Source organism: Sphingopyxis sp. (assembly GCF_040216815.1).
Taxonomy (GTDB): Bacteria; Pseudomonadota; Alphaproteobacteria; order Sphingomonadales; family Sphingomonadaceae; genus Sphingopyxis.
In genome coordinates this window covers 1-221,764 of record NZ_JAVJOJ010000005.1, presented here as the reverse complement: position 1 = coordinate 221,764, position 221,764 = coordinate 1, and the positions used below count along the sequence as shown (strand labels likewise).

At 64.8% G+C, this 221,764-nt stretch carries 221 protein-coding genes, 1 tRNA gene and 3 pseudogenes (1 of these 225 cut by a window edge); 105 read left to right on the top strand and 120 right to left on the bottom strand.

Annotated elements, in window-relative coordinates; all coding sequences use genetic code 11:
* The 15 genes from fliG to RIA72_RS08520 all read left to right on the top strand — a co-directional run.
* Positions 1-40 carry the final stretch of a flagellar motor switch protein FliG gene (gene fliG, locus RIA72_RS08590; protein ID WP_350031765.1) on the top strand. It extends 992 nt beyond the left edge of the window, so the window shows 40 of its 1,032 coding nt (coding positions 993-1,032); its start codon lies off the left edge, out of view; it ends in the stop codon at positions 38-40.
* Positions 33-629, top strand: coding sequence for a FliH/SctL family protein (locus RIA72_RS08585; RefSeq protein ID WP_350031764.1), 597 nt, complete (start codon positions 33-35; stop codon positions 627-629). Before fliG ends, RIA72_RS08585 begins: the two co-directional genes overlap by 8 nt.
* Positions 626-1,957: a FliI/YscN family ATPase gene (locus RIA72_RS08580; RefSeq protein ID WP_350031763.1), complete on the top strand. Its 1,332-nt coding sequence runs from the start codon at positions 626-628 to the stop codon at positions 1,955-1,957. The genes RIA72_RS08585 and RIA72_RS08580 overlap by 4 nt, the downstream gene beginning before the upstream one ends.
* On the top strand, positions 1,954-2,400 hold the full coding sequence (locus RIA72_RS08575; protein WP_350031762.1) for a hypothetical protein: 447 nt from the start codon (positions 1,954-1,956) through the stop codon (positions 2,398-2,400). Before RIA72_RS08580 ends, RIA72_RS08575 begins: the two co-directional genes overlap by 4 nt.
* Positions 2,397-3,773 (top strand): flagellar hook-length control protein FliK, encoded by a 1,377-nt coding sequence (locus RIA72_RS08570; RefSeq protein ID WP_350031761.1) that lies wholly within the window; start codon positions 2,397-2,399, stop codon positions 3,771-3,773. Before RIA72_RS08575 ends, RIA72_RS08570 begins: the two co-directional genes overlap by 4 nt.
* Before the next feature lie 17 nt (positions 3,774-3,790).
* On the top strand, positions 3,791-4,396 hold the full coding sequence (locus RIA72_RS08565; protein ID WP_350031760.1) for a flagellar basal body-associated FliL family protein: 606 nt from the start codon (positions 3,791-3,793) through the stop codon (positions 4,394-4,396).
* Positions 4,393-5,331: a flagellar motor switch protein FliM gene (locus tag RIA72_RS08560; RefSeq protein ID WP_350031759.1), complete on the top strand. Its 939-nt coding sequence runs from the start codon at positions 4,393-4,395 to the stop codon at positions 5,329-5,331. The genes RIA72_RS08565 and RIA72_RS08560 overlap by 4 nt, the downstream gene beginning before the upstream one ends.
* Positions 5,324-5,659 carry a flagellar motor switch protein FliN gene (gene fliN, locus RIA72_RS08555; RefSeq protein ID WP_350031758.1) on the top strand — a complete coding sequence of 112 codons (336 nt, stop codon included), beginning with the start codon at positions 5,324-5,326 and terminating at the stop codon, positions 5,657-5,659. The genes RIA72_RS08560 and fliN overlap by 8 nt, the downstream gene beginning before the upstream one ends.
* Positions 5,659-5,937, top strand: coding sequence for a flagellar biosynthetic protein FliO (locus RIA72_RS08550; protein WP_350031757.1), 279 nt, complete (start codon positions 5,659-5,661; stop codon positions 5,935-5,937). The genes fliN and RIA72_RS08550 overlap by 1 nt, the downstream gene beginning before the upstream one ends.
* On the top strand, positions 5,927-6,697 hold the full coding sequence (gene fliP, locus RIA72_RS08545) for a flagellar type III secretion system pore protein FliP (RefSeq protein WP_350031756.1): 771 nt from the start codon (positions 5,927-5,929) through the stop codon (positions 6,695-6,697). Before RIA72_RS08550 ends, fliP begins: the two co-directional genes overlap by 11 nt.
* Before the next feature lie 4 nt (positions 6,698-6,701).
* Positions 6,702-6,971, top strand: coding sequence for a flagellar biosynthetic protein FliQ (locus RIA72_RS08540; RefSeq protein ID WP_350031755.1), 270 nt, complete (start codon positions 6,702-6,704; stop codon positions 6,969-6,971).
* A gap of 79 nt (positions 6,972-7,050) precedes the next feature.
* On the top strand, positions 7,051-7,830 hold the full coding sequence (fliR, locus tag RIA72_RS08535; RefSeq protein WP_350031754.1) for a flagellar biosynthetic protein FliR: 780 nt from the start codon (positions 7,051-7,053) through the stop codon (positions 7,828-7,830).
* A gap of 3 nt (positions 7,831-7,833) precedes the next feature.
* Positions 7,834-8,973 (top strand): flagellar type III secretion system protein FlhB, encoded by a 1,140-nt coding sequence (gene flhB, locus RIA72_RS08530; RefSeq protein WP_350031753.1) that lies wholly within the window; start codon positions 7,834-7,836, stop codon positions 8,971-8,973.
* A 45-nt stretch (positions 8,974-9,018) separates the two neighbouring features.
* Positions 9,019-10,389 (top strand): flagellar filament capping protein FliD, encoded by a 1,371-nt coding sequence (gene fliD, locus RIA72_RS08525; protein WP_350031752.1) that lies wholly within the window; start codon positions 9,019-9,021, stop codon positions 10,387-10,389.
* A 39-nt stretch (positions 10,390-10,428) separates the two neighbouring features.
* Positions 10,429-10,818 (top strand): flagellar export chaperone FliS, encoded by a 390-nt coding sequence (locus RIA72_RS08520; protein WP_350031751.1) that lies wholly within the window; start codon positions 10,429-10,431, stop codon positions 10,816-10,818.
* Between the two features lie 266 nt (positions 10,819-11,084).
* Here RIA72_RS08520 and RIA72_RS08515 read toward each other — a convergent pair whose 3' ends face one another.
* The 14 genes from RIA72_RS08515 to RIA72_RS08450 form a co-directional block, all read right to left on the bottom strand.
* The gene (locus RIA72_RS08515) at positions 11,085-12,155 is read right to left on the bottom strand and encodes a sigma-54 interaction domain-containing protein (protein ID WP_350031750.1); all 1,071 of its coding nucleotides are present in this window, start codon (positions 12,153-12,155) and stop codon (positions 11,085-11,087) included.
* Between the two features lie 180 nt (positions 12,156-12,335).
* Complete coding sequence (locus RIA72_RS08510) at positions 12,336-13,199, bottom strand: flagellar motor protein MotB (RefSeq protein WP_350031749.1); 864 nt, start codon at positions 13,197-13,199, stop codon at positions 12,336-12,338.
* A 281-nt stretch (positions 13,200-13,480) separates the two neighbouring features.
* The gene (gene motA, locus RIA72_RS08505; RefSeq protein WP_350031748.1) at positions 13,481-14,344 is read right to left on the bottom strand and encodes a flagellar motor stator protein MotA; all 864 of its coding nucleotides are present in this window, start codon (positions 14,342-14,344) and stop codon (positions 13,481-13,483) included.
* 101 nt (positions 14,345-14,445) lie between these two features.
* Positions 14,446-15,276: a flagellin N-terminal helical domain-containing protein gene (locus tag RIA72_RS08500; RefSeq protein ID WP_350031747.1), complete on the bottom strand. Its 831-nt coding sequence runs from the start codon at positions 15,274-15,276 to the stop codon at positions 14,446-14,448.
* A gap of 13 nt (positions 15,277-15,289) precedes the next feature.
* A complete protein-coding gene (gene flgK, locus RIA72_RS08495) occupies positions 15,290-16,615 on the bottom strand; it encodes a flagellar hook-associated protein FlgK (protein ID WP_350031746.1) in 1,326 nt (441 codons plus the stop codon).
* Positions 16,612-16,929, bottom strand: coding sequence for a rod-binding protein (locus RIA72_RS08490; RefSeq protein ID WP_350031745.1), 318 nt, complete (start codon positions 16,927-16,929; stop codon positions 16,612-16,614). The genes flgK and RIA72_RS08490 overlap by 4 nt, the downstream gene beginning before the upstream one ends.
* Complete coding sequence (locus RIA72_RS08485; RefSeq protein WP_350031827.1) at positions 16,926-18,011, bottom strand: flagellar basal body P-ring protein FlgI; 1,086 nt, start codon at positions 18,009-18,011, stop codon at positions 16,926-16,928. Before RIA72_RS08485 ends, RIA72_RS08490 begins: the two co-directional genes overlap by 4 nt.
* 40 nt (positions 18,012-18,051) lie before the next feature.
* Positions 18,052-18,711 carry a flagellar basal body L-ring protein FlgH gene (locus tag RIA72_RS08480; RefSeq protein ID WP_350031744.1) on the bottom strand — a complete coding sequence of 220 codons (660 nt, stop codon included), beginning with the start codon at positions 18,709-18,711 and terminating at the stop codon, positions 18,052-18,054.
* Positions 18,692-19,477: a flagellar basal-body rod protein FlgG gene (flgG, locus tag RIA72_RS08475; RefSeq protein ID WP_350031743.1), complete on the bottom strand. Its 786-nt coding sequence runs from the start codon at positions 19,475-19,477 to the stop codon at positions 18,692-18,694. The genes RIA72_RS08480 and flgG overlap by 20 nt, the downstream gene beginning before the upstream one ends.
* Positions 19,478-19,489: 12 nt before the next feature.
* On the bottom strand, positions 19,490-20,233 hold the full coding sequence (gene flgF / locus RIA72_RS08470) for a flagellar basal-body rod protein FlgF (RefSeq protein WP_350031742.1): 744 nt from the start codon (positions 20,231-20,233) through the stop codon (positions 19,490-19,492).
* 35 nt (positions 20,234-20,268) lie between these two features.
* Positions 20,269-21,093 (bottom strand): flagellar hook-basal body complex protein, encoded by an 825-nt coding sequence (locus RIA72_RS08465; protein WP_350031741.1) that lies wholly within the window; start codon positions 21,091-21,093, stop codon positions 20,269-20,271.
* A gap of 4 nt (positions 21,094-21,097) precedes the next feature.
* Positions 21,098-21,400, bottom strand: a complete 303-nt coding sequence (locus RIA72_RS08460) for a flagellar hook assembly protein FlgD (protein WP_350031740.1) — start codon at positions 21,398-21,400, stop codon at positions 21,098-21,100.
* 1 nt (position 21,401) lies between these two features.
* Complete coding sequence (gene flgC, locus RIA72_RS08455; RefSeq protein ID WP_338427102.1) at positions 21,402-21,812, bottom strand: flagellar basal body rod protein FlgC; 411 nt, start codon at positions 21,810-21,812, stop codon at positions 21,402-21,404.
* Positions 21,809-22,150, bottom strand: a complete 342-nt coding sequence (locus tag RIA72_RS08450) for a flagellar basal body rod protein FlgB (protein WP_350031739.1) — start codon at positions 22,148-22,150, stop codon at positions 21,809-21,811. Before RIA72_RS08450 ends, flgC begins: the two co-directional genes overlap by 4 nt.
* 286 nt (positions 22,151-22,436) lie before the next feature.
* On the opposite strand from RIA72_RS08450, the gene RIA72_RS08445 reads away from it, so the two are divergent.
* The 6 genes from RIA72_RS08445 to RIA72_RS08420 all read left to right on the top strand — a co-directional run bounded on the left by RIA72_RS08445 (position 22,437) and on the right by RIA72_RS08420 (position 27,494).
* Positions 22,437-22,949: a flagella basal body P-ring formation protein FlgA gene (locus tag RIA72_RS08445; protein ID WP_350031738.1), complete on the top strand. Its 513-nt coding sequence runs from the start codon at positions 22,437-22,439 to the stop codon at positions 22,947-22,949.
* A gap of 171 nt (positions 22,950-23,120) precedes the next feature.
* Entirely contained in the window at positions 23,121-23,417 is a 297-nt protein-coding gene (flgM, locus tag RIA72_RS08440; RefSeq protein WP_350031737.1) for a flagellar biosynthesis anti-sigma factor FlgM, read from the top strand.
* Entirely contained in the window at positions 23,414-23,722 is a 309-nt protein-coding gene (locus tag RIA72_RS08435) for a hypothetical protein (RefSeq protein WP_350031736.1), read from the top strand. The genes flgM and RIA72_RS08435 overlap by 4 nt, the downstream gene beginning before the upstream one ends.
* A gap of 79 nt (positions 23,723-23,801) precedes the next feature.
* A complete protein-coding gene (locus RIA72_RS08430) occupies positions 23,802-24,638 on the top strand; it encodes a transglycosylase SLT domain-containing protein (RefSeq protein ID WP_350031735.1) in 837 nt (278 codons plus the stop codon).
* Between the two features lie 62 nt (positions 24,639-24,700).
* Entirely contained in the window at positions 24,701-26,758 is a 2,058-nt protein-coding gene (flhA, locus tag RIA72_RS08425; protein WP_350031826.1) for a flagellar biosynthesis protein FlhA, read from the top strand.
* Positions 26,748-27,494 carry a sigma-70 family RNA polymerase sigma factor gene (locus RIA72_RS08420; protein ID WP_350031734.1) on the top strand — a complete coding sequence of 249 codons (747 nt, stop codon included), beginning with the start codon at positions 26,748-26,750 and terminating at the stop codon, positions 27,492-27,494. The genes flhA and RIA72_RS08420 overlap by 11 nt, the downstream gene beginning before the upstream one ends.
* 82 nt (positions 27,495-27,576) lie before the next feature.
* On the opposite strand, the gene RIA72_RS08415 is transcribed toward RIA72_RS08420, so the two are convergent.
* The 9 genes from RIA72_RS08415 to RIA72_RS08375 form a co-directional block, all read right to left on the bottom strand.
* Complete coding sequence (locus tag RIA72_RS08415) at positions 27,577-28,080, bottom strand: MarR family winged helix-turn-helix transcriptional regulator (protein WP_350031733.1); 504 nt, start codon at positions 28,078-28,080, stop codon at positions 27,577-27,579.
* Between the two features lie 26 nt (positions 28,081-28,106).
* The gene (locus RIA72_RS08410) at positions 28,107-28,520 is read right to left on the bottom strand and encodes a hypothetical protein (RefSeq protein WP_350031732.1); all 414 of its coding nucleotides are present in this window, start codon (positions 28,518-28,520) and stop codon (positions 28,107-28,109) included.
* A 24-nt stretch (positions 28,521-28,544) separates the two neighbouring features.
* Positions 28,545-28,919 carry a hypothetical protein gene (locus tag RIA72_RS08405; protein WP_350031731.1) on the bottom strand — a complete coding sequence of 125 codons (375 nt, stop codon included), beginning with the start codon at positions 28,917-28,919 and terminating at the stop codon, positions 28,545-28,547.
* Between the two features lie 60 nt (positions 28,920-28,979).
* Complete coding sequence (locus RIA72_RS08400) at positions 28,980-29,459, bottom strand: response regulator transcription factor (protein ID WP_350031730.1); 480 nt, start codon at positions 29,457-29,459, stop codon at positions 28,980-28,982.
* Positions 29,460-29,621: 162 nt separating this feature from the next.
* Entirely contained in the window at positions 29,622-31,214 is a 1,593-nt protein-coding gene (locus RIA72_RS08395) for an acyl-CoA dehydrogenase family protein (protein ID WP_350031729.1), read from the bottom strand.
* Between the two features lie 2 nt (positions 31,215-31,216).
* The gene (locus RIA72_RS08390) at positions 31,217-32,431 is read right to left on the bottom strand and encodes an acetyl-CoA C-acetyltransferase (RefSeq protein ID WP_350031728.1); all 1,215 of its coding nucleotides are present in this window, start codon (positions 32,429-32,431) and stop codon (positions 31,217-31,219) included.
* Between the two features lie 3 nt (positions 32,432-32,434).
* Entirely contained in the window at positions 32,435-33,643 is a 1,209-nt protein-coding gene (locus RIA72_RS08385; protein WP_350031727.1) for a CoA transferase, read from the bottom strand.
* 255 nt (positions 33,644-33,898) lie between these two features.
* Entirely contained in the window at positions 33,899-34,321 is a 423-nt protein-coding gene (locus tag RIA72_RS08380; RefSeq protein WP_350031726.1) for a DUF2147 domain-containing protein, read from the bottom strand.
* Positions 34,318-35,172 carry a metal-dependent hydrolase gene (locus RIA72_RS08375; RefSeq protein ID WP_350031725.1) on the bottom strand — a complete coding sequence of 285 codons (855 nt, stop codon included), beginning with the start codon at positions 35,170-35,172 and terminating at the stop codon, positions 34,318-34,320. Before RIA72_RS08375 ends, RIA72_RS08380 begins: the two co-directional genes overlap by 4 nt.
* 207 nt (positions 35,173-35,379) lie before the next feature.
* Here RIA72_RS08375 and RIA72_RS08370 point away from each other — a divergent pair, with 207 nt between their 5' ends.
* The gene (locus RIA72_RS08370; RefSeq protein WP_350031724.1) at positions 35,380-36,006 is read left to right on the top strand and encodes a TetR/AcrR family transcriptional regulator; all 627 of its coding nucleotides are present in this window, start codon (positions 35,380-35,382) and stop codon (positions 36,004-36,006) included.
* 18 nt (positions 36,007-36,024) lie between these two features.
* Here RIA72_RS08370 and RIA72_RS08365 read toward each other — a convergent pair whose 3' ends face one another.
* The 3 genes from RIA72_RS08365 to RIA72_RS08355 form a co-directional block, all read right to left on the bottom strand.
* Complete coding sequence (locus RIA72_RS08365) at positions 36,025-38,466, bottom strand: porin family protein (RefSeq protein WP_350031723.1); 2,442 nt, start codon at positions 38,464-38,466, stop codon at positions 36,025-36,027.
* 357 nt (positions 38,467-38,823) lie between these two features.
* Positions 38,824-39,318 (bottom strand): PraA/PraB family alkane oxidation protein activator, encoded by a 495-nt coding sequence (locus RIA72_RS08360; RefSeq protein ID WP_350031722.1) that lies wholly within the window; start codon positions 39,316-39,318, stop codon positions 38,824-38,826.
* 211 nt (positions 39,319-39,529) lie between these two features.
* On the bottom strand, positions 39,530-42,541 hold the full coding sequence (locus RIA72_RS08355) for a TonB-dependent receptor (protein WP_350031721.1): 3,012 nt from the start codon (positions 42,539-42,541) through the stop codon (positions 39,530-39,532).
* Positions 42,542-42,782: 241 nt separating this feature from the next.
* Here RIA72_RS08355 and RIA72_RS08350 point away from each other — a divergent pair, with 241 nt between their 5' ends.
* A complete protein-coding gene (locus RIA72_RS08350; RefSeq protein ID WP_350031720.1) occupies positions 42,783-43,058 on the top strand; it encodes a hypothetical protein in 276 nt (91 codons plus the stop codon).
* Positions 43,059-43,417: 359 nt separating this feature from the next.
* Positions 43,418-44,755 (top strand): tyrosine-type recombinase/integrase, encoded by a 1,338-nt coding sequence (locus RIA72_RS08345; RefSeq protein ID WP_053555637.1) that lies wholly within the window; start codon positions 43,418-43,420, stop codon positions 44,753-44,755.
* An 83-nt stretch (positions 44,756-44,838) separates the two neighbouring features.
* On the opposite strand, the gene RIA72_RS08340 is transcribed toward RIA72_RS08345, so the two are convergent.
* Positions 44,839-45,558, bottom strand: a complete 720-nt coding sequence (locus RIA72_RS08340; RefSeq protein WP_350031825.1) for an AraC family transcriptional regulator — start codon at positions 45,556-45,558, stop codon at positions 44,839-44,841.
* Between the two features lie 127 nt (positions 45,559-45,685).
* Between RIA72_RS08340 and RIA72_RS08335 the strand changes: the two genes are divergently transcribed.
* The 3 genes from RIA72_RS08335 (at position 45,686) to hutC (ending at position 48,260) form a co-directional block, all read left to right on the top strand.
* Positions 45,686-46,414, top strand: coding sequence for a class I SAM-dependent methyltransferase (locus tag RIA72_RS08335; protein WP_053555641.1), 729 nt, complete (start codon positions 45,686-45,688; stop codon positions 46,412-46,414).
* 1 nt (position 46,415) lies between these two features.
* The gene (locus RIA72_RS08330; RefSeq protein WP_053555642.1) at positions 46,416-47,270 is read left to right on the top strand and encodes an alpha/beta fold hydrolase; all 855 of its coding nucleotides are present in this window, start codon (positions 46,416-46,418) and stop codon (positions 47,268-47,270) included.
* Positions 47,271-47,453: 183 nt separating this feature from the next.
* Positions 47,454-48,260: a histidine utilization transcriptional repressor HutC gene (hutC, locus tag RIA72_RS08325; protein ID WP_294047960.1), complete on the top strand. Its 807-nt coding sequence runs from the start codon at positions 47,454-47,456 to the stop codon at positions 48,258-48,260.
* 4 nt (positions 48,261-48,264) lie between these two features.
* Here hutC and RIA72_RS08320 read toward each other — a convergent pair whose 3' ends face one another.
* The 7 genes from RIA72_RS08320 to RIA72_RS08290 form a co-directional block, all read right to left on the bottom strand.
* On the bottom strand, positions 48,265-48,999 hold the full coding sequence (locus RIA72_RS08320) for a PepSY domain-containing protein (RefSeq protein WP_053555643.1): 735 nt from the start codon (positions 48,997-48,999) through the stop codon (positions 48,265-48,267).
* Entirely contained in the window at positions 48,996-49,700 is a 705-nt protein-coding gene (locus tag RIA72_RS08315) for a PepSY domain-containing protein (RefSeq protein ID WP_053555644.1), read from the bottom strand. The genes RIA72_RS08320 and RIA72_RS08315 overlap by 4 nt, the downstream gene beginning before the upstream one ends.
* An 11-nt stretch (positions 49,701-49,711) precedes the next feature.
* Positions 49,712-52,417, bottom strand: a complete 2,706-nt coding sequence (locus RIA72_RS08310; RefSeq protein WP_053555645.1) for a TonB-dependent receptor domain-containing protein — start codon at positions 52,415-52,417, stop codon at positions 49,712-49,714.
* A 285-nt stretch (positions 52,418-52,702) separates the two neighbouring features.
* Positions 52,703-53,455 carry an amino acid ABC transporter ATP-binding protein gene (locus RIA72_RS08305; RefSeq protein ID WP_053555646.1) on the bottom strand — a complete coding sequence of 251 codons (753 nt, stop codon included), beginning with the start codon at positions 53,453-53,455 and terminating at the stop codon, positions 52,703-52,705.
* Positions 53,452-54,618, bottom strand: coding sequence for a cystathionine beta-lyase (metC, locus tag RIA72_RS08300; protein WP_232003384.1), 1,167 nt, complete (start codon positions 54,616-54,618; stop codon positions 53,452-53,454). The genes RIA72_RS08305 and metC (RIA72_RS08300) overlap by 4 nt, the downstream gene beginning before the upstream one ends.
* Positions 54,619-54,688: 70 nt before the next feature.
* Positions 54,689-56,881 (bottom strand): ABC transporter permease subunit, encoded by a 2,193-nt coding sequence (locus RIA72_RS08295; protein ID WP_223181174.1) that lies wholly within the window; start codon positions 56,879-56,881, stop codon positions 54,689-54,691.
* Entirely contained in the window at positions 56,878-57,948 is a 1,071-nt protein-coding gene (locus RIA72_RS08290) for an amino acid ABC transporter substrate-binding protein (RefSeq protein ID WP_003046368.1), read from the bottom strand. The genes RIA72_RS08295 and RIA72_RS08290 overlap by 4 nt, the downstream gene beginning before the upstream one ends.
* Positions 57,949-58,003: 55 nt before the next feature.
* Between RIA72_RS08290 and RIA72_RS08285 the strand changes: the two genes are divergently transcribed.
* Complete coding sequence (locus RIA72_RS08285; protein ID WP_003046376.1) at positions 58,004-58,909, top strand: LysR substrate-binding domain-containing protein; 906 nt, start codon at positions 58,004-58,006, stop codon at positions 58,907-58,909.
* A gap of 36 nt (positions 58,910-58,945) precedes the next feature.
* Here RIA72_RS08285 and RIA72_RS08280 read toward each other — a convergent pair whose 3' ends face one another.
* The 9 genes from RIA72_RS08280 to RIA72_RS08240 all read right to left on the bottom strand — a co-directional run bounded on the left by RIA72_RS08280 (position 58,946) and on the right by RIA72_RS08240 (position 67,491).
* A complete protein-coding gene (locus tag RIA72_RS08280) occupies positions 58,946-61,417 on the bottom strand; it encodes a TonB-dependent receptor plug domain-containing protein (protein WP_003046379.1) in 2,472 nt (823 codons plus the stop codon).
* A gap of 241 nt (positions 61,418-61,658) precedes the next feature.
* Entirely contained in the window at positions 61,659-62,006 is a 348-nt protein-coding gene (locus RIA72_RS08275; RefSeq protein ID WP_003046382.1) for a hypothetical protein, read from the bottom strand.
* 26 nt (positions 62,007-62,032) lie between these two features.
* Positions 62,033-62,500, bottom strand: coding sequence for a DUF411 domain-containing protein (locus RIA72_RS08270; RefSeq protein WP_223181175.1), 468 nt, complete (start codon positions 62,498-62,500; stop codon positions 62,033-62,035).
* A gap of 58 nt (positions 62,501-62,558) precedes the next feature.
* Positions 62,559-62,948 carry a DUF305 domain-containing protein gene (locus tag RIA72_RS08265; RefSeq protein WP_223181178.1) on the bottom strand — a complete coding sequence of 130 codons (390 nt, stop codon included), beginning with the start codon at positions 62,946-62,948 and terminating at the stop codon, positions 62,559-62,561.
* Between the two features lie 92 nt (positions 62,949-63,040).
* The gene (locus RIA72_RS08260) at positions 63,041-64,252 is read right to left on the bottom strand and encodes a copper resistance protein B (RefSeq protein WP_003046391.1); all 1,212 of its coding nucleotides are present in this window, start codon (positions 64,250-64,252) and stop codon (positions 63,041-63,043) included.
* On the bottom strand, positions 64,249-66,084 hold the full coding sequence (locus tag RIA72_RS08255) for a copper resistance system multicopper oxidase (RefSeq protein ID WP_442800439.1): 1,836 nt from the start codon (positions 66,082-66,084) through the stop codon (positions 64,249-64,251). Before RIA72_RS08255 ends, RIA72_RS08260 begins: the two co-directional genes overlap by 4 nt.
* A gap of 119 nt (positions 66,085-66,203) precedes the next feature.
* Positions 66,204-66,788 (bottom strand): RNA polymerase sigma factor, encoded by a 585-nt coding sequence (locus RIA72_RS08250; protein ID WP_067179814.1) that lies wholly within the window; start codon positions 66,786-66,788, stop codon positions 66,204-66,206.
* Positions 66,785-67,222 carry a periplasmic heavy metal sensor gene (locus RIA72_RS08245; protein WP_003046401.1) on the bottom strand — a complete coding sequence of 146 codons (438 nt, stop codon included), beginning with the start codon at positions 67,220-67,222 and terminating at the stop codon, positions 66,785-66,787. Before RIA72_RS08245 ends, RIA72_RS08250 begins: the two co-directional genes overlap by 4 nt.
* A gap of 2 nt (positions 67,223-67,224) precedes the next feature.
* Positions 67,225-67,491 carry a hypothetical protein gene (locus tag RIA72_RS08240; protein ID WP_003046403.1) on the bottom strand — a complete coding sequence of 89 codons (267 nt, stop codon included), beginning with the start codon at positions 67,489-67,491 and terminating at the stop codon, positions 67,225-67,227.
* A gap of 137 nt (positions 67,492-67,628) precedes the next feature.
* Here RIA72_RS08240 and copC point away from each other — a divergent pair, with 137 nt between their 5' ends.
* The 7 genes from copC (at position 67,629) to RIA72_RS08205 (ending at position 74,425) form a co-directional block, all read left to right on the top strand.
* Entirely contained in the window at positions 67,629-68,018 is a 390-nt protein-coding gene (gene copC, locus RIA72_RS08235; protein WP_232003687.1) for a copper homeostasis periplasmic binding protein CopC, read from the top strand.
* Between the two features lie 6 nt (positions 68,019-68,024).
* Positions 68,025-68,993 (top strand): copper homeostasis membrane protein CopD, encoded by a 969-nt coding sequence (gene copD / locus RIA72_RS08230; protein ID WP_053555652.1) that lies wholly within the window; start codon positions 68,025-68,027, stop codon positions 68,991-68,993.
* Complete coding sequence (locus RIA72_RS08225) at positions 68,990-69,715, top strand: helix-turn-helix domain-containing protein (protein ID WP_235527039.1); 726 nt, start codon at positions 68,990-68,992, stop codon at positions 69,713-69,715. The genes copD and RIA72_RS08225 overlap by 4 nt, the downstream gene beginning before the upstream one ends.
* Positions 69,716-69,852: 137 nt before the next feature.
* Positions 69,853-70,530: a class I SAM-dependent methyltransferase gene (locus tag RIA72_RS08220; protein ID WP_053555653.1), complete on the top strand. Its 678-nt coding sequence runs from the start codon at positions 69,853-69,855 to the stop codon at positions 70,528-70,530.
* A gap of 166 nt (positions 70,531-70,696) precedes the next feature.
* Positions 70,697-73,018: a heavy metal translocating P-type ATPase gene (locus tag RIA72_RS08215; RefSeq protein ID WP_053555654.1), complete on the top strand. Its 2,322-nt coding sequence runs from the start codon at positions 70,697-70,699 to the stop codon at positions 73,016-73,018.
* Between the two features lie 43 nt (positions 73,019-73,061).
* Positions 73,062-73,538 (top strand): YybH family protein, encoded by a 477-nt coding sequence (locus RIA72_RS08210; protein ID WP_053555655.1) that lies wholly within the window; start codon positions 73,062-73,064, stop codon positions 73,536-73,538.
* 257 nt (positions 73,539-73,795) lie between these two features.
* Positions 73,796-74,425, top strand: a complete 630-nt coding sequence (locus RIA72_RS08205) for a c-type cytochrome (RefSeq protein ID WP_053555656.1) — start codon at positions 73,796-73,798, stop codon at positions 74,423-74,425.
* Between the two features lie 188 nt (positions 74,426-74,613).
* On the opposite strand, the gene RIA72_RS08200 is transcribed toward RIA72_RS08205, so the two are convergent.
* Positions 74,614-76,689, bottom strand: a complete 2,076-nt coding sequence (locus RIA72_RS08200) for a TonB-dependent receptor (protein WP_067179796.1) — start codon at positions 76,687-76,689, stop codon at positions 74,614-74,616.
* Positions 76,690-77,002: 313 nt separating this feature from the next.
* Between RIA72_RS08200 and RIA72_RS08195 the strand changes: the two genes are divergently transcribed.
* The 6 genes from RIA72_RS08195 (at position 77,003) to RIA72_RS08170 (ending at position 83,710) form a co-directional block, all read left to right on the top strand.
* Positions 77,003-77,362, top strand: coding sequence for a hypothetical protein (locus tag RIA72_RS08195; protein WP_053556385.1), 360 nt, complete (start codon positions 77,003-77,005; stop codon positions 77,360-77,362).
* 63 nt (positions 77,363-77,425) lie between these two features.
* The gene (locus RIA72_RS08190) at positions 77,426-77,692 is read left to right on the top strand and encodes a hypothetical protein (RefSeq protein WP_053555658.1); all 267 of its coding nucleotides are present in this window, start codon (positions 77,426-77,428) and stop codon (positions 77,690-77,692) included.
* Positions 77,693-77,755: 63 nt separating this feature from the next.
* Complete coding sequence (locus RIA72_RS08185; protein ID WP_053555659.1) at positions 77,756-78,982, top strand: TolC family protein; 1,227 nt, start codon at positions 77,756-77,758, stop codon at positions 78,980-78,982.
* On the top strand, positions 78,979-80,211 hold the full coding sequence (locus RIA72_RS08180) for an efflux RND transporter periplasmic adaptor subunit (protein WP_053555660.1): 1,233 nt from the start codon (positions 78,979-78,981) through the stop codon (positions 80,209-80,211). The genes RIA72_RS08185 and RIA72_RS08180 overlap by 4 nt, the downstream gene beginning before the upstream one ends.
* Positions 80,208-83,342 (top strand): efflux RND transporter permease subunit, encoded by a 3,135-nt coding sequence (locus tag RIA72_RS08175; protein ID WP_053555661.1) that lies wholly within the window; start codon positions 80,208-80,210, stop codon positions 83,340-83,342. The genes RIA72_RS08180 and RIA72_RS08175 overlap by 4 nt, the downstream gene beginning before the upstream one ends.
* Positions 83,339-83,710 carry a copper-binding protein gene (locus tag RIA72_RS08170; protein ID WP_053555662.1) on the top strand — a complete coding sequence of 124 codons (372 nt, stop codon included), beginning with the start codon at positions 83,339-83,341 and terminating at the stop codon, positions 83,708-83,710. The genes RIA72_RS08175 and RIA72_RS08170 overlap by 4 nt, the downstream gene beginning before the upstream one ends.
* Before the next feature lie 25 nt (positions 83,711-83,735).
* Here the strand turns inward: RIA72_RS08170 and RIA72_RS08165 are convergent, their stop codons facing one another.
* The 4 genes from RIA72_RS08165 to RIA72_RS08150 all read right to left on the bottom strand — a co-directional run bounded on the left by RIA72_RS08165 (position 83,736) and on the right by RIA72_RS08150 (position 89,075).
* Positions 83,736-84,533 (bottom strand): sulfite exporter TauE/SafE family protein, encoded by a 798-nt coding sequence (locus RIA72_RS08165; RefSeq protein ID WP_053556386.1) that lies wholly within the window; start codon positions 84,531-84,533, stop codon positions 83,736-83,738.
* On the bottom strand, positions 84,530-86,110 hold the full coding sequence (locus RIA72_RS08160) for a bifunctional protein tyrosine phosphatase family protein/NAD(P)/FAD-dependent oxidoreductase (RefSeq protein WP_053555663.1): 1,581 nt from the start codon (positions 86,108-86,110) through the stop codon (positions 84,530-84,532). The genes RIA72_RS08165 and RIA72_RS08160 overlap by 4 nt, the downstream gene beginning before the upstream one ends.
* A gap of 31 nt (positions 86,111-86,141) precedes the next feature.
* Positions 86,142-87,020: an MBL fold metallo-hydrolase gene (locus tag RIA72_RS08155; protein ID WP_083455621.1), complete on the bottom strand. Its 879-nt coding sequence runs from the start codon at positions 87,018-87,020 to the stop codon at positions 86,142-86,144.
* A gap of 255 nt (positions 87,021-87,275) precedes the next feature.
* Positions 87,276-89,075 carry an amidohydrolase family protein gene (locus tag RIA72_RS08150; protein WP_200905403.1) on the bottom strand — a complete coding sequence of 600 codons (1,800 nt, stop codon included), beginning with the start codon at positions 89,073-89,075 and terminating at the stop codon, positions 87,276-87,278.
* Between the two features lie 203 nt (positions 89,076-89,278).
* On the opposite strand from RIA72_RS08150, the gene RIA72_RS08145 reads away from it, so the two are divergent.
* The 5 genes from RIA72_RS08145 to RIA72_RS08125 all read left to right on the top strand — a co-directional run bounded on the left by RIA72_RS08145 (position 89,279) and on the right by RIA72_RS08125 (position 97,105).
* The gene (locus RIA72_RS08145) at positions 89,279-90,565 is read left to right on the top strand and encodes a dicarboxylate/amino acid:cation symporter (protein WP_053555666.1); all 1,287 of its coding nucleotides are present in this window, start codon (positions 89,279-89,281) and stop codon (positions 90,563-90,565) included.
* A 2-nt stretch (positions 90,566-90,567) separates the two neighbouring features.
* Positions 90,568-91,029 carry a RidA family protein gene (locus RIA72_RS08140; RefSeq protein WP_350031719.1) on the top strand — a complete coding sequence of 154 codons (462 nt, stop codon included), beginning with the start codon at positions 90,568-90,570 and terminating at the stop codon, positions 91,027-91,029.
* 178 nt (positions 91,030-91,207) lie between these two features.
* The gene (locus RIA72_RS08135; protein ID WP_053555668.1) at positions 91,208-94,303 is read left to right on the top strand and encodes a TonB-dependent receptor plug domain-containing protein; all 3,096 of its coding nucleotides are present in this window, start codon (positions 91,208-91,210) and stop codon (positions 94,301-94,303) included.
* Positions 94,304-94,440: 137 nt separating this feature from the next.
* A complete protein-coding gene (locus RIA72_RS08130; protein WP_053555669.1) occupies positions 94,441-95,856 on the top strand; it encodes an amidohydrolase in 1,416 nt (471 codons plus the stop codon).
* A gap of 1 nt (position 95,857) precedes the next feature.
* The gene (locus tag RIA72_RS08125; protein ID WP_083455507.1) at positions 95,858-97,105 is read left to right on the top strand and encodes an amidohydrolase family protein; all 1,248 of its coding nucleotides are present in this window, start codon (positions 95,858-95,860) and stop codon (positions 97,103-97,105) included.
* Positions 97,106-97,127: 22 nt separating this feature from the next.
* Here RIA72_RS08125 and RIA72_RS08120 read toward each other — a convergent pair whose 3' ends face one another.
* Positions 97,128-97,607 carry an Lrp/AsnC family transcriptional regulator gene (locus tag RIA72_RS08120; RefSeq protein WP_037512420.1) on the bottom strand — a complete coding sequence of 160 codons (480 nt, stop codon included), beginning with the start codon at positions 97,605-97,607 and terminating at the stop codon, positions 97,128-97,130.
* 12 nt (positions 97,608-97,619) lie between these two features.
* A complete protein-coding gene (locus RIA72_RS08115; protein ID WP_083455508.1) occupies positions 97,620-98,945 on the bottom strand; it encodes a dicarboxylate/amino acid:cation symporter in 1,326 nt (441 codons plus the stop codon).
* Between the two features lie 314 nt (positions 98,946-99,259).
* On the opposite strand from RIA72_RS08115, the gene RIA72_RS08110 reads away from it, so the two are divergent.
* The 4 genes from RIA72_RS08110 (at position 99,260) to RIA72_RS08095 (ending at position 105,235) form a co-directional block, all read left to right on the top strand.
* Complete coding sequence (locus RIA72_RS08110) at positions 99,260-99,949, top strand: RNA polymerase sigma factor (RefSeq protein ID WP_053555670.1); 690 nt, start codon at positions 99,260-99,262, stop codon at positions 99,947-99,949.
* Between the two features lie 14 nt (positions 99,950-99,963).
* Positions 99,964-101,169: a cystathionine beta-lyase gene (gene metC, locus RIA72_RS08105; protein ID WP_083455509.1), complete on the top strand. Its 1,206-nt coding sequence runs from the start codon at positions 99,964-99,966 to the stop codon at positions 101,167-101,169.
* A 73-nt stretch (positions 101,170-101,242) separates the two neighbouring features.
* Positions 101,243-103,717, top strand: coding sequence for a TonB-dependent receptor plug domain-containing protein (locus tag RIA72_RS08100; protein WP_053555671.1), 2,475 nt, complete (start codon positions 101,243-101,245; stop codon positions 103,715-103,717).
* A gap of 27 nt (positions 103,718-103,744) precedes the next feature.
* Entirely contained in the window at positions 103,745-105,235 is a 1,491-nt protein-coding gene (locus tag RIA72_RS08095; protein ID WP_053555672.1) for an FG-GAP repeat domain-containing protein, read from the top strand.
* A gap of 255 nt (positions 105,236-105,490) precedes the next feature.
* On the opposite strand, the gene RIA72_RS08090 is transcribed toward RIA72_RS08095, so the two are convergent.
* The 12 genes from RIA72_RS08090 to RIA72_RS08035 all read right to left on the bottom strand — a co-directional run bounded on the left by RIA72_RS08090 (position 105,491) and on the right by RIA72_RS08035 (position 120,651).
* The gene (locus RIA72_RS08090) at positions 105,491-105,796 is read right to left on the bottom strand and encodes a hypothetical protein (RefSeq protein WP_137890099.1); all 306 of its coding nucleotides are present in this window, start codon (positions 105,794-105,796) and stop codon (positions 105,491-105,493) included.
* 162 nt (positions 105,797-105,958) lie between these two features.
* Positions 105,959-106,603 carry a DsbA family protein gene (locus RIA72_RS08085; RefSeq protein WP_053555674.1) on the bottom strand — a complete coding sequence of 215 codons (645 nt, stop codon included), beginning with the start codon at positions 106,601-106,603 and terminating at the stop codon, positions 105,959-105,961.
* Positions 106,600-107,034 (bottom strand): disulfide bond formation protein B, encoded by a 435-nt coding sequence (locus RIA72_RS08080; protein ID WP_171013492.1) that lies wholly within the window; start codon positions 107,032-107,034, stop codon positions 106,600-106,602. Before RIA72_RS08080 ends, RIA72_RS08085 begins: the two co-directional genes overlap by 4 nt.
* Positions 107,031-107,516, bottom strand: coding sequence for an SRPBCC family protein (locus RIA72_RS08075; protein ID WP_053555675.1), 486 nt, complete (start codon positions 107,514-107,516; stop codon positions 107,031-107,033). Before RIA72_RS08075 ends, RIA72_RS08080 begins: the two co-directional genes overlap by 4 nt.
* A gap of 13 nt (positions 107,517-107,529) precedes the next feature.
* Positions 107,530-110,709 (bottom strand): efflux RND transporter permease subunit, encoded by a 3,180-nt coding sequence (locus RIA72_RS08070; protein WP_350031718.1) that lies wholly within the window; start codon positions 110,707-110,709, stop codon positions 107,530-107,532.
* A gap of 44 nt (positions 110,710-110,753) precedes the next feature.
* The gene (locus tag RIA72_RS08065) at positions 110,754-113,294 is read right to left on the bottom strand and encodes a heavy metal translocating P-type ATPase (protein ID WP_053555677.1); all 2,541 of its coding nucleotides are present in this window, start codon (positions 113,292-113,294) and stop codon (positions 110,754-110,756) included.
* Positions 113,295-113,484: 190 nt separating this feature from the next.
* On the bottom strand, positions 113,485-113,955 hold the full coding sequence (locus tag RIA72_RS08060) for an SRPBCC family protein (protein WP_053555678.1): 471 nt from the start codon (positions 113,953-113,955) through the stop codon (positions 113,485-113,487).
* A gap of 81 nt (positions 113,956-114,036) precedes the next feature.
* On the bottom strand, positions 114,037-114,381 hold the full coding sequence (locus RIA72_RS08055; protein ID WP_053555679.1) for a DUF190 domain-containing protein: 345 nt from the start codon (positions 114,379-114,381) through the stop codon (positions 114,037-114,039).
* A gap of 9 nt (positions 114,382-114,390) precedes the next feature.
* A complete protein-coding gene (locus RIA72_RS08050; RefSeq protein WP_053555680.1) occupies positions 114,391-117,633 on the bottom strand; it encodes an efflux RND transporter permease subunit in 3,243 nt (1,080 codons plus the stop codon).
* Between the two features lie 3 nt (positions 117,634-117,636).
* Positions 117,637-118,806: an efflux RND transporter periplasmic adaptor subunit gene (locus tag RIA72_RS08045; protein ID WP_053555681.1), complete on the bottom strand. Its 1,170-nt coding sequence runs from the start codon at positions 118,804-118,806 to the stop codon at positions 117,637-117,639.
* A 109-nt stretch (positions 118,807-118,915) separates the two neighbouring features.
* Positions 118,916-120,223 carry a TolC family protein gene (locus RIA72_RS08040; protein ID WP_350031717.1) on the bottom strand — a complete coding sequence of 436 codons (1,308 nt, stop codon included), beginning with the start codon at positions 120,221-120,223 and terminating at the stop codon, positions 118,916-118,918.
* A 65-nt stretch (positions 120,224-120,288) separates the two neighbouring features.
* The gene (locus RIA72_RS08035) at positions 120,289-120,651 is read right to left on the bottom strand and encodes a hypothetical protein (RefSeq protein WP_053555682.1); all 363 of its coding nucleotides are present in this window, start codon (positions 120,649-120,651) and stop codon (positions 120,289-120,291) included.
* Positions 120,652-121,066: 415 nt separating this feature from the next.
* Here RIA72_RS08035 and RIA72_RS08030 point away from each other — a divergent pair, with 415 nt between their 5' ends.
* The 6 genes from RIA72_RS08030 to RIA72_RS08005 all read left to right on the top strand — a co-directional run bounded on the left by RIA72_RS08030 (position 121,067) and on the right by RIA72_RS08005 (position 128,320).
* Complete coding sequence (locus tag RIA72_RS08030) at positions 121,067-121,471, top strand: DUF3703 domain-containing protein (RefSeq protein WP_257546369.1); 405 nt, start codon at positions 121,067-121,069, stop codon at positions 121,469-121,471.
* Between the two features lie 49 nt (positions 121,472-121,520).
* A complete protein-coding gene (locus RIA72_RS08025) occupies positions 121,521-121,859 on the top strand; it encodes a hypothetical protein (RefSeq protein WP_053555683.1) in 339 nt (112 codons plus the stop codon).
* 64 nt (positions 121,860-121,923) lie between these two features.
* Entirely contained in the window at positions 121,924-123,159 is a 1,236-nt protein-coding gene (locus RIA72_RS08020; RefSeq protein WP_053555684.1) for a TolC family protein, read from the top strand.
* Entirely contained in the window at positions 123,156-124,418 is a 1,263-nt protein-coding gene (locus tag RIA72_RS08015; protein WP_053555685.1) for an efflux RND transporter periplasmic adaptor subunit, read from the top strand. Before RIA72_RS08020 ends, RIA72_RS08015 begins: the two co-directional genes overlap by 4 nt.
* A 17-nt stretch (positions 124,419-124,435) precedes the next feature.
* Complete coding sequence (locus RIA72_RS08010) at positions 124,436-127,597, top strand: efflux RND transporter permease subunit (protein WP_053556392.1); 3,162 nt, start codon at positions 124,436-124,438, stop codon at positions 127,595-127,597.
* A gap of 117 nt (positions 127,598-127,714) precedes the next feature.
* Positions 127,715-128,320 carry a cation efflux transmembrane domain-containing protein gene (locus RIA72_RS08005; protein WP_053555686.1) on the top strand — a complete coding sequence of 202 codons (606 nt, stop codon included), beginning with the start codon at positions 127,715-127,717 and terminating at the stop codon, positions 128,318-128,320.
* Between the two features lie 52 nt (positions 128,321-128,372).
* Here the strand turns inward: RIA72_RS08005 and RIA72_RS08000 are convergent, their stop codons facing one another.
* A complete protein-coding gene (locus RIA72_RS08000; RefSeq protein ID WP_053555687.1) occupies positions 128,373-128,795 on the bottom strand; it encodes a MerR family transcriptional regulator in 423 nt (140 codons plus the stop codon).
* A gap of 55 nt (positions 128,796-128,850) precedes the next feature.
* On the opposite strand from RIA72_RS08000, the gene RIA72_RS07995 reads away from it, so the two are divergent.
* From RIA72_RS07995 to arsH, 7 genes are all read left to right on the top strand, one after another.
* The gene (locus RIA72_RS07995; RefSeq protein WP_053555688.1) at positions 128,851-129,486 is read left to right on the top strand and encodes a cation diffusion facilitator family transporter; all 636 of its coding nucleotides are present in this window, start codon (positions 128,851-128,853) and stop codon (positions 129,484-129,486) included.
* Positions 129,487-129,490: 4 nt separating this feature from the next.
* Positions 129,491-131,443, top strand: coding sequence for a cytochrome c/FTR1 family iron permease (locus tag RIA72_RS07990; protein WP_053555689.1), 1,953 nt, complete (start codon positions 129,491-129,493; stop codon positions 131,441-131,443).
* Between the two features lie 133 nt (positions 131,444-131,576).
* Positions 131,577-131,906, top strand: coding sequence for an ArsR/SmtB family transcription factor (locus RIA72_RS07985; protein WP_053555690.1), 330 nt, complete (start codon positions 131,577-131,579; stop codon positions 131,904-131,906).
* A 31-nt stretch (positions 131,907-131,937) separates the two neighbouring features.
* Positions 131,938-132,459 carry an arsenate reductase ArsC gene (locus RIA72_RS07980; protein ID WP_053555691.1) on the top strand — a complete coding sequence of 174 codons (522 nt, stop codon included), beginning with the start codon at positions 131,938-131,940 and terminating at the stop codon, positions 132,457-132,459.
* Positions 132,456-132,887, top strand: coding sequence for an arsenate reductase (glutaredoxin) (arsC, locus tag RIA72_RS07975; RefSeq protein WP_053555692.1), 432 nt, complete (start codon positions 132,456-132,458; stop codon positions 132,885-132,887). Before RIA72_RS07980 ends, arsC begins: the two co-directional genes overlap by 4 nt.
* A 7-nt stretch (positions 132,888-132,894) precedes the next feature.
* Complete coding sequence (gene arsB, locus RIA72_RS07970) at positions 132,895-133,962, top strand: ACR3 family arsenite efflux transporter (protein WP_053556393.1); 1,068 nt, start codon at positions 132,895-132,897, stop codon at positions 133,960-133,962.
* Between the two features lie 5 nt (positions 133,963-133,967).
* Positions 133,968-134,723 (top strand): arsenical resistance protein ArsH, encoded by a 756-nt coding sequence (gene arsH, locus RIA72_RS07965; RefSeq protein ID WP_053555693.1) that lies wholly within the window; start codon positions 133,968-133,970, stop codon positions 134,721-134,723.
* Between the two features lie 27 nt (positions 134,724-134,750).
* Here the strand turns inward: arsH and RIA72_RS07960 are convergent, their stop codons facing one another.
* The 11 genes and pseudogenes from RIA72_RS07960 to trbB form a co-directional block, all read right to left on the bottom strand.
* A complete protein-coding gene (locus RIA72_RS07960) occupies positions 134,751-134,972 on the bottom strand; it encodes a DUF2274 domain-containing protein (RefSeq protein ID WP_053555694.1) in 222 nt (73 codons plus the stop codon).
* Positions 134,969-136,198 carry a TrbI/VirB10 family protein gene (locus tag RIA72_RS07955; protein WP_496008221.1) on the bottom strand — a complete coding sequence of 410 codons (1,230 nt, stop codon included), beginning with the start codon at positions 136,196-136,198 and terminating at the stop codon, positions 134,969-134,971. Before RIA72_RS07955 ends, RIA72_RS07960 begins: the two co-directional genes overlap by 4 nt.
* Positions 136,195-137,010 (bottom strand): P-type conjugative transfer protein TrbG, encoded by an 816-nt coding sequence (trbG, locus tag RIA72_RS07950; RefSeq protein ID WP_442800467.1) that lies wholly within the window; start codon positions 137,008-137,010, stop codon positions 136,195-136,197. Before trbG ends, RIA72_RS07955 begins: the two co-directional genes overlap by 4 nt.
* Positions 137,011-137,027: 17 nt before the next feature.
* Entirely contained in the window at positions 137,028-137,711 is a 684-nt protein-coding gene (trbF, locus tag RIA72_RS07945) for a conjugal transfer protein TrbF (protein WP_053556394.1), read from the bottom strand.
* A 4-nt stretch (positions 137,712-137,715) separates the two neighbouring features.
* Positions 137,716-138,996, bottom strand: a complete 1,281-nt coding sequence (gene trbL, locus RIA72_RS07940) for a P-type conjugative transfer protein TrbL (RefSeq protein WP_350031715.1) — start codon at positions 138,994-138,996, stop codon at positions 137,716-137,718.
* The gene (gene trbK-alt, locus RIA72_RS07935) at positions 138,993-139,244 is read right to left on the bottom strand and encodes a putative entry exclusion protein TrbK-alt (RefSeq protein WP_053555697.1); all 252 of its coding nucleotides are present in this window, start codon (positions 139,242-139,244) and stop codon (positions 138,993-138,995) included. Before trbK-alt ends, trbL begins: the two co-directional genes overlap by 4 nt.
* Before the next feature lies 1 nt (position 139,245).
* A complete protein-coding gene (gene trbJ / locus RIA72_RS07930) occupies positions 139,246-139,962 on the bottom strand; it encodes a P-type conjugative transfer protein TrbJ (RefSeq protein WP_053556395.1) in 717 nt (238 codons plus the stop codon).
* 6 nt (positions 139,963-139,968) lie between these two features.
* A pseudogene (gene trbE, locus RIA72_RS07925) lies at positions 139,969-142,404 on the bottom strand (conjugal transfer protein TrbE).
* Entirely contained in the window at positions 142,401-142,670 is a 270-nt protein-coding gene (locus RIA72_RS07920) for a VirB3 family type IV secretion system protein (RefSeq protein WP_053555699.1), read from the bottom strand. The pseudogene trbE and the gene RIA72_RS07920 overlap by 4 nt, the downstream one beginning before the upstream one ends.
* Positions 142,670-143,002 carry a TrbC/VirB2 family type IV secretion system protein gene (locus tag RIA72_RS07915; RefSeq protein WP_053555700.1) on the bottom strand — a complete coding sequence of 111 codons (333 nt, stop codon included), beginning with the start codon at positions 143,000-143,002 and terminating at the stop codon, positions 142,670-142,672. The genes RIA72_RS07920 and RIA72_RS07915 overlap by 1 nt, the downstream gene beginning before the upstream one ends.
* Positions 142,999-143,979: a P-type conjugative transfer ATPase TrbB gene (gene trbB, locus RIA72_RS07910; RefSeq protein ID WP_053555701.1), complete on the bottom strand. Its 981-nt coding sequence runs from the start codon at positions 143,977-143,979 to the stop codon at positions 142,999-143,001. Before trbB ends, RIA72_RS07915 begins: the two co-directional genes overlap by 4 nt.
* A 220-nt stretch (positions 143,980-144,199) precedes the next feature.
* On the opposite strand from trbB, the gene RIA72_RS07905 reads away from it, so the two are divergent.
* The 5 genes and pseudogenes from RIA72_RS07905 to RIA72_RS07885 all read left to right on the top strand — a co-directional run bounded on the left by RIA72_RS07905 (position 144,200) and on the right by RIA72_RS07885 (position 146,565).
* On the top strand, positions 144,200-144,718 hold the full coding sequence (locus RIA72_RS07905) for a LuxR C-terminal-related transcriptional regulator (RefSeq protein ID WP_053555702.1): 519 nt from the start codon (positions 144,200-144,202) through the stop codon (positions 144,716-144,718).
* 61 nt (positions 144,719-144,779) lie between these two features.
* A complete protein-coding gene (locus RIA72_RS07900; RefSeq protein WP_053555703.1) occupies positions 144,780-145,112 on the top strand; it encodes a hypothetical protein in 333 nt (110 codons plus the stop codon).
* A gap of 41 nt (positions 145,113-145,153) precedes the next feature.
* A complete protein-coding gene (locus RIA72_RS07895) occupies positions 145,154-145,627 on the top strand; it encodes a hypothetical protein (RefSeq protein WP_053555704.1) in 474 nt (157 codons plus the stop codon).
* Between the two features lie 137 nt (positions 145,628-145,764).
* Positions 145,765-146,070 (top strand): annotated as a pseudogene (locus RIA72_RS07890) (JAB domain-containing protein); the annotation flags it as partial.
* A 114-nt stretch (positions 146,071-146,184) separates the two neighbouring features.
* On the top strand, positions 146,185-146,565 hold the full coding sequence (locus RIA72_RS07885; protein ID WP_350031824.1) for a winged helix DNA-binding protein: 381 nt from the start codon (positions 146,185-146,187) through the stop codon (positions 146,563-146,565).
* Here RIA72_RS07885 and RIA72_RS07880 read toward each other — a convergent pair.
* The 13 genes and pseudogenes from RIA72_RS07880 to RIA72_RS07820 form a co-directional block, all read right to left on the bottom strand.
* Positions 146,541-146,981 (bottom strand): ribbon-helix-helix protein, CopG family, encoded by a 441-nt coding sequence (locus RIA72_RS07880; protein WP_053555705.1) that lies wholly within the window; start codon positions 146,979-146,981, stop codon positions 146,541-146,543. The genes RIA72_RS07885 and RIA72_RS07880 overlap by 25 nt on opposite strands.
* Positions 146,978-149,026, bottom strand: a complete 2,049-nt coding sequence (locus RIA72_RS07875; protein ID WP_053555706.1) for a conjugal transfer protein TraG — start codon at positions 149,024-149,026, stop codon at positions 146,978-146,980. The genes RIA72_RS07880 and RIA72_RS07875 overlap by 4 nt, the downstream gene beginning before the upstream one ends.
* Positions 149,027-149,054: 28 nt before the next feature.
* Positions 149,055-150,692: a relaxase/mobilization nuclease domain-containing protein gene (locus RIA72_RS07870; RefSeq protein ID WP_502957945.1), complete on the bottom strand. Its 1,638-nt coding sequence runs from the start codon at positions 150,690-150,692 to the stop codon at positions 149,055-149,057.
* A 339-nt stretch (positions 150,693-151,031) separates the two neighbouring features.
* Positions 151,032-151,781, bottom strand: coding sequence for a lytic transglycosylase domain-containing protein (locus tag RIA72_RS07865; RefSeq protein ID WP_083455511.1), 750 nt, complete (start codon positions 151,779-151,781; stop codon positions 151,032-151,034).
* Positions 151,782-151,784: 3 nt separating this feature from the next.
* Complete coding sequence (locus RIA72_RS07860) at positions 151,785-152,117, bottom strand: DUF736 domain-containing protein (protein ID WP_053555708.1); 333 nt, start codon at positions 152,115-152,117, stop codon at positions 151,785-151,787.
* Between the two features lie 5 nt (positions 152,118-152,122).
* Positions 152,123-152,692: a S26 family signal peptidase gene (locus RIA72_RS07855; protein ID WP_053555709.1), complete on the bottom strand. Its 570-nt coding sequence runs from the start codon at positions 152,690-152,692 to the stop codon at positions 152,123-152,125.
* Complete coding sequence (locus RIA72_RS07850) at positions 152,689-153,195, bottom strand: DUF2840 domain-containing protein (RefSeq protein ID WP_053555710.1); 507 nt, start codon at positions 153,193-153,195, stop codon at positions 152,689-152,691. Before RIA72_RS07850 ends, RIA72_RS07855 begins: the two co-directional genes overlap by 4 nt.
* Positions 153,195-153,446, bottom strand: a complete 252-nt coding sequence (locus RIA72_RS07845) for a helix-turn-helix transcriptional regulator (protein WP_053555711.1) — start codon at positions 153,444-153,446, stop codon at positions 153,195-153,197. The genes RIA72_RS07850 and RIA72_RS07845 overlap by 1 nt, the downstream gene beginning before the upstream one ends.
* Before the next feature lie 97 nt (positions 153,447-153,543).
* On the bottom strand, positions 153,544-154,122 hold the full coding sequence (locus tag RIA72_RS07840) for a DUF2285 domain-containing protein (protein WP_235527043.1): 579 nt from the start codon (positions 154,120-154,122) through the stop codon (positions 153,544-153,546).
* A gap of 46 nt (positions 154,123-154,168) precedes the next feature.
* A pseudogene (locus RIA72_RS07835) lies at positions 154,169-154,318 on the bottom strand (transcriptional regulator domain-containing protein); the annotation flags it as partial.
* A 149-nt stretch (positions 154,319-154,467) separates the two neighbouring features.
* Positions 154,468-154,785, bottom strand: a complete 318-nt coding sequence (locus tag RIA72_RS07830) for a DUF736 domain-containing protein (RefSeq protein ID WP_053555712.1) — start codon at positions 154,783-154,785, stop codon at positions 154,468-154,470.
* A 321-nt stretch (positions 154,786-155,106) separates the two neighbouring features.
* Complete coding sequence (locus tag RIA72_RS07825) at positions 155,107-155,547, bottom strand: hypothetical protein (protein WP_053555713.1); 441 nt, start codon at positions 155,545-155,547, stop codon at positions 155,107-155,109.
* A 123-nt stretch (positions 155,548-155,670) separates the two neighbouring features.
* Positions 155,671-155,835: a hypothetical protein gene (locus tag RIA72_RS07820; RefSeq protein ID WP_172709593.1), complete on the bottom strand. Its 165-nt coding sequence runs from the start codon at positions 155,833-155,835 to the stop codon at positions 155,671-155,673.
* 339 nt (positions 155,836-156,174) lie between these two features.
* On the opposite strand from RIA72_RS07820, the gene RIA72_RS07815 reads away from it, so the two are divergent.
* Complete coding sequence (locus tag RIA72_RS07815; protein ID WP_053555714.1) at positions 156,175-156,525, top strand: helix-turn-helix domain-containing protein; 351 nt, start codon at positions 156,175-156,177, stop codon at positions 156,523-156,525.
* A complete protein-coding gene (locus RIA72_RS07810) occupies positions 156,515-157,789 on the top strand; it encodes a type II toxin-antitoxin system HipA family toxin (protein ID WP_053555715.1) in 1,275 nt (424 codons plus the stop codon). Before RIA72_RS07815 ends, RIA72_RS07810 begins: the two co-directional genes overlap by 11 nt.
* 73 nt (positions 157,790-157,862) lie before the next feature.
* Here the strand turns inward: RIA72_RS07810 and RIA72_RS07805 are convergent, their stop codons facing one another.
* Positions 157,863-158,183, bottom strand: coding sequence for a DUF736 domain-containing protein (locus tag RIA72_RS07805; protein ID WP_053555716.1), 321 nt, complete (start codon positions 158,181-158,183; stop codon positions 157,863-157,865).
* A gap of 346 nt (positions 158,184-158,529) precedes the next feature.
* Between RIA72_RS07805 and RIA72_RS07800 the strand changes: the two genes are divergently transcribed.
* The 3 genes from RIA72_RS07800 (at position 158,530) to dmeF (ending at position 160,161) form a co-directional block, all read left to right on the top strand.
* Complete coding sequence (locus RIA72_RS07800) at positions 158,530-158,781, top strand: DUF7662 domain-containing protein (RefSeq protein WP_053555717.1); 252 nt, start codon at positions 158,530-158,532, stop codon at positions 158,779-158,781.
* Between the two features lie 119 nt (positions 158,782-158,900).
* Positions 158,901-159,173, top strand: a complete 273-nt coding sequence (locus RIA72_RS07795; protein ID WP_053555718.1) for a metal/formaldehyde-sensitive transcriptional repressor — start codon at positions 158,901-158,903, stop codon at positions 159,171-159,173.
* 10 nt (positions 159,174-159,183) lie between these two features.
* Positions 159,184-160,161, top strand: a complete 978-nt coding sequence (dmeF, locus tag RIA72_RS07790; RefSeq protein ID WP_053555719.1) for a CDF family Co(II)/Ni(II) efflux transporter DmeF — start codon at positions 159,184-159,186, stop codon at positions 160,159-160,161.
* Positions 160,162-160,286: 125 nt separating this feature from the next.
* On the opposite strand, the gene RIA72_RS07785 is transcribed toward dmeF, so the two are convergent.
* Positions 160,287-160,517, bottom strand: coding sequence for a hypothetical protein (locus RIA72_RS07785; RefSeq protein ID WP_210434185.1), 231 nt, complete (start codon positions 160,515-160,517; stop codon positions 160,287-160,289).
* Between the two features lie 279 nt (positions 160,518-160,796).
* The gene (locus RIA72_RS07780) at positions 160,797-161,441 is read right to left on the bottom strand and encodes an alpha/beta hydrolase (protein ID WP_235527215.1); all 645 of its coding nucleotides are present in this window, start codon (positions 161,439-161,441) and stop codon (positions 160,797-160,799) included.
* Positions 161,442-161,550: 109 nt separating this feature from the next.
* Between RIA72_RS07780 and RIA72_RS07775 the strand changes: the two genes are divergently transcribed.
* The 3 genes from RIA72_RS07775 to RIA72_RS07765 all read left to right on the top strand — a co-directional run bounded on the left by RIA72_RS07775 (position 161,551) and on the right by RIA72_RS07765 (position 164,080).
* Entirely contained in the window at positions 161,551-161,880 is a 330-nt protein-coding gene (locus RIA72_RS07775) for a hypothetical protein (RefSeq protein ID WP_053555721.1), read from the top strand.
* Positions 161,881-161,975: 95 nt separating this feature from the next.
* Entirely contained in the window at positions 161,976-162,884 is a 909-nt protein-coding gene (locus tag RIA72_RS07770; protein WP_095386528.1) for a site-specific integrase, read from the top strand.
* Positions 162,885-162,889: 5 nt separating this feature from the next.
* Positions 162,890-164,080, top strand: a complete 1,191-nt coding sequence (locus tag RIA72_RS07765) for an IS91 family transposase (RefSeq protein WP_053555723.1) — start codon at positions 162,890-162,892, stop codon at positions 164,078-164,080.
* A gap of 392 nt (positions 164,081-164,472) precedes the next feature.
* Here the strand turns inward: RIA72_RS07765 and dcd are convergent, their stop codons facing one another.
* From dcd to RIA72_RS07735, 6 genes are all read right to left on the bottom strand, one after another.
* Positions 164,473-165,099, bottom strand: a complete 627-nt coding sequence (gene dcd, locus RIA72_RS07760) for a dCTP deaminase (protein WP_053555724.1) — start codon at positions 165,097-165,099, stop codon at positions 164,473-164,475.
* Positions 165,092-166,243 (bottom strand): hypothetical protein, encoded by a 1,152-nt coding sequence (locus RIA72_RS07755; RefSeq protein WP_144423620.1) that lies wholly within the window; start codon positions 166,241-166,243, stop codon positions 165,092-165,094. The genes dcd and RIA72_RS07755 overlap by 8 nt, the downstream gene beginning before the upstream one ends.
* 31 nt (positions 166,244-166,274) lie before the next feature.
* Positions 166,275-166,733, bottom strand: coding sequence for a hypothetical protein (locus tag RIA72_RS07750; protein ID WP_053555726.1), 459 nt, complete (start codon positions 166,731-166,733; stop codon positions 166,275-166,277).
* An 81-nt stretch (positions 166,734-166,814) separates the two neighbouring features.
* Entirely contained in the window at positions 166,815-167,165 is a 351-nt protein-coding gene (locus RIA72_RS07745; RefSeq protein WP_053555727.1) for a hypothetical protein, read from the bottom strand.
* Between the two features lie 3 nt (positions 167,166-167,168).
* On the bottom strand, positions 167,169-168,092 hold the full coding sequence (locus RIA72_RS07740) for an ImmA/IrrE family metallo-endopeptidase (RefSeq protein ID WP_053555728.1): 924 nt from the start codon (positions 168,090-168,092) through the stop codon (positions 167,169-167,171).
* Positions 168,092-168,454 (bottom strand): helix-turn-helix domain-containing protein, encoded by a 363-nt coding sequence (locus RIA72_RS07735; protein ID WP_053555729.1) that lies wholly within the window; start codon positions 168,452-168,454, stop codon positions 168,092-168,094. The genes RIA72_RS07740 and RIA72_RS07735 overlap by 1 nt, the downstream gene beginning before the upstream one ends.
* 152 nt (positions 168,455-168,606) lie before the next feature.
* On the opposite strand from RIA72_RS07735, the gene RIA72_RS07730 reads away from it, so the two are divergent.
* The 4 genes from RIA72_RS07730 to RIA72_RS07715 are packed head-to-tail and all read left to right on the top strand — an operon-like array spanning position 168,607 to position 171,183.
* Positions 168,607-169,020, top strand: a complete 414-nt coding sequence (locus tag RIA72_RS07730) for a multiubiquitin domain-containing protein (protein WP_053555730.1) — start codon at positions 168,607-168,609, stop codon at positions 169,018-169,020.
* Between the two features lie 5 nt (positions 169,021-169,025).
* Entirely contained in the window at positions 169,026-169,409 is a 384-nt protein-coding gene (locus RIA72_RS07725; protein WP_053555731.1) for an E2/UBC family protein, read from the top strand.
* Positions 169,410-169,423: 14 nt separating this feature from the next.
* Positions 169,424-170,800 (top strand): ThiF family adenylyltransferase, encoded by a 1,377-nt coding sequence (locus tag RIA72_RS07720; RefSeq protein WP_067179671.1) that lies wholly within the window; start codon positions 169,424-169,426, stop codon positions 170,798-170,800.
* Positions 170,797-171,183: a ubiquitination-like system serine protease family protein gene (locus tag RIA72_RS07715; protein ID WP_053555733.1), complete on the top strand. Its 387-nt coding sequence runs from the start codon at positions 170,797-170,799 to the stop codon at positions 171,181-171,183. Before RIA72_RS07720 ends, RIA72_RS07715 begins: the two co-directional genes overlap by 4 nt.
* Before the next feature lie 134 nt (positions 171,184-171,317).
* Here RIA72_RS07715 and RIA72_RS07710 read toward each other — a convergent pair whose 3' ends face one another.
* The 5 genes from RIA72_RS07710 to RIA72_RS07690 form a co-directional block, all read right to left on the bottom strand.
* Positions 171,318-172,763 carry an efflux transporter outer membrane subunit gene (locus RIA72_RS07710; protein ID WP_053555734.1) on the bottom strand — a complete coding sequence of 482 codons (1,446 nt, stop codon included), beginning with the start codon at positions 172,761-172,763 and terminating at the stop codon, positions 171,318-171,320.
* Positions 172,760-175,939 (bottom strand): efflux RND transporter permease subunit, encoded by a 3,180-nt coding sequence (locus tag RIA72_RS07705; RefSeq protein ID WP_067179666.1) that lies wholly within the window; start codon positions 175,937-175,939, stop codon positions 172,760-172,762. The genes RIA72_RS07710 and RIA72_RS07705 overlap by 4 nt, the downstream gene beginning before the upstream one ends.
* Positions 175,936-177,102 carry an efflux RND transporter periplasmic adaptor subunit gene (locus tag RIA72_RS07700; protein WP_053555735.1) on the bottom strand — a complete coding sequence of 389 codons (1,167 nt, stop codon included), beginning with the start codon at positions 177,100-177,102 and terminating at the stop codon, positions 175,936-175,938. Before RIA72_RS07700 ends, RIA72_RS07705 begins: the two co-directional genes overlap by 4 nt.
* Positions 177,103-177,373: 271 nt before the next feature.
* Complete coding sequence (gene cueR, locus RIA72_RS07695) at positions 177,374-177,868, bottom strand: Cu(I)-responsive transcriptional regulator (protein WP_053555736.1); 495 nt, start codon at positions 177,866-177,868, stop codon at positions 177,374-177,376.
* Entirely contained in the window at positions 177,865-180,399 is a 2,535-nt protein-coding gene (locus RIA72_RS07690; protein ID WP_053555737.1) for a heavy metal translocating P-type ATPase, read from the bottom strand. Before RIA72_RS07690 ends, cueR begins: the two co-directional genes overlap by 4 nt.
* 148 nt (positions 180,400-180,547) lie before the next feature.
* Between RIA72_RS07690 and RIA72_RS07685 the strand changes: the two genes are divergently transcribed.
* The 3 genes from RIA72_RS07685 to RIA72_RS07675 all read left to right on the top strand — a co-directional run bounded on the left by RIA72_RS07685 (position 180,548) and on the right by RIA72_RS07675 (position 181,332).
* Entirely contained in the window at positions 180,548-180,748 is a 201-nt protein-coding gene (locus RIA72_RS07685) for a heavy-metal-associated domain-containing protein (protein ID WP_053555738.1), read from the top strand.
* Between the two features lie 122 nt (positions 180,749-180,870).
* On the top strand, positions 180,871-181,095 hold the full coding sequence (locus tag RIA72_RS07680; protein ID WP_350031713.1) for an EexN family lipoprotein: 225 nt from the start codon (positions 180,871-180,873) through the stop codon (positions 181,093-181,095).
* 69 nt (positions 181,096-181,164) lie between these two features.
* Positions 181,165-181,332: a DUF6771 family protein gene (locus RIA72_RS07675; protein ID WP_172709592.1), complete on the top strand. Its 168-nt coding sequence runs from the start codon at positions 181,165-181,167 to the stop codon at positions 181,330-181,332.
* Positions 181,333-181,341: 9 nt separating this feature from the next.
* Here the strand turns inward: RIA72_RS07675 and RIA72_RS07670 are convergent, their stop codons facing one another.
* Together RIA72_RS07670 and RIA72_RS07665 are read right to left on the bottom strand one after the other, a co-directional pair.
* A complete protein-coding gene (locus RIA72_RS07670; RefSeq protein WP_053555740.1) occupies positions 181,342-182,268 on the bottom strand; it encodes a HEPN domain-containing protein in 927 nt (308 codons plus the stop codon).
* A gap of 63 nt (positions 182,269-182,331) precedes the next feature.
* A complete protein-coding gene (locus RIA72_RS07665) occupies positions 182,332-183,273 on the bottom strand; it encodes a DUF2493 domain-containing protein (protein WP_053555741.1) in 942 nt (313 codons plus the stop codon).
* A gap of 392 nt (positions 183,274-183,665) precedes the next feature.
* On the opposite strand from RIA72_RS07665, the gene RIA72_RS07660 reads away from it, so the two are divergent.
* Together RIA72_RS07660 and RIA72_RS07655 are read left to right on the top strand one after the other, a co-directional pair.
* Positions 183,666-184,049 carry an antitoxin Xre-like helix-turn-helix domain-containing protein gene (locus RIA72_RS07660; protein WP_144423622.1) on the top strand — a complete coding sequence of 128 codons (384 nt, stop codon included), beginning with the start codon at positions 183,666-183,668 and terminating at the stop codon, positions 184,047-184,049.
* A gap of 4 nt (positions 184,050-184,053) precedes the next feature.
* Positions 184,054-184,743 carry an RES family NAD+ phosphorylase gene (locus RIA72_RS07655; protein WP_053555743.1) on the top strand — a complete coding sequence of 230 codons (690 nt, stop codon included), beginning with the start codon at positions 184,054-184,056 and terminating at the stop codon, positions 184,741-184,743.
* Positions 184,744-184,792: 49 nt separating this feature from the next.
* On the opposite strand, the gene RIA72_RS07650 is transcribed toward RIA72_RS07655, so the two are convergent.
* From RIA72_RS07650 to RIA72_RS07625, 6 genes are all read right to left on the bottom strand, one after another.
* Positions 184,793-185,830: a DUF7146 domain-containing protein gene (locus RIA72_RS07650; RefSeq protein ID WP_053555744.1), complete on the bottom strand. Its 1,038-nt coding sequence runs from the start codon at positions 185,828-185,830 to the stop codon at positions 184,793-184,795.
* Between the two features lie 11 nt (positions 185,831-185,841).
* Entirely contained in the window at positions 185,842-186,084 is a 243-nt protein-coding gene (locus RIA72_RS07645) for a hypothetical protein (protein WP_053555745.1), read from the bottom strand.
* Positions 186,084-187,049, bottom strand: a complete 966-nt coding sequence (locus RIA72_RS07640) for a M28 family peptidase (RefSeq protein WP_053555746.1) — start codon at positions 187,047-187,049, stop codon at positions 186,084-186,086. The genes RIA72_RS07645 and RIA72_RS07640 overlap by 1 nt, the downstream gene beginning before the upstream one ends.
* A gap of 4 nt (positions 187,050-187,053) precedes the next feature.
* Positions 187,054-188,652: a hypothetical protein gene (locus RIA72_RS07635; RefSeq protein WP_053555747.1), complete on the bottom strand. Its 1,599-nt coding sequence runs from the start codon at positions 188,650-188,652 to the stop codon at positions 187,054-187,056.
* A 215-nt stretch (positions 188,653-188,867) separates the two neighbouring features.
* Positions 188,868-190,922 carry a ParB/RepB/Spo0J family partition protein gene (locus RIA72_RS07630; RefSeq protein ID WP_053555748.1) on the bottom strand — a complete coding sequence of 685 codons (2,055 nt, stop codon included), beginning with the start codon at positions 190,920-190,922 and terminating at the stop codon, positions 188,868-188,870.
* A 101-nt stretch (positions 190,923-191,023) separates the two neighbouring features.
* Positions 191,024-191,446, bottom strand: a complete 423-nt coding sequence (locus RIA72_RS07625; protein WP_053555749.1) for a DUF2958 domain-containing protein — start codon at positions 191,444-191,446, stop codon at positions 191,024-191,026.
* 488 nt (positions 191,447-191,934) lie between these two features.
* Between RIA72_RS07625 and RIA72_RS07620 the strand changes: the two genes are divergently transcribed.
* On the top strand, positions 191,935-192,669 hold the full coding sequence (locus RIA72_RS07620) for a LuxR family transcriptional regulator (protein ID WP_053555750.1): 735 nt from the start codon (positions 191,935-191,937) through the stop codon (positions 192,667-192,669).
* An 81-nt stretch (positions 192,670-192,750) separates the two neighbouring features.
* Here RIA72_RS07620 and RIA72_RS07615 read toward each other — a convergent pair whose 3' ends face one another.
* Positions 192,751-192,975, bottom strand: a complete 225-nt coding sequence (locus RIA72_RS07615; protein ID WP_053555751.1) for a GDCCVxC domain-containing (seleno)protein — start codon at positions 192,973-192,975, stop codon at positions 192,751-192,753.
* Entirely contained in the window at positions 192,968-193,318 is a 351-nt protein-coding gene (locus RIA72_RS07610) for a mercuric transporter MerT family protein (RefSeq protein WP_053555752.1), read from the bottom strand. Before RIA72_RS07610 ends, RIA72_RS07615 begins: the two co-directional genes overlap by 8 nt.
* Positions 193,319-193,395: 77 nt before the next feature.
* Between RIA72_RS07610 and RIA72_RS07605 the strand changes: the two genes are divergently transcribed.
* The 8 genes from RIA72_RS07605 to RIA72_RS07570 all read left to right on the top strand — a co-directional run bounded on the left by RIA72_RS07605 (position 193,396) and on the right by RIA72_RS07570 (position 202,723).
* Entirely contained in the window at positions 193,396-193,812 is a 417-nt protein-coding gene (locus tag RIA72_RS07605; protein ID WP_053555753.1) for a MerR family transcriptional regulator, read from the top strand.
* Between the two features lie 146 nt (positions 193,813-193,958).
* Positions 193,959-194,585, top strand: a complete 627-nt coding sequence (locus RIA72_RS07600) for an acyl-homoserine-lactone synthase (protein WP_053556400.1) — start codon at positions 193,959-193,961, stop codon at positions 194,583-194,585.
* Complete coding sequence (locus RIA72_RS07595) at positions 194,582-195,448, top strand: phytanoyl-CoA dioxygenase family protein (RefSeq protein WP_053555754.1); 867 nt, start codon at positions 194,582-194,584, stop codon at positions 195,446-195,448. Before RIA72_RS07600 ends, RIA72_RS07595 begins: the two co-directional genes overlap by 4 nt.
* Positions 195,445-196,041 (top strand): GntR family transcriptional regulator, encoded by a 597-nt coding sequence (locus RIA72_RS07590; RefSeq protein ID WP_053555755.1) that lies wholly within the window; start codon positions 195,445-195,447, stop codon positions 196,039-196,041. Before RIA72_RS07595 ends, RIA72_RS07590 begins: the two co-directional genes overlap by 4 nt.
* A 65-nt stretch (positions 196,042-196,106) precedes the next feature.
* Positions 196,107-196,901, top strand: a complete 795-nt coding sequence (locus tag RIA72_RS07585; RefSeq protein ID WP_083455513.1) for an RNA polymerase sigma factor — start codon at positions 196,107-196,109, stop codon at positions 196,899-196,901.
* Positions 196,898-197,899, top strand: coding sequence for a FecR family protein (locus RIA72_RS07580; RefSeq protein ID WP_053555756.1), 1,002 nt, complete (start codon positions 196,898-196,900; stop codon positions 197,897-197,899). The genes RIA72_RS07585 and RIA72_RS07580 overlap by 4 nt, the downstream gene beginning before the upstream one ends.
* A 101-nt stretch (positions 197,900-198,000) precedes the next feature.
* Positions 198,001-200,526: a TonB-dependent receptor gene (locus RIA72_RS07575; protein WP_053556402.1), complete on the top strand. Its 2,526-nt coding sequence runs from the start codon at positions 198,001-198,003 to the stop codon at positions 200,524-200,526.
* A gap of 10 nt (positions 200,527-200,536) precedes the next feature.
* The gene (locus RIA72_RS07570; RefSeq protein ID WP_053555757.1) at positions 200,537-202,723 is read left to right on the top strand and encodes a prolyl oligopeptidase family serine peptidase; all 2,187 of its coding nucleotides are present in this window, start codon (positions 200,537-200,539) and stop codon (positions 202,721-202,723) included.
* Here the strand turns inward: RIA72_RS07570 and RIA72_RS07565 are convergent.
* The 4 genes from RIA72_RS07565 to RIA72_RS07550 all read right to left on the bottom strand — a co-directional run bounded on the left by RIA72_RS07565 (position 202,713) and on the right by RIA72_RS07550 (position 206,662).
* Positions 202,713-204,443 carry an asparagine synthase-related protein gene (locus RIA72_RS07565; protein WP_137893514.1) on the bottom strand — a complete coding sequence of 577 codons (1,731 nt, stop codon included), beginning with the start codon at positions 204,441-204,443 and terminating at the stop codon, positions 202,713-202,715. The two genes, RIA72_RS07570 and RIA72_RS07565, sit on opposite strands and share 11 nt — an antisense overlap.
* Positions 204,443-205,084 (bottom strand): lasso peptide biosynthesis B2 protein, encoded by a 642-nt coding sequence (locus RIA72_RS07560; protein ID WP_053555759.1) that lies wholly within the window; start codon positions 205,082-205,084, stop codon positions 204,443-204,445. Before RIA72_RS07560 ends, RIA72_RS07565 begins: the two co-directional genes overlap by 1 nt.
* A 65-nt stretch (positions 205,085-205,149) precedes the next feature.
* Positions 205,150-205,293 carry a benenodin family lasso peptide gene (locus RIA72_RS07555; RefSeq protein ID WP_137893519.1) on the bottom strand — a complete coding sequence of 48 codons (144 nt, stop codon included), beginning with the start codon at positions 205,291-205,293 and terminating at the stop codon, positions 205,150-205,152.
* 568 nt (positions 205,294-205,861) lie between these two features.
* Positions 205,862-206,662 (bottom strand): hypothetical protein, encoded by an 801-nt coding sequence (locus RIA72_RS07550; RefSeq protein WP_053555760.1) that lies wholly within the window; start codon positions 206,660-206,662, stop codon positions 205,862-205,864.
* Positions 206,663-206,931: 269 nt separating this feature from the next.
* Here RIA72_RS07550 and RIA72_RS07545 point away from each other — a divergent pair, with 269 nt between their 5' ends.
* Entirely contained in the window at positions 206,932-207,897 is a 966-nt protein-coding gene (locus RIA72_RS07545; RefSeq protein WP_137893521.1) for a tetratricopeptide repeat protein, read from the top strand.
* Positions 207,898-207,906: 9 nt separating this feature from the next.
* Here RIA72_RS07545 and RIA72_RS07540 read toward each other — a convergent pair.
* Positions 207,907-207,983, bottom strand: a tRNA-Arg gene (locus RIA72_RS07540).
* A gap of 398 nt (positions 207,984-208,381) precedes the next feature.
* Here RIA72_RS07540 and RIA72_RS07535 point away from each other — a divergent pair.
* Positions 208,382-209,443, top strand: coding sequence for a YeiH family protein (locus RIA72_RS07535; protein ID WP_350031712.1), 1,062 nt, complete (start codon positions 208,382-208,384; stop codon positions 209,441-209,443).
* 31 nt (positions 209,444-209,474) lie between these two features.
* On the opposite strand, the gene RIA72_RS07530 is transcribed toward RIA72_RS07535, so the two are convergent.
* Entirely contained in the window at positions 209,475-210,251 is a 777-nt protein-coding gene (locus RIA72_RS07530; protein WP_350031711.1) for a zinc-ribbon domain-containing protein, read from the bottom strand.
* A 157-nt stretch (positions 210,252-210,408) separates the two neighbouring features.
* On the opposite strand from RIA72_RS07530, the gene ftsE reads away from it, so the two are divergent.
* Genes ftsE through RIA72_RS07510 form a run of 4 tightly spaced genes read left to right on the top strand, consistent with a single transcriptional unit; the run spans position 210,409 to position 213,322 of the window.
* Complete coding sequence (gene ftsE / locus RIA72_RS07525) at positions 210,409-211,137, top strand: cell division ATP-binding protein FtsE (protein WP_350031710.1); 729 nt, start codon at positions 210,409-210,411, stop codon at positions 211,135-211,137.
* A gap of 10 nt (positions 211,138-211,147) precedes the next feature.
* Complete coding sequence (locus RIA72_RS07520) at positions 211,148-212,053, top strand: cell division protein FtsX (protein ID WP_350031709.1); 906 nt, start codon at positions 211,148-211,150, stop codon at positions 212,051-212,053.
* On the top strand, positions 212,050-212,580 hold the full coding sequence (locus tag RIA72_RS07515) for a YdcF family protein (RefSeq protein WP_350031708.1): 531 nt from the start codon (positions 212,050-212,052) through the stop codon (positions 212,578-212,580). Before RIA72_RS07520 ends, RIA72_RS07515 begins: the two co-directional genes overlap by 4 nt.
* Before the next feature lie 10 nt (positions 212,581-212,590).
* Positions 212,591-213,322, top strand: a complete 732-nt coding sequence (locus RIA72_RS07510) for a lysophospholipid acyltransferase family protein (RefSeq protein ID WP_350031707.1) — start codon at positions 212,591-212,593, stop codon at positions 213,320-213,322.
* 95 nt (positions 213,323-213,417) lie between these two features.
* On the opposite strand, the gene RIA72_RS07505 is transcribed toward RIA72_RS07510, so the two are convergent.
* Positions 213,418-214,320, bottom strand: coding sequence for a prephenate/arogenate dehydrogenase family protein (locus tag RIA72_RS07505; RefSeq protein WP_350031706.1), 903 nt, complete (start codon positions 214,318-214,320; stop codon positions 213,418-213,420).
* On the bottom strand, positions 214,317-215,435 hold the full coding sequence (hisC, locus tag RIA72_RS07500; protein ID WP_350031705.1) for a histidinol-phosphate transaminase: 1,119 nt from the start codon (positions 215,433-215,435) through the stop codon (positions 214,317-214,319). The genes RIA72_RS07505 and hisC overlap by 4 nt, the downstream gene beginning before the upstream one ends.
* A gap of 79 nt (positions 215,436-215,514) precedes the next feature.
* On the opposite strand from hisC, the gene metX reads away from it, so the two are divergent.
* From metX to RIA72_RS07485, 3 genes are all read left to right on the top strand, one after another.
* Positions 215,515-216,633 carry a homoserine O-acetyltransferase MetX gene (metX, locus tag RIA72_RS07495; protein WP_350031704.1) on the top strand — a complete coding sequence of 373 codons (1,119 nt, stop codon included), beginning with the start codon at positions 215,515-215,517 and terminating at the stop codon, positions 216,631-216,633.
* Positions 216,630-217,229 (top strand): methionine biosynthesis protein MetW, encoded by a 600-nt coding sequence (metW, locus tag RIA72_RS07490; protein WP_350031703.1) that lies wholly within the window; start codon positions 216,630-216,632, stop codon positions 217,227-217,229. Before metX ends, metW begins: the two co-directional genes overlap by 4 nt.
* Before the next feature lie 124 nt (positions 217,230-217,353).
* A complete protein-coding gene (locus RIA72_RS07485; protein ID WP_350031702.1) occupies positions 217,354-219,618 on the top strand; it encodes an NADP-dependent malic enzyme in 2,265 nt (754 codons plus the stop codon).
* A 161-nt stretch (positions 219,619-219,779) separates the two neighbouring features.
* On the opposite strand, the gene RIA72_RS07480 is transcribed toward RIA72_RS07485, so the two are convergent.
* Positions 219,780-220,265 carry an outer membrane protein assembly factor BamE gene (locus tag RIA72_RS07480; RefSeq protein WP_350031701.1) on the bottom strand — a complete coding sequence of 162 codons (486 nt, stop codon included), beginning with the start codon at positions 220,263-220,265 and terminating at the stop codon, positions 219,780-219,782.
* A gap of 182 nt (positions 220,266-220,447) precedes the next feature.
* Here RIA72_RS07480 and RIA72_RS07475 point away from each other — a divergent pair, with 182 nt between their 5' ends.
* Both RIA72_RS07475 and RIA72_RS07470 read left to right on the top strand, forming a co-directional pair.
* A complete protein-coding gene (locus RIA72_RS07475; RefSeq protein WP_350031700.1) occupies positions 220,448-220,978 on the top strand; it encodes a ubiquinol-cytochrome C chaperone family protein in 531 nt (176 codons plus the stop codon).
* A complete protein-coding gene (locus RIA72_RS07470) occupies positions 220,975-221,505 on the top strand; it encodes a YceD family protein (RefSeq protein ID WP_350031699.1) in 531 nt (176 codons plus the stop codon). The genes RIA72_RS07475 and RIA72_RS07470 overlap by 4 nt, the downstream gene beginning before the upstream one ends.
* The last annotated feature ends 259 nt before the right edge of the window (positions 221,506-221,764 follow it).

The following is a 221,764-nucleotide window of genomic DNA, read 5'->3' as shown; positions in this document are numbered from 1 at the left end:
CGAGATTATGATCGCGGGCGGGGGCGACGATTATGTCTGACCTGGCCCCGGCAGGCTTCGCTCCCGTCAATCTGGCGCAGGCGATGGCGCAGCGCAGCGGCTTTCGTCCGCTGTCGCTCGCCCCTGCGGCCGATGCACCGCCGCCGGTGCAGGAGCCGCTCACCGAAGTGAACGAGGACGATCCCTTTGCCCGCGGCCTCGCCGAAGGCCAGCGCCTCGCCGAAGCCGCCTTCACTGCCGAGCGGCACCAGCTGCTCGCGCTGCTCGCCGGCGCCGAGGCGCTGCAGGACGAACCGAGCGAGGAGCTGGCGCAATTGATCGCCACCACCGTCGAACGCCTCGTCCGCCAGATCGTCGAGGCCGCGCCGATCGACGCCGACTGGCTGCGGGCGCAGGCCGAAACCGCCGCCGCGATGGTCGCCGATGCCGACAAGGCGCGCACCCTGTGGGTCCACCCCGACGATGCCGTGCTGCTCGTCGACTGCCCGCTGGCGCTGGCGATCGAAAGCGATCCCGCCATGGTGCGCGGCACCGTACGCCTTGAAACCTCAACCGGCTGGATCGAACATGGCCGCGCCGTCTATCTCGACGAACTGCGCGCGGCGCTGGGCGAAGGGGCAGCCGCATGACCCGCCGCCTTGCCCTGTCGGCGCAGCAACTGCTCGGCGGCATCGACCTGGCCGATGCCAGCCCGCGGCGTATCGGAACGCTCGTCGCGCACGAAGGGATCATGCTCGAAGTTTCGGGCTTTCCGCAGCCGCTCGGCAGCAATGTCCGCATCCGGTCGGCCGACAATGATTATGTCTATGGCGAAGTCGTCGGCTTTCGCGGCCACCGCAGCCTGGTCCTCCCCTTCGACACGAACAAGCCGCTCGTTACCGGCGCGCCGGTCGAACCGCACGGCGCCTCGTCGATGGTGCCCGTCGGCAAAACACTGCTCGGCCGCATCATGGACGCACAGGGCAATCCGCTCGACGGGCGCCCGCCGGTCAAGTCGCAGTTCCTGTGGCCGCTCGCGGGACGCAAGGTCAACCCGCTGCGCCGCGGCCGCGTCACCCGTGCGCTCAACATGGGCGTGCGCGCGATCAACGGCCTGCTTACCGTAGGCGAGGGCCAGCGCGTCGCGATCATCGCGGGATCGGGCGTCGGCAAGTCGGTGCTGATGGGCCAGATGATCGCGGGCACCGAATGCGATGTCATCGTCGTCGGGCTGATCGGCGAGCGCAGCCGCGAGGTCAGCGATTTCGTCGAGACGAAACTGCCCCCCGAAGTGCGCAAGAAATCGGTGGTCGTCGCGGTTCCCGCCGACCATCCGCCCCTCCTCCGCCTGCGCGCCGCAATGCGCGCGACCGCGATCGCCGAAGCTTTCCGCGCCGAGGGCAAGAAGGTGCTGTTGCTGATCGACAGCCTGACGCGCGTTGCCCATGCGCAGCGCGAGATCGGCCTGACCTTGGGCGAACCGCCGACGATGAAGGGGTATCCGCCGTCGGTCTTCGCGCTCATTCCGTCGCTGTGCGAACGCGCCGGTATCGACAAGCAAACGGGGGGATCGATCACCGCGCTCTACACCGTGCTCGCCGACGGCGGCGACATCGACGATCCGGTCGTCGATTCGGCGCGCGCGATCGTCGACGGCCATATCATCCTGTCGCGCGCACTGGCCGAACAGGGGGTCTATCCGGCGATCGACGTCGCGCGCTCGCTGTCGCGCACCATGGCCGATTCGGTCGATCCCGATCATGCCGCCGCCGCCGCGCGTTTTCGCCAGCTCTGGTCGCTTTACGAAGAGAATCGCGACCTGATGCTGATGGGTGCCTATGTCGCGGGCGCCGACCCCATACTCGACGAAGCGATTGCGCGCCGCGCCGACCAGCTCGCCTTCGTTGCGCAGCCTGCCAAGGCGCAGGTCGATTTCGACATCTCCCGCCAAACCCTGATCGAAGGATATTCTGCATGACCGCCCGCACCGCACGCCGCAAACGCATCATTCGCGTGCGCTCCGTCGAACATCAGCTCGCCGAAGCCAATCTGGCGCGCGCCAATGGCGAGCTTGCCAGCCTGGTCGAACTGGCAAAGCGCCTCGAGACGCTGCGCAGCGACCTTGCGATGGCGAAGGGCGCGGTCGCGGGCCGCGCGCTCAACACCGTCGGCGAACTCGCGATGCGGCTCGATATCGCGCAGGAAAATCTGACCGCGCCGCTATGCAATGCGAGCGCGCGCCGCGACCAGATGGGCACGCTCGCGCAGCGCGCGATGGCCAAGGAGGAATCGGCGGTGCGCCTCTATGAAAAGGACCGCCGCTCGGCCGAAGCCGAACAGGCGCGCCGCAACGACGCCAATCGCCCGCACCGTCCGCGCGTCGGGATGCGGCTGCGCCTGATCGAAGGCGGCGCGTCATGATGGCCCGCTCCGCGCTCACCGCCGCACAAGGCGCGATGCCCGCGGGGTTCGCCGCCTTTGTCGCGGGCATCGGACAGGTTTCGCCGGAGGGCGATGCCGCCGAGTTCGACCGGCTGCTCGCCGCCGCGCCCCCGACGCGCGCTCCGGCCGCAGCGACGACCGACGCCATCCCGGTGCCGGTGCCGGTCGCGGGGGCGGTTGCTGCAGTTGTGGCGACCGAAATTCGCGCGGCGCTGGGCGCCGAAGGCGATGGCGCAGTCAAGGACGAAGCCAAGGCCGAGGGCCAGGGTGAAGCCCACGGCGACTCAGGCGAGCCGCCGGTCGCTGCGGCATCCGCCAAGGTGGCGGTGCCTGCGAAGGCATCGCCCGCCCGGCCCGAAACCGGCGCGGGCGAGGCTGCGGTTCTTGCGGCGAACCTGCTGGTGGCGCTGAGCGGTGCGGTTCCGGGGCCACCCGCCAAGACCGCCAAGCCGGTGGACACCGACGCCGCAGCGCAGCCCGACGCGGAGCCTTCCGACACCGCGCCCGCCGCCCCTGCCCCCTGCGTGCCTGCCCTCTCGGTGCCTGCCACCCCCGGCACCGCCGCGCTGGTGGTCACCGCGGCGCTTCCTGAAACCCTGCCGCTCGATCCCGCGCCCGCCAAGGCCACCAAGCCCGCCAAGCCCGCCGCGACAGAGGCTCAGCCGGCCGCGCGCGCGCTGGCTCAGCTCAAAGCCGCCGTGACGACTCCCGAAACTCCGCCCGAAGCCCTGCCCGCCGCATCGGCAACGCCGCGCGCGCGCGTTGCCGCGCTGCCGCCCCTCGCTCCGCTCCCCGACGCACCGGTCGCCAAGACCGGCGACGCGGGCGCCGCGCCCGCCATCACCATTTTGTTCACCCAAAGCGCGGCACCGGCCATCGCCGCGCCGGTCGCTGCCGGTGCACCCGCCGCTATCGCCGAGCGCGTGCTCGACATGGACAGCGACGGGGCATGGATCGACCAGCTGGCACGCGACATTGCCGCGACCAAATCGGACAGTGGCGACATCAGTTTCCGCTTGATGCCGCGCCACCTCGGCCGGCTCGACGTCGCGATGCGGCAGGGCGACGAGGGCGTGACATTGAAGATGGATACGCAGCATGAAGCAACGGCGACGATCGTTACCGCCGCGCAGGGCCGCCTTGTCGACGAGCTGCGCCACCAGGGCGTGCGCGTCGCGGGCGCCGAAGTGACGCATACGCCCGGCGACCCCGGGCGCCAGTCGACCGGCCAGGGCCAGGGCCAGGGCCGCGCCGCGCCGCCCGATCCTGCCCACCTGATCGAAACCGCCAACGAACGCGGCGAAGACCGCCGCGAAGGCCGCGCCGCGAACCGCCGCGGCCGCTTCGCCTGACCAGAAAGGGGTCCGCGATGACCAAGGACAAGACCGAAACCGAACCCAAGAAGAAGGGCAAGTTCAAGAAACTGCTGCTCGTCGGCGTCGCTGCCGTCGCGCTGATCGGCGCGGGCGCCGGCGCCGGCGTCTATTTCGGCGCGCTGTCGGCCGAAGCGGCGAAGCCCGAGGATCATTATCCGAAGCTGGTTCTGCGCAGCCAGGGCGAGGCCGAACCCGCGGCCGAGGAGGACGACAAGGAAGCGCCGCTGAAGGTCGGAAGCGTGTCGGTGCCGAACGACCGGTTCAAGGTCGATCCGCGCAAATATGAAATCACCTATTACCCGATCGCCGACAGCTTCACGACGAACCTTGCCGACGGGTCGGGCTTCCTTCAGATCGGTATCAGCCTTTCGACCTTCTATGACGGCAAGGTTATCAATAATATCAAACGGCAGGCGGTGCCGATCCGCTCGGTCGTGCTTATGGTGCTCGCCGAACAGGATCCGGCTTTGCTCTCCACATCGCAGGGGAAACAGCGGCTTCAGCGTCAGTTGACGGCCGCGATCAACGATGTGCTGCGCGAAAAGGAAGGTTTTGGGGGCATCGACAATGTTTATTTCACGAGCCTGGTGATTCAGTGACCACCAGCGTCAAAAGCGTAAAGGCCGTCAAGGCCCCGGCCGCCCGCGCGGCCGAACCCGCCGACAGCAGGGAATCGCTCCTGTTGCGCCGCGCGGCCGCGAGCTATGCCTTCCCGGCGCTCGAAGGCGTCGCGAACCAGTTTGCGCGCAGCCTGCGCGACCTCGTCCGCGCACTTGGCGCGCCGACGATCCAGGTTGAACGCGCGGGCGCCGAACAGCTGAGCTTCGCCGAATGGAGCGCCGCCGCGGCGCCGGCAATCTTCTGGCGCTATCACGCTCCGCCGCTCAAGGGGCCGCTGCTCATCGCCGGCTCGCGCCCGCTCATCCTCCAGCTCGTCGACATTTTTTACGGTGGCCGCGGCCAGCTCGCCGCCGAGCGCGAGGAGCTGACCGACGCCGAGGAGCGTTTCGCCGCGCGCCTTGGCCGCGACATCGGGATGCAGATCGCCGCGGCGTGGCGTGACAAGCTGGAACTGGAACCCGAACTCGACTGCGTGACCGGCGATCCCGCCAAGCTCGCCGCGGTACGCGCCGATGATGAGTTATTCGTTCAGCGTTTCACGCTGCGCGGCGCGCCACTCGACGGGCGCACCATCGTCTGCGCCTATCCCGTCGCGGCCTTGCGCAGCATCGCGAGCGATGAACTGCTGCCCGACATGCAGTCCACCAGCGGCGTCGACCCGGCATGGAGGGGCGCGCTCGACAAGGCGCTGCGCGGCGTGCGCCTGCCCGTCCGCTCGGTTCTCGCGCGGCCGGAAATCAGCCTCGTCAAGCTGCTTGCGCTCGAGGTGGGCGACGTCATCCCGCTGTCGATGCCGCGCCATGTGCCCGTGACCGTCGCCGGGCGCCGTTTTGCCTTGGGCAGTATCGGCGAAGCCAATGGCAATGCCGCCATCCTGATTGACCATATCGAAAAAGGACCCGACCATGACTGACATTGCCGACGCGCCGCAGGCGGCGCGCGCCGACCGGCGCGACAAAAGCATCGCCGCCGCCCCCAATTTCGACCTGCTCGCCGGCGTCTCGCTCCGCGTCTCGGTGGAGGTCGGTTCGACGTCGATGACGCTGTCCGAATTGCTCGCGCTCAGCGAGGGCAGCGTGATCGAGCTCGATCGCGCGGCGACCGACCTGCTCGACATTTACGCCAACGGCACCCTGATCGCGAAGGGCGAGATCGTCAGCGTCGACGGCCGCTATGGCATCCAGGTCGCCGAGGTTGTCGCGCCCGCGCGCGGCCTCGAAGGCCTCGACCGGAGGGGCTGATGCTCGAATATATCCTCCGCCTCCTCATCCTGCTGCCGATCGTCGGCGCGATGGCGTGGGGTAGCCTGTGGCTGTGGAAGCGTGTGCAGACGGGCATGCCGCTCGTCGGCGGCGCGGCGCGGCCGCGCGCGGTCGAAATGGTCGACGTGCTGCCGCTCGGTCCCGGATCGAAGCTCGCGGTCGTCGAGTTCGCCGGGCAGCGCATCCTCGTCGCGGTGTCGCGGAGCGGCATCACGCGCATCGCCGACGACGCGCAGGGGGATTTCCATGTCGACTGACCGCCGTTTCTGGCTGCGCGCCGCGGCGCTGGCCGCCGGGGCCGGGCTGCTTTGCGCCGCAACCCCGGCATTCGCGCAGGCGGCCGACGGGCTCAGCCGCGCCGTGAACGAAATCGGCGGCGACGGCCGGCCGCTCAGCCTGTCGCTCCAGATCCTCGTTTTGATGAGCCTGCTCACGGTGCTGCCGTCGCTGCTCCTGATGATGACCAGCTTCACGCGCATCATTATCGTGCTGTCGATCCTGCGCCACGCGCTCGGGCTGCAACAGACGCCGCCCAACCAGGTGCTCGTGGGTTTGAGTCTCTTCCTCTCGCTGTTCGTGATGCAGCCGGTGATCAGCGAGGTGAACCGCGTCGCGGTCGAACCCTATGGCCAGGAACAGATCGACATCGGCGAAGCGGTGACGCGCTCGGGCGATGCGCTCCACGGCTTTATGATGAAGCAGACGCGCAAGACCGACCTGATGATGTTCGCCCGGATCGCCAAGGCGCCGAGCTATGCGAGCCCGAACGACGTGCCCTTCTCGATCCTGCTCCCCGCCTTTGTCACCAGCGAACTCAAAACCGCGTTCCAGATCGGCTTCCTCATCTTCCTGCCCTTCCTCGTCATCGACCTGATCGTCGCATCGGCGCTGATGTCGCTGGGCATGATGATGTTGTCGCCGACGATCATCTCGATGCCCTTCAAGCTGCTCCTCTTCGTCCTCGTCGACGGCTGGGCGCTGACGATGGGCTCGCTCGCCTCCTCTTTCGTGGGATAGCGACATGGAGGCCGACTATTTCATCGGAGTCGCACAGCAATCGCTGTGGATTCTCGCGCTCGCCGCGGCGCCGCTGCTGCTCCCCGTGCTCATTGTCGGCGTGTTGCTCGGCATGGTCCAGGCGGCGACGTCGATCAACGAACAGACGCTGACCTTCGTGCCCAAGCTGATCGTCGCCGCCATCTGCCTCGCGATTCTCGGCGGCAGCATCCTTGTACTGCTCACCGATTTCACGCGCGACCTGTTTGCGCAGATTCCGGCGCTGGTGCGGTGAAAATGGCAAATCACCCCCTCGTCGTCATCCCGGCGAAGGCCTGGATGACGAATATGAGGAATCCCGGTCCGACGCACCGATGAACCCTGCCGACATCCCGAATATCGAGGCGATGCTCCAGCTGTGGATGCTGGGGATGATCCGCCCCGGCGCCGCGTTCATCGCCGCGCCGGTGTTCGGCGCCGCGAACGTGCCGGTGCAATTGCGGCTCGTGATCGCGCTCGCGGTGGGCGTACCCGCGGTGGCGGCGTCGGGCCTGGCGCTGCCCGCCGACGGGATCGTGTCGGTGCCGGGACTGTTCTTCATCATCGGCGAGGTCGTCATCGGCCTCGCGATCGGCTTCGTGCTCCAGATGGGACTCGCCGCGGCGCTGCTCGCGGGCGAGGTGATCAGCAACGCAATGGGGCTCGGTTTCGCGTCGATGGTCGATCCGTTGAGCGGCGCGTCGAGTTCGGCGATCGGCCAGTTCCTTGCCATGCTGGCGACCGCACTGTTCCTCGCCGCCGACGGCCACCTGCTGCTCATCGACATTATCGTCGGCAGCTACACCGCCCTGCCCCCCGGCAATGCCTTTCCGTCGTGGGACGCGCTCGGCGGCGTGATCCGCTTTGGCAGCCTGATGTTCGCCGCGGCGCTGACGATCGCGATGCCCGTGGGGTTCGTGCTGATCCTCGTCCAGATCATCATGGGCGTGATCGGCCGTTCGGCGCCCGCGCTCAACCTGTTCGCGGTCGGCATCCCCGCAACCTTGCTCGCGGGGATCGTGCTGCTCGGCGTCGCGACCCCGGCGATGGCCGAGGCGGTGGTTCGTATCCTCTCCGACGCGCTCGACGCCGCGCGCATGGTGGCGGGCATTTGACCCATGGCGGAGGCGACCGACAAGGACCAGAAAACCGAACAGCCGACGGCGAAGAAACTTGCCGATTCGAAACGCGAAGGCGATGTGCTGATGTCGCGCGAGCTCGCGACCGCGCTGATGATGCTCGCCGCGGCGGGCTGGATCGTCGCCGCGGGCGGATGGTTCGTGCAATCGGCCGGTGACCTTGTCCGCCGCGGACTGACGCTCACCGCCGCCGACGTCGCCGATTTCGCGCCAGCCGAGGCGCTGATGCGGAATAGCGCCGAAATCCTGCTGCCCCTCGCCAGCCTGTTCGCGCTCGCCCTCGGCGCGGCGGTCGCGGGCCCGGCGATGCTGGGTTCGATGGGCTGGCGCGGCAAGGCGCTGCATTTCAAGGGCAACCGCATGAACCCGATGAGCGGGCTCAAGCGCATGTTCGGGATGCAGGGCGCAACCGAGCTGGGCAAGGCGCTGGCGAAAGTGATCCTGCTCGGCGGCATCGGCTACTGGCTCGTCGCGCGCAGCCTGCCGGCGATCATGTCGATGGCCGGGGCCGATCTGATCGCGGCGGTGGGCCTGGCGGGCCAGGCGATCGGCCACGCGATGCTCGCGCTCGCCGGCGGGCTGGTCGTCATCGCGCTGATCGACGTGCCGGTGCAATGGTTCCAGCGCAACAAAAGGCTGATGATGAGCAAGCAGGAGGTGAAGGACGAGATGCGCCAGTCCGACGGCGCACCCGAGCTCAAGCAGGCGCAGCGCCAGCGCGCGCACGAAATTTTGAGCGGGTCGGCGCGCAAGGCCGTGTCGGAGGCGACCGTCGTGCTCACCAACCCGACGCATTTTTCGGTCGCGCTGCGCTATCGCCCCGGCACCGATGCGGCGCCCGTCGTCGTCGCGCGCGGGCGCGGCGACGTCGCGCTGTCGATCCGCGAGCTGGCGCGCGCCGCCGAGGTCCCGCTGCTCGAATATCCGCAGCTTACGCGTGCCATCTATTTCACCGCGCGCGCGGGCCGCGTGATCCCCGACGAATTGTTCGTCGCGGTCGCGACCGTGCTCGCTTTCGTCTTCCAGCTTGACCGGGCGGCCGCGGGCAGCCTTGCGCAGCCCACGGTCGATGTGCCGCCCTCGCACCGCTTCGACCCCGAAGGGCGACGCCAGGCTTAAGCCAGGCCGCGTACCGCCGTTAACAAGGGCGAAGGATATTTCGCCATGGTCAATTCCATTGCCAACAGCCTGGGTTTCGGGTCGGGTATCGACATTCCGAAGCTTGTCGACGATCTTGCCAGTACGTCGCGCCAGCCCAAGATCGCCCGCCTGACCGAGTTGACGCAGGCCAATCAGGCGCGGATCAGCGCGGTCGCACAGGCGCGCGCAGACCTCGATGGCTTTGCCGATTCCTTAAGCCAGATGGTCGGCGACGGGACGCTCCGCAGCACGCCGACGGTGTCCGACGACAGCATCATCGGCGCGACGAGCCGCGCGGGCCTTTCCGCCGACAGTTTCGCCGCGACCGTCATCGTCAATCAGCTGGCGCGCGCGCAGACCAATTATTCGGGCGTCGTGGCCGATCGCGCCGCCGCCATCGGCACGGGCACCATGACGTTGACCGTCGGCGGCGTGGCAAAATCGATCACGATCGACGCCGCGAACAACAGCCTCGACGGGCTGGCGGACGCGATCAACGCCAGCGGCGCAGGGGTCACGGCGTCGATCATCGCCGACGAAGGCGGGCACCGATTGATTCTGAAGGGTCCGACGGGCGAAACGGGCGCGTTCACGTTGACCGCCGACGCGGGCGCCGAGCCCGGCCTCGCCGCCTTTGCCACCGATGGCGGCATGACCCTTGGCCAGAGCGCCGCCAATGCCGAGTTCACGATCGACGGAATCGCGTTCAGCCGCACGACGAACATCGTCGACGATGTCGTCCCCGGCATGTCGCTGACGCTGAAAAAGGCCGCACCCGGCCAGCCCGTCGACATCGGCGCGAGCCGCCCGCTTGCCATGATCAAGCAGACGGTAGGCGATTTCGTCGCGGTCTTTAACCAGCTCAAGAAAAGCCTCACCGCCGCGTCGAGCCTGCCGGGCGCGACGAGCTCGCTTCGCGAGCTGGAGCGCGAGCTCGGCGGGCTGATCCATCAGGTCATTTCGAGCCATGGCAGCATCAACCGGCTGTCCGACATCGGCGTATCGATAACCAAGGAAGGCCTGCTTTCGGTCGATAATGCCAAGCTCGACAAGGCGCTCGAAACCGACGCCGGCGCCGTCGAGGCGCTGTTCAACCCCCGGCGGGACGCGACGCACAACGAAACCACCGACCCCGGCATCGCCGCCGCGCTCGATGCGATCCGCGACAAGGCGGTCGGCGACAATGGCGCGATCGACCGCGTTTCCGATTCGCTCGCGGCGAAGCAGAAGACGCTCGCCGAGCAGCTCGCCAAGGTGGAGGAGCGCGAGGACGCGTACCGGACGCGGCTGGAGAAACAATATGGCGCGCTCGAGGCCAAGCTGGCCGCGTTCAAGGTGACGCAAACCTATCTCGAACAACAGATCAAACTCTGGACCAACCAGGGCAATGATTAAGACCTGGGGTCAGGACCCTAGGCACCGAGGACCACTGCCGTGACCGCCACCGCATCGACCGTCCGGGCGACCGGGCTTTACCGCCGATTGCAGAATGAAAGCCGCGCCGCCGCCGCCGATCCGGTCGAGCTGGTGACGATGCTCTATGACGAGCTGGAAACCGCGGTCGGCGTTCTGGCCGCCATGATCCGTCAGGGGCAGCGGATTTCGGCCACCGAACCCGCGCACCGCGCGCGCGCGATCCTGATCGGGCTGGACGTCAACCTGGACCATGAAAAGGGCGGCGACGTCGCCGCGGCGCTATCGCGCGTCTATCGCAGTATGCGGCGCAAGCTGGACGATGCCGTCGCGGCGAACAGCGCCGAGGGGCTGGCCGAACTGCTCGAAGGCATCACGACGATCAGCGCCGCCTGGCGCCAGCTTCGCTGACGCTGCCATTCCCTGAATCGTCATCCCGGCGAAGGCCGGAATGTCGTAGATGCGTTGGAATGAAAAGGAAAGATTCCGACCTCCCCGGCATGACGGGATAAGGGTGGCTGTCGGTTCGCTTCAAACAGGGTGAGAACCGCAGATCACCACTGGGCAACCGGCTGGGTACCCGGCCGCCCTAGGTGGGGACGGGCGGCCGGGTGGTCAGGAAGCGGACCAGAGCTTCCCTTTTTTCAGCGGGTGCTGAAACCTGTTCGCAGAGCCGGTCAGGCGGCCTGCTGGTGAACGCCATATTTGCGCATCTTTTCGATCAGCGTCGTACGCTTCAGCGTCAGGAGGCGTGCCGCCTCCGAAATGATGCCGTCGGCAAGGTCGAGCGCGACGTGGATTTGTTCGAGTTCGATCGTCTCGATCTCGCGCTTGAGGTCGATCGGGCGGCCCGGCGCGGGCGTCTTGGCGAGCGGCGCGGCCGCGGGCACCACCGACGGACGATCCTCCGCCCTGGCCTGCACCGCGGCGTCCTTGGCCGGAGCGGCCGGCCGCTGGGCGAGCCCTGCGGTGGGGTTCAAAAGCATCGCGACATCGTGCGCATCGAGCGTCTCGCCGCCGTGAAGCACGCTGGCGCGTTCGACAAAATTCCTGAGCTCGCGCACATTACCCGGCCAGCTGTGCTGCATCAGCATCGCGATCGCCTCCGCGTCGAAGCGGCATTTGGCGTCGGCGGGCATCTTGCACTGAAAATGGCGGATCAGCGCGGGAATATCCTCGGCGCGGCTTGCCAGGCTGGGGACCTGGAGCACAACCACGCCGAGCCGGAAGAACAGGTCTTCGCGGAATTTGCCTTCGGCGATTGCGGCGCCGAGATCCTGATGGGTCGCCGAAATGACGCGCACGTCGATGGGCCGCACCTCGCTCGAACCCACGCGGACGATCGTTCGGTCTTCGAGCACCCGAAGCAGCTTGACCTGCATGTCGAAACGCATGTCCCCGATTTCGTCGAGAAAGATCGTGCCCCCCTCGCTTGCTTCGAAATGGCCGACGCGGCGCGCATGAGCGCCGGTAAAGCTGCCCTTTTCATGCCCGAATAATTCGGATTCAATAAGTTCGCCGGGGATCGCACCGCAGTTGATCGCCGAAAAGGCCTTGCCGGCGCGCACCCCTTCGTCGTGGATCGCCCGCGCAACCAGTTCCTTGCCCGAGCCCGAGGGGCCGCAAAGCATCACAGAGGCGTTCGACCGTGCGACGCGGCGGATCATTTCCCGCAGCCGCGCCGCGCCGTCGCTCGTCCCGATGATCAACGCTTCGAGCGTTGCCTTTTCCTTGTGCCCCACAGTCATTTCGGTCTCCATCGCGCCGCCCGCTCGGCGCCTCTTCGATGAGCCCAAAAATTGAAGAAACTGGTAAACAAAATCTTACCGGCTTGAACCTAACTCATTCAAAACAGGTAATTATTGCCAGACCGGAAGCATTAATCGGGATTTTGCGTTAACCATCGCCAATATGCTGCCAAATTGGTTCTAATTGCTCCCCGATCGCCAACCGAGCGTGATCGAAATGCGGCGATTGCGCGGGTCGAATCGGTTGGACGCGACATAAGGTTCGCGGTCGGCGACCCCTTCGATTCGGGCGAAGCGATCCGAAGCGATCCCGCGGAACTCGAGATAATGGCGCGTCACCTCGGCGCGGTCGACCGACAGGCGCCAGTTGTTTTTCCCCGAATTGACCGACCAGGGCGCGGCATCGGTGTGCCCCCGGATCGTCAGTTGATTGGGCGTCTCGGCAATCGACACCGCGACTTCGGCGAACAATTTCGCGCCATCGGGGGTCAACTGACTGGTGCCGAGCGCGAACATCGACAGGTCGGCGTCGTCGACGATGTCGATCCTGAGGCCCTCCATCGTCTCGGTAAAGCTCAGGTTGCGTGCGAGCCGCTTGAGGTCGGCCCGGCTCTGGATACGATCGCGGATCGCTTTCGCAAGCAGGCTGAACCGCTTGGACTCGGCCTCGCGTTCGCGCCCCGACGCTTCGCGCGGACCGCCCACGGCGTCGCGGGGAATCGTCATCGAGCGTGTGCCCGTTTGTGCGGCGCCGTGCGGATATTTGTCGGCCGCCACCAGCGAATCGCCGCCGAACAGGCCATTCGACCCAGCCGTATCCTGTTTGCTCTGAACGATCGTCGGGGCAAAATAATCGGCGAGCGCCTTGCGCTGCTTCTCGTTCGTCGCGCCGAGCAGCCACATGAGCAGGAAAAAGGCCATCATCGCGGTGACGAAGTCGGCATAGGCGACTTTCCACGCGCCGCCATGATGGCCGCCATGGCCGGCCTCGACCACCTTTTTGACGATGATCGGACGCACGGGGGTGTTGGGGCGCGCGGCCATTTAGGGTCTGGCCCCGCCATTTTTGGGACCGAGGCGTCGAAATGGCGAAGATATTGGGGATGGGCGAGTGCAGCGGGTAGCATCGCTACCCGCAAGGTCGCATATGCCCAAGATCGAAGCCATTTCGGCGTCCCCCCAGTTAAGCGGGAGGGGAGATTTGATCGATTTTGCCCATGGCTGCGTCAGCAAGCCTCGAAATATCATCATATTACTTCGCCTTGCTTCCTTGCCTTGAACAAAATCGCTTCAAACCTCGGTCCCAAAAATGGCGGGGCCAGACCCTAACGTCCCCGCATCCCGTCAAAGACCTCGGCAAAGCTCGGCTGGTTATGATGGTCGACGCCCGAGCGGGCAGCCTCGATCACCAGCGGCTGCGGGTGGCCGTGGAGCGACGCGATGATCAGCTGCTTTACCGTGTGATAGATGGCGCCATCGCTTTCGATCACCGTCTTGGCGCGCGTCGCAAAGGGCCCGACGAGACCATAAGCGAGGAGCACGCCCAAAAAGGTACCGACGAGCGCCGAACCGATCATCGCGCCGAGAATCTCGGGCGGCTTGTCGATCGACCCCATCGTTTTCACCACGCCGAGCACCGCCGCGACGATGCCGAGCGCGGGCAGTGCATCGGCCAGGCTCTGCAAGCCTTCGGCGGGCTTCATACTGTGGTGGTGGTGGCTTTTGAGCGCATTGTCCATGACCTCCTCGACCGCATGCGGGTCGAGCGTGCCCGACGAAACGACGACCAGGCGCAGCGTGTCACAGATCAGATGGATGAGCGTGTCGTCCTTCAAAAGCCTGGGATATTGCTGAAAGATCGTCGAGTTCTTCGGATCCTCGATATGCGGCTCGACCGCCACCGGTCCTTCGGTGCGCATCATCTTCATCAGCGTCGAAACGAGCAGGATGCAGTCGAGATAATCCTGCTTTTTATACTGCGGTCCCTTGAACACCTTGCCGAGCCCGCCCGCGAGCGCTTTCAGGTCGGCGCCCGAATTGCCGATGATCAGCGAACCGAGCGCCGCGCCGCCGATGATCAGCATCTCGTGCGGCAGCGCGTGCATGACGGGGCCGAGATTGCCGCCGGTCAGCGCAAAGCCCCCGAACACCAGCAGGATCAGAACGACGATGCCGACAACGGGAAACATGTGCAAGCAACTCCAATCGGGGACCGGTCAGTGCCGGTCGCCCGCAAATCCAAGGGACGTCTTGATGTTTAACGGCAGCGGCGCCGCGACATTGAGCGCGGTCAGCGTAAAAGATCGAACAAAGTCTGCCGGTTGATCTTGGCAAAAGCCGCCTGCGCGGCGTTCAGCGTCAGTTCCTGGGCATTGAGTTCGGCGATGGCCACCGCAAGGTCGGTATCCTCGACCGCCGAGCGCTCGTCCTTCAGCGCGATGCCCCGCGCGGCAAGACCGTCGGCAAGGCGGTCGAGCCGCCCGCCTGCGAGGCCGATCCTGGCATGTTCGTCGGCGACATGGCCGATCGCGCCCTCCAGCGTGCTAAGCGACATGTTCATCGCCGCCTTGTCATTCGACGTGACCGCCGCGGCGGCATCGCGGATCCCCGTCGACAGGCTGTTTCCGCCGAAAACGAAGACGTCGGCCGCCGACTGCACCGGTGCGAAGCTGAGGCTGGCGTCGAAGCGCATCACGCGCGCCGCGCCCGACGCGAACACGGGTTCGCCATTCGAATCGCGCGTCGCGGCAAGCGCATCGATCTCGTCGGCGATCGTGCCGAGTTCGGCGGCGATCGCCGCGCGATCGGCAGGGTTGGCGTTATCGCCGACCGCTGCCAGCGTCAGTTCGCGCGCGCGCGTCATCAGGTCGCTTACCGACTTCATGATGCCGTCGGCCTGCGATACGAGCGCGGAAGCCGCATTGAGGTTCGCCGACCAGGCGGTCATGCTCGCCTGCGTCGTGCCGATCGTCGCGATCCGCCGCGCCGCGACGGGATCGTCGGACATGCGCAGCAATTTCTTGCCGCCCGAAATCTGAATCTGCGTCCGCTCGAGCTGTTCGGCAAGGCTTTGCTGGCGCGCGATTTCGCGCGTCATGCGATTGCCCACGGCGTTGATCATCGTCCCGGCCTCCTTACAGCGAGTTCAAGAGCGTTTGCATCGTTTCGCGCGCGACCTGGATCGTCCGCGCCGCCGCCGAATAGGCCTGCTGAAAGCGCAGCAGTTCGGCGGCTTCGGTGTCGAGATCGACCTGGGCAACGCCATCGCGCGCCGCCGCCGCGGCATCGGCGCGGGTCGTCGCGGCGGCATCCTGCGCGCGCGCGGCGGCAACGGTCTGCGCCTGCGATGCCATATGGCTCGACCAGCGTGCTTCGGGATCGTCGGCGCCGCGCATCGTACCGTACGCCAGCATGTTGCCGTTGGTGCCCGATGCGTTGGCGACCGCCACCTGATCGGGGGTCAGCGGCGCGGCGGCCAGCGTCGCTGCGCCGGTCCCCACAAACAGCGGCTGGCCCGGATTGCCGTTGGCGTCGGTGCCCGCCTGGTGCGCAGCATTGAGCTGCGCCGCAAAATCATTCGCCATCGTATCGAGCGCGGCGCGCTGATCGGCAACATGGTTCGCGCCTTCGGCCAGTCCCGCAAGCGACCCCGCCGAAATGGCAAGCGGTGCGCCGCCGACACTGTATGACAGGCGGCCGTCGGGGGCGGCGGTAACGGCGATCGGCGTAACCACGCCGCCGCCGACGAGCAGGTCGCCCGACCCCGCGGCGCGCAGCGTCACGGCGCCATTCGTATCGAAGGTCGCACTGACCCCCGCCTGCGACGACAATTTGTCGAGCAGCCGGTCGCGCTCGTCGAGCAGGCTCGCTTCGTTGGTCGAGCCCGGCCGCGCCTTTCGCAGTCCGATGTTGATCTGTTCGAGCGCGTCGAGATTGGCGTTGAAATTTCCGACGGCATTCGCCGCTGCCCCCGAAATCCCGTCGCTCATGCCGGCCAGCTGCCCCGCCGCGGTGCGAAAGCCCGAGGCGATATCGTCGACCGACTGCAGGAACTGCGCACGCAGCGTACGGTTCGCGGGGTCGGCAGTGAGCTGGTCGGCGGTAGTGAAGAGCGCGGTCAGCCCCGTCTTGATCCCATTGGTTTCGTCGCTGAGCGCGCCTTCAACCCTGCCCAGCCAATCGAGCCGCGTCGCGGCGCGTTCGGCGTCGCCCGATGTCAGGCGCGCATCGGCGATCAGCCATTGATCGACCGAACGGTCGATGCCGCGGATATCGACCCCGCCGGGGCTGGTGTTGCCGCGATAGAAGATCGAATTGCCGCCGCCGACGGCTTCCATCAGCTCCAGCCGGCGCCGGGCATAGCCGGGCGTCTGCGCGTTGGCGATATTGTCGCCGATCGTCGAGAGCGCACGCGAATAGGCCTTGAGCCCGCTGTAGCCGATGCCGAGCAGGTCGCTCATTGCACGCTTCCCCCGGAACGAGCGGCGAGCCCGCCGGGCGGGCCGCGAAACTGGCGTTCGACCATGTCGGCGATGCCGAACTGGCGCATCGCGGCCAGGCTGTCGGCGGTACGCGCGTCGGCCATTTCGCGAAAATTGTCGGTCGCGCTCGATCCGAAGATGTCGTCGCCGAGCTTTGCCTGCCGCATCGACGCCATCAACTGACGCAGGATCACGGCTTCGAACGCTTCGGCTGCCTTGCGCAGCCCGCCGTCGCCGCCCCCCGCAGCCGCGGGGGTGGGCGTGGCACCGATCGGGGAGATAGGGCTCGTCATATGATCACCAGCTCCGCAGTGAGCGCGCCGGCCTGGCTCAGCGCCTCGAGGATGGCGACAAGGTCGCCGGGGGGAACGCCCAGTCGGTTGATCGAATCGACCAGTTGGGAGAGCGAGGCATTGGGCTCCATCAGAAAGGCGGGGCGGTAATCCTCCTCCACCGTGATTTCGCTCGACGGTTCGATCGTGGTCTGGCCGCGGCTGAACGGCGCGGGCTGCACGACCATCGGCGATTCCTTGATCGACACGGTGAGCTTGCCATGGCTGACCGCCGCGGTGCCGACGCGCACCGCGCCGTTGATGACGACGGTGCCGGTGCGCGCGTTGACGATGACCTTTGCCGGCGGTTCGGCGCGCGTGACGTTCAGATTTTCGATCCGCGACATGAGCCGCATCCGCTCGTCGCCGTTGCCGCTGGCGCGGATCGCGATGCTCGCGCCGTCGATCATCGAGGCGGTGGCCGGAAGCGCGGCGTTGATCGCGTCGGTGACGCGTTTCGCATTGGTCGCGTCGAACTGATGGAGGTTGAAGGTCAGCCAGTCGCTCGTCGCAAAGCCGGTGTCGACCGCGCGCTCGACCGTCGCGCCGGCGGCGATCCGGCCGCTCGACGGCACATTGACCGTCAGCTTCGATCCATCGGCCGCATCGACGCCAAGCCCGCCGATCACCAGATTGCCCTGCGCCATCGCGTAAATCTGGCCATCGGCGCCATAGAGCGGCGCCAGCACCAGCGTGCCGCCGCGCAGGCTCTTCGCCTTGCCGATCGCCGATACGGTGATGTCGAGCCGCTGGCCGGGCTTGGCAAAGGGGGGCAGTTCGGCGGTGATCATCACGGCCGCGGCATTTTTGAGCGCCGGGTTCACCCCCGGCGGCAAGGTCAGGCCGAAACGCGACACTGCCCCCTTCATGCCGAGCGTCGAATAGTCGAGGCTGTCGTCACCCGTTCCGGCGAGCCCCACCACAATGCCATAGCCGGTGAGCTGGTTGGCGCGCAGGCCCTGGAACTGGCCCATATCCTTGATGCGCTCCGCCTGCACGGGCGCCGCGAAGCCAAGCCCCGCGAACAGGAGCGCGATAAGCATGAACAGGGTCGGACGCTGGGTCACTTCACATTTCCTCTATTCAAAAGGGGCTGATCATCGAGAAGAAGCGTTGCAGCCAGCCCTGGCGGCTGGCGCGGGCGATCTCACCCTTGCCGACATAGCGGATCGTCGCATTGGCCACGCGCGTCGACAGGATGCGGTTGTCGGGGCTGATGTCGATCGCGCGGACGATGCCCGAAATCTGGACGCGTTCGTCGCCGCGGTTGAGCGTCAGGAATTTTTCGCCCTTCACCAGCATCGTGCCGTTGGGATAGACGGCGGCGACGGTCACGCTGACTTCGCCCGACAGCGCATTCGACTGCGATGCGTCGCCCTTGCCCTTGAACTGCTGGCCGCCGCCCATCGCGATGTCGCTGGGGTTGAACAGCGAGAGGGGGCCGGTGGTCGGCGGGGTCAGCCCGATATTGCCGTCGCGCTGCGTCCCCGCGGCATTGCTTTTGGTCGCCGCGGTGCGCTCGACAAGCTGGATGGTCAGAATGTCGCCGACCTGCCCGGCGCGCCCGCCCGAAGTGAGCGGCACATAGGCGCCCTGAAAGATCGAGCCATTCGCCGGCGGCGGCGAAGGCGGCAGCGGCATCGTCGCCGAAAAGGCGTCGGGCGGCAGCTTGTCCTTTGCCAGCGCCGAAACCGGGGCCAGCATCAGAACAAGAAGCGCCAGCCTAGAGAGTTTGCGACGCATTTTTCATCATCTCGTCAGTGGCCGAGATCATCTTCGAATTGACCTCATAGGCGCGCTGCGTCTCGATCATGTCGACGAGTTCCTCGACGACATTGACGTTCGATCCTTCGAGCATCCCGCCGCGCAGCGTGCCGCGCCCTTCCTCGCCCGCGCCGCCGACCAGCGGCGCGCCCGAGGCTTGCGTCTCGACGAGCATGTTGCCGCCGATCGCCTGCAGCCCCGCCGGGTTGGAAAAACGCGCGATCTCGATGCGCCCGAGTTCGAGCGCGGTACCGTCGGCGGCGGTCGCCGACACCGTGCCGTCGAGCCCGATCGACACATTGCTCGCATCCTCGGGAACCTGGATTGCGGGGGTCAACGGCTTGCCATCGGGGGTCACGATCGTGCCGTCGGGCGCGCGGCCGAAATTTCCCGCGCGGGTGTAACCGATGCGTCCGTCGGGCAGTTCGACCTGGAAGTATCCCGCGCCGTCGATCGCAACGTCGAGCCCGTTGCCCGTCGTCTGGAAGCTCCCCTGCGTGTCGATGCGCGCGGTGCCGTTCAAGGCGACGCCGGTGCCGAGGTTGAGCCCCGTCGCATAGCGGTTTTCCGCCGTCGAGGGCGCGCCGGCCTGCGTCATCAATTGATAGCTCAGTGTCTCAAAGCTCGCGCGGTCGCGCTTGAAGCCCGTGGTGTTGACGTTGGCGAGGTTGTTCGCGATCACCTGCATCCGGAAGCTTTGCGCATCCAGACCGGTACGTGCGACGTGCAAGGCGCCGAGGCTCATCTCATTCTCTCCTTAACGGGGAAGCTGCATCAAATTGGCGGTCGCGCTGTCCATGTCGCGCACGTCGCCGATCATCTTCAATTGGGTGTCCCAGCTGCGGCTCGCCTCGATCATCTCGACGAGCGCCGAGGTCGCGGTGACGTTCGATCCTTCGATCGAGCGGGTGAGCAGCCGCGCTTCGGGGTCGTCGGGCAGGATGCCACCACCCTTTACGCGGAACAGGCCGTCGAGCCCCTTTGCAACCTCCGACCCCGCAGGGGTCGCGAGCCGCAGCCGGTCGACCTCCTGCGGGTTTTCGGGGTCGCCGCCCTGCGGCACGATCCACACCCGGCCCTGCTGGTCGATGCTGATCGCGTCGGCCGGCGGGATCGTCACCGGACCCTGCCCGCCCTGCACGGGATGGCCGTCGCCGGTGGTCAAGAGCCCGCTGGGCGATACCTGCAAGTCGCCGCGCCGCGTATAGGCTTCTTCGCCGTTCACCGCCTGCACGACGAGCAGCGCGTCGCCCTGCATCGCGATGTCGAGGTCGCGCCCCGTCGCGGTGACGGTGCCCGACTTCATATCGGCGCCGAGCACCTCTTCGGACGCCATGGCGCGCGCATCGAAACCGCTGCCCTCGAGCCACAGCGACTGCGCGTTCGCCATATCGGCGCGAAAGCCCGGCGTCTGGGCGTTCGCCAGATTGTTGGCGATCGCCGTCTGCCGCGCCATGCTGCCGCGCATCGCGGACAGGCTGGTATAGATGAGGCGGTCCATAGTCTTGCTCCCGGCAGGCGGCGTTCAGCGGCGGATCAGCGCATGCCGATGATCGTCTGGGTCAGCTGCGACGCGCCCTCGATCGCCTTGGCGTTCGCCTGGAAATTGCGCTGCGCCGCCATCAGCATCACCAGCTCTTCGGTGATGTCGACGTTCGATCGTTCGAGCGCGCCCGACCGGATCGCGCCCATCGGCCCGTTGGTCGCCGCGTCGATCGTCGGCGGGCCGCTTTCGCCCGTCGACTGCCAGTGCGCATCGCCCGTCGGGCGCAGGCCCGACATGGTGGGGAAGGTCGCCATCGCGACCTTGCCGAGCATCTGGTCCTCGCCATTGGCAAAGGTCGCGGTGACGAGGCCGTCGAGGCCTATCGTGACGTTGACCAGCGCCGAGGTCGGGTCCGAGGGTGCACCGGTTGGCAGCGCGAAATCGAAGGCGCCGGCCAGCGTATTGTCGGTGACATTGCCCGCGGCGTCGACCGGAAGCAGTTGCAGCTTCGCGCCGGTCGTATCGACGACAAAGCCATCGATCGTGTCGAACGAGCCGTTGCGCGTATAGGAGACCTGCTCGCGCGGCGGTTCGCCCTTCACGATGAACATGCCCTCGCCGACGATCGCGAGGTCGAGCGTTTTTTCGCTCGATTCATACGAGCCTTGCGTGAACTGTTGGGTGATACCGGCCAGGCGCGTGCCCTGTCCGGCGATCATCTTGGTCGACTGCGTCGGCGACGAGGCAAAAATATCGCCGAACTGCGCCTTGCTGCGCTTGAAGCCGACCGAACCGGCGTTCGCGATATTGTTCGAGATGACCGACATGTCGGTCTGGGCGCCTTTGAGGCCCGAAAGCGAAGTATAGAATGACATGGGCTTATCCTTCCTGGGTGGTGGGGGCGGGCGCCGGGGTGGCGGCCTTGATGTCCTTGAGCAGCTGCGTCTGCGCGGCGAGCTGCTCCGAAATCTGCGCGAGGGCATTGTTCGTCTCGCTGATCCCGGCGAGGCTTGAAAATTGCGCCATCTGGGCGACCATTTCGGTGTTATCGACCGGGTTGAACGGATCCTGCTGCGACAGCTGCGCCGTCATCAGGCGCAGGAAGTCGCTCTGGCCCATCTGCTGGCTGGTGCCGGGCGGGTGGAACACGGGATTGTTGTTGGTGATGCTGTTGACGCCCATCTTATTGTCCCATCCTCAAGGTTTCGTTGATCAGGCCCTTCGCGGTTTCGAGGACCTGGACATTGTTCTGATACTGGCGCGCGGTCTCGACCATCTCGACCAGTTCGGCGGCGCTATCGACCGCGGCCTCCCAGACGTTGCCGTCGGCGTCGGCGAGCGGGTTCGACGGATCGTGGCGTTTCGAGGGCGCCATTTTCGACGTCGTGACCTGGTCGATCTGCACCGTCGCGCGGCCCTGATCGTCCATCACGGTACGAAAGACGGGTTTCAGCGAACGAAAGGCGCCTGCCTCGCTGCCCGCGACCGTCCCCGCATTGGCAAGGTTCGAGGCGGTGGTGTTGAGCCGCACGAGCTGCGCCGACATGGCGCGGCCGCTGATGTCGAAGACGGAAAAGCTGCCGTTCATCGTCATTCACCCTTCAGCGCGCGCGACAGCGTGTTGATGCGGCCGCTTAAAAAGGCGAGGCTCGACCGATAGGCGAGCGCATTTTCGGCATAGGCCGTCTGCTCGGTCGCCATTTCGACGGTGTTGCCGTCGAGCGACGCCTGAACCGGAACGCGATAGGCAATCGCATCCTCGGTCGAGCCGCCCTGCTGCGCAAGGTCGAGCGCCTTCGCAAAATCGAGGTCGCGCGCCTTGTAGTTCGGCGTCGCGGCGTTCGCGATGTTCGACGCGAGCATCATCATGCGCTGGCTGCGCAGCTGGAGCGCCGTCGCATGCAACCCAAAAAGTTTCTCGGATGCCATCATCACATTCTTTCGCTTGCCGCCGTCCGTCGGCGGACCCTCGCTTGCCGGCGGCCGGCCGACTGGCGCGGACACACGGAAAGACACCCGGACATCATGCAATCGGCGTGCCAAAATAAGTTTATATATATTTTTCAATATATTATATGCGATTCAGCGCATCTGGCCGGTCCATCGTCAAAAAACCGACGCGGCGCGGCGATACGCGCCGGAACCCGCAGCGGGCGGCGGCTGGCACGCTTCGTGCAGCGTGCCAGGCGAATCTTTTTGGCATCGAAGGAGGCAGCCCTTGTCCCGCAGATTTTTCATCGCGCCCGCCTTGTGCGCCTTTGCCGCGCCGATGATCGCCGCCGCGCAGCCCGCGGCTCAGGATTGGCAGGCGATCGACACGCTGACCGCGACGGTCGCGAACGCGCTCGGCCGTACCGCCGTCCCGATCGATCGCCGTATCAAACTGGCGCGCTGTCCCGAACCGGCGACGGTGACCGCCATCGACGCCAACACGCTCGCGGTGCGCTGCGAACCGCTCGGCTGGCTCTTGCGCGTCGCGATGACCGGCGCCGAGGGCAACGCGTCGCCGATCACCGCGTCCCTTGCGCGACCGGCACCGGCGGCGCCCGTCGTCCGCCGCGGCGACAATGTGCGCGTGACGATCGACACACCGAACTATTCGATCAGCTACGCCGCCGTAGCAGCCGAGGATGGACGCGTCGGCGAAACGATCGCGCTGCATGGCAGCGACCGCAAGTCGACGCTGAGCGCCACCGTGACCGGCCCGGGACGCGCGCAGATCGACGACTGACGCGCGCCCCGCCCGATATCGATCGGCCCGGCCGTTCTCGGCTTTCCGACGCGGCCGGGCCTTTCTTTTTCTTTTTTTCAGGCCTGCTCGCTTAATCGCCCAGGTTACGAACCGTTAAAGCCTTGGTGAAGCGCGTCGTCACTTTTCTGACGGCGCCCGATGGAGGCTTTTATGTCGGGTGACAGCAAGATCGGACCCGTCGGCGGCATCGTCCGCGCCGGCCCGTCCCGCCGGGTCGCGAGCGAAACGGCCGCCCCGGCGCACACACCCGCACCGGCCCCGGCGGCGGACACGCTGCCCGCAGCAAAGCTGACGCGCCTCTCGGCCACGCTTGCCGACCAGCCGCCGCCGGTCGACGTGGCGCGCGTCGCCGCGCTGCGTACCGCGATCGCGGGCGGTAATTATGGCGTCCACCCGGCGCTCATCGCCAGCGCCATGCTCGATTTTCACGGGCGCGGGGGCGAATGATGTTTGCGGCGATGGACGACGTACAATTGCGCCTCGATACGCTGGTCGGCGCGCTCGACGGACAGGATGCCGGCGCGATCATCGCAGCGACCGAAGAGCTGGCGACCGCCGTGATTCTGATGCGCGGGGCACCGATCCCGCCGGGCGGCGAACATCGCGCCCGCGCGCTGATCGGCCAGACTCTCGGTCAGCTCGAAACCGCGGCAATGCGCGTCAATATCCTGAAGGACTGGACGCGTCGGCGGATTGACAGAAGCCATGAAATCCGGGGCACCCGGCCAGGCGGAACGGCCTTACACTACTGATATAACAGTATTTTTCTGCGCATATCTGGAAGTGGCACGATGATTGCTTTGGGTCTGCTGAACCAGCGGAACCAGGACGATGAACGCAATCAACACTCCCCAGGGCTCCACCCGCATCGCCGCTCCCGTGCTGGATGCGGTGCAGCGTGCGGCGGCGCGCACGGGGATCGATTTCGATTATCTGTTCGATGTCGCACGGGTCGAAAGCGGCTATAATCCGAACGCCAAGGCGGCAACCTCATCGGCGCGCGGGCTGTATCAGTTCACCAAGCAGACGTGGCTCGCGACGCTCGATCGCCACGGCGCGAACCATGGCCTCGCCTGGGCGGCCGACGCGATCGGCCGCGATGCGTCGGGGCGCCTGTCGGTCGCCGATCCGTTGCTGCGCGAACAGATTTTCGCGCTGCGCGACGACCCCGCCGCCGCGTCGACCATGGCGGCGGCGCTGACCGGCGACAACCGCGTCTATCTGGAAAGCCGGATCGGCCGCGCCGCCGAACCGGTCGATCTTTATCTTGCACATTTCCTGGGATCGGGGGGCGCCGCCAAATTTCTGACGGCGCTTGCCGCCGACCCCGACCAGCCCGGCGCGACCATGATGCCCGAGGCCGCCGCCGCAAACCGTTCGGTCTTCTACGCCGGCGACGGCCGGATGCGCAGCCTCGCCGAGATTCGCGACCGCTTTCGCACGAAGCTCGAGGAAGGCGGGAAGGCCGAAAATATGAAACCCCATGCCCCGCTCGGCTGGCGCGCGCAGGCGTCGTTTTCGAGCGCCCTGGCAAATGGCGACGCCCATGGCGGGGGACGCCCGCCGCTGCAGATGATGGATATTCAACCTATGCCCAAAAAGCTCTCGATGGGCTTTGCCGCCGACGCCTATCGGCGGCTGGCTTCTTTGTCCGGAGGCGCGGCGTGACCGCCGCCTTCGACATCGGAAAGGCCGGGCGCCTTGCCGGCATCGCCGCGCTGCCCGCCGCGATGCTGATCCTTGTCGCGCTGATGGTGATCCCGGTTTCGCCGCTGATCCTCGACATCAGCTTTGTCGCGAACATCATGATCAGCCTGCTGATCCTGATGGTCGCGCTACAGGCATCGAAGCCGCTCGATTTTTCGGCCTTCCCGACGGTGCTCCTGCTCGCGACGCTGTTCCGCCTCGCGCTCAATGTCGCCTCTACGCGCGTCGTGCTCGTCCAGGGGCACGAGGGCACCGCGGCCGCCGGCCATGTCATCGAGGCGTTCGGCCAAGTGCTGATCGGCGGCGATTATGTCGTCGGCCTGTTCGTCTTTGTCGTGCTGATGATCATCAACCTGATCGTCATCACCAAGGGCGCGGGCCGCGTGTCCGAAGTCTCCGCGCGCTTCACGCTCGACGCGCTTCCCGGCAAGCAGATGGCAATCGACGCCGATTTGAACGCCGGGTTGCTGACCCCCGAAGAGGCGAAGGCGCGCCGCGTCGAGATCGGCACCGAAGCCGATTTCTACGGGTCGATGGACGGCGCCTCCAAATTCGTGAAGGGCGATGCCGTCGCAGGGTTGCTCATCCTGTTCGTGAACATCGTCGGCGGGCTCATCCTTGGCATGTTCAGCCATGGGCTCAGCCTGTCGCACGCCGGCAGCACCTATATCACGCTCGCGATCGGCGATGCACTCGTCGCGCAGATTCCCGCGCTACTCCTGTCGATCGCCGCGGCAGCGATCGTCACTCGCGTGGCTTCGCCCTTCGATCTCAGCGGTCAGATCGGCAGCCAGTTCTCCTCGCCGCTCATCTGGACCGCGGTGGGCGGTATCCTGTTCATCCTCGGCCTCGTCCCCGCGATGCCGCAGATGCTGATCCTTCCCGCATCGGCGCTGTGTTTTGCGATCGGCTGGCAGCTCCGGCGTGCCGCGGCGGCCGAATCCGCCGCCCCCGAACCCGCCGAGCCGACGCCCGACCCGTCGCGTATCGAATGGGCCGACGTCAGCGAGGCGAGCGCTTGCCAGCTCGAGATCGGCTATGCGCTCGTCCCGCTTGTCGACGAACGCAAGGGTTCGCCGCTGATGACGCGGATCACGGGCATCCGCCGCCAGTTGTCGAAGGAACTTGGCTTCGTCGTCCCGCCGGTGAAGGTCAGCGACGATCTGTCGCTGCCCGGCAACGTCTATCGCATCGCGGTCGCCGGGGTGATCGTCGGCGAGGACGAGGTTTTCCCGAACGAAATGCTCGCGCTCGATTCGGGCGACCTTGTCACCAAGGTGGCAGGCCGCCCGTGCAAGGACCCGACCTTCGGCCTCGACGCGCTGTGGATTCCCAAGGCGTCGCAGAATGACGCGATCGCCGCGGGTTATACCGTCGTCGACCCCGCCACCGTCGTCGCGACCCACCTCAACAACAGCATCGTCGCCTCCGCCGCCGAATTGTTCGGGATCGACGATGCGCAGGCGCTGATCGACCATCTGAAAGCGCATTATCCGCAGCTCGCGCAGAATCTTTGCCCCCAAAGCTATGCGCTGCCGCGCGTCGCCAGCCTGTGCAAATCCCTGCTCGTCGAACGCGTTCCGCTGCGCGATTTCCGCAAGATCGCCGAAGCGATGGTCGCGCTGTCGGCGCAGCAACTCGGCGAGAGCGACCTGGTCGAAGCCGTGCGCCAGCGCATCGGCGCGCTGATCGTCCAGACGATCGTGCCGAGCCGGATGCCGCTCCCCGTCGTGACGTTCAGCCCCGAGATCGAGGTGCTGCTCAACCAGGCGGTGCGCGCGAATCCTGCCGCCGAATGGCCCTTTGAACATGGCATGGCGATGAAGATCATCGAACAGATCGGCCAGGCGGTCGAACCCTTGCTCCTGTCGACGCGCAGCTTTGCGCTCGTCGCCTCGCCCCTCTGCCGCTCCGCGCTGTCGCGCCTCGTGCGTGCCACTTTCCCCGACGTCGCCGTCCTTTCCTACCTCGAAATCCCGGCGACCAAGCAGACCGAAATCGTCGCGACGATCGGCGCCGAAGTGCCGCGCCTCGCACCTGGAATCGATGCCCCCATGGAGGACCAAATAGATGAGAATTGAGCCCGCCGAGCAATTTGCCGGGGCGGCCGGGCGCGCGCTGCGCCCGCACGGCTATGGCGAAAGCGTCGATGCGCTGGTCCAGGAACACGCCCCGCTGGTGCGCAAGATCGCGTGGCAAGTCTTTTCGCGGGTCGCGCGGACGAGCGAGCTTGACGACCTGATCCAGACCGGGCTGATCGCGCTCATCGAGGCGGCTCGGCACTACGAAGAGCGCGGCTTTGCCTTTGCGACCTATGCCACGACGCGCATTCGCGGCGCGATGATCGATCAGCTTCGCCGCGAAGCCGACGTCGGGCGTTCGGCGATGGCCGCGGCCAAACGGTTGCAGGCCACGCGCGCCGCGCTCGAACAGCAACTGCACCGCGCGCCCACCGCGGCCGAAATGGCGGTCGCGCTCGACATGGCGGCGGAGGATTATTTCGCGCTCGAACGCAATGCGACGCACGGCCATTCGACTTCGCTCGACGAACTTACCGAGATCGGCGCCTTCCTGGCCGCCGACGAGGACGCCGGAGCCGACGAGCGGTGCGAGCAGGAAAATCTGATGAGCGCGCTGCGCCAATGCGTCGGACGGCTCTCCGAACGCGAACAGATGGTACTCCAGCTCTATTTTTTCGAGGAACTCAATCTGCACGAAATCGGGCTGACGCTCGACGTCAGCGCTGCACGCATCTGTCAGATCAAGCGCGAAGCGATGATCAAGGTCGAACGCATGATGCGCGAGATGACCGAATAGAAGGCGAGGCCCGGACCAACGGATGCGACGCGCGAACGGGTGCTGCGCGCGGCCGGAGCAGGCCAGGCCTATTCGGCCGCGATCAGGCCGCCAGTGTCTGCCGCTGCTGCCGCGCCGCGCCGATCTTGTCGAAATAGGCCGCCATGCGCTCGGTTCCGGTGGCGGTCAGCCGGACGAGCGTTCGGCGGCGGTCGCGTTCGTCGATCGCGCGCTCGACCAGTCCGCGGCGCTCGAGCGACGCGATCATCCGCAGCCCCGACGACAGCGGCACGCCCGCGCCGGTCGCAAGGTCGCTGGCGCCGAGGACGCGGCCGTTGGCTGCGGCGAGCATCAGGTCGAGCAGCATATCCCAGACCGGACCCGATATTTCCACGCCGCCGAAATGGGTGCGGCGAATACGCCGGACCTCAATGCTGAACGACAGCTGGTCGAGCAGGCGCGGCGGAACCGCGCCCTCGTCCCGCGGCTCGCGAACGGGATCCATCAGCGTCGCTGGCGCCTCTTCGCCCCGGCTCGCGAGCAGCTGATGGATCTGGTCGACCCGCGATTTCAGTTCGGCGATTTCCTGATTCGAAAATGGCTGCATGTAACAACGCCCCTGGGGAGCCACCGTTACGCCGCAAGGTCCTTTGGCCGGCCCGACGACCCCGATGCATAGATGATCAGCAGTAGGATCGGATAGGAAATATACACCGAAAGCAGCGAATAGGGCCGCGCCAATATCTCCGCGAACATCAGTTTCTGGATATGACCGAAAATGGCGATCAGCTGCCACCCGGTGATCCAATAGGGCCAGAAACGCTGCGTTCTTAGCGCGATGAACCAGAAGCTCATCAACACCAGAACGTCGATGATGAAGATATTGACTTCGATGTCGGTCCAGGTCGGAAAAGGCGTGACGGCGGACGTCAGGACCGAGGCGATCAATGCCGTATAGGCTGCCCAGCGTTCGAGCGGTCCGCCACGTCGGACGGCAACGGCAACGGTGATGAACAGAACGACATAATAGATCGCCACGGACCACATGTGGCAGTCAACCTTTCCTGCGGATCAACCCGCCTTTGCGACCATCGGCGCGTCGACACGCTGGCAGTCGTTGCTGCCCTCGTCGACCAGCTTTGCCGACGCCGGCTTGACCCCGGCACCGAACATGCGCGCGCCCAGCCCGACTTCCTTCTGCGTCACAGTCAACGCCACATGCGCGTCGGTCAAGAGCTGACGGACCTCGCCGGCGGCGGCGAGAGCCTGGGCGACCTTGGCCATCGCTTCCTGCCCGACAATCGCCGACATGTTGGTTTGGCGCCGCGCGGTCGGTAGCGTGGCCGCAAGCTGGGCGATACGGATCATCGCTTCGTCGATGGCGTCTTCGGCCTGGTGCAGGTCCGAAGCAATCTTCTTTGCCGCAGAAACTCGTTCGTTCAGCATTAACTTCTTCCTTGCAAAAGGAATGCTACCGGCTCCCCCCCGCAGCATTCGGTTCGAACATCAGGTCAGAACACGACCAAGTCCCACAAGGATCGAATAGAGGGCGGAGAAAGCCAAAATCGTCGCGAATGCGATGAGGATCGGCCAGATTATCCTTTCCATCAACCCATGCCGGTTGGCCGGCTGGGACGCGGTAGGAAATGGCGAACCGATGTCCAAAAGCCGCCGAAGCAAACTGCGCCCCTCCTCGGCATCGGCGGCGGGCGGATCGTCGCCTAGGTCGATCAATTGATATGTCAAAGGCTGATAGGGGGTAACATGGTCGAAGACACCGTTAACAGCCAGCACGCGCGCGGCTTCGATTCTGTTGGAAACATTAAGCTTTTTTAACACTCGTCGCACGCGCTCATCGACCGTGTGGGGCGACACATGCATAATCCGCGCTATCTGCTTGGAATTTTTATGCTCGTAAACGTGCCGCAGCGTTTCGATTTGCGCGGCCGAAAGCAGGCTGATGTAATTGTCGGGGTCGCCTTGCACCCGCGTTGGAATAGAGCATCATGAGTCGAAATCAAGGTCGGCGGGGGGTAAATTCGCATTCTAAGCAGTCGTGTTACGGTGACATGGCCGATCGCCGTCACCTTTTGTTTACCATAATGCCGGATCAGCCGGCACGCGCGGTCGCCGGCCTTCCCCCCCGCCCTAATTGCGCCCCTCGACAAGGCCGCGCGCGATCACCTGCGCCTGAATCTCGGCAGCCCCCTCGAAGATGTTGAGGATGCGCGCATCGCAGAGGACACGGCTGATTTCATATTCGAGCGCATAGCCGTTGCCGCCGTGGATCTGTACGCTGGCGTCGGCGTTCGACCAGGCAACACGCGCGGCGAGCAGCTTGGCCATCCCGGCCTCGATGTCGCAGCGCTTGCCCGAATCCTTTGCCCGCGCGGCGGCATAAGCGAGTTCGCGCGCCATCACGAAGTCGACAAGGCCCATCGCCAGCTTGTCGGCGACGCGTGGGAAATGGATGATCGCCCGTGCGAACTGCCTGCGGTTCAGCGCATAATCGAGCCCCAGTTCCAGCGCCCGGCGCGCGACGCCGACGGCGCGTGCCGCGGTCTGGATACGCGCGCCTTCGAACGTGCGCATCAGCTGTTTGAACCCCTGCCCCTCTGCGCCGCCAAGCAGCGCGTCTTCGGGCGCCGCCATGCCCTCGAATTGCAGCGCATATTCACGCATCCCGCGATAGCCGAGCACGCCGATCTCGCTCCCGCTCATCCCCGAAGCGGGGAAGGGGTCGGCGTCGGTCCCGCGCGGCTTGGGAACGAGGAGCATCGACAGCCCGGAATAACCTTTCGTATCGGGCAAGGTGCGCGCGAGCAAAGTCATCAGGTCCGAGCGAGCGGCATGGGTGATCCACGTCTTTGCTCCGTCGATCACCCATCGGCCGCCCGCGATCCGCGCGCGCGTCTGAAGCGAACCCAGATCCGATCCGACGTCGGGTTCGGTGAATACGGCGGTGGGCAGGATCTCGCCGCTCGCAATCTTCGGCAGCCATGCCGCCTTTTGCGCCTCGGTGCCCCCGGTTGCGATCAATTCGCCCGCGATTTCCGACCGTGTCCCGAGCGATCCCGCGCCGATCCAGCCGCGCGACAGTTCTTCGGTGACGAGGCACATCACCAGCTTCGACAGCCCGAGACCGCCATAGGCCTGCGGAATGCAAACCCCGAAGGTGCCGAGGTCGGCCATCGCCTGCACCGTGGTGTCCGGGATCAGCGCGTTCGTCAGATGCCAGCCGTGTGCGTGAGGCACGATCTCCGCATCGGTAAAGCGGCGAAACTGGTCGCGGATCGCATCGAGTTCGCCATCGTGCAGCGTCTCGCTCGGCCAGTTGGCGGACGCGAGCGCGGCGGCGATTTCGGCGCGCCGCGCGGCATGGTCCGCGTCGAGCAGCTTCGCGCAGGCATCGCCGAGCGCCCGCGCCGCCACGCCGAGCCCCAGATCGGCGGGACGAAACATCTCATTCTGCCCCATCGGCAGGCCGCCGGTGAGCTGGCCGATAGCTTCGGCGAAGGCAAGCTGCGCGATCTGGGCATCGAGCGGATTCGCCCCCTTCCCTGCCTCGCACCACTCCAGCACCGCCGCCAGCGCCGCCACCGTCGTCGCGACCCAGGCGAAACCGTGCGCCGCGCGCTGCTCGTCGTCGATCGACCGCGCGGCGAGACGCCGGGCAAGCGCCGCCTGCGCCGCGCCGCGATAGGCATCGGCGGCCGCCAGATATTGCCGCAGGTCGGACATGCTCAGGCGGCACGCTCGAAGATTGCGGCGATGCCCTGGCCACCGCCGATGCACATCGTCTCGAGACCATAGCGCCCGTCGCGGCGCACCAGCTCGCGCGTCAGATTGGCAAGAATGCGTCCGCCGGTCGCGCCGATCGGGTGGCCAAGCGAAATCCCCGACCCGTTGACGTTCAGAATCGCGTTCCGGCTGTCGTCGTCGGACCAGCCCCACCCCTTGAGCACCGCGAGCACTTGCGGCGCGAAGGCTTCGTTGAGTTCGACCAGGTCGATGTCGCCCCAGCCGAGGCCGCTGCGCGCGAACAGCCGCTCGACCGCGGGCACGGGCCCGATTCCCATGCGGCTGGGGTCGCACCCCGCCGACGCCGCGCTATGGTACCAGGCGATCGGTTCCAGCCCGAGCGCGTCGAGCTTGTCCTCGGCGACGATCAGGCAGGCGGCGGCGGCGTCATTCTGCTGGCTGGCATTGCCCGCGGTCACGACGCCGCCCTCCAGCGCGCGCAGTTTGCCGAGCGATTCCATGCTGGCGTCGGCGCGATAGCCTTCGTCGTGCGCGAAAATCACGGGATCGCCCTTCTTCTGCGGCACGTTGACCGGCACCAGTTCGTCGTCGAAAAGGCCGTTCGCCCACGCCGCCGCCGCGCGCTGGTGGCTTTGCACCGCATAGGCGTCGGCCGCCTCGCGACTGATGCCATACTCCTTCGCCAGATTTTCGGCGGTCTCGATCATGCCGCTGATCACCCCGAAACGTTCGACCGGCTGCGACATCAGCCGTCCGCGCGTCAGCCGGTCGTGCAGCGTCAAATTGCCCGCGCGCACGCCTTTGCGAACATCGGTCGTATAATGTTCGACGTTCGACATCGATTCGACCCCGCCCGCGACGACGACGTCGGCCATCCCCGTCTGGACCATCATCGCGGCATTGACGACCGCCTGTAGGCCGGACCCGCAGCGACGATCGAGCTGGTATCCCGGCACCTCCATCGGCAGTCCCGCCGCCAGCCACGACCAGTGGCCGATCGCCGGCGCCTCGCCATTGCCATAGCCTTGCGAAAAAACGACGTCGTCGACGCGCGCCGGGTCGATCCCCGTGCGCTCGATCAGCGCCTTCAGGATCACCGCGCCGAGCGCGCCCGCGGTCATCGACGAAAGCGCGCCCCCGAATTTTCCGACGGCGGTGCGGATGGGGGCAACGATGGCGGCGCGGCGCAGGGTCATGGGTCAGTCTCCGGTGTTGGCGATGCCGACGATACCGGCATCGATCAGGCGGGCGATCTCGCCCGATGAAAGCGAAAGGCGGTGGGCGAGCACGTCTTCGCTATGCTCGCCGTTCAGCGGCGCCGGGCGCGGCGGCTGTCGCTCCGCCTGCGGCAGCGTCGCAAAGGCGCCCGCGGCGGGGTAGGCAAATCCGCTGGGGTTGGCGACCGCGCCGAAAATCGGATTATCGGCGACGAGCGCGGGGTCCTGCACCGCCTCAACCATAGTGCGATAGGGCGAATGGACGATCCCGCCCGCGTCGAAGGCCGCGACCAGATCGTCATGGTCGCGCGCCGCAATCGCCGCTTCGAACAGCGGATAGAGCGCATCGCGGTGCGTGAAGCGCAGTCCGTCATCACTCGCAAAGGAGACGCCGCGCGCGGCCTCGATCGCCGCCACCGGCTTGTCCAGGTCCAGCGCCGCGACGAGATTCGCCCATTGCCGCGGCGTGACGACGACGATCATGGTCCGCCGCCCGTCGCGCGTCGTAAAATCGCGGCCGAACAGGCCATAGACCGCATTGCCGAGCCGCGGCCGGTTTGCGCCGGTATAGAGCGTCTCGGCCACGCCGCCCAGATTTGCGACCGTGCCGATCGCGACGTCGGAGAGCGGAATGCGCACCTCGCCCCCTTCGCCGCTCACGCCGCGCCGCTGAATCGCGGCAAGCAAGGCAAAGGCGGCGTAGGCGCCGGTCAGCAGATCCCATGCGGGAAGCACATGATTGACCGGGTCGGGGCCAGCGCCCGTCAGCATCGGATAGCCGACGCTGTTGTTCACCGTATAGTCGAGCGCGGGCGACCCGTCGGCCCAGCCCATCACGCGCACGGTGATCAGGTCGGCGCGCCCTTCGGCGAGCGTCGCATGCGACAGAAAGCCTTCGACCGGGAAATTGGTGATGAACTGGCCCGTCGCGCGCACCAGTTCCTTGAGCAGTTCGCGCCCTTCGGGCCGGCCAAGGTCGAGTGCGACCGACTTTTTCGCGCGATTGAGATTTTCCCAATAGAGCGAGTTGTTCTCCGCCGTCACCGGCCAGCGCCGGAAATCGGGGCCGCCGCCGATCTGGTCGACGCGGATCACCTCGGCACCCATTTGCGCGCAGTAGAGCCCGGCGGTCGGCGACGCGACAAACGACGACGCCTCGATCACCGACAGGCCGGTCAACAGGTCGTACATATGGCGTCCATCCCCCGGCCCGGTCACGATCGAGCGGCGGCATCCGGCAAGGATCCCGCCGCGCGTGTCCGCCATCACGTGGCGAATGGAAACCGGAAAGCCGCACGAACGCCGTGAGTCAAGCCGCGACGCTGTAAACACCGGCGGCAGGACGCGAAAACTCGCGATCCGATACGCAATTCGGCACGGCAATACCCGAAAAAGGACCGCTCCGTTTTTTTCGTCGAGCCAGCGCCGCCGAACGAAAGCCTGGGCCTAACGGGTTTTCGTCCAGATTTTGCTGCGGCAGATGAACGCGACGCAACCCTTGAGTTCGAGCTTGCCGTTCGCGAGCAGCTTCAGATAACCGCGCGGCGCGCCATCGCCGGTTTCGGGGTCATACACCGGTCCCCCCTTCCACTCGTCGGGTCCGCCGGTGAAATCCTTGAGCACGACGAGCCCCTTGATTCGTCGCTGCCGCAGTTTCGAATCCGAATTACGCACATCGCGCAGGTCAGGGTTGCCGCGCAGCCGCGCCGCGTCGACGACCCTGCCGCAGAGCGCCGATCCGCAGCGGTAGATTTCGACGCGGCCGCCCTCGCTGCCGGTCGCCCAGATGCCGGTGATGTCGGCAGCGGATGCCGGCGACGATGCCGCAAACAGGCCGATCGCGGCCACCGGGAGAGCCAGCGTCTTCATGCCGCATGCGCTTTCGGTTCACCGGCTTCGAGCGCCGCCTGCGCCTGGGCCAAGAGGGCGCGGTCGTCGAGCTGCCAGGGATGGAAGCCGGGGCGCATGTAAGTGAACACGCCGAGCAGGAGCAGACGCAGTGTTCCGGGCCGGCGATAGAGATAGGCAAGCAGCTTCCGCCATGTGGCGAAATCGTTGCGTCCGTCCTGCCGCAACAGGTCGGCTGTGTTGCGAAAAATCACATAGTGAAAACGGATTGTCGTCAGGCACATGACAAGGCTGCGCTTCAGCCAGCGGCGGAACGGCGTCATGTGCCGCGTTGCATGCAAATAGGTATCGAACGCCACCGCCTTATGCTCGATTTCCTCCATCGCATGCCATTGCCACAATCGCTTCGCCTCGTCGGTCGCGCCCGCAAGATGTTCGGGATCGGCGAGTGCATCATGCGCGAGCGTCGCGGTGAAATGTTCGAGCGCGCAGGTAGCGGCGAGTTGCTGGAGCGGCGACCGGCGCTTCACCCACGCAATCGTGCGGCGCGCCCGATCCTCAAGCGGCGCGATGTTGTACCCGACATCCTGTGCCTGGCGGTTGAACACCACATGTTCGCGCGAATGCATCGATTCCTGATAGAGAAAATCGTCGATCTGGCTGCGCAGCGGTTCGGGCGTGCCGTCGCGATAATGGCGCACCGCCGTCATGAAGAATTTCTCGCCCACCGGAAAGGTCGAAGACAAGGCATTGAAGAAGGCGGTTCGGCCGGGATCGCCGCTGTGCCACCACCGTGTCGGTTCTATTTCGCGTCCGAATTTCAGGTCGCGCTTCTCGATTTGAAGATCGCGGGGTGTGTAGGTCGATAACATCGCGCACCTCTGCTCATAAATTACATTAACATCAATGTTTATATAATGCGATGAAGGATCGTGCAAGCGATGTTTTCGGTCGATTCAGGTGACAGGACGGCGCGCCGACCGCCGCCAGACATGGATTGTGACAATCGCGCCAATTGCGCTAAGGACTCCATGGACTACGGCCCATGTGGGGTGGGGCGGCCGCAAGGAACAACAACGATGCAGAAGCAAGCAATACCGCGCGTAAAGCGGCGCAAGCGGCTGGGCCCCGAGGTCCGCGAAGAGGGTCTGGCAGCGGCGCGGCGCCTGCTGCTCGAGGGGGGGCCCGGCGCTGTCACGCTGGCCAATATCGGCGACGAAATCGGCATGTCGCATGCCAATGTCCTTCATCATTTCGGATCGGCCGCCAGCCTGCAATCGGCGCTGATGGGATCAATGATCAACGACCTGACGGTTGCGCTCGGCGATGTGGTCGAATTGCTCAAGACAGACGCTGCCGCGCCGCGCGTTGTGGCGGATCGCGTGTTTGACGCCTTTGACAAGGGGGGCGCCGGGCCGCTCGCGGCGTGGATTATCCTCTCGGGCGATGTCGCGCATCTCGAACCCGTGCGCGAGGCCGTGCGCTCGCTCGTCGAAGCCATTGTCGGCCAGTCGACCGACGATGCCGCACCCGACCGCGTGCGCGCCGCGGTGCTGATGATGGCGGTGAGCGCGTTCGGCGACGCGGTGATCGGCCCCTATGTGCGCGACATGCTCGACCAGAAGGACGATGCCATGCGCGATCTGATCGCCCGCATCCTGCCGCTGTTCCTGATACCGTCGGGGATTCCGCCGGCTGTTTCCTGAAAGCGTCGGCCCGCGCCGCTAAAATTGTTTCCGGATGCTGAGGCGGATCGTTCGGCCCAGCGGATCCACCTCGTCGCGCGTCAGCACACGGCGCGTGGTCGCGCCCAGCACCGACACCTTTCGGAACCCGTTCAGAATATTCTGTATGTCGACCGATATTCTAAGGTTCGACGCCCAATCGCGGTCCCGCGACGCCCTTAAATGTTCGGGTTCGACAAATAATCCCAGGTTGAACGACGCCCAGGACGGATAGCGAAACGCGGTCATACCGCCGCCGGCATTTTCGGAGTCGATGCGTGCAGCCCCGTTCCATGTGCCGTTCAGCGAAGCCCCCATTCCGCGTCGGCCCACAACCAGATTGAGCGTGACATTCTGTCGCGGTTGCCCGCTGCCGCGCAGTCGGTCCAGCACAGGAAGGCCCGGACGTATGATCATTTGGCTCGCGAGTTGCCAATTGTGGGCGATCGACAGGCTGAACGTCCAGGGGCGCTGACCGGCGGCCAAAAGCGTCTCGCCGGCCGCCGTCTTCGGCCGCGCGGTATAGAGCAACGTGATGCCCGACGTGATCGATTCGGTCCGGTCGGTCGATATATTGATCGGTCGCGCATCGATGGAAAGGAGCCGCCCGTTCGCGTCGCGCACGACCCGCTCGGGAAAGATCGCTTCGACATCGGGCGTAAGCGTCGGCAACGCTGCAACGCCGCCTAGGGCAACGCGCTGGCGATACTCGATGTTGAAGGTCACAAGGTCGCCCCCGAACGGACACAGCATCGCACCCGCAGAAAGGGTGTCTATGCTGCCGCCCTCAAGGTTCGGGTTTCCGCCGAAAATGCTGATCGGCTGGACATATTCCTGCCGCGCGAAGTCGAACAGGCGCGTGACCACCTCGATCCGTGGGCCGTATAATTGTTCGAACAGCGGCTCGACATTTTCGTGCCCGAACGACGCCCGAAAATCGACAAAAGGAAGCGGTGCCCATCGCACGCCGACATCCCATTTATGGCGCGTCCTGGTTCGGCTTGCCTTTCCGATCTCCATCGACAGGTCCACGCCCAGATCGCCGAGCGGGGTGAGGACGCCCAGTGCGCGATTGGCGACGGGCAGGGTCAATGACCATCGCGCATCCAGCTGGCGGCTGGCGAACCGGTCTTGCGAGACGGGACCGCTTGTCGCCACCGGAGCGCGAAACCGCGACCGGCTATGGCTTGCATTGACAGTAACACTGCTACTCGCGTGGCCGGCCGGAAGTTTGAAGATCGACTTGGATGCGTTGAACGTCGCGCCAATGATCCTGGAGTTCGACCTGTTTCGGTCGGTGAGCAGCGGTATGAGCGGCCACCGGCCATATGGATCAAAGGACGGGTCGCCGACATCCAGCCTTTGTTGCAAATCACCGCTGTCATAGCCCGTGTCGTTGGCGTTGCTGTTGCGACTGCTCGAAAAGGACGCCGAAAGACTGGTCTGCCACCCCGCAATCGCCCCGGACAGGGATGCCGATGCGCCGAAGTTGGACGACCGTTGGCGGTTTTGGAGCGCGCGGTCGCCGACCAGTCGATAGAGTGTGTCCTGCCCCCCGCCGACCGGCACGACGATCGACGCCAGCGGCATGCCGGTCCGCTGCGTGCTGCGATTGACGCCCGCATTGGCATTGAGCGACAGAAAAAAATCACCAACGGGCCGCACGACGCCGATGTTCAGATTGAGCGACCGCGTTTTTGCCGCGAGCGTTTCGAAGCGGTTCGGGTCGATCGAATGCCCCTCCGCCGCTTCGAGCGAGGGAAGGATGGCCGCCACGTCGGGGCGGACCGGAATATCGCGGTCGCTTTTCAGCAGCGGCGTATCGGCACTGCCCCGCACCTGCACGTTCCAGCGCGTGTCGCCGTCGATGATCGTCCGCGCCGCCGAAAGCTGCGAACTGCCCCGCCCCCCCGCGAGGGGCATCGCAAAACCGCCGTCCACGGCGGTGCTCGCAAAATTTTTCTTGAGTTCCAGATTCACGACCCGCTGCCCGGCGGCATAGCCATAGCGCGCCGCTGCTTCGGGAGGCAGAATCGCCAGCCGGTTGAGCGCCTCGGGCGGATAGCCGGTGATCTCGGTCGCGCTGCCGATCCGTCGGCCGTTGACGAGGAGAATCGGCGTGTCGCGCGTTCCGCCAATCAATGGGGTAATGTCCTCGACCAGCGCGCCGATCGTATCGGCGCCATAGGCGGCGATCCGATCTTCGTCGAGCTCGGTTTCGGACGCCATATCGGCCTGCCCCCAGCGCCGGGCGGTGACGATGATCGGGTCGTCGGGGCGGGTGTCATCGGGGGTTTCGGGTGGCTGCTGACCACTCGGCCTCCGGTCGGTCGCCGCGGCGTCGGCTTCCATAATTACCCCCGCGGCGACATTGTCCAAATTGGCTGCGCGCGCCTCGCACCATCGCGCACCGGCCAGGCAAAGGATCGGCGCGATCAGCAAGCGCGGCCAGCCAGTGCGTCTGAGAGGGCCGCCGGGTCGCCGCATCACGGCGGTACCATCCGGAGAAGATCGCAACAGCGTCAAGCGTTTCTCATGGCCGGGTTACTTCCATCCGGCTTGACCGTTGCCGCGATCGTGACGCCGAAGCGCTGAGACAAAAAGGCGCGCGAACTTCGCGCGCCCAAGGGAAGAGGAGATTGCAACCATCGACAAGATGGCCGCAACCCGGGAGTGGCGATCGTGGGAGGGAGCTGGAGGGCAAGGGCCGAGGGGCCAGCACGGATCGCTCAAAATTGGGAGGGGAGACGAGGCATCGCAAATTCCGCAGCGCCCCTCCCAAAACCATAGAGGGGCCGATTACGGGGTCATCGTCACCGTGTTCGGCACCGGGCTCGTATTGGTGAGCGTCCCGGCCATCTTGCACGGATTGCCCGAGGTCGCACTCGAATCCGAATAGGGCGTGCTCAAAGTGATCGTCCGCGTTCCGGTGTTGCCACCCCAGGCAAATTTGATCCGGCCCGTGCAGGTGCCAGAGCTGATCGGAGGATCGATGGTCAGACCCGAGATGCCCCAGTCGCTCCCGTCGTGCGTGATGTTGCCGGTACCGGTGACCGAGATGAGCCCGCAGGGAAAGCCACCCGATAGCGAAGCCGTCGCGGTGGCCGTCGAAGACGAGGTCACATTGGCGGTTACCGTGAGCGTGCAATTATAGACCAAACCGTCCTTCTGCACCGAAACCGGCCCGGAAAAGACGTGCGGGCCGCTGGGTGCCGGCGCAAAGGTCGCGGCAGAAGCAGCCTGTACACCGACAAGCGCAGTAGTGACCGCAGCGAATATTGCCAATTTTTTCATGATCAACTCTCCACAGTTAATAATTACTTACAATATTATTAACGCACTCTCGAATCGGAGGGAGGGTGCACCTGTGAACATTTCAGTATTTTATATTGATGTCAATGTTAAATCACGGCAAATTTCCCATTATATTGGGGCTTATCGACGCAATATTATTATACATCAAAGCTATTGATGTTAAAATTGGATTAATCATACAAAGAATACTTCAGAATTTCTTCGCAATACTGAAACCAAATATTCTCGGATCGAGCGTGAATACGTTCGTGCTCAACCCAGTGTCATCACTGTTCGTGAAGAAGTCAGTGATAGGTGTTTTATTGAACACGTTTTTAACGTAGAATTGGAACGTCAGTGCGTCTGCAGGCCGCTCCAACGTCACCGCCAAGTTGACGTTGTCCCAACCTTTGAGGCGATCATATTCGGTGTTGTAGACACGCGCGAAACTTTTGGATTGGCGGTAATAGTCGCCTCTCAGCGTAAGCTCCCAATCGCCGTCGTCGATGAAGAAACTATATTGCGCCCCGATATTGAATGTCAGGCGCGGCGCGTTGGGCAGTTCATTGCCTTCCAGATCGGCAAAAAATCCGCGGCCGCCGTTCGGCGCATCGGTGATCGGATTATATTCAAATCCGTAGAATTGATACAGCGGCAACCCGTCGGTAATGGACGGATCGAAGGTCCCCATTTCCTTGGACCCTCCGCACAATGCCTGGAGAGCATTGAGCCCCACCCCGAACTGGGTGAAGGGATTGGTCAAAATATCCTCGACAATCTGGCGCGGCGCGATGCAGTTCGACGGCAGCTGGATCCACGGGCGCAACAGCACCCAGTCTGGATTACCCTGTGTGCGGTTCATCACGTCGATTGATTTGGCGCCCTTCTTCAGGCGAGTTTGCAAATAGCCGAGATTGGCATCGACCCGGAAGGCGCGCGATGGCCGCCATGCGGTTTCAAGCTCGAGACCCCAGCTCGTCGCGTCGAAATTTTCGTTGAGCGAAATGCGATCGACGATCTGCGAAATCTGATAGCCCTCATAATCATAATAAAAGGCCGTCGCGTTCAGCGTGAAACGGCCGCCGTCGAAGCTGTTCTTCGTCCCGATTTCAAAGGCGTTGACGTATTCGGGCTCGAACGTAGCCGGCAGCGGCTGGAACTGCACGATGCGCGGATGCAGATTGGGACGCGGCGGGTTGGTGCCGCCGCCCTTGTAGCCACGCGAGCCCGAAGCATAGATCAGCGTCTGGTCGGTGAAGCCCAGGTCGGGTTTCCAGTCGATCACGATGCGGCCGGTCGGTTCGGACCATTTCTGGACGATGTTGGGATCGGTCGGATATCCGGAACTCACATAGCCGCCGCTTGTCCCGATCGTCCCCCCGCCGCCGCCAAGCAGCAACTGGCTTTGCACCGGCGTGGTGATTTTCTTGTCTTTGGTCCAGCGCAAGCCAGCCGTGATTTTTAGATTATCGGTGACGTCCCAATAGGCCTCGCCAAAAATCGCCCAAGATTTCGTCCGCACCAGATTGCGGCTGAGAAAATAATTATGTCCCTGCTCGTCGAGCGAATCGATCGGATTGGGATCGACGTAAACGCAATCACGTCCCGTCGTCCCGATCGGGCAGGGATCGTAGTTGGTGGTGCCGAAAGGGGGCGAACGATTGTACAGATTATAGGCGATGTAGGTGAAGGCGTTGCTGAAGACGAAATAATCGTCCTGCGTTTTGAAATCGAGATAATTGACGCCCAAGTTGAAATTGAACGGCCCGTCGAAGTCGGATTGCAGACGAAACTCCTGCGACCATTGACGATTGCGCGACCGGCTGAGGTCGGCAGACAGCAGGCGGTTCGAACAGCCCAGTTGCGGGTCACAGAAAATGCCGCCCGGCGCGGCGTGGTCCTGGCTGATTGGCTGCCCGGAAAAGGGGTCGACCAGCCCCGTCGTATCACTGAACAACGGTCCGGACACAAAGCGATTATAATCCTGCGACGAATAATAGCGATCGCGGGCATAGGCGGTCTGCGACACAAAGGTCAGTGCATCGGTGACGTCGAATTCCAGATTGCCCTGAAAAACGTCATTCTTGGCCCGGAAAACCGGATCATAGCCGGTCGCGATTTCCCTCAGGTCGCGCGACTGGGTCGCATCCAGAAAGGGATCGGTCGGAAGGAAGGCATAAACCTGCTGGGCCGAACCGCCCGGCGGCAGGCCCATCGGGATGACCACCTGACCGGCAACGACATAGGCAAGGCCCGATCCGTTCGGCGTGCCATAGGCCGCATCGTCATAAAGCGACGCCGACTGGCACCCTTGGCTGAACCGCCCCCGCAGATTCTCTTCGAGCGGGGTAACCACGCCCGGCTGTGTCCCATCGGGTATCCGGATGCCGTTGATCTCTGTCGGACCGGGATCGCGCGTACACAATTGCTTGCCGGTGCGCGACCGGTCGTCGTCCTCGTCGAAATGCTGCCAGATCGCACTGACCCTCAGGCGATCGCTGGGTTCCCACAGCATCGACAGCCGACTCGACCAGAGTTCGCGGCCGTTGACGCGGCGCTGGGTGAAGGTGTTGTAGTCGAACCCGTCGCGGCTGGTGAGCGCGCCCGCGGCGCGGACCGCCAGCGTGTCGGTGATCGGGACGTTGATCATCCCGCTCGCGCGCATCGTCTTGTAGTTACCGACCTCGACCTTTGCATCGAGCCCGAACTCGTTATCGGGAAGCGCGGGAATCAGGTTCACCACGCCCGCGGTCGCGTTGCGGCCATAAAGCGTTCCCTGCGGACCACGCAGCACCTCGACCCGCTGCATGTCGAACAGCTCCGATTCGAACAGCCGGTTACGGATCAGCGGCGTATTGTTGAAACTTACCGCGACCGCCGGGTCGCTCGACGCCGAAATCGCCTTGGTCCCGATCCCGCGGATCGAGAAATTGTACATGCTGAAATTGCTTTTCGAGAAGCTGACGTTGGGCACGGCGCGCAGCAGTTCGGACCCGCTTTCGATCTTGTAAGCGTCCAGCGCCTCGGCCGAGAAGGCGGATATGGCGATCGGCACATCCTGCATCGCTTCCTCGCGCTTTTGCGCGGTCACGATAATAATATTGCCGTCCGCCGCTTCGTCGGCCGGCGGCCCGTCCTGGGCCGCGGCGGGCATCGCGATCGCGATTCCCAAAGCAAGAAGGCTGACCGTGCGCGACATGCAAGCGGGCCGAATATAGACCATCTTCTCTCCCCTGACATTCTACCGGATGACCGGCTGGAGTTTTCTCCTGTCACGAAGCTGGTCGATGTTCACATCGATGTCAATATACATTAATGCCAATGTTTATATGTGGCGATGCCGATTTTATTCCGATCTGCAGGGTGATGAATTGTCTTGAAATTTGGCGTTTCGCCTAATTCACACCCGCCCTTGGCTGGTGGTAATCGATGGCATGATGGCGTTACAAATTGACGAACGGAGAATGGGCGATCACCGCGCCGCTGCCGCTGAACAAGCCGCGCGGGAAGGCTCGGATCAGCGGGGGGGCGTGGACGCGATAGTGTGGCGGTTCCGCTGGAATCCACCGGAGCCGAATTGCGGACGGCCATTGTCGGCCGGTGATCGCGGCAGTCCGGTCGCGATCGTCGCCATTAACATCGTAATGCTCTTGCCCAGCGCGATAACGCCGCCCAATCGCCTGCTAAACGACCAAGTCTATGAAGATCTGGCAAGGAAGGTCGCGCTGCGCTGCGTCTGACCGGGCAGGAAATGATAACCATCGTTGATGAAGGCTATTGCCGCGTACGGCGCAAAACATTCCACCCTGCCACGCGCCTGCGTCGAATCGAGCAGCGCATCGCGCCCGCAGTTCTCTCTCTTGTTCGAGAATGGCGCACCCGAAGGGATTCGAACCCCTGGCCTCTGCCTTCGGAGGGGGTACTAGCATGTTTGCGCCAGCCTACGCCAGAGCAAGCTTTTTCTAGCCTAAGCCACTATAATAAAACGCTATTCTTGATTTGTCGATCTGCGCTGCCGTAACCTTGAATTCGCCCTGATTTCCTTCCGCGTGCTTACGTGGTGCTTACGCGAAAACCGGGCCAAACGGGAGTAGGCTCGATGGTCAAACTGACCAAGCGCGTTGTCGATGCAGCTGTAGCAGAGACGAAAGATTATGTCCTCTGGGACGATGAACTAATTGGCTTCGGGCTCCGGATATTCCCCACCGGCAAGCGCAGCTACCTCATTCAGTATCGCGCCGGAGGCCGCTCGCGTCGTTACACGATCGGCATCCATGGAGTCTGGACCCCGGAAACTGCCAGGCGGGAGGCCAAGTCCCAGCTCGGTAGGGTTGCTCAAGGCGAGGACCCTGCCGAAGAACGGGCCGAACTCAACAAAGCGATGTCGATGAAGGAGCTATGCGAGCTCTACATGCAGGATCTCAGGGATGGACTCATTCTGGGCAAAGGGGGCCGCCCGAAGAAGCAATCGACCGTCGACATCGATCTGGGCCGGATCGAACGGCACGTCATCCCGCTCCTCGGATCCCGCCGGGTCAAAGACCTCACTAAGGCGATCCTCACGAAAGCCATGCGCGATATCATGGCGGGGAAGACCAAAGCCTTCATCAAGACCAAAAAGCTCCGCGGCCGCGCCAATGTGCGGGGTGGGCCAGGCACGGCGGCTCGGACGCTGGGGTTGATTGGCGGAATACTGACCTATGCCGTCGATCTCGGCATCATCGACAGCAATCCCGCGCATGGCATCAAGCGTCCCAAAGACAATGTCCGTTCGCGGCGTCTCAACGACGGCGAGTATCGAATTCTTGGCCGCATGCTCAAGGCCGCTGCGCAAATCGAGAAGTTCGGCCCGACGATCGATATCATCCGGCAAATCGCACTTACAGGTTGCCGACGCGGTGAGATTATCAATCTCAAATGGTGCGATGTCGATATCGACGGAAGTTGCCTTCGCCTCTCCGAGAGCAAGGAAGGAAAGTCGGTCCGCCCTGTCGGCTTGCCGGTTGTAGAGTTCCTCGAGCAGCATCAAGGCGAAGACAATGGCACATATGTGTTTCCTGGCCCGCGCGGTGAGGACACGGCATTTGGCGGCTTTCCAAACCATTGGGACGAGATATTCCTGGGCTCGCCCCTCGAAGGCGTCACTGCGCATGTTCTGCGCCACAGCTTCGCCAGCATCGGTAATGACCTGGGCTTCACCGAGGTCACCATCGCCGCCCTTATGGGTCATGCGAAGGGGTCGGTAACGAGCAAATATATCCATGTCCTGGACGCGGCGTTGATTATGGCGGCCGACACACTGGCCGGCTACATTGCCGCCCTGCTCGACGGAAGAATCTTCAAGCAGCGTGCGTATTCGCTCGATCGCGCATCGCGGAAGGCGGCTCTCTCCGAGTTCCTCGATCGACAGGAGGCACCAATTCGCAAGGCAGCCTAGCTGGGACAGGGTTACGCGATTTTGGAGGGAAGCTTGAATTCAGATCGCAAGCCGCAGTTAGCGGCGCGCCGAAATTCGACCATCTACCTCCGCTTGGACTGGCTTTGGAAATACTTCCCCGGGGTGACGCCGGTCGCCTGACGGAACATACGGATGAAATTGCTGGCCGAGCCAAATGACAAATCCAGGGCGATATTGGTTATGGGCTCTCCTTCGGCCAAGCGAACCAGGGCGGCCCGAAGTCGCGCCTGTCTTCTGTAATCTGTAAAAGTCATATTCGCTTCACGCTCGAATGCGCGAGCCAGGGTCCTGCTGCTCGCGCCCAATTCGCTCGCCCACTCCGACAATGGTTTGTCATTCCCCGGCTCCCGCGAGAGAGCGGTCTCGATTTTTCTGAGACGCGAGGACCGCAGTTGAGGGACGAATAGGGATGGCGCGATTTCGACGGACACTTCCTGGGAGAACAAGATCGCCAAACTGACGCGCCGGGAGCGCGGCGCTGCCTTTTCGAGGGCAAAGATGCACTCGCGCAGGAGGCCACTCACCGCAACGACACCGGGAGCCTCGGGCAGCCGGCGGAGCACGCTGCCGCGACAGTAAACGCTGAGCATTTCGAAGCCAGCTGAAGTTTGCACGCGGTGATTTTCATTGGAAGGGAGCCAGCAGGCTTGCTGGGGCGGCACCACCCAGCATCCAGCCGCCGTTTCGAGGATCATCACACCGCGGCTAGGATAGATGAGCTGTGCGGCAGGATGGGCATGCCACGTGCCCCTGAACCCCGCCGGAAAAACCGAACGGTCCACTGAGAGGGCCTCGGCCCCGGCTTCGGCAATTGTCACAATATGTCCGATCCAGAATATTCTTTGTCGTGATAGCGTATATCCGACGCAACGCGGATTGCCTACCAGACGCCATCAGGTGGAGTTGCAGATGTCGTTGAAGATGGTCGAACAGCGGGAGCCGGAAGAAATGCCTCGCCCGCACGGGGAGTATCGCAAAGAATTCCTATCGCGTGTGCTCGCCTTCAAGCCGTCGTCGATACTGGATGTAGGGTGCGGCAATGGTGCTTCGCTGCAGCTATTCGGCGAAGCCGATGTCGCCCACTGCGTCGGCATAGACCCGGAGGGAGAGGCCGTAGAGGAAGGCCGCGCACTAGGCCTGGAAATACACCTCGGCCGAGCAGAGACACTTCCATTCCCGGATCAAAGCTTTGATGTGGTGACTTTGGAATACGCCGCGCATCATCTGGAAAACCTTCATAGGGGGCTTCAGGAGGCAATCCGGGTCGCACGTTTGGGTGTCGTGGTGCTGGATTGCTGGTATGATGCGGCCATTCCATCGCAGCTGGCAGCACAGCTATATGACGAATGGATAAAGGTAATAGACCGTCGGGCCGGTCTTGTGCACAATCCCTGCCCCCAGCCAGCTGATCTCGCCGCCCCATTTCTGACCGCCGGCTTTAGGATCGACTATTCTTGTAGGCTTTTTCTCGTGCCCCTCTCCGTTTCCCAAATCGAATTATCGGCCAGACAGAGGCTTCACGAGATCCCGGAGCCTTGCGGATTGCGCGACGATCTGGAGAGGCTGCTTGATATAGCCCGATTAAATGGTCTTTCGGATGACGGCGCGATCATCCTCTCGGCAGCTCGTGGCGGTTAGCATGCGGACCGACATAATCGACATAACCTATTCCGGACCTGACGGCTGGCCGCTCTTTGCTGCGCTTGTAGATCCCTATCGCAGGCTGCCGACCGCCAACGTCGTTGTGCTCATGCATGGCGGCGGCCCTGATCACCAGAGTTTGATACCCTTGGCGCGCCAGCTGTGCGACCGGCATGCGGTACTGCTGCCCGATGTCCGTGGCTATGGCCGGTCCCTTTGCAGTGAGGAAGCGAAACACACCTGGGCGTCCTACGCAGCCGACGTGATCGCGCTTCTCGATCACCTGAAGGCAGATTCCGCCATTGTCGGCGGTGCGGGGCTCGGCGCCACGATCACTTTGCGAACCGCACTCGCCCATCGGGAGAGAGTGAGAGCGGCCATTTTGATCAGCGTTGAAGACATCGAAGACGACGAGGCCAAAGTAGCTGAAACGGCATTTATGAGAGAGTTCGCGGCGCGCGTCCGCGAGGAAGGGCTTTATGCGGCCTGGGCGCCAATACTGCCCAATTTGGCGCCAGTCATTCGCGAGATGGTTCACGACGCGATTCCGCGAAGCAATGCTGCCAGCATTGCGGCTGCCGCGGCAATAGGTGATGACCGCGCCTTCCGCAGCGTTAGCGAACTCGCAGCTATAGCAATGCCGACGCTGATCATTCCAGGAATGGACGAGAGGCATCCACAAGCGTTAGCGGAGCAGCTCGCTGACCTGCTGCCGCACGGCAAGCTGGCTGCGGCAGCAATCTCGGATGCGATCGTGACAGCCGAGGATTTCGCTCGATGCCTGGCGCCTGCCATCCGCGAATTCCTGAACGAGCTTCCGCCGCTGCCCACAGCATCAGCAGGCCCTGATTGACCGCCGAGCTTCACTCAAGGTAGCCGAGCTTTTGGCCGGCATGGGCAAGCCCTATAGTCATTTGGCGAGATGACTTGCGTCACAAATCGGTGGCATCAGGCACCAGTCGCCCCGAGGCCGCAAATCGTTTCTTGCAGTCATACGACTTTGGAAGGAGCCTAACGGAAATTCACGTCGGAACGCTTGGAATCTGAATGGTTTCACCTGTATAGACGGGTGATGGATCTTATGCCTCGACTGAACTCGAACAGCGCCCAGCGGTCTGCCGACGGCGCTTCCCCGGATGCCCCACCGCGCTACGCAGCGATCAAGCAAAGCATCCATGATGCTATCCGCGAAGGCCGTTTGAAACCGGGCGACCGCGTGCCGTCGGAAGCCGATCTGGTCGGGCAATTCGACGTCTCGCGCATGACGGCGAACCGAGCGCTTCGCGAGTTGCAATCGGCAGGTATCATCGTCCGCCGCGCAGGCAGCGGCTCGTTCATCGCCGAGCCAAAGCCGATCGGCCATATGATCGAGATCCGGAATATCGCCGAGGAAATTCGCGGACGCGGTCATGACTACCGGGCGAGAGTCATCCAGAATGTCGAGGAGAAGGCCAGCGCCGAAACCGCCGCGCTGCTGGAGGTGCCGGTGGGCACGAAAATCTTCCATTCGATCATCGTTCACCACGAGGCCGAGTTCCCGATCCAGCTCGAAGAGCGGTTCGTACTTGCGTCCGCCGCGCCGGATTATGGCACTCTAGATTTTACGCAGCTCACGCCCAACGAATATTTGACGCGCACCGCGCCGCTCGAGCGGGTCGAACACCGCGTCCGCGCGGAAATGCCCGACGCGCGCACGCGCGGCATGCTTGGTCTCAACGAGGGGGAACCGGTTCTGCGCATGACGCGGCGGACCTGGAGCAACGGTCGGCTGGTGTCGCACGCCTGGCTCTCCCATCCCGGCACGCGCTTCGAGCTTTCCGCCGCCTTTTCGGTCGACGACTGACGCGTCAGGCCGTGCTGCGGGTAACGACGGGCTTGCGGCGACGGCGCAGCCAGCGAAAATCGGCGCGGCTGAAGCTTTTGAAGAGCAGATAGAAACCGGTCCCCGAAAGCCACAGCGCCCCGAAAGCGACAAAGATGATCAACGGGTGGTTGAAGCTCTTCCGGTTCACATAATCCATGTTGTGGAGCATCCAGAAGAAATCCCAGGTCCGCCAGGTATCGCCGCGCATCACGAGGAAGCGCGCCGTGTCGAGCGAGACATAGGCGCTGCTATTCTCGGCGTCGGCAAAGTCGACGCGCCACATCGCACCTTCATGGTCGCGTGATTCCAGGTTTGGCTTCGCAATCACGCTCACCTTGCGGATTGGTGCCTCGTTCATCATCGACGCGACTTCGCGGGCCATCCCCTCGTCGACGCGAATATCCTCACCGCTCGTAGCATCGACCAGCCGCACGCCCTTGGTGGTGCGGAGTTCGTAGATCGGTCGGACGCCAAGATCGCGCAAAACCACCCCGGTGACGGGCTCACCGCGCGGCAAGCCGGCGACGTCAAAATACTCTCCCGCGGGCAAGGCATGTGCATGCGACATGCCGCCGCCGTGACCGCCGACCTTGTCCTTGTCGAGCAGCGCCATCACCGAACCGCTGAGCGCCCAGAGCAGGAACTGGAGACCCAGGATGAGCCCCACCCATTTGTGGATGCGCCGAAAAAAGAGCGGCGTCAGCCGGATGCGTTTCATGCCTGCTTCCTCTTGCGGCGTTTGAAGGACCAGATCAGCAGCCACGCACCGGAAAGCGCCATCGCGAAGACGCTCCAGGTCGCGACGCGCAGCAGCGGGTTGTTGACGTCGGTCCGCTCATCATAGTCCATGATGTGGAGCATCCACGCGAAGTCGAACACGCGCCACAATGCGTGGCGGCGTGAAATGAGTTCACCGGTCGTCGGCGAAAGATAGAGCGTCGGGCGGTTCCAGCCTTCGAACTCGACCTGCCAATAGGGTGGCTTGCGCGCCTGCATTTCCTGAGGTGCCTCGGTCAAAAGTCGCACTGAGACGATCTTGCCGTCACCGGTGTAGATGCGCCGTGCCTGTTCGCGGACCTGGGACTCGGTCAGGGCAGGCAGCGGCGCACCCGAACGCGCGTCGAACAGGCGCGCGCCTTCAGGGGTCTCGGCGCGCCAGACCGGTTGGCCGAAAAAGCGCTGGAGACGGATTTCGGACACCCCCGGCGCGGCCGCGACGACCTTCGACGGCGCTGCGAGGCCGTCGAGGTCGAAGGGCTGGGCCACCGGGGAGCGCACCAGATGATCGCCGTGGATGGTGTCGATATGAACGACCACCATGTAGAAGCCGGTCAACGTCCAGAGCAAAGCCTGGATGCCCACGACCAGCGCCAGCCATTTATGCGTTCGCCGAACGAGCAGCGGCCAACGGATTGCCATCTCCCAATTCCTCAGAAGGCGGTGCGGAAACCGACATAGAAGCGCCGGCCGAGCAGGTCGTAGGTCATCGTGTCGGTGTTCGCATCGGTGAAGCTCTGGATATAGGGGGCCTTGCGATCGAAGAGGTTGTCGACACCAAGCTGGAAGCGCGTCTTCTCGTCAATCTCATAGGCGACCTGAAGGTTGTGATAGAAGACATTCGGCGTGCTGTAGCCGATCTCTCCGGGAGCCGCATTAAAGTCTGTCGCCTTGCCGATCCACTGCGTCGACCAAGTCGCGCTGACACCATCTTTTTCAGCGGTTAGCACGCCATAGCCGCGCCACTTCGGATAACCGCCGTTGCCGCCGCCGATGAAACCATCGAAATCGATCGGTGCGCCACCCGGGAAGGGAAGGACGACATATTTGTTGAGATAGGTCAGGTTGACGTCGAGCGAGACGTTCACGCTGCCGATATTGTTGTTGTAAACGAGGCCGAGGTCGAGGCCGTTCATTTCTTCACGACCGGTGTTGATCGGCTGCGCCGAAAGGAAGGTAACTTCCCCGGTCAGCGGGCTGCGCGTAAAATCTTCGCAGAAGGGATGCGAGAGATTTTGACTCGCATAGCAGATGCTGAGCTTGGTCGACCCGGGAATGGCGCGGATGGCATCCTTGATCTTGATATCGAACCAGTCCGCCGTGAGCGACAGGCCGGGCACGAGCCCCTTGGGCGTGATCACCGTGCCGACCGTCCAGGTCGTAGAGCTTTCGGGTTTCAGATTCTCATTGCCGCCGACCGTCGTCAGGATCGTTGTACCGAGCTGAACATAATTGGCCGGAACGCCCGACGCCTGACAATTGGCGATCAGTGTCGCATTGCCGCTGGTCGAATAGCGCGAGCAGGGGTCGGTGGTCGTCAGATTGCCCTCGGAGACGCCGCCGAACAATTCGGGGACGTTCGGAATGCGAAAGCCGGTGCCGTAGGTGCCGCGCAGGCGGAAGCTGTCATTGATGACCCAGTCGACGCTCCCCTTGTAGTTCCAGTCGCTGCCGAACAGGTCGTAGTTCGAGTAGCGAACCGCGCCGTCGAGGGTAAGCGACTGGAAGAAGGGTGTGTCGGCCAGAACGGGCACCGACAGTTCGAGATAGGCTTCCTTCGCCGTGCTCGTTCCGGAGATCGGATCCTGCTGGTTGGTGTTGGCAATACCGAGCACCGTCAGCGGATCGGGATCGCGCCAACCCTTTTCCTTGCGATAGACGACACCCGCCGCGAAGGAGACGGGGCCTGCGGGCAGCTTGAAGAGATCGCCGTTGATATCGGCGGTGACCGTCGCAAGCTCGTTGCCGCCGCGGTCGCGCGACGTGAACAGGATATAGTCGAGAACCTCCGGGGTCAGGTCGCCGAACCCGAGATAGTCGGCGCAGGGGATCGTGGCACCGGCAGCAAGACTGCACTTGGTCGTATCGAGGGAATTCGCCACTCGCTCGAGATTGGCGATGTTGGTCGAACCATCGACCGCGGTGTTGCGGCCGAAGGCGCCCGCGATTTCCCATCCCCAATCGTTCGAGAGCTTGCCGCGGAGGCCAAACGTACCCTGCCAGGTATCGGTTTCCTGGAAGAATTGGCGCGGGCCGGGCTCGGCGAGGCGGCGCTGGATGAGGACGATATTCTGCCCCGTCGGATTGGTGGGATTGCTCGCCGCGATCGAGAGGTTGCGCAGCGTTCCGGGCGTCGCGATCTGATTCGACTTGCGGAAGGTGTAAAGGAATTCGCCGAACGCCTCGATATTGTCAGTGATGTCATAGTCGGCGAAAAACGCCGTGCTCACGCGCTCGACCGGGCTCACCGCGTTGAGGAACGGGTTCGAGTTGAAGTTGTGCTTGGCAGCGCTGTACGGCTCGAAGAAGTTGCCGTTACCGCCCAGCACCTGATTGAAGTTGATCTGCTGGCCGTTCGGCAGCACCGCGCGGCCGCCGATCGTCGAGGCGCTGTTGACGCACGACAGCTGGCCCGGCGTCGTTTCGGCGAGCGAGCAGGGCGCGCGTGTCGCCATGTTGACCGCCTTTGTCTTCTGATAGGTGACCGCCGCCATGAAGCCGCCGCGATCGTTGCGAATTCCCCAGAGGAGGTCGGCGGTGAAATCGGACCCGTCACCCTTTTCGGTGATGCCCTGCCGGACGCTGAGCCCAAGGCCTTCATAATCGGTCCGGGTGACGAGATTGACGACGCCCGCCATCGCATCAGCGCCGTAGATCGCCGAGGCGCCGTCCTTCAGCACATCGGTTCGAGCGAGTGCGGCGACGGGGATCATGTTGAGGTCGGGCGACGAGTTCGCCCCCGTTCCGCCCGCAACCAGGCGGCGGCCGTTGAGCAGCACAAGGGTGCGCTTGATGCCGAGGCCGCGAAGGTTGACCTGCGCGGTGCCATAGCCGTTGTTCGCCCAATAAGCCGAGGTCTGGTTGCCCGCGAAACCGGCGTTGGCCGGCAGGCGCTGCAGTACGGTCTCGATATTGACGACGCCGGTATTTTCGATCTGCTCGGCCGACACGACGGTCGCCGGGCCGACGCCCGCGAGGTCCTGGCGGCGGATGCGCGAGCCGGTCACGACGATGTCCGATCCGTTCGGAGCATCCTCGGCGGCGGGTGACTGCGTCGCGGCACCGCTCTGCGCGAGCGCCGGTGTTGCAAAGGTCGCGACCGCTGCGGCGCTGGCGAGCAAAATTGTCCTGGTCATCATAGCGAAACCCCCTGATGGTTGGCTGATTCCCCTCAGAGAGCATCAAATGTATATACAGGTCAATAGGAATTTATTGAATCATATCAATTAGTTATGAAGGAAATTCCGGGCGCACGACACCTATTAGATACGCACCCCAAAGCTCTACCCCTCATCAATTTTGAAATTTTTTTGCTGGCCCGAGCCTTTTCGCGCAAGGAGCCGGCTGGCCCCTCCCTCGGCTTGCTCATGAAATGACATGATTAAGTGGGTCGGCACAGCTTGGGGACGACCGACTTGAGCCGCTCAATGCGTAAGTATCTGTTCGAGAAAGGTCCGTGCGCGCTCGCTTTTCGGCGCGGCGAAAAAATCGGCCGGCCTTGCGTCTTCGATGATCTGGCCCTGATCCATGAAAAGAATGCGATCGGCCGCCTCGCGCGCGAATCCCATTTCATGCGTCACGCACACCATCGTCCGTCCTTCGCCGGCAAGGGCCGTCATCACATCGAGTACCTCTTTGATCATCTCGGGATCGAGCGCCGATGTCGGCTCGTCGAAGAGAAGAATCCTGGGTTCCATCGCCAGAGCGCGAGCTATTGCGGCCCGCTGTTGCTGCCCTCCCGAGAGCTGCCCCGGATATTTGCCCGCCTGGTCGCCAATCCTCACCTTGTCCAAATAGGATATGGCGCGCGCCTCCGCCTCCGGAAGAGACAAGCCGCCGAGGAGGACGGGCGCGAGGGTGCAATTCTCCAGCACCGTCTTGTGCGGGAACAGATTGAACTGTTGAAAGACCATGCCGACGGCGCGGAGCGCCGCAACGGCCTCCCGCGACGCGTCGGTAATCTTGGCCCCCTCGATCAGGACGGCGCCGGAGTCGGGCACCTCGAGCCTGTTCATGCAGCGAATGAGCGTCGACTTGCCGGAGCCCGAAGGCCCGCAAATCACGATCCGCTCGCGCGGGGCGATTTCGAGGTCGATCGAGCGGAGGGCATGATAGGCGCCATAATATTTGTCGACCTGCCGCAAGCTGACGGCCGCGTGGCCCGAGGCGTCGGTCATGACGCCTGCCCCCGGCCGCGGAGCGCTCGTACCCGCGCGAAGGCTGCGGCGAGGTCGGCGATCAGATCCTGCGGCGCTTCGAGGCCGGCGTGAATGCGGATCAGCGCCCCATCTGCCTCGCCATTGGGAAAATCGCGGATCGGAGCGGGCCACGCCGGAACCGCGAGACTTTCGAAGCCGCCCCAGCTCGAACCGAGCTGGAATAGCGAGAATTCGTTGAAAAAGGCGCTGGTTTCGGGCGGGGTCAGGCCATCGAGCTGAACACCGAACAATCCGGAAGCACCGGTGAAATCCCGCTTCCAGATTGCATGGCCGGGGTCGGCGGGATGAGCCGGATAGCGGACCGCAACCACTTCGGGTTGCTGGGCGAACCATTCGATCAGCGTCGCTGCGGTGCGCTGGTGGCGTTCAAGGCGCGCATCGAGCGTCCTGATGCCCCGGTGGACCAGATAGCAATTGTCGGGACTCGCGCAGTTGCCCCAGCGCGCCGCCGCGTCCTTGAGCTGGCGGTAGACGGCATCGCTGGCCGCCGTCATCGTGCCGAGCAGACAGTCGGAGTGCCCCGAGAGATATTTGGTTGCCGAAGCAAGCGAGATGTCGACGCCATGGGCCAAGGGCTTGAAGAAGAGCGGCGTGGCCCAGGTGTTGTCGAGAGCGGTCAATATGCCCCGGCTGCGCGCAACCGCCGTGATCGCGGGGACGTCGATCATATCGAATGTCTGCGAGCCCGGGGTCTCCATATAGATGAGCCGGGTGTTGCTGCGGCACAGCCCGGCAATCTCCGCTCCGATATCGGGCCGGAAATATTCCACCTCGACCCCGAAACGCGCGAGAACGTCGGTCAGAAACTTGCGGGTCGGCCCATAGACGCAGTCCGCGACGAGCAGATGGTCGCCCCCGGCCACGAAAGCCGTGAGGGCTAGCGCGATTGCGCTGGTTCCGGACGAGGTGATGACGGTCGCGCAGCCGCCTTCAAGTTCGCTGACAGCCTCGGCGAGCGCAAAGGTCGTTCGCGTTCCGTACAGGCCATAGATGACCTCATCGTAGAGACCCTGGTGCCGGTCCATATAGGCCTCGACGCTGTCGTAGATAATGGTGGAGGCCCGGTCGACGGGCGGATTGATGAGGCCCCGCTGATCGCACGGACGGGGACCGCCGTGCACGGCACGCGTCGGATCCTGCCAGGCGCGCCCTTTCGGGCTTGCCGGCTCCCCGGGCCATTTTCTGTCGTGATTATCCTGCATAGTTTAGTTTCCGTTCGATCTTCATGCTGAGCCGGGACAGGGAGAAACAGAGGAGGAAAAAGATTGTCCCGGTAAAAAGATAGGCTTCGGCGAAATAGGGTCGCCATTGCGCCTCGACGTAGGAGAGGCGGGTCGTCTGCAACAAATCGAAGACGCCGACGATGAGGACGAGCGTCGTGTTCTTGACCTCGCTGATCGAAGTGTTGACCAGCCCCGGCACGCTGACTTTCAGCGCCTGCGGCAACAGGATATGGCGCCGCGCCTGCCATTTGGTGAGGCCAAGAGCATGCGCGGCCTCGGCTTGCCCGACGGGAACCGCCAGCAGGCCGCCCCGGATGACCTCGGCCATATAGGCGGCAGTGAAGAATATGAGCGCGAGCTGGACGCGCGGCAGGCTGTCGATCGAGAGATAGGAGGGCACGAACAGCGGGAACAGGACCGCAGCGAGGAAGAGCACTCCGATCAGCGGCGTTCCGCGAACCAGCTCGATGAAGGCGACGCTCGGCCAGCGAATGCCGCGCCGCGCCGACCTGCGGCCGAACGCGAGGAGTATAGCCAATGGAAAAGCGCCGACCACCGCAAGGCTCGCGAGCAGCAATGTGACCGGCAGGCCGCTCCACTTCTCCATCGGGACATAGGAAAGGCCCGCGAATCCTCCTCGTAGCAGAAGTACCGCCACGGCGATTGCGCCGAGCCAGACAAGCCCGAGGCGGCTGCGCCAGAATCGCGGGACGAAGGAGAAGGCAAGGCATGAAAGCAGCGCGGCCGCCGCTGCTGCGGACCGCCACTGCTCGGCTTCGGGATAGGTGCCAAACAATATCAGCCGCGCATTTTCGCGGAGGAATGGCCAGCAAGCACCGCTGGCCAAACGGCAATCGGCCGCGCCCCCGGCGAAGGTCGCGTCGAACAGCAGCCACGAGAGCCCCTTGCCGGCGAAAGCCGCGGTCATGGCGAGGATCGCGATGGTGAGTATCGACTGGCGTCCTCCTCTGAACAGATTGCGCCGTATCCACGACGGCCAGGCGGTCGCCGAGCGCAGCGGAAAGGGTTCGAGGGGCGCCGACTGGATGCTCCGGCCGGGCTGCCCGGCGACGCTCCAGCCCAACTGGCGGGCATAGAGGCCGGTGACGAACGACAAGGATAGCGAAAGCAGCAGGAAGGTCGCGACGATCAGGCCGACGCCCTCGATCGCCTGCCCTGTCTGACTGATGACGGTATCGACCACCGAGACAAATTCGGGATATCCGATCGCGACCCCCAGGGAGCTGTTCTTGATCGTGTTGAGATGCCAGCTCGTCATCGGCGGTATGGCGATGCGCAGCGCTTGCGGCATCACGATCCGTCCCATTGTTTGCGCGGGCGACAGGCCGAGCGCTTTGGCGGCCTCGCTCTGCCCTGCGGGAACGGCGAGGATCGCGCCGCGGAATATCTCGGCCAGATAGGCCGAGGCATAGACCGAAAGGCTGGCGACCAGCGTCAGAAACTCCGTGGAGAGCGACAATCCGCCGACGGTTCCGAAGCGCCCCGCCCGCGGCAGATCGATCCCGCCCCACAGCAAGAGCGGCACCAGGGAGATGCCGGCGAAGGCCAGCGCAGTGCGCGTGCGAACGGCTCCTCGCCGCACGGCACCCAGCAGGATCGCACAGGCGACGATCGCGATGAGAAAGACCGGCCGTCCCGGATCGGCCAAGGAGAGCGCGGGGAGGTGCAATCCCCGATTATCGAGGTCGAACGGTCCGACGGCGCCCGGGCCGGGTCCGGGCAGACCGAACAGCAGCGCGGCGTACCAGACGAACATCTGGAGCAGCAGCGGAATATTGCGAACCAGCTCGATATAAAGGCCGGAGAGCCTCGCAAGCAGCCAGTTGGACGACAGGCGCGCCATGCAGACCGCGAGGCCGAGCAAGGTCGAGAAGATGATGCCGAGCGCCGATATCAGGAGCGTGTTGAGAAGACCCACCGCCAGCGCCGCGGCATAGGAATCGCCCGGCGCGTAAGCAATCAGCGTTTCGCCAATCGCGAAACCCGCCCGGTCGAACAGGAAACCGAACCCCGTCCGGATGTTTCGGTCCGCGAGATTGTCCGCCAATGTCGCAAACAGGCCGTAGGCGACCACAAGCCCGCCCGCGATCAGCAGCCAGGGTAACGCAGCGATGGCAAGCCGCCTGTGTTTATGAGTCATCGCATCGGCAACGGGTAGATCAGCCCGCCGTCCCGATAGAGCTTATTCTGTCCGCGTTCGACGCCGAGCGGCGTAATGTGCCGGTCGAAGATTTCGCCATAATTGCCGGTCGCCTCGATTGCCCGGTACGCCCAGTCATCGTCAAGGCCGAGCGACTTGCCGAATCCGGGCAAGCCGCCGAGCATCTTGCGCACTTCAGGGTCGCGCGAGGCCATCCGCATGCGCGCGGCATTCGCGCGGGTGACCCCCATTTCCTCGGCAGCGAAGAGCGCGTTCAGCACCCATTTGTTGATCTCGTACCATTGCTCGTCGTCGCTGCGCACGACTGGGCCGACCGGTTCTTTGGTGAGCCGCTCGGGCAGCACCACATAATCGTCGGGATGCGCGGTGTCGGCCAGGCGGATCACCGTCAGCGTGAAGGCATCGGTGGTCATTGCGTCGCACCGCCCGGCAAAGAAGGCGAGCTTGGCTTCCTCGGGATTCTCGAACACGACGGACTGGAAACGCAGCCCCTTGCGCTCGAAATATTCGGCGGTGTTGAGTTCGGAGGTCGTCCCCTTGGTGATGCAGATCGATGCGCCATCGAGATCCGTCGGAAGCCGCACACCCGATCGCCGGGGCACCAGGAAGCTCTGCCCGTCATAATACATGGTGCCGACGAAATTCACCCCGAGGTCGGTGTCGCGCGTCAGCGTCCATGTCGTCGTCCGCGACAGGACGTCGGCCTCGCCCGTCTGCACGATCGTGAAGCGCTTGTTCGAGGCGACCGGCATGAACCGGACCTTGCGGGCATCGCCGAGGACCGCAGCGGCGAGCGCCCGGCAGTAATCGACGAAGAAGCCCTGCCAGCGTCCGCGTTTGTCGAGATAGGACATGCCGAGCTGCCCCGTATGAATTGCGCAATTGAGCGTTCCGCGCGCGCGAATCCGCGCAAGCGTCGATCCCTTCGCCGCGGCGATTTCATGCCCACCGGTGCCGGCGGGCTCGCGGCCGCAGCCGCCGAGTAACAGGGCGCCTGCGGCGAGCAGCGCCGGTAACCAGCGGCGCGATGCGTGCGACCTATTCATAAACGAGGCTTTCAATGCTAGCGCCATAAGAAATAGCTATAGGGAGCGATGTCCGATGAACCTGCGTCACCTCGAAGCCTTCAGGGCCGTGATGCTCTCGGGATCGGTCACCCAGGCCGCGCAGTCGCTCAACCTGTCGCAACCCGCGGTGAGCAAGATGCTTGCCGAGCTCGAGCATCAGCTGGGCTTTCAGCTCTTCCTGCGTTCGCGCGGCAGCGCGCTCACCGTGACGCCCGAAGCCGACGCCTTTTTCTACGAAGTCGAGCGGAGCTTCTCGGGCATTGCGGCCCTGAAGCGGGTAGCGGAAGACATCCGCAACATGGCGACCGGCACGCTCCGGATCGCCGCCCTTCCGGCGCTCGCGGTCAGTTTCCTGCCGCGTGTGATCGCGGCCTTTCGCGAGACACATCCCGGCGTCACCGTTCAGCTCCAGACCCGCAGTTCCTCGACGGTGCGGCAATGGATGGCGAACCAGCAGTTCGACATCGGGCTCGCGACGCCGGCGCGCGAATTGCCCGGCATAAGGATGGAGCGCTTCCTGCGCTGCCCCGGCGCCTGCGTTCTCCCTGCCGGCCACCGCTTGGCCGTCAAGGACGTCATCCGGCCGGCCGATCTCGAGGGCGAGCCCTTCATTTCGCTCGCGCTCGAGGACGGCGTGCGTCACCGCATCGACCGCATTTTCGAGGACGCGGGCGTCCACCGCGAGATGGTCATCGAAACCCAATATGCGATGACCATCTGCGCGCTTGTCATGCAGGGGGTCGGATGTTCGATTCTCAACCCCGTGACCGCAGCGGATTATGCCGAGCGGGGCCTTACGGTCCGTGATTTCGCGCCGGAGGTCCATTTCGAATATATGCTCTTCACGCCGAAGTTGAGGCCGATGTCCCAAGTCGCTGCGGCCTTTATCGCGGTGCTCGAATCCCACCGCGACGCGATGTTCGGCTCCGACGCCAGCTGAAGACACAAGACGCCGCACGGCCCTCACGGCCACCGATCAGAAGGAGGCGGTCGCGCGGACGTACCAGAAGCCCCCGTTGAACCCCGTCGGCGCGAAGCGGAGATATCGGATCCCGTTGTTGATCTGGGATTGCCGCGCCTCGACGTCGGGGTAATTGTCGAAGATATTCTCGCCGCCGACCGCGAGCTTGAGCATGTCGCTAACCTTGTAGGACAGCTCGAGATCGACCAGCAGTTCGGCGCCGCCCGTCTGGTCGGCAGCCGGTGCGGCGCCATAGTCGGTCCATTTGCCATAATAGTTCGCGCGCGCGACGAAGCCGAAGCGCTCGCCCGCATAAGTGAAGGACGCATTGCCCTTCCACTTCGGAACGAAGCCCTCGAGTTCGAGCAGCCGCTCGCGGTCCGCAGTGATCACCGGCGAGGCCTTGATGACATCGGTTTTGGTATAGTTGCCGTTGAGGCCGAGCGTGGCCTTGCCGTCGCCGAGGTCGAAGCCCACGGTGAGCACCGCATCGACGCCCTGGGTGCGGCTGTCGAAGGAATTGGTGAAGAAGCTCACCTGCTGGAAGGAATCCCCACCGGGAATGCCAAGCGCCGCGAGCTGCGCACGCTGCGCCGGGGTGAGATTGAAATTGCCCGATACGGCGATCCGGTCTTCGACCTTGATGTTGAAATAGTCGAGCGTGAAGGTGATGCGATTGGAGGGCTTCACCACGATGCCGCCGGCGACGTTGAACGAATTCTCGGGCCGAAGCGGCGTCGCGCCGAAGAATTGCGCCACCGGATTGTTGGGCGCGATAATGCCTGCGGTCAGCGGCGCCCCGGTTATCGAGTCGATGTTGGTCTGGACCTGCGAGGCGTTCGACTGGCCCGGCGTCGGCGCCCGAAAGCCGGTGTTGACCGATCCGCGCACCGCGAAGACGTCCGAGAAATCATATCGCCCGTTGATCTTCCAGGTGAATTTCGAGCCGAAGTCCGAGTAATTCTCGTAGCGGCCGGCAAGGCCGAACTGGAGCGCGTCGGTGAGATTGCCTTCGAGCGACGTATAGGCGGCCCAGTTGCTGCGCGCGAACTCGCCCGCCTGGATGGGACTGAAGCCCGGGAAGCCGTTCGAGCCGACCGGCAGTCCGACGCGGTTTCCGGTATCGGGATCGATGACCGACGCGAAAGGACCAACCTGCCATGATGCGATGTCGCCGGCCGTGATCTCATATGTCTCGCGCCGATACTCGAGACCGCCTGCAAGCGTCAGCGGATCGGAGGTGCCGATCGCGATGGGGTAAGTGAGATCGAGATTGAAAGCGAGTTCGCGCTGCTCGAGCTGCCCCGGCTTGAAGGAGGTCGGCGACGCGAGGCCAAGCGACGGATTGACCGTATTTTCGATCCGGTAGGAAGCATGGTTCTGACCATAGGAAGCGCTGAGGTCATAGGTCAGGCCCGAGGAGAATTCGCCCTTGAGGCCGGCCGCCAGCGCCGCATCGGTCACCGTGGCACCGAAATCCGGGGTGAAACCGCCGGGAAAGAGCTGGCGGAAGCTGAACCGCTGTCCTCCGGGCGTATTGGTGAGCGGAATCGAGGTGGAAATGAAGCTGGCATCCGGGTTGCGGTAAAAGAAGGCCGTCGTGCCGCGGCTCCAGCTATAGTTGCCGAAGGTGTAGAATTCCATCTCGTCCGACAGTTCGATGCCGGCATTGACGAAGATGCGCGCCGCCTCGGATTCGGGATTTCCCCAGCGCTGCGCCGGGACCGGGACATCCTGAACGCCGGCATCGATGAGCGCCTGCGCGTCGGGACGCTGAATGCCGCGCGACGTCGTGCTGGCGTTCACATATTCGCCGCTGATGTTGACGAAACCGGCGTCGGTGAAGGGAAGCCCGACATTGCCCTGGACGAGGAAATCCTCGCCGTCGCCCTTATAGAATTGGCCATAGCGGGCGATCAGCAATCCGCCTTCGCGGTCGCGGCGCAGACCGAAATTGAGGACGCCGGCGATCGCATCCGATCCATAGAGCGCCGACGCGCCGTCACGCAGAACCTCGAGCTGGCCGATCGCGATCGACGGGATCGCCGAAAGATCGGGTCCCTGCGATCCCCGGATATAGGGAACATTGGTGAACTGGACCGTCGCGCCGCGATGGCGCCGCTTGCCATTCACGAGCACCAGCGTCTGGTCCGGCGGCAGGCCGCGCAGCGAGAAGGGCCGGGTAAAAACGGCGCCGTCGTTGCTGACGAGGCGCTGGACATTGAGCGACGGGACCTCGGTGCGCAGGAGATCATTCATGTCGGCCGTGCCCTTTTCGAGCAGTTCGGCACCGGTGATGATGTCGATCGGCTGAGCGGAATCGGCCGCCTTGAGATCGTTCCGCCGCGTACCCGTCACGACGATTTCGCCCTGCGACGCGCCTGGCCCCGGCGCCTCTTTGGCGTTATCCTGCGCGAAGGCGGCGGCGGCCGACATGCCTGCCAGGACGGCGATAATCGAGCCACTCGTGCGAAGCAATTTTCTCATGGTCCCCTCCCATTTGCGAAAGCTCTCGGCTTCGCCACCGAGCTATCTTCGCGGCCTTGGCATGACCAGAAATAATCACCACTCATCGCTATAAACGAGATGGTTATTCCATATGGTTATATCTCTCGCTGCGGCATCGAGCAGCGCCCGACCGCGCGGCATGCCGGGCGCGGCGATGCCGGACACTTCGCGCAGCTTGTCCTCGACCGCCCGGGCGACATGCCGCGTCGGCACATGCTCCTTATTTTTTGTCCATATCGTGCCCGGCATGAGGATCGGGTTCGGGTTCGACAGGTTTCGGCGCTTCCGGCGCGGCCTTTGCCCGCGGCGGCACAGCGGCCTTCGCGGCGGGTTCTTGCTTGGGGCGGGATTTCTCCGGAGGCATCGCTTCTTCGGTCGGCGCCGCCGGGGCAGACGCGGCGGGCGGCTCGTCCGCTACGGGCATGGTCTCGACCATTGCGGGCGGCTCACCGGCAGTGACCTCACTCTGTTCCGGTGTGACGTCGCTCTGCTGCGCGGGCTCAGTGCCGCATCCTGCCAGAGCAAATATCAGCGCGGCGGCGCTCGCTAGGGGAATGAATCTCGTCATATCTGTCTCCTCTTCGTGTCGGCAGGTCATGCGCGGAATTCAGAAACCTTGCCGTCGCTGCCGAATGCCATCACTTCGAATGCGTCCGCGCTTCCGTCCGGCATTTCCATTCCCGGAGAACCGCGCGGCATGCCGGGCACGGCGATTCCGCGAATGTCGCGTGGCTTGTCGTGGAGGAGTCTCGCAACATGCCGCATCGGCACATGACCCTCGATCGCATAGCCGCCGATCACGGCCGTGTGGCACGACGCCAGCTGGCCAGGCACACCATATCGCGTCTTTACGGCGGCCATGTCAGCGCGGTTCTCGACAGTCACATCATAACCGGCCTTGCGTGCGATATCCGCCCAAGCTTCGCAGCAGCCGCATTCGGGATCGCGATAAACGAGCATTCGCTTGGGGCTGGACGTCTCGGCGCCCGGCGCGGGCGCCGCGCCATTCTTATCGCTGGTCGCCGCCGGGCCCGAGGCAGAATTGCATGCCGCAAGCGCCATCCCCGATCCGACCGCAATCAGGCCGAAAAGATGACGGCGCGTCATCAGATTTTTCATGTCATTTCCTCGCGAGAATGGATTTCATCTGTTCGATTTCGGCCGCCTGCCCCGCGATGATGCCGCGGCAGAGTTCGCGTATCTCGGCATCTTTGAGAGAAGCCTGTTCACACATGAGGATCGCGCCCGAGTGATGCGGGATCATCGAACGCAAGAAGGCCGTGTCGCCGATCGTCGTCTGTGTCCGGATGAGCCCGAAGCTCCCGAAGAAGGCAACTGCCGATCCCAGCAGCAGGAACGTATTGAGACGTTTCGACGGGAACATGCCCGGCATTGCGACGATCATCAGCACGACCATCGGCGAGACCATCATCAGCGTCATGTAGAGCATGTTGAGATTATTGTAGAAGCTCGAGAGGCGGTCGATCATGACGAACATCACCAGATACATGATGACGCCGCTGACGATCGTCTGCAGCGCGAGGCTGCGATAGGCTGGTTTCACGGCATTTCTCCTCGACGTGTCGCCACCCCGCGAAACTTCTAGAACCAGGCCCGCACCCCCATCACGAAGCTGACGCCGCTCGCATCCTCGCCCGCGGCGCGGGCAAAACGCGCGGTATCGCCGACCTTGCGCGCCCATTCGACGCCGACATAAGGCGCGAATTCCTTCACGACCTCGTAACGCAGGCGAAGCCCGAGCTCGAAATCCGAAAGCCCCGAACCAACGCCGGTCTCGGGGACATCCTGGAGCGCAAAATTGACCTCCGCCATCGGCTGGAGGATCAGTTTCTGGGTGATGCGCTGGTCGTAATAGCCTTCGAGCCGGGCGAGCAGATCACCCTTGTTCGAAAGAAACAGCGCGCCCTCGACTTCGAACCAATAGGGGGCGAGCCCCTCGAAGCCGATCGTCGCATAGGTGCGGTCGGGGCCGGGCCCAAGATCCTGCCTGATACCCGCCTGCGCGTTGAAATAGGGTCCGATCGCCCGGCTGTAGAGCGCCTGTACCTCGGCGCTCTCGATGCCTTCGCCGAACACGCCCTCGCCTTCGCTCTTGATCGTCAGCCGGTTAATGTCGCCGCCGTACCAAGCCTCACCGTCCCAGCGGAACCCGTCGCGGCCCTTGCGCGCCTGATATTCGGCAAGGTTGAAGCTGATGAAAGCGATGGTCTGCGCACCATTCTCTTTCATCATGTCGTGGCGCGAATGCTCCATTTCGGCTTGGGGATAAATGCGATCGGCATACCAGTCGCCGGGAGGCGCAGGCGCGGTAGCATCGCCCGGCGGCAAATCGGTGCCGCTAGCGCTGCTCGTGGTCGCCATGCCTTCCATTCCCGCCATCGCGTCCGCAGATCCGCCCTTCGGGGTGCAATGGCCCATTTTGGCATGTTCGGGCGGGCAATCGGGATCGGACGGCTGCGGTGCGCCATGATCCATCGCACCCATGTCCGAAGCGCCCTTGCCTGGAGCTTCCGCCTCAGGCGTACAATGACCCATCGCCGCATGTTCGGGCGGGCAGCTTGAAGCCTCGGGTTCCATGTCCATGCCCTGCATGTTCCCATGGTCCATCTGCTCCATCGACCCTTCGGCGGGCGCTTCGGGCGCGGACTGCGCTACGGGTGCTGGCGTTGGCGAGGGAGCGGGTGTCGGCGCGGGCGCCGCACCATGCATCGAATGATCCATCGACTGCGCCGCGGCGGGCACAGCAAAGGCCAGCGGGGCGATACCCGCGAGGAGAAGCGCGACCCGGGTCATTCGCCGTCTCCCTTCGGACGGACGCTGACGACGCGCATCATCCCCGCGTGCATGTGATAGAGAAGGTGGCAATGGAACGCCCAGTCGCCGAGCGCGTCGGCGGTGAAATCGAAGCTCGCGATGCCGCCCGGCTGGACAAGCACCGTATGCTTGCGCGGCGACCGGTCGCCCTTGCCCGTCACCAGTTCGAAAAAATGGCCGTGGAGGTGGATGGGGTGGCTCATCATCGAATCGTTGATGAGGTTGATCCGCACGCGCTCTCCCTCGATGAAGGGGATGGGCTCGTGATAGTCGGACATCTTGATGCCGTCGAACGACCACATGAAGCGTTCCATATTGCCGGTCAGATGGATGTCGAGCGAGCGCGAGGCGGCGCGGGTATCGGGGTTGCGCTCGAGCGCGACAAGGTCATGGTAGGTCAGCACCTTGTGCCCGACATTCTCCAGTCCCTGCCCCGGCTCGCCCATGCGATCCATCGGCATCGGCGAGATCGTCTGAACGCTGGGATCGCGCTTGACCTGCGGCGCGACACTGAAGTCGCGCATGCTGTGCTGCATGCCTCCGCCAGATCCATGATCCATGCCCGCCATCGCGCCGCTTTCCCCCGCTGGCGTACAATGGCCCATCTTGGCATGTTCGGGAGGACAAGAAGGGTCGCTCGCCGGCATGGGCATGGCGCCCATATCGCCGCCCGAATGGTCCATACCCGCCATCGCGCCGCCCGACATGTCGCCCATGCCCATGTCCTTCATGGTCGCGAGCGGCCGTTCGCGGAGCGGCGGCACCTCGGCGACCATGCCAGCGCGCGGTGCGAGCGTCGCGCGTCCCATGCCCGAGCGGTCATTGGCCTCGGCAACGAGCGTATAAGCACGGTCCTCGACCGGGGTCACGATGACGTCATAGGTTTCGGCAACCGCGATCTGGAATTCGTCGATCTCGGTCGGCACGACATTGAGCCCGTCAGCCTGGACGACAGTCATCCTGAGGCCCGGGATGCGGACGTTGAAGATCGTCATCGCCGACGCATTGACGATACGCAGGCGTACCCGCTCGCCCGGGCTGAAGAGCGCGGTCCAGTTGTCGCGCGGACCATGGCCGTTGACGAGGAAGGTGTAGGTCGAACCATTGACGTCGGCGACGTCGGTCGGGTCCATCCGCATCTTGCCCCAATCGATCCGCTCCTTGAGCGGTTGATCCTTGCCGGCGAGCAGGCCCGCCAGCGTCTGGCGCTGCATGTTGAAATGGCCGGGATTGACCTTGAGCTTGCGGAAGATCGCCTCGGGCGACAATTGACTGTGGTCGGACAGGACGACGACATGCTCGCGATCGTAGCCGATCGGGTCGGCGCCCGCGGGATCGATGACGATCGGGCCATAATGGCCGAGCTGTTCCTGAAGCCCCGAATGGCTGTGATACCAATAAGTCCCCGATTGAACGACCGGGAATTCATAGACAAACTTCGAGCGCGGCTTGATGCCGGGGAAGCTGACGCCGGGCACGCCGTCCATCTGGAACGGCAGGATCAGCCCGTGCCAGTGGATCGAGCTGTCCTCGTCGAGATCGTTGACGACGGTCAGGCGCGCTGTCTGCCCTTCCTTTAGACGGACGAGCGGCGCGGGCACGGTGCCGTTGATCCCGATCGCGCGGCTGACCTTGCCGTCGATCCGCATCGTCTGCCGGGCGATGCGCAGCGTTATGTCATTGCCGGATACGGTCGGAAGCGGCGCGGTGATGCCGGACGACACCGACTGGGCCCAGGCCGGGAACCATGCGGCCATCGCCGCAGCAGCCCCTCCACCCAAAGCTCCACTGACGAACCGACGCCTTTCCATCTGCATATTCTTTCCGACCGTTACTGACTGTTCCTAAAGCTATACGCAGGCGGCACGGCTGCCCCTCAATAAAAATGCCGGACGATGAGGAGATGCCGCCTGAACGAGCGGTCGAACCCTCAACCCTCGGCGCTCGCAGATGTTCCCGCGAGCAATTCCCGGAGCCTGGTCCGCGCTCGATAGAGGCGCGTTTCGACTGTTTTCTCGCTGACGCGCAAAATGACCGCTGTTTCGGCCTGGCTGACCTCGTCGACACCGCGGAGGAGCAACACTTCGCGCAAATTCTGCGGCAGCTGATCGATCGCCCCGCGAACCTTGGCGAGCTCTCGCCTGTCGGTCGCCGCGGAATCGGGCCCAGGACCATCGCTTGCTACGTGATGCGCATTTTCGAGCGGGAGCGCGCGGGAGAAAAAGGCGCGCACCTTTCGCCGTCGTGCCCAGTCGCGACATTTGTTGAGCGCGATACGGGCGATCCATGTGCGGAAGGGGCGTTCGCCATCATAGCGATCGAGCGCCGAAAAGCCGGAGACGAACGTCTCTTGCGTCAGATCCATCGCCTCGTCGGCATCGCCGATCTGCTTTACGATGAGCCGGTAGACGCCCGTTTTGTAACGGCGCAGCAACTCGCGATAGGCGTCTTCGCGGTGCGCGCGCGCAAAGGCCGCCAGATCCTGGTCGCTACATTGCGATAGATCGGCGCTCACCGCGCATCGGCGGTCAGCGCCTTGACCACGCTCTTGTCGAACATTTCCGCTTGATCGGGGTTGAGAACCCCGCGCATCGCGAAGAGATGCTGGAGCGTTTCCTTCTGCAATGTCCCCATCACCTCATGCGTCTCGTCGATCGCCTCGGTGACGCGCGGTCCATAGCCATGCTCGGCTTCGATCGCCTGCGCGAGCCGGACATTGGCGGCGCGCATCTCGAGTTCGAGCGCCTGGCGGCGACCGGCGAAGTCGGCTTCGATCCGCTCGAGTTTCTTTTCCTGCTCCGGGGTCAGGTCGAGTTGGCCGTGGAGAAGCGCATGAAGTTCGGTTTCGCTGGCTTTGGGCGCATCGGCCACCAGACGGCCGATGAACACGCCGGCAATCGCCGCGGCGAAGGCAATGAGCCCCAAGAGAAGAAGACGGCGCGACGGCATCGCTACTGTACATCCAGCAAGGTGGAAGGCACCAATGCGCTAGGCGGGCCGAATGGGGTCAGGGGGCTTGCCGCGACCGCCGGCTGGGAAATCGCACTCCCCGCAAAGACACCGCCGCCGAGCGAGACAAAGGCCGCGAGCGCCATCAGGCGGCGCATCGCTACCGCTTCGCGCCGGCGGATCGCCAATGCGCCCATGATGCGATCATCGAGCGCATCGAGCGCTGCGGGCAGATCGATCCTGTTCAAAATGCGAAGCTCCTTATCCATCGATCGTCTCTTCAAACCTTTCCATCATTGTACATACGCGCCGAAGCGCCTCACCCCTCACACCAGAATATTATTCCGGAATATTTGAGGGCCATGCCGATATCCTGCGTATTAGCAGGACAGACACGCATTTGGAGGTGTTCATGTTCAAGTCTCTTCTCCCCTCTGCAGCGGCGGCTTTCGCTCTGCTTCTCATGCCGGCCACGGCAAGCGCGCACACCAAGCTCGTCAGCTCGACGCCCGCCGCCAATTCGACCGTTTCGAAGGTCACGTCGGTCAATCTTCAGTTCAACGAAAAGATCGTCGCCTCGACCCTCAAGACCGAGCTGGTCATGACCGGCATGCCCGGCATGGCCAATCATGCCCCGATGAAGGTGCCTTACTCGTCGATGATGGGCAAAGAGGGCAAGTCGGCGATGCTGATGCTCAAGCGGCCGCTGACAGCCGGAACCTACAAGGTCACATGGTCGGCGGCGGGCGCTGATACCCACCGCATGGGCAGCGAATTCAGCTTCACCGTAAAGTAAAAGACGGTGGGGGACCCCGTTCTGATCGGCATCAGGTTCGCACTTTATGCGGACCTGATGCTCATCGCCGGCCTTGCTGCGTTCCCGCTTTTTGCGCTGACACGGAGCGAACGCCTTGCGCCGCAGTCGATGATGGCCTCGATCTGGCGCGCAGAGCGATGGCTCTGCGCCATCGGGCTGCTCGTCTCCAGCCTCGGAATGGGCGTGCTCGCGGCCTCGATGCAGGGCGTGGGCATCCTCTCCCTGGAGTTCCAACCCTTTTGGGATCTGGTTCGCGAAACCGAGGTCGGCATGGCCTGGATCTACCGGAGCGCCGCGCTGCTCGTTGCGTTGGCGGCGGCAGTCTGGATGACGCGCCGGCCGACAATCGCAGCCGCCATACTCACTCTTGCCGGCTCGGTCGCCGTCGCGACATTGGTCTGGTCGGGCCATGCGGGCGCGACCGAGGGCGCGGCGGGCACCCTGCATCGGGCCAGCGACATATTGCACCTGATCGCAGCGGCGGTCTGGATCGGCGCAATCGGCGCCTTTCTTATGCTGATCTCGCCCCAGCGCCTCCGCGAATGGCCGGGGGGACTCCAAATTGCGTCGCGGAGTCTCGATCAATTCTCGCGCGTCGGTACGATCTGCGTCCTCGTCATCGCCGCCACCGGCCTCGTCAACAGCCAGATGATCGTCGGCGCCGAGAATCTCGGCCGCTCCCTCGGCTCGCCCTATGGACAATTGCTCCTCGCCAAGCTTGCGCTGTTCGGACTGATGTTAGCGCTCGCGGCGGCGAACCGCTGGCAGCTGACCCCGGCGCTCGCGGCCGCCGTCCCGGAGACCAATACCGACAATGTCGCCGCCGACCCCGACCTCGCGATCGCAGCCATGCGCAGAAGCTTGGTCATCGAAGCGTCGGCCGCGCTCGCCATACTCGCGCTGGTCGCCTGGTTCGGCACGCTCGAACCCTTCGTCGCCGTCGATCCGGTTTGACCGCCAGCACCGTCTCATGGTCCGGTTCGATCATGCTCGGGGCCGGCTGGGCGTTGATTGACGCACGCATCGGGAGCAGCCGTCCTCATAGCCATGTGGCGCATCAGATCAGCCTCGCCGTCGAACGAGACCTCGAAATTTCCGGTGATGCCGACATGATAGTCCCTGCCGGACACGCCATTGCCATCGCATCGCATGTCCGGCACCGCCTGGGACCGCCGGGTGCCCTCGTGCGATCATTTTATCTCGACCCGCTTTTTCGTGCCGACGCGCGGCTGTCCGCCGGATCGGCGCCCGTCCTGTTGACACCAGTAGAGACGGCCGGACTATGCGATATCGCTAGCGGCGCGGACGCGAAGCGCTGGGCGTCCGACTATCTCGACCGGTCGCAGGTGCGTCCGGTGGATGCACGCCTGTCCGAGGCGCTCGCGGCCCCTAGTGATTTGTCGACCGCGCGCGCATTGGCCGACGTCGCCTGCCTCTCGCCCTCGCGCCTTCGCGAAATCGTCTGCCGCGACTTCGGCGTGCCTCCGGCCAAATTGCTGCAGTGGCTCCAGCTTCAACGCGCCGTGCGGGCGCTGGTCGGCGGCGGAGGTCTCGCCGACGCCGCGGCGGCGGGAGGCTTCGCCGATCAGTCGCACTTCACGCGCCGCTGCGCTCAATGGCTAGGCGTGACGCCTTCGGCTGGCCTTAGCGCCTTCGCGTTCGAAATCGTGTCCTGAGCCGGATGCGCCTCGCACCGCGTCGCTCCGGCGAAACATTCAAGACCGCCGCGCCTGCTTGCCCCTAAGCGTCTCCTCGAGACCGGCGAGTGCGGTCGCAATCCGGCGGCAAGCCAAAGCGTCGAAAGGAGACGGCCATGCCCGACCCGAAACCCGTAGCAAGATCCTACACGCCAGCGGCAGGATATCACTTCCTGACGCCCTTTTATGATTTCGGCGTCGCGGTGACGACGCGCGAGCGCGTGTGGCGCGACCGTCTCGTTCGCCATATGGCGCTCGGCGAGGGTGACGTCATTCTCGATATCGGCTCGGGTACGGGAAATCTCGCGCTGGCGATCGCTCGCCATAGCCGGGACGTCCGCTATCTTGGTTTCGACCCCGACGAGGCCGCGATGCGAATTGCCCGAACGAAGACCGCGCAGATTGTTCCACCGCCGGAGTTTCGAGTTGGCTTTTTCGCGGCTTCGGCGATCGATGACTGGCCCTCGCCTTCCAAGATTGCGATCTGCCTCGTCCTTCATCAGGTCGGGCTTGAGGAAAAGGCACGTCTGCTACGCGAGGCCCGGCAGGTGCTCGCGCCGGGCGGCAAACTCTATGTCGCCGACTATGGAGAACAGCGCAGCCGCCTCATGCGGTTGCTGTTCCGCCTGACGATCCAGCAGCTCGACGGCGTCCAGGACACCCAACCCAACGCCGATGGATTGCTCCCGGTGCTGATGAGAGAGGCAGGCTTTTGCGATGTTCGCGAACTTGAGACGTTCCGCACGCCAACCGGTGCGATCGCGATCATCGAGGCCCGAAAGCCCGGGACCTGACGGCACAGGGCAAAGAAAATCCAAGGGATAATCGCCTTTCTTGCGTATCGATAGAAGCGGCTCCATTCTGGAACCGCCAGGAACGACGCCAGCGGCGAACTCGACCGGTGGCGTTTGGACCGCCCCGCCGCGAGGCGGGCATCCGACACATACGGGAGCGGCGGCGATGCACGATCATCAGAGCGCAGAAAAAGGCAGCGGGAGCACGACCGATCCCGTCTGCGGCATGACGGTCGATCCGGCCACCACACCTCACACCGCGACGCATAGCGGCAAGCATCACTATTTCTGCAGCGCAGGCTGCCTCGCCAAATTCGAGGCCGATCCCGATCTTTATGCCGCAAAAAGCGAGCCGGCCGCAGCCGATGCACCCGAAGGCGCCATCTGGACCTGCCCGATGCATCCCGAAATCCAGCGCGCCGGCCCCGGAAGCTGCCCGATCTGCGGCATGGCACTCGAGCCCGTCATGCCGACAGCATCGGACGGCCCCAGCGAAGAATATCGCGATATGCGGCGGCGCTTCTGGATCGGGCTCCTTCTCGCCCTCCCGGTGGTTGCGCTCGAAATGGGCGGCCATCTGACGGGCCTCCACCAATATGTCGGCCGCCAGACGAACAACTGGATCCAGATGCTGCTCGCGACCCCCGTCGTGCTATGGGCTGGCTGGCCCTTCTTCGAGCGCGCCTGGCTCTCGATCCGCAACAAGAGCCTCAACATGTTCACCCTCATAGCGATGGGGACGGGCGTTGCCTGGGGCTACAGCATGATGGCGACGATTCTCCCGCAAATCTTCCCGGCAGCCTTCCGCGCCGCCGATGGTTCGGTCGCGGTCTATTTCGAGGCCGCCGCAGTCATCACGGTCCTGGTGCTACTCGGGCAGGTGCTCGAACTCAGGGCCCGCGAAACGACGAGCGGCGCGATCCGCGCGCTCCTTGACCTGACACCGAAGCTCGCCCGGCGCGTCCGCAGCGATGGAAGCGACGAGGAGGTAGCGCTCGAGGAAGTCGCGGTCGGCGACATGCTGCGCATCCGTCCGGGCGAAAAAGTCCCCGTCGATGGCATCGTCGTAGAAGGCCGCGGCACAGTCGACGAATCGATGGTTACGGGCGAATCGATGCCGGTCACCAAGGCGGCCGGCGCGGCGCTGATCGGCGGGACGATCAACCAGACGGGCGGCCTGCTCATGCGCAGCGAGAAGGTCGGGCGCGACACGATGCTCGCGCGGATCGTACAAATGGTCGCCGACGCGCAGCGCAGCCGGGCGCCGATCCAGCGTCTCGCCGATACCGTTTCGGGCTGGTTCGTGCCCGGCGTCATCGTCGTCGCCATCGTCGCTTTCATTGTCTGGTCGCTTCTCGGCCCCGCGCCCGCCATGGCCTACGGCCTTATCGCCGCCGTCTCGGTGCTCATCATCGCCTGCCCCTGCGCGCTCGGCCTCGCGACGCCGATGTCGATCATGGTCGGCGTGGGGCGTGGCGCCGAAGCCGGCGTGCTGATCAAAAATGCCGAGGCGCTTGAACGGATGGAGAAGGTCGACACCCTCGTCGTCGACAAGACCGGGACGCTGACCGAAGGCAGGCCCTCGGTCGTCGCCATCGAAGTCGCCGAAGGCTTCGAAGAGCAGGATCTGCTCCGGATTGCCGCGAGCCTCGAGCGCAGCAGCGAACATCCATTGGCGGCCGCGATCGTCAAGGCCGCCGAGGACCGGGGCCTCGCGCTGGTCGAGCCATCGGGGGTCGACCAGCCGGTCGGCAAGGGTATCGTCGGGGTCGTCGACGACAAGGCGATAGTCCTCGGCAATGCGAGCTTTCTTGAAGAATATGACGTCGATCTGGGCGCGCTCACCGAGGCAGCCGACCGCCTTCGCACAGACGGCGCGACGGCGATCTACATCGCGGTCAATGGCAAGGCGGCCGGGGTCATCGCCATCGCCGACCCCGTCAAGGAAACGACGGGCGACGCGCTCGCGGCGCTGCGCGAGGCCGGAATCAAGGTCATCATGCTCACCGGCGACAATCGCGTCACCGCCGAGGCGATCGCGCGGCGCCTCGGCATCGACGACGTTGAGGCCGACGTCCTCCCCGACCAGAAGAGTGCGGTCGTGCAGCGGCTGCGCGAAGAGGGCCGGATCGTCGCGATGGCCGGCGACGGGGTCAACGACGCCCCCGCGCTCGCCGCCGCTGACGTCGGCATCGCGATGGGCTCGGGAACCGATGTCGCCATCGAAAGCGCGGGTGTGACGCTGCTGCGCGGCGACCTTCTGGGCATCGTGCGGGCGCGGCATCTCAGCCATGCGACGATGGCGAACATCCGCCAGAATCTCTTCTTCGCTTTCGCCTATAATGTCGCCGGGATTCCGGTCGCTGCGGGCGTGCTCTATCCGGTCTTCGGACTATTGCTCTCGCCGGTCATTGCCGCCGCTGCGATGGCACTCTCGTCCGTCAGCGTCATCGCCAATTCGTTGCGGCTGCGCTTTGCCAGAATCTGATCGAAACCACCGGAGAAGTTCGGACGCAATAAGGGGAAATGATATGAGACGACTGACGATTACAGCAATCACATTGGCCATGCTGGTGGCCGTCCCGGCTCAGGCGACCGAGCCTGTGGATTATCAGGGCGCGGCGGCAGCGCTCGCGCAGTATAAATCAGCGATGGAAAAGCGGGACCTGACCGGCGTCGAGGCACTCTTTTCGCCAGACGCCCAGATATTCGAGTCGGGCGGCGTCGAAGGGAATTTCGCCCACTATCGCGACCATCACCTCGGTCCCGAACTCAAGGAGTTCAGATCCTTTGCCTTCCGCAACTACAAGATATCGGTTCGGGGCGAAGGCGATGTAGCGATCGCGACCGAGACCTATAGCTTCTCGATCGTACTCGCGAGCGGCGAAACAATCGAGCGGGACGGCGTCGCAACGAGCGTCCTTAAATGGGAAAACGGAAAGTGGCAGATCGTCAATCTGCACAGTTCCTCACGCAAGCCCAAGGTGCGGCCGGCGGGCGGCGCCTGATCGCGTGAAGAAAGGGCTCGCCCCCGAGGCTCGCGGGCCCGGGCGGGCCCTGAGGCCTCGCCGAGCCCGCGCCTGAACGAAACGCATAAGTCCGATCGAGTAAGGGGCGCCCGGAATTACCTCGACGCGGCAAGTACGCAAACCACCTGTCTCCTTTGCGACAAGGGAAAACCTGTTGCGGTGCGTATCATCTGTTGAACAGCCTTTGCATCGCGTTCGGCTTCACAGCTCGACGCTTGTTTTGAGGGAGATAGACGATGGAGCGTTTTCGAAACTTCGATTTCCGGAAGCACATGCCTAGCTTGGCGTTCACGCTCCTGGCCGTTGCCGTCATAGCTGGCGCTGGAGCAATCACCGTCTATCTCGGCCTGTACAATATAGCGGCCGATGCACCTCATAGCCGACTGACTTACAGCGTCATCGAAACATTCAGGGAGCAATCCATCGCAGCCCGGTCCGGATCGATCGCGGTGCCGGCGGATTTGGCGGCTCCGGCGCGGATCGCATCGGGCGCCGGACTATACACGGAGATGTGCAGCGGCTGCCATCTGGCGCCCGGAATGGAAAAAACCGAAATGAGTCAGGGGCTGTATCCGCAAGCGCCCATCTTGTTCAAAGGTTCGGATCGTTCTGCCTCGGAGCAATTCTGGATCATCAAGCATGGAATCAAGATGACCGCCATGCCGGCGTGGGGAAAAACGCACGATGATCGTCTTATCTGGGATATGGTCGCGTTCATCCGGCAACTTCCAAGCCTGTCGCCGGCTCAGTATCAGGCAATGACGCAGAATGTGCCAATGGACCATGACGCGATGATGAAGGGCATGACAGAGGCCAAGGCCGCGAGTCAGGAAACAAGCGAGGCGGGCGAACACGCAGGGCACTGACCTCATCGACAATTGCATATCGCCGACCCTTGTCGGCGTGAGTCAACCCGTTCACGCGACGGCGCCCTGTGGAACGAGAACGTATCATGACCTGCGTTCAGGCGAGGTATTCCTCCCGGGCGCGCTAGCGCCCGGGAGGACCGACGACCGTAGGGGAGCCGCCGGGGAACCTCGCGAGACGAGGAACCTCAGAAGAAATAGCGCAGCTGCAGCCCGTACTGACGCGGCTCGCCGTAGATGTAGAGCGGAAGGGTCGGATTCGAGACACCGGTGGCGTCCGTCCCGATCGTACTATAGCTCACATATCGCTCGTCGGTCAGATTTCGGCCATAAAGTGCAATTTCCCACGCTTCGCTAGCTGGCTGCCAAGCGATACGGCCGTTGACGAGAGTCGTGGCGTTTCCGGAAAAGAGCGGATTGTTGCTGGGCTTGAAAAAGACGCTGTCGCGCCAAGAGATGTCGGTCCGCAATGTCAGCATTCCGCCGCCCAGGGACGCCTTATATTCTCCGCCGAGAGTGATGTTCCACTTGGGCGCGTTGGGCAGCCGCTTGCCTTTGAGGCTTGCACCGGCATCGTCAAAATAGACATCGTAGCGAGCATCGAGATAAGCGATCGTCGATGTGAGCGTCAGACGATCGAACGGCCGCGCCATCAGTTCCGCCTCGACCCCCTTGATCGTCGCCTTGCCGGCGTTGGTGGTACTGGCAACGCCATTGTTATACTCAACCACCTGAAGATTGGTGTAATCATAGTAGAAGGCCGAAACATTTGCTCGAAGCCGACGATCGAGGAGCGTCGATTTCAGGCCGACTTCGTAGCTCCAAATATATTCCGGGAGGAAGGGCCGCCCGTCGCCCAGCTGGAATCCGCCCGATTTGAACCCGCGGGTTGCCGACGCATAAACCATGACGTCGTCGGCAACGTCGTAATCGATCCCGATTTTCGGAGTCCAGGCGGTCCAGGATGATCTGGGCTGGCCGGCATCGACCTGGTTTCCGTTCAGCAAGACCCGATATGCGAAATCCTTCTTCTCGTAGGAATAACGGAGCCCCCCGGTCAAACGGAGGCGCTCGATGAGTTCGTAGCTCGCTTGACCGAAAAGCGCGAAAGCGTTCGTCGTATTGTTTTCCGGGATCGCGAGCCGACGGCCCGGTTCGATGATCCGTATTTCGTCATTGCCCTTTTCGTTGAGATAGAAGGCTCCGACGATCCAGCGCAGCTTGTCTGCATCATTGTTGAGCAGTTGGAACTCCTGCGTGAAGCTGCGAGAGCGTTCGAAAAACTCGATATCGCGGAGGAAGAGGTCGGTCGAGTCGACATCGAGCGCCTGGACGACCTTGCTCTTGCGCAGCGCAGTGATCGAGCGGATCGTGACCGGACCACCATCCCAGTTCATCGTCGAGGACACGCCCCAAGCATCGACGTCGTAACGCGGCAGGCGGTCGAGCGCGGCTTCTTTGTCATTGGCCGGGATCGTCGCCCCCGCATCGATGAAGCCTTGCGGATAAAAGGGCCGGACAGACCGTGCGCCAGTCTCGCGATCGCGGCTGGCATCCGCCCGCAGCACGATCTCAAGACGGTCGCTAGCGTCGATCGCAAGCGTCAGTCGTCCGGCGAGATTGTCTTCATTCTGGTATCGCCGTCCCGAAACGATGTCGCGGTAGATGCCGTCACGCTGGTTGGCAAGCAAGGTGAGACGGCCTCGGACGCCCGCTCCGAGCGGCCCCGAAATCGTGCCACTAAGCGAGCGCTTCTCATAATTTCCGACTGTGAGCCCCAGCGCGCCGGTCAAATCCTCCGTTGGCATCTTGGAGATGATGTTGAGCGTGCCGCCGGCGGAGTTGCGACCGAAGAGAACGCCCTGCGGACCGCGCAGAACCTCGATGCGTTCAACGTCGAACAAATCCTGATAGCTCGTCGTCGGACGCGAGATGTAGACACCGTCGTAATGGACCGTCGTGCTGGGATCGGTCGCAACGCCGAACGCGGAGGTGCCGATTCCACGAATATTGATGATCGCCATGGAATCGTTGGTGATCGACACGCCCGGCACGAAAAATTGCAGGTCTTCGACGTTGGATATGCCCGTTGCCGTAAGCGCCTCGCCGGTCATCGCTGTGACCGAGACGGGAACAGACTGCAAATTTTCCTCGCGCTTCTCGGCCGTTACGATGATCTCCGCGAGGCCTTCCGACTGGGCTTCCTGAGCCTGCACAGGCATTGCGAACGCCATCGCAATCGCCGCGAGCGAAGTTCGCTGCATTGTGCGCTTCTTTAACGAGCAACAGTATAGATTGTTCACTACGCTTCCCCTGTTTCGAAGAACTGCGCCGTCGCGCAGCTCAAATGAGTTTCGGGGAAGTCGAGGACAAAAACATGCATGCCCGGAAACCGCTGTTTACGGCTTCCGGGTTCAAACACCCAACATCCCCTACTGAGATTGATTACGCACCAGAACGCCCCATCCCTCAAAAAATGGTACAGAGAACGTTTGACCGATGGAATTGGGCTCTCCGATTTGTCCGGCTTGCCAGAATGAAGTTGACGCGGAATGCGCCAAGGATCATGCTTTCGTCATGAAGCGCCGCTTCTCGCTCCTGCTCCTTCTCGGAGCCTTGCTGGGTCTCTTGGCCCAGGAAGCGGCGTTCGCTTCAGCGATGCCGATGCCCGACACGGCCATCACCGCGTCCGCAATGAGCGACGAATGCGCGGAGATGATGGGCATCGACAAGTCGCAGGACAAGAGGCCCTGCCAAGGTCTCACGCTCGACTGCATTGCCAAGATGGGCTGCGCGCTTCCGCCCGCCGTCGTATCGCCGGCTATGCCGCTCGAAACGAAAGCGCATGTCCCAGGCTTGCTCGATCCGCTTCCTGTCCGGCGGCTCGCTGGCAGAACATTCGGCCCCGAACCCGATCCACCTCTATCCCTCGGCTGAATTGCAAAAGGCGAACCGCGCTTCCGGCGCGCCTTTCCTAGCTTTTCAACCGAGGAATTCGACATGAAACCTATTTTTGCTCTTGCCGCACTCGCGGCCGCAACGCTTGCCGCTCCCGTTTTCGCACAGGAAGCGCCGGGGGGCCATTATGAATGGCAGACCCGCCAGGTGCCGGGGCCGAACAAGTCCAATACCACCTCGCGGGTCCGCGTCTGGGTGAAGGACAAGTCCGCCCAGATGGCCAACTGCGACTGCGACATGATGAAGGCCGATCCGGCCGATTGCATGAAAAAAATGACCGGCGGCCACATGGCGCACCCCGCGGCGTAATATCTCCATCCCCGGCGCCTATGCGCCGGGGATGGCCTCGCCCGATCCAAAAAGGGGGAAATCATGCGCCTTTTCTTTGCGGCAGCCGTGCTTGCGCTGCCCACGGCCCTGCACGCCGAACCGATGTCGCTCGATGATGCGCTTCGGCTGGCGGAAACGCGAGCGCCCGAATTACAAGCCCGAGAAGCCGGGCTCGATGCCGCGCGGTCGGCGGCAATCGCCGCCGACCGGCTTCCCGACCCGAAGCTCAATCTCGCCATCCAGGATTTCCCGGTAACCGGTCCCGATGCGGGCCGGTTCAATCGCGACGATTTCACGATGCAGGTCATCGGCGTCAGCCAGGATTTCCCGAACCCCGCCAAGCGACGCGCACGCGCGACGCGCGCGCAGGCCGATATCGGAATCGCCCGCGCCGACGAGGCAGTTACCGCGCAGGACGTCCGGCTCGCGACTGCGCTTGCCTGGGTCGATCTCTTCTATGCCAAGAAGCGGCTGAAGGAACTCGACCTGCTCGACGCCGGTCTCGGGGATTTGCAAGCAACGGTGACGGCGCGACTAGCGAGCGGCGCGGCGCGCCCGGCGCAAGCGCTGGAGCCCGATCAGCTTCGCGCCGCGATCAACGACCGCCGCAGCGCGCTCGCCGCCGAGATCGCCCGCGCCCGCGCACAGCTCGCGCGTTTCACCGGCGACCCCGTCGCCGACACGGCGGGTGACCCGCCGCCGCCGACGGTCGACGAGGCGACGCTCCGCGCCGGCATCGACGCCTTGCCGCGGCTGCGCGCGCTCGATGCCCGCACGTTGGCGGCCGACGCCGAAACGGGTCTTGCGCGCGCCGACAAGCGCCCCGACTGGAGCGTCAATGCGGCCTATGGACGTCGCGAGCCCAATTATGGCGACCTCGTCACGCTCGGCGTCACCATCGACCTGCCCTTCTTCTCGAAGAAGCGGCAGGACCCGAAAATCGCGGCGCGAGCCAGCGAAGCGACGCGTGCGCGCCTCGACCGCGAGGCCGCGAAGCGCGACATCACGGCGGCGCTCGATGCCGATCTCGCCGACCATCGCATGCATCATGAGCAGCTTGGCAATGCACGGTCGCGGCTGGTCCCGCTCGCCAAGAAGCGCGCTGAACTCGACCTCGCCAGTTACGCCGCCGGGAAGCTCGACCTCGGGACAGCGCTGCTGTCGACGCTCGCGCTGGTGGAGGCCGAAGTCGATGCGCTGGCGCGCGAAGCCGAGGTCGCGCGCGACGCGATCCGGATCAATTACATTTATGGGGAGACAGGGCGATGACCGATGCGACGTCAGCGGCGCGGTGGCGCGCCGCTATCCTGGCCGCGGTGCTGATCGCGGGCGGCGGCGGCTATTGGCTGGGACAGCGCGGGGACAGCCATGCGCCGGGGGGAACCCCCGCCGACAGCCGCAAGATCCTCTATTATTACGACCCGATGTTTCCGAACCAGAAGTTCGACAAGCCCGGCAAGTCGCCCTTCATGGATATGCAGCTCGAGCCTAAATATGCCGATGAGGCTGGCGGTTCTGGCACCGGCCCCGGCATCACGGTCGATCCGGCCGCGAGGCAGAGCCTCGGAATACGCGTCGTCGCGGCCGAAATGGGCAGTCTGGCGGCGACCTTCGACGTCAATGGCAGTGTGGATTTCAACCAGCGCGACGTCGCCATCGTCCAGGCGCGCTCGGGCGGCTTCGTCGAGCGCGTCTATCGCCTCGCGCCCGGCGACGTCATCGGCGCCGGCACGCCGATCGCCGACCTGCAATTGCCCGAATGGGGCGGCGCCCAGACCGAATATCTGAGCGTCAAGAAACTCGGACGCCCCGACCTCACTTCAGCGGCACGCCAGCGGCTGCGGCTGATGGGCATGCCCGAAGGGGTGATTGCCGAGGTCGACCGGACCGGACGAACCGGCGGCAGGCTGACGGTACGCGCGCCGATCGGCGGCGTCGTCCAGACACTTAATGCGCGCGCGGGCGTCACGCTCGCCACGGGGCAGACGCTCGCCGAAATTTCGGGGCTCGGCACGGTATGGCTCAACGCGGCGCTACCCGAAGCGCAGGCCGGGTTGGTCAACATCGGCCAGCGGGCGACGGCGACCCTTACCGCCTTTCCCGGCGAGAGCTTCGCCGGCAGGGTCGTGGCGATCCTGCCGACGACGACCGCCGACAGTCGGACTCTGACGGTGCGCATTGAACTCGCCAATCGCGGCGGGCGTCTCCGCCCCGGAATGTTCGCGGCGGTAGCGCTCGGCGGCGATGCCAAACCGGCGCTGCTGGTGCCGAGCGAAGCGGTGATCCGCACCGGCACGCGCAGCATCGTGATGCTCGAGAAGGGCGACGGTCGCTATCATCCTGCCGAAGTGGTCGCTGGGCGCGAAGGCGGCGGCAAGACCGAGATATTGCGGGGGCTCGCACCCGGCGAGAAGGTCGTCGCGTCGGGTCAGTTCCTGCTCGATTCCGAAGCGAGCCTGACCGGTCTCACCGTGCGCCCGCTGGAGCCTGCGCAATGATCGCGAAGATCATTCGCGCCTCGGTCGCGGCGCGCGGCCTTGTCGTCGCGGCGGCACTGATCCTGACGCTGCTCGGGATCGCTGCGGTCCGCACGACGCCGGTCGATGCCCTGCCTGATCTCTCGGACGTTCAAGTCATCATCCGCACCACTTATGCGGGCCAGGCACCGCGGATCGTCGAGGATCAGGTCACCTATCCGATCACGACGACGATGCTCTCCGTGCCCGGAGCGCGCGTCGTGCGCGGCTATAGCTTCGTCGGCGACAGCTTCGTCTATGTGCTATTCGACGACGGCACCGATCCCTATTGGGCGCGCAGCCGCGTCCTCGAATATCTGAGCCAGGTGCAAAGCCGCCTCCCCGAGGGCGCACGCGCGAGCCTCGGCCCCGACGCAACCGGGGTCGGCTGGATCTATGAATATGCGCTGGTCGACAAGAGCGGCCGCCACGATCTCGCCGAACTGCGCAGCCTGCAGGACTGGTTCCTCCGCTTCGAACTCAAATCGGTCCCCGGCGTCGCCGAGGTCGCGAGCATCGGCGGCATGGTGCGCCAATATCAGATCATCGTCGATCCGCAGAAGCTCGCCGCCTTCGGGGTGACCGCGCCGGAGGTGGCAGACGCCCTCAAGCGCGCCAACCAGGAAAGCGGCGGCGGCAGCCTCGAACTCGCCGAAGCCGAATATATCGTCCGCGCGAGCGGCTATCTGAAGTCGCTCGACGACTTTCGCGCGGTTCCTCTCCGCACTGCAAGCGGCGGCATTCCGGTTACGGTGGGCGACGTCGCAACGGTCCAGATCGGCCCTGACGCAAGGCGCGGCATTGCCGAACTCAACGGCGAGGGTGAGGTCGCGGGCGGCGTCATCGTCATGCGAGAGGGCAAGAATGCCCGCGAGGTTATCGACGGCGTCCGCACCAAGCTCGCCGAGCTCAAGCGCAGTCTGCCACCCGGCGTCGAGATCGTCACCACCTATGACCGTTCGGGGCTGATCGACCGCGCGGTCGACAATCTCACCTCGAAGCTCGTCGAGGAGTTCATCATTGTCGGGCTCGTCTGCGCGCTCTTCCTCTGGCACGCGCGCTCGGCGCTGGTGGCCATCCTGACGCTGCCGCTCGGCATCCTCATCGCCTTCATCGTCATGCGGCTGCAGGGGCTTAACGCCAATATATTGTCCTTGGGCGGCATCGCGATCGCGGTCGGCGCGATGGTCGACGCGGCGGTGGTGATGATCGAAAATGCCCACAAGCATCTCGAAAATTGGGAGCGCGATGATCCGGGCAAGGAATTGAAGGCCGCCGAGCGCTGGCGCGTGATCACCGACGCCGCCGCCGAAGTTGGGCCGGCGCTCTTCCTCAGCCTTCTCATCATCACCTTCTCTTTCATCCCGATCTTCACGCTCGAGGGCCAGGAAGGGCGGCTCTTCGCGCCGCTCGCCTTCACCAAAACCTATGCGATGGCCGCGGCGTCGATACTCTCGATCACGCTGGTTCCGGTACTCATGGGCTGGCTGATCCGCGGCCGGATTCCCGCCGAACAGGCCAATCCGATCAATCGCTGGCTGACCCGCGCCTATCGGCCGGCACTCGACTGGGTGCTGGCCCGCCCCAAAAAGGCGCTCGCGATCGCCGGCCTCGTCTTCGCCACCAGCCTGTGGCCGATGACCCAGATCGGCGGCGAGTTCATGCCGCAGATGCGCGAAGGCGACCTCCTCTACATGCCCTCGGCGCTTCCCGGCATTTCAGCGGCGCGCGCGTCGAGCCTGCTCCAGCAAACCGATCGGCTGATCAAGACGGTGCCCGAGGTCGAGAGCGTGTTCGGCAAGGCAGGGCGCGCCGACACCGCGACCGACCCGGCGCCCCTAGAGATGTTCGAAACGACGATCCGCTTCAAACCGAAAGAGCAATGGCGTCCCGGCATGACCGAGGAAAAGCTGGTCGAGGAACTCGATGCGCGGGTCCGCGTTCCGGGGCTCGCCAATTTCTGGATTCCCCCGATCCGCAACCGCATCGATATGCTCGCGACCGGGATCAAGAGCCCGGTAGGTATCAAGGTCGCGGGATCGGATCTGGCGGCGATCGACCAGACCGCCAAACGCATCGAAACGGTCGTCAAGACCGTGCCCGGCGTCGCCTCGGCGCTGGCCGAACGGCTGACCGGCGGGCGCTATATCGACGTCGACATCGATCGCGCCGCGGCGGCGCGCTACGGCCTCAATGTCGCCGACGTGCAGTCCATCGTCTCCGGCGCGATCGGCGGCGAGACGATCGGCCAGACGGTCGAGGGGCTCGCGCGCTACCCGATCAGCGTCCGCTATCCTCGCGAGCTGCGCGACAGTATCGGCGAACTCGCTAGCCTGCCGATCCTGACGCCGTCGCGCCAGCAAATCACGCTCGGCACCGTCACCAGCGTGAAGGTGAGCGACGGCCCGCCGATGCTGCGCAGCGAGAATGGACGTCCGGTGACCTGGATCTATGTCGACAGCCGCGGCCGCGACCTGCAGGGGCTGGTGCAGGACATTCAGCAGGTGATCGCGCGCGACGTCAAGCTGCCCCCCAGCGTGAGCGTCTCCTACACCGGACAGTTCGAGTTCCTCGTCCGCGCGACCGAACGGATGAAGATCGTGGTGCCGGTCACGCTCGCGATCATCTTAGTCCTGCTCTATCTCACCTTCCGCCGCTGGGACGAGGCTTTACTCATTATGGCAAGCTTGCCCTTCGCGCTCACCGGCGGCCTGTGGCTGCTCTATCTGCTCGGCTATAACCAGTCGGTCGCGAGCGCGGTCGGGTTCATCGCGCTCGCCGGCGTCGCCGCCGAGTTCGGGGTCGTGATGCTTATCTATCTCAAGCAGGCGCTCGCCGCCCGCGACGACGGCGACATCAAGGCCGCGGTCCGTGACGGTGCGCTGCTGCGCGTGCGGCCCAAGGCGATGACCGTCGCAGTCATCCTCGCCGGCTTGTTCCCGATCCTCGTCGGGACCGGGACGGGTTCGGAGGTGATGAGCCGGATCGCAGCGCCGATGGTCGGCGGCATGCTCACCGCGCCGCTCTTGTCGATGTTCATCATTCCCGCCGCCTATCTGCTCATGCGGAGACGCGCGGCAAATCCCATTCAACCCGAAGGAGAAGCGACATGAAGAAATCTGTCACATTCGCGCTGGGCCTCGCGCTCACCGCAGGACTTGCCGCTTGCGGCCAGCAAGGCGAAACCTCGAAACCGGCCGAAGACGCGGCCGCGCCCGCGAAGGATGTCGGCGCCATGGCGATGCTGGCCGAAACCAGGCACGGCAAGGGCACGGGAAGCGTGACCGCAATCGACACCGCGGCCGGGGAGGTCACCCTCGATCATGGCGCGATCGCCGAACTCGATTGGTCGGCGATGACGATGGGCTTCGCCGCGCCGCAGAAGCTGCTGGAAGGTCTGGCGGTCGGAGACCGGGTGAGTTTCGAGCTCGACTGGAACGGCAAGGCGGGAACGATCACGCGGATTGAAAAGATGAAATAGAAGGTGGCGGCGGGCGGCAGGAACCTCAACCGCCCGCGGTCGCGAAAAGAGCGCTCGCGCTCCTGACGAGCATATAGGCTGCGACCGTGAAGATAAGGCCGGCGAAGATCGCGGTCAGCGCCCCCCGGCTCGATAATTGACGCGCGGCGCGTGTCCCGGCGATACCGCCGGCGAGTCCCCCGGCGATGAAGACTGCGGCCAGCGGCCAGTCGATCAATCCCGACGCCGCATAGCTCAGCGCCGTGGTCAGCCCGAAGGCGGTGACCGCGACGAGGCTGGTGCCGACCGCGTTGAGGATCGGCATCTTCGTAGAGGCGATCAGCCCAGGCACGATCAGGAACCCGCCGCCGATACCGAAAAATCCCGAAAAGCCCCCGGTGCCGAGACCATAGCCGAGCACTTTCGGCGCATTATGGCGATTGCAGGCGGCCCCCTCAATGCCGGGATTGTCTCGCCCGCGCAGCATCAGCACGCCTACGACGAGCATCAGCAACGCGAAGAGGAAGAGCAGTTTCTGCCCGTCGATCGCCTTGCCGATGGTCGAGCCTGCGAGCGCGCCGACGATGCCGCTCCCCGCATAGAGAAAGCCGCAGCGCCATTTGACCGTCCCGGCGCGTGCATGCTGCGCGAGCCCCGAGGCCGCGTTGGCGGCAACCGCGAGCGCGCTCGTCCCGATCGCTACATGCGGGCTCGCGACCCCGACGAGATAGACCATCAGCGGCACTGCGAGAATCGAGCCGCCACCGCCGACAAGGCCGAGGGTGAAGCCGACGATGCCGCCCGACAGGCCGCCGAGCAGATATTGAAGCGTGTCGAGCGTCACGCCCCCGAACCGATCGGCGCCGGCGCCGCGAGCCACTCGCGGCCGCGCAGCATGCCGTGCCAGTAGACCGGCGGTAGAATCTTTTCCTTGAGCAGCCAGGAGATGCGCGACGGCCGCGTGCCCTCGATCATCCATTTGGGAAAGGTCGGGAGCAATTTCCCGCCATAGCCGAATTCGGCGAGGACGATCTTCCCTGCTTCGACCGTGAGTGGGCAGCTCCCATAACCGTCATAAGCTGCCACTGGCGGAGCGCCATCGAGCGCGGCGAGCGCGTTGAGCGCCACGACAGGCGCCTGTTTGCGCGCGGCGGCCGCGGTCTTGGCGTTGGTGGTTGCAGCGACATCCCCGAGCGCGAAGACATTGGCGTACACACTATGGCGGAGCGTCGCCTCGTCGACCGCGACGAAGCCGGAGGGCGCCGCGAGCGGGCTCGATGCGATAAATTCGGGGGCGACCTGCGGCGGGACGACATGGATCATGTCGAAGCGTTCCTCGACCCGGCGGACGGCGTCGCCGCGACGCTGCTCGAAGAGCGCGACTTTTGCCGGCCCGTCGATCGACACGAGACGCGATTCTAGCTGCAGATCGACGGCGTAGCGCGCGATATAGGCTTCGAGCGCAGGCACATAGGCAGCGACCCCGAACAGCGACGGCGTCGCCGTATGGAATTGCACCTCGGCCTGCCCGAGCAACCCGGCGCGCTCCCAGCGGTGGCACGAGAGATACATCGCCTTCTGCGGGGCGCCCGCGCATTTGATCGGCATCGGCGGCTGGGTGAACAGTGCACGGCCGCCGCGAAAACGGCGCACCAGACGGTCGGTATAGGGCGCAAGATCGTATCGATAGTTGGACGTTACGCCGTCCGCGCCGAGCGCTCCGGCGAGCCCTGGGATCGCGTCCCAGTCGAGCTTGAGCCCCGGACAGACGATGAGCGCGCGATAGCCGAGCACGCGCCCATCGGCGAGCGTCACCCGGTCGCTCGCGGGATCGAAGGATGCCGCCGCGCCGCGGACCCATTCGGCGCCTGCTGGGATCAGCCCCGCTTCGTCGCGCCGGGTTGCCTCGGCCGCAAAAATGCCGCCGCCGACCATCGTGAACCCGGGCTGGTAATAATGATCCGCGCATGGCTCGACGATCGCGATCGACACCCCGGGACGGCGGCGCAGGATGCTCGCTGCGGTCGCGATCCCCGCGCTGCCGCCACCGATCACGATGATATCATAATGCGCGACACTACCATCGGCGCCGCGCGCCGACGCCATACCGGCAAGCTGCTCGGAGCGCGCGCCTGAGCGGCAATAGGCCAGAACCGGCGCCGGGAGGTCGGCGAGCGCTCGGGCCATTGTGGCGACATCGCCTTCATCGATCCCGCCCGACATGACGGGAATATGCACGAAGCGAAGGCCGTGCGCCTCTGCAGCAGCGGCGATCGTCGCTGCCGTCGGCTGCCCTGCTTCCTCGCCATCGGGGCGATTGCAGACGATCGAGCGGAACCCCGACGCGGCGAGCGCGACGACATCGGCCGGGTCGATCTGCGGCGACACGCTGAGTGCTGGGGTCAGGCTCCTGATGGTCATTGTTTCTCCATTCGGGGAAAGGTGTCGGCGCTCACAGCCGATCGATCGGTATCTTGAGATAGGCGACGCCATTGTCCTCCGCGGGCGGCAAGCGCCCCGCCCGCATATTGACCTGTATCGAAGGCAGCAGCAGCCGAGGCATCGCGAGTTCGGTATCGCGCGCGCGGCGGCGAGCGACGAACTCGTCTTCGGAGATACCGTCGCGCGCGTGGACGTTTGCGGCACGCTGCTCGGCGACGGTCGTTTGCCAGCGGTGCTCCTGCCGCTCCGCGGTCAGATAGTCGTGGCACATGAAGAGCGGCGTATCGCCGGGGAGTTCAAGGATGCGGCGGAGCGACCGGAACAGAAAAACAGCATCGCCGCCCGGAAAATCAGCGCGCGCCGAGCCGTAATCGGGCATGAACATCGTGTCGCCGACGAACACCACATCGCCGATCACATAAGCAACACAAGCTGGCGTATGACCGGGAACATGGAGCACGGTAACTGGCAGTTCGCCAATTGCGAAACGGTCGCCATCGGACCAGAGACGATCGAAATCCGAGCCATCACGGCGAAATTCGGGTCCGGCGTTGAAGATGTCGCCGAACACAGCCTGAACGTCCCGGATATGCTCGCCGATCGCGATCGCGCCGCCGAGCCTTTCCTTGATCCAAGCTGCTGCCGAGAGATGATCGGCATGCGCGTGGGTCTCCAAAAGCCAGTCGATCGCGATGCCCTCGGCGCGGACATACTCCATGATCGCTTCGGCCGAGGCGGTCGAGGTACGCCCGGCAGCTGCGTCATAGTCTAGCACACTGTCGATTACCGCGCCGCGCTTCGTGCGCCGATCATGGACCAAATAGCTGATCGTCGAGGTCTCGGGATCGAAGAAGCCGCGCACCGCCGCCGTATCTTTCGCTATCGACATAAGCTGATGCCGTGCAGCCGCGAGCGGGACATCCGCTGCTAAAGTCCATGCAGCCCGGTCCTCCTCCATGATCAGCGAATACTCCTTCCAGGAACAGCGGACGCGCGATTCTGAGCAAATGCATCCGCTCTCAATAGAAAGAGACGCAACGAAACGAGTTTACCCCACTCCTATATTGCCCAACCGAGTCTGACACGGATGGAGCAAGGATCGCTCGCTTTGCGGCAGACCGCCGTAAGCGGCGCCGCGCGGGAATCAGTAAAAGCGAAGATTGTCGATTTCGCCCCATGAACTTGCGCCCGCCTCGCGCTGGACGACGACACCGACCTGCACGAGATCGTCGCCGCGCCAGGACGGCGCATCGCCGCGGCCGGGGCGCGTCGCCACGAGCGCGGAGAAGGGCACGCGCAGCTCGGACCAGCCTTCCTTCGCTTCGATCGGCGCGGTGAATTCGCCTGCGAGCGTGTTGACCACGAGGAGATAGCGGCCGGCGCCGCGCATATCGAGCCGGACGCCTGCGAACTTGCGCGCATCGACCGGACGGACCGAACCACGGCTCAAGGGCACGAGGATGCCGCCCTCGGGCTTGTCCTTGAGCGACATCTGCACCGCGAAGGCAAGCGCCGAGCCGTCGCCGCCCGCGTGGGTCACGCGGTTGGTGACCACCGAGGAACGCTCGACGCCGCCATCCATGTCGGTGAGGCGGAGCGTGTCGAGCGAGCTCCGTCCATCGGCGCGTTCGAAATCGTCGATCAGCGCCTCAGCGGGCAACGCCGGGAGCGTCGTGGCGAGGTTGCCCGCGGGCAGCTTCACCCCGGCGCCATGGACGAGCTTGCCGTCGACGAAAACACGGTCGATCTTCTCGACATCGCCGATCGCTTCCCACGGCTTGCCGTCGATGAGCACAAGATCGGCGCGCTTGCCCTTCTCGATCGTGCCGCGGTCGGCCGAAAGTCCGAGCGCGAGCGCGCTATTCGACGTGCCCGCGAGCAGCGCCGCCTTCGGCGTGAGGCCAGCCGCAACGAGCAATTCCATTTCCTGGAGCGTCGAGACGCCGTGCTTCGCACCGCCGATCCCCGCGTCGGTCCCGACCGCGATCGTGACGCCGGCCGCGTGGAGATTGCGGACATTCTCTTCGGCGAAGCCATATTTGCGAATGCGCAGGCGCGTCGCGGCATCGTCCTTGCGCCCGGGGCCGATCTCGTCGGGCTTCAGCTGATAGATGGCGAGCGTCGGGGCGTAGAAGGTGCCCGCCTTCTTGATCCGGGCGATCGCGTCGGCATCGAGCACGCCGTCCTGGATGCTGTGCGCGATCACGTCGATGCCGGCGTCGGCGGCGAGCTTGCCGCGTTCGACGGTCACCGTATGAGTGAGCACGCGCTGGCCATGCTTGTGCGCCTCGTCGGCGAGTGCGGCGAGGGTCTCGACGTTCATCGAGGTTTCCTCGGGCAGCTGGCCGTAGCGCCAGCCGTCGGCGAAAGCCTTGATATAGTCGGGGCGATAGGGCTGGAGCGCCTGCACCTCGCGCCGCGCGCTCTCGGCGGTCGCGACCCATTTGGTGGTATTGGTGTCACCCCAGTCGGCGCCGTGGCCGCCCGGCGTGCTCATGCGCGCGACGAAGTTGACGTGCGGCGCGTAGATGTCGGCGAGCCAGGCGCGGCGCGGCGCGAAGGCTTCGGGCTGCTGGTGGAAGTCGTTCACGGTCGTCACGCCGCTCGAGAGGTAAGCGTTGGCGATTTGCGGCAGCGCGGCGGGCGAGCCCGACGGCGACCAGTGCGTATGGACGTCGATGAAGCCCGGGAGCAGCGCCTTGCCGTCGGCACGCACTATCTTCGCGCCCTTGGGAGCCTTGACGTCAGCTCCGACCGCATCGATCCGGCCACCCCGCACGACGACGGTGCCGCGATAGGGATCCTTGCCCGTGGCATCGAAGATCGTCGCGCCGGTGATCGCGACCAGCTCGCCGCCCGGTTCGGCGAGTACCGACTGGCTCGCCCAGCCAAGCCCGGCGGCGAGCGCCGTTCCCGCTACGATCATCTTCCGAAAACTGGCCACGCGCGTCTCCTCGATTGTCTGATTGTCGCCCTGCCCTGCTTTGACGCAGCGGCGGTAGATATCCCCACCAGCCTGTTCGGTCCGCGCCCGCCATGTCGCAACAATATGCGCTTGTCGACCGCATTGCTGCTGCGGAACCGCGCCGCACTTGCGTCTCTGCTTCCTGTACGCCCCGGCCGGGGCGAAGCCGGAACGGGACAGTCATGAACAGAGCTTTCGCCTTCATCCTCATCTTCGCCATGGTCGCCGGGATTGCGGCGGGCTGGTTCGTGAATTCGCATTACCCGGCCGCAAGAGCCGCCGAAATCGCCGACAATCTCTCGATCCTTACCGACCTCTTTCTGCGGCTCATCAAGATGATCATCGCGCCGCTCGTCTTCGCGACCCTCGTTGCTGGGATCGCGCATATGGAAGACGCCGCCGCGATCGGCCGCGTCGGCGCGAAGACGATGGGCTGGTTCATCGGGGCCTCGATCGTGTCGCTCTCGATCGGGCTCGTCATGGTCCACCTGCTCCAGCCGGGCGCGAGCCTCGCGCTCGACCTGCCGACGACCGGCGCTGAAGGCCTCGTCGCGACCGGCGACTTCTCGCTCAAGCAATTCGTCACCCACCTCATCCCGCAATCGATCGTCCAGGCGATGGCCGAGAACGAGATCCTCCAGATCGTCGTCTTCTCGGTCCTCGTCGGCTCGGCGGTGGCCGCCATCGACGACAAGGCTCCCGCCGTGCTCGCCCTCGTCGAGCAGGTCGCCGCGATCATGCTCAAGGTAACCGGCTTCGTGATGAAGACCGCCCCGGTCGCAATCTTCGCCGCGCTCGCCTCGACCGTCGCGACGCAGGGCCCCGGCGTCCTCGTGACCTATGCGGGCTTCGTCTCGGGCTTCTATCTCTCGCTCGGCGCGCTCTGGCTTGTGCTTTTCCTCGCCGCGCTCGCGATCATCGGCACGCGCGCCTTCGGACTGTTCCGCGGCATCCGCACTCCGGTGCTCCTCGCCTTTTCGACCGCCAGCTCGGAAGCCGCCTATCCGAAGACGATGGAGGAGCTCGAGAAGCAGGGCGTCAACCGCCGCATCGTCTCCTTCGTCCTGCCGCTGGGCTACAGCTTCAATCTCGACGGCTCGATGATGTATTGCACCTTCGCCGTGCTCTTCATCGCGCAGGCCTATGGCATCGACATGACCATCGGCCAGCAGATCACCATGCTGCTCCTGCTCATGGTGACGTCGAAAGGCATGGCGGGCGTCCCGCGTGCCTCGCTCGTCGTGATCTCGGCGACACTCGCCTACTTCAAACTGCCCGAGGCCGGGCTGCTCCTGATCCTCGCGGTCGACCATCTGCTCGACATGGGCCGCTCGGCGACCAACGTCGTCGGCAATTCGGTCGCTGCCGCGGTCATCGACCACTGGGAAGGCCGCAGAATGGCGCGCGAAGCGGCTGCCGGCGAGCCCGTACCCACCGAACAACTACCCTCTCTCGCAACCAAGGAGTGAATATGTCTCGTATCGAAAGCCGTCTCGCCAGCCTCGGGATCGAACTGCCTGAGGTCTGTCCGCCGGTCGCCAACTATGTGTCGTCGACGCGCTCGGGCAACATCGTGCAGATCTCGGGCCAACTCTCGACCCATGCCAGCGGCGGGATCAAGGGCACCATCGGCGCCGACTGCAGCCTCGCCGACGGCATCATCGCCGCGCGGCTCTGCGCGATCAATCTCATCGCGCAATTCAAGGCGGCCACCGACGGCGATCTCGACCGCGTTGCCCGCGTTCTCCGGCTCGGCGGTTACGTCCAGGCAGGTCCCGAATTCTACGAGATCCCGGCCGTAATGAATGGCTGCTCGGACCTCATCGTCGACGTGTTCGGCGAAGCCGGAAAACATGCCCGCTCGGCGATCGGCGTCTACCGCCTGCCGTTCAACTTCGCGGTAGAAGTTGATGCGGTGATCGAACTGGCCTGAACGGCGACAGGAGGCGGAAACTGGAAAATTTCGCTGTAGTGCAAAAGGTTGTAATTTTCTGCGCCAATGTTGATGGGGATACGTCGATGACTTGCGTCATAGCGAGACGAGATGGGGAGAAATCCATCCGCCGCACGGAGGACGACGCGCCGATCGGGTCGAAACAAGGGGACATGGCATGACGAACCGCACATATTCGAACTACCGCAAGCATATTCTCGCCGCAGCATCGCTGATCGGAATGATCGCCGCACAAAACGCGGCCGCCCAGGAACAGGCGGCGGAGACCCAGGCCGCGACCGAGCCGCAATCGGCTCCCCGCGGCGAAGAAATCGTCGTGACCGGCAGTCGCATCGCTGGCACCAAGATCACCGAAGCCTTGCCCGTGACCGTGGTCGGCGAGGACGAGATTGCGGCGACCGCTGCGGTGTCGGGCGACGAACTGTTGCGGTCGATCCCGCAAATGAGCGACCAGTCGTTCAACAGCAGCAATGGTCAGACGAGCAGCAATTTCGCGCGCGGCGACGTCGGGTCCATCGATCTGCGCGGACTGGGAGTCGGCAACACGCTGGTCCTGCTCAACGGGCGCCGGCTTGTGCAGCACCCAAGCAGCCAGGCGAGCACGTCGCTGGCGCCGGTCATCACCTATAATAGCAACTCAATCCCGGTCTTCGGTATCCAGCGCGTCGAAGTGCTCCGCGACGGCGCGGCAGCCCTCTATGGCACCGACGCCGTGGCGGGCGTGGTCAACACCATCCTTCGCGACAATGTGAACGGCGGCGGTTTGTCGGTCCAATATGGCGGAGCAGAGGGAACGGGGCTGCGCGAATTCAACGGCTCAGGTTATCTCGGCACCGACTTCGCCGAGAATCGCGGCAATATTTCGCTGCTGTTCAACTACACCAACCGCACGGCGCTGTCCTCACAGGACCAGGATTATACCGCGACATCCGATCACCGCTTCTTCGACGATTTCGCGGGGACAGTGTTCGCTGGCTCGAACAGCTTGGACGACACCAGCACTTTGTCCCAGTGGGGCAATTTCACCACCGGCGTTCGCGTACGCCGCGGAACGACCAATATCACGACCACGGGCGGGGTGTTTTCGATCCAGCCGACAGCAAATGGCGGCTGCTCGGCCGATCTGGGGGGCGGGATCTGTATCGATGATGCGACGCGTGCCACGACCGGCGCTGATCGCAACACAAGGTGGGACGCCCAAGCCAATTATCCGCTTTCGATTATTCCCCGGCTGGATCGTGTCAACGTGTTCGCGAACGGCCACTATGACCTCAGCGACAATCTGACCGTCTTCGGCGAAGCCGGCTATTATTATGCCAAGACGCGGAGCATCCAGGACAGCGTCTTCTCGATCGGTTCGATCCAGATGACGGTGCCGGCGTCCAACTACTGGAACCCCTTTGGCCCCGTAACCTTCGCCAATGGCACGTTAAACCCGAACCGCCTCGCGGGGATCGACGCGCCCGCCGCCGGCCTGCCGGTGACGATCACAAGCTATCGTTTTGTGGACATGGGACCAACCGTCGTCGATGTCACCAACCGCCAGTTCCGGGCATTGCTGGGGCTTCGCGGCGAGGCGCTCGGTTTCAACTGGGAGACGGCGGCGCTCTATTCGCAAGCAACGGTCCGCGATGTTCAGGATGGGATCAGCGCCACGCTTCTCCAGCAAAGCCTCGCGCTCTCGACGCCCGATGCCTATAATCCGTTCAATGGCGGCAGCGCGACCAATCCGACCGGTCCCGACACGACACCTAGCAATCAGGCCGCTCTCGACGCTATCGCGATCAAGACTGTTCGCGCGGGCAAATCTACGCTGGCGCAGTGGGATTTTCGGGCATCGAAGGCCGATCTTCTGACGTTGCCCGCCGGCAACGTCGGCATGGCGCTTGGCTTTGAGCTGCGTCGCGATTCCTATCTCGACGACCGCGACGAGCGCGTCGACGGAACAATCACCTGGACAGACACGGTCACCGGTATTGTCCAGCCATCCGACTTGTTCGGCGTCAGCCCGACCCCCGACACCAAGGGCTCGCGCACGGTTTTCGCTGCCTACTCCGAACTGGCCGTGCCACTGATCGCGCCCGAAATGAATGTTCCGCTCATTCGCAGCCTCGAGCTACAGCTGGCGGGCCGCTACGAGCATTATTCGGATTTCGGCAGCATCGCGAAACCCAAGGTGGCCGCCGCTTGGGACCTCTTCGATGGCTGGCGAATCCGCGGCTCGTGGGCGCAAGGCTTCCGCGCGCCGAACCTCGAGCAGACCAAGGCAACGATCATCACACGCGGCAATACGCGGACCGATTATATCCGCTGCGAGGCCGATTTGCGCGCGGGCCGCATCACCAGCTTCGACGCTTGCGCCCAAGGTTTTGTTACCACCGGACGGCGCGCGGGCAACCCCGACCTGAAGCCGGAAACCTCGACCACCTGGACGATCGGTACTGTGCTCCAGCCGCCGGCCTTCAATACCGGCCGACTCCGCACCACCTTCACGGTGGACTATTGGCAGGTCAAGCAGAAGGGCATCGTCGGCGTATTCGGCGAAGGCAACGCGCTCATCAGCGATTATCTCCTCCGCCTTCAGGGGTCGAGCGATCCCACCGTGGTCCGCCTGGCGCCGACGGCCGACGATATCGCATTGTTCGCCGGGACTGGCATCGCACCGGTCGGTCGGGTGCAATATGTCGACGACCAGTATCGCAACCTGGAACCACAGACGGTGCGCGGGATCGATTTCGGGCTCAACGTCGGGCTTCGCGACACGGGAATCGGCGATTTCACCATGTCCGCCAACGCGGCCTATCTGCTCAAATATTTCCGCGACGTGTCCCCTGACATCCGGGTCCTGCTCGATGCGCGCGCGGCGGGCGACATCAACATCGACACGGTCATTCCGGAAGGCGGTAATCAGGTTCGCCGCGACGCTTTCCCAAAATGGCGCGGCTCGGCCTCGCTTACTTGGAAGCTTGGGCAATTCACGGCTGGCGGCTTTGTAAGCTACACCGGCAGCGTCATCGACAACGACATTTCGATCGGCGGAGAAAACCTGATCGTAAAGGCGTACACCACCGCGAGCCTGTATGTGCAGTATGACCTTAAAGGCGGGTTCACCGATGGAACCCAACTGCGTGTCGGAGTTCGCAACATTACCAATGCGCAACCGCCGATTGATTCGAGCGGCTTCGGCTACATGGGTTCGCTTCATTCGCCGATCCCGCGCTACTGGTACGTCAACGTCCGCAAGACTTTCTGACGCACCTCCCGTCCGGCCGTCGCGCACCCCCGGCGCGGCGGCCGGATTGCTGCCCATTCCATCCCTTCGCACAAGGTGATCCCGGCGTGACACGACATTTCTCCGACACCATCTCCCCGGCCCGCACCCCCCGCGCGGTGCGCGCCGCGCTTCTCGGCACCACGCTCGCGCTCCTCGCGGGCTGCGCCGCCGATGCCTCCTCGGCGCGCCCCGCCAACACGCCACCGCCGCCCGCGGAACCGGCGGCAGCGCCGGCGCCCGCACCGTTCGCGAGCACCTACCAACCGCGTCCCGCCGCCGACACGGCGATCGTCGGCGCCTCGATCCTGACCGGCACCGGCACCCGGATCGACAATGGCACGGTGCTGATGGCCGCAGGCAAGATCATCGCGGTCGGCGCCGATGTCGCTGTTCCCTTAGGCGCGCGCGTCATCGACGGGCGCGGCAAGTGGGTCACCCCCGGCATCATCGACGCCCATTCGCACCTCGGGGTCTTTCCGGCGCCCGGCGTCCAGGGCCATGCCGACGGCAACGAGAATATCGACCCCTATACCGCGCATGTCTGGGCCGAGCATTCGATCTGGCCGCAGGATCCCGTATTTACCAAGGCCCGCGCCGGCGGGGTCACCAGCCTGCTCATCCTGCCGGGTTCGGCCAACCTCTTCGGCGGCCGCGGCGTGAGCGTGAAGAATGTACCCGCGGTGACCGTCCAGCAGATGAAATTCCCGGGCGCGCCCTACACGCTGAAAATGGCTTGCGGCGAGAATCCGAAAGGTCGCTACGGCAGCCGCGGCCGCGCCCCCGCCACGCGCATGGGCGAAGTCGCGGGCTTCCGCCGCGCCTGGATCGACGCCGCCGAATATGGCCGCAAGGTCGATGCCTATGAAAAGAAGCGCGCGCGCGGCGAAGGCGGCGAGGCGCCCAAGCGCGACCTCGGGCTCGAAACGCTTGCGGGCGTGCTGAAGGGCGACATCCTCGTTCAGAACCATTGCTACCGCGCCGACGAAATGGCGGTGATGCTCGATGTTGGCCACGAGTTCGGTTACAAGACGCGCGCCTTTCACCATGCGGTCGAGGCTTACAAGATCGCCGACCTGCTCGTCGCCGACGATGTCTGCGTCGCGACCTGGGCGACGCGCTGGGGCTTCAAGATGGAAGCCTATGACGCGATCGAGGAAAATGCCGCGATCCTGAGCAAGGCGGGCGTCTGCGTTGCGATCCACTCGGACGAGCAGCGACTGATCCAGCGCCTCAACGTCGAAAGTGCGGTCGCGATCGCCGCCGGGCGCCGCGCGGGGATCGACATTCCGCAGGAGGAGGCGATCAAGTGGATCACCCTCAACCCCGCGAAGATCATGGGCATTGCCGACAAGACCGGCTCGCTCGAGCCGGGCAAGATGGCCGACGTCGTGCTGTGGAGCAAGAATCCGTTCAGCGTCTACGCCATCGCCGAGAAGGTCTTCATCGACGGCGCGCTCGTTCTCGACACGAGCGATCCCGCCACGCGCTACCGAAGCGATTTTGAAATCGGCCAACCGGTCGGGGAGGAATGAGATGCAACGACGGCTCCCAGTTTTCACAGGCATCGCCCTGGCCCTCGCTGCGACCGCCTCACCGGTCGCAGCGCAGACCTTCGCGATCACCAACGCGCATCTTCTGACGCCCGGCCCCGTCGGCGAGGTCCAGAATGGCACGGTCCTCGTGCGCGATGGGCGCATCGCTGCCGCCGGCGCAAATGTCGCCGTCCCGTCAGGCGTGCGCACGATCGACGCCAAGGGCGCGACGGTCACTCCGGGGCTCATCGCGGTGAACACCGCGCTCGGCCTCCTCGAGGTCAGCTCGGTCGACGGTTCGGTCGACAACAAGACGCATAATTCGGGGATTAGCGCCTCGTTCGACGTCCAGTACGGGCTTAACCCGGCGTCGACGCTCATACCTATCGCGCGGCTCGGCGGCGTCACCCATGCGGTCGTGATGCCCGACTATGACGACAGCGAGAAGGAACGCGAACTGCCCTTCGCGGGCAAGGCCGCGCTGATCTCGCTCGGTGAGGGCGCGGCTATCCTCCATCGACCCGGGGTCGGCATGATGCTCGAACTCGGCGAGGACGGCGCCGCGCGCATCGGCGGCTCGCGCGCTGCGGAATTCGTGCAGCTTCGCCAGATTTTCGATCTCGCGCGTCAGGCGCCGCGCGACGAATATCCGTTCGAGCTCTCGCAGGCCGATGTCGCGGCGCTGAAGCCCGTGCTCGCTGGCACGATGCCGCTTATCGTCGTCGTCCACCGCGCCGCCGACATACAGCAGGTGCTGAAGCTGGCGCGCGACTACAAGCTCAAGATCATCCTGTCCGGCGCCGAGGAAGCCTGGCGCGTCGCCGACGAAATCGCGGCGGCGAAGGTCCCCGTGCTCATCAATCCGACCTCGAACATCCCCGCGAACTTCGACATGCTCGGTGCCTCGCTCCAGAACGCGTCGATCCTGAAGGCAGCGGGGGTCGAGATTGCGATCGGCGGCAACGACGCCGGCCACCGCGTCCGCGAGATGCGCTATAATGCCGGCCTCGCCGTATCGCGCGGGCTGCCCTATGCCGCAGGCATCGAGGCGCTCACGCTCGCACCCGCCCGCATCTTCGGCGTCGCCGACCAGATGGGTTCGATCGCACCCGGCAAGGCAGCAGACATCGTGATCTGGGACGGCGATCCGCTCGAGCCGCTCACCCAGCCGACCGCGATCTTCATCGCGGGCAAGGAACAGCCGCTGACGTCGCGCGCGACCGAACTCGGCAAGCGCTACGCGCGCTGACGCGCCGCGCCCGTACTGAAGGTCAGGACGGGCGCGCCGTGAGCGGCAGCGCGGTGGTGAACTTGATTTCTTCCATCGAGAAGGCCGAACTTACATCGGTGAGCCGGATCGAACGGATGATGCGCCGATAGACCGCGTCATAGGCGGCCATGTTCTCGACCCTGAGCTTGAGCAGATAGTCGACGTCGCCGGTCATGCGGTAGAATTCGACGACCTCCGGAATATCGCGGATTGCCGAATTGAGCATCTCGAGCCAGGCTTCGCTATGCTCGGAAGCGCGCAGGCTCACGAAGACCGTAAGGTCGAGACCGAGCGCACTGGCGTCGAGGATCGTGACGCGCCGCGAGATCACTCCGCTTTCCTCGAGCCGCTTGATCCGCCGCCAGCAAGCATTCTGCGACATATTGGCCTTGGCGGCGACGGCCGCGACCGAGAGCGTCGCATCCTCCTGAAGAAATCCCAGAATCCGGACGTCGGCATCGTCGAGTGAAACGCGGGTCATGGTTTTCCTCCTTCAAACGTCTTGCGCGCCAACGAAGGAAGGCGCGGGTCGCGACGAGGCGTCATCCTCGCCGCCTCCATATCCATCGGCGGCCTCACTGACGGCATCCGACGCAGGCCCCATCCGTGCGATCGCCGTCGTCGCAGCGACATCCATGGTCACATTGCCAACCGTCCGCACGAGATCGGGGATCATCTCGACCGCGATCAGCAGGGCGAGCGGCTCGATCGGAATACCCATCGCGACGCAGATTGGCGCGATCGAGGTCAGAAAGCTCACTTGTCCAGGCAGACTCACCGACCCGATCGTCGTGATCGCTGCCACCGCGGCGCCCGCCGCGATCGTGGACGGCGCGAGCGATATGCCAAGCCAGTGCGCGACATAGATGGCGACTGCGAGGTTCATCGCCGGGCTCGTAACGCGGAAGATCGCGACCGCGACCGGCAGCGATACGCGCGACACCGAGCGGTCGATCCCGAGATCGGTCGATGCCTTCAGCATCGGCGGCAAGGAGGCGAGCGACGACTGGGTGCTGAGCGCGACCGCCTGCGCGGGTGCGACCGCCTTCGCGAAGGCGAGAAGACGCACGCGGCCACCGAATACCGCGACCGGATAGGCGAGCGCCCAGGCGGCAAGCCCGGCGCTCGACACGATCACGACATAATGGGCGAGCGCGCCGATCGCCGAGGTGCCGGCGCGCGCGCCAACCCCGAAGGCCAGCGCGAGCACGCCGATCGGCGCGAGCGCGAGCACCCAGCCGACGATGAGCAGCACCGCGCTCGCGATCGTGTCGAAGAAGGCGGTCACCGGCTCGCGCTGCACCGCGGGCAGCCGCGCCAGCGCGACCGCAAAGACCGCGGTGAAGAGGATGAGCGGAAGAAGCGCGTCGTTCGCGGCCGCGGCAAACGGATTGGTCGGTACGATCGAGCGGAGGAAGGCGGCAATCCCGACCGTTGGCGCCTCGACATGGGCCGATGTCGTAAGGCTCCCCGTGAGCGAGCGCGCGGCGTCGGCCGGCATCGGGAAGATACCGAGCAGCGCGGGAATGAGGAGCGCCGCCATCGCGGTCGAAATCCATAGCAGCGCAACGAAGGTGACGACCGAGCGCATCGCGACGCGATCGCCGCGCGCGCTATCGACCGTCTTTGCGATCCCGGTGATCAGGAGCGAGACGACGAGCGGGATGATCGTCATTCTGAGTCCGTCGAGCCAGATACCGCCGATGCTGTCCGCAATCGTTACCGCATCGATGAGACCAGCGAGCCCGAGCCGCGTCCATCCCACGCCCAGCGCCAGTCCAGCGACCAGCGCCGACAAAATAAGCCAGGTTCTCGCCATGCGATCACTCCTCCTACCTCCGATGCGGGAGGCCCCTTTGCTTTGACGCGCTACGAACCGAACACCCCATCGCCCAAAGCGCGATTCCGCGAGGAAGTTTTGCGGTCCCTCGCCAAATGTTGCAGTTCCGAGGCGACTCCGGGGCAGATGATTCGACCGGACCGACGTTGTTCATGTAGGATTTCGATCATTTGATCGACCGAATACCGAACTATCAGTTCAAACATCCCAACATTCGCCAAATTCCTGCCAAAGTCGGTGATGAATTCACCCTAGCACTCATGTCATAAAATGTCGCCACAAGGGGACGCACGATGACATTCAGTGCCTATGGGGCCGAGTATGAGACTGAAAACGTCACGGCCGGCGATGGCTGGCAGACGTTCGAACTTATCGCTCCACCTCCGGAAAAGCCGCCGGCCACTCCCGCTTTGCCGTCCGACAACGCCGCGCCCGATCTTGTCGAAGCTTTCTGGCCGCACCTCCCGCTACTCAGGAAATATCTCCGCCGCCGCGTCCCGGTCGCCGACCTCGACGACATTCTCCAGGACGTTCTCCTCAGCATCATTCGCCGCGCCGACGCCGCCGCGGTCGCCCATCCCAAATGTTATCTCTTCCAGGCCGCGCAGGCCGCGCTCATCGATCGCCATCGCCGCCAGACGACGCGCCGCAGCGACTGCCATTGCCAGCTCGACGAACCTGACCATCCGGTCGACGAGATGTCGCCGCTGCGCATCCTGCTTGCCAAGGATGAGGTCCGCGCTGTCGAGACCATGCTCAGCCAGCTTCCCGAGCGGACGCAGGAAATCCTCGTCGCGATCCGTGTCGAAGGGTCGAGCCTGAAGAGCCTCGCGAACCGCTACAACATCTCGACGAGCGCCATCGAAAAACATGTGACCAAGGCCGCCAAGGCGCTCTCGGTCGTCCGCCGCAGCGATCTCGTCGCGGCACATCGCAACGGCGTGTCGCCGCAGCGGCAGAAACTCCTCTCCAATTCCATCTGAGAAAGAAAATATAGATGACGCTTTGCAGTATGGTTCACGAGCAGACGCGGCTCATCCACGGCGATACCCCGTGCGACGCGCTCCAGCGGACCCCCGGTCCGCCAATCCAGCGCGGCTCGACCGTTCTCCTGCCCAGCTGTGAGGCGCTCTACGACGGCGGCAAGGTCACCTACGGCCGCGTCGGCCTCTCGACCCAGCGCACGCTGCGCGATGCCCTGCGCGATCTCGAGAATGCCGATGAAGCCTTCATCTATCCCTCGGGCCTCACCGCGATCACCGGCACGCTGCTCGCGCTGCTCTCCGTCGGCGACGAAGTTCTCGCCTGCGACACCGTCTATAATCCGACCCGGCGTTTCCTTGCCGGCACGCTCGCGCGCTACGGCGTCACCGCGCGCTACTTCGATCCCGCCGACGATGCCGAAGCCATCCGCGCGATGATAACGCCGAAGACCCGTGTGATCTTTCTCGAATCCCCCGGTTCGCTGAGCTTCGAAATGCAGGACATCCCGGCGATCGCCGCAATGGCGAAGGAAGCCGGGATCATGACCGTGATCGACAATACCTGGTCGGCCGGCGTCCTCTTCAAGCCGCTCGATCACGGCGTCGACGTGAGCATCCAGTCGCTCACCAAATATGTCTGCGGCCATTCGGACGTGTTCATGGGGCTCGCCGCGGCGAAGGGCCATGCCGCCGAACTGCTCGCGGCGTCGAGCTACGAGACCGGCTGGGCGGTATCGCCCGACGACGCCTATATGGCGATCCGCGGTCTGCGGACACTCCATACCCGTCTCGCACAACATGGCGCCGCCGCGCTTCAGGTCGCCAAATGGCTCGAGGCGCAGCCCGAAGTCCATTCGGTGATGTGCCCCGCGCTGCCGAGCGATCCGGGTCATGCGATCTGGAAGCGCGATTTCACGGGCATCTGCGGCCTGATCGGCGCGGTACTCCAGCCCGCACCCGAAACGGCTGTCGCCGCGATGGTTGAGCAGCTCAAGCTTTTCGGTCTCGGTTTCAGCTGGGGCGGCTATGAGAGCCTCGCCATTCCCGTCGACCCGCAGCTCAAGGCCCGGACCCACAAGCTCAGCTATCCCGGCCCCTTGCTAAGATTGCACATCGGGCTCGAAAGGGTGGATGACCTCATCGCGGATTTGCGGCAAGGGCTCGGCACCCTTTCGCAGGACACCGCAGCGCCACCGCGTAAGTTGAGGGCCGCAGGATAAGCGCCGAACAAGCGGAAAACAAAAAATCGCAGGTTCACCGGGGGAACGATTTTCCGTATTCAGGAGCAAGACCATGCAAAAATATACGAGACTGCTGGTGGGGGCGTCCTGCGTCGCCGCCGCCATCTCCATGCCTGCCTTCGCGCAGGATGCCCCGGCCGACAACGCCGGTGAAACGGCCTCCCAGTCCGAAATCATCGTCACCGGCACCCGTGGCCAAGCTCGTACCGTCATTTCGAGCCCGACCCCGATCGACGTGATCGGCGGCGAAGAGCTTGAAAAGCTCGGCGGCGGCATGCAGCTGCGCGACGCGCTGACGCAGCTCGTGCCGTCGTTCCAGTCGACGACCGTGGGCAGCTCGTCGTTCAACAGCCTGACGCGCCCCGCGGGACTTCGCGGCCTTTCGGGCGTCCATGTCCTCGTGCTGGTCAACGGCAAGCGCCGTCACAACAGCTCGATCATCGACTTCAACTCGGGCGCGACGTCGCAGGGCGGCAACCCGGTCGATCTCGACCTCATCCCGTCGAGCGCAATCGAGCGCATCGAAGTCCTGCGCGATGGCGCCTCGGCGCAATATGGCTCGGATGCGATCGCGGGCGTGATCAACGTCATCCTGAAAACCAACGACTCGGGCGGCAAGGCGACGTTCGAAGCCGGCCAGCGCTATGGCCGAGACGGCAGCGGCAGCGACGGAGAGACCATCTCGGGCAGCGTCTCGCACGGCTTCGCGCTCGGCGACGGCGGTTCGTTCACACTGTCGGTCGAAGGCAAGAAGGCCAACGCCGCCGTGCGCAACACCGACGTAACCGGGGCGCTTTATTTCCCGCTCGCCGGCGGTGTACCCGATCCGCGCGAGCTCACCGCCAATCGCCGCACCTATCAAGGTGGCCTCCCCGACGTGAAGGACGTCAAGGTCGCGCAAACGCTCGTCCTGCCGCTCGGCAACGTCACCTTCTACTCGGATGGCACCTTCGGCTATCGCGACGCGCGCGTCGGCCAGGCCGGCCGCCGCCCGAACAGCAACCAGAACATCATCCAGATCTATCCCGACGGCTTCACGCCTTACTACACGCTGCAGGAAACCGACTTCCAATTCACCGGCGGCCTTCGCGGCGAGACTGCGGGCTGGAACATCGATCTCAGCAGCACTTATGGCCGCAACTATGCCAAGAATGGCGCCGAAAATACGCTCAACGCGTCGATCGGTCCGTCGAGCCCGACCGAGTTCAAGACCTTCAGTTCGGCGTTCGACCAGTGGACCAACAACCTCGATCTCACCCGCCGTATCGAGCTCGGCGGCGAGACGGCGCTTCAGGTCTCGATGGGTGCCGAATATCGCTACGAGAATTACGTCACCAAGCCGCTCGACGTCGACAGCTACCGTGCCGGGGGTTATTTCTACCCGACCGGCCCACTCGCCGGGCGCCCGGCACAGGTCGGGGCGCAGGGTGCGATCGTCGTTACCCCCGAAGATGCCGCGGACGTGAACCGCAACATCTGGGCGGGCTATGTCGATCTCGCGCTCGACGTCAGCCCGCGCTTCCTCGTCACCGCGGCGGGGCGCTTCGAGCATTTCGACGACAGCTCGGGCAGCGTCTTCAGCGGCAAGGTGAGCGCACGCTATGAGCTGACCGACTGGCTCGCACTGCGAGGTGCGTTCAGCAACGGCTTCCGCGCGCCCTCGCTGGCGCAGCAGGACTTCGCGCAGACCTCGACGTCGATCAACCTTGTCGGCGGCGTCTATATCCCGGTGCTCACCAAGATCGTGAAAACGAACTCGGCGGTCGCGCAGGCGCTCGGCGCGCAGCCACTCAAGCCTGAAAAGTCGAAGAACTACAGCCTCGGCTTCACGCTGACACCGGCGGCGGGCCTCTCGCTCTCGGTCGACGCCTACCAGATCGATCTCGACGACCGCATCACCCTGACCGGCCTGTTGTCGGGCACGGGGATCCGGAACATCCTGATCGCCAACGGCTTCTCGGGTGACCAGTCGGTGCGCTTCTTCACCAATGCCGTGGACACGCGCACGCGCGGCGTCGATGTCGTGGGCACCTATGCGTTCGACGTCGGCAGTGCCGGACGCCTGCGCACGAGCGTCGGCTTCAACTATAATGACACCGACATCAGGAAGATCGCAGCCAACCCGAGCGAACTCGCGGGCCTCGGCCTGACCCTGTTCGACCGGCGCACCCAGGGCTGGTTCACCTCGACTCCCAAGACCAAGCTGATCCTCGGCGCCAACTTCGAATCCGGTCCCTTCACGATTAACGTCAAGGAAACGCGCTACGACAAATTCAAGTCGCTCGATAATCTCGTCGGCGGCCTTCCCGTCAACGACCAGAGCTTCGGCGCCAAGTGGATCACCGATCTCGAGGTCTCCTACGGCGTGACCGAGAAGTTTCGGGTCGCCGCGGGCGCCTATAACATCTTCGATGTCTATCCCGACCGCACGACCGTCGCCAACACCATCGGGCTCGCGCCCTATGGCGCCGGGCCGTTCGGCCAATATGGCGGCTACTATTATGGCCGGATCGCGCTCGATTTCTGATCCCCACCGTCCTCAGGAGTCCGCATCATGCGCGATGAACTGATGCGGATCCTGTCCTGGGCCGCCCTTTCGACCGGCATTGCCGGCGGCGGGGCGGCCGGGACGACCGTTCCCGCCTTCGCGCCCGTCCAGACCGCCGATTTCACCATTCCCGGCTCGCTCTCCAACAGCTGGGCAGATTTCGACCGTGATGGCGATCTCGACCTCGCCGTGTCGATCAAGACCGGCGAAATTCGCCTCTACCGCAACGACCGCGGCCATTTCACCAGCATCGGTGCCGCGATGGGCCTGCCCGTCTCCGGCGCCGAGATGCGCGGGCTGTCATGGGGCGACTATGACGGCGATGGTTGGTTCGATCTCTATGCCGGCGCCACCAAGGCGACCGAAGCCAACCTTCTGTTCCGCAATGAGAGCGGCCGCCGTTTCATCCGCCAGGACCTCACACCCGTCGTTCCCGGACGCTCGGCGCGGCAATCGAGCTGGGTCGATTACGACAATGACGGCGACCTGGACCTTTTCACTGCCGACCGCGCTGGCCCCAATGCGCTGTTTCGCCAGGATGCGGGCCGTTTCGTGCGCGTCGACGCCGAACAGGCAGGCGACGACGCGCGGCCGACCGTAGGTGCCTGCTGGTTCGATTACGACCGCGATGGCGATCTCGATCTCTTCCTCGCCAACCAGTCGGGCGCAACCGACGCACTGTGGCGCAACGACGGCGGTCGCTTCGTCGACGTAGCTCCCGCGCTCGGCATAGACCGCCCCGGCCGTCCGGCCGAAGATGGCAGCGTCGGTTGCGCGATCGGCGACTATGACAATGACGGCGAACTCGACCTGTTCGTCGCGAGCTACGGCGTCAACATCCTCTACCGCAACAAGGGCGACGGCAGCTTCGAGAATGTCGCGCCCGAGCTCGGCCTCGCGGAGGACAATCATGCCGTCGGCGCCGCTTGGGGTGATTTCGACAATGACGGCTGGCTCGACCTCTTCGTCGCCGCTTATACCGGAAAGTCGGGTGCGCAGCAGCCCGCAAACCGCCTCTATCGCAACCTCGGAGGCAAGGGCTTTGAGAACATCCTGCCCGCCGGTTCGGCGCTCAACGTCGCCGATCATGGCATCCAGTGGATCGACTATGACCGCGACGGCGCGCTCGATCTCTCGGTCACACGCGGATACACCGCGACCGGCGGCCATTTCCTCTTCCATAACGATCCGGGCAAGCAGGCGGCGCGGCGCGGCCTTTCGGTGCGCGTCCTCGACAAGGCGGGGCGTTTCACTCGCATGGGCGCCGAAGTCCGGCTCTACGACGCCGCCGGCCAGATCGTCGCGACGCGTCTGGTCTCGACCGGCGAAGGCTATAATTCGCAAGGCACCCAGCCGGTCCACTTCGGCCTCGCCTCCATGACGCCGGTGACCGTCGAAGTCACCTTCATGAACAGGGCGAGCCGCCGGACGCAGCGGATCGAGCATGTTCGCCCGGAGCGCTATGCCGGGACCGAACTCGTGATCCGTGAGCGGTAGCCCCGGCGGGCGATGCGGCTCCAATCCGGTTACCCGAATGATATCCATGAAACTGTGACCGCGTATGAACGGCCCTGCGCTGGCAAACGGCTCGAAGGTCAGCACGGCCTGCTTGTTGGCGCAGCCTTACGCCGGCCTTTGAAGCGGCTCTGCTATCGTCGCCGACGATGCCCTCCCTGGCTTTGCGCACCAAGGCAAGGTTGTTGTCGATCAGAGAGGTCGCTCTACCTGACGCGGAGACGGCATTCGCCGCGCCTAGCCTCGCCAGTGACGGCCCCGGTGATGATGATGCTGTCGCCTCTTCTGGTAGCGCCGTTCGTATTGATCGCGCCGCTCGAACCGATGAGCGTTGCCGCGATAATAGGGATCGTAGGAACGATAGCCCCGGTCGTGGCCATAAGTGGGGGCGCTGTGCCGAATGGGCCGGTAATCGCGGTCATGTCCGCGCGGAGCATCATGGCTGCCACTCCAGCCGCCACGATCACCATGATGTTGAGCCATTGCGGTGCCCGGGATCGCAAATGCGAGCAGCGCCGCCGCGAACTGCACAAATTTTCGCATGTCTGTCTCTCCTTTTACGAACCTGCAAACTCCCCCTTCGTCATTGAACGCACTGTGAATATCGCACCCGAACACGAGCCGGTGGATCACTCGGGCCAGTGCTGCGGCAGGACGAGATGCTGGAGCGGCTCGCTACCCCGTCAAGGGACACCCCGCTCCGGCTCATTGCCCCATCGCCGCGACCGCGGCCTGAACCTTGGCCTCGACCTGTTCGGGGCTCGGCTGGACGAGCATCTCGCCATTGACGAAGAAGGTCGGGGTGCCCTTGACGCCGACCGCACGCGCGTCGGCAATGTCCTGCTCCATCCAGGCCATTGCATCGGTGGTCGGCATCGCGCGCGCCTTCGCGACATTGAGGCCGGCCTTCTCGGCCGCGGCCCAGGCACCGTCCATCTTGCCGTCGTGCCAGTCGGGCTGCGCCTCGAGCAGCGCCGCCGTTACGGGCTGGAGCTTGCCCTGCACGCGCGCGGCTTCGAGGATCACGATCGCCTCGGCCGAGCCGGGATGGAGCGGCAGGTAGCGCATCACGAGACGCACATCCTTGGGATATTTGGCGACGATGCCCTTCACCGTCGGATAGAAGGCGCGGCAGGCCTCGCACGAGGGGTCGAAGAATTCGACGATGGTCACCGGCGCATTCTTTGGACCGATGATTGGAGAGTGCGGACGAATGAGGCTGTCGACCGGCCCCGCCACGACCTTCTTCGTGGGTTCGCCCTCGGCGGTTCCGCTGTAGAGCATCGCGCCGCCGGTGAAGGCGAGTGCCGAGAGGACAAGCGTGGCAACGACACCGATACGTCTGTTCATGATTTCAGTCTCCTTTGGAAGTTGAGCAAGAGGATAAGGATGAGCGCAAACGCGGCCAGCGACAGGAGGGGCAGCGGCACGCCTCCGATTGCCATGCTCTCTCCCGAGCATGACGGGCCGCCGGTACAGGGGACGATCTGGGCCGGAATGACGCCGACGTAGAGCAGGCTGTGATAGAAAGCGACGAGACCGCCGCCGAAAGCCAGCGCCAGCCCATAAGGAACGACGGCGCGGTCCGACATGAACGCCGCGATGCCGAGAATGATCGCGAGCGGAAACATGAAAGCGCGCTGGAACCAGCAGAGATCGCACGGCGCCTGGCCCATGACCTCACCGACGAAGAGGACAGCTAGGCTCGACAGGAGGGCAATTGCCCAGGCCGCGCCGAGCGGACGCCATTTGTGCGGCGCGAGCATCGGAAAGCTCGTCATCGCCGACCACCTTTGAACTTCGACTTGGGCCGCCGCGGCGGCGATTGCGGCTTGCTGTACTTGGACTTGAGGTAGCTGAGCAGGATGCCGTCGATCGATGCGAGCATCCTTTGAAAGCTCGTCTGGATGCCGGGAAGCCGGAGCCAGGCAAAAGGTCCGCGGCAGCGATAGCGATGGAGGAATTTGGTCCCTTCCGGCGTCCGGGTCAGGATATAGCTCTCCTCGAACTGGAGGATGAAGCTCGGCTTTACGTCGAGAATCAGTTCCTCGCCGGAGCGCGCGGAAAGGACCGTCGCGGAGACTTCGAGAAACTTGGGCTTGTTGGGATCCATTCGCATCGAATAGCGGATCGCGATCGGGTCCTCGGCAAGCCGCTCGATCCGGACATAGGGATTCCAGATCCGGTGGTTCTCGAAATCGCCGAGGACCGCCCATATCTGTTCCGGACTATAGGGGAGGTCATGCTCCCGCTCGAACTCCATCAACTTCACTCCTCTATCGATCGGCCGCCGGGCTTTGCCCCGCGCCGATGTCGGTGACGCCCGCAGGCGATGGGTCGGCGTGCGCGCCGCCGGTCGTGAACCAGCGGCGCAGGCGCGGGGCCATCCGGCGCTCGAAGCCCGCCGCAAGGCTGAAGGACGCCGGTACGATCAGCAGCGTCAGCATCGTCGAAAGGATGAGACCGCCGATCACCGTGACCGCCATCGGCGCGCGCCATGCACCGTCGCCGGTGAGCGACAGCGCGGTCGGGATCATGCCCGCGACCATCGCGACCGTGGTCATCAGGATCGGCTGCGCGCGCTTGTGCCCCGCGTCGACGATCGCCTCGTCGCGCGGCACGCCGGACGCCATTTCCTCGATCGCAAAATCGACGAGCAGAATGCTGTTCTTGCCGACGATACCGAGCAGCATCAGCACCCCGATGAAGACGGGGAGCGACAGCGGATAGCCGGTCAAGAGCAACGCGATCGCACCGCCGAGCGGGGCGAGCAGCAGCGAACCCATGTTGACGAAGGGCGGGATGATCTTGCGATAGAGCAGGATCAGAACGGCGAGCACGAGGAAGATGCCCGACACCACCGCGATTGCGAAGTTACGCAGCATCTCGGCCTGCCATTTGGCGCTGCCGAGCACGAGCCGCGTGACGCCGGCGGGAAGCTGCTTGAGCGCGGGCAGCGCCTCGACTTTTTCCATCGCCTGACCCGTCACCAGACCCGGGGCGAGGTCGGCCCCGATGGTGAGCTGGCGCACCTGATTGGTGCGATTGATCTGGGTCGGGCCGGCGCCAAAGCCGATCTCAGCGACGACCGAGAGCGGCACCGTTCCGCCGTTGCGGGTCGGGACCGGCATATTGCGGAGCGTATCGAGCCGCTCGCGCGCGGTTTCCGCGAGCGCGACGCGAACCGGGATTTGCCGATCGGATAGCGAGAATTTCGCGCTGTTCTGGTCAATCTCACCAAGCGTCGCGACGCGGATCGACTGGCTGAGGGCCTGTGTCGTCACCCCGAGCTGCGCGGCGAGCGCAAAGCGCGGGCAAATGACGATCTCGGGGCGCTGAAGATTGCCCTCGACGCGCGGCGAGCGGATTTCCTTCACCTTGGCCATTTCGGCAAGCAGCCGGTTGCCGACATCTTCAAGCTTCTTCGGGTCGTCGCTGCCGAGTGTGATCGAGATGTCGCGGCTGCTGCCGCCACCGCCGCCATGCTGCGACTGGAAGTTGATGCGCGCATCGGGAACCGCAGCCAGCCGCGGCGCGCGGTCCTTTTCGAACTCGGTCGAGGTGAGTTCGCGGTCCTTGCGCAATTTCAGATAGACCGTCGCCGTGCCGACATCGATCCGCGACAAGGCGGATTCGACGAGCGGGTCGCGCTTCATGAGATCGGTCACCTCGTCGGCCACTGCCTCGGTTTGTTCGAGCGTTGCACCCGGAGCGAGCTGGATTGCGACGCGGCTCGTGTCGGAATCGATCGACGGCTGGAAGGTCATCGGGAGCAGCGAGAAGCTGAAGATGGTCGCGAAGAGCGCGAGTACCCCGATACCGACGACCCAGAGCCGGTGATCCTTGATGTAGGCGAGCCATTTCCAGCGATCGCCTCGGGCGCGGGCCGCATCGGCGGCCCTGGCATCGAGGCTCCAGCGCAGCACGCGCATATAGGTGTCGATCAGCGGGCCTTCGCCATGCTTCTGCGGACCCTGCGCGGAGAGAAAATAAGCGGCGAGCATCGGCGTGATCATGCGCGCGACCGCGAGGCTCATCAGCACCGCCGCGACGACGGTCAGCCCGAAATTCTTGAAATATTGTCCGGCGACCCCCGGCATCAGCCCGACGGGCAGGAAGACCGCGACGATCGTCATGGTGGTCGCGAGCACGGCCAGGCCAATCTCGTCGGCGGCGTCGATCGAGGCCTGGTAAGCGGATTTGCCCATCCGCATGTGGCGGACGATATTCTCGATCTCGACGATCGCGTCGTCGACGAGGACGCCGGCGACAAGGCTGAGCGCGAGCAGGGTCATCATGTTGAGCGAGAAGCCCATCAGGTCCATGAAGAGGAAGGTCGGGACCGCCGAGAGCGGGATTGCGAGCGCCGAGATAAGGGTCGCGCGCCAGTCGCGCAGGAACAGGAAGACGACGATGACCGCGAGGATCGCGCCCTCGACCATCGCGTTGATCGCCGAATGATATTGGCCCTTGGTATATTCGATATCGCTGAACAGCTCGGTGAACTTGATCTTGGGGTTTTCCTTCTCGAGCTTGCGCAACTCCTCGACCGCCGCGTCATAGACGGTGACGTCGGAGGCGCCCTTCGCGCGCTCGAACCCGAAGGTCAGCACCTGCCGTCCGTCCTGCTTCGAGACCGAGCGCTGCTCGGCGTAGAGGTCCTTGACCTCGGCGATGTCCGCGAGGCGCACGGTGCGGTTGGTGCCGACCGAGATCAGGGTTTCGCCGAGCGCGTTCGCGCTACTGGCATTGCCGAGGATGCGCACCGCCTGTTCCGATCCAGCGACCTCCATCCGGCCGCCCGCGGCGTTGACGTTGAGCTGGACGAGCTGGGTGTTCACCGCGGCGGCAGTCAGGCCGTAAGCGCGCATGCGTTCGGGGTTGAGGATGACGCGGATTTCGCGGCTGACGCCGCCCCGTCGATAGGCGTCGCCCATGCCGGGGACGGCAATCAGCCGCTTGGCGACGACATTATCGACATACCAGCTCAATTCCTCGAGCGTCATGTCGGTGGCCGAAGCCGACCAATAAGCCAGCGTATTGCCCGAGGTCGACAGGCGGATGACCTGCGGTTCGAGGATGCCGTTCGGCAGGTTGCTCCTTATCTGGGTGATCTTGTCGCGGATATCGGTGACCGCCCGGTCGATCGGCGTCCCGATCGCGAACTGGACGAAGGTCTGCGACTGGCCCTCGGTGACGGTCGAGTTGAGCTCGTCGATCCCCTCGATCGTGCGCACCGCCGCTTCGACGCGCTGGGTGACCTGCGTTTCGAGTTCGGTGGGTGCGGCGCCCGGCTGCGCGATGATGACGATCGCGCCCGGAAAATCGATGTCGGGATCGCTTTGGACCCCCATCATGAGGAAGGAGACGATCCCCGCGACCGTCAGGCCGAAGAACATGACGAGCGGCGGGATCGGGTTCCGGATGGACCAGGCCGAGATATTCTTGAAGTTCATCCGCTCTCCCCTTTCCGGTCTCGCCTCGCCGCCGCGTTGGCCTCTCAGGCCGCGCTGCGGTCGCGATAGGCGAGGAGCCGTAGCGCGTTGGCGACCACGACCAGTGTCGAGCCCTCATGCGCGGCCACCGCGGGGCCGATGCCCAGCCCGAGGATGGTTGCCGGCACGAGCACGACCACGACGCCGAGGCTCACTACGAGATTCTGGCGGATGATCCGCCGCGTCTGCCGGCTGAGCCCGATGGCGAAGGGCAGATGGGCAAGATCGTCGGCCATGAGCGCGACATCGGCGGTTTCGAGGGCGACGTCCGACCCAGCGGCGCCCATGGCGATGCCGACGGTTGCGCTCGCCATCGCGGGCGCGTCATTGACCCCGTCGCCCACCATGGCCACCGGCTGCTCGGCCTTGAGATCGCGAATGGCGTCGACCTTCTGATCGGGCATCAGGTCGCCCCAGGCCTCGTCGATCCCGACTTCGGCGGCGATCGACTCGGCGACCTTCTGGTGATCGCCCGAGATCATGATCATACGTCTGATCCCGAGCTCGCGGAGCCTAGCGATCGCCGTGCGCGCCGCTTCGCGCGGCGTGTCCATCAGACCGATCGCGCCCAGATCGCGGTCGCCCATACGGACCACCATCGTCGTGCGGCCCTGTTCGCGAAGGCCGGCAATCGCCGTCGCCACTTCGTCGCCGATCGGCGCGATGCCGTCGGTCCCGAACATCTCCACCTTTCCGATCTGGACAGTCTCGCCTTCGACCTTCGCGGTAACGCCGCGCCCCGTGAGGCTGTTGAGGTCGTCCGCCACCGGCACGCGCGCCGAGGTCAGCATGGCCTCGCCATCGCGCGCGATCGCGGCGGCAAGCGGATGGTCGCTGAGCCGCTCGACCGCGACGGCGATGCGAAGCAACTCTTCCTTGGGCACGCCGGTAGCGGGCACGACATCGGTGATGCGCGGCTTGCCCTCGGTCAATGTACCCGTCTTGTCGAAGGCGAGCGCGGTCAGCGATCCCAGATTCTCGAGAGGCCCGCCGCCTTTCACGAGCACCCCGCCGCGCGCGGCGCGCGCGACGCCCGAAAGCACAGCGCTCGGCGTCGCGATCGCGAGCGCGCATGGGCTTGCCGCGACGAGGACCGCCATTGCGCGGTAGAAGCTGTCGCGGAAAGGCTCATCGACGACGACCCAGGCGAAGAGCAGGACGAACACGAGGGCGAGCACGCTCGGCACGAAAATGCGCTCGAACTTGTCGGTGAAGCGCTGGGTCGGCGACTTCTGCGTTTCCGCCTCGCTCACCATCTTGACGACCTTGGCGAGCGTGGTGTCGGCGGCAAGCCGCGTGACCGCGATCTCGATCGCGCCATAGCCGTTGATGGTGCCCGCAAAGACACGATATTTCGCATCGAGCCCATCGGGCTTGGCGGCGGCCAGCACCCGGTCCGCCACCGGTTCCTTGTCGACGGGCACGCTTTCGCCGGTGACGGGCGCCTGATTGACCGCGGTGCGGCCCACTGTCACGAATCCGTCGGCCGGGAGCCGCTCGTTGGGCTTGACGACGACGGTGTCGCCGATCTGCAGCAGTTCGACCGACACTTCGCGCGTGCTGCCGTCGGCGCTCTTTACGATCGCGGTCTGCGGCGCGAGTTCGGCGAGCGCCTCGATAGCGCGCTTGGCTCGTCCCATGGCATAATGTTCGAGGGCGTGACCAAGGCTGAAGAGGAAGAGCAGCAGCGCGCCTTCGGCCCATGCCCCTAGCGCCGCCGCGCCCGCTGCGGCAACGAGCATGAGCGTGTCGATCTCGAAGCGCTTGAGCCTCAGATTTTCGATCGCTTCGCGGACGGTGAACCAGCAGCCGAAGCCATAGGCCGCGAGATAGAAGCCGAAGCTGACCCATTCGGGAGCGACGCCCGATTTCTCGATGGCGAAGCCGATGCCGAGGACGAGGCCGCAGAGGAGCGCAAAGATCAGCTCGGTGCGCTCACCGAATATTCCGCCATGATCATGACCATGATCATGATCATCCGATCCCTTGTGGCCATGTTTATGGTCCGGCCCATGGGCATGATCGGGGCCGTGATCATGGCCATCGTCACCATGGATGTGGCCTTCTTGGGCCGGGACAGCCGCGGCGACGGCGGCCGATTTCCGGGTAACGCCCATATCCAAAAGTATCTTTCTGATCGTCTCGATGGAGGTTTCCGAGCGCTCGAACTCGGCGCGCAACGTCCCCGCCGCGCCGACTTCGGCCTCGATCACGCCGGGAATTTCGCGAAGGCGCAGCCCGATCGTCCGCGCACGCCGGGCGTGGCCGACACCTTCGAGATCGTTCCAGAAGAGATGCTGATATCGACCGGTGAGTACGGCGCCGGCGCTGCGCGCCAGCTGGCGCACCCGTTCGAGCGGGAGTATGTCCGGCCGATAGTGAATGCAGAGCTGCGGCGGCGAACCGTCGCTTGAGCGAACAACATGGACCTTGTCGACGCCGTCACGTCCTTCGAGTTCGCTCGTGAGGCGCGCGACGCAGCGGTCGGCGGTATCGGCGACCTCGGGAAGGAGAAGCGGAATATCGAGCCGCAACTGGTCACTCATGATGCCATCCTTTTCTCTTGGCGATCGGCATTGCGATCGGGGCGCATGTTAAACGCACGGCAGGATGAGGTGCGGGAGCCTCTGCGGGATGCGACCCGGCTCCCGCACCTCCCTTACCGCCGGAGATCCCTGCCCGTGGTGAGGGGGGCGAATGAGAGGGGCCTCCGACGGCCAGGTTTCGAAACTAAAATCATGCGCGCCGTCCGCTCGGCCGCGCGTAGCGGGACTGGACGGTGGTGCGGCGGAAATGCTTTTCGAGCGCTGCGTTCGAGCGGCGCAGGAAAACCGAGCAGGCACGGCGCAGAAAGGGATAGCCGAGCCAGGAGAAGAACCCGCGGCAGTCGAGCCGGTGGGTCACCTCGACACCCTGACCGAGCTTTTCGAGCCGGTAGCTTTCCTCGATGACGAGCAGACCGCGCAGGCCCGTCCGCCATGAAAAACCCGAGAGCCAGTCGAGACCGGTGATCCGGCCCTCGGCCGACAGCTCGGGGCCTCGCGGCCCGCGCGGGGAGTAGACATAGTCCAGTCGCTCTTCATCACCGGGGCGATCGGTGAAGCGGAGCGTCGGATGCCAGTCACCGTACCGCTCGATGTCGACGATCAGCCGCCATACCCGCCCGATCGGGACCGGCAGGCGGAGCGAGGAGCCTACCGAAAACATCGGCCGCCCCCTCGCTCCGGCAAGCTGGTCCGCGACGCAGGCCGGGGACCTGCGCCGCGGTGGAAACCGGCAATTTGCCGGTCAGCTCTGGACATCGGGAGGCTCCGCGGCGGATTTCCCGCCGAGGATGTCGACCGCTTCGAGCGTGATTAGCCCGACGTCCGGTATTTCGGTCAGCTGCGCCGCAAAGTCGCGGAGCCGCTGCTCCTCGTCGATGATCTCGATCACGACCGCCCGGTCATTCTCCAGCGCATGCTTGCGATGGAGATGCGCCGAGCGTCCGAAACCGAGGACCGCTTCGAGGACGGTCACCCCCGCCAGCTTTTGCTGGCGGGCGAGTTCGGCAATGAACTCGAAGACACGTTGATCGCCGAAGAAGGCAGACTCGTCGGTATAGACGCGCAAGAGCTTGGACGCTTTTTGCATGATCCTCTCCTATTCAGTGACCGGCGTGCCGGCCGGTTCGGATTTGCGTTTCATGAAACCGGGCTGCCAGTTCGACCCGAGTAAGACCTTGGCGATCGCGGGCAGGACGAGAAGCGTCAGGATAGTCGCCGCGATGAGGCCGCCGATGACGGTGGTCGCGAGCGGCTTCTGCACTTCGGCGCCGGTTCCGGTCGCGATCGCCATCGGCACGAAGCCGATCGCGGGCACGAAACCGGTCATGATCACCGCGCGCATCTTCTCGGTCATGCCCTCACGGATTGCCTCCGTGAGCGGGACGTCATTCTCGAGCCGTTCTCGGATCGCCGTCATCACGACGAGACCGTTGAGCACCGCAACACCTGCGAGACAGATGAAGCCCACCGCCGCAGACACGGAGAAGTTGATCCCGGTAAGCGCCAGCGTGAATACCCCGCCCGCGAGACCCAGAGGGACCGCGAGGAACACGGCGGTTGCGCGGCCGAAGGTGCCGAGCGCCATGTAGAGCAGGATGAAAATGCCCGCGAAGCAGAGCGGCACCACGATGGAGAGCCGCTTCGATGCGGCCTGCAGGCTTTCGAACTGCCCGCCCCATTCGAGATAGTAGCCCGCCGGGAGCTTCACATTAGCGATCTTCGCCTGCGCTTCTGCCACGAAGGACCCCGCGTCGCGGCCTTCGAGGTTCACCTGCACGACGACGCGCCGCTTGCCATTCTCGCGGCTGATCTGGTTGAGCCCTTCGGTCAGCCGGATCTGCGCCACCTGCGCGAGCGGTATCTGCCCGCGATTGCCGCCTTCCGAGGGAAGGAGGACAGGAAGCGCGCGGATGTCGTCGAGATTGACGCGGGTGGCATCGGGCACGCGCACGGTGATGTCGAACCGGCGGTCGCCTTCATAAAGCAGGCCGGATTCGCGGCCGCCGAGTGCGGCCGACACCGTGTCGGCGACTTCCTGCACCGACAGGCCGTAGCGCGCGATCGCATTGCGATCGAGCTTCACGTCGAGCGTCGGAGCGCCACCGACCTGGTCGGCCTTGACGCTACCCGCACCCGGAATGCCCTGGAGCACGCGCACCATCTCGTTCGCGGCGAGCGACATCTTGTCGAGGTCGTCCCCGTAGAGTTTGATGGCGACGTCTCCGCGCACACCCGCGATCAGTTCGTTGAAACGAAGCTGGATCGGCTGACTAACCTCGTAAAGCTGGCCGAGCTGGCCCCCGGCGGCCTTCTCGATGCGCTCAACGACATCGGCCTTCGAATTGACGTCCGCCGGCCACTGGTCCTGCGGTTTCAGGATCACGAAGCCGTCCGAGATGTTTGGCGGCATCGGGTCGGTCGCCACCTCGGCTGTACCCGTTTTCGAGAACATCAGCTCGACTTCGGGCAGGCTTGAGATCGCCGTCTCGACGTTGCGCTGCATAGCCAATGACTGTTCGAGGCTCACTGAAGGCACGCGCGTCGAGGCGAGCGCCATATTCTTCTCGTCGAGCTGCGGAATGAATTCCGAGCCCAGCAGTCCGAAGGCCGGGATGGCAAGGACGAAGAAGGCAAAGCCGCCGGCGATGAAAGCCCAAGGCTTTGCGAGCGCCTTATCGAGCAGCGGGAGATAGCGCTCCTTCGACTTGCGGATTGCCCAGACTTCCTTCTCGGCAACCTTGCCGCGGATCATCAGCGCGACGAGCGCCGGGACCAGCGTGATGGCAAGGATGAAGGCGGCGACGAGCGCGAGCATGATGGTGATGGCCATCGGCGAGAAGGTCTTGCCCTCGACGCCCGTGAACATCAGCAGCGGCGCGAAGGCGAGCAGGATGATCGCCTGCCCGAAGACGGTCGGCTTGATCATCTCCTGGCTGGCACGCATCGTCTCCTCGAGGCGCTCGCGAAGGTTGAGCAATCTCCCTTCATGTTCCTGCCGGTGCGCCAGTCTGGCGAGGCAGTTTTCGATGATGATCACCGCCCCGTCGACGATCAGACCGAAGTCGAGCGCGCCGAGGCTCATCAGGTTGCCCGGAACCCGGAAGGCGTTCATTCCCATCGCCATCATCAGGAAGGAGAAGGGGATAACGAGCACCGCGATGATCGCGGCACGCCAGTTGCCGAGCAGGAAGAAGAGCGCGGCCGCCACGAGCAGCGCGCCTTCGGTCAGGTTCTTTTCAACCGTCCCGACGGTGGCGTTCACCAGCTTGGCGCGGTCGAGCACCACCTTCACTTCGACGCCGGGCGGCAGGGTTTTCGACACCTGCGCAATCTTCGCCGATACATCCTCCGCAACAGTGCGGCTGTTCTGCCCGATCAGCATGAGCACTGTGCCGATGACCGCCTCCTTGCCGTTCATGCTGCCCGCACCGGTTCTGAGGTCGCCGCCGATTTTCACATTGGCGAGCTGTCCGACCGTGACGGGCACGCCGCCGCGCGTCGCGACGACGGCGTTGCGGATTTCGTCGACCGAGCGCACGCGCGCATCGACGCGCACGAGATAGGCTTCGCCTGCCCGATTGTAGTAGTTGGCACCGACCGCGAGGTTGGCGCGTTCCAGGGCTTCGCCAAGTTCGCTATAGGAAATACCGTAGCTGGTGAGGCGGGTCGGATCGGGCTCGACCACGAAGGTCTTGGCATAGCCGCCGATCGAATCGACGCCGGCGACGCCGCCGACAGACTTGAGCTGCGGGCTGACGATCCAGTCCTGAACCGTGCGAAGATAGCCCGATTTGGCGATCTCGTCGGTGAGGATATCGCCCTCGGGGGTCAGGTAGCTGCCGTCCGGCTGCCAGCCGGGTTGGCCCGCGACCTTCTTGGCGCCCTTCCCGTCGGGGTTCTTGTAGCCCACGGTGTACATGACGACCTCGCCGAGACCCGTCGTCACGGGACCGATCTGCGGCTGGGCCCCATCGGGAAGATTCTCGCCCGCCTGGAGAAGCCGTTCGCCCACCTGCTGGCGCGCGAAATAGAGGTCGGTTTCATCAGTGAAGATTGCCGTCACCTGGCTGAATCCGTTGCGCGAGATCGAGCGTGTCGTCTCGAGCCCCGGAATGCCGGCGAGCGAGATTTCGATCGGGTAGGTTACGAGCTTCTCGATTTCGACCGGCGAAAGACGCGGATCGATCGTGTTGATTTGCACCTGCTTGTTGGTGATGTCGGGAACCGCGTCGATCGGCAGCTTGGTCAGCTGCCATACGCCGAGCCCGGCTATCACGAGGAAGAGAAAGAGTACCGCCCAGCGCGCGCGGACGGATAGCGCCATCAGTTTCGCGATCACGGTTTATTCCTCCTCGCCCGCGCCCTTGCCGAGTTCGGCCTTGAGCAGGAATGCGTTCTTGGTCGCGACGATCTGGCCCGGCTTCAGCCCGGAGAGGATTTCGACACGGCCCGCGCTGCGCTGGCCGACGGTGACCTGCTGCGCGCGGAAGCCGTCCTTCGTGCGGACGAACACAACGTCGCGCCCTTCGAGCGTCTGGAGCGCTTCGTCGGCGATCACGATCCGTGCCGGCCCACCGGTTTCGGCGCCGCGGCCCGGAAGCAGACGCACCCGGACTGCAAGGCCCGGCTGCAGCGCTCCGGGCACATCGAGCACGGCAGTCGCCGATCGCGTGTCGCCGGAAAGTCCGGGGGTAACAGCCCGCACACGGGCATCGATCGTCCGCCCGTCGGGAAGTTCGATGATCGCGCGGTCTCCGGGCGAGAGCCGCTGTGCATCGGCCGGACCGACTGCGGCCTCGATCTGCACCTTGCTGGGATCGGCAACGCGGAACAATTCGGTTTCGGGCTGGACGAAGGCGCCCAGACTGGCGTTCTCCGCCGTAATCCGCCCTGATATCGGGCTGGCCACGATTACGCTGCTGCCATCGCGCGTAACCTGCGCGGCGCTCGCTGCGGCACGCGCGCGTTGCGCCTCCGCTGCGGCGGCCGCCGCTTCGGCTTGCGCCTGCTCGTAATCGACCCGCGCCGACACCTTTTGATCGAACAGCGTCTTCTCGCGATGGAGATTCTTCTGCGCAAGGGTCGAGCGCGCATCGGCGGCAATCCGTTCGGCCGCGATCTGGGCCGCGTCGCGGCTCTGCACGATCGCGATCGTCTCGCCGGCGCTGACCGGATCGCCTAACCGCTTGAAGAGGCGTGTGACCGCACCGCCCGCGCGGGCGGTGACGATCGCCTCGCCGCTCGGTGCGGCGGTAACGGTCGCTTGCGAGATGATTTCCGAACCGAGTCCGCCGGCGCCGATCGTCTCGACGCCGATCTCGGCGGCCTTGATCGCATCGGGCGCGATGGCGAGGCTGCTCGGAAGGGCTTCGCTCGCCGCTTCCTTTTCGCCTTCGGCCGCCGGTGCGGCGGCCGGGTCGGCGGTGCAACGTGCAACGCCGAAGCCCGTGACGGCGGCGAGTATCATGGCGCCCGCGACAGTGCCGAGGAGACGCTTGTCCTTGGTGATCATATTCTATCTCCGCTGTTGATGCGGTTCGCGCGCCGACCGGCGGCGCACCCCTGTTGACTTGGAAGAACGGCAGCGAATGCGCCCCCGTCCACTGGAAGGCTCGGCGCGCTCATGGCTGATGATCCGCATCGCCGTCGGCGGCGGCCTGGCGCGAGAGGATGGCGCGGGCTTCGGCCCGGGCCTGGCGCGCCGCGATCAGCTCGGCCTGCGTTGCCGCATAAGCCTGCTGCGCGTCGATATATTCGACGAGCGATGACTTGCCGGCGCGGTAGCTGAGTTCGGCGAGCCGGACACCTTCGCGCGCCTGCTCGATGCCGCTGCCCTCAAGCGCCGCGAGGCGAGCTTGGGCGGCGTCGAGTTCGGCCTGGGCGTTGGCGATTTTCGCCTCGGCGTTGACGACCGCATTCTCCCGCCGCGCGATGGCGGCAGCAACGTCGGACTTGGCGGCCGAGATGTTGCCGCGGTTGCGATCGAAGATCGGGAGCGGCACCGAGACATTCGCAATGAGCGCGCGATCACCTGTATCGCGAAGCTGCCGCACCCCGAAGCCAACCGATGGGTCGAGGCGACCGTCGGCGTGCTGCCCCTGGAGGCGAGCTTCGGCGATGAGGCGGTCGGTCTCGGCAAGCCGCACGTCGAGCGTGGCCAGCGGGTCAACCGAGGCAGGCATCACCCACAGGTCGCCTTCGACCAGTTCGGCCGGAGCAACCGAGCTGCCGAGAAGCGCTGCCAGCGAACGGCGCGCCGTCCGTTCCTCGGCCTCGGCGGTGCGCAGTTCGGCGGTTGCCTGGACCAGCGCCGCGTTGGCACGGAAGGCCCGCAGCGGCGGCTCGTTCCCGGTGTCGACCATTGCCTGCGCCACGCGGACGAGTTCGCGAGCGCGCGCTTCATTCTCGCGCGCGAGCGCCAGACTGTCGCGGGCCGCGAGCGCGGTCGCGAACTGGTTACGAACCTCGAGCGCGAGATCTGCGCGGGCAATCTCAAGCCGATATTGCGCGGCCAGAAACTCGGCGTCGGCGAGCGTCATGCGCGCGCGGCGGCGCCCGCCGATATCGAGACGCTGATTGACCGAGACCGTCGTTTCGAGACCATTCAGACCCGAGTAGGGGCCAGTGCCTGCAAAATTCTCGACATCGACGTTAAGGATGGGGTTGAAGCGATAGCCCGCCTGACGCTGGCGACCGCGCGCGGCCTCCACTTCGGCTTCGGCGGCAACCACGCGCGGCGAGCGCGCGTCGGCCTCCTCCATCGCCTGGGCGAGGGACAATCGAGCGGGAAGCGGGCCGGTACGCACGGCCTCGCCTGCGGAAGAAGGCGGTCCCACCAGCTCCGTCGCTGCCGACTGGGCAGCGGCGGGCGCGGAATTTGCGCCTGCAACGAGCGCCACGATACTCGCGGCGACAACTATGGATTTCATGAAAAGGAGACTCCTGACGTTTCCAGGGAGAAGCGCACGCGAAGGGCGCGCGCAGACCTAGAGCGTCAGGCGATTGGAGGGCGGAACGTCCCGATGTAGGCGACGGGCGGCAAGGCGGCTGTCAGGATGCGCGTATGCGCTTCAGGGGCAGGCGTTTCGGTCGCTGCCGAAAGCGTTTCCGCCGGGACGCCCGAATGGTGGCCATGGCAACCATGAGCGGCGGCAGGCACCTGCTGCTTTTCGCCGGGCGACGATTTTTTCTTGTCGGGCTCGGCGCTTTCGGTAGCCGGCGCACTCACGCAGCCCGCTTCGATCGCCGCGACAAAAAGGCTCGCCTCGGCCCGATCCTCGGTCGCATGCGCGAGCGATCCTGCAACCGTTCCGGATGCAAGGAGAAAGGTCAGCAAGAGGAGGATTACCCGTCGCATTGGAACCGGCCCCTAGCATCGAAATAGCGCGATGAAAAGTAGAAGATTTTCAATCAACTTCGGCGGCACTATTCGAACCCCCGAAAGGATGCTGTAATGTTATCTCATGATTGCAACCAAGGCGTGTATCCGTCTTAGAAATACTTATTACACCGCCTAGAGGAACAGGATATCCGTCGAACAACCGGGCGTTAAGCACAATAGTGCTACGATTGTCTTTCAATCTTAGTTCCGGCCTTACGCTATTGCTTCTATCCTTTTTTGTACTGGCCCGCGCACGGGCGGCGGGATTCGTGCCGGACAGGTCGGTAAATCGGAAATCTCGCATTGAGGCGGCGAACGGCAACATGAGGGCTTGACCCTGTATCTACTACAGGGTGCAAAAGCCTTCCCTGGACAAAAATGGGGACCCTGCATGATGACATCGACTGAAAAACCGCTGACCCGGGCCATCGTCGCGCCGCTCCTGCGCGACCAATGTCGCCTGTTCCGCGAATCAAGACGATTCGGCGATGAAGCCGCCGCGTGGCGGGCGCTGGAATGGGAGCATATCTTGAGCCAGCCCTATATGGGCCCGCATCTGGCCTCGCACTGGCACATGTTCCGCTATGCGATCGAACTCGGCGATAGCCGCGAAGCCGCCGGTCAGGCGATGCGGTTCCTGCTCGTCCCGCTCGGCTCGCTGACCGGCCGGCTCCCGGCCGGGAACAATGGACGCGCGCACGTGAGCGCCTTCGATCCGATGCCGCTGCCGGAGGGCCTGGCGGTACTGATCGAGGCGGCCCGGTCGGCGACCGAACGCGACGCCCGAAAGGGCTGATCCGGTTTTGGACTTCCGGAACAAGCCATTCGCTGTTAGGGGCGCGCGCATGTCCGGCGCTCCCCTTCGGCTGTTCCTTGTGTTAATCCTGCTTCTCAGCGGGCTCCACAATGCTGCACCGGCGATGGCGGGCATGACGCACCATGCGACGGATTCGCATCTGTCCCACCATGCGGAACCGGGCCATGCGTCGGGCAAGGACACGCAAAAAGGTCAGCAGGATGCCGACCTCCACGGCAGCCACCATAATTGCCCGGTCGCATCCGACCAGGCCCTTGCGGGCCATGACGATCTATCCTGCTTTTCCGGCGGCCTGCACTTCGCGCTGCCCGCCACGCGCCTCGCTTCGCGCGCCCTCGCGCCTCCCCTGAACCCGCCCCTCGCCTGAACGACGCCTGCCGCGCAGCCCTTCCCGGCCTGCGCTCAGCCGAACCGTTCAGGAGTGATCATTCATGCATATTCATATGCGCGCCGCCCTGTTGGCCGGGGCTGCGCTGCTGGCGGGGTCCGTATGGGCTCAGCCGCTAACGCTCGACCAGGCGGTCGAGCGGGCCATCGCTGCATCGCCAGAGCTCAGAGCGGGTGAAGCGGGGGTCGACGCCGCGCGTGCCGACCAGCTGCAAGCCCGCGTTCGTCCCAATCCGACCGTCTCGGTCGATATGGACAATGGCGTCGGCACGGGCAGCTATGGCCTGTTCCGACAGTCAGAACTGACCGTCACCTATTCGCAGCCGCTCGAGCGCGGCGGAAAGCGGGAGGCGCGGATGGCGCTTGCCGAGCGCGGGGTCGTTCTGGCCGAGGCGCAGTGGCGGCTCGTCCGGCTCGACATCGCCCAGGACGTGCAGCGCGCCTATATCGACGTCCAGATCGCCGAGCAGATGGTCTGGATCGCCGAGGATCGCGTCAAGCTCGAGAAGGAAATACGCAGCGAGGCGATCCGCCGCGTGCGGGGTTACAAGGATCCGCTGTTCGTCGAGACGCGCGCCGATGCTCGTATCCTCGAAGCGGAACTGGCGCTCAAGGAGGCCCAGGCGAAGCGTCAGTCGGCGCGCGCGCTGCTGGCCTCCTTCTGGGGCGGCACGCCCGATAGCCTCGTCATTGCCGAGGGGATCGAGAAGCCCGATCCGCGCGATCCACCGCTCGCCGAGGCCGATGCGGCCGTCTTCGACGCGGCCGTCGACCGCGCCCGGGCACAGGTTGTCGTCGAGCAAAGCCGCACGCACCAGGACTATACGGTGTCGGGCGGCACTCGCTTCCTTCGCGAGACCAATGATGTCGCCGTTCTCGGCGGAATCTCGATCCCGCTCGGACGCTTCGATCGCAACCAGGGCAATATCGCCCGGGCCCAGGCCGAACGGCGGCAGCTCGAATTCCAGTCCGAAGCGAGCCGCCTCGAACGGCTGCGGCGCCTCGCGTCGCTGCGCGCCGATGCCGACGCCGCACGGGTGCGGGCCGAGGGCATCATGAACGACGTCTATCCCAAGGCGGTGAAGACGCTCGGTCAGGTGCGCGAAGGCTATGCCCGCGGCGGCTTCCTGTTCGCCGATGTGCAGGATGCCGCCGACGTCATCATCCAGATTCAGGGTCAGTGGGCCGAGGCCATGACGCGCTACCGCGATTTGCTCGCGGAAATCGATCGCCTGACCGGCCGCTTCGATGCGGCTCCCCTTGCGGAGAATATTCCATGAAGAAATTTCCATTTCCCGCCGCTGCGGCGGCGCTGTTCCTTGCCGTCCCCCTCGCTGCCTGCGGCGGCGGAGCCGAAGGCGAAGACAAGCATGCAGAAGGCGAGAGCCATAACGAGGGCGAAGGCGAAGAAGACGCCGAGGGCCCGAATGGCGGTAAATTGCTCAAGAATGGCGATTTCGCTGTCGAAGTCACGATTTTCGAGAATGGCACCGAGCCGCAGTTCCGAGTTTTTGCCACCCGAGACGGGAAGCCGGTCAATCCCAAGGAAGTCCAGCTCGCGATCTCGCTCACGCGGCTTGGTGGCGACGTCGATCGCTTCACCTTCCGCCCGCAAGGCAAGTTCCTCGCAGGGCAAGGCGTCGTCACCGAACCGCACAGCTTCGATGTCAAAGTCGTCGCGGTGACTGGCGGCAAACGCCACGTCTGGCAATATGCCAATCCCGAGGGACGCACGCGGATCGCGGCCGACGCCGCCAAGGCCGGCGGGATCGAGACCGCTATCGTCGGACCGGCGACGGTCGGCGAGATGCGCGAACTCTATGGCACCGTCCAATTGTCGCCAACGGCCCGTTCCGAAATTCGCGGTCAATTCCCGGGCCGCGTCGTCTCGGTGACCAAGGCGGTGGGCGATACGGTTCGCCGCGGCGAACTTCTCGCGCGGATTGAATCGAGCGAGAGCCTCCAGGTCTATCCCGTGCATGCGACGGTCGGCGGGATCGTTGCCGAGCGCAACGCCAACCCCGGCGATGTCACCGACGGGCGGGCGCTCTATGTCATCACCGATCCGGCGCAGACGACGGTCGTCTTCAACATCTTCCCGCGGGACCTCGCGATCATCCGGCCGGGCATGCGGGTGACGGTCGAGACGCAGGACGGCGCCGCGATTGCGACCGCACCGCTCGGACAGTTCCTGCCTGACGGCAATGTCGAGGCGGGCACCGCGCTGATCCGCGCAACCATTCCCAATCGCTCGGGAACGCTGCGCCCCGGAATGGCCTTGCGCGGCCGCGTGATGGTCAATCCCGTCACCGTGCCGCTGGCTGTGCGTACCGAGGCGATCCAGCCCTTCCGCGACTTCAAGGTGGTCTATGCCAATTTCGGGCGGGATTATGAGGTCCGGATGCTGAAACTCGGCCGTTCGTCGCCCGAATGGACCGAGGTCCTGTCGGGCATCAAGCCCGGCACCGCCTATGTCACCAAGGGCAGTTTCCTCGTTCGCGCCGACATCGAAAAGTCCGGCGCGGGCCACGACCATTGATCGGGGAGCAGGACAATATGCTAGCCAGAACCATAGGCTTTTCGATCCGGCAACGATGGCTCGTCCTCGCGGTCGTCGCGCTTCTGTGCGTGATCGGCGCGTGGAGCGCGACCAAGTTGCCCATCGACGCCGTTCCCGACATCACCAACGTCCAGGTCCAGATCAACACCAAGGCCGAAGGCTATTCGCCGCTCGAAGCCGAGCAGCGTATCACCTACCCGATCGAGACCGCGATCGCGGGCATCCCCAACCTCAACTATACAAGGTCGATTTCACGCTACGGCCTGAGTCAGGTCACCGTTGTCTTCGAGGACGGGACCGACATCTATTTCGCGCGCCAGCAGGTGGGCGAGCGGCTCCAGGCTGCGAGGGGCCAGCTTCCGCCGGGGATGGAACCCGAAATGGGTCCGATTTCCACCGGCCTCGGCGAGATCTTCATGTTCTCGATCGAAGCCGAACCGGGCGCACGAAAGCCGGACGGCACGCCCTACACGGCAGAAGACCTTCGAACGATGTCAGACTGGGTCATCCGGCCGCAGATGCGCACGATCCCGGGGGTCGCCGAAATCAACACGATCGGCGGCTATGCCCGCCAATATCATGTGACCCCCAACCCGGCCTCGCTCGCCGCGCTCAATCTCTCGCTCAACGATGTCGTCACCGCGCTGGAGGCCAATAATGCCAATCGCGGCGCCGGTTATGTCGAGCGCAGCGGCGAGCAAATCCTGATCCGCGTTCCTGGTCAGGCGAACAATGAGCGCGACCTGTCGCAGATCATCGTCACCACCCGGGGCGGCGTTCCGATCCGGATCGCCGACGTCGCCGATGTTGCGATCGGTTCGGGACTACGCACGGGCGCGGCAACCGAGAATGGCAAGGAGGTCGTCCTCGCAACGGTCTCGATGCTGATCGGCGAAAATCCGCGCGTGGTGGCGCAGGCCTCGGCCGAACGCCTCGTCGAAGCCTCGCGTGCCTTGCCGAGGGGCGTGGTCGCGAAGCCGCTCTATGATCGCACCGCGCTCGTCGAACGGACCATTTCGACGGTGCAGAAGAACCTCGCCGAGGGCGCGCTGCTCGTCATCGTGATCCTCTTCCTGCTGCTCGGCAATTTCCGGGCGGCGCTGATCACGGCGGCGGTCATTCCGGTCGCGATGCTGATGACGCTGACGGGCATGCTCCAAACGCGGACATCGGCGAACCTCATGAGCCTCGGCGCGCTCGACTTCGGCCTCATCGTCGACGGGGCCGTCATCATCGTCGAAAATTGCCTCCGCAGGCTCGGCGAGGCACAGCACAGGCTCGGACGCCTGCTCGATCGCGACGAACGCTTCGGTCTCGTCGCCTCGGCGAGCGCAGAGGTGATCAAGCCGAGCATCTTCGGCATCATCATCATCACTGCCGTCTATCTGCCGATCTTCGCGCTCGAAGGCGTCGAAGGAAAGACCTTCCACCCGATGGCGATCACCGTCGTCCTCGCGCTTACCGCTGCTCTGCTCCTGTCGCTCACCCTGGTTCCGGCCGCGGTGGCGCTGTTCGTGACCGGCAAGGTCGAGGAAAAGGAAAATTGGCTGATGCGCGGTCTCGGCAAGGGCTATCGCCCGATGCTCGACCGCGTCCTCAAGTGGCCGAAGGCTGCGCTGGCTGGTGCTTTGGCGCTTGTCGCGCTGAGCGGCGTGGCGGCGACCAGTCTCGGGTCCGAGTTCATCCCGGACCTCGACGAAGGCGATATCGCGATGCACGCGATGCGTATTCCCGGAACGAGCCTCACCCAGTCAATCGCGATGCAGGAGGCGCTGGAGAAGAGAATCAGACAGTTCCCCGAAGTCGAGCGGGTGTTCGCGAAGATCGGCACGCCCGAAGTCGCGACCGATCCGATGCCGCCGTCGGTCGCCGACAATTTCATCATGCTCAAGGACCGGAAGGAGTGGCCCAATCCGAGAAAGACCCGCGACCAGCTCGTCGCCGAACTCAATAAGGCGGTGAACGAGGTGCCGGGGAACAATTATGAGTTCACCCAGCCGGTGAAGATGCGGATGAATGAACTGATCGCCGGCGTTCGCGCCGACGTCGCGATCAAGCTGTTCGGCGACGATCTCGACCAACTGCTCGAATCGGGGCAGGCGATCGAGGAAGTGGCCGGCGGGATCGCGGGCGCACAGGACGTGAAGCTCGAACAGGTCACCGGCCTGCCGATGCTCTCGGTCACGCCCGATCGCGACAAGCTTGCGCGCTATGGCGTGAGCATGGAGACAGTCCAGGACGCGGTTTCGACCGCGACCGGCGGGCGGCAGGCGGGCGAGCTCTTCGAGGGCGACCGGCGCTTCGACGTCATCGTCCGACTTCCCGAGGCCATTCGCACCGACCTCGCGTCGCTTGGCAATCTCCCCGTTGCGCTTCCCGCGGGTGGCTTCGTGCCGCTTTCGGAGCTGGCGGAGATTTCGCTCGCGGCGGGGCCGAACCAGATCAGCCGCGAAAATGGCAAGCGCCGCGCGGTGATCACGGCAAATGTTCGCGGGCGCGACCTTGGCTCGTTCATCGACGAGCTGACCCAGAAGGTCGAAGCCGATGTCGTTCTGCCCGATGGCTATTATATCGAATATGGCGGGACGTTCGAGCAGCTGCAGTCGGCGACCGAGCGCCTCCAGATCGTGGTGCCGCTCGTTCTGCTGCTGATCTTCGGACTGCTTTTTATGCTGTTCGGATCGGTTCGCGATGCGGCCATCGTCTTCTCGGGCGTGCCGCTGGCGCTGACGGGAGGCGTCGCAGCGCTGGCGCTTCGCGACATTCCGCTCTCCATCTCGGCGGGGGTCGGCTTCATTGCGCTCTCCGGGGTCGCGGTGCTGAACGGTGTGGTGATGCTGTCCTTCATCAAGGATTTGCGCGAACGTGGCCGACCGCTTGTCCAGGCGATCCGCGAAGGCGCGCTCACCCGCTTGAGGCCGGTCATGATGACCGCGCTCGTCGCCTCGCTCGGCTTCGTGCCAATGGCACTCAACGTCGGTGCGGGTTCGGAAGTGCAGCGCCCGCTCGCAACGGTGGTGATCGGTGGCATCATCTCGTCGACGATCCTCACTCTGCTCGTCCTGCCGGCGCTGTACCTCTTGGTCCATTGCCGCAGCGCGAAGATCGAAGAAGAGGAAGTCGCCGGGCCGCGGCGCGAGTCCGGCCTCGCAACCTGAAGCCAGGCCTTGGCGGTTTGCTGCATCGCATGGGCGGCAAGCGGCCAGTCGCGAACAGAGGCGGAACCCTAAAGGGTTCCGCCTCCTTTTGGGGATGGTGGGTATGAGGAGCGTTAAATGATAGACAAGTCAGCGGGCACCGACCGCGAAAAGCGGACCCTCCAAATTGTTCTTTTCCTGAACGCGGCGATCGCCATCGCCTTTCTCATAACCGGCGCGCTGGGAGATTCGAGCGCCCTCATCGCCAATGGTCTCGACAATTTGTCGGACGCAGCGGTCTATGCCCTGAGCCTTGTCGCGCTAAGCCATGGCATCAAATGGAAGACCCGCGCGGCTACAGCGTCGGGCGTCATGCTATTGATCTTCGCGGCCGGCGTCCTGTTCGATGTCGGGCGGCGCTACTTTCAGGGTAGCGAACCGATCGGCGCGACGATGATGATTATGTCGGCGGTCGCTGCCGTGGTGAACTATGCCTGTCTGAAGCTGCTTCAGCGCATTCACAATCCCGATGTCAACCTTCGCGCGGCAACGACCTTCAGCTTCAATGACTTCGTTTCGAACGGCGGCATCCTGATCGCCGGCGTCCTCGTCTGGTGGCTCGGCACGAACTGGCCCGACTTGCTCGTCGGGTTCGCCACTGCGCTGATTGCCATTAAGGGCGGCATCGAAATTCTGCGCGATGCCCGGAAGGAGACTCGCGGCGCGGCGGGCGACGACCCCTGAATTTGAAAGATAACAAGATGAAGACCGAATGATGGAGTCCACGGGACTACCGCTAGACCGCGGACGGCAGCGTCGCCTCGATCGCCTCAATCACTCGGCAATCGGCTATGCGGCCGCCCTCACAGAGCTGAACGATCCGGGCGAGTTCTGCGCGAAGGCGCGCCATGCGTTCCAGACGCTCGTCGACGTCGAGCAAATGCCGCGCCGCCAGAGCCCGAACCTCGGCGCAGTCCTGCTCGGGCCCTGCCGCAAGTGCGGTAAGTGAACGAATTTCGTCGATCGAAAATCCCAGCCCCCTCGCGCTCCGGATAAACGCGAGGCGCCGGACATCCTCGGGACCATAGCTGCGACGGCCGGAGGCAGTGCGCGCGGCATGAGGCAAGAGGCCGATGTCCTCGTAATAGCGGATCGTATTGACCTTCGTGCCCGTCCGGCTCGCCAGCGCTCCGATGGGAAGTCCTACGTCGCGGCCCATATGCACCTCAGAAATGTCTTGATTCTACAGTTACTGGAGAATGTAGGACAACGCGATGAGCGAAAGCAACGACAGTAACTGCGGCTGCACCGGTGACACCGTGCGTGCCGAGCGTGATCCCGCCTATCGACGGGCGCTCTGGATCGTGGTCATACTCAACCTCGGTTTCGGCGTATGCGAAATCATCGGCGGCTTCATCGCCAACAGTCAGGCCCTCAAAGCGGATTCGCTCGACTTTATTGGCGACGGTTCGATCACTTTGGTGGGACTACTGGCGCTCGGCTGGTCTGCTGCAAGCCGGGCACGGATCGCGCTGACCCAGGGACTGTTCCTCGGTGCGCTCGGGCTGGGGGTGATCGCCTTTGCCGTGGCACGGGCCTTAAATGCCGAGCCACCCGAAGCCGAACTCATGGGCGGCATCGGCGTGGTCGCCTTGGCCGTGAACGTGACCGCGGCGCTGGTTCTCTCGCGATTTCGGGACGGCGATGCCAATGTGCGGGCCATCTGGCTGTTCAGCCGAAACGATGCGATCGCGAATATCGCGGTCATCGTCGCGGCCATATTGGTCGGCTGGACGGGCAGCGCCTGGCCCGATCTTCTGGTGGCGGGCGTCATCGCCCTTCTCTTCCTGCATTCGGCAACGGAGATCGTACGCAACGCACGCGCCGAACTGCGCCCGTCGCGGGCATAGCAAGATGAGCGCATACTCCACGCTTCGGCGCGCCACGGCCATGTTGCTCGCCATGCTGTTGCTGCTTCCGGCTATCGCACGCGCCGACACGGCCTCGGTGCAGACGATCTGGCGCCTGCTCGATTATGTCGCCGTGGACTATTCCGGCGCGGTGCGTGACGGCCGTGTCGTCAGCCAGGCCGAATATACCGAAATGCTGGAGTTCACCGATTCGGCCGCCGCGAAGATTGCGGCGCTTCCACCCAAAGGCGCGCGCGCGCGGTTGCTGGCTGGTGCGAAGCGGTTGAAAGCCGCCGTTGTCGCCAAGGAAAGCCCGCAGGAGGTTGCGCGGCAGGCCCGATCGGTCGCGGCGGCGTTGCTCAACGCCTATCCGGTGCCGCTTGCGCCGGCGCAAAGTCCCGATCTTGCAAGGGGCGCCGCTCTCTATGCGCAGAATTGCGCATCATGCCACGGCATGTCGGGCGATGGCCGCGGCCCCGACGCAGCCAGGCTCGATCCACCGCCGATCGCCTTTTCCGATGCGGTACGCGCCCGCGAACGAAGCCTTTTTGGACTCTACCAGGTGATCGAGCAAGGTCTGGACGGAACGGGGATGCAGAGCTTCGCCGACCTTCCTGCCGCCGATCGCTGGGCCCTCGCCTTCTACAGCGGCCGCTTCGCTTTCCGTGATACGACGCAGGGCGAGCGGATCTGGCAATCCGACGCGTCCGTCCGCCGCCTGGTGCCTGACATGCCTACCCTGACGGCAATGACGCCGGCGGCGCTCGGTGCGAAGATCGGACAACCGGAGGCCGACGCCGTGATGGCCTATCTCAGGGCCAATCCTCAGGCCGTCGCGGGGCCGGGAACTGGATCGCTGGCGCTGGCGCGGGAGCGGCTCGAACAGAGCTTCACCGCATATGCTGCCGGGAAGAGGCAGCAAGCCGGGGAACTTGCGCTGTCCGCCTATCTTGACGGGTTCGAACCCCTCGAGCCGCTCCTCGCCTCGCGCGACGGCGCCCTCATGGCCCGGATCGAGACGGCAATGGGCGCGGTGCGCGCGGCTATCCAGAAGGGCGCACCCGTCGCGGAAGTCCGCCGCGAGATTTCAGGGCTCGATACGCTCTTCACCGAGGCCGAGCAGGTGCTTGCCCCCGAACAGGCGAGCAGCGCATCGGCCTTTGCCGGGGCCCTGACGATCCTGCTGCGCGAGGGCCTGGAAGCAATTCTTGTCGTCGTCGCGATCATCGCTTTCCTGCGAAAGGCCGAGCGCCCGGAAGCCCTGCGCTATGTGCATGCTGGCTGGGTTGCCGCCCTTGCCGCGGGTGGCCTCACTTGGGCGCTCGCGACCTATGCCATCGGCGTCAGCGGGGCGAGTCGCGAATTGACCGAGGGCTTCGGATCCTTGCTCGCGGCCGTCATTCTGCTGTCGGTCGGTATCTGGATGCACGGAAAATCCCAAGCCGATCAATGGCAGCGCTATATTCACGCAAAGCTGAGCGCGGCGCTCTCGAAACGCTCGTCCTGGTTCCTGTTCGGGCTCGCCTTCCTCGCCGTCTATCGCGAGGTGTTCGAGACCATCCTGTTTTATGCCGCGCTGACGTCGCAAGGCAGCGGCGGAGCTGTTTTCGGCGGCTTTTTGACCGGGATCATCCTGTTGACCGCCATAGCCTGGGCGATGCTCCGTTACAGCCAGCGGCTGCCGATCGGCAAATTCTTCACGTACAGCTCGGCGCTCATGGCGGTGCTTGCCACCGTATTGGCGGGCAAGGGCACGGCGGCGCTGCAGGAGGCGGGTATGCTCTCGATAATGCCCGTGGTCGGCTGGCCGCGGATCACGATCCTGGGTATCTATCCGACGCTGCAAGTCATCCTGATGCAAGCCGCCGCGCTGCTCATCATAATCCTCGGCTTCTGGTATAATCGACGGGCCATCGGAGCCGGGCGGCCTGACAGAGCTGGCAATCAGTCTGTGTAGGGGGACGACCCCCAATCGGTTGCCATCCCGCCGGCATCCGCGCCGTAAGCCCATTGCGCGCGTCGACGAACTGATCCATCGTGTATTTCCGATATGAATTGACAGGTCTGCATACATCGGATAATCCCGATGTATGCAGACCGATGCTGCCTTGTCCATCCTTGCCGCTCTGGCGCACCCTACGCGCCTCGATGCATTTCGCTTGATCGTTCAGCATGAGCCCGCAGGGCTATCGACGGGACAGCTCGTCGAAGCGTCGGGGCTCAGCCAGAGTAGCTTTTCGACGCATCTCGCGGTTCTGGTGAAGGCAGGCTTGGTAATACCGGAAAGGCGCGGCCGGCAAATCATCCAACGAGCGGACATCGACGCACTTCGCGGTCTGATGCTCTTCCTCGCAAAGGACTGTTGTCAGGGACGCGCTGAACTGTGCGAACCGCTGCTCGCCGACCTTGCCTGCTGCTGATCGGCATATGCAGCCCCTGAGAGAGAAGTCGATGACCGACAATATCTATAATGTGTTGTTCCTTTGTACCGGCAACAGCGCCCGCTCGATTCTAGCCGAAGCTCTGCTCAACCGCATGGGCGAGGGGCGGTTCCGTGCCTATAGCGCCGGGAGCTTTCCCAAAGGCACGGTCCATGCACAGGCGCTCGCGCTTCTCGATGAGCTCGGGTTCGAGACCGACGGTCTGCGCTCGAAAAGCTGGGACGAATTCTCGGGACCAAACGCTACCAGCTTCGATTTCATCTTTACCGTCTGCGACAATGCTGCCGGGGAGACATGCCCGATCTGGCCCGGGCGGCCGATGAGCGCTCATTGGGGGATTGAAGATCCGGCCGCGATCGAAGGCCCCGGTCAGCGCGAGGCGTTCGAGCGCGCGCTCCATTATCTGTCGAACCGAATCTCGCTGTTCCTCGCGCTGCCGCACGATAGCATCGACGAAATGGCAATGGAACGGAAGCTCAAGGAAATCGGCCGCGCCGAAGGTGCGACCGGCCAAGCGGAGTCGGCCCAATGACCACCGATATCGTCATCTACCATAATCCCGAATGCGGAACCTCGCGCAACGCTCTCGCGATGATCCGCAATGCCGGGATCGAGCCGCATGTCGTCGAATATCTGAAGACACCGCCGTCGCGTGCGCTGCTCGAACAGTTGATCGCGCGGGCCGGCGTTACCCCGCGGGAATTGCTTCGCGAGAAGGGCACACCCTTCGCCGAACTCGGGCTCGGCGACGAGAGCCTCGAAGACAGCGCGCTCATCGATGCGATGATGGCGCATCCTGTCCTCATCAACCGGCCGCTCGTCGTGTCGCCGCTCGGCGTGAAGCTCTGCCGCCCGTCCGAGGCAGTCCTCGACATTCTTCCGGCCGGTCAGTTCGGCGCCTTCGCCAAGGAAGATGGTGAGCAGGTGGTCGATGCCGACGGTCATCGCGTCCGCACCTGAGCCAGCCATGACCGCATCCGCCGAACGCGAACGCCTGACGTTCCTCGATCGCTACCTGACGCTGTGGATCTTCCTTGCGATGATGGTCGGCGTATTGCTCGGATCAGCTTTCGAGGGGTTGCCCGCCGCCATCGATGCCATGTCGGTCGGCACGACGAACATCCCGATCGCGATCGGCCTCATCCTGATGATGTATCCGCCGCTCGCGCGCGTGCGCTACGACGAACTGCCACGCGTTTTCGAAGACAAGCGCGTCCTGGCCATCTCGCTGATCCAGAACTGGATCATCGGCCCGGTTCTGATGTTCGCGCTCGCGGTCATCTTCCTCTCGGACCGGCCCGAATATATGACCGGGCTGATCCTCATCGGCCTCGCACGCTGCATCGCGATGGTGATCGTCTGGAACCAGCTTGCGAAAGGCGACAATCAATATGTCGCGGCACTCGTCGCCTTCAACTCGATCTTCCAGATCCTCTTCTTCAGCGTCTACGCCTGGTTCTTCCTGACGGTCCTGCCGCCGCTCTTCGGACTCGAAGGCAGCGTCATCGACGTCAGCTTCCGGACGATCGCCGAGGCGGTCCTCATCTATCTCGGCATCCCCTTCCTAGCAGGCTATCTGACGCGCCGCGTCCTCGCCCGCGCCAAGGGAGAAGAATGGTACGAAACGCGATTCCTGCCGAAAATCGGCCCGGTCACGCTGGTCGCGCTCCTCTTCACCATTGTCGCGATGTTCAGCCTCAAGGGCAGCGAGATACTCACCATCCCCGGCGACGTCATCCGGATCGCGATCCCGCTCACCATCTATTTCGTGGTGCAATTCCTCATCAGCTTCTGGATGGGTAAGCTGATCGAAGCGGACTATCCGCGCACGACCGCGGTCGCCTTCACCGCCGCGGGCAATAATTTCGAGCTGGCGATCGCTGTCGCAATCGCCGCCTTCGGCCTCGCCTCGCCCATCGCTTTCGCAGCGGTCATCGGCCCGCTTGTCGAGGTGCCCGTCCTCATCCTCCTCGTCAGCGTTGCGTTCCGCCTCGGACGTCGCTGGTTCCCGGCGAGCGTTCCTTCACAAGCCTGAGTATCATGACAGAACAGACCCACAGCCGCCTGCGTGCGCTCTCCGACGCAGACCATTTTCCCGCATTGAGCCCCGAATATCTCCACGCACAGCCGGCGTTTGGTCTGGGGCCGCTCGATCCCGCGCCGCGCATCCTTCTTCTGTACGGATCGCTGCGCGAGCGTTCCTACTCGCGCCTCGTCGTCGAGGAAACGGCGCGTCTGCTCCAGCTTTTCGGCTGCGAGACCCGCATCTTCGACCCTTCCGACCTGCCGATGCCCGACCTCATCGCCGACGACGATCATCCGGCGGTCGAGGAACTGCGGCAGCATTCCATCTGGTCCGACGGCCAGGTCTGGTGCAGCCCCGAACGCCATGGCCAGATTACCGGCATCATGAAGGCGCAGGTCGATCACCTTCCCCTCGCCTACAAAGGGCTCCGTCCGACACAGGGCCGCACGCTCGCCGTGATGCAGGTCTCGGCGGGATCGCAGTCGTTCAACAGCGTCAACACGCTGCGCATCCTCGGCCGCTGGATGCGGATGATCACCATCCCCAACCAGTCGAGCGTCGCGAAGGCCTATCAGGAGTTCGACGAGGCAGGACGCATGCTGCCGTCGAGCTATTATGACCGCATCGTCGATGTCGCCGAAGAGCTGGTGCGCTTTACCGTGCTCACGCGCGGCCACGCCGAACAGCTCGTCGACCGCTATTCGGAGCGCAAGGATCGCAACGCCCCTATCCCGACACCCGCACAGCTGGCCAAGTTGCCGGGGGCGTGATGTCTTGTGGCCGCGAACTGGTGCCGATCAGGATCGACGCCGCAGCTTGCCGAACTCGCGGTCACCGCTCATGAAGCGCTCGATCATCGGAGCAATCAGCCGCTCCACCGGCAAAGGCTCGGTGAGCCCGTTGGCCCTGGCATGAACGCGGGCATAGTCAGCAAGATCGCGCATAACGCCGCCCGACAGTTCAACCGTGACCTTGACCGGCCGATCCTCGGCGATGGGTCCGAGCCGCAGCTTGCTCATCGGGATTCACCGCTGAAAAGCGGCTCCAGCACCAGGTCACGAGTGACGATAACCCGAAACGCGAAACCGGGACGGATGGTAATAGTGGGCGGTATGGCGAGTTGCCGTTCGACGATTTGCCGCCCGGTCTGGCCGATCGAATCCTGCGATCCCGACCGGATCGCACGAACGAGCCGGTCGTCGTCGTCCGCTCCGAGTTCGGCGCCGACGCCGAGCAGGGCCGATACGAGCGCCGCCTTGAACATATGGCCCCAATGATAGTCGGTGCGATCCGCCAGCCCCGCCATTCCGGCGGCGTCGGCCCCGGGAAGCCGGCCAAGTGCGATCGAGCGGCCGCCGGGAAGGGTCAATCGATCCCAAGCCAGTAACACGCGATTTTGCCCTGCCACGATCTCGCTGTCATATTCTCCGATCAGGCGCGAGCCCTGGGGGATCAGGAGAATGCGTCCCGTCGGACTGTCATAGATATTCTGTGTTACCTGCGCTGTGATCTGGCCCGGAAGATCGGAACGGATGCCGGTGATCAGCGCCGCCGGAATGATATTCCCGGCCTGCACGACATAGGGCGAAGCGAGCGGGACGATGCGTTCGCCGCTGCCTGTCCGGCGCGGACCATCTCCCCTCAGAAAGGGACGAGCCGGGGCTTCTGCGCCCGGCGGGATGATCGCCTGCGCCGCGGGCGGCGCAGGTTGTTCCGCGGCATTGGCCGAGGCGCTGCTTCCCCCGCTTGCCAGGAAAAGATTGCTTGAACGCGCCGCGTCGCTTTCCTGGATCCGCCGCTCGCGCGCCTGATCTGCCGCCCGCTGTCGTGGATCGGTCGGCGGTGGAACAGGCGCCATGGGCGGCGGCGTTATCATCTCACCCTCCCTCTGCGCCGAGACGATCGGCCGGCCGAGGTCACCGGGAAGCGGCGGCCCGAGTTTCGGAACCGCGCCATAATCCGCGGGCGCGCCCGTAATGACCTCCGAGCGGTTGGGGCGATCGGTTTCATAGAGATTCTTGCCGGCCTGGGGCGCAGGCGATCGCAGCGCCCAGAGCAGAGCACCTGCGATCGCCAAGCCTGCCGCGCCGCCGATGACCGCGAGCGCCCGGCGCGAGAGGCGCATTACAGGCGGCATCTCGCCCTCAAGCCGAAACCCGATGGGGCTGGACGGCGCGACGGGGCATTCCGCCGCTAGGGCTTCGGGAGGCGGTTCTGCCTTCCCTTCCCGTTCCGGCACGCTCATGACCGCCCCCGACGGCGCTTGTCGTCGCGCTCGATCCGTATCTTTTTCGCGCCACGCCCGCTGCCGAGCCGCAGTTCGGCGCGTTCGAACAGGCGGTCGACGATCAGGAACCGGCCTCGCACGCGGTAATTGACGAGCTCCGCACCATCCTTGTCGCCGAGCACGAAGAGCGGGGGCATATCGCCCTCGGCAATGCCGTCGCCAAACTCGACGAACAATTGGCGGCCGTCGTCGAAGACGCGCTGCGGGCGCCAGGGCACCTTGTCGCCGCTGATCCGATAACCAAAATTGAGCGCCGCAAAGTCGATGCCGCCCGCAACGGGTGCAGTGCGCTCCCGCTCGGTTTCGGCCGCTCGCAATGCGATTAGCTCATCGGCCGGGTAGGACCAGCTGACTGCCGCCATATAGGTCGAAGGCGTTGCGCGCAGTTCGAGATGATAGGTGCGGCGGTTGGTGTTGATGACGAGGTTCGTCATGATGTCGGGGCGGGTCGGCTTGACGAGAATATGAACGCGCCGCGACACACCGGCGCCGCTCAGCGTGTCGCCGATGATCCAGCGGACCGTATCGCCGGCGGCGACCGGTCCGGGTCCGACGAGCTCTTCACCTTCCTGCAGCGCGATGTCGGTGACCTGCCCCGGGGCTGTATAGATCTGGAACAGCGCGCCATCGGCCCAGGCATATTTCTGGATCGCGTTAAGAAAAGTAGCGCGGTCCGGCTGAACGCGCGCCGCGTCATTGGCCCGGCCGACTTGCATCTTGACGTCGGAGGGGGCCGCGAGGGCAGGAAACGCGAACGCGGCTGCGGTCACGAAAGCGAGAAAACGCGTCACTGGCTGAGCTCCTTCGACCAATTTATGGCGGTGACAAAAATGCCGAGCGGGTTGCGCCGCAAAGCATCGGGGGTACGGGGCGGCTGAACCGTCACGGTGACGATCGCCGACCAGCGCGACGTCTCCAGAAGGCTGCCGTCCTGATAGCGGCGCTCGGTCCAGGCGATACGAAAGCTGTCCTTGGAGGCGCGGATCACGCTCGACACATCGACCGCGACCTGTCGTTTGCCGATCTCCGCGAAGGGATCGTTCAGCCTCGCATATTCATTTAGCGCCTGCGCGCCGCTCGCCGTGGTGAAATCATAGGCGCTGAGCCAGTCCTTGCGCAGCACGATCGGGTCGGCCGGAATCGACCGGACATGCTCGATGAAGCGTGCGAGATGGAAGGCGATTTGCGGATCGGTCGGCGACCAGTCGGCGTCTGCGGGCGCGACGGCCCTTGCCTCGCCGAGCTTGTCGACCTCGACCACCCAGGGCGTGATCGTGCCGCGCAGCGACTGCCAGACCAGAGCCGAGGCGAGGCCGCCTGACAGAAGCAGGGTGCCGAAAAAGGCGAGCCGCCAATTCTTCGCCTGGACGCGCGACGAGCCGATGCGATCGTCCCAGATCTGCCCCGCGCGCTGATGCGGCGTGACCGGGACGGGCGAGATCCCATAATGATTGGAGGGCCTGCGGAAAATCATATCAATCCCTTTCGCTGATGTCAGGTGCGGAGCCAGCGCCGTGGCTATCGCCGCCCTTCAGGGTCTGCGCGCCGACCATCGCGCCCTGCGCGACCGCCTGCCGCTGCCGCATCGCGGTCGCCCACGCGGGCGGCGTGCCGGCAGCAGGTGCCGACCCGGCCTTCGCCGCCTGACCCGCGCGGCCGGCCGCAAATTGCTCGCGGGTCCGCTCGGCGGCACGCCGAAGCGGGGACGCCGCAGCGCTCGCCGCCGAGCGCGCGACACTGGCGAGACCCGCACCGACCGCCTGCGCCCCGCTCTTCCCGGCCGCGCCTGCGGCGTAGGAGCCCGATGCGCTGCCCGCAGTGCGGGTAGCGCCAGCCGCAGCGCCGCGCGCAAAGGTGGCGGCGGCACCGGTGGCCAGCGTCGCACCCGCCGCGCCTGCGGCGAGCGTGGCGCCGGCGGCGACGGCCGTGCCGGCCGCAGCGCCTGCGCCGAGCTGGGGACCGCCCGCGACGATGCCATTGGCGATCGAAGGACCGAAGATACCGAGACCCAGCAATGTGAGCGCGCCAAGCGCGATCGCCATCACCTGCTCGATGTCGGGCTCGGCGCCAATCTGGGCACCCATGAAGCGATCGAAGAGGGTCGTGCCGATCCCGGTGATGACGGCGAGCACCAGCACCTTGATGCCCGAGGAAACGATATGGCCAAGGACGCGCTCCGCCATGAAGGCGGTGCGGCCGAAAAAGGCGAAGGGGATCAGAACGAAGCCCGCGAGCGTGACGAGCTTGAACTCGAGAATCGTCACGAAGACCTGCACCGCGAGGATGAAGAAAGCGAGGACGACGATCACCCAGGCGATCAGCAGGATCAATATCTGCACGAAGTTGGTGAAGAGCCCGATAGGCCCCAATAGGTCCTTGCTCGCATCAAGAAGCGGCTCCGCGGCATCGAGGCCCGTCGCCGCAATGACGCCCGGGCGCATGAAGTCGCCGATCGCCATGGTGCCGCCGCTCGCCTTCAGCCCAAGGCCAGCAAAGCTTTCGAGCATGATCGTCGCCAGGCTCTGGAAATTACCGATGATGAACGCGAAGACGCCAATATAGAGCGTCTTCTTGACGAGCCGCTGCATGACATCCTCGTCGGCGCCCCACGCCCAGAACAGCGCCGCGATCGTCACGTCGATGACGATGAGCGTCGTCGACAGGAAGCCGACTTCGCCGCCGAGCAGTCCGAAGCCGCTGTCGATATAGGTCGAAAAGACCGACAGAAATTGGTCGATCACGCCCGTGTCGTTCATCGCTCGTTCCTCCGCTCACCGAAAAACCGGCGACGCTTCGCTTCCCATACCGCTTCGCAATCGGGGTCGGCCGTCGTGATGGTCCGGCAGCGGCGAAGCCCATCGTCCGGCGCCGGGTGTGCGTCCGCCCCGGAGACCTGGGGGGCGGACGCACGAGGCGCGGGCGGCAGGGTCACGGCGACGAGCGCGAGCGTCATGGCGATTCCGCCCAGCACTGCCGCGCCGGCGATCCTGGCCGCCCGGCCCATCTCAATTGCCTTTGCGGAAGCGGCGGAAGCGCTCGCGTCCTTCGGCTTCGGCAGCCGCCGCGCGGGCGGCATCGAGCATCTGCGCCCGCCCCTGCGCGGCGATCGCAGCGGCAAGATCGCCGAGTTGCTGCGACTGGAGCGCGAGCAGCTGATTGCCCGCCTGTGCCGCCTGGAGGGCGCCGGTCGCGGACTGGCTCGCGGTCACCAGCGTCGTAATCGAGCGGCGCGCATCGCCCATATTGCCGACGACGCCCGCCTGGACCTTCATCGCATCCTGGAAAGCACCGACGCTGTCGTTCCAGCGCGCTTCGGCATTGGCGACCATTTCCGCCTGCGTGCCCGTCAGCGCGCCGCCCTTGTAGCGCGCGTCGAACGCCTTCTGGATGTCGCCGACATCGAAAGCGACCCGCTGCGCTTCGCCGAGCAGGGCGCGGGTCCGGTCGACCTGACCTTGCAGCTCCTCGAGCGTCGAAACGGGCAGGCCCGACAGGTTGCGTGCCTCGTTCGCCAGCGACGTCGCCTGATTCTGCAGCTGCTTGATCTGATTGTTGATCTGTTCGAGCGTGCGCGCGGCGGTCAGGATGTTCTGGGCGTAGTTGCGGGGATCGTGGACGATCCCGCCCACCTGGGCCGCGGCCGGGGCGGACACGGCCGCAGCCGTGATGCCGAACCCGGTGACGAGCAGCGCGGCGGCACAATGGAAAATCGGCGTCTTCATGGTCATTCACTCCTTCAGGGTGGAAGATTCGAGATTGGCGAGGAGATCGGCCGCCCAGTCGAGGCGGCGCTCACGCAGCCAGGCGGCGGCAAAGCCATCACCGCCATGTTCGGCGACGAGTTCGCCGATGCGGATCTGGTCGGTCTTGGAAGACGCGGCGGTGAAGGCGAGCGCGACCTCGCCGAGGCCCAGTTCGAACAGCCGGTTCCCGCGCCGCGACTGGCAATAATAGTCGCGCTTCGGGGTCGCGCGGCTCAATATCTCGATCTGCCGGTCGTTGAGGCCGAAGCGCTCATAGACCCGCGCGATCTGCGGCTCGGCGGCGCGTTCATTGGGGAGGAAGATGCGCGTCGGACAGCTCTCGATGATCGCGGGCGCGATGCTCGAGCTCTCGATATCGGCGAGGCTCTGCGTCGCGAAGATGACGCTCGCATTCTTCTTGCGCAGCGTTTTCAGCCATTCGCGCAGCTGCGCGGCGAAGGCCGGGCTGTCGAGGATAAGCCAGCCCTCGTCGATGATGATCAGGGTCGGCGAGCCATCGAGCCGCTGCCCGATGCGGTGAAAGAGATAGGCGAGCACCGCGGGAGCGGAAGCGGCGCCGACGAGCCCCTCGGTCTCGAGCGCCTGCACACGCGCGTCGCCGAGGCGTTCGACCTCCGCATCGAGGAGCCGTCCCCAGGGTCCGCCGACCAGATAGGGCGCCAGTGCCTGCTTCAATTCCTGCGACTGGAGGAGGACCGCAAGCCCGGTCAGCGTCCGCTCCACGACCGGCGCGGTGGCCAGCGACGTCAGCGCCGACCAGAGATGCTCCTTCGCGGCCGGATCGACCGCCACGCCTTCGCCCGCGAGGAGCGCAGCCAGCCATTCAGCGGCCCACGCGCGTTCGCCCGCCTCATCGATGCGCGCGAGCGGCTGCAGCGCGACGCCGCCGCCGTCATCCTGCAAGGCACCGCCCAGATCCTGCCAGTCGCCGCCCATGGCGAGCGTCGCGGCGCGGATCGAGCCGCCGAAATCGAAGGCGAAGATCTGGCCATGCTCATAGCGCCGGAACTGCAACGCCATCAGCGCGAGGAGCACCGACTTGCCGGCGCCTGTCGGGCCGACGACGAGGCCGTGGCCGACGTCGCCGACATGAAGAGTGAGGCGGAACGGAGTCGAGCCTTCGGTCTTGCCATAGAGCAAGGGGGCATCACCGAAATGCTCGTCCCGTTCCGCCCCCGCCCACACCGCTGACAAGGGTATGAGGTGGGCGAGATTGAGCGTTGAAATGGGTGGCTGGCGGACATTGGCATAAACATGCCCGGGCAGGCTCCCGAGCCAGGCGTCGACCCCGTTCATGCCCTCGACGGTACAGGTGAAATCGCGGCCCTGGATGACCTTCTCGGCGAGCCGCAGCTTTTCGGCCGCGATGGCGGGATCCTTGTCCCACACCGTCAGCGTCGCGGTCACATAGGCGATGCCCGCATGATCGGCGCCGAGTTCCTGCAAAGCCATGTCGGCGTCGGCCGCCTTGTTCGAGGCGTCCGAGTCCATGAGCACCGAGGCCTCGTTGGTCATCACTTCCTTGAGGATCGCGGCGACCGATTTGCGCTTGGCGAACTATTGCCGCCGGATTTTGGTCAGCAGCTTCGTCGCGTCGGTCTTGTCGAGCATGATCGCGCGCGTCGACCAGCGATAGGCGAAAGCGAGCCGGTTGAGCTCGTCGAGCAGGCCCGGCCAGGTCGCGGTCGGAAAGCCGGTGATCGTCAGCGTGCGGAGATGATGCTCGCCGAGCCGCGGCGCGAGCCCGCCGACGAGCGGCTGGTCGGTCAGCAGCGCGTCGAGGTAGACGGGTGTTTCGGGGACGCGGACGCGCTGCCGATTGGTCGAGACGCAGCTGTGGAGATAGGTGAGTGTCTCGCCGTCGCCCAGCCATTCGGCCTCGGGAACGAAGCCTTCGATCAGATGGAGGAGCCGCCCGCTGCGGTCGACAAAGCCTTTCAGCAGTTCTTTGGGATCGACTCCCGCCTCCGAGCGCCCCTCATAAAGCCAGGCTTCCGCACGCGCGACCTCTTCCGCGGGCGGCATCCAGAGCAGGGTCAGATAATAGAAGCTTTCGAAATGCGTGCCTTCCTCGCGGAACTGCTCGCGGCGCTCGACATCGACCAGCGCCGAGACGGCGTCGGGGAAATCGGAGACCGGATAGGATATCGCGGGAACACGCTGCGCCTCAACGAAGACCGCCCACCCCGAGCCCAGCCGCCGCAGCGCATTGTTGAGCCGCGCGGTCACCGAGACGAGTTCGGCCGGGGTCGCGCTGTCGAGGTCGGGACCGCGAAAGCGCGCAGTGCGCTGGAAGGAGCCATCCTTGTTGAGGACGACGCCCTCGGCGACGAGTGCCACCCAGGGAAGATAGTCGGCGAGGGAAGCGGATTTGGTGCGATATTCGGCGAGGTTCATCATGGGCGCATCCAGACAGGAAATTTGAGGTGGCGGCGGGCGACGTCGACGAACTGCGGGTCGTGCCGCGCCGCCCAAACCGAAAGGGCATGGCCGATCGCCCAGAGGGCAAGGCCGGCGATCCAGAGCCGAAGGCCAAGCCCGATCGCGCCGGCGAGGGTGCCGTTGACGATCGCAAGGCTGCGCGGCGCGCCGCCGAGCAGGATCGGCTCGGCGAGCGCGCGGTGGACCGGCGCGAAGAAACCCGGAATGTCGGCCTCCTGTGCCATCAGACGAGCGCCCCGCCGCCGAAGGAGAAGAAGGAGAGGAAAAAGCTCGACGCCGCGAAGGCGATCGACAGGCCGAAGACGATCTGGACCAGCCGGCGGAATCCGCCCGAGGTATCGCCGAAGGCAAGGCTCAGGCCGGTGACGATGATGATGATCACCGCGACGATCTTGGCGACCGGACCCTCGATGCTCTCGAGGATCGACTGGAGCGGCGCTTCCCAGGGCATTGACGAGCCGCCCGCATGGGCCGGAACAGCGGCGATCATCGCGACGACGATCGCGGTCGAAGTGAGCATGGCGCGTCGGGCGCCATGCCGGGCGGCACGGATCATGAGCTTTCTCCTTCTTGTTGGTGCGGGACAAGGCGATATGCGCCGGTGGCGGGATCGAGCCCTTCGACCCGCGCCAGTTCGGACAGGCGCCGGCCGGTCCCGTCGCGGACGAGGACGGCAACAAGGTCGATGGTTTCGGCAAGCAGCGCGCGCGGCGCGGTGACGACCGCCTCCTGGATGAGTTGCTCCATGCGGCGGAGCGCCCCGAGCGCGCTTCCGGCGTGGATCGTACCGATCCCGCCCGGATGCCCCGTCCCCCAGGCCTTCAGCAGATCGAGCGCTTCGGGGCCGCGCACCTCGCCGATCGGAATGCGATCGGGCCGGAGGCGGAGTGACGAGCGCACGAGGTCGGTGAGCGATGCAATCCCGTCCTTGGTGCGCATGGCGACGACATTGCGCGCGGCGCACTGCAACTCGCGAATATCCTCGATGAGGATGATCCGGTCATCGGTGCCGGCGATCTCGGCGAGCAGCGCGTTGGCGAGCGTCGTCTTGCCGGTTCCGGTGCCGCCGGCGACGAGAATGTTCATCCGCCCGGCGACCGCATGCCGCAGCGCGGCGGCGGCAGCTGGCGCCATGATGCGCGCGCCCACATAGTCGTCGAGCGTGAAAACGGCTGCCGCCGGCTTGCGGATCGCGAAGGCCGGAGCGATCACGACGGGCGGCAGCAATCCTTCGAACCGTTCGCCGCCGCCAGGCAGTTCGGCCGATACGCGGGGACTCCTGCCATGAACTTCGGCGCCGACATGATGCGCGACGAGACGGATGATGCGTTCGCCATCCGCCGCGCTCAGACATGTACCGCTGTCCGCGATGCCCTCGCCGAGCCGGTCGACCCAGAGGCGGCCGTCCGGATTGAGCATGATCTCGACGACTTGCGGGTCGGCAAGCCAACCGGCGATCGCCGCTCCGAATGCGGTCTGCAACATGCGCGCGCTGCGATTTCGCGCTTCGAGCCGGATCGGTTCTGCTGCCATGGGAGGACCCCGTTTCGCGGCGCCGGACCGGAGTGTCCGTGCGACGGGGCCGAGTAAGAGACGCAGGGATTGCCCCAATTCAACAAGCTTTTGAGCGCGTCGCAGCGTGGCGTTGAAAGACAGGCTATGGCGTAGGCGCCGTCATCGCGAACGAGCGGCCGCGCCCCCGCGAATCACCCCCGGGGCTTGTGCCGGAGGCAATTTTGACAAGAGTGTGAACATGAGTGATTCGAGGTCGCACACATTTGAGGACGCCGAACGCTGGGCGCGCCTCACCGACAAGCAGCGGGCCTGTCTCGATCTCCTGATCGAGCGACAGACCTCGAAGCAGATCGCGCGGCAGCTCGGAATCGCCAAGCCCACGGTCGATCTCCGGCTGACCAAGGCGCGCGACATATTGGGGACGGCGAACCGCGACGAGACCGCGATCGTCTATGCCCGTCTCAAACAGACCTATGACCGGATCACATGCGATCCGATCGACCTTCCGCCGCCACCCACGCTCGTGCCATCCCACTTCCCGGACGGAGGCCCGGCCGACGCGATGGCGCTGAACGACAGTGTCCTGGCGGCGGACGGGCCGATGGAGGCCAGCCCGCCGTTCAGGGATTTCTGGAGGCATGACCATGCCCGGACAAGGCGAGCGCTGATCATGGCGGCCATGCTGGTCGCACTGGTCCTGCTCATCTTATCGGGGCTCGCCATCGCCCAGGCGCTGACGACGCTGATCTCCGGCTGATCCCTTTCACTTGTGCCCAAGCAATCGCCGGATCGCCCCGCTTTCCGGAAAAGGAGAAGTCATGTCCAAGGAAATCAGTTTTGCAGCAGCTCGTCTCGAGCGCGACGTCGCGGCTGCGGAAGGCAGGGTCGACGATGCCCTCATCGCGGTATCCTCGCTGACGACAAGTGTCGTGACCGCACGCCGCGATATCATCGGCGTGCCGGCCACCAGCGGCCATGCGACGATCCGGCGGCTCGCTAAGGCGCAGATGGCGCTGGTCGATGTGAGCGGCGACATTCTTCGCGTCCATGGCGATCTCGTGCAAATCGGACGCGAGACGGCGGGCTATGACCTCCATGAATGCCCGGCGATCGCCGGTGCGGTTTCCGAGCATCTTCCGGCGGCCGCCTGACTCCGATTGACCGGGAGCAGCCAGCATGAAAGGTTCGGGCGATGCGCATGGCATTTTTCCTCGCTTTCTTGCTGGTTGCTCTTGGCTATGCCGCCTGGCGCGGGGGCGGACCCGAACGCGCGATGGCCGCGATCGCGCTGACCATGGTGGGAGCGGACAAGATGCTCCACGCTTTCGTACCGGTCGAATTCGCATCGCTGGACACGGGGCATCTTGCGATCGACCTGTTCGGCGCGACCGCGACCACCCTGCTCGCGCTTTTTGCGCATCGCTTCTGGCCCATGTGCGTCGCGGTGCTCCATATACTCCCGCTCCTCGCGCACACGAGCCGGTTCCTCGATGTGGAGATTCATCCCGCAGCCTATCTGACGATGCAGGTCGCGAGTTCCTGGCTGGTTCCGCCGATCCTCATCCTCGCAACCTGGCGGCACCAGCGACGTCTGGCGCGCGGCGACAGCGAGCCGTCCTGGTACATCTCGTCGCGTCGGTCGATCCCGAGAACAGCCAATCGATAGCCGAAACGCTACTTGCCGAGTTTCATAGTCTCGATCGCATCTGGTCGCGGTCACCCGAGGCGCTCGCGCGGGTACTCGGCGAAAAGAGTCCGGTCATAGGCCTTTTGCTTGCCGCGCGCGAGGCCGGCCTCGAAGCCATGCGCGCCGAATTGCTCGGTCGCGTGATTGAACCCTCCAGCCCGAAATTGATCGAATATCTCAAGGCCTCGATGGGGGCGCTGCCCGAGGAAATTCTTCGCGTGCTGTTTCTGGACGCGTCGCGCCGGCTCGTCGCCGACGAGCAAATGCAGCATGGCTCGGTTCGGCAGCTGGCATTCTATCCGCGCACCATTTTCCGGCGCGCGTTCGAACTGGACGCGGCGGCTATCCTGCTGGTTCACAATCATCCAAGCGGTGATCCGACTCCGAGCGACAGCGATATTCGCGTGACCGAACAGCTGCGCGACATCGGCCGGGCGCTCGACATCGAACTCATCGACCATATTATCGTCACCCGGCGCGAGCACCGGAAGCTGCCTGCCGGCAAAGCCCGTCCGAAGGGGAGCCCGGGACCGCCATTGACCCTCGGGGACAGCCATCGCGACGAGACGAAGAAAGAGGTTGCCAGCCTCGCACTCGCCAATGCGCGGCGGACCTTGCGCCGGCGGTTGCTGCGCAAGCAGCTTCTGGGCAATGACGAGTTGTTCGGCGAGCCGGCGTGGGACATGCTCATCGACCTCTTCATTCATGAAGGCGAGGCGAAACCGGTGTCGACGAGTAGCCTCGGCATCGCTTCGGGGCTTGGGATGAGCAGCGCGCTGAGATTGGTCCAGCGGCTCTGCGAGGCCGAGCTTCTGGTCCGCACGTCCGATCCCGCCGACGGACGGCGAAATTTCATCCGTCTGGCGCCCGAAGTCGCGCACCGGCTCACCGCCTATTTCGCGGCCGGCGAGGAATGAGTGCCGGACGGCCTGCCCGGCGACACTTCCTCCTGAAATTTCGGCCCGAGTTCCATCCGGCGCGCAAGCGTGTCGACGAAAGCCTCCCACCGCTTCTTGCCGGTGGCCTGGGCCGCCTGCAGCGCCGCATCGGGGAGCGGCGGATTGTTCGTCAGCCAGGATCTGATGAACAGCGCGGCGGTCTCGTTCGACAGCTCGATATGCCATTCGAGCCGCTCGATCTGCCGCGACAGGCGGTCGAGGCGCCGGGCGAGCACCGCCTCGAGCCGCTCCTCCTGATCGGGTGTGAGCAAGGATGCGAGCGCGGCTTCGACGATATCGGTTCGCGTCATGCGCCGGCTGCGCGCCCGTTCGTCGAGCTCGCGGCAAAGCGCGGCATCGAGGCGGAAGGTCCGTTTGACCGCGGGCCTTTTCACAGGTCGATTCCATCGCCCGGATCGAGCGATGCGATACGGGCATTGCGCTGCATCGCCCGGTCCATGGCGCGCCGGTCGCGCGCCGCGTTGCTCCCTTTGCCGCCGCGGTCGAAATCGAACTCGTTGACCTCGGGCACGGGTTCGGATGCCACATTCTCATGGTCGGCGAGGCCCGGCTCCCGCCGGATCTCCGAATTGGCCCCCTCTTCCGCGGTTGCGCCCGCCTCGGCTGGCGCCCCCGTCTTCGCGTCGCCGTCCTCGGCTGGCGGTGCCCGGCGTCCGTCAGGCCCGGGTCCGGGAAGCAGAAGGACGGGCGCCGGTTCCCCGGACCGCGGCGTCCAGTCGTCGTCAGCCCGTTTCGGCGTCCGGGCAGGCGGTGGCGGCGCGAGAATGCGGCTCATGAACCGGGGGTCGACATAATAGCGTGCCTTCGAAGCACGGATCGGCAGCACCCCGGCGGCCATGACGATCTGTTCGCCGGGCGGCAGCTGCATCACTTCGCCCGGCGTCAGCAGCGCGCGGGCGGTTTCGGTGCGCGAGACCATGAGATGACCGAGCCAGGGCGAAAGGCGGTGACCGGCATAATTTTTCATCGCTCGCATTTCGGTCGCGGTCCCGAGCGCATCGGAAATGCGCTTGGCGGTGCGCTCGTCGTTGGTCGCGAAGCTCACCCGGACATGGCAATTGTCGAGGATCGCATTATTCTGCCCATAGGCCTTTTCGATCTGGTTGAGCGACTGGGCGATCAGGAAGGCCTTGATCCCGTATCCCGCCATGAAGGCGAGCGCGCTTTCGAAGAAATCGAGGCGGCCCAGCGCCGGAAATTCATCGAGCATCAGGAGCAGGCGCCGCGGCCGCGCGCCGGGATTGAGTTCCTCGGTGAGCCGCCGCCCGATCTGGTTGAGGATGAGGCGGATCAGCGGCTTGGTGCGGCTGATGTCGCCGGGCGGCACGACGAGATAGAGCGAGGTCGGACGATCCCCCGCCATCAGATCGGCAATCCGCCATTCGGAGCGGCCCGTCACCGCCGCGATGACGGGATCGCGATAGAGGCCGAGGAAGGACATGGCGGTCGAAAGCACGCCCGAGCGTTCATTGTCCGATTTGTTGAGCAGCTCCTGCGCGGCCGCGGCGACGACGGGATGCACGCCCTTGTCCCCCAGATGCCGGGTCGTCTGCATGCGGCGCAGCGTCGAGACGATCGGTCGCCGCGGATCGGAGAGAAAGGCTGCCACGCCGGCGAGCGACTTGTCTTCCTCGGCGTATAGCACATGCAGGATAGCGCCGACGAGCAGGGCATGGCTCGTCTTCTCCCAATGGTTGCGCTTCTCGAGGCTCCCCTCGGGGTCGACGAGCACGTCGGCGACATTCTGGACATCGCGCACTTCCCATTCGCCGCGGCGCACTTCGAGCAGGGGGTTATAGGCTGAAGATCTGGCGTTGGTCGGATCGAACAGCAGCACGCGGCCGTGCAGCGCGCGAAAGCCCGCGGTGAGCTGCCAATTCTCGCCCTTGATGTCATGGACGATGCAACTTCCCGGCCAGGTGAGCAAAGTGGGCACGACGAGCCCCACGCCCTTGCCCGACCGTGTCGGTGCGAAACAGAGAATATGTTCGGCGCCGTCATGCCTCAGATAGTCGCTTCCGAACCGGCCCAGCACGACCCCTTCGCCCCCGAGCATCCCGGCAGCACGAATCTCGCGCCGGCCCGCCCATCGCGCCGAACCATAGGTCTCGGCCTTCTGCCGTTCGCGGGCGCGCCATACCGACATGGCAATCGCGACGATGATGGCGGCGAACCCGCCCGACGCTGCAATCAGCGCCCCCTTGTAGAAGATCGGCGGCGCATAGGCGTCGAAGGCGAACCACCACCAGAAGAAGGCCGGCGGCGGATAGACGGGATAATCGCCAAGGCGGAACCAGGGTTTGCCGAGTTCGGGCTGGAAGGCGAGCGCCGCCGCCGTCCATTGCGTCGCGCCCCAGACCGCCAGGAGGACGATCAGAAACACGGCCGCAATCTGGCCCCAGAGAATCCTGTCGTTCACGCTCGCCTCCCATGATGGATGTCCGGCCTCACAGCCCGATGCCCCTGCCGCGCCCGAGCGCCCAGTCGACCGTTCCGCCCGGCGTCATCGTCCCGGTGACATGCTGGCCAAGATGCTTGTCGAGCGCCGGGCGCCAGGGAACGAGCTGGAAACCGAGCCCGTCGTCGATCATCGCGAAGCGGCCCGAAGACAAAGTGACGCGTTCGCGGTAGATGCCGCTTACATGGTCATCCGCTCCCGAGGGCCTGTGCGCGAGGCCGGTGCGCTCGGCGATCGCGCGGGACGCCGCGTCGAGATCGCTGGAGTTCAAGGTATCGATGAGACCCTGCGCGAGAATGACGCGCTGCCCCTGGCGGCTCGCCAGTCCCTGCTCGGCGAGGTGGCGCGACCGCGCATCCATCGCATCGCGGATTTCGCGCCCGAAGCCTTGATGGCTCGCCGCCGGCTCGCGGGCGACGAGTTGACGGTCAAGCCAGGTCGCGCCGGGCGCCGTCACCTGTGCATCGAGCGGCAGGTCCGATCGCGTCACGAGCGACTGCCGCATCTGCCCCTTCGCGTCGGCCCAGGATCGAAGCTCGACGATGGCCCCGGGCCGCGCGTCGCCGGTCATCTCGATGTCGCTGAACCGCAGATGATGCGTGCGCCCGTCGGCGCCGTCGACAATCGCATAGGCGCTGCCGGCGAGTTCATCGTGAAGCCCGCGATCGACGAGGCGGCCGATGACCTGATCGGTGGGCACATCGCCGTGGAGAGCGAGCACCGACGGGTCGAAGCGGCCGCCATCGCGGGTCAATGCCTGGTGCATGGTCTTGATGATGTCGCCGCGAACCGAGAGGTCGCGCAGCACGGCTTCGGCATCGCCGCGCATGACCCAGATGCCGGACTCGATCTGCTCGGCAAGACCGAGCGCCTCGAGCTTCGCCGCCCGGCCAAGCAACTGCCGATGATGATGCCCATCGGCCCGCCCATCCGGCCGAAGATTGATCTCGCCTGCCCCCTCGGCGGCCATCCGCTCGAGCGTCCGGTCGAGGCTCGTCCAGCGCTCGGCCTCGACCTCGCGCGCGAGCGCATCGGCGATGTCGCGCGCGCTGCGCGGTCCGAGTTCGAGCGTGGCGAGATCCTCGGCGCGCCAGCGCAGTCCTTCGCTCATATAGCCGCGGTCGACGACGAGATCCTGGCCGTCGTCCGCGACGCCGCGCACGAGGATATGGATGTGCGGATTGTCGGTGTTCCAGTGATCGACGGCGATCCAGTCGAGCCCTGTCTCGAGATCCTTTGCCATGTCGGCCATGAGGTCGCGGGTGAAGCGCCTGAGGTCGCCGATCTCCCCGGCATCTTCCGGACTGACGATGAAACGGAAATGATGACGATCATCCTCGCAGCGCGATGCAAAGTCGGCGCGGTCGGCGCGGTCCTCCTCCGCGTCGAACATGGAGGCGTCGCGCCCGTCGCGGGTGACGCCGTCGCGTTCGAGATATTGGATATGGCGCGCGAGCGGCGCCGAGCGGAAGCGCTGGCCCTTGTGGCGCACGATCCGCGCCTTGATGACGACGCGGCGGCCGTCGGCACGAAAGCGTGCCCGCGCGAGCGCGCGGCGGCCGCGGCCATGATGCCCGGTGCTACCGCCGGGCCCCGGCGGACGGCGCGCGAAACCCTTGCGCGCCATGGAGCGACGCACCTGCCCGGCAAGGCTCCGCCCCCGGCGCGATGCCCCGGCCCCGCGGTCCCGCCCCCTTCCCGGCCGGATTTTGAACTCACCGTCGTCACCGCTCACGGCGGGCCTGCCATATCATAAAGCACTGAATTTTCTTCGGAATGTCCGACATCATATGGCCAGGCAATTGCGAGCCATATGAATTTTCCGCTGATTTGCGCCCCTCTTCGACCAAGTGGCTGGCAGCCCTTTTATCTCGCCATACTTCCTTTCCATCCCAGCCAATCCCGCCCTTCCTTGTCGGAACAACCCTAAAAGGCGCAGACGAACGCGGCGGAGCGAGCGAGGCCATCATCGACGGTCCTGACCGGAAAGCGGGACGAAGAGCGGGTGCCGCCCGGCGCCGGTGGCTGGCGCGGCGGTCGTCGGACTATCGGGCAGACTGTTCGAGTCCGGGACGGCCGGCGCGCGATCTTCGACGACAGAGGCGTTATCGCCCCGCGCGGCAAAGAGCGTCGATCGCTGCCAGCCCGGCGCGGCCGAAGGCGGCGCGGCGGCGCGCGAAGCAATGCCGGATGCGCCAAGCTCGGGCGCGATCCGCGCGACATAGGCGCGCGTTTCGGCAGGCAGTCCGCGCCGTCCGGACGCAAAAGCGTCGGCGCGGCCCGGCCCCGCATTATAGGCGGCGAGCATCAGCGGCACATCGCGGTAGCGATCCCACATCGCGCGCAGATAGGCCGCGCCCGCAAGGATGTTCGAACGCACATCGAACGGGTCGGCGCCCAGTCCGTGGCGCGCCGACAACATCGCCCAGGTTGCGGGCATGATCTGCATGAGCCCCATCGCGCCGGCGTGCGAGACGGCGCGCGCGTTGCCCCGGCTTTCGGCATGCATGACGCGCCAGATCCAGCGTTCGGGGATGCCGAAACGCTGCGACGCCTCGGCGACCGATGCCGCATAAGGATGGACATCGGCGCGGGCCGGCGGCGCGGCGACGGCAACGGATGCGCCGCCGAGCGACGCCCCGAGTGCGCAGCCGATTGCCGCGCAGCGCAGCGCGAGCGCAATGGCGGTGCAGGACGATCGCGGCCGGTACGCCATGGCCTAGCTCCGCTCGCGCGCCGACGGGCGCGACCAGAGCAGATGATGTTCCCTATCCTTTTGCGACGCGCGGAGCAGGTTCGCGCGCAGCGGAACCGCGAAGGCGGGGTCGTCGATCTGCACGGCGATGAACGCTCCGGCGCGCTCGCCGGTGCGGTTCCAGCCCGCACCGATTTCGATTCCGCTTGCAGCGTCGCCGAGGAGCAGCCGCCATTCGGGGGCATTTTCAGCCGCCGACGGCTGCGCCCGAACGATGGTGATCACGGCATCGCAGGTGAGGGTGCGCAGACGGCCGGCATAGCCGTCGCCGCACATTTCGAAAGTTCCGATGAGCATCGATATCACTCCATTTCGCTACGGGGAAAAGCAAGATCGCGGCCCGAAGGGCGCCAGCGCAGCGGCGCGCCCGAGGCGTCGCGGGTCAGGATCGGGTGCGCCGGTCCGAGCAGGCCGGTGGTCGGAAGCGGCCCGAAGTACCGCCCGTCGAGACTGTCCGGCGCCGCATTGATCAGGAAGATTTCGCGGGGCCGGACGATGCGGCAGCCGAGCCAGACCGGCAGCGGCCGGCCGGCCCGGTCGCGCGCCAGCGCGTGGGCGACGGCCCGGCCATCGACGGTCACGAAGACGCCCGAGCGACAGACGCGCGCGCCGGGGAGCGCGGCAACGCGCTTGAGAAGCGGCACGCCGCGAGGCAGGTATTTGCGCCGCGCCATATAGACGGCGAGATCAGCTGGCGGTTCGATCGCGACCCAATCGCCGACCACGGGCGCGGCGCCGGGATCGATGCGATACAGACCGACCGGCGCGCTTTGGCTCGCATTCCATAGCAGGCGCGGCGCTGGCACGAACCAGGCCGAAAGACCGAGCAATGTCACGGCCGCAGCGGCAATATGAAGGTAGCGGCGGTTCATAATTCGATGGCCCGGCGGCGCAGCCATGCCGCATGGCGCTCGGCGCTATAGGGACGAAAAGGCATCCCGGCTGCGAGACGGTCGGCGACATGACGCCAATGATCGGGCGATGCATCGCACGGATCGACCCCGGCGGCCTCGACCGCATCGACCGCTTCGAGCACCCGCGACACCTTCGGCCAGCTCTCGATATGGAGCAGAATTTCGCCGCCCGGCCGGATGAACGGCAGCGCCGTATAGGGTTCGCCGACAGCGACCGCGGTGACGATCTGGATGCTCGAGTGGATGGTCCCGAAGTCGTTCGAGGACCAGCGCAAATAGGCGAAGGTCGCTCCCGGACGAAACATGACGATGCGCTTGCGGCGACTGACGATCCGCTCGGCGGCGACGCGGCCAAAGCGGATCCATTGTTCGGCGCGGCCTTCGATCCAGGTCAGTTCGACCTCGGTCAGCGGCGAGTGCGTGTGGGCCGTGCTCGCCGCCGCGATGCCATCGCGCGGCATCAGCGGCGCACCGGCCGCGCCGGATGGACGGTTCCCTTGCCCGGATCGGAGGTCGACGAGCGGCGACCGATCTCGGCCCAGGCGTCGAGATCCTCGATCCCATAGACGACCCGTCCGCCAAGCTTGCGATAGGCCGGCCCGGTCCCATAGCAGCGATGCTTCTCGAGCGTCCGGGCCGACAGCCCGAGATGCAGGGCGGCATCGGGCGTTCGGAGATAGCGCGGGCCAAGGGCGGGCAAAGGGGGATTCATTCGCGTGCTCCTTCCAGCCGCCGGGCCGAAAAAGCCGGTGCGGCGGGTCGTGGAGCGTGGTGGCGCGAAGAGGCGCGGAGGCCGGAGCGGCTAAAATTCAGGGCAATTTTTGTCGCCCCACAGGGCCGGCGAGCAGCGCCCGATAGCCGCCCTGCATCAAGGCGCGTGCTTCCTCGATCAGCCGCTGCGTCCGCCTTCGTTCGGACGAGGATTTCCATTCCGCGCCGCGGCCGACCGACAGGCGGGGATAGATGATGAAGCGCGCGACATCATGAGAGGTGACGCCGGGGGCGCCCGGTCCCTGCAGGAGATCGAGAATGGAAAGCATCATGCCAAGGCGGCGCGCCTGATAGGCGGTCGGCAAGAAACCGGGCGGCGCCGGACCGGGCGCATCGCCGAGCCATCGATCGAACCGCGCAGCCGCCTCGTGGCGCAGGCCGACCAGCGAATCGCGCAGGATCAGGTTCGCAAGCGGGACGCCGGGCTCGTCGGTGCGGAGCCACAGGCGGTGCCAGGCCCGGTCGTCGGCGAAGACGAAGTGCCGGCCATCTTCCAGGCGGCGATCGACGACGACAAGATGGGACGGCGGAATCGCAAAGGCTTCGGCCGCCGGGCATCCCGGCGGCGCCACGTCGAGGATGTTGGTGTAACCGCAGATCGCCGCCGACCAGAGCACAGGGCTTTCGCGCGCAGAGCGGTTCGGCGGGCATGGGAAAGCAAAGACCCCAGCGCCGGGCCATCGCCTCCCGCGCGGCGACATCGCCGCGGCGCCCGCCGGTCATAACGCAGTCATAGTCGCGGACATAAGCAGGATTGCGGCGCAGAAATTCTTGCGCGAAGCCCGGAAAATCGAGCGGCGCCTGCGGCGTCACCTGTAATTGGGCCGTGTCTGCCACCGTCACCTCCTTCCGGATGACGGCAGCATCGCGATCGGATGATATCGGCCTATTCCAACATCGCGGGAGACCGATCCCCAGAAATGGGTATCCCGCCCGGCTGCTGCCGGGCGGGATGCGGGGGCTCAATCGCCGCCGCGGCGGGCCTGGCGGCTCCACACCAGGTCATGTTCCTCGCCTTCGCCGGCGAAGAGCTGGGCGAAGATGGGGGCGGCAAACGTCGGATCGTCGAGCTTGACCGACAGATAGGGCCGCTTGTCCTGCATCTTCTTTTCCCAGGCGGCGCCGACTTCGGCCTCGCCGATGAAGACGCGGTGGCTGGGGGCGTTGCCGCTCGGATTGTCTTCGGGAACGATGCGAACCGATTTCGCCTGCACCGAGAGAGTGACGATCTGTCCCCGATACTCGCCGGAAACCTTCTTGAACGTGCCGATCCTGGCCATGATGCTTGTCCTTTCCTTGGCTCGGGCCGCACCAGCGCGGCCTCGATGCGCATCGGTGGTCAGCAAGGGGCCGGTGCCGCAGCCGTCAGGCCCGCAGCGCAGCGGAGGACGGCCGTGGTCCGTCTTTCTTGTCTCGCGAGGAACGGCGGCACGCCGGGGGAAGAAAGTCGGTCAGGGCCGTTGCGGCGTTCCGGACCAGCGCAGCGGCTTGCTGACAGATGGCGCATTCCGAGAGGCCGTGCTGGTGCGGCCAGCAACCGGGAAGCGCAGAATGGCCAGGCCCTCCGCGACGAAGAAACACCGGCGGGTCCGGATATTGCGCTATCGAACGGTCGGCTCATCTCGCATCGCGCCCATCGACGACCGGTCCGCCGCCAGCGACCGCCAACTCGCGCAGGCCGCCGCAACCCCGACAAGAATCGCGAGACAAGTTCGCCAACCGCCGTCGATACCGAGAAGGTCCGCCAGCGCCGTTCCCGCTCCCAAGCCCGCAGCACCCGCCGGGCCCATGAAAAGCAATCCGATCAGGAGCCGGATACTTGCCGAGGTGGTTCGAGCGAACAGCCACCGCCCCGCCAGATGGAACCCGATGCCGGTAAGCAGTCCCATCGCAAGTGCTGCGGCCCATCCATTGCCTTGATCGCGAAGGAGGAGGAAGGCGCAAAGGCCGAGGCAGACGGGCAAGGCCAAGGACGCCAGCCGGAACAGCAGCCCGGTCAGATAGAGTGCGGCGATACCGCCGAGGATGATCATCAGCGTCATGGGCGTCGCCCCGCCGGGCGCGCCGACCGCGACGTCGACGGCGTGATATGCCCGCCTGTCCCCACAGCAATCGAGCCAGGACAGAGCCGCGAGCGGCGCTGCCCCGGACCGGGATGGATGCGATCAGCGGCCGAAGGGGTCATATTCGCACACGATCATGTCGGGATCGCCGTCGAACTCGTCGAGCGGCATCACCGAATAGCCTTTGACGGTTTCGATGAGGACGATGATGGTCATCATCGTGCGGGCAAGGTTCCAGCCGAGCGATTGGGCAGTGGAAAGCGGCATGGGTCAAGCTCCTGTCGTTGGGAGCGGGCCATTCCCGCTCGACAGTCGCCCCGCCGGTCGGGGACAGGCCGCAATCACCGCGAGCGAAGCTGCGGCCGCACGCGGAGCGTAGCGGACCCTTTACGGGTTGATTGAAGGAGGCCTGGCTTCGCACCCAGGGATCAGCGGCATTCGAGCGGGATGGCCCGCACCCGCGGCGGGGCCATCCCACACCTGCGAACCCATGCTGGAAATTGACAAATGACTTACAAGAAAGTCATAATATGGATTATGGCTTATGTATAAGGCAAAACTTGACTTTCGCGACGATTACGACCAAGGAAAACGAAAGGATGGTCGATGGCCGACGAGACGACAAAAAAGATCCCACGCAGCTATTCGCGCTACACCCGCGAGGCTGTGCGCCTGCTGGGCGGGCTCATTCGCGCCCGGCGGATCGAACGGCGGCTGAGCGTCGAAGACCTCGCGACGCGCAGCGGCGTGTCGCGCGACATGATGCGCCGTATCGAGCAGGGCGACCCGCGCTGCGCCATCGGCCTCGTCTTCGAGGCGGCCGCGATCGTCGGGGTCGCGCTGTTCGACAGCGACCGGGACCGTCTCGCTGGACATCTCGTCGAGCAGGAAACGAAGCTGCGCCTGCTTCCCAAGGCCGTTCACAAGCCGCGATCCGAGGTGAAGGATGACTTCTGACGTCGCGCCTGCCGGCGAAGCCTTCGTCTGGATATGGCTGCCCGGGGCAACCGAGCCGGTCGTCGCGGGCAGGCTCGCGCGCGCGAGCGATAGCCGGCTCACCTTCAACTATGGCCAAAGCTATCTGGCCCGCGCGGATGCCATCGCGATCTACGAACCCGAATTGCCGCTGCGCGCCGGCCTGATCGAGCCGGCCAGCAAGATGCAGCTGCCAAGCGCGATACGCGATGGCTCGCCCGACGCGTGGGGCCGCCGCGTCATCATCAACCGGATCGGCGGGCGCGACGAGGGTGACCTGGCTCCAGCCGAGCTTGACGAGCTGACCTATCTTCTCGAATCCGGCTCCGACCGGATCGGCATGCTCGATTTCCAGGCGTCGGCCACCGAATATGTACCGCGCCAGCGGCAGAATGCGACGCTCGCCGAATTGATGGAGTCGGCCGAGCGCGTCGAGCGGGGCGTGCCGCTCACACCCGAGCTCGACCAGGCGCTACAACATGGCACATCGCTTGGCGGCGCGCGTCCCAAGGCGCTGATCGACGATGGCGCGCGAAAATATATCGCCAAATTTTCGGCGGCAGCCGACATCTATAATGTCGTGAAAGCCGAATATGTCGCGATGCGCCTCGCCGCGCACGCGGGCCTCAATGTCGCGCCGGTCAAGCTTGCGCGCGCGCTCGGCAAGGATGTGTTGCTCGTCGAGCGCTTCGACCGCGCACCCAAGGAGGACGATTGGACCCGGCGCGGCGTGGTGTCGGCGCTCACCCTCCTTGCCCTCGACGAGACCGAGGCGCGCTATGCGAGCTATGAGGATCTCGCGACCGTGATACGTCACCGGTTCGTCGATCCCGCAGCGACGCTCGCCGAACTTTACGCGCGCATCATATTCAACATTCTGTCCGGAAACACCGACGATCATGCGCGCAACCATGCCGCCTTCTGGGACGGCGGGACGCTGGAGCTTACGCCCGCCTATGACATCTGCCCGCAAGGCCGCACCGGCGGCGAGGCGACGCAGGCGATGCTCATCCTCGGCAACCGGCGGTTCAGCCAATTGTCGCTGTGTCTCGAGGCCGCGCCCGTCTTTCACCTCGACGATGCGCGCGCGCGCGCCATCATCACGGGCCAGCAGGCCGCGATCGAGGCCCATTGGGACGCCGTGTGCGACGAAGCGGCGCTCGGCGGCGCCGAGCGCGCGTTCCTTTGGCGGCGGCAGTTCCTCAACCCGTTCGCCTTCGAGGGTTTTGCAGCCGTCCCGAACTGACCGAGATCCCTGCGCACAAGAGCATTGGCGCAAGCCGACCGGCCCCGCTCGAAAGCGGGACCGGCACGGGCTGTCACGACGGCGGGTTCCAGATGATGACCTTCTTCATCGGATCGTCGCCCGGCGCATTAGCGATATTGCCGTAGATGGTGCCGAACTCGGGTGCCGAAAGCGATACCGACACATATTCGGCGCCGGTGTTCTGCGAGAAGCGTTTCCAGCCGGCACCGAGCTCGAAGCCGTTCTTGCGGCTGACGATGCGGTAATCGGGCTCGCTGTCCTTGGCTTTGCGACCATTCGGGACGATCGCGATCGGCGCGGTGACGTTGAGGGTGGCGAGCGTGCCTTCGAAGCTGCCGTCCGCCTTGACGGTGAGATTTGCGATGGTGGCCATGATAAAGTCTCCTGGATTGATCGGGACCATCCCGATGGCGCTTGCACGAGGGGCCGGGAGCCGCCGTCACCGGAACATCGTGACGGGGAACCCCGAACGGGGTTGACGGCCGGAGGCGATCCGAGGCCCATAGAAAAGCGCCCTAGAGGGGTGGACGATCGACCGGGAGGCTTGCTGCCGCCGTCATTCATCGGCTATTGGACAAGGGCACTTGTGGCATCGTGCGCCACCTGTCTTTCCGCCACGACGATCCGCTGCAAGGTCGGTAGCGCCTTGAAAGCGGCAGGCGCGTTTAAGGGGTCAGAGCTTGTCCTGACTCATTGTTGCCGGGATTGGGGATGCCGCCATGGGCAAATATGATGCGCTTGGGACCTTTTTGCGAAGGTGGAAAGTCCGCAACGACGCCCCTGGTGTCCAACTGAGCTTTGCCCAGATCGAGAGCATCGTCCGCGGCTTGTTGCCGCGCGCTGCGGCCGACCCGCAATGGTGGTGCATGAACGAGCAGGCCGAGCCTCCCCACCGACGGGCTTGGCGCGAAGCGGGCTTCGATGCGATCGCCGACATGGCGGCCGAGCGTGTCTATTTCCAGCGGCGATAAGGCCCAGTCCGGAGCCTGACCTCGAACGATACCACATCCGGCTAGGCTCTGGCCTTCGCCTAAGCCCGTCGAAGCTGACATCTTGCCCTCGGTGCAATTATACCCTACCCCGCTATGCTATGGGCCATCTGAAAGATAATAGCGAGCTTATCGCGAGGGTCAGGCGCATTGCCGGACAAGTGACCTCTGTCGAGAAGGCGCTGGTATCCGACGCGCCATGCGCGACGGTTCTCCATCGCGTCGCCGCTGTTCGCGGCGCGGTGAATGGGCTGCTGGACGAAATCATCGCCCAGCACCTGACCGCGCACGTCGCGGCCCAAGGGCTTTCCGATGACGAGCGCGCGGCGGGCGCTGACGACCTGCTTGCCGTCATCCGTCGATATTCCAAATAGGCGAGACCGCATGACCGCTTCGACAAACGCCGAATATCCGGCACATGATCACGTCTTCTTGGGCGCAGCCCATGATCGAAACGCCCAGCGAACGCTCTGGGTAGTCGGTCTTACGGCCGTGATGATGGTCGCCGAAATCATTGCCGGTTACGTCACCGGCTCGATGGCCCTTCTCGCCGATGGCTTCCACATGGCGACCCATGCCGGTGCTCTCGGCCTTGCGGCGGCCGCCTATAGCTATGCCAAAAAACACCGCAATAATCCCAAATTCAGTTTCGGCACCGGCAAGGTTGGCGACCTGACCGGCTTCGCATCGGCGCTGATCCTCGGCATTTTCGCGCTCGGTATCGCGAGCGAATCCGTCACCCGATTGATCGACCCGGTGCGCGTCGATTTCGGCAATGCCGCGCTGGTTGCGGTACTGGGCCTCCTGGTCAACATCGTGAGCGCGCTGCTGCTGATGGGAGGTTCCGATCATCATCATCATCATCACCACCACCACCATCATCACGAACATGCGCACGCTGAGGGCGATCATCATCCCGATCATCACCACAGTCACGGCCACGATAATAATCTCCGCTCGGCCTATATGCATGTCCTTGCCGACGCACTGACGTCGGTTCTCGCGATCGCGGCCCTTCTCGCAGGGCGCTATCTTGGTCTCCATTGGATGGACCCTGCGATGGGGATCGTCGGCGCTGTCGTGATCGCTCGCTGGTCCTGGTCCTTGATGCGCGACACGGCCGCCGTTCTGCTCGATCGAACCAATGAGCGAATGGATAAGGCGATCCGCTACCGGGTGGGAAAATTCGGAGATGTTTGTCTGACGGACCTTCATGTATGGCGTGTGGGGCCGGAGGCCTATGCGTCGATCGTTGAAGTCGAGGGCGCGATCGATTCAGCCGCTCTGCGGCGCGAACTGATCCATATCCGCGGGATCGCCCATCTCACGATCGGGGTGCATGAACCCCGGCAAAGCGCATGAGGTCGTCGGCAGGACAGTCGAAGGAAGCGCGATCCCTGGCGCTTCGCTTGTCAACTCTGGGGCGCGCAGTTACACGCGGACGCATGCCGAAGCCGCGTTCCTCTCTGCCGGACCGTTTTATCCTGTCACTCTGCGCTTTGCTCATGGCGCTCTATGCGGCCACGATTCCTGCCAAGGCAGCGAATTAACTTCAGCATGCGCCGTCCTTCATGATGGCGCACGATGATAAGGACGCCGCCGACGTCTCCGTCGATGTCATTCATGACAGTGTCGATCATCATGCCGTTCATCATGACGATGCGCCCGATGGCGACGAGGAACCGGGCGACCCCGCCTCGGGCGGCCACCATCATCATGGCGACAACGGCCCCAATCTGCTCGTTCCCCATGCGGCAATGGCGCCGACGAATAGGTCGCCGCCGGAATCGCAGCGGCTCTCGCTGTTCTCTCCTTGTTCTCCCTCGCCGCTTTCCCGAGTTACCTTTCCGACGCATGGCCGAACGCGAGCTATAGCCCGGCTGGAAAGCGTCGCCTGCATTAAGCTCATCGAAGACTACCTCATCCGGACGCCCCCTAAAGGTAGCGTTGGCCGAACTGAGACGGCCCGGTTTGAGTCTCGGACCGCGAAAAGCGGACTAGCGAGCGAAGGCCTCCGCCACGAAATCGCGGCCGAGGCGAAGTCCGACGGGATCGACGGTATGCGCCACGCCGTAGGAGACGTGCGTCGTGACGTCGACGCCGAGACGCTTGAGCTCGCTCTCCGACATGTGCAGCGCGGCGATCGGAACCACGGGATCGGCTGTGCCATGCACCAATAGAACGGGCGGCTTTGGGAGTTCTCCGTGGCTCAACCCGAGCGTCCCTGCCAACATGCCGGAATAGCCCACGACGGCAGCCACCGCCCGCGGTCGCCGCAGCGCGACATGCAGTGCCATCATCGTCCCTTGGCTGAAGCCGACGATGGCGAGGTCGGCCTCGCTCAGGCCATATTGCGCGAGCTTGCGGTCGATGAAGGCGTCGATCGCCGGTGCGGCCGAGGCGGCGCCCGCAGCGAGGACGGACGGCGCGAAGCCGGAAAGCCCCCACCATTGATAGCCCGCCCCCATCGTGCCGCAGCGCTGCGGCGCGTGCGGGGCAAGAAACAAGGTGTCGGGCAGAGCCTCTTGCCACTGCGGCGCCAGCGAGATCATGTCCGTCCCGCTCGACCCGAAGCCGTGCAGCAGCAGGACGAGCTTCTTCGGGGCGCCCCCCGACCGGGGCTGCAAACTTGCTCCATTCACGATCTTCAAAGCTCTGCCTCTTTCATGTCTGCCCAAAGCTATTTGGGCATGGGCAGCCAACCCGGCAACCACGCCACCCGAAAGCGAGCTTTTATGATATTGTCCCGGAATGAAGACTGGCCTGGAACGAGTCGCCCGTGCGCTTTGCGAGCTGGATGCCAACCCACCCGACGCGACGATGGACGGCAAGCCGCTTTGGCAGGATTATCTACCCGAGGCTTGGGCTGCAATCATGGCGGTGCGCGAACCAGACCCCGCTATGATCGGCGCTGGCACCCGTAGAGCGGCCGAGGGCATGGGCGATGACATCGGCGGGATTTATCGCGCCATGATCGATGCCGCGATGGAGGGACAACCCAACGCGCCGCCGAGCGGAGCGGAGCGTAGCGGCGCCGTCACTTGCGGCCGGTGCACGAACCGCTCCGCGGATTGGCGTTAGCCTCGATGTAAAGCGCCCCAGCGAGCGTCACGCCTGATTGAACGCGGGCTGCCGCAGGCAGACCCTTTCGGCTCCTTCAACAGAGGAGTCGAACGATGAACGAGCTTATCCAGATTGGCCCGATCAGCCCGCTGCGCCAGCGGCTGATCGACGATATGACCATGCGCCGCTTCTCGAAGGAGACGCAACGCAACTATCTTCGCGACGTCGGGCGGTTCGCGACCTGGCTCGGGCGCTCGCCGCATACCGCGAGCGCCGAGGATATCCGGCAGTTCCAGATCGAGCAGCAACAGGCGGGCGTCCCCGCACCAACGATGAACAGCATCGTCGGCGCGCTGAGGTTCTTCTTCACGCATACCCTCGATCGCCCCGATCTCGCGCGTAAGCTGATCCGCACCAGGCAGGTTCGCAAGATCCCGGTCGTTCTGACCATGGCCGAGGTGAAGCGGCTGCTCGATGCCACGCGCTGCCTCAAGCATCAGGCTGCGCTGTCGGTCGCCTATGGCGCGGGGCTGCGCGTCGCCGAGGTATCGGCGCTGAAGGTCACCGATATCGACAGCAAGCGGATGCTGCTGCGGATCGAGCGCGGCAAGGGCGAGCGGTACCGCAACGCGATGCTGCCCGAAGGCCTGCTCCTGCTGCTGCGCGACTGGTGGCGCGCCGGACGACAGCAGGGCGTGCTGTTTCCCGAAGGCTGGCTCTTCCCCGGACAGAGCGCCTCGGTCCCGATCAGCACCCGCCAGCTCTACCGGGTTGTCGTCGAAGCCGCGGAGGCCGCCGATATCGACAAGCGCGTCGGACCGCACACCTTGCGCCACAGCTTCGCCACCCACCTGCTCGAGGATGGCGTCGATATCCGCGTCATCCAGGCGCTGCTCGGTCACGCCAAGCTAAACACCACCGCCTTCTACACGCAGGTTGCCACCAAGACCGTTCGCTCGATCGTCAGCCCGCTCGACAGGCTCGCGCTCGCATCGCCGAGCGAAGAGGCGCCCGACGGCTGAGGCCGATGCGCGCCTCACTCGAGGTTGCCGACATCTTCCGCGATGCTGGACCTGCCTATCGCGCTGCCCATGCCGGGCATCTGAGCCTGCACCAGCTCAAGATCATGTCGGCGATCGAACATTGCCGCACCGCCGCGCTCGGCGGGCACGTCGAAGCCTGTCCCGACTGCGGGCACTGGCGGATCGCCTATAACAGCTGCCGCAACCGCCACTGCCCTAAGTGCCAGGGCGTCGCGGCGCGCAGCTGGCTCGAGGCCCGCGAGGCTGATCTGCTCCCGGTCGGCTATTTCCATGTCGTGTTCACCCTGCCTGCCGAGGTCGCCGCGATCGCCTATTACAACAAGGCGCTCGTCTATGACCTGCTGTTCAAGGCGGCGGCCGATACGATGCTGACCATCGCCGCCGACCCGAAGCACCTCGGCGCCCGGATCGGCATCACCGCCGTCCTCCATACCTGGGGCTCAGCGCTCACCCATCATCCCCACATCCACATGATCGTGCCGGGCGGCGGCATCTCGCGCGATGGGACACGCTGGATATCAGCACGCCCGGCCTTCCTGCTGCCGGTCCGCGTGCTCGGCGCCCTGTTCCGCCGGCTGTTCCTGACCCGCCTTCGCGCGCTGCACGATGCCGGCAAGCTCGCCTTCTTTGGCAGCATTACGCATCTCGCCGAACGACGCGCATTCCTGCGGCACCTCTCGCCGGTCCGCAAAAAGCGCTGGGTCGTTTATGCCAAGGCCCCGTTCGCCGGGCCCGAGGCCGTGCTCGCTTACCTCGCGCGCTACACCCATCGGGTCGCCATCTCGAACAGCCGGCTCCTCCGGTTCGACGAGGCCGGGGTCACTTTCCGCTACAAGGACTACCGCAAGGCCGGTGCCGGACGGCAGCAGGTCATGACCCTCGGCGCGGACGAGTTCATCCGCCGCTTCCTCCTCCACGCCCTGCCGCGCGGGTTCCACCGCATCCGTCACTATGGCCTGCTCGCCAGCGCACACCGCAAGGATCATCTCGAACGCGCCCGCCGCCTGCTCAACGTCGCACCTTCGCCGACCGAGGAACCGACCGACGATGCAGAGCCCCGACCGACCTGTCCGTGCTGCGGCGGTACGATGATCATCATCGAGGTCTTCGAGCGCCGCTATCAGCCTCGCGCGCCGCCCCAGCCGGCGGCCTCATCCGAGACACCTGCGCCGTGATCCGGCACGGCCTCGCGCAGACACGATCCAGGGCAGACCCGCGCCTGGAAGTGGATCCGCTCGCGCCGGCGCTGCCCAAAAGCAGACGCCGGAACCGCAAAATCGGCCCGTCCGCTTTTCCACGTCCGCTTTTGCGACCCATATCCAGACGGTCCGCTATCGTGCACGTCCGCTTTTCGGCAGCACCTGGCTTCCCCACAATCAGACCAAAACAGCTTTCCCCATAGCTTAGCTCATGACCACCGCGGTTCGGGCATCGAAGACTTTCCGACGCCTAGCGGCGTCCGAAACTCTCAACGGTTGGAGACAGTCTGATTCTCGGAGTAAAGCTTGAATAGCGGACGCTAACTAACGAATTGAACCCAACGCACACCAACGCATACTCGCCCACCCTAGGCCCCGTCGGGCCGGGAGTCGACGAGCCGCATGAAGGTCTCATCCGCTTTCGGCGGGGACAGCATCGGCTTCCTGCGGCCGGAGAAGCGGTCAGGCTCGCGCTCTTCACCCGCCTGAGTGCGGTGCAGGAATATCTGGCAGATCGGCATGCCGGGATAGATTTCCAAAGGGACCTCGCCGACATTGGCAAGCTCGAGGGTCAGGCAACCGGAAAACTGCGGATGGATGCCAGCCGCCGTTTCGATCACCAGACCGTGGCGGCCCAGCGAGGATTTTCCGGTGACATAGCCCGACAGGCTCGCAGGCAAGCGCAGCCATTCGAGCGTCACTCCCAGCACGAAACGTCCGGGGTGCAGAACATAGTTCGACCCGAAGGGCACAAAATGTTGCTTGGTTCGCGACGTTTCCGATGGTTCGTCAGAGTCGCGCGGAATGCGGCCGACGAGTGAGACTGACGGCGTGCGGGTTTGCTTGAACGAACGAAACCACCGGCCGAGGCGCAAATCAATCGAGGTTTCACCCTTGCGAAGGAGCTCGTCGCGCTCAGGCCAGGGCACGACGGTCAGCCGCTCCTCTTTGGTCTGATGTTCAAGAGCCCCGACGATCTCGGCAGCGCTAAGCATGGGCTTCGACCCTCAGCTTGAATTCGGACACTTCGACCGACTTGAGCATCAGCTCGTTCAGGATCTTGTATTCGGCAATGTCCTGATCGAGCGACAGACCGCCACGCTCGCGCAGCAGGAGCCAGCCCGCGGTCACGATTTCAGGCAAGGTTGCACCCTCGCCATCCGGAACATGCTGTCGCAGCGATGCCAGCACGCGATCGGTTGCATCGGCCGTCGGCGGAGTGATGCCGTGATCTGCCAGAATATTGAACGTGATCGCGCGCAGGGCCGGATAGATTTTTGCAACCGCCGCATCGGCAAGCCTGATCACCGCACCGTCGGCGAACTTCAGCGGGATCGAGTCCCCCCAAGCCTCGAAAAGATCGGCTTCCGGAGCGATCCCTAGCTTTTCCGCCGCCTCGATGAGATAGCGCACCCGATCGAGACTCGACGGATAATAAGCGGAACGCATGCCCCATCCCGGTGCGAGAAAGTATTCATAGGCGTAGAGAAAGGACCGGCCGAAAATGAACAGGCCGAATAGGTCGCAGAAGATTTCTTCGAGCTGCTTGATAGCTGACCGCAGCACCGCGTCGCGCAGCTTCGCGAGCGCGACGCCGTCAACGCCGAGCTCGTTGGAAACTAAACTTGTTTCGGCAGGCATATCGTCGAGCGTCTGGGCGATCGCAGCCACTAGATCCGCCATGAGCTGGTCCTTGAGCTGCTTGCTCCGCCACGCCGAGTGACCGATCTCATGGCCAGCGAGAGGAACGATCAGGACATTGTCCGATTCCGGTGCCGGACCACCGACGAGCGCGAAGCCGGGCAGCCAGTCGAGGGTCATAGGGTAAGTGAAGGGGACGAACTTCCATTCGGATGACATGATCAAGCGTGCGTCAGGGCTGACCGCCGTTTCGACGAGGCGCTTGAGCGGAAAGTGCATCTCGAACGCGTTGCGCACGTTCGTAGAGCGCAAAATGAAGCCGAGGATATCGGTGTATCGCGATACCATGAGGCTGGTTTGCGCACATGCCTCGTTGACGCTAGCCTCGCTCGCTTCAGGCGTCAACCGCTCCAGCACTTCGCGAAGCTCGAGCGAATATCCCTTGATGAAAGTTAGGGCATCCTTGCCGTCCAAATGGGCGAAATCGGATGTACCCAACTCCGCGATCTGATCGATGAAGGCCCTCAGTCTACGACGGGCGGATGCCAGCCGAAGTGTCTTCGCTGAGGGGAGACCGCTCGTGGATGTCAAAGCCATCTTCTCCCGCCAGTTCCTGGATCAGCTCTTGATGCAGCGCTATGCAGACCGGCAGGAGCGATGCGGCTGCATCGACTTGGCCTTGGGCGACCGCGCTCAGCTGCTGGCTGACCGTCTTCATATATTCCTGGATATTCTCGACTTCGCCGTCGGGTGCGCTCGAGGCCATGCGGTACAGTCGCTCGAACGACTCATAATAGCCGGGTTCGACGAAGCGGAACTGGAGGGTGCAGGCGCTCGGCTCCGAATTCTGTCGGAGTGCGGTCGCGAGGTTGGTGAAGACGTCGGGGTTGCTGTCCAGCCCGGCATTCATCCGCTCAAGCTCGACGATCGATCGCAGGGCCAGATTGGAGAGACTATATTTCGAAAAGGATACAAGGCTTTGCTGCATGACCGAGGAGCCCCTTTCTCCAGTTGGTCGGCCTACCATGCTCTGATCTCGCACGACCGTTCTTACAGCATAGTAAATGACTCAAACTGAGTCAAATTGACTTAGATCCATACTGACGGCTAGCCAGCGTTCGGCAAGTTCCGCGCGGAATATTATTGCCGCGGCGCGGCTTGGTTTCAGATCACGCGCGATCGCATGCGCCTTGAACGCTGCCTTGGTTTCGGGATCGGACTGATGCGCGACGATTTTCTTCTTTCCTTGGCCGCCAAGGTCGCGGTCGTGGAGCGGTCGAAGCGCGGCAAGCCGCTCGCGTCTGAGTTCCCGGACAATCAACAGATTGGCAAGCGCCGTAACATCGAGCCGAAGTTCAGCGGCATATTGCTGGAACGCGCTCGCCTCATCGTCCGAAAGATAGCCGAGAATCTGTGCCATGGCCTAGAAGAGCGAGAGGCTGTGCTGGGCCGGGAGATAGACCCGGCGCTGAAGCGTGGCAACGGAGTGCAGAAGCACGAGCGTCTGGTGGCGGCTTCGAAAGGATTCCGCGATGAATTCCTGACGTTCGCCATTGGCGTCGAGAAAGCTCACCGTCCGCGGGCGTGTCATCCGGCGATCGGGGATCAGCCGGGCGAAGGCTTCCCGCGAGCGGATTTCCCGCGGCCAGGCCATCGCGGGAAAGCGCGCTTCGAACGACGGCGACGCGACGACGCGACGCAGGCTGCTGACCGATTGCCCGAAGGCTTCCTCGATCGGCGGATTGAAGATCAGGACCGCGCAGACGCGGTCGCTCGCCATCACATATCGCCGGGCCGTGGCATAGACCGAGGCGCCATAACGCTTCGCAAGCTGCAGCGGCGCCGCCATGCCGAACGTCAGGTCGCCTGCTTCCTCGGCGAAGATGTCCATCTGGAACAGGACTTCGGAGGCGAAGACATTGGCCTCGCGTTCGAACTGCGCCTTGATGAACGGATCGAGCGTCATCCGGCAATCTTCGAACAGGCCGAAGATGCTCTGCCATTCGAGCAGGGCGTGGCCGCCCTCGTGGAGTTTCAGGAAGGGAAGCTTGGCGTCCGGCGTTTCGGGGTCGATAAAGGCGATTCGCGACCGTGGGTCGAAAACACCCCATGCTTTCGACAGCGCAGTGAGCAGCGCCTTGCCGGCATTTTCCGCCTTGCGGCGAAGTTTCGCGAGATAGCCCTCGTCGATCGCCAGCGGGACCATTTCGATCCGGGCTGCGGCCATGATGTCGTCGACGGGCGTGGGAAAGATGCCGAGAGCGCCGCCGTCCCGCAAGGCGCGGTCGGCGGCGGCCCGGATGGCGACGAGCTGTTCGTGCGAAACGCTACAGTCGTCTGCCAGCATTATTTCTTCTGACGTCGCAGAAAGCCGAGGAAAGCCAGAAGCTGGTCTTCCTCGTCGGAGGTCAATTCACCCAGTACGGACGTGGCCATTCTGTTGAGCGGTTCTTCCGCCTCGGTCAGGAACCCTGCCCGCTTCATGATTTCGTGATAATCGAGCTTATAGGCATTCGAAAGCCGGTGCAGCATCATCGCCGACGGCTTGTCGATATTCCCATTCTCCAACTGGCTGAGATAGCCGTTCGAGACGGTGCCGTCCGTCAAGCGCTCGACTTCCCGGAGCGAGAGGCCGCGCGATTGGCGCACTTTCTTCAGAAACCCCCCGAGATCAGTTCCCTCCTCATCGATTGTCCTTTCATCGGTCATAAATCACCCATCCTAGTTTTTGGGGACCAAGAAACTAGGCGCAGGTGCTAAATTTGTCAAGCACATCTTAGCCCCCTTGACAACTTAGCACTGCTTCGCCAATTTAGCACCACAGCCGCCGCTGTTGGCCAGCTGAGTAGAAGGATCTGTTTATGGATACCCACAACCACCCCCGCGATCGCAAGGACGACGATCCCGAGATCGTGATCATCAACAACCGCACCGGCGCGGATGTCGACGTCGAGATCAAGCACGAGAAGGGTCACGACATCGTCATCGTCGATATCGTCGATGTCGAGGAATGCGGCCGCGCCAACCAGCCGCCGCCGCACGCGCACCGCTACAAGGTGAAGATCGACCACATCTACCACGTGTTCGATCGCCGCTTCGTCACCGGCCGCGAAATCCTCGTCGCGGGCGGCAAGACGCCGATCGAGAAGTACGAACTCGAGAAGCGTCTCCACGGCGGCCACTATGTCTCGATCGGCGTCGACGAAAAGGTCGACCTCGGCGAGTGCGGCATCGAGGTCTTCGAGACCTTCCCGCTCGACGAGACCGAGGGCTGATCGCAATGCGCCGGGAGTTCAACCTCGGTCCTGACGACATCCGGGTGCTCGAAACACTCGGATGTCCTTGGGAAACCATCGCCCAGGGCGGGGCGCGGTGGCTGCTCCTCCGGCAGCACCCCATCCCCGAAGGCTATAACGTCGCGCAGGCGGACGTCGCGATCCGTCTCGATGCTTATCCCGCCGGCATGATCGACATGGTCTATTTCAGCCCGCCGCTGAGCCGCGCCGACGGCAAGGTCATCAACAACCTCAGCGCGCTTTCGATCGACAACCGCTCGTTCCAGCAATGGTCGCGTCACTACCCGTGGCGGCAGGGGGTCGACTCGCTCTGCACCCACCTCCGCCGCGTTCGCGCCTGGCTGAAGAACGAATTCAAGAAGCGTTAGGAAGGATAAGGGTCATGCACATCTTGCGCCTGAACCAGTCGCAGCACGCGACGCTCGCAAGCCACCTCTTCGACGGCACCGGCCTCGAAGCGATCGCCGTCGGTCTGTGCGGCCGCTCCATGATCGAGGGCCGCAGCGTCTTCGTCGTTCACCGGATTGTTGAAATCCCGTCGGACGAATGCCTGCGGGCGCCGGACCGCATCACCTGGCCGACGTGCCGCCTCAAGGCGCTGCTCGCCGAGGCGCGAGCAAACAATCTGGCGATCCTCAAGATCCACTCGCATCCGGGCGGTTACCGGCAGTTCTCCTCGCAGGACGATGCCTCGGACCTCGACCTCTTCAACGCCGTGGGCCTCAAGGTTGTCGGCGAACATGTGAGCGCGATCATGCTGCCCGATGGGTCAATCTTCGGCCGCCGCGTCGGCATCGGCGGACCGCGCGGCATGCTCGACCGCGTGTCGGTCGTCGGCGACGATATCCTCATCTGGCCGGGCCGCCCGAGCCTGACGCGCGCCGACTTCGACGTTCGTCACCGGCAGATGTTCGGCGATCACACGACCGAAAGCCTCGGCTCGCTGAGCGTCGGGGTCGTCGGCGTGTCCGGCAGCGGCAGCCCGACGGTCGAGATGCTCGTCCGTCTCGGCGTCCGCCGGGTCGTGCTGATCGAGCCCGACCATGTCGAGGCCAAGAATCTCAACCGCATCTACGGCGCGACCCGCCGTCACGCGGCCGCCGAGGTCAACAAGGCGCGGATGATGAAGAACCATATCGACCGCATCGGCCTCGGCACGAAAGTGGAAATCGTCGAAGGATTCGCCGACAGCCCCGAGGCGATCGCCCGCCTCGCGACGTGCGATGTCCTGTTCGGCTGCATGGATTCGATCGAGGGCCGCGACACGCTGAACCGCATCGCGACCTTCTATACGCTGCCCTATTTCGATCTCGGCGTGCGCATCGATGCCGATGGCAGCGGCGGGGTGAACGCGGTGTCGGGGGTTGTGCACTATATTCAGCCGGGCGGCTCGAGCCTGCGCTCGCGCGGCGTCTATTCGGAGGCCGAACTGCACGCCGATGTGCTGCGCCGCACCGATCCCGATTTCTACGAGGATCAGGTCCGCCGCGGCTATGTGCGCGGCATCGTCGTCGATCGCCCCGCGGTGATCAGCATCAACACCATGGTCGCATCTATGGCCGTGAACGAGCTGCTCGCCCGCCTCCATCCGTTCCGCACTCGTCCGAACGGCGATTTCGCCATCCAGCGCATCTCGATGTCGCACGGCCGCATCATCCTGCGCCCCGACGGCGAACCCGACGCCAATCTCGCCAGCCACGTCGGGCGGGGAACGACCAACCCGCCGCTGCTGCTGCCCCGCCTCGGCCGCCCGTCGTGATACCCGGACGCAAACTGCTCTGCCGGCTCCTCGCAGCATTCGGCGCGGTCCGCTGGAAGATCGGCGGCTGGCGCCGCCCCGCGATCGTGAAACGGGAGGTCGGCGACGTGCCGTCCCGGCTCGCGCGCAACATCCTCTATGTCCGCCGCGGCGCCGATGGTCCGGCCTTCGGTTACCTCGCCTGCCCTTGCGGCTGCGGCGAAACGCTGCACCTTCGTTTTCTCGGCAAGCGCTTTCCGCGTTGGACGCTGGAGACTGACGGAAAAGGACGCGTGTCGCTTCGCCCGTCGGTGTGGCGAACGACTGGGTGTGCGAGCCACTTCTTCGTAACCGCCGGGCAAGTTCGCTGGTGTGCGCCGGGATCCTACCGGGCGTTCGACTAAAAACGGGCGCGTTGCTGACGGGGCTTCGAAATGCTCGAACGGCAGGTTTTGGGCAGCGACTTCGCGGCTTGCTACGAGCTGGATCAGGTGCAAACCGGCCGCATTCCTATTATAATATTTACCTATTATAATATTTAATGGCCGAATGTACGCCCTCCGGTACAATTTGGACTGCCCACCCCTTCACAAACCTCCCAGCCCCCGCCGAGAGCGCGGTGGATTTCGACCACAGACAGGAGATGGTCTGTGCGCGCCGCGACGAGCGTGGCTTCGGCTTCGTAGAGGCTGCGTTCGGCATCGAGAACGTCCAGATATTGGCCTTCACCCTCGCGAAAGCGAACCGCCGCCATCCGCGCCGCCTCGCGGCTGGCGCCGACCTGCTGGTCGCGCATCGCAAGACCGGTCCGGATTGCACCATAGGCCGTCAGCGCGTCCTCGACATCGCGAAGGGCGATCAGGACGGTCCGGTGGTAATCGATCAGCGCCGCATCGGTGCGAGCATCGGCGACGCGGACTTGCGCGCGCAGACGCGGCATGTCGAACACACCCCAATCGAGGCTGGGGCCGCCAGCAAAAGCGACCGCACCGCCCGTGAACAGCGATTCAAACCCGCCAGCGAGGAGCCCAATGAAGCCGGACAGGCGTACCGTCGGAAACAGGTCGGCCTCGGCGACGCCACGCCGTGCGGTGGCGGCGGCGAGTGTGCGCTCGGCGGCGGCGATATCCGGCCGCCGCCGCAACAGATCGGCGGGGGCACCGACGCCGATCTGCGCAATATGCGGCAGGCTGGTTGTTGCAACGGCGGGACCGACAAAGTTTTGCGGCGTCTGGCCGAGTAGCACGGCAAGGGCGTGGCGCGCAGTGCCGATGCGTTGTTCGATCCCGGGCAGCGTCGCCTCGACCGCGGACAGCGCGGCCTCTGCGCGAACGACGTCAAAGCGTGCGCCAGCGCCAGCGCGTTCCAGCTTGCGCGTGACGTCGAGCGAGCGTCGCTGGGTTTCGATCTGGCGGTGCGCGATGGCAAGCGCGGCCTCGCTTCCGCGCAATTCGAAATAATGGCCGGCGACATCGGCGGTGACCGCTGCGCGGGCGGCGCGTAGCAGCGCTTCGGCGCCGCCGACCTCGGCCTCGGCGGCTTCGACCCCGCGGCGGACACGACCGAACAGGTCGACCTCCCAGCTAGCTTCTGCCCCGAGGCGCAATGCATCCCCTTCACGCGGCTGACCGCCCGGACGCTCAGCATCGGCCAGACGGCGACGCTGATAGGAGGCATCGACACCGCCGCCGGGAAGCCGTCCCGCACGCGATACGCCGGCGAGTGCGCGCGCCTCGTCGAGCCGCGCGACGGCGAGCCGCGCGTCGAGGTTCGCGGCGAGCGCCTCGGCGATCAAACTATCGAGCGCCGGATCGCCAAACTGGTGCCACCAGGCGGCCTCGGCAGACGTGCCGCCTATGCCCACCGGCTGTGCGGCATAGGCGCCGGGTGCCTCGATCGACGGCGGAACATAATTGGAGCCAGCGGTGGCGCACCCGGCAAGGCCAAGAAGAACGGCGGGCGAAAGTTTGGCGATCAATGTCATGGGGTCAATTCCTGCGGCTTGGTGTCCGGGTTTGAAGAGCGCCGCGCCGCGCGCCGGAGAACGACCTTGCGGATCACGACGTAGAAGAGCGGAGTCAGGAAGAGGCCGAAGAGTGTCACCCCGAGCATGCCGGCGAACACCGCAATGCCCATGGCCTGCCGCATTTCAGCGCCCGCCCCCGTGGCGATCGCCAGCGGAACCGCGCCGACAATGAAGGCGATCGACGTCATCAGGATCGGACGCAGCCTCAATCGGCAGGCCTCGAGCGCCGCGGCGAGCGGATCGAGACCTTCATGTTCCTGCGCGCGCGCAAACTCGACGATCAGGATCGCATTTTTCGCGGCCAGCCCCACCAGCACCACAAAGGCGATCTGCGTGAAGATGTTGATGTCGCCGCCGGTCAGCCAGACCCCGACAAGCGCGCTGAGCAGACACATGGGCACGATGAGCAGGACCGCAAGCGGCAGCGTCCAGCTGTTATATTGCGCCGCGAGGATCAGGAAGGCGAGCAGCACCGCGATCGGGAAGACGTAGAGGGCGGCGTTGCCCGCGGTCTTTTCCTGATAAGTGAGGTCGGTCCACTCGAATGTCATGCCCTCTGGCAGTTCGGCGCGCGCGATCCGTTCCATTGCTGCAACCGCCTGCCCCGAGCTGAAGCCCGGCGCGGGGCCGCCGCTAATATCGGCCGATGGAAAGCCGTTATAGTGGATGATGCGGTCCGGTCCGGCGCCCGGAGAGGTGGAGACCAGCGTCGCGAGCGGGACCATATCGCCCTGCGCGTTGCGGAGCTGAAGCCGCCCGACTGCATCGGGCTGGGCCCGCGCGTCGGCTTCGGCCTGTGCATAGACCTGATAGGTTCGGCCGAAGCGGTTGAAGTCGTTGACGTAGAGCGAGCCGAGATAGACCTGCATCGTCTCGAACACATCGGTCATCGCGACGCCTTGGGCCGCGGCCTTGGTCCGGTCGACATCGACCGAAAGTTCGGGCGAGGCAACATTATAGCTGGTCATCAGCCCGGCGAGCGCGGGTTCCTTGGCGGCGGCAGCCATCACCTTGGCGTTGGCTGCCGCTAGCGCCTCGTAGCCCGCGCCGGAACGATCCTCGATCTGCATCTTGAACCCGCCGGTGGCGCCGAGGCCGGGAACCGGCGGCGGCGGGAATATGCCGACGAAGCCGTCGGGGACTGCCGCATATTTGCCCTGCAGCCGCCCGGCGATTGCGCCGGCCGCCATGTCCGGCGACGTGCGCTCGGAAAAAGGATCGAGCATCACGAACATGACGGCGGCGTTGGGCACGTTGACGAAGCCGTTGATCGACAGGCCCGGAAAAGCGACGACGCTTTCGACGCCGGACTCGGCCAGTGCGATCTTCGAGACCTGTTCGGCCACCGCCTGGGTACGATCGAGCGACGCGCCGTTCGGCAACTGCACGATGCCGACGAGATAATATTTGTCCTGCGCGGGCACGAAACCGGCGGGCAGCTTGTCAAAGGCGAACCAGGTCAGGCCGAGCAACCCGGCATAGGTCAGTCCCGCGACCGCACCCCGCCGGATGACGCGCTGCACGCCACCGACATAGGCGAGCGAGCCGCGATCGAAGGCGCGATTGAACGGCCGGAACAGCCAACCAAAGCCCTTGTCGATCGCACGTTGGAGGCTGTCGCGCGGCGCATCATGACGCTTGAGCAGTATCGCGGCGAGTGCGGGCGACAGCGTCAGCGAGTTCACCGCCGACAAGATGGTCGAGATCGCGACGGTGAGCGCGAACTGGCGATAAAATTCGCCCTGCAACCCGCCCAGAAAGGCTGTGGGAATGAAGACCGCGGCGAGAACCGAGGTGATCGCGATGATCGGGCCGGTGACCTCCGCCATCGCTTTACGCGCGGCCTCGCGCGGAGATTCGCCAAGCCCGATATGACGCTCGACATTCTCGACAACGACAATCGCGTCATCGACGACGATGCCGATCGAGAGCACCAGCCCGAACAGCGATAGCGTGTTCAGCGAAAAACCGAACACATACATGACCGCCAATGTCCCGACCAACGAGACGGGCACCGCGACAAGCGGAATGATCGACGCGCGCCAGGTCTGGAGGAAGAGGATCACAACGAGGACGACGAGCAGGGTCGCCTCGATCAGCGTGACGATCACGCTTTCGATCGAAGCCTTGACAAAGATCGTCGGATCATAAGCGATGCGATGAACCAGCCCGTCGGGAAACTCGCCCGAGAGGCGGTCCATCGTCGCCCGGACCTCGGCCGCGGTGTCGAGCGCGTTGGCGCCGGGGCTTTGCAATATCTGCAGCGCGATCGCGGGTTCGCCGTCGAGCAGCGAACGCAGCGCATAATCATTGGCGCCCATTTCGATCCGGGCGACCTCACCGAGCCGGGTGAGCTGGCCGTCGGCACCAGTCTTGACGACAATCGCAGCAAATTCTTCCTCGGTCGCAAGGCGGCCCTTCACGTCGAGCGCGACCTGTTGCGCGGCGGCGGGGTTCGGCTGCCGCCCGACGCTGCCCGCGGCGACTTCGACATTCTGCGCGCGGATCGCGGCGACGATATCGCTCGCGGTCAACCCGCGCGAAGCGATCCGCGCCGGGTCGAGCCAGACGCGCATCGAATATTCACCGGCACCCCACACGACCACGTCGGCGATGCCGGGGATGCGCGCGATTTCGTCGCGGACCTGAAGCAGCGCATAGTTGGAGATGAAGAGCGGGTCATAGCGCTTCGATGGCGACAGAAGATGCACCACCATCAGCGCGTCGGGTGCAACCTTCTGTGTGGTGACGCCGAGCCGCTGCACCGTCTCGGGCAGTCGTGGCAGTGCGCGCGATACGCGGTTCTGGACCTGAACCTGCGCGATGTCGGGATCGATCCCTTGCGCGAAGGTGACCGTGAGCGTCATCCGGCCGTCGGTGGCGGCCTGGCTCGACATATAGAGCATGCCCTCGACGCCGTTGACCGCCTGTTCGATCGGACTGGCGACGGTTTCGGCGATAACCTCGGGCGAGGCGCCCGGATAGGCCGCGGCAACGGTCACCGTCGGCGGCGCGACCGCCGGATATTCGCTGAGCGGTAGCCGGAGGAGCGCGAGCAGCCCGGCAATCAGCAGGAGCACCGACAGCACGATCGCGAAGATCGGCCGGTCGATGAAGAAGCGGGGGAAGTTCATCGTGCCGGCTCCCGCTGGACGCTGGTTTTCTGCATGCCATTGCCGCGCGGCATCGAGACGATCCTGGGTTTGACCGCCATGCCGGGGCCAGCCAGCCCCTTGACGACGACGCGGTCGCCGGGCCGCAAGCCCGTCTCGACGACGCGCAGGCCATCGACGATGGGGCCGAGCGTCACGGGCCGATATTCGGTCATATTCTTTGCGCCCAGCACGAGGACAAAGCGCCGCCCCTGTTCGACACCGATCGCGATGTCGCTGACGAGGATCGCGGACCGGGCCTTGTCGGTCGCGACATCGACTTCGGCGAACAGGCCGGGCGCCAGACGGCCACCCGGATTGGGCAGGACCGCGCGCGCGCGGATCGTCCCCGTCGCACGGTCGAGACGGTTGCCGATGAAGTCCAGCCGCGCCATTCGGGTGCTGCCGTCTTCGAGGCGGACGCCGACCTTGGCCTCGGCGCCCTGACCGCGGCGGTCGGCGAGCGAGCGAAGATAGGTCGCCTCGTCGACGTCGAATTCGACGTGGAGCGGATCGACCGAGACGATGGTGGTGAGCGGCGTCGCCGTCTCGCCGCCGGCAACCAGATTGCCGCGGGTGACGAGAATCTGGCCGACCCGGCCCGCGATGGGCGCTTCGACGCCGGCATAGCGAAGGTCGAGCGCCGCGAGCCGTTCGGCCGCACGCGCCGACGCAACCTGCGCTTCACGTTCACGCAAGGTCGCGGTCGTCACGTCCGAACGCTCGCGCCCGGCGACACCTTCGGCGACGAGCCGTCGGGCGCGCACATCCTCGGCCTGCGCGAGTCCCAGCCGCGCCTCGGCTTCACGCGTCGCCGCGCGGGCTGCGGCGTGCCGCGCCGCGAAGGGCGCATTATCGAGGCGAAAAAGAATCTGCCCGCGCCGGACAATCTGCCCCTCGGGAACGCTGACGTCGGCAATATAGCCCGAGACGCGCGGTTTGAGTTCGACCGTCTCGACCGCAGTCAGGCGTCCGTTATAGGTGGAGCGCGGCACATGGTCCTGCACGACGACTGATGCCGCCAGAACCATCGGCGGCCCCGGCGCAGCGGCCTGCTCGCCGCCTTCCGGCCCGCGCACCCAAAGCACCACGAGCCCCGTCGCCAATATCGCGCCCAGCGCCGCGGCGACCCTCGATTTTCGCATCTCAACCTCCGAATCCGTGCTCGCCGATCCGGATGGATGGCGAGCTCATATTTCGGGGGTGCGGTTTTCCATCGTTGGAGGGTCAAGAGATTTTCTTCGTCGGCGTCGAATGCGCATGAACCCGTAGAAGACACCGCGCCTGTTGGTAGGCGGAGCTCTGCTGCAACAGTAATCCGGCGTGCGGCGACCGCGTTGGCCAAGGCTATGTCCCGCGAAGAATCAGGAAAAGCTCCTCCGCATACGGAAGGGCCAAATGATCCCGAGGCCAGGGCTAGTGCGTGCGGTTCGACGAACCCGCGGCATGGCGCCGGGCGGATTGTCCGCCGGACCTGCCGAAGCGCCGGGGTTCGCGCGGTTGGAGGCGCGGCATCGCATCCCCCTCTTCCGCCAGCCCCTCGATGATCGGGCAATCGGGCCTGTCGTCACCGTGGCAATGATTGGCCAGCGTCTCAAGCGTCCGCACCATGGCTTCGATCTCGGCCATTTTTTCCTTGAGCCGCTCGATATGTTCGAGCGCGAAAGCCTTGACGTCGGCGCTGGCGCGGCTTCGGTCGGACCAGAGACCCAGCAGCTCGCCGATTTGCTCCACGGTAAAGCCGAGATCGCGCGCGCGCCGAATGAAGCGCAGGCGGTGCACGTCGGCGTCGTCATAGTCGCGGTAACCCGAGTCCTGACGCGCAGCCTTGGGGATGAGACCCGTCTGTTCGTAATAGCGGATCATCTTTGGAGAGACGCCCGATATTTTCGCGGCGCGGCCGATGTTCATGCCGCCTCTCCTTCTTTTCCCTTGTCGGCGGCGATCACCGGCCGGAAGGTCTTCAACCTGAGTGCGTTGCTTAGCACGAAGACGCTCGACAGCGCCATCGCGCCGGCGGCGAACACCGGCGACAGCAACGTATCGTTCAGCGGATAGAGCGCCCCCGCGGCGACGGGAATCAGCGCCGCATTATAGCCGAATGCCCAGAAGAGATTCTGCTGGATGTTGCGGATCGTCGCCTTCGACAGCGCAATCGCGTTAACCACCCCGCGCAGGTCACCCGACATCAACACGACGTCAGCGGATTCGATCGCGACATCGGTGCCGGTGCCGATCGCCAAGCCGACATCGGCCTCGGCAAGCGCGGGGGCGTCGTTGATGCCGTCGCCGACGAACGCAACCTTGCGGCCGCCAGCACGCAGCCGGTTCATCGCATCGACCTTGCCGTCGGGAAGCACTTCGCCGACGACTTCGTCGATCCCCAGCGTGCGCGCGACGGCATCGGCCGTCGCCTGATTGTCGCCGGTGATCATCGCTACCTTGAGCCCGAGGGCGTGGAGTGCCCGGATCGCCTCGGGCGTCGTGTCCTTGACCGGATCGGCGACCGCGATCACCGCCGCGAGCTTGCCGTCGATCGCGGCATAGAGCGGCGACCGGCCCATCGCCCCGAGTTCACTGGCCTTGGCGGCAAAGGCTGAGACATCGTGCCCCAACCTGATCATGAAGCGGTCGGCACCGACCTGGACCTCACGGCCGCCGACCTTTGCCGATACGCCGTAACCGGGGATGGCTTCGAACGCCGCAGGCGATGGAACGTCAAGCCCCCGCGCGTTCGCGGCCGCCACGATGGCTTCGGCGATCGGATGCTCGGACTGGCTTTCGACGCTGGCGACCAGCGCCAGCACTTCATCGCGCCCGAAGCCCGCGGCCGGCTCAAGGTCGGTCAGTTCGGGGTGACCTTTGGTCAGCGTGCCGGTCTTGTCGAGCGCGATGACCGTCACGTCGCGCAGCGTCTGGAGCGCCTCGCCCTTGCGGAACAACACCCCCAGTTCGGCGGCGCGGCCGGTGCCGACCATGATCGAGGTCGGGGTCGCGAGCCCCATCGCGCATGGGCAGGCGATAATCAGCACCGCGACCGCATTCACCAAGGCGAAGGTCAGCGCCGGATCGGGGCCGAAGATGAGCCAGACGAGGAAGGTCAGTCCCGCGATCCCCATCACCGCGGGGACGAACCAGGCGGTGACCTTGTCGACCATTGCCTGGATCGGCAGCTTCGATCCCTGCGCCTGCTCGACCATGCGAATGATCTGCGCCAGCACCGTATCCCCGCCGACTTTGGTCGCACGGAAGGTGAAAGCGCCGGTCTTGTTGATCGTGCCGCCGACGACGCCCGCGCCCGCAGACTTGGCGACTGGAACCGGCTCACCGGTGATCATCGACTCGTCGACCCAGGAGCTCCCCTCGACAACCTCGCCATCGACCGGCACGCGTTCGCCCGGACGGACCTGGACGATATCGCCGGTCCGGACATCGGCGAGCGCGACTTCGAGCGCGGCACCATCGCGCACGACGCGCGCGGTCTTCGCCTGAAGCCCGACCAGCCGCTTGATCGCCTCCGACGTCCGTCCCTTCGCCTTGGCCTCGAGATAGCGGCCAAGCAGGATCAGCGCGACGATCACCGCCGCCGCTTCATAATAGATGTTGGCGGTGCCGGACGGCAGGACGCCGGGAGCAAAGGTCGCGACGAGCGAATAGCCCCAGGCGGCGCTCGTCCCCAAGGTGACGAGCGAGTTCATATCGGGGTTGCCGCGCAGGATCGCCGGGATACCCTTCTGGAAAAAGCGCAGCCCGGGCCCGAAGAGCACCAGTGTGGTGAGGACGAACTGGATCAGCCAGCTCGTCTGCATCCCGATCGTACCCATGACGAAATCATGGACAGCGGGAATGAGGTGCGAGCCCATCTCGAGGATGAACACCGGCAGTGCCAACACCGCCGCGAGAAACAGCGAACGGCGCAGGCTATCCAGTTCCTGCTCGCGCGCCGAAGCTTCCTGATCGGGCGATGCGCTGTCGCCCTCGACCCGGCGCGGTTCATAACCGGCGGCGCTGATCGCGGCCTCCAGATCTTCCAGCGACGCGATGCTGGCGCGATAGCGGATGCTGGCCTTTTCGGTCGCCAGATTGACGGTGGCGCTGCTGACGCCCGGCACTTTGGACAGTGCCTTTTCGACATGCCCCACGCACGAGGCGCAGGTCATCCCCGCGACGCCGATTTCCACATCGGCCTCGGGCACCTCGTAACCGGCGCGCTCGACCGCTTGCACGACGGCGCCGGGATCGGACGCCCCTGCGAATGTCACGTCGGCGCGGTTGGTCGCCAGATTGACGGCGACCCCGGTTACGCCCGGCAGCTTGCCGATCGCCTTTTCGACATGGCCGACACATGAGGCACAGGTCATGCCCGCGACGGCGAGACTCAGCCGTTCCGGCTCGGCAACAGGGCGGCCGCTTTTCCGCGGCAATTCGATAACATCGGACATGACAATTTCTCCGGATTTGCTCATTTGACCGGATTGTGCAGTTTCCAACGATGGGAAGGTCAAGGGGAGAAAAAAGGGCGCGCCGGGACTTGACCTTGCTACGATGGCAAGCCCCATCTTCGGACTTCAATCGAAGTTTGGAGATACTATGACGATCCGTTTCAATATCCCCGGGATGACCTGCGGCGGCTGCGCGCGCTCGATCACCAAGGCGATCCAGGGCATCGATACCGCAGCCAAGGTCGAAGCCGACATTCCCGAAAGGCGGGTCAGCGTCGAGACCAGCACGGATAGCGCATCGCTCATCGCGGCGATCCGCGAAGCCGGCTATGAAGCGCAGGCGGCATAGGAAGGGCGGGCCAAGAGACTGATCGACCTGGGGAAATAGAACCAGATCTGGTTCCAGTTCGCCTTTCGCCCAAGGTCTTGGCGGGTATATTCTCCTTCCCATTTTCTGGCTGGAGAATGAATTTGCGACATTCCGCTATCCTGTCACTCGGGTTGATCCTGTCCGCCTGCGGTCAAAGCGAGCCGCGCAGCACCCAGTATTTCGAGGCGAATATCGACGAGGCGCGAAAGGTGGTCGCCGACTGCCGGGCCGGCTCGACGCGCGGCGACGAATGCACGAACGCGGACGTCGCGGTGCAGACGGTCGAAGGCCGCGAGCGCTTCAAGCGGTTCCTAGGCAAGGATTAAGACAGGACACGATCGCCGCACCTAACCGTTGGCGATTGCGTGTCGGGCGCGCTTCGATATAGCGCCGGGATGACCGATGAACTGACCAGCATCGTCCTGCGCGCCGTCGAACGGGCTCCGCAATGGGTCCGCCGCGCCCTGGAATCGAAAGATCATGTCGCCCGCATTCAGGCCGAGGAATCGCTCGCCGCTATGATCGCCGACGCGCTGCGAAAGGCGGAAAGCACCCCTGACTAGCCCCGGCGATCACGCCGGGCGGCACTGCTCCTCAAGCTCGGCGATGCGCTCCGAGCAAATCGCGTGGACTGCGCGCCCCAGTTCCTCGACGCAGCCGCCGAGCCAAAGAAGCTCCTCCTCGGTGATGCGGTAATGCTTCGAGTAGCGCGCCTTAACATAGGCTTCCTTGAGCTTCTCGAAGCGCGCACGATCGGCGCGGGTCTCGCGCGGCCAGACGTTCACCAGCCGCATATCGATACGCTCGGCCTGCGTTCGTAAGAAACCAAGATTGTGAACGTAAGGCGTGTAGAAAGTGCAGACTAGCAGAGCCCCATGATAGAGGCTCTCGGTGGCTTGGTGCAGCAAAAACGCTGCTTTTTTGTAACTCCGTCGGCCGACGTAAAACCTGTATCCTTCTAAAAACTCCGCCGCGCCCGGAATCCACTCTTCGAAATATTCCTTTGCCATCGCCAGCGCCTGCTCGGGCGTCTTCGGCTTCGGCTTGTGCAATTCCTTGTCGTCATATGCGTAGAGCGCGATTCCGTCCTTCGCGACGTCCATGAAGAAATAGCGCCCATGCGCGAGCCCGTCATTCACCTCCTGCAGCGTATGAACGATGAAGTTCACCGGCGTGTGCAGCGTTTTGTCGATCGCAAGCTCGCGGATGAGCCGGTCCTCGAGCTTCAGCCAGAAATCGACCCGCTCGGTCAGGCGCTTGTCGTTGACGATGATGAGGAGGTCGAAATCCGACCGATAGCCCTTGGCGGTATGCGGCTCGTCGACCCAGCCGCCGCGGGCATAGCTGCCGTAGAGGATCAGCTTGTCGATCCGGCCCTTCTTCTTCCAGCTCATCGTCGCCAGCGCGATCGCATCCTCGAATTCTTCGAAGATGATCGCCTTCACGCGCTCGAGCTCGCGCTGCTTGTTCGGCGGTAGATGATCGAGATCGGTTCGCATGGCTATTCTCACCCTGTAATTCCGCTCGCCCGATGGCAAGCGCTGTTGCAGTCAAATTTGCCGTCAACTTGCGGGCGGCACGCGAAAATCCCAGACGGGGATGCCGAACGCCCGCGCCTTGTCGACGAGATTGTCCTGGATGCCGGTGCCCGAGAAGACGACCAGCCCGGCGGGCATCGCGTCGATCATCCGGTCGTTGCGCTTGAACGGGGCCGCCTTCTTGTGGCGGTTCCAGTCGGGCCGGAAAGCGACCTGCGGCACGCGGCGGGTATCCGCCCAGCAGGCGGCGGCGCGCTCGGCCCCGGTGGGCGTTGCGCCATGCATCAGCACCATGTCGGGGTGGCGGGCATGGATACGATCGAGCGCGGCCCAGATATGCTGATGATCATTGCAGGCGGGACCGCCGCTGAAGGCGACGCGCGTGCCTTCGGGGATCAGCGCCGCGGCCTTTTCGCGGAGCCGCTTGTCGAGGAAATCGCGGCTGTCGATCATCGACGCAGTCAGCGTCTTATGCTGCGCGCGCGATCCGGTGCGCGGCATCCAGGCTTTGCGGACATGAAGGCGGAACTGCTCGGCGGCGCATTCGCGGAAGAACTCCATGGTGTCGCGGCGCTCGATCAGCGTGATGCCTTCGGCGATCTTGCGCTCGAGTTCGACCGAGCGGATTTCGCTGCCGTCCTGCTCGCGCTGCTGCTCGCGCTGCGCTTGCTCGTTGCGATCGAGATCGCGTTCGATCCGCTCGCCGGCACGGTGAAAGATATTGACGATGTTCCAGAGCAGGTCTTCAAGATCCGGCTCGATGCGCGTGTCGACGAGGCAGCCGGCCATCGCGTCGAAGATGTCGGCTACGGCGCCGCCGGCGAGGCGGTCGTCGGGAAGCGGCCTGCCATCGGGCTCGTCCTCATAGGGACGGTGACCGTAAAGCTGCATTTCCTGAAGAAGATAAGCGCTGGCGCCGGGTTCATGCGGCTCGCCGCGTTCGGGAAGGTCGGACAGGTCGGTCATGGCGTCTCTCGCATCTGGTGGCCGCGCCTCTCGCGGCCTTCGCGGCGACGCCTCCGCGGCGGCGGGTGCGGGTCCGCACCGCACGGGCGGAGCCCGGGCGGCCGAAGCGCAGCGAAGGATGGCGGGCGAAGGCTATTTTGCCTCGCGATGCAAAGGGGCAGAGCCCCGGCGGAAAATAGCCGCACGCCAGGCCATTGCGAGGCCCGCGCGCGCTGCCGCAGTCGCCCTCCAGCGAAGGCCGGAGGCGCGGGCTCTGCCGGGATGGGGCGAAGACCAACCTGTTCGCCCGGAGGATGGTGGCCCCGGTCAAGGGCGCGAGCCAGTGTATCTTTTCGGATGAAATATTGACTTTTGTTCAATAAAGGAACATATGGACCATGAAGGAGCCCGACATGGCAACGGCATTGGCAAAGACGATCGACCGGAAGGATCTTACCGGCCCGGCGCTGCGCACCTTTTTCAACATCGCCGAGGCGTGGAAGCTCAGCGAAAGCGAGCAGATGGCGGTCCTGGGGCTCGACAGCCGTTCGACGCTGCATAATTGGAAACGCGGCGAGGTCGCGGCGCTTTCGAAGGATGCGCTCGAGCGGATTTCCTATGTCATGGGCATCTACAAGGGCTTGCAGATCCTCGTGCCGCAGACCGCGGACGAATGGGTCCGCAAGCCGAACAAGGCGAAGAGCTTCGCTGGCAAGTCCGCCCTCGACCGGATGGTGTCCGGCAATGTCTCGGACCTTTATGTCGTGCGGCAATATATCGACGGGCAGCGCGGCTAAGCCCATGCCGCTCGACATTCCGGTGGCGGCGACGAGCTGGACGCCCTGCTACCGCATCATCCCCAGCCGCTTCCCGCCGATCGGCCTGTTCGAGAAGGTCGCCGATCCGGACGATCTCGAGGCGGTCTTCCAGATCGAGGCGATGACCAACGATCGCCTCCGCGACGAAGTCGGCGTGCTCGCGCTCGTGCCGCCCGAGGACCGTGTTTCGGGTCCCGGCACGACACCGATCATGGCGGCCTTCACCCATCTCAATCCCGAGGGCAGCCGTTTTACCGACGGCAGCTTCGGCGTCTTCTACGCCGGCCACACGCTCGACACCGCGATCGCCGAAACGCGGCATCACCGCACCAGATTCCTCACCGCGACCGACGAGCCTGCCCAGGAGATCGACATGCGCGTCTATGCCATCGACCTTGAGGCCAGTCTCCACGACATTCGCGGTCTCGCGGACAGCCATGCGCATCTCTACGATCCGGACAGCTATATCCATGCGCAAGGGCTCGGGGCGGAGCTCCGCGATGCGGGTTCGGACGGTATCCGCTACCAGAGCGTCCGCCATCCCGGCGGCGAATGCGCCGCCGCCTTCCGGCCGCGCCTCCTGTCCAATTGCCGGCAGGAACGGCATCTCTGCTATATGTGGGACGGCACGGCCATCACGACCATCTATGAAAAGAAGAGCCTCGATAGCTGAAAGAGCGCGATCGCGTCCTAGCCCCGAGCCGAACCCATTTCGTCAGCGATCATCGTCCAAGAAATCTCGCCGCGTCGACCGGCGTCAACTGCGGCCGCAAGTTTTCCGCCAGCCGCGCCGAGCCGAAGCGGCGAAGATCGGTGTTGAGATCGTCACGCTGCGGCTCGAGCGGGTGGACCGCGATGCCGAGCGGCAAGGCGCGTTCGTTCAGCGCCGCCCAGGCGGCGCGCCCGGCGGGATCATCCTCGCGCGCGACATAGAGCCGCCGCAGGCCTGCCGGAAACAGAAGTGCCGCAAGATGGGCGGCGGAGAGACCGGCCACGAGCGGCAATGCTGGAGCGACCTCGCGCAGTGACAACATGGTCTCGATGCCCTCGCCGAAGGCCATGACGTCTCCCGCCAGCCCGAAGCGCACGCCATGCCCCAGGAGATGTCCCATCGCGCGGCGCGGATAGGCCACCGGCGCCTTGGCCGGCCGTGCCGGATCGAGCCAGGTGCGATGGACGCCGGTGAGCGAGCCGCCCAAATCGGTCACCGCCGCGATCATCGCCGGGAATGCCGGCTTGACCGAAGGGGCATCCTCGTCGGACCGGCGATAATAACAATGCGGATGATATCGCAGCGCCGGCAAATCCCCGCCACGCCGAAGCGCGCGGTCCGCGAGGTAGGTTCGCACCAGCGTCCCGGCGATGGGATTGGATGCCGCCCAAAGCCGCGCGGCCGCCTCCCTGCTTCCCGGGCTCGCCCGCCGCGGACGCGGGTTGCGCTTCACCGGATCAGGCGGAGGCAGGCTCAGGAAGCGCCGCGCCTCGGCAAGCGTGTCGCCGAGGCTCATATGCGCGCAGCTCGCGGCGATGATGTCGAGCAGATCGCCATGATCGCCGGTCGCCGCATCGGTCCATTTTCCGGCGCGCGGCTTGCTCTCGCTGCCGCTGAGGCGGACGTAGAGACTTCGCCCCGGTGCATTATGCACATCGCCGACCAGCCAATAATGGCCTTCGCGGCGACCGTTCGAGAGATAGTGGCGGCACACCGCCTCGGCATTCTCACCGAGACGGCGCGCAAGTTCACGGGCTGGGCTTTCCATGCGGGGCTCCTTCAGGCGGCCTTGCGATCCGAGACCCGCTCAATCGGAAACCGATCGACGAGCCGCGCGAACACATCGGCGCCAGCAGCCCCTGCCGGCACGTAGAGCTTCAATTTCTGTGCGCCGATGACCAAAATCAAGCCCATCGCCCCGATCAGGCGACGGCGATACCATCGAAATGGCGCAATTCGGTGGGCGCGCGTCGATAGGGCGCACGATTTGCCCGTCGGCGGCAGGGGCCGCAGGTTAGGCATCAGGACGCCATCAGCGGACGATAACCTCCATCCTCGTCCATCTCCTCGGCCCACAGCGCCATCTGGAAATCATCGTAGGAGACGCCGCATTGCTCAAGCATCCAGGCCGCAAGGTCCGGATGATCGGCAACCGCTTCGGCGAAACTGTCGCAGCGACCGCGACCCCGGTCGAACCACCAGCGATCATCGTCCTCCCGGACGGCAGGATCGCGTTCGATCACCAGCCGCGACGCATCGAGCTCGAGCATCGCGGCGAGCAGCTTCTCGCAATGAACGACATCGAGCGTCTCACGCGGTCCGTGCTGGCGTTCATAGCCGACCGACAGGTTGGTGCATTCGGGGATGATGCCCGCATATTCATTGGTGTCGGTATAGACCCCCGTGTCGTCGGGCGCGTAACGGAAGCCCGCGTTCTGCTGGTTGAGTGCCGACGCGAGGCTCGTCGCAAAGGCGTCGGAGCAGGTCCGGCCATAGCTTTGATGGGTGATGACATCGCCGAGCCCGGCGCGGTCGAAGGCGATCGCCGCATCGATATTCGCGAGCAGTTCGGGCGTATGGCGCTCGATCCAGCGCGACCCGAGACAGCCCTGCTCCTCGCCGCGATGGAAGAGGTAGAGGCCAGGACACGCGGCCGCGATCATGCCGAGCATGATCCACAGCCCCGCGCCGTCGTCGGCGCCGAGCGACATGCCAGCCTTGCCGTCGCAGAGATGCGCGACGCCATGCGCGTCGATGCCCACCGCCTGCGCTCCGCCCACCGCTGCGACCGTGTCGACATGGCAGCTCCACAGGGTGCGGGGACGACCCCCAATGGTGATCATCCGGTTGCCGAAGGCATCGGAACGCATGCCGGGAATCCGGTCGAGATATTCGCGGCAGAAGGCGCGTTCGGTGGCGCTGTCATGGGGCCGCGCCCAGGACAGGATTTCGAGCAGGCCGGCCCGGCCCGTCAGTTCATAGTTCATGGGATCAGGCTCCTGTATGCGAGGGGGTAGCGGCAGGGGCTGAGGCGCCTGCAGCGGCAGGGACGAGGCTATCGGCTAGCCCCGGTGCTTCGAGAGAATTGCGGTGCGCGCGCCCACAATTGCAGGGTTCGAAAGGCTGGCGACGCAAGGTTTCGAGGCGAAGGCGCTCCGCTTCCTCCCGCTCGCGCCTCAGCCGCTCGTCGCGGGCACGCTCCCCGGCCGCCTGCCATTTGGCGACCTCGATCGCGATCGCGGCCATTTCATATCGAAACCAGTCATGGGCGAGGACATGGGCGTTGGCGAGCGACGGGTCGTCATCGTCGAAGGGCTCGGGAAGATGATCGGCGCAGAGCCATTCGCCATGATATTCGGTGAGATCGTCGGCGTGGAACCATTGGCCGGAGGCGTCGCACCGGCGGCAGCAGCTTTCGATCCACCATTCGCCGCGATCGTCGAGATAGACCGCGCCAAATGCTTCCACATCGTCTTCGAGAACATCATGCTCGTCGCCATCGGCGAGAACCGTGATGAAGGTTTCGGCGTCGCTGTACGAGCGCCCGTTGTGATCACAGAAGACGGAGTGATCGGTGAAGCAGCTGTAGCACCACTCTTCCGATGAGCCGTCGCGGTAATAGACCTCGTCGTGCGCGGTCGTTTCGCGGTCGCACCGCGGGCAGTACCAGCATCGATTTCCGAGCCCATTGGTGTTCTCGGACGGGATGCTGCCGCGTCCGATGATGAGATATTCGCCATCGTCAGCGAGGTCATCGCCCGCATCGATATAGGGAACGACGAAGCTGTCGCCGTCGACGATCCGCCGGATGCGCGCGCCGTTCAGCCCGCCCTTGGCGTAGCCGGCATTTTCGAGAAGCAACCTGAGGCGCGACACATCGCCATAGAGGCTGGTGTAGATCTTGCGCTCGGGCCACACCACGCTGCGCGCCCGGGCATCGTCACGAGGTCCGATATAGGCGATGGCCGTATCGGGACCGGCATAGACGCGCGTCGGGTGACAGAAGCTGTCGAACTCGCTTGCGTCATGCGCCATGCAGCTACCGGGACCGCCGACATAGACATCTTCGATCTCATCGGCATCCTGGGTGATCTTGAGCGCATCTTCCTCGAGCTGCACCGAGAGCCGGGCGCACCAGCCCTCGATCGCATTGTTGTCGAGATGAGCCGAGAAGAAGCGATGGAGGTAGCGGCCGGGTGACATCACGAGCTGGCGGTCGATCTGGCCCTTGGCGGCATTTTCGGTGAAGGCGATCTTGCCGGCCTGCTCGGTCGAGACATGGCAGAAATGCTCGTCGTGCTTTTCCCGGTACCAGGGCTCGTCGTGCCAGGGCGTCGGCGCATAGCTGCCGTCGGCGAAGCGCAGCTTCTCGCGGACCGGCCAGTCGACATCGCCGATATCGGCGCCGGCAAGCGCGATACGAAGCTGCACATCGGGCGCGCGGAGGAGCAGTTGCTTCCGCGCTGCTTCGGCTTCCTCGAAGGAGGGCCAGAGATATTGCTGGTCGCCGTTGGGCGCGAAAATGAATTCGATCGTGATCGGCCGCCACTCGGCTTCCGAGTGCGGACACAAGATTTGGAACTGTGCCATGGACATGACTCCACGCAGCCGCGCGCGTCCCCCGGAGCGGAGGCGCGGGCTGGATTGTTGGGAAATGGCGCAGGGTCGGCGAGGGTCCGGCATCAGCGCCCTGGCTGGGGGCGATGGTCGGTCTCGGGTCGCTTCAAGCCGCCCAAGGGCGACTTTCCAAACGCCGCTGCGCCGTATCGAAAGGTCCGGCGGGGTTCATGGCCCCGCCAGCCGTATCACTCGGCCGCGACGGGAAGCTCGATGTCACCGGCCTCGGCCGCGTCGTCGGGCTCGTCATCGAGCCCCGGCGTGCGCATCGGCGCCGGAAGCCAGCGCGTCTCCTCGACCAGCCGCTCGGCCTCGCGCGCCATGTCGGCCTTCTTCAAATGGTCGATCATCCTGGCGAAGGCCTCGCCGCGCGCCTCGGCGACATCGGCAAGGATCCGCGGCTTGGTGACGCTGCGGAAATAATCATCGGCGGTCGGCCGCCAGCCCGCGCCATGAACATCGAGCCCCACAGCGCGCGCCAGGATATGGCTGTGCGCGATCCGGCGCTCGACGCCGTGCGCCGAAATCCGGCCATTGTCATATTTGGGCACGATCTCGGCCTGCGCGTTGACGCAGAGCGACGCGCAATGCGCGAACAGCTTCGTCTGCTCCTCGCCATCGAGCGTGAGCAAATAGTCCCACACCTCTTTGTCCGACTGCGGGAGCCGCTCTTTCCATTCGGCCGCGCGCGCATCGATCGCCTGTGCCGGACCGCAATCGCGAAGATTGGTCGGCGCGTTCGTGAAATAGACGCGGTTCGGCGACACCTGAACGCAGCTTTCCCTGCTGCTCGAATAGAAGCAGCCGAGCACCAGGGCATGGAGAACCGAAGCGAAGGCGGTCGCCGGATCCTGCGCGAAGGCGTCCTGAAGCGCGAGCGTGCGCCACGCCGTCAGATCCGACACGAGCCGATCGGGAAGGGGCCGGAGTGTCTCCACCTCCTCGTCCTCCCCGGCGTCCGCCGACACCGCGGCTTCGCCGCCCGCGTCCGGGCCGGCGGACCGGGCATCGCCGTCCGCGGCCGAATGCGCTTCGTCTTCGGACGCTTCCGCCTTCGGCTCGTCCTCGGGCTTCACGAATCCACGCTCGACCCGCACCGAACCATCGCGATCGATCGAGACGAAGGCACCGGCGATCGCCATTTCGGCCGGGTCGAACAGCTCCGGCCGGTCCGCGAGCGTACCGAGCTCGGTCTCGACTGCATCGAGACGCGCGTGGACCTCGGCCGGAACCTCCGGGGCATCGGCCCATTCACCCTCGAGTTCCTCGGCTTCGGCCTCGAGCGTGGCGACGCGCGCCAGCTCGTCCTCGCTCATCGGGGTCACCTCGCGGTCGATTTCGCGGAGGCCGCGCGTGGCGTCCCACGGCAGGTCGATCGAGGTCGTCACCCATTTCCAGCCCTCGGCAAGGACGCGCTCGCCTTCCGCCTTCAGCTTCTCGTCGACCAGCCGATCGAGAAGCGCCGGATCGGTGAGCCAGCCGCCGCCGTCGGCTTCGAACAGGTCGCGCACGACGCCGCCACCGGCTTCGACATAGGCGCCCAGACCGACGAAGCATGTCCGTTTGTCGGCGGCGCGCACGCTGTTCTCGGTCAGCTTCTGCCGAATATAGGCCGCCGATTTGTTGAAGCTGTGTTCGAGCTGGTCCCACAGCTCTTCCTGGCGCGCATGGTCGTCCGACACGGTGAACGCCATCAGCTGGTCGAGCGTCATCGCATCGTCGGCGTAGAGGGTGTGAAGCTTCGGCGAGACACCCGCGAGCTTGAGCCGCTGGCGCACCGCGGCCGGCGTGGTGTGGAAGTGCGCGGCGATTTCCTCGATGCCGGTGTCCTTCTCGACCATCGCCAGCATCGCACGAAACTCGTCGAGCGGATGAAGCTGCTCGCGAAAGCTGTTTTCGGCGAGACTGTCCTCCTCGGCGAGGATATCATTGTCGGCAGCGCGCACGACGCAGGGGATCGGCGCATCCTTCGCGAGCCTTTTGCGCTTCACCAACAGTTCCAGCGCGCGGTGGCGGCGCCCGCCGGCCGGTATCTCATACCGGCCGGTTTCCTGGCCGTCGGCACCCAGCAGCGGCCGGACGTTGAGGCTCTGGAGCAGCCCGCGCCGGTCGATGTCGTCGGCCAGCGCGTCGATCGACACGCCGGCCTTCACACGCCGGACATTGGACTGCGACAGGACCAGCCGGTCGAGCGGGATGTCGCGCGACGGGCTGAGGGTGATTTTGGCGGCAGTTCTGGCCATGGCCATTCTCCATGACGGGCCGCCGCGAGACACTCTCCCGGCTTTCAAGCCCGTCACGAAAACCCGGCCCTCCTCTCCCTTTGGGGCCGCCGCAGGCGGACCTATCCGCACCCGGAAATCCGGCAGCCACGCCCGCTCATCCGCGCTGCCGCTTCGCGCAAACGCCGCTCGCCGAGCAGGATCGAGCCCGCGCTGCGAGCCGCCGCGGCATAGACCGAGAGCGGATGATGCGGCGTGAAGCCGAGATCACGCTCGATACCAAGGCCGAACGGCAGCCGGACCGCTTCGAGTTCGGCCAGCGCGAAGCTGCCGAGCTCGGGGCATCCGAAGCCAAGGTCGGCAAGGCCGAACAATATGCCGTCCTCGTCCATCTCGGTCGCGAGCCAGGTCGCCGATCCCACCGGGTTGAAGAAGCGCACGACGGGCGCCGGATCGGGCTCGCGCCCGCCGCGCGCGACGGCTGCACGACGGGCCGCGTCGTTGGCGCGCAGGTGCGCCGCGAGATCGGGGGTCAGGAGTTTCATGTCGCCGCCCTGCCCGCCAGGGTTGGGGCGTACATGCCGGCCGGGCGGACGCCGGGCCGCGCGAGCGCCCGGGGCAGGAAGAAGGGATGATATGTCATGCAAGGTCTCCGCGGCGGACCGGAGGCAGGGCCACTCCCGCCTCCTTCGATCCGCTCACCAGGACCCGTGCCTTCCTCTCGCTCTCTTTCCGGCGCCCCGCGGCACCGTCCGGCGACCGGAATATAGATGCAGATCTGGGGCCAATTTTCCGGGGCCCGCGCCTTTCCCGTTTCCGGCCAATCGATTAGGACCGGGAGGCGATCGCCGTCGCGCAGCAGGGGCCAGGGCAAAAGCCCGCCTCGCCGAGGGCCGGGACCAGTCGCATAATGTCCCATCTGTCGTCCGTGCCGGAGAGGAACCGGGACCGGCGACCCAGGGAGCGGCTCGCGGGATCGACGGGTTGGGAACGTGCCGGCGACCGGACGGTCACAGTGAAGCATTTTTGTTTGATGGAGGAACTCGCCCTCGAAATTTCCACGGCGACGAATGAGGACGGGCTCTTCGAAGCCCTCGCGCGCGCATCGATGCGCCTCGGCTTCGACCATTTCGCGCTCGCCTATGACCGGCGCGGCAATGCCGAGCCGGCATCCCTGCTGGTTCACAATTACCCCGATGCCTGGGCCAAGGTCTATGTCGGTTTCGATCTTGGCGGTGCCGATCCGGTGCGCCGCGCCGGCGAACGGTCGATGACCGGCTTCCGCTGGGACGAGATCGAAAGCTACATCCCGCTGACCCGCAGCGACCGGCAAATGCTCCATGTCGGCCGCGAATATGGTCTCGCCGACGGCTATACGGTGCCGCGCCACCTCCCTGGCGAGGCCAGCGGCGCCTGCTCTTTCGTCCTGCGCCCGCAAAGCGAGCTTCAGGACGATATGCTCCGCATTGCCGAAATCATCGGCGCGCTCGCGATCGTCTCGGCACGCCAGCTCGTCGGCGCCGTGCCGCTAAAAAGCAAAGCGACGCTGAGCGAACGGCAGCGCGAGTGCGTATTATGGACCGCACGCGGCAAGACCGCGGCCGAAGTGGCGGTCATTCTCGGGATCGGCGAAGTGACGGTCGTCCAGCATCTCAAGACCGCGCGCGACCGCTATGACGTGCATTGCGGCCAGATGCTGACCCTCTGCGCGCTGTTCGATGGCCTCATCGGATTCGGGGACGTCTATGACTGGTGGCACGCGCGCTGACCGCGTCAACGACGACTTGTCCGGAAATTCAGCAAGGAGGCAGGCACGCCCGGAATGACAGCCGAGGCAAGGGCGTGCCGCTCAGTCGCAGCACGCGCCCTTGCCTCCGATCTGGATCGGAGGGCAGGGCGTGGTTCCATAGGAGCAGAACACGCAGCAGTCGCCGGGCTCGGGCCTCAGCACGGCACCGCAGCCCTTGCAGTCATAGAAGAACTGACAGGCGTCGGTCGGCATCGTTTCCGTCTCGCGATGGCCGCACTGCGGACAGGTGATCGTCGAACGAAGGTCGGGGCCGGCATCAGACATAATGGTAGCCCGCCCACAGCAGCGCCGCGCCAAGCAGGAGGCCGGCAAGCGTCAGGATGCGCACCCAGCGGGGCGTGCAGGCACCGCCGGGGCCACAGCGCGCGGCCGCGCGCTGCTGGCGGAACAGCAGGAAGGCGCCGAGAATGAGGCATGCCGCCCCGATCAGAAGAAGCGGCGTGCGATAGGGCATGGCGACCATCGCGATGCCGCCGAGCCATGCGGCTCCGATCCCCGCAGAGGCCAGCAGGAAGGGCAGCGCGCAACAGGATGCAACGCCGAAAGCCGCGGCGATGCCGGCTAAGGTGAACGCGCCGGCGTCGATACCCTTGGGGCGATTCTGCATTGGGATCGGTTCCTTGTGCGGTGTGAGGGGACGCCGTAGCATCTGTAGCAGCTACAGACTCAAGAGGTATTTTTGCGATGGCCGCAACCAGAGCGATGCAGATCGGCGAACTCTCGCGCCGCACAGGCTGCAACATCGAAACGATCCGCTATTATGAGCGGATCGGCGTCCTCGACGTTCCGCTCCGGCGCGGTCGCTACCGCAACTATGGCGAGGAGGATGTAGGGCGCCTCGGCTTCGTGCGCCGGGCCCGAGAGCTCGGTTTCACCCTCGACGAGGTGCGGGCGCTGCTCCAACTCGCGACTGGAGGCCAGGCTGCCTGCGCCGAGGTGCGCGACGTCGCCTCGTCGCACCTTGCGGATGTGCGCGCGAAGATCGCCGATCTCAAGCGGATGGAGCGTGTGCTCGCCGCTTCGGTACGGGCTTGCGAGGCCGGCGACGATCCCGCCTGTCCGCTGCTCCAGACGCTTCGGGCCGGTACACCGCACGGCTGATCGTCCGGATGACACCCGCGTGACGACGAGCGACAGGCTCAACTATCAAGAGCTTCTGGAATCGCGCGGATCATCCTCATATCTGGGGATACGCGCAGTCCACGGAAAATGATTTGATTCCCGGCACCAACAGCCGAGGAATCATCATGATCGACACGACCCCGCGGGCGCCCGCCGCGCCCGGGAACGCGGCGCTGCGCGCCATGTTCGCCGCGCGCAAGAGCGTCTTCATCGACCTGCTCAAATGGGACCTGCCAGTACTCGCCGGCCAATATGAGCTCGACCATTTCGACACGCCGGCGGCGCGCTATCTCATCCTGCTCGACGCCGATGGCCGCCACCGCGCCTCGGCGCGGCTGCTCCCGACCGAGGGCGCACATCTCCTTGGCGATCATTTTGCGCATCTGTGCGCCGGCGACGTGCCGCGCGGCCCCACCGTGTGCGAGATCAGCCGCTTCTGCCTCGACCGGGACCAGGACGCAGCATCGCGCCGCGCCGCGCGCGACCAGCTGGTGACCGCCCTTGCAGAGCATGCGCTGCGCGAAGGCATCACCGATTATACCGGCGTCGCCGACCTATGCTGGTTCGATCAGGTCCGGGAGTTCGGCTGGAGATGCGACGCGCTCGGGCCGAAGGCCGCGGATCCGGGTGGGAGATTGATGGCATTGCACATCCATATCGACGCGCATGTGCTCGACGACCTCAAGCGCGGCGGCGTCTATGCGCCGCTCTCGTTCCGCCTCGCCGACGACGATGGGGAGGCGGAAGCATGACCGGTCTTGCGTCCGATGATCTTGCCCGGGAACTGCGCGAGACGGGATACTGCATCGTCCCCGACCTGATGCCGCCGGATGCGATTGGGGCGCTCGACGCCGATCTCGATCCGGTCTTCGCCGCGACACCGTTCGGGCGCGGGGATTTCTACGGTCATCGCACCAAAAGATTCGGCGCGCTGATGAAGCGCTCGGCCTGGGCGCAGGCATTGGCGCTCGAACCCACAATTCTCGCGGCGGTCGAATCCATTCTCGGCGATGCCTGCGAGAGCATCCAGCTCAATGTCGCGCAGGCGATCGAAATCCATCCGGGCGAGATCCGGCAGTTTCCGCACCGCGACCATGACATGTGGGCGGGAGAAAAAGGCGCGCATGAGTATCTGGTCAACATCATCTGGCCGCTCACCCCCTTCACCGCCGACAATGGCGCGACGCACATCTATCCGCACAGTCATGGCGCGGACGGCATGGCAAAGACGGATCCCGGCGAGCCGATCGTCGCGGCGTGCGACCCGGGCGCCGCGATCTGTTTTCTGGGCTCGACCGCACATGGCGCCGGCGCCAATATCACCGACCAGGTGCGGCGCGGCGTCGTGATCGGCTACAGTCTCGGCTGGCTCAAACCCTATGAGAATTTGTGGCTCGCCTATCCGCCCGAGGTCGCACGCGGGTTCCCGCCCGAGCTCGCCGCGCTCGCGGGCTATCGCCAGCACCGTCCCAATCTCGGCAATTATGAAGGCCAATGTCCTTCGATCCTGCTCGGAGGCGAAGTCCCGGAACATGTCGGCGCCGTCGATGGGCTGCGTCCCGACCAGATGGAGATGCTCGCAGGCTTTGCGGCGGCCGAGCGGAACAGCGCATGAGTCCCGCGCATGTCGTCGAGCCGACTTATGAAGCGATCAAGCGCCGGTTGATGGCGGGCGGCTGGACGCCCGGCAGCCGCTTGGAATCGGCGAAGATCGCCGATCAGCTCGGCGTCAGCGTGACGCCGGTGCGCGACTGCCTCTACCGCCTGGCGGGCGAGCGCATGGTCGATTTCACCCATGGCGACGGATTTCACGCGCATAGCCTTTCCGAGACCGAATATCGCGACATGCTCGAACTCCACCTCATCCTGCTGCTCGCGGCGCTTGCGACGACCCCGCGCGGGCGCGCGGCGCCGGATCCGCGGGATGGCGACTATCCCGACCGAACCGCCGGGCTGTTCATCGAAATGGCAGCGCGGTCGGGCAATGGCGAACTGGTCGCGAGCATCACCGCGCTCGGCGACCGCCTCCATCTGGCGCGGCACCTCGACGAACAGCTTGTCGGCGAAACAGTCGCCGAACTGGATGCGCTCGCGGCCGCGCTGACAAGCGGCCCGCCGCATGAGACGCGCAACCTTCTGTTCCGCTATCACGAACGCCGCGCCGGCGAAGCGGCCAGCTATGCCCGGCTACTCGGAGGCGCGTCATAGAGCCGGACCCGGCGCCCAGCGCCTGATTCTACCCATAATCCTTGTCTTTGCGCGGCCATGCTGACATGATTCGGGGTGCGGGATCGATCTGGCAACGCCCGCGCGATAATATCGCCAGCCATTATGAACGCCCGTCCTTGCCGGACAGGCGGCCGATCCGGACCAGGTCGCCCTCGCGCGGCCCAACGACGGCACAGCGTTGGGAGATCGACAGCCCGGCAAGCGCCGGACTGCTGTCTCGTGCCGGTCGGCTGTGCCCCTTGTCTTCCTTTTCCTCCAAGAAATTGTCGCAGCAGCGCCACCCCTTTTCGGTGTCGTCGGCCTGTCACGCGCATCCCGACGACCGGCCCATCATGGCACCGGCGGAAGCTTGCGACCTTGATGACGCCTTTCGGGCGCATGGACATTGGCTCTTTCATTTTCTTCGCCGAAAGGCGGGGCCTGAAGAAGCGCCGGATCTCGTGCAGGAAGTTTTCGCGCGCGCGGCGGGCAGCGAGCAGCGCCACAGCCTCGCCAATCCCGGCGGCTTCCTTCGCCGCATAGCGCAGAATCTGCTGATCGACCGCGCCCGGAGGCAGCGGCGCAATCCCGCGCTCTTCTTTTCCTTTCAGGAGGAAAGCGACGCCGCCAGCCCGCCGCAGCAGGAATGGAATATGGAAGCCGACGACCTTCTCCGGCTGTATGAAGAGGCGGTCGACGCCATGCCGCCAAAGACACGCCGGGTGTTTCTGATGCACCGGGTCGACGAACTCAGCTATCGTGAGATACATGAATGCCTCGGCATCAGCATCGCGACGGTGGAATATCATATGATGAGGGCGCTCGGCTTTATCGCAAAGGTGGTGGACGGCGGCCGATGAGTGAGGCGTCTGACGACTATCCGGTCGACACGGTCGCGCACGCCTGGCTCGTGAAGATGCGCGGCGAGAACCCCGATGCGCACCGCGGCGAGTTCGACGCCTGGCTTTCGGCCTCGCCAGACCACAAGGCGGCCTATGAACGGATCACGAAGAAGCTCGCCGCCTCGGCGATCCTGAAATCCTCGCCGCGTCACGGCACTGCGCAAACCGAACAGCGCAGCGGCCGACGTCGGGCCGGGCGACGCTGGCTGTCGGCGGGAGCCGTGATCGCCGCCGCCGCGGTGGTATTACTGGCTTTCGGCGCCGGCGGGGCTCCGCTTTCCGGTCCGCTCGGAGACGGTGCGCTAACGGCGCGCGCGGCCGAGCCGCTGGTAACCCGCCGCGGGGAGATCCGCAGCTTCCGCTTTGCCGATGGTTCCACCGCAGTCCTCGACACCGATAGCCGGCTCGAAGTCTCATTTGCGCAAGCAGCCCGTCGTCTCCGGCTTGCCAAAGGGCGCGTCCGGCTTTCGGTGACCAAGAATGAACGGCCGCTTCGCGTCGAGGCCGGCGACGGCATCGTCACGGCCGAGGATGCGGCATTCGATATCGGTTTCGAGGAAAATGGCGCGCTCAGCGTGACGATGCTGCGCGGCGAGGCCGATATTCGCTTTGGCGGCGCCCCTGAACGCGCCCAGACCCTGCCATCGGGACGGTTCGTGACCTATGATCCTGGCGGCAAGGAGCAGCCACCGGCCGCATCGCCGAGACAGCAAGACAGCCGCGAATGGCCGTCGGGCTGGGCGAACTATCGCTCGGTCCGGCTCGATCAGCTCATTGCCGAAACCAATCGCTACGCCGCGAAGCCGATCGTCATCGACGACGCAAGAACCGCGGGCCTCGAGGCGTCGGGCCGGTTCAGGATCAGCCAGCCCGAGACAGTGGCCGAGCGGCTCGCCCAATTGTTCGATCTGGAGATCACCAAGCGTGCCGACGGCACCCACCTCCGCCAACGATAATTAATTCACTGCTCCACTAAGGCGGTCGACCAACTGGCGTCATCGCTCCCCCACAGGCCGTGTGCCCAAGCATCCGGTCACAACCCAGGGGGAGTATGATGATGTCCGGAAAGTCTCGTTTTTGCCTGTCGCTGATGGTCGGTATAGCCTGTCTGCATCCCATCGCCGCCGCGGCTCAGATGCAGGATCGCCAGAGCTTCGACCTGCCGACGCAGGATCTCGGCGATGCTTTGCGAAAAGTGGCCGAGCAAGCCGGGATCGAACTTTACGCGTCGAGTGCCGATCTCGCGGGCCGTAGGACCGGGCCGCTCAAGGGCGACATCACCCCGCGCGAAGCCATCGAGACCCTGCTGCGCGGGACCGGGCTGACCCCGCGCTTCGAGCGCGGTTCGGTCATCATTTTGGGGAGAGCGCAGTCCGCGAGCAGTCCGGCGCAAGAAGACATCGTCGTGACCGGCAGCCGGGTCTCCGGCGCCCCGTCCGCAGCCCCGGTGATCCGCGTGACGAGCGAAGATATCCGCAACGGCGGTCAAGCCGATCTCGGCGAGGTCGCGCGCAGTCTCCCGCAGAATTTCGGCGGCGGGCAGAACCCCGGCATCGGTTCGGGCCAAGGCACCCAGAACCAGAATGTCAACGTTAACGGGGCGTCGACCTTCAACCTGAGAGGCATCGGACCCAGCGCAACGCTGACGCTGCTCAACGGCAACCGGTTTGCCTACAGCGGCACGCAAAGCGTGATCGATATCAGCGCGATACCTGCTGCGGCGGTCGAACGGATCGAGATCGTCGCCGACGGTGCTTCGGCCATCTATGGCGCCGATGCCGTCGCGGGGGTCGTCAACATCCTCCTCCGCAAGGACTATGAGGGCGTCACCACGAGCGCTCGGCTCGGCGGCTCCACCGACGGCGGCAATTTCCAGCAGCAATATAATCTGCTCGGCGGTGCCAAATGGTCAGGCGGCGGATTCATGGCGACCTACGACTATTTCGACAACAGCGCGATTCTCGCGCGCGACCGCAGCTACACCGCGACCAGCAACCCCGCCTCGACCCTTTATCCCAGTCTGAAGCGGCACAGCCTGCTATTGAGCGGGCACCAGGAATTGACGCCCAGCCTTCGGCTGAAAGCTGATGTCATCTACAAACGCGGCGACATGCAATCGGTGCGCGGGCTGCTCGCCGACCGGCCGATTACGACTCGGGGTCTCGTTGTCGACAATGAATTCGAGACCTTCGGCATGGCGCCGACGCTGGAAGCCGAAATCGGCGGTGCGTGGACTGCTAGGCTCACCGGCTTTTACGGCACCGACAAGACCTATGGCGTCACCCAGAACTTCACCAACGACGTCGAAGCTCGATCGATCCGGATTTTCGACAATCGGAGCGTCAGTGTCGAAGCGGGCATCGAGGGTCCGCTGTTCACCCTTCCCGGGGGTGACGTGCGGCTCGCGGCAGGCGGCGGCTGGCGAAGCAACCGCATCGTGGCACTGGTTGCAGGGCGCAACTTCGCACCGACGCGCGAAAACCGCTTCGCTTACGGCGAACTTTTCGTGCCGCTCGCCGGCCCTGCGCAGGACCTCGCTTTCGCGCATCGCGCGTCGATTACCGCCGCACTCCGCTGGGAGGATTACTCCGACTCAGGCAGCATCGTCACGCCAAAGCTCGGTTTTGTTTATGCACCAGCGCCTGAGCTCAGCCTCGGCGTTTCATGGGGGCGCTCCTTCAAGATGCCGACGCTCAATCAGCAATATAGCGGCTATACGCCCGTGCTGTTGCCAGTGACGGGATATGGCACGCTTTTTCCGCCCGGCGCGACCTATCTCTATATCGGCGGGCCGAACCCCGACGTCGGCCCCGAGCGCTCGGAGAATATGACGCTGAGCGCGACCTTCCAGCCTTCGCCGCGGCTGCAGATCGTGACGAGCCTGTTCCGGATCGATTATCGCGACCGTGTCGCCCCGCCCTTCGGTTCACCGCTGGGGATATTGACCAATCCCCTCTTCACGAGCCTGGTGACCTTCAATCCTTCCGCAGCCCAGCTCGACGCGGCGATCGTCCGTGCATCGGACCCGCTCGGGAACGCAACCGGCGGGCCCTATAATCCCGCCAACGTCATCGCGCTCATCGATGGTCGCGACCGCAATATCGCATCGCAACGCTATGAGGGGGCCGACCTCTCGCTTCGCTACCGCGCGCCTGTGGGCGGCGGGCGGACGCTGACCGTCACGGTCAATGCGACCTGGCTCGACAGCCGGCAGCAATTGCTGCCCGGCCTTCCGGTCACCGACCTCGCGGGCACGATCTTCAATTCGCCGCACTTTCGCGCACGCGGAGGCGCGACCTTCGGCGACGAACGCTTCACGATCGCGTCCTTCGTGAATTTTACCGGCGGGGTAACAGACCGCCGGCGCGCGGTGCCGGCAAAGGTTTCGCCTGTGGCCACCGTCGATCTCGCGGGCCGCATCAAGATCAGCGGCCTCGCCGAGCTATCCGTAAACGCGCTCAATATCTTCAACGCGAAGCCTGACAGGACGGCGGTAGCATCGCCCAGCGACACGCCCTTTGATTCCACCAACTATTCGGCGATCGGCCGCTTTTTCGGGCTCACGATCAGCCGTGACTGGTGAGGAGGGCGGCATGATGTATGCCTTCAAAACCGGTTTGTCCGTTGCGACGACCCTTGCCGCCGCAGCGCTCTCCCCTGCTGTAGCGGCAGGGGAGAGCATCGGGCGTCCATGGACACTCGAGGATATTCTCCTAGTTCCGGAAGTGAACGAGATCGCGCTTTCGCGCGACGGGCGCCTCGCGATTTATGCTGCGGAAATTGCAGATGAGAAGGCTGGAAGACCGCAGGCCGTGATCCGGCTTGTCGATATTGCCAGCGGAGCGCAGCGTGACCTGCGACACGCAAACATCGCGAAATTATTCCAACGCATTCCGGGAACGAACGATTGGAGCGGTCTTCTCGACATCGGCGGAGGGCTGCAACTGTACCGGATCGACAACGCGGGATCGATCGCACCCCTGATCGTCAATCCGGCGACCGTAGCAGTCGGCCGCGCGGACCTGTCGCTGCCCGTGGGCGGTGGGGCCGTTCCACATCATGTGGGCGTATTGGCCTATGCCTGGTCGCCTGATGGGCAATGGCTCTGGTATTCATTCCTCAAGGCCAGACCGACATCGCCGCGCGTCCGGTTCGATGAAGAAGTCAGCGCGATGAGCAATCGGCGGCGATCGACGACCGAGGCCGAAGTCGAATTCTATTTGCGCGGCCCGGATGGGCAAAGCGTCAAGGTCATGACGCGGCCCTCAAGCGACCGCATGGCAATGTACGCTGGCGCCAATATCCTCTGGCGCGGCGACGAGATTCAGTTTCGGGTCGAGAAGCCTGGTGGCACCGGCGGGGGCGAATTCGAAGTCCGCGCATGGGATCGTCGTACCGGAAAGATGCGCATCCTCGCGAACGAACGGGATCTGCAAACCCTCTGGCTTCTCAAAGGCCCGCGTGGCGGCGAACTTGTCACATCGGGAATCGGAGACCAGCCCGAACTGACCGAAACGCGCCCCGGCGGAAAACGCCATAGCTACGGCCGGGTTGGCTTCACGATCGGCGATCTCCGGTCCGCCGGCATCAAGATCAGCCGGGATGAGCAACATGTCGTCCTCGGGACGCGAAGCTTCGGCAATCCGCGATACGGCCTTGCGATGCTCGACAAGCAAGGTGTTCGGGAGATTACGGGTCAAGGGAGCCTGACGCGATGCGGGTTCGACGATGATTTGACGCTGGCGCTTTGCGTCCAGGAAAGCATGACGCGACCGCCTGCGCTCGTCCGGGTCAATCTCGCCAATGGAAAGATCGCACCCGTCGCGTCGATATCGCCACGGCATGACGAGATCGCGCCGCTGTCCGTGCAGCCACGCACTTGGGTCAACCGGCATGGCTACAAGGCGACGGGCTATGTCATCCTCCCGCGCGCGTATCGCGAGGGGCAGCGCTACCCGGCGATCATCGTGACGCATGGCAGCGACGCCGATGACCGCTTCTTCAACCACGGAAATCAGTGGAATTATCCGGTTCAGCTGTTCGCGGAGCGCGGCTATGTCGTCCTGCTCATCAACGACCCCAAGCCGCAGCAGGCCGAAGCGTTGCTGGCGGCCTATAAAGCCTGGATCCGCGGGAGTGGGCCGCCTGAACCCGAAACATTGCAGCGCCTCATCTGGATCAACGGCGTTCACAGTTTCGAGGATGCGGTGACCGAGTTGGCCGTCGAAGGGCTTGTCGATCCGGACCGGGTCGGCATCGCGGGCTACAGCCGCGGATCGCAGATGGTCAATGTCGCCGTCACTCAGTCGACGATGTTTCGGGCGGCGTCGAGCGGCGACGGCGGCTTCCTGGAGCCAGCGGGTTACGCGTCGTCGGGGGACAGCTATAACCCTGTGTATGGCGGCCCGCCGCTCAGTGACCATATCGTTCAATATCGCCGCTTTGCGCCATCATTGAATGCCGCCAAGATCTGCACGCCCGTGTTGCAACAAGTGGCCTCGGCATCCCCATCGCAGGCCCAACTATTCGAAGCGTTGCGCCGCGAGCGTGTGCCGACGCAGATCAGCTACTATCCCGGAGCGAGCGCGGCCTCGGACGAGACGCATCTGTTTCATATACCGTCGAACCGACTTCTGGCGATGCGCGAGAATATGGTCTGGTTCGACTATTGGCTGCTCGGCACCCGCGACAGCGACGTCCCTTTTCCGGAGCGACTGGCCGAATGGGACCGAATGGCGAAGGAGGCCCTTCGCACCTGCCGCCCGCCACCTAAATCTTAGAAGTGCTCCACCAACGCGCCCAACTCTCGGCAGCACCTAGTGCCAGAATATGCTGAATGCGTTCGATGCCGCGCCAGCTGGGGTCCTCGGGTGCGTCGAGTAGCGTCATATCGAGAACCCCAGCGTCAGCGAGGAGACCGCCACGCAGATGCTCGTGGAGTGCGCTTCGGTGCCGACGATAAATTGCAAGGTCGAAGCCCCCGGGACCGCCCTTCTGGGTCCGTCGCGTTATGATTTCGGGAAGCCATCCCTCGAAGGCTTTCCGGGCGACCGCGCGGTTGAGGCCACCCGATATCCACATCCAGGTCGGAATGGAAAGGCAAAGCTCGACGATGGGCTGCGATAGCAGCGGCGCGATATGCGGGGGCGAAACGGCGCGGGGATAGAGTTCCACGCCTTGCTGCGTGCGCATCAGATAAGCAGTGTGAACCGTTTTTCCCGGCAAGACGTCGTCCGGCGCCGCGAGCCAGGGATGCATGGCACCGTTTGTCTCGATCCGCGCGACGACATCTGCGCAGAGGCCGGAGGCACTATATTGCACCCCGTGCCGGCCTCCATCGCGGCGATACCGGCGCCACGCATGGCGCAGGACCGTAATCTTGTCGGCGCCAGTCAGGACGCAGATATCGCGAAGCGTATCAGACAGCGCCGAACTCGGCCCCTCCGCTAGAAACCGATCGAGAAAAGGCACCGCGCTGCGGATGCTGCACAGGATGCCGTCGCCGCCATTTCCGGAAAAATGCGCGTCAATCGAAAGCTCCTGTTGCAACCGACGATGAATCGCGTCGTTCGTTTGCGCGCCCAGCGGGACGACCGGCCAAGGATGATGCGGTCTGGCGGTGCGGGTGATATCGACGTCCTCGATCTCGCGCGACGCTTCGCGAAGATCGAGCCCCAAGAAGTCAGCGAGCGCGGCGGCGTAGCGACGTTCGTCGCCGTCGAAATCAGGTCCGAATAGTGTCAGGCAAGTAAGGCGGCCCGCCGTCGGCGCGGCGGTCGCAGCGACGATCGACGAGTCTAGGCCACCCGATGATCCGAGCAGGATTGACGAAAAGCAGCTTGCCCAGGTTCCTACGCAGTCCGTTATAGTCTCGCGAAGCCGAACCGCCGCTTCGGGAAAATTCATCTCGGGCGGCGGATCAATATGATCCCATGGCGACCACCAAGGTTTGATCGATACATGGCTCCGATCAATGACGAGGCATTCCCCGGCGATGAGTTCGTCGATGCCCTTGAGGCAGGTTCTTCGCCCCCGCGCATCGCCGCTGGCAATGACGCGTGCGATCTCTTCGAAATCAACCTGGCCGGACGCGGGCGACGCGAGGTCGGCGATGTCACCCGCAAGAATGACACGATCCGTCTCACGCAGGAAATAGCATGGAAGCGCGCCGGACGGATCTCGCAGGACGTTCACAGTGCCCGCCTCATCGATGCGAACCATCACATAACCGCCCCAGTAGGCAGTAAGCAGCAGCCGCGCCTTGTCGGCCGCTAGCCGCCGGCCGTCGCCGGGACTAAGGCTGACAATCCGCCTGCTTGGCGGACCTCGCGAAAATAGATGACCGATGATGATGGTTTGCGGATCGATCTGGATTATTGGCTCGTCAGACCAAAGGCGGACGCCAGCAAATGCAAAGGTTGGGGGTCGCGTCGCCCTGCTTCGAGCCAAAAGCTCGCGTTCAGGCTGCAGCGCTATTTCAATTTGGAAGCCGCCGGCCATTAGACGGCGAATATCGGCTGATAATGAAGAACGATATCGAGCGGGTCGGTAAGCACTGTTTCGCCAGCCTGCACCCAGCAATGCGCTGCGAACGGCATGGTCACACCAAACACGAGTGAAACCGCACAGCCGCGCCGCATCAGCATTCGCTTCATGGCGATGCCGCGGGTGAGGCACTGGTCGATTGCCGGTGCGTAGCGGCGAGCTCGCAGAAAGGCCGCCGCGATCTCTCCGCAGACCTTATCATTCCCCGAAGATGTGCTGAATCGCTCGTCGCAAAATGTGCCGACGATGTCCGCAAGGCTGCGGAGGCGCAAATCCCGGCGAACGCGCCTTTGCGCCCAGAGGCTGGCAACTGTCGTACCGAGCGGCGCGTCGGCGATCGGTGCATCGATCAGGCTCGTCGTTACGGTTGGAAGATCGCGGCCTTCTCGCATCGCCCTCCCGGAAACCTCGGCAAGAATATCGCTGGCGAGCAGGTGCTCACGATCAGCTGCGCTCGCCCTTCCCGACACAAAGTTGCCGAAACGGTTAGCGGCGACGCCCGAGAGCAGGAAATAGCGATCCGCGGCGAGGTCGAAGAAGACATACTCCGCGTCGAATCGACAACAATGGAGGCCGGAACGAAGCGCGAGAGCCATTTGAGATGCCCAGGTCGATTGACGCGCATACGGCGTGCCGCCTGGAAGCGGCACGCCGCTTGCTGTCAGTCGTCGGTCGTGATGCCGCCGACGAACAGATAGTGCTGGTTCGTGTCCTCGTCCCGCGGACCCACGGGTTCGATGCCGCGGGTTTCGACGCTGATCGCGCCGAGTTCGATCAGCTCGTCGCTGTTCTGCAGATTCTTCATCACTTTCTTCCTTCCCAAAATCGCGACCGAATGAGTCGCAAGAGGGAAGTTATGGCTCGATGAAGTCAGCTTCCATTTTATTATCTGTTTATAATCGACCTGGTTCCCAGTTCGAAAAGGAGTGACCGCGCAAAGGAAACGCGCGTCGGGAGCGCATACCGTCACCTTTAGCTTTCGCCTGGACATGCGTGACGGAACCCGGTCACACGCCCGTATTGTGAAGGCGCAAAGATGTTCTGACCGAAACCGGAATTGTCGCAACGGAAACTGGCCCCAAATCTGGATGCATTTTTCCGCGCGCAACATCGACACCGAACCGTGGCTGACGAACCGCGAGCGTCCAGCGAGCGCCAGGCCAATGAAACGCACCCTGCAACAAGGCGGCCATTTCGTCCGATTGAGTGCGGGCGGAAAGCCGGGGCATGTCGGCTTTCAACGCCCGCAATTTCGAAATGCCACCGGTTCAGAGTGCGGCGGGGCCCGATACATCAGGTGCCGCGCCCTCAGGAGCCGGCCGCCAAGCCGGCGGGAAAGAGCGCGCCTACAGCCCCGCTCCTTTCCGGTAAGCCTAATCGAAGATGACGACCTTGCGCGCGGCGGGATCAAATGTCTCGATCACGACCGCTTCATCCTCGACGGCCGGCGGCGAGCATTCGAGAATCTTCACCTTGGCCGAAAGCACTGCGGCGTAGGCTGCGGGGCAGCAAAGGATGAACTCCGTGCCGTTTCCATAAATGCTGCCCCAGTCGACGTACATGGTGCTCCAACCATGCCGCCGTTCCCATTCGATCTGTCCGGGTTCACCTCGTTCGGACCGCCCGGGATAGGGTTCCGTTGACAATATATGGACTCGCGCGTCGGGATCGAACCAGCAATGATCATGATCCGCGACGGGCGGACGACTGTCATACTCTTGCGTCGGATAGCATCTGCGGGCGCTTGAGGGTTTGAGACCGGTCGCGGCCATGAACTGCAGCGCACGGGCAATCCGGCCGATATACCATTGGGTTTCATTGGCGTGGCGCTGCTGGCCCGTCCGTTCGAGAAAGACCGAGTCTTCGACCTTGCAGGCGCCCAGATAGCCCGTCAGATGGTGACGCCGCACCAGCTCGGTCAGTGGCACACGCAATTTGAGATCGATTTGCGCCGTGCCCATTTCTCTTGTTTCATAGCCCCACCAGTTCTGACGAACCGTGACATTGTGGAGCATGGATCGGCTAGGAAGTTTCCGCTTCGCATCGACATAGCCTTGGAACCCGCCGGCACATGCCGCGAGGTCGAGCGCATCGTGCCGAGGGACCGATTGCTCCGCTTGGATTTGCTTGGCGAGCGATTTCAGCCCGGCGAGGGTGGAATATTGAAACATCATCGCAGGTCTCCGTGGGCTTCGGACCGGCGTCGCCTGCTACCGCCCCCAAAGCCACGAAATGCGATGGGTCAGTGATCAAAACAGTGCCATTGTGGCTTCGCAAATGCAGGCGGCAGGCCCCTGTTGAAGGCCTACGAGAAATCTGGCGTAGCGCTGACGACAAGTCAATCGGCAAGAAGGCGGGCAGCGAGCTTGAGCCCTCTTGCGTCGAGCGGGCCTCCCCTGCACGTCTCGGAAGTCGCAACGCGCCGAGAGACGGAGAGTATGGGATGAAGAGATTTCTGCGGCGGCTGTTTAGAACGGAAACCCAAAGCGAGCTGCCCACGCGCCCAAAGACAACAGGTCTTCGCATGCAAAAGTTCGGGCACGACCTCGTTCGGATCGAGTCGATCGGGTTTTTCGGTCATCATGCCGCGTCCCCCAATGGAGATTTTCACCTGGTTTGGGCGGATCGAAATCGTGAAGGTACGGTCGGCGGATACCGCCACGAAGGCCATGGTTCCTGGTCCCTGCTTCACGGCGATGAAATTGTCGCAACGGGACGGCTCGAGCGTCCCGCGGATGGAAAGACCGCGAACAATGGCAGCTTCATCATCCACGACCGCTTGTTCGGCGATGGCCTCAAGGGTCGGTTCGTAGCCTTCGGGGCCGACGGCGCAAAGCTGGTCGAAAAGGAACTGAACGCCAATCTGATAAGCAATGGCCTGTCGGACGATGGACGCATCGCTATTTGCCAGACCGCCAATGCCCCCGGGAGCGACGACAGTTGCCGCTACATTCTTTTCGATCTCGAACTAGGCGACGAAATCGCCCGCTGGGAGGTCGAGACGGGTTGGGCGGACGGTTATGAGTTCGATACCACCGGCCGCCACGTCTATTTGCTACGAAACAACGGCGGCCGTGTCGGCTATGACTTCGACGGGGCTATGCTCGACCGCAAGGGCTGGCAGACCGAGCGCATCGGCGCTGGCGATCTTTATGTCATTCGCATGGTCCTCGCGTCAGAAGAGCCAATGGATCGCGGGATGCGAGAGGCACTTTTGGCCGGCTTGCATGTCGCGGCGCAAGGTTCTGAGCGCACGCTGCAAGCGCATGCTTTGCGGCTCCTCGGCGAACTGCACGAAAAGGAAGGCGCGATCCAGGAGGCGGTGGACGCTTATGAGAAGGCGTTGAGCATCGATGCCCGAATCGGCGTTGCTCGAAAGCTCGAAAAGCTTCGAAAATCTCTGCCATAATATCGAAAATGGCGCACCCGACAGGATTCGAACCTGTGACCTTCGCCTTCGGAGGGCGACACTCTATCCAGCTGAGCTACGGGTGCTTCGCGGCGGTGCCTAGCCGGTCGAACGGTCATTGGTCAACGGATTCGATGCGGGATGGTTCGACTGCTCGGTTCGCGACTGCGTCACTCTGCCGTTACCCTTCGTACTCTATGATACTACGCAGTATGCTTACGTCATGCTTACGTGAAGCGATTTCACCAGACTGGTTCGCTGCAACGACGCAACAATCTTGAAGGAAATCAATAATTTATGGAGATTTTGAGGCGCGATTTTGAGGCTTGACCTCTGCCTTCGGAGGGCAGCGCTCTATCCAGCTGAGCTACGGGTGCGGATAGAGCGCGGCCTCTAGCAAGGCTGGGCCAAGCCAGCAATGGCCTATCGACCGCGCCGCACGAATATGCAAAGCGGGCCTTGCTGAGAAGGCGAGGGAGCGGCGGTGAAAGCGTCCGGACAACATTGGCCGATGGCCGCCGACCTGTACGGCGAGATGCAGCTCGAGGCGAACCCGCCGGCAGCGCGGCGCTGGCGCGATTACCTGCCCGGCATTCTCGTCACCGCGATCGCCGCACTCGCCGCGGCGTGGCTCGCCGATCATTATGCGGTACCGATCGTGCTCATGGGCTTGCTCATCGGGCTCGCCCTTTCCTTTCTTTCGCAGGACGCACGCACGCACGCGGGCCTCGACCTCATGTCGCAGACCGCGCTGCGCATCGGCATCGTGCTCGTCGGCGCGCGGATCACCGCCGCCCAGCTTGCCGAAATGGGGCCGCTGCCCTTTCTGCTGCTCGTCCTCATCATGCTCGCCGTCATCCTCGTCACCGTCTTTAGCGCACGGCTGTTCGCACAGGACCGCCACGCCGCGCTGCTCGCGGGCGGCGCAACCGCGATCTGCGGCGCTTCGGCGGCGCTCGCGCTCTGGTCGCTGATCGGCGACCGGCGTGTCGACCAGGCGCGCTTCACACTGACGCTGGTGGGCATCACCGTCGCCAGCGCGCTCGCGATGACGCTCTATCCGGTGCTTGCCGCCCAGCTGAAACTCTCCGACGCGCAGGCCGGGTTCCTGATCGGCGCATCGGTTCACGATGTTGCGCAGGCGATCGGCGGCGGCTTTTCCTTCTCGGCCGAGGCTGGCGAGGTCGCGGCGATCGTCAAGCTCACACGCGTCGCGCTGCTCGCGCCAATGCTGATGCTCGTCGCGCTATGGCTCGGCCGCAGCGGGGAGGCGGGCAGCGGCACGCGCATCCCGCTGCGCCTGCCCTGGTTCATTCTCGGCTTCCTGGCCATCGTCGCGGTCAACTCGCTGGTCGCCATCCCCCGCCTCGTGCAGAGCGGCGCGGCCAATGCGGCGCAGGCGCTGTTGCTGCTCGCGATCGTTGCGACCGCGATGAAGGCGCGGCTGCACCTGCTGCTCGATCAGGGCTGGCAAAGCTTTGCGCCGATCAACATCGCGACGCTGACAAGTTTCGCCCTGTCACTCGGCGCCGCGCTGCTGTTATGACGGCGTGACATCACACCAGACGCATGAAAATTCAGCTCTTTGGCAGCGCCCAGCTGACCGTCAGCTGCGTCGCGCGGCGCGGAATGTCGAGCTTTGCCTCGCTGAAATTGACCTTTTCGTTGGGCGGTAGCATCCGTACCGGTGGCTTGATCGTCCAGCTATAGACGATCGTACCCTGTGCGTCGCGCAGTTCGGCCAGGATCGGCGGCACGCGCTGTTCGCGATCGGTCGGGTTGATGATCACCCCCGATGCGGCAAAATAGATGGTGCCGTCGGCGAGTTCGCGATGGTCCTGATTGGGCGGCAGTTCGATCACCAGATCGGGCTCGGCAGTCCCGCCGGGCAGCCCCAGTCCCTCGGCCCAGCTGGGCAGCCCGTACCAGGCGAGCGCCCCCGTCGCGGCGAGCATCAACGCCGCGGCGCTCGCGGTGATGATGGTCCAGCGCTTCACCGGATTACGGCGCGGGCGCCGGAACGGGAGCGGCGCATCGTCGGCCGGGGCGGGCGAGGGACGCCGCGGCGGGTCGGCGGCAAAGGCGGGCGGTGCCGGTGGGACCGGATCGGGCTCGGCAAAGTCCGAATAGGTCGCCGCCGGGGTCGGAGCCGGGGAAGGCGACGGCGGCGGCAGCGGAACACTATCGCGCGTCACATCGGGCGGCACGATGGCGTCGGCAGGCGGCGGCGCGGCCGCGGGTTCCTGGAACCAGCTGTGGCGGCAATTGGCGCAGCGCACGGTGCGGCCGGCGGGTCCGATCGCGGTATCGGGAACGACATAGCGCGTATGACAGGACGGGCAGGCGAGGATCATGCCCCCTCTAAACACGCTGATTCGCAGCGTTGCAAGCGCCGCGTGCCACTCGCGTCTTGTCCTTGGGCAAGAGCCATGCGAGAGGCAGCGGGATGAGCGGACCAGCGCCCCTGTTCCTAGACCCCATGCGCCCCTGTGCGCGGCGGCGCATGACGCCATGACCGACGCAGCGCCGATCCGCCCCGGCGGCGCGATGGTCGAGTTCAGCGGCGTCGGGCTGCGCTATGGCCCCGATGCCGAAATCCTGTCGGACATCAGCTTCAACCTGCAACCGGGCAGCTTCTATTTCCTGACCGGCGCATCGGGTGCGGGGAAAACCTCGCTGCTCAAGATGCTCTATCTGGCGCAGCGACCGAGCCGCGGCATCGTGCGCTTGTTCGGCGAAGATCTGGTCGCGATGCCGCGCCACCGCCTGCCGGGTTTTCGGCGCCGCATCGGCGTGGTGTTCCAGGATTTCCGCCTGATCCCGCATTTGAGCGCGCGCGACAATATCGCGCTGCCGCTGCGTATCGCGGGGGTCAGCGAGGAGGATCTGGCGGGCCCGGTGGGTGAAATGTTGAGCTGGATCGGGCTCGGCGAGCGCGCCGACGCCTTTCCGCCGACGCTGTCGGGCGGCGAGCAGCAGCGCGTCGCGATCGCGCGCGCGGTGATTGCGCGCCCGCAATTGCTCGTCGCCGACGAACCGACGGGCAACGTCGATCCCGATATGGCGATGCGCCTCCTGGGACTGTTCGAGGCGCTCAACCGCCTTGGCACCACCGTCGTCGTCGCGACGCACGACATTCACCTCATCAGCCGTATCGAAAATGCGCAGATGATGCGGCTGGAAAAAGGGCGTCTGTTCGATCCCACCGGCGCGCTGCGCTATCCGCCCAACCGCGCATGATGGACGGCCGATGATCATCCCGCGCGTTCCCGTCCAGCACCGCCGCCTGCTCCCCGACCGCCGCCTGTCGGGGCCGACGCCATGGATCATCGCGATCCTGATGATGCTGACCCTGCTTTCGGCGGCCGCCGGGGTCGGGCTCGCACGATCGGCAAATGCGATCGGCGACGCGATTGCGGGCCGTGTGACGGTGCAGATCGTCACGGCCAACCCGGTGACGCGCGCCGAACAGGCCGCGGCGCTCCGCCGCGGGGCGAGCGCCGCGCCTTTCGTTCGTTCGGCGCGCGCGGTCGAGCGCGAGGAATTGCAGGCGATGCTCGGCCAATGGTTCGGCAGCGCCGAGGGCGACGACCCTATGCTGCGTTCGCTCCCCCTCCCCGCACTCGTCGACGTCGATTTCGTCGGCGGCGACCGCGCAGGGGCGATGCAGGCGCTCGAGGCGCTCGTCGCGCGCGAAGCACCCGGCGCACGGATCATCCCGCATGCCGAATGGCTCGGGCCAGTCGCGCGGCTGATCCGCTCGCTCGCGTGGATCGCCGCCGCGCTCGTCGTGCTGATGGCGCTGGCGAGCGCGGCGGTGGTGATCATGACCGCGCGCGCCGCGCTCGGCACCCATTATGCGACGATCGAAATGCTGCACCTGATCGGCGCCACCGACCGCCAGATCGCGCGGCTGTTTCAGCGACGGATCGCGATCGACACCGCCTATGGCATCGCGCTTGGCAGCCTCGTCGCCGCGGCGATCCTGTTGCTGGTCGGCTGGCAATGGGCGGGCGTGACCGCGGGGCTCGCCGCGACGGCTTCGCTCGGAACCGCGGGCTGGGCGCTCTTGCTGGCGCTGCCGCTATTGGCTATCGCGCTCGCTGCCCTGACGGCGCGCCAGACGCTGCTCGCCGCGCTCAAGAAGATTTTATGATCAAGCGCCTGATCTCGCTGCTGTTCCTCGCCTGGGTGCTCGGCTTCGCCTGGTTCGCGCTGCTCTTGCCGCTGCCCGCGCCGCCGCAAAAGACCGATGCGATCGTCGTCGTCACCGGCGGCCCCGGCCGCATCGACCGCGCGCTCGAACGGCTCGAAGCAGGCGACGCCAAGCGCCTTTTGATCAGCGGCGTCGCGCGCGAGGTCAAGCCCCGCGAACTCGCCGCCGAATATGACCGCCCGATCGCGCTCTTCGACTGCTGCATCGCGCTGGGGTTCGAGGCGGAGGATACGCGCTCGAACGCGACCGAGGTTGCGGCATGGGTCCAGCGCCGCAAATATAAGAGCATTCGCCTGGTCACGACCGACTGGCACATGCGCCGCGCCGAATATGAAATCGCGCGCGCCGTGGGCGGCGACGTGACGATCGTGCCCGACGCGGTGCGCAGCCAGCCGAACCTCGCGACGCTGTTTCGCGAATATCATAAATATCTCGCGGGGCTGGCGGGCGGCCTGCTCGGCCTGTAAACGCCCTGTCGTGCGCTATACCATCGCCCTTTTCCGTTCAATCCTCTTCTGGCTGCTGTTCGTCCTGATGAGCAGCATCAGCTCGATCGGCGCGGTGATCTCGCTCCCGGTCTCGCACCGCGCGACGATCGGGTTCGTGCGTATCTGGGCACAGTTTCACCGGCTGATCTGCCGGTTCATACTCGGCCATCGGATCGTCGTGGAGGGCGAACTGCCCGACACGCCGGTGCTTTATGTCTTCAAGCACGAAAGCGCGTTCGAAACGATCGAACAGCCGATGCTGTTCAAGCATCCCGCCGTTTTCGCGAAGGAAGAGCTGTTTTCGATCCCGGTCTGGGGGCAGGCGGCGCATTTTTACGGCCTGATCCCCGTCGACCGCGACGGCGGCGGCAAGGCGATGCGCGCGATGCTCGGCGCGGCGAAGGCGGCGCTCGCCAAGGGCCGCCCGCTTGTCCTGTTCGCCGAAGGCACGCGCGTTCCGCATGGCCAGGCGCCCGCGCTGCGTCCCGGTTTCGCGGGCATGTACCGCCTGCTCGGCGTGCCTGTGATCCCCGTCGCGGTGAACAGCGGCATCGCCTATCCGCCGCGGCGCTGGGTCAAATGGCCAGGCACGATCACCTACAAGGTGGGCGAGACCATCCCCCCCGGCCTGCCGCGCGAAGAGGCCGAAGCGCGCGTGCGCGCCGCGATCAATGCGCTCAATCCACCCGGGGCGTTGCTGGCAGCGGAGCCTCAAACCTAACTCCGTTCGCATCGAGCGAAGTCGAGATGCCGGTCGTGGGTGCGCGCCTTGGCGGTGTCTCGACTTCGCTCGACACGAACGGAACTAAGTTTCGGCTAATGCTTCCGCCCGAAATCGGGCGCTGCATCATCCTGCCCCTGTTCGATGATCGACCGCCGGATCGCGCGCGTACGCGTGAACCAATCCTCCAGCCGCGCGCCGTCGCCGCGGCGGATCGCCTGCTGCAGCACGGTCAGATCTTCGTTGAACCGCTGGAGCGTCGCGAGCACCGCGTCCTTGTTGGCGAGAAAGACGTCGCGCCACATCACCGGGTCGCTCGCGGCGATGCGCGTGAAATCGCGGAAACCCCCGGCGGAATATTTGATGACCTCGCTCTCGGTCACTTCTTCAAGCTCGCTCGCGGTGCCGACGATGGTATAGGCGATGAGATGCGGCAGATGGCTCGTCACCGCGAGCACCATGTCGTGATGCGCCGCGTCCATCGTTTCGACCCGCGCGCCGAGCGCCTGCCAGAATGACATCACCGCTGCCACGGCGTCCCGCGGCGCGTTCGGGGGCGGAGTGACGATGCACCAGCGCCCGTCGAACAGGCTCGCGAAGCCCGCCGCAGGCCCGCTGTTCTCGGTCCCGGCGACCGGGTGCGCGGGAATGACGGCATGGCCCGGCAATGCCTTGACCAGCGCCGCGGCCACCCCCGCCTTCGACGAGCCGACGTCGGACACGATCGCGCCGCTTTTCAGCGCCGGCGCGATCGCTGCCGCGGCGTCGGCCATCCGCCCCACGGGTACCGCCAGAATGACGAGGTCGGCATCGGCCACTGCCGCATCGACACCGTCGGCAATCATGTCGCAAAGCCCCAATGCGCCGGCTTCGCGGCGCACCGCCGCGCTCGCGTCATAGCCCGACACCGCGACATCGGGCATCCGCGCCTTGACCGCCCGCGCGATCGACGAGCCGATCAGGCCCAGTCCGACGATGGCGACGCGCCCGATCGTCATCCGCCGGCAAGCGCGGCGCGGATCGCTGCCGCCAGACCGCGCGTCTCTTCCTCGGTGCCGATCGTCATGCGCAGCGCATGGGGCAGCCCCTGGCCCGGCAACCAGCGGACGATATAACCCGCCTCCATCAGCCGGTTATAGACCGTCTCCGCGCTCACGGCGCCTTCGAACAGGACGAGCAGGAAATTGGTCGCCGACGGCACGACACGCACGCCATGGTTGCCCAGGCTCTCCAGCTCCGTCGCCAACCAGGCGCGCCACCCGGCATTATGAACGCGGCTGCGGGTCACGAAATCATCGTCGCCCAGCGCCGCGACCGCCGCCGCCTGCCCCGCGCGCGTGACGTTGAAGGGCAGGCGGATGCGGTGCAATGCCGCAATCACCTCGGCGCTGGCATAGCCCCAGCCGATGCGTTCGGCGGCAAGGCCGTGGATCTTCGAAAAGGTGCGCGTGACGAATACATTGGGCTGGCTTTTCGCCAGCTCCAGCCCGCCGTCGTCCTCGTCCGCCGTCAGATATTCGGCATAGGCCTGGTCGATCACGAACAGCACGTCGCGCGGCAGTCCGGCATGAATCCGGGCGACTTCCTCGCGCGTCGCCAACGTGCCGGTCGGATTGTTCGGATTGGCGAGATAGACAACGCGTGTCTTGTCGGTCACGGCGGCAAGCAGCGTATCGACGTCGGTGGCATAATCCGTGTCGTCGGCCTCGACCGGCACCGCCCCGACGCGGCGCGCCGCGATTTCATAAACCGCGAAGCCATAGCGGACATAGAGAATCTCGTCGCCCGCGCCGGCATAGCTGCCCGCAGCAAGGTGCAGAAGCTCGTCCGATCCGTTGCCGCAGATCACGCGCGCGGGATCGAGGCCATATTTGGCCGCGATCGTTTCGCGCAGCTCGGCCGCGCCCGGGTCGGGATAACGCGACAAGGCGTCGGCCGCGCCCTGCGCCGCATGAAAAGCGGCGCGCGCCTTTTCGCCCGTGCCGAGCGGATTTTCATTCGCGCTCAGTTTGATGAGCGGGCGGCCGTCGGCCCCGGCCGATTTGCCGGGCACATAGGGAGCGATGCCGCTGATCCACGGCTTCGGGCGGAGCATGGGTGTCGTATCGGTCATGCCGCGCCGTTTAACGGCTGCGCGCCTCAAGTCCAGCACGTTGACAGTGCGCCCCTGCCCGCTTAGCCCGGCGCGCATCATGGCGTCCCGCTTGCAAACCGACCGGCACAATCAGATCGCGCTCGATCGCCCCCTCGTGCTCGACAGCGGGGCCCAGCTGGCAAAGCCGACGATCGCCTTCGAGGCGTATGGCACACTGAATGCCGCTCGCGACAACGCCATCCTCATCTGCCACGCGCTCACGATGGATCAATATGTCGCCTCGACCCATCCGGTGACGGGAAAGCCCGGCTGGTGGAGCAAGGTCGTACGGCCCGGCGGCGTCATCGACACCGACCGCTATCATGTCATCTGCGCCAATGTGATCGGCAGCTGCCTCGGGTCGAGCGGCCCCGCCAGCATCGATCCGGCGACCGGAAGCCCTTTCGCCATGACCTTTCCGGTCGTGACGATCGGAGACATGGTCCGCGCGCAGGCCATGCTGCTCGACCAGCTGGGGATCGGGCGGCTCCACGCCGTCGTCGGCGGGTCGATGGGGGGGATGCAGGCGCTCGCCTGGGCCGCCCATTATCCCGACCGAGTCGACCGGGCACTCGTCATCGCATCGGCGGCGCGGCATTCGGCGCAGAACATCGCTTTTCACGAGGTCGGGCGGCAGGCGATCATGGCGGATCCCGACTGGCAGGGCGGCTCCTATTACGGGAGCGGACGGGTGCCCGTGAAGGGTCTGTCGGTGGCGCGGATGGCGGCGCATATCACCTATTTGTCCGAAGCCGGGTTAACCGAGAAGTTCGGGCGCCAGCTGCAGGACCGCGAAGCGAAGACTTTCGGGTTCGAGGCCGACTTTCGGATCGAATCCTATTTGCGGCACCAGGGGATCAGCTTTGTCGATCGCTTCGACGCCAACTCCTATCTCTATATCACGCGCGCGATGGACTATTTCGACCTTGCCGACCCGCATGGGGGGAGGCTGGCCGATGCGTTTCGCCACTCGCCGGTGCGCTTCGGCCTCGTCAGCTTCGATTCGGACTGGCTTTACCCCACCGCCGAATCGCGCCGCATCGTCCAGGCGCTGCATGGCGCGGGCGCACAGGCGAGTTTCGTCGAACTGTCGAGCCCGTTCGGTCACGATGCCTTTCTGCTCGATTCGCCCGAAATGTGGCGATTGATCGCCGGCTTCCTGGAGGCCGGCCGATGAGCGCGCCGGCGCTTCGCCCCGATCTCGCGCTGATCGCGGCACAGGTCCCGGGCGGCGCGCGCGTACTCGACATCGGCTGCGGCGACGGCACATTGATGGCGGCGTTGCGCGACGCCAAGCAAACCGATGTCCGCGGCCTGGAGATCGATCCCGCCAATGTCGCGGCCGCCATCGGGCGGGGACTTGCGGTCGTTCAGGGCGATGCCGAACACGACATCGCCGACTATCCCGACGACAGTTTCGACATCGCCATCCTGTCGCAGACCCTGCAAACCTCGCATCGCCCCGACCGGATTATTGACCAACTCCTGCGCATCGCGCCCCGCGCCTTCGTAAGCTTTCCCAATTTCGCGCACTGGCGCGTGCGGCTGGCGCTGCTGTGGGGGGGGCGCATGCCGGTGACGCGGCTGCTCCCCGTCGCCTGGTACGAAACGCCGAACATCCATCATGTAACGGTCAGGGATTTTCGTGACCTTGTTCGCGAAAAGGGGATCAAGGTCGAAGCGGCATGGTATTTGTCGGGCGACAAGCCGACAAGCGATGCCGCGGCCAGCTGGCGCGCCGAACATGCGATTTTTCTGATCGCGCGGGGTTGATGCGCAAGATTCGCGGACGCATCGCATCGCTACCACACCCCACATTGCCGGTTACATTTTCGCGAGGCGGCGCTAGGGGAAAGGCTCGGGCGCGCATCTTGTGACTTTATCGAGAGGACGACAAATGGACAGCGGCAGCAAGGTGCAGTTTTCGGATCGCGAAGCGCTGCTTTATCACGAATATGGGCGGCCCGGAAAAATCGAGATCGTCGCATCGAAGCCGATGGCGACGCAGCGCGATTTGAGCCTGGCCTATTCGCCCGGCGTCGCGGTGCCGGTGAAAGCGATCGCCGACAATCCCGCCGCCGCCTATGATTATACCGTCAAGGGCAACCTCGTCGCCGTCATTTCGAACGGCACCGCAATTCTGGGTCTTGGCAACCTTGGCGCACTGGCGTCGAAGCCGGTGATGGAAGGCAAGGCGGTGCTGTTCAAGCGCTTCGCCGACGTCGATTCGATCGACCTCGAAGTCGATACCGAAGATCCGCAGCGCTTTATCGAGGCGGTCGAACTGCTCGCGCCGAGCTTTGGCGGCATCAACCTTGAAGATATTGCCGCCCCCAACTGCTTCATCATCGAAGCCGCGCTGAAGGAACGCATGAACATCCCGGTGTTCCATGACGACCAGCATGGCACGGCGATCATCACCGCGGCGGGGCTGATCAACGCCTGTTACCTGACGGGGCGCGACCTTTCGTCGGTGAAGGTTGTCGTCAACGGCGCCGGCGCAGCGGCGATCGCCTGCACCGAACTGATCAAGGCGATGGGCGTCAAACATGAAAATGTGATCATGTGCGACCGCAAGGGCACCATCTATCAGGGCCGCACCGACGGCATGGACCAGTGGAAATCGGCCCATGCCGTCCCGACCGAGGCGCGCGACCTGACCGAAGCGCTCGTCGGCGCGGACGTGTTCCTGGGGCTTTCGGCCGCAGGCGCGCTGAAGCCCGCGATGGTGAAGGACATGGCGGCGGCGCCGATCATCTTTGCGATGGCGAACCCCGATCCCGAAATCTCGCCCCCCGATGCGCGCGCGGCGCGGCCCGACGCGATCATTGCGACAGGGCGTTCGGACTATCCGAACCAGGTCAACAATGTGCTCTGCTTCCCCTTCATCTTCCGCGGCGCGCTCGACGTCCATGCGACCGCGATCAACGAGGAGATGAAGATCGCCGCGGCCTATGCGATTGCCGACCTTGCGCGGCAGCAGGTGCCCGAAGAGGTCGCCGCGGCCTATGGCGGGCGGGCGTCGAGCTTTGGCCCCGAATATATCATCCCCTCCCCCTTCGACCCGCGACTGATGGAAATCGTGCCCGCGGCGGTCGCCAAGGCAGCGATGGACACCGGCGTCGCGCAGCGGCCGATCGCCGACCTTGATGAATATCGCACGCGACTGCGCGCGCGGCTCAATCCGACGACGTCGGTGCTGACGCTCGCCTATGAGGCCGCGCGCAACAATCCGAAGCGCGTCGTCTTTGCCGAGGGCGAGGAAGAAACCGTGCTGCGTGCCGCGATCCAGTTCCGCGATGGCGGATATGGCATCCCGGTACTCGTCGGACGCGAGGGGCTGCACGAGAAGCTGCGTGCGATGGGCGTCGCCGATGCGGAGAGTTTCGAGGTCCATAACAGCGTCAATTCGCCGCACGTGCCCGCGATGGTCGACATGCTGTACGAACGGCTCCAGCGGCGGGGATACCTCCGCCGCGACGTCGAGCGGATGGTCAACCGCGACCGCAACATCTTCGGTTCGCTGCTGCTCAAAATGGGGCTGGGCGATGCGATGATCACCGGCACGACGCGGACCTATTCGCAGACGATGCGCGAAATCCGCCGCGTGATCGACCATGCCGAGGGCAAGACACCGTTCGGCATCCACGTGCTCGTCGATCAGCATCACACGATCTTCATGGCCGACACGACGGTCAACGAGCGGCCGTCGGCCGAGATGCTCGCCGACATCGCCGAACGCACGGCGCAGGTCGCGCGGCGCATGGGGCACGAGCCGCGCGTCGCCTTTCTATCCTATTCGACCTTCGGCAACCCCGAGGGAAGCTGGCTCGATAATATCCGCGAGGCGGTGGCGATCCTCGACCGGCGCCAGCCGGCCTTCGAATATGAAGGCGAAATGGCACCCGACGTCGCACTGAATGCCAAGGTGATGAAGAATTATCCCTTCTGCCGCCTGTCGGGACCCGCGAACGTGCTGGTCATGCCGGGGCTGCAATCGGCGAACCTGTCGGCGAAGCTCCTGCGCGAGCTGGGCGGCGGCGCGGTGATCGGCCCGATGCTGGTGGGCATGGAACATCCGGTGCAGGTCGCGACGATGGCGTCGACCGCATCGGATCTGGTCACGCTGGCGGTGCTCGCCGCGGGCGGGATCGCACAGTAGGAGTTCGGGCGGCTTGACCCTCCCTGTCGCGCAGCGATGGGGAGGTGGCAGTCTCGTCAGCGACTGATGGAAGGGCCAAGGACCCCGACGACGCGGCCCCTCCCCCACCGCCTTGGGTGGTCCCCCTCCCCATCGCTGCGCGACAGGGAGGATTCTATACTTTACCGCCCGCTCGGCGCCCCGGCACCCGGCGCGCCCACCGCGCCGATGTTGCCGAAAATATCCTCGAAGAAGCTGCGTTCGCGGCCGAGCGTCGGCGTCTTGTCGCCTTCGGGGCTGATCTTGCTCACCAGTTCAAGCCCGGTGCGGTCGACTGCGGCGACATTGCCCGCGGCGTCGAAACGGACGCGCATCACCTGCTGCGCGATCGGGCGCGGCTTGGCAAAGGCAAGCTGACGCGTTTCGCGCGAAACATAATAATATTCGCCCGTCCCGAACTGGCCGACGAAGGTGGGACGACCGAGCGTACGTTCGACCGATTCGCGATTGTCGACGCCGGGGGTGATCGCTTCGGTCAGCGCCGGATCGACGACATAGCCCTGCCGTCCCTTGAGCTGAGTGCAGCCCCCGACGGTCAGCGCAAGCGCCAGTCCAGCGACGATCAGGCGCGCCGGGCGGGCGGGAAGCTTCGAATATCGGGTCGGCATCAACATATCTCCATTGCGCCGCTGGGCATCGGGCGCCGGCACTCGCGCCTCTTAACCGCAAGCGGTCGGCGCATACAAGCGGCATATGCCGCGGCAAAGCTTGCCGCAAGCTGACTGGAGCGATTGGGGCGATCGGCTTTGCTCCCCTTTTCCGGCGGAGCGAATGCGCCTAAACAGCCACGATGATCTCGTTCCGCAAATTGTTCCGAACCGGCCCCGACCCGCGCGAGGCGCGCCGACCGCTTTGGGAGGCGGTCATCGCCACGGCGCGCGCACCGCACTGGTATACCGAAGGGGGCGTGCCCGACACGCTCGACGGTCGCTTCGACATGATCGGCCTGGTGATGGCGCTGGTTCTGCATCGCATCGACGAAGAACCGGCCCACACGGCCGCTGGCGTCCAGCTCACCGAATTGTTCGTGAGCGATATGGATGGGCAAATGCGCCAGATCGGTTTCGGCGACATGGTGGTCGGCAAGCAGGTCGGACGGATGATGGGCGCACTGGGCGGACGGCTCGGCGCCTATCGCGCGCCCGACGGTTCGGACGCGCTGCGCGCGGCGCTGATACGCAACCTGTGGCGCGGCAAGGCGCCGGGCGACGTTGAACTGGCGCATGTGATGGCGAGCGTCGCGGCGCTGCGCGGGGCGCTGGCGGCGATGCCGGTCGCCGACCTGATCGCGGCCGACCGGCTGCCCGGAGCCGTGCCTTGAGCAGCGAAAGCGAATTTTCGTACATCGTCACGCTCGCCGATGCGGCGCAGGGCCGTGACATTGCGGTCGAGGCCGACGCGGCTGCGCGTGCGCGGGTGGCGGCCCGGCTGGGCCTGCTCGCGCTCGATCGTCTGGTGCTGACCGCGAGCCTGCGTAGCGTCGCCGACGGGTTTGCCGCGACCGGCGAGGTCGGGGCCGACGTGGTGCAGGCCTGCGCGGCGACCGCCCTGCCCGTCGCCGCGCGCATCGCCGAGCCTTTTGATCTGCGTTTCCTGCGCGATGTCGAAGCCTCTGTCGGCGAGGACGAGGAAGTCGAGCTCGGCCGCGACGAGCTTGACCTGCTGCCGCTCGACGGCGATCGCGCCGACCTCGGCGAAGCGGCGGTACAGACGCTGTCGCTCGCGCTCGACCCCTTCCCGCGCCACCGCGATGCGGACAGGATACTCGCCGAAAAGGGCGTGCTGAGCGAAGAGGCGGCGGGACCGTTTGCAGCGCTCGCGAAGCTGCGTGGAAAGCCGGACGGCTAGGGTCAGGACCCATTAATTCCACGCTCGAGGCGTCGAAATGGCGAAGATATCGGGCCGTTGCGGGTGCAGCGGGTGGCATTGCTTCCCGCAAGGCCGCGAAGGTTCGATATCGAAGCCCTTTCGGCGTCCCCCCAGGTAAGCGAGAGGGGGGATTTGATCGATTTTGTCCATTGCTTCGTTGGAAAGTCTTGAAATATCGACATATCCCTTCGCCTTTCCGCCTCGCACTGAACAAAATCGCTTCAAACCTCGAGCGTGG

What these genes read in the sequence shown, in the direction of transcription:
- RIA72_RS08585 (WP_350031764.1), top strand. Translation starts at nt 33, where the DNA reads ATGTCTGACCTGGCCCCGGCAGGCTTCGCTCCCGTCAATCTGGCGCAG.
- RIA72_RS08580 (WP_350031763.1), top strand. Translation starts at nt 626, where the DNA reads ATGACCCGCCGCCTTGCCCTGTCGGCGCAGCAACTGCTCGGCGGCATC.
- RIA72_RS08575 (WP_350031762.1), top strand. Translation starts at nt 1,954, where the DNA reads ATGACCGCCCGCACCGCACGCCGCAAACGCATCATTCGCGTGCGCTCC.
- RIA72_RS08570 (WP_350031761.1), top strand. Translation starts at nt 2,397, where the DNA reads ATGATGGCCCGCTCCGCGCTCACCGCCGCACAAGGCGCGATGCCCGCG.
- RIA72_RS08565 (WP_350031760.1), top strand. Translation starts at nt 3,791, where the DNA reads ATGACCAAGGACAAGACCGAAACCGAACCCAAGAAGAAGGGCAAGTTC.
- fliN (WP_350031758.1), top strand. Translation starts at nt 5,324, where the DNA reads ATGACTGACATTGCCGACGCGCCGCAGGCGGCGCGCGCCGACCGGCGC.
- RIA72_RS08550 (WP_350031757.1), top strand. Translation starts at nt 5,659, where the DNA reads ATGCTCGAATATATCCTCCGCCTCCTCATCCTGCTGCCGATCGTCGGC.
- fliP (WP_350031756.1), top strand. Translation starts at nt 5,927, where the DNA reads ATGTCGACTGACCGCCGTTTCTGGCTGCGCGCCGCGGCGCTGGCCGCC.
- RIA72_RS08540 (WP_350031755.1), top strand. Translation starts at nt 6,702, where the DNA reads ATGGAGGCCGACTATTTCATCGGAGTCGCACAGCAATCGCTGTGGATT.
- fliR (WP_350031754.1), top strand. Translation starts at nt 7,051, where the DNA reads ATGAACCCTGCCGACATCCCGAATATCGAGGCGATGCTCCAGCTGTGG.
- flhB (WP_350031753.1), top strand. Translation starts at nt 7,834, where the DNA reads ATGGCGGAGGCGACCGACAAGGACCAGAAAACCGAACAGCCGACGGCG.
- fliD (WP_350031752.1), top strand. Translation starts at nt 9,019, where the DNA reads ATGGTCAATTCCATTGCCAACAGCCTGGGTTTCGGGTCGGGTATCGAC.
- RIA72_RS08515 (WP_350031750.1), bottom strand. Translation starts at nt 12,155, where the DNA reads ATGACTGTGGGGCACAAGGAAAAGGCAACGCTCGAAGCGTTGATCATC.
- RIA72_RS08510 (WP_350031749.1), bottom strand. Translation starts at nt 13,199, where the DNA reads ATGGCCGCGCGCCCCAACACCCCCGTGCGTCCGATCATCGTCAAAAAG.
- motA (WP_350031748.1), bottom strand. Translation starts at nt 14,344, where the DNA reads ATGTTTCCCGTTGTCGGCATCGTCGTTCTGATCCTGCTGGTGTTCGGG.
- RIA72_RS08500 (WP_350031747.1), bottom strand. Translation starts at nt 15,276, where the DNA reads ATGATCAACGCCGTGGGCAATCGCATGACGCGCGAAATCGCGCGCCAG.
- flgK (WP_350031746.1), bottom strand. Translation starts at nt 16,615, where the DNA reads ATGAGCGACCTGCTCGGCATCGGCTACAGCGGGCTCAAGGCCTATTCG.
- RIA72_RS08490 (WP_350031745.1), bottom strand. Translation starts at nt 16,929, where the DNA reads ATGACGAGCCCTATCTCCCCGATCGGTGCCACGCCCACCCCCGCGGCT.
- RIA72_RS08485 (WP_350031827.1), bottom strand. Translation starts at nt 18,011, where the DNA reads ATGCTTATCGCGCTCCTGTTCGCGGGGCTTGGCTTCGCGGCGCCCGTG.
- RIA72_RS08480 (WP_350031744.1), bottom strand. Translation starts at nt 18,711, where the DNA reads ATGCGTCGCAAACTCTCTAGGCTGGCGCTTCTTGTTCTGATGCTGGCC.
- flgG (WP_350031743.1), bottom strand. Translation starts at nt 19,477, where the DNA reads ATGAGCCTCGGCGCCTTGCACGTCGCACGTACCGGTCTGGATGCGCAA.
- flgF (WP_350031742.1), bottom strand. Translation starts at nt 20,233, where the DNA reads ATGGACCGCCTCATCTATACCAGCCTGTCCGCGATGCGCGGCAGCATG.
- RIA72_RS08465 (WP_350031741.1), bottom strand. Translation starts at nt 21,093, where the DNA reads ATGTCATTCTATACTTCGCTTTCGGGCCTCAAAGGCGCCCAGACCGAC.
- RIA72_RS08460 (WP_350031740.1), bottom strand. Translation starts at nt 21,400, where the DNA reads ATGGGCGTCAACAGCATCACCAACAACAATCCCGTGTTCCACCCGCCC.
- flgC (WP_338427102.1), bottom strand. Translation starts at nt 21,812, where the DNA reads ATGACGATGAACGGCAGCTTTTCCGTCTTCGACATCAGCGGCCGCGCC.
- RIA72_RS08450 (WP_350031739.1), bottom strand. Translation starts at nt 22,150, where the DNA reads ATGATGGCATCCGAGAAACTTTTTGGGTTGCATGCGACGGCGCTCCAG.
- flgM (WP_350031737.1), top strand. Translation starts at nt 23,121, where the DNA reads ATGTCGGGTGACAGCAAGATCGGACCCGTCGGCGGCATCGTCCGCGCC.
- RIA72_RS08435 (WP_350031736.1), top strand. Translation starts at nt 23,414, where the DNA reads ATGATGTTTGCGGCGATGGACGACGTACAATTGCGCCTCGATACGCTG.
- RIA72_RS08430 (WP_350031735.1), top strand. Translation starts at nt 23,802, where the DNA reads ATGAACGCAATCAACACTCCCCAGGGCTCCACCCGCATCGCCGCTCCC.
- flhA (WP_350031826.1), top strand. Translation starts at nt 24,701, where the DNA reads ATGCTGATCCTTGTCGCGCTGATGGTGATCCCGGTTTCGCCGCTGATC.
- RIA72_RS08420 (WP_350031734.1), top strand. Translation starts at nt 26,748, where the DNA reads ATGAGAATTGAGCCCGCCGAGCAATTTGCCGGGGCGGCCGGGCGCGCG.
- RIA72_RS08415 (WP_350031733.1), bottom strand. Translation starts at nt 28,080, where the DNA reads ATGCAGCCATTTTCGAATCAGGAAATCGCCGAACTGAAATCGCGGGTC.
- RIA72_RS08410 (WP_350031732.1), bottom strand. Translation starts at nt 28,520, where the DNA reads ATGTGGTCCGTGGCGATCTATTATGTCGTTCTGTTCATCACCGTTGCC.
- RIA72_RS08405 (WP_350031731.1), bottom strand. Translation starts at nt 28,919, where the DNA reads ATGCTGAACGAACGAGTTTCTGCGGCAAAGAAGATTGCTTCGGACCTG.
- RIA72_RS08395 (WP_350031729.1), bottom strand. Translation starts at nt 31,214, where the DNA reads ATGTCCGACCTGCGGCAATATCTGGCGGCCGCCGATGCCTATCGCGGC.
- RIA72_RS08390 (WP_350031728.1), bottom strand. Translation starts at nt 32,431, where the DNA reads ATGACCCTGCGCCGCGCCGCCATCGTTGCCCCCATCCGCACCGCCGTC.
- RIA72_RS08385 (WP_350031727.1), bottom strand. Translation starts at nt 33,643, where the DNA reads ATGTACGACCTGTTGACCGGCCTGTCGGTGATCGAGGCGTCGTCGTTT.
- RIA72_RS08380 (WP_350031726.1), bottom strand. Translation starts at nt 34,321, where the DNA reads ATGAAGACGCTGGCTCTCCCGGTGGCCGCGATCGGCCTGTTTGCGGCA.
- RIA72_RS08375 (WP_350031725.1), bottom strand. Translation starts at nt 35,172, where the DNA reads ATGTTATCGACCTACACACCCCGCGATCTTCAAATCGAGAAGCGCGAC.
- RIA72_RS08370 (WP_350031724.1), top strand. Translation starts at nt 35,380, where the DNA reads ATGCAGAAGCAAGCAATACCGCGCGTAAAGCGGCGCAAGCGGCTGGGC.
- RIA72_RS08360 (WP_350031722.1), bottom strand. Translation starts at nt 39,318, where the DNA reads ATGAAAAAATTGGCAATATTCGCTGCGGTCACTACTGCGCTTGTCGGT.
- RIA72_RS08355 (WP_350031721.1), bottom strand. Translation starts at nt 42,541, where the DNA reads ATGGTCTATATTCGGCCCGCTTGCATGTCGCGCACGGTCAGCCTTCTT.
- RIA72_RS08350 (WP_350031720.1), top strand. Translation starts at nt 42,783, where the DNA reads ATGGGCGATCACCGCGCCGCTGCCGCTGAACAAGCCGCGCGGGAAGGC.
- RIA72_RS08345 (WP_053555637.1), top strand. Translation starts at nt 43,418, where the DNA reads ATGGTCAAACTGACCAAGCGCGTTGTCGATGCAGCTGTAGCAGAGACG.
- RIA72_RS08335 (WP_053555641.1), top strand. Translation starts at nt 45,686, where the DNA reads ATGTCGTTGAAGATGGTCGAACAGCGGGAGCCGGAAGAAATGCCTCGC.
- RIA72_RS08330 (WP_053555642.1), top strand. Translation starts at nt 46,416, where the DNA reads ATGCGGACCGACATAATCGACATAACCTATTCCGGACCTGACGGCTGG.
- RIA72_RS08320 (WP_053555643.1), bottom strand. Translation starts at nt 48,999, where the DNA reads ATGAAACGCATCCGGCTGACGCCGCTCTTTTTTCGGCGCATCCACAAA.
- RIA72_RS08315 (WP_053555644.1), bottom strand. Translation starts at nt 49,700, where the DNA reads ATGGCAATCCGTTGGCCGCTGCTCGTTCGGCGAACGCATAAATGGCTG.
- RIA72_RS08310 (WP_053555645.1), bottom strand. Translation starts at nt 52,417, where the DNA reads ATGATGACCAGGACAATTTTGCTCGCCAGCGCCGCAGCGGTCGCGACC.
- RIA72_RS08305 (WP_053555646.1), bottom strand. Translation starts at nt 53,455, where the DNA reads ATGACCGACGCCTCGGGCCACGCGGCCGTCAGCTTGCGGCAGGTCGAC.
- RIA72_RS08295 (WP_223181174.1), bottom strand. Translation starts at nt 56,881, where the DNA reads ATGACTCATAAACACAGGCGGCTTGCCATCGCTGCGTTACCCTGGCTG.
- RIA72_RS08290 (WP_003046368.1), bottom strand. Translation starts at nt 57,948, where the DNA reads ATGAATAGGTCGCACGCATCGCGCCGCTGGTTACCGGCGCTGCTCGCC.
- RIA72_RS08285 (WP_003046376.1), top strand. Translation starts at nt 58,004, where the DNA reads ATGAACCTGCGTCACCTCGAAGCCTTCAGGGCCGTGATGCTCTCGGGA.
- RIA72_RS08280 (WP_003046379.1), bottom strand. Translation starts at nt 61,417, where the DNA reads ATGAGAAAATTGCTTCGCACGAGTGGCTCGATTATCGCCGTCCTGGCA.
- RIA72_RS08275 (WP_003046382.1), bottom strand. Translation starts at nt 62,006, where the DNA reads ATGACGAGATTCATTCCCCTAGCGAGCGCCGCCGCGCTGATATTTGCT.
- RIA72_RS08270 (WP_223181175.1), bottom strand. Translation starts at nt 62,500, where the DNA reads ATGGCGCTTGCGGCATGCAATTCTGCCTCGGGCCCGGCGGCGACCAGC.
- RIA72_RS08265 (WP_223181178.1), bottom strand. Translation starts at nt 62,948, where the DNA reads ATGTATCTGGTGATGTTCGTCATGATCGACCGCCTCTCGAGCTTCTAC.
- RIA72_RS08260 (WP_003046391.1), bottom strand. Translation starts at nt 64,252, where the DNA reads ATGACCCGGGTCGCGCTTCTCCTCGCGGGTATCGCCCCGCTGGCCTTT.
- RIA72_RS08255 (WP_442800439.1), bottom strand. Translation starts at nt 66,084, where the DNA reads ATGGAAAGGCGTCGGTTCGTCAGTGGAGCTTTGGGTGGAGGGGCTGCT.
- RIA72_RS08245 (WP_003046401.1), bottom strand. Translation starts at nt 67,222, where the DNA reads ATGCCGTCGCGCCGTCTTCTTCTCTTGGGGCTCATTGCCTTCGCCGCG.
- RIA72_RS08240 (WP_003046403.1), bottom strand. Translation starts at nt 67,491, where the DNA reads ATGGATAAGGAGCTTCGCATTTTGAACAGGATCGATCTGCCCGCAGCG.
- RIA72_RS08220 (WP_053555653.1), top strand. Translation starts at nt 69,853, where the DNA reads ATGCCCGACCCGAAACCCGTAGCAAGATCCTACACGCCAGCGGCAGGA.
- RIA72_RS08215 (WP_053555654.1), top strand. Translation starts at nt 70,697, where the DNA reads ATGCACGATCATCAGAGCGCAGAAAAAGGCAGCGGGAGCACGACCGAT.
- RIA72_RS08210 (WP_053555655.1), top strand. Translation starts at nt 73,062, where the DNA reads ATGAGACGACTGACGATTACAGCAATCACATTGGCCATGCTGGTGGCC.
- RIA72_RS08205 (WP_053555656.1), top strand. Translation starts at nt 73,796, where the DNA reads ATGGAGCGTTTTCGAAACTTCGATTTCCGGAAGCACATGCCTAGCTTG.
- RIA72_RS08200 (WP_067179796.1), bottom strand. Translation starts at nt 76,689, where the DNA reads ATGCAGCGAACTTCGCTCGCGGCGATTGCGATGGCGTTCGCAATGCCT.
- RIA72_RS08195 (WP_053556385.1), top strand. Translation starts at nt 77,003, where the DNA reads ATGAAGCGCCGCTTCTCGCTCCTGCTCCTTCTCGGAGCCTTGCTGGGT.
- RIA72_RS08190 (WP_053555658.1), top strand. Translation starts at nt 77,426, where the DNA reads ATGAAACCTATTTTTGCTCTTGCCGCACTCGCGGCCGCAACGCTTGCC.
- RIA72_RS08185 (WP_053555659.1), top strand. Translation starts at nt 77,756, where the DNA reads ATGCGCCTTTTCTTTGCGGCAGCCGTGCTTGCGCTGCCCACGGCCCTG.
- RIA72_RS08180 (WP_053555660.1), top strand. Translation starts at nt 78,979, where the DNA reads ATGACCGATGCGACGTCAGCGGCGCGGTGGCGCGCCGCTATCCTGGCC.
- RIA72_RS08175 (WP_053555661.1), top strand. Translation starts at nt 80,208, where the DNA reads ATGATCGCGAAGATCATTCGCGCCTCGGTCGCGGCGCGCGGCCTTGTC.
- RIA72_RS08170 (WP_053555662.1), top strand. Translation starts at nt 83,339, where the DNA reads ATGAAGAAATCTGTCACATTCGCGCTGGGCCTCGCGCTCACCGCAGGA.
- RIA72_RS08160 (WP_053555663.1), bottom strand. Translation starts at nt 86,110, where the DNA reads ATGACCATCAGGAGCCTGACCCCAGCACTCAGCGTGTCGCCGCAGATC.
- RIA72_RS08155 (WP_083455621.1), bottom strand. Translation starts at nt 87,020, where the DNA reads ATGTCGATAGCGAAAGATACGGCGGCGGTGCGCGGCTTCTTCGATCCC.
- RIA72_RS08145 (WP_053555666.1), top strand. Translation starts at nt 89,279, where the DNA reads ATGAACAGAGCTTTCGCCTTCATCCTCATCTTCGCCATGGTCGCCGGG.
- RIA72_RS08140 (WP_350031719.1), top strand. Translation starts at nt 90,568, where the DNA reads ATGTCTCGTATCGAAAGCCGTCTCGCCAGCCTCGGGATCGAACTGCCT.
- RIA72_RS08135 (WP_053555668.1), top strand. Translation starts at nt 91,208, where the DNA reads ATGACGAACCGCACATATTCGAACTACCGCAAGCATATTCTCGCCGCA.
- RIA72_RS08125 (WP_083455507.1), top strand. Translation starts at nt 95,858, where the DNA reads ATGCAACGACGGCTCCCAGTTTTCACAGGCATCGCCCTGGCCCTCGCT.
- RIA72_RS08120 (WP_037512420.1), bottom strand. Translation starts at nt 97,607, where the DNA reads ATGACCCGCGTTTCACTCGACGATGCCGACGTCCGGATTCTGGGATTT.
- RIA72_RS08115 (WP_083455508.1), bottom strand. Translation starts at nt 98,945, where the DNA reads ATGGCGAGAACCTGGCTTATTTTGTCGGCGCTGGTCGCTGGACTGGCG.
- RIA72_RS08110 (WP_053555670.1), top strand. Translation starts at nt 99,260, where the DNA reads ATGACATTCAGTGCCTATGGGGCCGAGTATGAGACTGAAAACGTCACG.
- metC (WP_083455509.1), top strand. Translation starts at nt 99,964, where the DNA reads ATGACGCTTTGCAGTATGGTTCACGAGCAGACGCGGCTCATCCACGGC.
- RIA72_RS08100 (WP_053555671.1), top strand. Translation starts at nt 101,243, where the DNA reads ATGCAAAAATATACGAGACTGCTGGTGGGGGCGTCCTGCGTCGCCGCC.
- RIA72_RS08095 (WP_053555672.1), top strand. Translation starts at nt 103,745, where the DNA reads ATGCGCGATGAACTGATGCGGATCCTGTCCTGGGCCGCCCTTTCGACC.
- RIA72_RS08090 (WP_137890099.1), bottom strand. Translation starts at nt 105,796, where the DNA reads ATGCGAAAATTTGTGCAGTTCGCGGCGGCGCTGCTCGCATTTGCGATC.
- RIA72_RS08085 (WP_053555674.1), bottom strand. Translation starts at nt 106,603, where the DNA reads ATGAACAGACGTATCGGTGTCGTTGCCACGCTTGTCCTCTCGGCACTC.
- RIA72_RS08080 (WP_171013492.1), bottom strand. Translation starts at nt 107,034, where the DNA reads ATGACGAGCTTTCCGATGCTCGCGCCGCACAAATGGCGTCCGCTCGGC.
- RIA72_RS08075 (WP_053555675.1), bottom strand. Translation starts at nt 107,516, where the DNA reads ATGGAGTTCGAGCGGGAGCATGACCTCCCCTATAGTCCGGAACAGATA.
- RIA72_RS08070 (WP_350031718.1), bottom strand. Translation starts at nt 110,709, where the DNA reads ATGAACTTCAAGAATATCTCGGCCTGGTCCATCCGGAACCCGATCCCG.
- RIA72_RS08065 (WP_053555677.1), bottom strand. Translation starts at nt 113,294, where the DNA reads ATGAGTGACCAGTTGCGGCTCGATATTCCGCTTCTCCTTCCCGAGGTC.
- RIA72_RS08060 (WP_053555678.1), bottom strand. Translation starts at nt 113,955, where the DNA reads ATGTTTTCGGTAGGCTCCTCGCTCCGCCTGCCGGTCCCGATCGGGCGG.
- RIA72_RS08055 (WP_053555679.1), bottom strand. Translation starts at nt 114,381, where the DNA reads ATGCAAAAAGCGTCCAAGCTCTTGCGCGTCTATACCGACGAGTCTGCC.
- RIA72_RS08045 (WP_053555681.1), bottom strand. Translation starts at nt 118,806, where the DNA reads ATGATCACCAAGGACAAGCGTCTCCTCGGCACTGTCGCGGGCGCCATG.
- RIA72_RS08040 (WP_350031717.1), bottom strand. Translation starts at nt 120,223, where the DNA reads ATGAAATCCATAGTTGTCGCCGCGAGTATCGTGGCGCTCGTTGCAGGC.
- RIA72_RS08035 (WP_053555682.1), bottom strand. Translation starts at nt 120,651, where the DNA reads ATGCGACGGGTAATCCTCCTCTTGCTGACCTTTCTCCTTGCATCCGGA.
- RIA72_RS08030 (WP_257546369.1), top strand. Translation starts at nt 121,067, where the DNA reads ATGATGACATCGACTGAAAAACCGCTGACCCGGGCCATCGTCGCGCCG.
- RIA72_RS08025 (WP_053555683.1), top strand. Translation starts at nt 121,521, where the DNA reads ATGTCCGGCGCTCCCCTTCGGCTGTTCCTTGTGTTAATCCTGCTTCTC.
- RIA72_RS08020 (WP_053555684.1), top strand. Translation starts at nt 121,924, where the DNA reads ATGCATATTCATATGCGCGCCGCCCTGTTGGCCGGGGCTGCGCTGCTG.
- RIA72_RS08015 (WP_053555685.1), top strand. Translation starts at nt 123,156, where the DNA reads ATGAAGAAATTTCCATTTCCCGCCGCTGCGGCGGCGCTGTTCCTTGCC.
- RIA72_RS08010 (WP_053556392.1), top strand. Translation starts at nt 124,436, where the DNA reads ATGCTAGCCAGAACCATAGGCTTTTCGATCCGGCAACGATGGCTCGTC.
- RIA72_RS08005 (WP_053555686.1), top strand. Translation starts at nt 127,715, where the DNA reads ATGATAGACAAGTCAGCGGGCACCGACCGCGAAAAGCGGACCCTCCAA.
- RIA72_RS08000 (WP_053555687.1), bottom strand. Translation starts at nt 128,795, where the DNA reads ATGGGCCGCGACGTAGGACTTCCCATCGGAGCGCTGGCGAGCCGGACG.
- RIA72_RS07995 (WP_053555688.1), top strand. Translation starts at nt 128,851, where the DNA reads ATGAGCGAAAGCAACGACAGTAACTGCGGCTGCACCGGTGACACCGTG.
- RIA72_RS07990 (WP_053555689.1), top strand. Translation starts at nt 129,491, where the DNA reads ATGAGCGCATACTCCACGCTTCGGCGCGCCACGGCCATGTTGCTCGCC.
- RIA72_RS07985 (WP_053555690.1), top strand. Translation starts at nt 131,577, where the DNA reads ATGCAGACCGATGCTGCCTTGTCCATCCTTGCCGCTCTGGCGCACCCT.
- RIA72_RS07980 (WP_053555691.1), top strand. Translation starts at nt 131,938, where the DNA reads ATGACCGACAATATCTATAATGTGTTGTTCCTTTGTACCGGCAACAGC.
- arsC (WP_053555692.1), top strand. Translation starts at nt 132,456, where the DNA reads ATGACCACCGATATCGTCATCTACCATAATCCCGAATGCGGAACCTCG.
- arsB (WP_053556393.1), top strand. Translation starts at nt 132,895, where the DNA reads ATGACCGCATCCGCCGAACGCGAACGCCTGACGTTCCTCGATCGCTAC.
- arsH (WP_053555693.1), top strand. Translation starts at nt 133,968, where the DNA reads ATGACAGAACAGACCCACAGCCGCCTGCGTGCGCTCTCCGACGCAGAC.
- RIA72_RS07960 (WP_053555694.1), bottom strand. Translation starts at nt 134,972, where the DNA reads ATGAGCAAGCTGCGGCTCGGACCCATCGCCGAGGATCGGCCGGTCAAG.
- RIA72_RS07955 (WP_496008221.1), bottom strand. Translation starts at nt 136,198, where the DNA reads ATGAGCGTGCCGGAACGGGAAGGGAAGGCAGAACCGCCTCCCGAAGCC.
- trbL (WP_350031715.1), bottom strand. Translation starts at nt 138,996, where the DNA reads ATGAACGACACGGGCGTGATCGACCAATTTCTGTCGGTCTTTTCGACC.
- trbK-alt (WP_053555697.1), bottom strand. Translation starts at nt 139,244, where the DNA reads ATGGGCCGGGCGGCCAGGATCGCCGGCGCGGCAGTGCTGGGCGGAATC.
- trbJ (WP_053556395.1), bottom strand. Translation starts at nt 139,962, where the DNA reads ATGAAGACGCCGATTTTCCATTGTGCCGCCGCGCTGCTCGTCACCGGG.
- RIA72_RS07920 (WP_053555699.1), bottom strand. Translation starts at nt 142,670, where the DNA reads ATGGCACAGGAGGCCGACATTCCGGGTTTCTTCGCGCCGGTCCACCGC.
- RIA72_RS07915 (WP_053555700.1), bottom strand. Translation starts at nt 143,002, where the DNA reads ATGATCCGTGCCGCCCGGCATGGCGCCCGACGCGCCATGCTCACTTCG.
- trbB (WP_053555701.1), bottom strand. Translation starts at nt 143,979, where the DNA reads ATGGCAGCAGAACCGATCCGGCTCGAAGCGCGAAATCGCAGCGCGCGC.
- RIA72_RS07905 (WP_053555702.1), top strand. Translation starts at nt 144,200, where the DNA reads ATGAGTGATTCGAGGTCGCACACATTTGAGGACGCCGAACGCTGGGCG.
- RIA72_RS07900 (WP_053555703.1), top strand. Translation starts at nt 144,780, where the DNA reads ATGTCCAAGGAAATCAGTTTTGCAGCAGCTCGTCTCGAGCGCGACGTC.
- RIA72_RS07895 (WP_053555704.1), top strand. Translation starts at nt 145,154, where the DNA reads ATGCGCATGGCATTTTTCCTCGCTTTCTTGCTGGTTGCTCTTGGCTAT.
- RIA72_RS07870 (WP_502957945.1), bottom strand. Translation starts at nt 150,692, where the DNA reads ATGGCGCGCAAGGGTTTCGCGCGCCGTCCGCCGGGGCCCGGCGGTAGC.
- RIA72_RS07865 (WP_083455511.1), bottom strand. Translation starts at nt 151,781, where the DNA reads ATGGCGTACCGGCCGCGATCGTCCTGCACCGCCATTGCGCTCGCGCTG.
- RIA72_RS07860 (WP_053555708.1), bottom strand. Translation starts at nt 152,117, where the DNA reads ATGCTCATCGGAACTTTCGAAATGTGCGGCGACGGCTATGCCGGCCGT.
- RIA72_RS07855 (WP_053555709.1), bottom strand. Translation starts at nt 152,692, where the DNA reads ATGAACCGCCGCTACCTTCATATTGCCGCTGCGGCCGTGACATTGCTC.
- RIA72_RS07850 (WP_053555710.1), bottom strand. Translation starts at nt 153,195, where the DNA reads ATGCCGCGCGATGGCATCGCGGCGGCGAGCACGGCCCACACGCACTCG.
- RIA72_RS07845 (WP_053555711.1), bottom strand. Translation starts at nt 153,446, where the DNA reads ATGAATCCCCCTTTGCCCGCCCTTGGCCCGCGCTATCTCCGAACGCCC.
- RIA72_RS07830 (WP_053555712.1), bottom strand. Translation starts at nt 154,785, where the DNA reads ATGGCCAGGATCGGCACGTTCAAGAAGGTTTCCGGCGAGTATCGGGGA.
- RIA72_RS07825 (WP_053555713.1), bottom strand. Translation starts at nt 155,547, where the DNA reads ATGACGCTGATGATCATCCTCGGCGGTATCGCCGCACTCTATCTGACC.
- RIA72_RS07820 (WP_172709593.1), bottom strand. Translation starts at nt 155,835, where the DNA reads ATGCCGCTTTCCACTGCCCAATCGCTCGGCTGGAACCTTGCCCGCACG.
- RIA72_RS07815 (WP_053555714.1), top strand. Translation starts at nt 156,175, where the DNA reads ATGGCCGACGAGACGACAAAAAAGATCCCACGCAGCTATTCGCGCTAC.
- RIA72_RS07810 (WP_053555715.1), top strand. Translation starts at nt 156,515, where the DNA reads ATGACTTCTGACGTCGCGCCTGCCGGCGAAGCCTTCGTCTGGATATGG.
- RIA72_RS07805 (WP_053555716.1), bottom strand. Translation starts at nt 158,183, where the DNA reads ATGGCCACCATCGCAAATCTCACCGTCAAGGCGGACGGCAGCTTCGAA.
- RIA72_RS07800 (WP_053555717.1), top strand. Translation starts at nt 158,530, where the DNA reads ATGGGCAAATATGATGCGCTTGGGACCTTTTTGCGAAGGTGGAAAGTC.
- RIA72_RS07795 (WP_053555718.1), top strand. Translation starts at nt 158,901, where the DNA reads ATGGGCCATCTGAAAGATAATAGCGAGCTTATCGCGAGGGTCAGGCGC.
- dmeF (WP_053555719.1), top strand. Translation starts at nt 159,184, where the DNA reads ATGACCGCTTCGACAAACGCCGAATATCCGGCACATGATCACGTCTTC.
- RIA72_RS07785 (WP_210434185.1), bottom strand. Translation starts at nt 160,517, where the DNA reads ATGATGATGGTGGCCGCCCGAGGCGGGGTCGCCCGGTTCCTCGTCGCC.
- RIA72_RS07775 (WP_053555721.1), top strand. Translation starts at nt 161,551, where the DNA reads ATGAAGACTGGCCTGGAACGAGTCGCCCGTGCGCTTTGCGAGCTGGAT.
- RIA72_RS07770 (WP_095386528.1), top strand. Translation starts at nt 161,976, where the DNA reads ATGAACGAGCTTATCCAGATTGGCCCGATCAGCCCGCTGCGCCAGCGG.
- RIA72_RS07765 (WP_053555723.1), top strand. Translation starts at nt 162,890, where the DNA reads ATGCGCGCCTCACTCGAGGTTGCCGACATCTTCCGCGATGCTGGACCT.
- dcd (WP_053555724.1), bottom strand. Translation starts at nt 165,099, where the DNA reads ATGCTTAGCGCTGCCGAGATCGTCGGGGCTCTTGAACATCAGACCAAA.
- RIA72_RS07750 (WP_053555726.1), bottom strand. Translation starts at nt 166,733, where the DNA reads ATGCAGCAAAGCCTTGTATCCTTTTCGAAATATAGTCTCTCCAATCTG.
- RIA72_RS07745 (WP_053555727.1), bottom strand. Translation starts at nt 167,165, where the DNA reads ATGGCACAGATTCTCGGCTATCTTTCGGACGATGAGGCGAGCGCGTTC.
- RIA72_RS07740 (WP_053555728.1), bottom strand. Translation starts at nt 168,092, where the DNA reads ATGCTGGCAGACGACTGTAGCGTTTCGCACGAACAGCTCGTCGCCATC.
- RIA72_RS07735 (WP_053555729.1), bottom strand. Translation starts at nt 168,454, where the DNA reads ATGACCGATGAAAGGACAATCGATGAGGAGGGAACTGATCTCGGGGGG.
- RIA72_RS07730 (WP_053555730.1), top strand. Translation starts at nt 168,607, where the DNA reads ATGGATACCCACAACCACCCCCGCGATCGCAAGGACGACGATCCCGAG.
- RIA72_RS07725 (WP_053555731.1), top strand. Translation starts at nt 169,026, where the DNA reads ATGCGCCGGGAGTTCAACCTCGGTCCTGACGACATCCGGGTGCTCGAA.
- RIA72_RS07720 (WP_067179671.1), top strand. Translation starts at nt 169,424, where the DNA reads ATGCACATCTTGCGCCTGAACCAGTCGCAGCACGCGACGCTCGCAAGC.
- RIA72_RS07710 (WP_053555734.1), bottom strand. Translation starts at nt 172,763, where the DNA reads ATGACATTGATCGCCAAACTTTCGCCCGCCGTTCTTCTTGGCCTTGCC.
- RIA72_RS07705 (WP_067179666.1), bottom strand. Translation starts at nt 175,939, where the DNA reads ATGAACTTCCCCCGCTTCTTCATCGACCGGCCGATCTTCGCGATCGTG.
- RIA72_RS07700 (WP_053555735.1), bottom strand. Translation starts at nt 177,102, where the DNA reads ATGCGAAAATCGAGGGTCGCCGCGGCGCTGGGCGCGATATTGGCGACG.
- cueR (WP_053555736.1), bottom strand. Translation starts at nt 177,868, where the DNA reads ATGAACATCGGCCGCGCCGCGAAAATATCGGGCGTCTCTCCAAAGATG.
- RIA72_RS07690 (WP_053555737.1), bottom strand. Translation starts at nt 180,399, where the DNA reads ATGTCCGATGTTATCGAATTGCCGCGGAAAAGCGGCCGCCCTGTTGCC.
- RIA72_RS07685 (WP_053555738.1), top strand. Translation starts at nt 180,548, where the DNA reads ATGACGATCCGTTTCAATATCCCCGGGATGACCTGCGGCGGCTGCGCG.
- RIA72_RS07675 (WP_172709592.1), top strand. Translation starts at nt 181,165, where the DNA reads ATGACCGATGAACTGACCAGCATCGTCCTGCGCGCCGTCGAACGGGCT.
- RIA72_RS07670 (WP_053555740.1), bottom strand. Translation starts at nt 182,268, where the DNA reads ATGCGAACCGATCTCGATCATCTACCGCCGAACAAGCAGCGCGAGCTC.
- RIA72_RS07665 (WP_053555741.1), bottom strand. Translation starts at nt 183,273, where the DNA reads ATGACCGACCTGTCCGACCTTCCCGAACGCGGCGAGCCGCATGAACCC.
- RIA72_RS07660 (WP_144423622.1), top strand. Translation starts at nt 183,666, where the DNA reads ATGGCAACGGCATTGGCAAAGACGATCGACCGGAAGGATCTTACCGGC.
- RIA72_RS07655 (WP_053555743.1), top strand. Translation starts at nt 184,054, where the DNA reads ATGCCGCTCGACATTCCGGTGGCGGCGACGAGCTGGACGCCCTGCTAC.
- RIA72_RS07650 (WP_053555744.1), bottom strand. Translation starts at nt 185,830, where the DNA reads ATGGAAAGCCCAGCCCGTGAACTTGCGCGCCGTCTCGGTGAGAATGCC.
- RIA72_RS07645 (WP_053555745.1), bottom strand. Translation starts at nt 186,084, where the DNA reads ATGCCTAACCTGCGGCCCCTGCCGCCGACGGGCAAATCGTGCGCCCTA.
- RIA72_RS07640 (WP_053555746.1), bottom strand. Translation starts at nt 187,049, where the DNA reads ATGAACTATGAACTGACGGGCCGGGCCGGCCTGCTCGAAATCCTGTCC.
- RIA72_RS07635 (WP_053555747.1), bottom strand. Translation starts at nt 188,652, where the DNA reads ATGGCACAGTTCCAAATCTTGTGTCCGCACTCGGAAGCCGAGTGGCGG.
- RIA72_RS07630 (WP_053555748.1), bottom strand. Translation starts at nt 190,922, where the DNA reads ATGGCCAGAACTGCCGCCAAAATCACCCTCAGCCCGTCGCGCGACATC.
- RIA72_RS07625 (WP_053555749.1), bottom strand. Translation starts at nt 191,446, where the DNA reads ATGAAACTCCTGACCCCCGATCTCGCGGCGCACCTGCGCGCCAACGAC.
- RIA72_RS07620 (WP_053555750.1), top strand. Translation starts at nt 191,935, where the DNA reads ATGGAGGAACTCGCCCTCGAAATTTCCACGGCGACGAATGAGGACGGG.
- RIA72_RS07615 (WP_053555751.1), bottom strand. Translation starts at nt 192,975, where the DNA reads ATGTCTGATGCCGGCCCCGACCTTCGTTCGACGATCACCTGTCCGCAG.
- RIA72_RS07610 (WP_053555752.1), bottom strand. Translation starts at nt 193,318, where the DNA reads ATGCAGAATCGCCCCAAGGGTATCGACGCCGGCGCGTTCACCTTAGCC.
- RIA72_RS07605 (WP_053555753.1), top strand. Translation starts at nt 193,396, where the DNA reads ATGGCCGCAACCAGAGCGATGCAGATCGGCGAACTCTCGCGCCGCACA.
- RIA72_RS07600 (WP_053556400.1), top strand. Translation starts at nt 193,959, where the DNA reads ATGATCGACACGACCCCGCGGGCGCCCGCCGCGCCCGGGAACGCGGCG.
- RIA72_RS07595 (WP_053555754.1), top strand. Translation starts at nt 194,582, where the DNA reads ATGACCGGTCTTGCGTCCGATGATCTTGCCCGGGAACTGCGCGAGACG.
- RIA72_RS07590 (WP_053555755.1), top strand. Translation starts at nt 195,445, where the DNA reads ATGAGTCCCGCGCATGTCGTCGAGCCGACTTATGAAGCGATCAAGCGC.
- RIA72_RS07585 (WP_083455513.1), top strand. Translation starts at nt 196,107, where the DNA reads ATGATTCGGGGTGCGGGATCGATCTGGCAACGCCCGCGCGATAATATC.
- RIA72_RS07580 (WP_053555756.1), top strand. Translation starts at nt 196,898, where the DNA reads ATGAGTGAGGCGTCTGACGACTATCCGGTCGACACGGTCGCGCACGCC.
- RIA72_RS07575 (WP_053556402.1), top strand. Translation starts at nt 198,001, where the DNA reads ATGTCCGGAAAGTCTCGTTTTTGCCTGTCGCTGATGGTCGGTATAGCC.
- RIA72_RS07570 (WP_053555757.1), top strand. Translation starts at nt 200,537, where the DNA reads ATGATGTATGCCTTCAAAACCGGTTTGTCCGTTGCGACGACCCTTGCC.
- RIA72_RS07565 (WP_137893514.1), bottom strand. Translation starts at nt 204,443, where the DNA reads ATGGCCGGCGGCTTCCAAATTGAAATAGCGCTGCAGCCTGAACGCGAG.
- RIA72_RS07560 (WP_053555759.1), bottom strand. Translation starts at nt 205,084, where the DNA reads ATGGCTCTCGCGCTTCGTTCCGGCCTCCATTGTTGTCGATTCGACGCG.
- RIA72_RS07555 (WP_137893519.1), bottom strand. Translation starts at nt 205,293, where the DNA reads ATGAAGAATCTGCAGAACAGCGACGAGCTGATCGAACTCGGCGCGATC.
- RIA72_RS07550 (WP_053555760.1), bottom strand. Translation starts at nt 206,662, where the DNA reads ATGATGTTTCAATATTCCACCCTCGCCGGGCTGAAATCGCTCGCCAAG.
- RIA72_RS07545 (WP_137893521.1), top strand. Translation starts at nt 206,932, where the DNA reads ATGAAGAGATTTCTGCGGCGGCTGTTTAGAACGGAAACCCAAAGCGAG.
- RIA72_RS07530 (WP_350031711.1), bottom strand. Translation starts at nt 210,251, where the DNA reads ATGATCCTCGCCTGCCCGTCCTGTCATACGCGCTATGTCGTTCCCGAT.
- ftsE (WP_350031710.1), top strand. Translation starts at nt 210,409, where the DNA reads ATGACCGACGCAGCGCCGATCCGCCCCGGCGGCGCGATGGTCGAGTTC.
- RIA72_RS07520 (WP_350031709.1), top strand. Translation starts at nt 211,148, where the DNA reads ATGATCATCCCGCGCGTTCCCGTCCAGCACCGCCGCCTGCTCCCCGAC.
- RIA72_RS07515 (WP_350031708.1), top strand. Translation starts at nt 212,050, where the DNA reads ATGATCAAGCGCCTGATCTCGCTGCTGTTCCTCGCCTGGGTGCTCGGC.
- RIA72_RS07505 (WP_350031706.1), bottom strand. Translation starts at nt 214,320, where the DNA reads ATGACGATCGGGCGCGTCGCCATCGTCGGACTGGGCCTGATCGGCTCG.
- hisC (WP_350031705.1), bottom strand. Translation starts at nt 215,435, where the DNA reads ATGACCGATACGACACCCATGCTCCGCCCGAAGCCGTGGATCAGCGGC.
- metX (WP_350031704.1), top strand. Translation starts at nt 215,515, where the DNA reads ATGGCGTCCCGCTTGCAAACCGACCGGCACAATCAGATCGCGCTCGAT.
- metW (WP_350031703.1), top strand. Translation starts at nt 216,630, where the DNA reads ATGAGCGCGCCGGCGCTTCGCCCCGATCTCGCGCTGATCGCGGCACAG.
- RIA72_RS07485 (WP_350031702.1), top strand. Translation starts at nt 217,354, where the DNA reads ATGGACAGCGGCAGCAAGGTGCAGTTTTCGGATCGCGAAGCGCTGCTT.
- RIA72_RS07480 (WP_350031701.1), bottom strand. Translation starts at nt 220,265, where the DNA reads ATGCCGACCCGATATTCGAAGCTTCCCGCCCGCCCGGCGCGCCTGATC.
- RIA72_RS07475 (WP_350031700.1), top strand. Translation starts at nt 220,448, where the DNA reads ATGATCTCGTTCCGCAAATTGTTCCGAACCGGCCCCGACCCGCGCGAG.